The organism is Pleurocapsa sp. PCC 7327 (genome assembly GCF_000317025.1).
Lineage (GTDB): Bacteria > Cyanobacteriota > Cyanobacteriia > Cyanobacteriales > Microcystaceae > Hydrococcus.
In genome coordinates, this window is record NC_019689.1 from 2,082,345 (window position 1) to 2,313,030 (window position 230,686).

Here is a 230,686-nt window from a genome sequence, read left to right on the forward strand (position 1 = left end):
TTCAAGCGGGTGGAAACTGCTATCCCAACCGTCGCATGGCTGCTTGCTTACGCGATGGAGAGATCATCCTCCGCTACGTGACCTACGCCTTGCTAGCTGGCGATGCTTCCGTACTCGACGATCGCTGCTTGAATGGTCTCAAAGAGACCTATGTGGCTTTAGGCGTACCTCTCCAGTCCGCCGCTCGCGCTGTTTCCATTATGAAGGCAATTTGCGTCGCTCACATCAACAACACCAATAAAATGTACGAAGGAACGAGTAAGTTCCGCAAGATGGACACCCCTCAAGGCGATTGCTCCGCTCTATCTGCCGAGTGCGCTAGCTACTTCGATCGCGTTATAGCTGCCCTGAGCTAAGTCAACGCTAATAGCGATCGACCAATTGAATTGAAACAAACTGTCAAAAATAACTATTCTGGAGAAATCGAAACATGAAATCAGTTGTGACGACTGTTATTAGCGCTGCTGATGCAGCAGGTCGGTTCCCCAGCGGCTCTGACCTAGAATCCGTTCAAGGGAGCATCCAGCGTGCAGCCGCTCGTTTGGAAGCTGCTGAAAAGCTAGCTGCTGGGATCGATGCCGTTACTAAGGAAGCGGGCGATTTAGTCTTTAAGAAGTTCCCTTACCTCAAAGAAGCAGGTCAAGCAGGCGAAAATCAAACCAAAATTGACAAGTGCTATCGCGATATCAAGCACTATCTGCGCTTAATCAACTATTGCTTGGTCGTCGGCGGAACTGGCCCTCTCGATGAGTGGGGAATCGCCGGACAGCGCGAAGTTTATCGCGCTCTCAACCTGCCTACTGCTCCTTACGTAGCAGCATTTGAATACACCCGCGATCGCGCTTGCGCTCCTCGCGACATGTCTCCTCAAGCGTTGGTTGAGTTCCGCGCTTATCTCGACTACGTTATCAACTCCCTGTCCTAGTGACGCGGCTCGCTCTAAATAGTCAGGTTTAATTCAGTACTTGAGGACTCTCAGTCGGTTGCTCTGCCTTAATCGGGTTGTGCGATCGACCAAGAGTCCTTTAATTGTGTTGTAACTTGTAAGTTATGAGTCATCACTCGTGACTAATGACTAATAACAAATAACCAATGACAGATTCTCTATTCGAACAACTAAAACACCCCAACCCCCACATGCGAGAACGGGCAATGCGAGAACTTGCCGAAAACCGTGATGAAAATACAATTTCTCGCTTGATGGGCATTCTCGGCGATGAAGACGTGCCCTATCGACGAGCTGCGGTAGTGGCATTGGGCGCGATCGGCATGGATGCCGTACCTTCCCTAGTCGAGTCCTTGCTCAATAGCGACAATGCAACTATTCGGGGTAGTTGTGCCAAAGCTTTGGCACAAATCGCCGTCAACCATCCAGAAGTTCCTTTCCCCAGCGAAGGCTTGCAGGGATTAAAAAAAGCTATTAATGACCCCAATCCAGTGGTTCATATCGCCTCCGTGATGGCTCTGGGCGAGATTGGTTCCCCGGCTTTCGATATTTTGGTTGAAGCCCTCAAAACTACAGATAACCCTGCGGTAGCGGTGACAATCGTCAACGCACTCGGTTCCATGGGAGACGAACGGGCAACAGAAGTCCTGGCGACCCTGAGCAAGGATGAATCTGCCGATTCCTACGTTCGCGAGTCAGCAACAAGCGCTTTATCCCGTTTGGAGATGGTAGGTAAATATCGGGGCGCGAATTAACACTTCCACGACAGCACTCACTAAGTATTCGCTTCGTCCGTTAAAGTCGCAACCAAGCGGTTACTCATCAGTTAATAATAACTGCTTCTATTTGCCTGGTGTAACCCTCTGGTGTATCTTGATGAACATCATCATGCGATCGGGCATCAAAAAAGGCTTATGGAACGTCGAGAGTTATTAAAAACGGTAGCTTATGGAGCACTTGGGGCTACGACAGCAGGAGTAGTTGCCGGATGCAATCGAGCGGCACAAACCAATGCGCCTACAACCACTGCGGATGCTTCCTTGCCTACTATCGAGTGGCAGATGGCAACAAGCTGGCCCGTATCCCTCGATACCATTTATGGTGGAGCCAAAACAATTGCCGATCGCGTTGCAGCAATGACAGGCGGTAAATTTAAGATTGTGCCCCGTGCGGCTGGCGAATTAGCTCCTCCACTCGAAGTATTGAACGTAGTATCTCAGGGCGCAGTGCAATGCGGTCATACTGCCGCTTATTACTACGTCGGGAGAAGCCCATTTACCGCCTTTGGGACATCTGTGCCATTTGGGTTGACCGCCCAGCAGCAAAACGCCTGGCTGTACGAAGGGGGCGGACTGAAACTGTTGCAGGAACTGTACGCTAAAAAGTTCGGTCTCATCCAGTTTCCGGCAGGCAACAGCGGCACGCAGATGGGGGGATGGTTTCGCAAGGAGATCTCAACGCCAAGCGACTTGCAAGGACTCAAAATGCGCATCCCCGGACTCGGTGGACAGGTAATGGGCAGACTCGGCGTGACGGTGCAGAATTTACCTGGCGGCGAAATCTTCCAAGCGCTACAAACAGGAGCGATTGACGCGGCTGAGTGGGTAGGTCCCTACGACGACGAAAAGTTAGGATTGAACCGAGTTGCTAAGTTTTATTACTATCCGGGTTGGTGGGAACCCGGTTCCACCTTCGAGGTGCAAGTCAACCTCAATGAATGGAAAAAGCTGCCAGTAGTCTATCAAGAAATCTTCAAGTCAGCAGCTTATGAAGCCAACATGACCATGTTGGCTCGCTACGATGCCCTTAACAATGAAGCACTCCAACGGTTGCTAAAAAATGGCGTTCAACTGCGCCCGTATAGCAACGAGATCATGGCAGCAGCAGAAAAAGCGGCGTTTGATTTGTATGACGAATTCGCTGCCAAAGATGCCGATTTCAAGACGGTTTATGATGAGTGGAAGGCATTCCGCGATCGCATCTACGCTTGGAATAATCGCAATCAATCGAGTTACGAGCGCTTTGTTTACTCTAAGCTCAAGTCGTAATGCGAACGGGCGGTGGGTAGGGCGTTACAAACGCGAGCGCTTAACTGTTTATATGTGAGTGAGGAGTTCGCAATTAAAAAGATGTGGGCGAGAGAATCAGGCTGAGAGTTGGTGAGTTGTTCTCTGTTGCTCTAGTTTTCAGATTCCGTCGCACTCATGTTGTTTATCCTTGCTTTTTGGAACACTTCTCTTGGTTTTTGACTGAAAAGATTTGGGAGGATAAGCGAGAAGAAGTTTTTGAAGACGGGCGATTCCTTCAGAAGTCCAATAGTATCGCTTTCTGGCATCGGTATAATAATGGCTTCCTTCGATAAATTGAGAGGAGTATTTTGCTTTGGTCTGAATAATCCACTCAGGAGTAACCTTCATGCGTCGGCTAACTTCTTTAGTCGGCAGCGCAGTTGGCGGGATGAGGTTGGCTTTCTGCTCTGAATGCAAGCGGTGTAGTTGGCGAATGCCTGCCTTAGTCCAGCGAATTGCGCCTTCATCATCTTTAAAATAATGAGTTCCTTGACAGAATCGGTTTGAGAACCGATAGCGTTGACGATGACACCAGGTTGCGGAACAACCAAGTTGAGAGGCGATTTCGTGAGTTGTCCAAGTTTTCGGTTCGAGCTGAGTTTTCAGTCTTTTGACCAGATCCTCAAGAGCATCAGTTAGCTTTAACTGGAACTCCTGAAACTGCCCAATCCCTCTCCGATAAGCAAGGGTAGAGATTTGCTGTAAATCTCCCTTAGTTTTCTCAACCCAACTTAGTAAGTTATCGGCTTTTTTCTCGATCGCAGTTTTGCTCTCAGTAGGCGGAGAATTTACTAAGATCTGAGTCTGAGGCGAGCTAGCTTTGTAAGGACGAGGATCCCATCTTAGCGCCTTGTTTGATGAGGGAGTTGGCGAGCAAAGTTCGGGAGCCAATATTTCTTCGGTCTTCTCCTCAGACTTTTGCTCTCTGTCAAAGGTAGAAATTAACCTTTCCTTACCAGTTTGATGAGAGGTATTCCGAGATAACCAATCTTTTCCTTTCTGCCAAAGAAGCAAGGGATTAATCAGGGAGGGCGAATTGAGATTTGATTCCTCAGATAAGCCTTCTCTTCGATGCAAAACTATCGGTTCGTCGTTCGATAAAACTCGTGCGAGAGAAGGAATTTTTCTAAACTCTTTTACCTGACAAATTGTTTTTAATTTCTTGGCTAAAGTAGGAAGCGGAGCAGAAAGATGGGACAGGGATTTAAAGATTTCTGCTTGCTGAGGATTTTGAAAATCCGAACGAGAAAATAGCAGCCCTTCTCGCTCGTCCAGACAATAATTTTCCCATAGTGTTTTATCTTCTGCCAAAGCCAAAATAGAAAGATAGATAACTAGCTGAGAGAAAAAATCAATTTCTAGACATCTTTTTTCTAGCGATTTTCTCAGAGGATGCTGATAATCAGAAAGCCCTTTAATATTGTCATCAGAAGTATCTCCTGAAAAGTAAAGACTATCATAATCGATTAATTTAAGAGTCAAGCCATCAAAGCGATTAACTATCAGAATATTTCCGTGCTGTAAATCCCCATGAGCAATACCACTCTCTAAAAAGTCTTGAGATAGCTTTAACCAGCGATCGGCTAAAGATTTTAAAAGATGCTTTTTACCCAGATTTGCTTTAATAAATTTTTTGAGATTCTCGCCTTCTACCCATTCCATTTTAAGAATGGGATAGACATTGCCAAGAACTCTAATTCCCTCTTCTAAAAGAGAAAAATAGACAAAATAAGAGTGACAAGCGTTATTTTTTAGACGGCTCAGCGCTTTTTTGTAATGATTTATCGCATCAAAATTACTGCGATAGAAGCATCTAATCGCCCAGACTTTTCTAGGAGAAAAAGTTTCATATTTAAAGGCTATGGCAAAACTCCCAGAAGCCGACCAAATCTCTCTAGTGCCATCGGGTTTAATTCTTTCTATCGCTTTTCCCGTTATTAAACTCGAATCCAGGTCTTGCTCGATTAGCGTTCTCGGATCTTTTTTGCGAAAGGCAAACTGAGGATTGCGAATCGAACTAAAGTAATCCGAACGACTTGGATATTTCATCCCTTTTAACCCCTCACGCGATCGCATTAACATCAAGATCGTTATTCAATCTTAATTAATCAGATTCCGCAGATGGCTCCAGGGTTGCAATGTCTTGCCAAATGTCTATCTCTTGGCGAACCTCTTCGAGAATCTTAATTAATGCCATCGTCGTATCGTCGTTTTTAATCAGATTTTTTTGTCTGAGCTGAGCGATCGCCTTGATAAAATCATTTTGCTCTTTTAGCTCAAAACATTTTTTCCATGCTTCGCCCCGCTCTTCATAATCTGTCAGAAGCCACTGGGAAAATGCATCCGTCGCCAGCAAAAAAATATCTCCATTCTCATAGCTGCCTTCTTCAAATTGAGGAGGAAATGAAGGGTATTCGGGAAGGCTTTCAAAACATTGAGTCGTTCTCTTAAACGATTGAGAACTCTTGAGGGGAAAGGCGAGGAGATTATCCCCATTTCTATCTAGCTTAAATAAACAACTATCTCCCACGGCTACGGCTTGCCATTTTCCCCCGCCTGAAGCATTCGATTTTTGCAGCCTTAACCCAATGAAAGTAGCAGAACCACGATTTTTAATTTGCGATCCCCCCTGCCACCATGCCCGATTGGGAGACTTGAGTTTCGCCAAATAGTATTGTCGCCATTGCTCTTGGGCTGGCTTTAACCATTCCTGATAAGACTGCTGAATCTGTTCGATGGGATCGTCCTGACTTTGACAGAAGGATTTAACCAAAATTTCTGCCCACTGACTCGGATATAAAGAAGACCCAGCTCCATCTGAGAGGGCAATTAAACTCCCATCCGGGCTGGTTTCAAATCGATCTTGATTGTTTTTCTCAGCTTCCCCGATTTTCGGCAGGGAAAACGCTAAAATTTCATGGCTCATGAAATCTCATCCGCGAAACTCCGCTTTCGTCCCGATTTCTAACAATTGAATCAGGGTTTCTAGTTTAGCTTTATAGACGAAGCCTCTGGCATAGGGCGAAGGGTTCCATCCGGCAGCGGCAGCTCGTTCTAGCATCAGTGGAGGCAATTCGCTGGAAATCTCAAACAAAAAGCGGGCGTAGCTATCTCCCTTGGGTAACTGTTCGGGAGAGGCGGGGAGGATGACTTCCGCTTCTGCCCCGTCAGAAATATGGGCGTTGAGTAACAAGGTTTTTCCATCTTCTGTCTCTAGCTGAGCTAGGGCTTCGGCAGCCGCTTTCGCCTTGGGGAGAGAGTTAGCTTCTCCATCGGTAATGTTAATTACTACAGGAGGAAAGCTTGACGGATGACCGTTAATCCACTCGCGGACTAATGTGCCAGCCATGGCAAACGCTTCCGCCATCGGAGTTTCTCCAACTGCTGCTGGTTCGATCCAGATGGGAAATTGGTCGTCGATTTCTACTAATCCCCCAGCCCCATCCGAAACTTTCCGTTTGATAGTTTCTATTCGCAGACAGTGTTCGGTTAGTTCTTGTATGGTTACCACTGGCTTAGTAGCTAGCGCTCCCGAAAACGCATTGACGACGGGTTCTTCCATCTGTCCGTAACCCAAAACGGAGATGTCGCAGCTATTTTTGATTTCTTCTCCGTCAGTACAAGCTAAGACGGTCTCTCGGAGGACGCGATTAACTGCTGTGGCACATTCTTTAGCTTTGGTTCCCGCCCCCGGTCCGAATGGGTAACACATGGAAAAAGAGCGATCGATGAGAATAACTAAGTATCCTGGCGTTGCTCGACTGATTTCTTGGATATAAGGCATGGCAGTAGCACGTCTTGTCTGTTACGCTTCTGGGAAGAGGTAAGTTATTATCTTCCTAATAGTCAACAATTGAGTCAAATTTACTACTTTTTGTTCCATTCCTATCAATCAGACCCCGATCGCGCCGAACGATTAATTGATAGAATCTAACAGCTAATTGCTCGCTCCTGCATTTACATTGAGTCAGTTACCGTTCCTTCGATTTCAACCTATAGCCGCGATCGCAACTACCCCTAGAGCGGCTCAACTCCTACAAATTCTCTCTCAAAGCACGGGTGCAACCCTTTGGGTACCCGGATCTCTCGCTTCTATCGAAAACGCCCAGGTTTATACGAGTTCGCTCAAAGACCAGATTGCCTCAATTTGGCACGAATATCGAGCTTTTGTCTTTTGTCTCGCGACTGGGGCAGTCGTGCGAGCGATCGCGCCGCTGCTTGAAAACAAATCCCGCGATCCGGCTGTTATCGTCATCGACCAGGATGGTCATTTTGTCATCAGCTTGTGTGGCGGTCATCAAGGCGGTGCTGACGAACTCGCTCGATTAATTGCCCATCAGCTAGGCGCAATTCCTGTTTTGACGGGCGCGTCGGCTAGTTTAAACTTGCCAGGAATCGATATTTTGGGATTGCCCTTTGGGTGGCGAAAAGGCAGTGGCGATTGGACAAAAGTGAGTGCCGCAATTTCTCGCCGGGAAACGGTACAGGTTATCCAGGAAGTCGGTTCGACCCTGTGGCAAGCGCATTTGCCACAGGGACATCCCTTCTATTTCGGTTTTCCAGACGATCGCGAATCGATTTCGCCCAAAGCGCGCGTCTGGATTAGCGCCACGAAACGACAATTTTCTCCCGATGCAGACATTCCTAAAGTGCAATGGCATCCTAGAGTTTTGTGGGTAGGGATAGGATGCGAGCGAGGAACGTCGAGACAACTGATTGAAGTGGCGCTCGCGCAAGTCTGCCAGCGCTATCATTTAGCCACCGAAGCGATCGCTGGAATTGCGACTATCGATCTCAAAGCCGACGAAGCAGGAATATTAGAATACTGCCGCGATCGCAATTTGCCCTTAAAAACCTTTCCCGCCGAGATTCTTCGCCAGGTTAGCACTCCCAATCCTTCGACCGTCGTCGAGCGAGAAGTCGGAACTTCTAGCGTAGCCGAAGCCGCCGCCATTTTGGGAGGAAAAGGGAGAAAACTAACTACTAACTACCCCCCAATCCCAAATCCTCTGATCGTTCCCAAGCAGATCGTTAAATTAGAGGGCGAACCGGGAGCGGTTACAGTCGCGATCGCGCTTTCAGAACTAGAATATACCGGACGCACGGGGCAATTATTGCTCGTTGGAACTGGTCCGGGCAATCTAGAGCAAATGACGCCAGCCGCCAAAACAGCCGTAACTGGCGCAGATGCGATCGTTGGCTACTCTCTCTATCTCGAACTCATTCAACCGCTGCTGCGTCCCGGACAAATCGTCGAATCGCTTCCCATTACCCAAGAAAGACAGCGGGCACAACGGGCGATCGAATTAGCGCAGTGGGGGTTAACGGTTGCTGTCGTCTCCTCTGGGGATTGCGGGATTTATGGAATGGCAGGATTGGTGATGGAAGAACTGCAAGCGCTAGGATGGAATGGTAAGGTGCCCAAAGTAGAAGTTTTTCCGGGAATTACGGCTGTCGTTGCCGCAGCAGCTAGGGTAGGCGCGCCGCTAATGCACGATTTTTGCACGATTAGCTTAAGCGACCTTTTGACTCCTTGGGACGTAATCGAAAAGCGCCTCGAGGCAGCTGCCGTAGGCGATTTTGTCACGGCGCTGTACAATCCGCGATCGCAAACTCGCACTCAACAAATTATTACCGCTCGAGAGATTTTCTTGAAACACCGCAATCCCAATACACCAGTCGCCCTAGTACGTTCTGTTTATCGTTCCAACGAACAGATCTCCCTGACAACCTTAGATAAAATGTTAGAGTTTCCAATCGACATGTTGACAACCGTTATTATTGGCAACCGCAGCACTCGCCGCCATGCCGATTGGATGATTACTCCGCGAGGCTATTCGGTAAGCTGATGGAATGACTAAGTCTGCAATGGGCGCATATACAATGAAATAAAAGCGACGATCCTTGCGATCGTCAGAGAACAGATATAGCTTATCAAGCTGGTAACTGGTAACTGATAACTGGATGACCGAAACCTCTCAAATAATTCAATTGCCCAGTAGTGAAAGCGCAATCTCCTTAGCCGGAATTAAAGATGAAAATCTAAAATTTCTCTCTCGCCATACGGGAGCCAATTTAGTGATGCGAGGTCAAGAATTGCTCGTTTATGGCGAAGAAAAACTGGTAGAACGCGCTCTGCAAATCGTACGATCGCTCAAACCTTATTGGCAAGAAGCCAAAGCCATCTCCCAACCCGATCTGATTACTGCTTTTCAAGCACTGGATACGGGACGGACAGAAGAATATCAGGACTTACAGCAAAATGTCCTAGCTCGCACGCGACGGGGAGAATTAATTCGAGCCAAAACCTTTCGCCAGCGCCAGTATATCAAAGCAATTCAAACCCACGATATCACTTTTTGCATCGGTCCGGCGGGGACGGGAAAAACTTTTCTAGCAGCCGTTTTAGCGGTACAAGCACTGCTGAATAATCAATGCGATCGCCTGATTCTCACTCGTCCGGCAGTAGAAGCGGGAGAAAAACTGGGCTTTCTGCCAGGAGATTTGCAGCAGAAAGTCAATCCTTTTTTACGTCCTCTCTACGATGCGCTTTATGAATTCATCGATCCCGAAAAAATTCCCGATCTCATGGAAAGAGGCAAAATTGAGGTCGCACCGCTTGCCTATATGCGAGGACGCACATTAAGCAACGCTTTTGTCATCGTCGATGAAGCGCAAAATACCACACCAGCACAACTAAAAATGGTGCTAACTCGGCTGGGATTTGGTTCGCGGATGGTGGTGACGGGAGATATTACCCAAATCGATTTACCTAGCCATCAAGATTCGGGATTAGTTGTGGCAAGTAGAATCCTGCGATCGGTAGAAGGCATCGCTTTCTGCCAATTCACGCAAGCAGATGTGGTTCGCCATCCTTTGGTGCAAAGAATAGTCGAAGCTTACGAAAAATATGAAAAGTAAGAAGAAATAAAAACTATTAAGGCTTTCCTGAGATTCCTGGTTATGCCTTATGGTATTTATTATTTTCAAACTAATAATGAATGCTCAATAAGATTCAGCGATCGCTTATCGTGGAGTTGTGCTGACTTGAAGCGAATAGCACAGTCAGTCAGAACGAAGGTTAAAAAAGCGATCGGCGAAATAAGTATTTTGAGAGTTGGATCGGCAATGAGATAAGTATAGGTACTAGATTCGCGATCGAAGAGTTGGCGGAATAGCATCATGAGTTGCCAGTAATCAGGAATTAGTTGACTGGAGTAACAAGTTTGTTTTTTTATCACTATATTACTATATAGCAATAAAAATGGATCTTGCCAACCCGGAAAAGACTTTACGGTTCTCCAAACAAAATGAGAGGATAAAACCGTGCCCAACTCTCAAAACTGCTTGTACTCGATGATACCTGTCAAAACGTTTACAGTCGATGCCCTCTCGGTATGCGTTTATAAATCTGAATCCGAACTAGCCCAAGGGGCAGCCTGGATGGGAAAAGAATATTTGCAAGCAGTTTTAGGACAAAAAGAAACGGCTGCCGTTATTTTAGCCACGGGAAATTCACAGATTCAGTTTTTGAAGGCATTAATTGCTTTGGGAGGAGTAGATTGGAGTCGTATTATTCTGTTTCATTTGGATGAATATTTAGGAATTGAAGCCGACTCAACTGGCAGTTTTCGTTATTACTTGTACGAAAGGGTAGAAAAGCAAGTTAAACCCGCACAATTTCACTATATTCAAGGCAATGCATTAGAACCGTTAGCCGAATGCGATCGCTATGCGAAACTATTGATGGCACAACCGATCGACCTTTGTTTGTTGGGAGTCGGACAAAACGGACACCTCGCTTTCAACGAACCAGAGGTAGCAGATTTTCACGATCCTCGCCGAGTCAAATTAGTTAAGCTAGCTCTCCAGACGCGCCTAGCACAAGTAAAGCAAGGATGCTTCCCCCACCTGGAAGCCGTACCGCAGTACGCTTTTACCGTGACTATTCCCATGCTAGCTTCGGCACAAAAAATTATCTGTCTCGTCCCTGGCTTGAGCAAAGCTTCTATAATCAAGAAAATGCTGACAGAATCGATAAGTCCTGCTTGTCCCGCTTCAGTCCTTCGTCAACACGCCAACGCTAGTCTATTTCTAGAGAAGAATTTAGCCAGTTTGGTTATTAGTTAGTAGTTAGTCGCCTTGTTAGCCTGTTATCTTGCCCAAATCTAAGAGGATATTTGAAAAGTTTATTTTGTCATTCTAAGTCCGGTAAAACGTAACGAAGAATCCCTGTTTGGAGTTGGGATACTGAGATCTTGCACCATTCTCAACAACTGCTGTTGTCATTAATTTCCTAGCCGATCGAAAAAGTCTTCTAACGAAGGCTCGATAGGAATTTTAATCGATTTTGATCGAGTTGAGCTTTGAGCCTAGAACTTTATCTAGGCGTTGATGCCAAAGGTGCAACATCTGAGTATACTCAGATGTTTCGCTTCGCGATCGCTACGCTCAACATGACATTTTATACTTTTCAGACAACCTATAAAATTCGTAGTAAGGATTGTAGGGAAGATCGGTATTTCCATAATCGATTCCCATTTATGATGTGTTTGATGGTTAAATATCTGCGCGTAATAGAAGGAGCTGGGTACTCTTCTATTTCTATTCAATCTCTCACTCCAAAATTCAAAGATCTCATCAAGCCAAACCTGAGAACATCCTTGAGATTCTTGAACGAGTTTTTCGTCAAACTCAAAACGTGCAGATCTTAATTTACTATACTCAGGATATGGGATAAAGTTTGGATCGAATTTGGGAAGAGTTTTCGTATAAATAAAAGAATGAATAATTTCATCCACATTAATAATGTGATTCAGAGTTTTAAAGATTGATTTGAAGTAATCATGATTCTCGATCTATGAAGACCTCACCATACTAATCTACATTTTCAACAAACAACCCACCTCTCCGATTTAGTTAAATCACTCCCACAGATAATTTCCAGACTACTGCCCTTGCCAAGAACCCGAAGGCCAACTAACCACTAACAAATAACCAAAAACATCGCTTCTTAAAAAAATGATCGACAATAACTCCCTCCGAATTATTTCATTGCTTCCCAGCGCGACAGAAATTGTGGCAGCTTTAGGTTTAGTGGATGCATTAGTCGGACGTTCCCATGAATGCGACTATCCCCCAGCAGTGCAAAATCTGCCTGTCTGTACGGAAGCGAGACTCAGCTCTCAACAACCAAGCGCTCAAATCGATACAGACGTTCGCTCCCTCCTCAAGTCTGCTTTGAGTATCTATCAGCTTAAAATCGAAGTAATCGAACAACTTCAGCCTACGCACATTGTCACTCAAGACCAGTGTGATGTTTGTGCCGTAAGCTTTTCAGAGGTAGAAAGAGCGATCGCTCAACTCATTCGCAGCCAACCTCAAGTCATTTCCCTACAACCCAATCGACTCGTAGAAGTTTGGGCAGACATAGAAAGAGTCGCGCGGGCTGTAGGCGTTGATGCCGAGCCAGTTTTAAGCCAATTACAGGCGCGGGTTGACACGATCGCCCAAAAAACCAAAACACTAGAACGCGATCGCGCCACCGCAGTTGCCCTAGAATGGACAGAACCGCTTATGGGAGCGGGGAATTGGATTCCAGAACTAATCGAAATTGCAGGCGGTCAATCGCTGCTGGGTAATTTTGGACAACACTCTTCTTATTTAAGATGGGAAGATTTACTCGCAGTCGACCCAGAATTTATCATTATCATGCCCTGTGGATTCGATCTCGATCGCACTCAAAAAGAATCCCAAGTCCTAAAGCAGCACCCCACTTGGTCGCGCCTACAAGCGGTTAGAAACGGCAAGGTTTTCATTACTGACGGGAATGCCTATTTCAATCGTCCCGGTCCTCGCTTGGTCGATTCTCTAGAGATTCTGGCAGAAATTTTTCATCCCAAATGGTTTAACTTTGGTTATCGAGGCAGGGGTTGGGAATCATTTCAGTAATTCGTTATATCGGTTTAAAAAATGTTGGCGACAGATAGCTCTCTAAAATGCTCATTAGAACTATCTTTCAAAATCCTTTCATTCAAAATGGGATTATTTTTTGCACATAGTCGGTCGCGATCGATGGTCTTTATTTAATTCCCAAAATATCTCGAAACCAGGCTTCGGTGCGATCGCCCATTGCCCAGAGCGAGTATTCTTCCTCGGCTTGTCGGCGACAGACATGGCGATCGATCGCGTCGAGTCGTTTGATGGCTTTTACCAGCTCCGTAATGCTATCTGGCTCAACTAAAAACCCCGTTTCTCCATCTCGAACGATTTCGGCAGGACCGCCACGACGGTAGGCAATGACGGGAACTCCGCAAGCTAAAGCTTCAATTGCCACGTTACCAAAAGCTTCTACCCAACGAGGAGTCATCACTAAGGCACGACATTGACGCAATTGTTGCTGCAATTCATGGGTCGGTAAAAAGCCAACATATTCCATCGGAGCATTGGGATAATTCCGGCAAATTTTTTCCCAATAATCTCGATCTTGTAGTTTGCCAAAAATTCGCAGAGGAATTCCTGATATCTGAGCGGCTGCCACTGCATCTTCCAGGGCTTTTTCTGGTGCGATGCGACCGATCCACGCTAGATTGGGCGTGGGATTTTCGCAAAATTGATACTCACACAGATCGATCGCATTTCCCAAACACCGACAGGAGTCAGTCAAGCCAAAAGTAGCCGCTTGCGCCCGACTGTGAAAGGCAACTTGCACTGGAAATCGAGCGATTGTTTGTTGGATAATCCGATCCATCGCCGCCGTCACCGATGCCATGCTGACTAAATGAGCGACGGGACGGCTAAAAAAGGGAGTGAGATAAAAAGGCAACCAATCGTAAGCAAAATTCAGAATTAAGTCATAATCGTTTTGAACTTGTCGCGCGTACTCCCACATATTTGCCAAGACAGAATTATCTGGCAGGCAAATCGGCGCTTTTGTGTTTTGGGTTTGGGCTGGGATTTGTAAATTTCCTGCGATTTCTGTAAGAGGAATACCTGCTAAAACCGATCCCGACGGGGCAACGACTCGAACTTGATGCCCTCGATGCATCATTGCCAGGGCGATATTTTTTAACGTCAGTTCGACTCCTCCCCCTAACCCAGAACCTAGAGATCCAACTGAAGTTGAAAGGAAAAGTAGTTTCATTATCTAATTTGCCTGCCCAGAGTAGCTATGATACTGGCTACAACAGAGTATTTCATTGTTCCCTTTTCTTTTTTTATGGCATTGTTTCTTTTATGGCATTGTTTCGTTTTGCTTCATCGGCAGCAGATCCAACCTCGTAGGAGTCATCTGAAGATTTAACTGATTAAGCGCCCACTTAGCCGTTTCTTGAACTTCTACGTCCGAATCATCCATCGCATGGCGTAACATCTGGCTAATTTGAGACATAAGGTCGTAAATTCTGGTTAGATCGCGAATCGCATTTTTGCGTACCTGGGGATTTTTATCTTGCAAGGAGAGAGCTAGGGCTTGATTCATTGGCTTGAGGGTGCGTATGCTGATTTGAGAGAGGGCTTCTAAAATCAGGCTGCGCTCTTGGGAATCCGAGTCAATCATCAGATCGACTAGGGGTTTCATCGCACGCGAATCGCCTTTTTGCGCCAGTTCCCAAATTGCCTTCCGTCGCTTTTTCGGATCGGGCTCTTGGAGATCTTTAACCAATTCATTGATAATATCCAAATTGGGCAGGCGAGTAGGCGTTTGTAGTGGAATGGAACTATCGTCGTCGCCCGTCTTTGTTTTTGAGTTAGCCTCGCCAAAAAGATTTTGAGATTTTTCTGAGGGAAGGGAATTCAATGAAAATTTCTCTTCTGGTTCGCAGTCAGATTCTGATTCTGCAAGCTCTTGTTCTTCCCGTTCCCAGTCGGGACTTCTACGCAGCAACCCAGAAAAGAAAAATACGCCTCCGCCGACGACGAAGGCAAGTCCTGCTCCTAATGATAGCCACCACCAATCCGATGATGGGTTATTTTTGGCCTGCTCGTTTTTGAGCAAAGTTTCGCTATTTTGGATGGCTTGGCGAGCGTAAATATCGTTGGGACGTTCGGCTAAGGCTTTTTGAAAATTTTCTATCGCTGCTTGATAATTTTTATTGTCGAAGGCTTCGTACCCGGCCCTCATGTAGCGATCGTAAGTGGAGTTGCTGGCACTCGGAGATGTTGATTTTAGCTTCCCTGTTGTTGACGCTTGAGCTATCGATTTGGTAACGGTCGGATTGCTGTGAGAATTTGAGAGGGCTAGCGCCAAATCTCGGCGATCGCGATTCCCAACAACCCCTAATAGACCAATAGTAATGATAGCAAAAAGTATAGGAAAACGATAGTACATCATCATTAAATACTTGGGGGAATGAGCTTTTAGTGAGGGGGACGAACTTTTAGTCAATTTAATTTTCTAACAATACTTTAATTTAAATTGCATCCTGCTCCTTTTGTTCTCAATATTCCCCATTTAGATCGATTCGTTTGCTTCAGGCGAAACTAATTTTTATATAATTGACCTCTACGATCTAACATATTAATTGGCTATCTGCAAGACAAGATCTCGATCGGTTTTAGCATAGTAGCCAATCGACAGTTGGATACACGACTATTTGTTCGATCCGACTGTCGATTCTTTAGCGTTTAATAGTGGTGCTGTTTGCCATGTTTCGCCTCGTACCGACGTATGAACTTGCCAGTCTTCTAAAGTCTGAGGATAGTCCGTGCGGTAGTGACCGCCTCGACTTTCAGTCCGAAAAGCAGCACTTTTAAGAATTAGATAGCCGATATCTAATAAATTTAAAGTTTCTGCGCAAATTCGCAAGTGCTGCTCGGCCGAGGATGAAGCCAAAATGACGCGATCGCTGGGAGATAATTTGAGAATATAGCGAGCGATCGCAAAATTGGCTAGTTCTTGTCGCCAACGATTGACTTGTGCGATCGCTGCTTCCAAAACTTCTTGCGATCGACAAATCCCAGCACTCTGCCACATCAGAGACGGCAAAGTTTGTCGAACGAGGGCAATTTTTTCTATTTCCTCTTCCCAGTCTCCCTCTTCCGTAACCACAGACAAAGCCTCTTCTGAAAACGGCTGGGTTTCTACTTCAATCTGAGATAATTGTGCCGCAAAAACGATACATTCCAACAGAGAATTACTCGCCAAACGATTCGCGCCGTGAACGCCAGTACTTGCCGTTTCGCCAATGGCATACAACCGGGCAATCGAAGTACGGCACATCAAATCGGTAGCGATTCCTCCCATCCAATAATGAGCTGCCGGAGCCACGGGGATCGGCTCGCGAAAGACATCGATCCCCCACTGTTGGCAGACTTTAATGATATTGGGAAAGCGATGGCGAATCCGTTCCGGTTCGATCGGTCGCATATCTAAATAGACGTGAGCTTGGGCAGGATCGGAGGCAGTTTTTTGTAGATGGCTGAAAATTGCCCGACTAACAATATCTCTGGGGGCTAATTCGCCTGCTGGATGGTAATCGAAGGCAAAACGCCTGCCTCGATCGTCGATTAAATGCGCTCCTTCGCCGCGTACCGCTTCGCTAATCAGGAAACGAGGAGCGCCAGGGATGGTTAATGCCGTCGGATGAAATTGAACGAATTCTAGATCTCGCAAAACCGCCCCAGCACGCCAAGCGAGGGCTACGCCATCACCGGTACTGACGGCTGGATTGGTCGTTTGGGCAAAGACTTGACCGCCGCCTCCGGTGGCTAAAATAACCGCAGCAGCTTTAATCCAATTAATCTGACCTCCATAGAGGAGACTAATTCCCTGGCATTGTCCGGTTTGTGAGTCGATCCACAGACTCAAGGCTACCCCTTGAGAGATGACCTGAATGTTGGGGCGCTCTAACACTCTAGCCGCGATCGTGCCGACGATCGCTCTCCCCGTGGTATCCGCCGCGTGGAGAACGCGCGGACGAGAATGAGCAGCTTCCAGAGTCATTGCCAGACGATTTCCCTGGCAATCGAAAGCTACGCCCATCTCTAATAGCGATTGGATTGCCGAGGCAGCATGTTCGACGAGAAACTCGACGGCAGCGCGATCGCAAAGTCCGGCTCCTGCCTTTAAAGTATCTTCCAGATGCAACTTTGGCGAATCAGATGAATCGATCGCGGCAGCAATGCCTCCCTGCGCCCAGTCACTTGCTCCCGTTTTTAGAGTATCTTTGGTCACCAGACCGACTCGAAAATGGTTAGGAAGACACAAAGCCGCATAAAGCCCAGCCGCTCCTGAACCGACCACCAAAACGTCAAATTGGGAAGGAAGATTAGGGGACGATGCAGAATAACGAGAAAATGAAGTCAACGTCGATCGAGCAATTTTTATCTAAATTCAATACATTCTAGCGTTTAGTTAGAAGTTAGGAGTTAGGAGTCAGTTATTTGATGAAAGGATTTTAGATTTTGGATTGAGGAGTAGTTAGTAGGGGCGGGTTTATCTAAAAACGCTAGAGATTCACCTACAGTTACTGTCAAAAACCCGCCCGTACAGGAATTAGTAGCTTCCCCTGCCTCCCCAGTCTCCCCATCTCCCCACTTCCGACTTCCGAGTTCCGACTTCCGACTTCTTAAAGACTTCCTCCTTCTGCCTCAAACCTGCGAACTCTTTAACTCCTCCCTCAAAACCTTTTTATAAATCTGGGATAAGTAGGGACTCATGGAGTTGGATTCTATGCCGTATCCCAAACTTGTCCAAGTCCCGGATAGCAGGCGCAAAACTTCTTCTAATTCCCCCTTTCTCAAGCGCTGGGAAATATCGACTCCCCACGCCTGGGGATCGGACAGCCAAGCGTATACGACGGCATCTTGGTATTTTGGCTCAAAACTGTAGGATTGCCACCACAAAAAGTTTGACGGGTTGGGATGATAGCGTTCGGCTTTTTCGTACCAAGTGATATTGAGAAACTGATAGCGTCCTGCGGCAGTCGAGCACTGACCGATATTCGGTTCCGTCGCGATGGGGACGCAGCGATTGGGATGGTCGCTCAAATCTGCCACGTACTTACCGCCATAGAGAACGTGGTAAGGTTGGGCGACATTAGCTTCGCTAGCGGTAATCGTGCGCATCAGGGCGCGAATATAAGGGTCGCCGCCTTTCATGACTAGCGGTTGAGTTTTGTAAATGTTTGGGGATCTGGGCAGTTGGCGATCGCCGCGTTCGTCAGTCCTGAAATTAAACCACCAAATCGGCAGAGCGATCGCGCCGAACAGACCAAGAAGTTTCCAGCCAGCTAAACGATTAGCCAATGCTTATTTCCTCTTTCTACTCAACATTTTTTCTACTTTACGTCGCGTTTGAACTCAATTGTCACTCCTTCTTAAGTCAGAGCGCAAAAATAAGCCTATGTCCTAGAATGGACAAAGACATAGGTAATTTTTATATTTAGGCTTGTTATGTCAGTTTTGGCAGCGATCGCCGTCTTGGCGCTTTTAATTGTCGTTCACGAATTAGGTCATTTTGCAGCAGCACGGTTTCAAGGCATTCGCGTCAATCGTTTCTCCATCGGTTTCGGTCCAGTCCTCCTCAAATATCAAGGCTCCGAAACCGAATACGCCATCCGCGCTTTTCCTCTCGGCGGTTACGTTGGTTTTCCCGATGACGACCCCGATAGCGAAATCCCTGCCGATGACCCTAACTTACTTCGCAATCGTCCGATTCTCGATCGGGCGATCGTGATTAGCGCGGGAGTTATCGCTAATCTAGTCTTCGCTTATTTCCTCCTAGTTGGTCAAGTAGCCACCGTAGGCATACAAGACTTTCGAGCAGGCGTTGCCGTTCCCCAAGTCCTGCCAGAAACTGCCTCTGTGGCTGTCAAGGCTGGAATTCAAGCAGGCGACATCATTGTATCGGTTAACGGGCGAGATCTCGGCGCATCGCCGGATGCGATTACTTCCCTCAGAGAAACCATTCAGAATTCTCCTAATGTACCGCTTAATCTAATAGTTCAAAGAGGTCAAGAAACCTTAGCCCTAACCGTAAAGCCAGAACTCGGTAGCGATGGCAAAGGAAAAATCGGAGTAATGCTATCGCCAAATGTAGGGACTCGTCGTCCTCAAGGGATTGGTGAAGTGCTTGTCTTGAGTGCCGATGCCTATCAAAACCTTGCCAGTTTAACCGCTAAAGGATTTTGGCAGTTAATTAGTAACTTTAAGGAAAATGCCGAGCAAGTGGCAGGTCCCGTCAAAATTGTCGAATATGGTGCCAATATTGCTCGTAACGATGCAGGAAATCTTTTTCAATTTGCAGCGCTAATTAGTATTAACCTAGCAATTATCAATATCTTACCCCTACCCGCTCTCGACGGCGGTCAGTTGGTATTTTTGCTAGTTGAAGGATTGCGCGGTAAACCCCTGCCAAGAACGATTCAGGAGGGAATTATGCAAACCGGATTGGTTCTCTTGTTGAGTTTAGGCGTTTTTCTCATCGTTCGGGATACCGCCAGTTTAGCCTTTTTTCAGGAATTGTTTCAATAGGTAGCCGTGGCAAGTATTACGCGCAAATTTGCCTCGAAAAAACAACGGGCATTGGAGATTCTCGTTCTACTCAAACGCCTCTATCCCGATGCTACCTGTAGCCTAACCTATGCAAGCCCAGTCCAATTGTTAGTGGCTACGATTCTGTCGGCTCAATGTACCGACGAACGAGTCAATCAAGTTACTCCAGAACTATTTGCTCGCTTTCCCGATGCCGTTTCTTTGGCAAATGCCGATCGCGAAGAACTAGAAAACCTAATCCGTTCGACGGGATTTTATCGCAATAAAGCCAAAAACATCCAAGGAGCCTGTCAAAAAATTATCGATGAATTTGGCGGCGAAGTCCCGAAACAGATGGAAAAGCTACTATCGCTCCCCGGCGTTGCCAGAAAGACGGCAAATGTCGTCCTCGCTCATGCCTACGGGATTAACCAAGGCGTAACCGTCGATACTCATGTCAAGCGTTTGAGCAGGCGGCTAGGTTTGACGAAAGAAACCGACCCAGTCAAGATCGAACGAGATTTAATGAAGCTTTTGCCCCAACCCGATTGGGAAGATTTTTCCATTAGAATGATTTACCACGGTCGAGCAGTCTGTAAAGCGAGAAACCCCAATTGCAGGGCCTGCAAATTGGCTCACTTATGTCCTTCCGCCAAGACGTTCGAGCCGACACTAACTCAGAAAGCTCCTGCACTGCTGGCAGAATAAGGAAAAACACCCCTTCTGCTATCTTCTATCTTCCTTTGAAGAAAGGATGGGATAAGATAGAAAATGCTGTCTTAAATTTTAGGAATACTAGCAAGTAGAGTTTATGGCAAAAAAATCTATGATCGAGCGCGAGAAAAAGCGCAGTCGTTTGATCGCTAAATATGCTGCTAAACGAGCTGAATTAAAAGAGCAGTTCCGTAAAGCTGAAACCTTAGACGAAAAAATCGAAATCCATCGCCAACTACAACAATTGCCTCGCAATAGCGCTCGCAATCGCCACCGCAACCGTTGTATGGTCACAGGCAGACCTAGAGCTTACTACCGCGATTTCGGACTGTCTCGTAACGTGCTGAGGGAATGGGCGCACCAAGGATTATTACCCGGCGTGGTTAAGTCTAGCTGGTAAGGGAAAGGCAAAAGGTAAAAGGCAAAAACTATTTTTTCCTTTTTACTTTTACCTTTTTACTTCTTTTATTTTTATTGTCCGCAACAGCGCTCGAATCCTAAACTATCTAAAATTAGATCGCTGACTGCATTGGCGATCGCGAATTCACTATAAAAACTTTCTCGAAAATCAAAAGCTTGCATCTCGGTCACGATAGCGATGACGAGAGATCCTAAGTCATTTTCCCCTTCAAGGCGCTGTCGGACAAAGATTTGAGCCGCTCGTTGAGCGATTTTCTCGTTAATGGCTTCGGGGATAAATTCTCGATTCAGCCACTCGTGCAAAGCTTTTTGCAGCCACTCGCCTTCTCGGTCGGGACTTTCAATTGGCGGTAGGGTAATCGGTGGAATGGGTTGAGCCGTCATGGGAGAATTCCGAACGATTTGATTCTGAATTCTGAAAGCATAATAATTCTGTGGATATTGCGTCTATTATACAGGGGTACGCCCAAGGCTATTTTCTGATGGCGGACGAATCAGGGAAATTAGGCTGGTATACTAGCCATCAGAGAACGCTAATTCCCCTCGACGATCGCTTTCGCTATCCCAAGTCTTTGCGCCGCGTTTTAAACCAGAAACGTTTTACAGTAGCAATTAATCGAGATTTCCAAGCAGTATGTGAAGGATGTGCCAATCGCAAAACGACGTGGATTTCCCCCGAATTGATGAAAATTTATCTTGCACTTCACCAAGCCGGTTGGGCGTATAGCTTTGAAACTTGGCAAGGCGACTGCTTGGCAGGCGGAATTTTAGGGATCGTCATCCGAGGAGCGTTTATCGGAGAATCGATGTTTTATCGCATTCCTGAAGGGTCAAAAGTAGCGATGGTAAAGCTAGTCGAACATCTTAGAGAGCGAGGATTTGTTCTCTTTGACGCTCAATTACAAAATCCTCACTTAGAACGATTTGGCTCTTATCTCGTCAGCGATAAAGAATACCAAATTTTGCTACGCAAGGCGTTGGCGCGTCAATGCAAATTTGCATAGGACTGTATCGATCCGGTAGCGATCGCGCGCGAAATAACAAATTACAATGATAGAAAAGCCCAACTGCATTAGTAAGGTTTGAGGTTCGCTACGATGACCGATTCAACCTTAGACATCAACGTTGCCGCCAGGGCGCGATCGCGCTCTTTTGATTTCCCTGCTTGGCTGGTATTGATTTGCATTCTCTCTTTTAGCGCTCTGTTGGCAGCAGGGGCAGCAATCTGGAAAAATGCTCCCCCCGTGCCGGAAATCATCAGATCTCCCCAACAAGCAATCATCATTACTCAAGCAGAAATTCAAGCCGGACAGGAAACCTATCTGGCTCGTGGGGGGCAGCATATTGGTAGCGTCTGGGGGCATGGCAGCTATCTCGCTCCCGATTGGACTGCCGACGTACTTCATCGCTGGGGTTTGGCGACTGCTGGCGTACTATACGACGGCAAGCCCGATTTTTCTCAGGAGGAGCTAGAGGCTTTATCAGCGCCAGAGCGAGCCAGTTTAATCGCGAAAACGAGCGAACAGTTCAAAACCAACCGCTACGATCTGCAAACCCACGAACTGATTCTCACCAGCGAACAAACCCAAGGCTTGCAGAAGGTTTTTGACGACTATCGCGAGTTATTAGCTCGCGGTTCGGCAATCCACTCCATTCCCAACGGTTGGTTTAAGGACGAGACTCAAATCCACAACGTTACAGCTTTCTTTGTCTGGACTGCTTGGGCAGCAGCAGCGACTCGTCCGGGTGCCCCTTTTTCCTACACTGCCAACTGGCCCCATGATGACTTAGTTGGCAATCTGGCACCGGGACAATTTCTTGTCTGGTCGATTGTATCGGTAGTCGTTCTCATTGCTGGCATTGGGGCATTTTTGTTTGTTTACTTGCAGCAAGAAGAAACCGAAGAAATTCAGCCCGTACCGACTCGTCCGGCGGTTCGCATTCCCACGCCCAGCCAAAAAGTTACCTCCTTATTTTTTGGGGTGGCGATGGCGCTGTTTTTGACTCAAATTTTGATGGGGATGTTCACTGCCCACTATGCAGTGGAAGGAGAGGGGTTTTATGGCATCCCGCTAGCTCGATTTCTTCCTTATGCAGCCTCGCGCACTTGGCACTTGCAATTCGCCCTATTTTGGATCGCCACTTGCTGGCTGGCAGCCGGACTTTATTTCGCTCCCCGTTTCGGGAATTACGAACCCAAATATCAAGCGGTTGGTAATACCATTCTCCTCGTCGCTTTAGCGGTTGTTGTCGTCGGTTCTGCAATTGGCACTTGGGAGGCGGTAACTGGCGTTTTGGACGTAAAGAGTAGTTTCTTTTGGGGACACCAAGGGTATGAATACATCGAACTGGGACGGGTTTGGCAATTGCTACTCATCGGTGCCATGATATTTTGGGTGTGGCTGATGTACCGCGCCTTCAAACCCGCTCTGCGCCTAGAAAAAAATCCCACGGGCTTGAGTCACTTTTTCCTCTACAGTGCCATTACCATTCCTCTGTTTTACTCGGTCGGCTTGGCATATAGCAATCGCACTCCTTTGAGCCTTGCCGAGTATTGGCGCTGGTGGGTAGTTCATCTCTGGGTGGAAGGCTTTTTTGAAGTATTTGCCACGGTCGCTATTGCCTATCTGTGCAGCGAACTAGGCTTTCTGAAAAAGTCTTCGGCTTTGCGGGCGACTTATCTGACGACCATTTTGTATCTGGGCAGTGGCATTATCGGCACGCTGCACCACCTGTATTTTTCGGGAACGCCCTCCTTCATTGCCGCAGTGGGATCGGTATTTTCAGCGTTGGAAGTCGTGCCTCTGGCACTGATCGGGTTTGAGATCTTGAGGACGCTTAAACTCTCCCAGGAAGCGGAAGGGTTTTATCGCTGGCCGTTGCGCTTTTTTATCGCTACCTGCTTCTGGAATTTGGTGGGTGCGGGCATATTTGGCTTCTTAATCAACCCGCCAATCGTGCTGTATTATTCTCAGGGATTGAATACCACGCCCATTCACGCCCACGCTGCCCTGTTTGGAGTTTACGGCTGTCTGGCACTGGCGCTAATGCTGTTTGCTCTGAGGGAATTCGCCCCCGAACCTGCCTGGAATGAGAAGTTGCTGCGCTTTGCTTTCTGGACGATTAACGGTGGCTTAGTCGGCATGTTGGTGTTTGGTCTGATTCCCAATGGTTTCTATCAACTGGTTCGGTCGATCGAGCAGGGAACCTGGTTTGCTCGCAGTGCTGAAGTCATCGGCAGTCCTTGGATGCGATGGACGGTATGGCTGCGGATTCCAGGAGATGTCATTTTTGCCATCGGCGCGCTGACAATGTTTATCTTTACCGTAAGGGCAATTGTTGCCATCTTCCACTTTCCGGTACAAACCATCCAACCAAAGTTAGAGGCTTCAAGGTAATAATATCAATTTTCTCTTTTCTGGCTACCGATGAAGAGAGAAGGAGGTGTGGGGAGTATGGGTGGATTAAACATGGAATTTATAGCAGGCATTTTTGAAAACGGTATAATTTCGGAGCCAACACCGAGATTTTAACGCCAAAAATATTCAAAAATTCCCATGCCACCGCGAACTTTCGTACTGTTGCGATCGACTTCTTCGGTGAAATTAAGATCGTCGATTTGCGCGACTCGCTCAAGCGATAGACCGTGGCTAGATTTGATGACTGAGGCGACATCTGGTTGTGCTTGAGTTGACTTGCCCTGCAAGCAGTTATCTTTGAGCAGTCGATTGTAGGTGCGGTAAGGAATGTAGTGAAGGGGATTGTAACCAGCAAAGCGCAGAATAAGAACGCACGCCCAAGAGTATTTTCCAGCTAGGATTGCTTCGACAATTTGCTCGAACTGTTCGTTGGTCATAGCTTTGGTCTGTTTGGCTTGGCTATAAGCGAGTTGTTGGCCCATTGTCGCGTTTTCTCCTCAAAGATGACAGTTAGTTTGAGAGTTCTATTCCGTCAGAATTAACCACAATTGGCAACTGTAGCTTTCCGGATTTTTTAGAAATTTATCTACTTTCCCAAGAAAAATGTTATTTTCTTTACCATTTATCGGATTTATGACAATATCTGTTACAATCCTTGCGGTTACTGTTCCCTAAAAATAAGTTATGACCGACTACTACGTTTCAACAACAGGTAGCGACACCAACAATAATTCTGGAACGATTGACCGTCCGTTTGCCACCTTAACCCGTGCTATTTCCCAAGTGAAACCAGGCGATACAATCTATGTGCGCGGTGGCGTTTATTATCCCGAAAACGGAATCTGGTTAGGTGAGAATCGTTCTGGCACCGAGGATGCTCGCATCGCCATTCGCGCTTTCGAGGGCGAAAAACCTATCCTAGATGGCAGCAAGTTGCCCAAAGGGTCTTCTCTCGTTCACCTTGACGGTCAATATATCGATTTTGAAGGCTTTGAAGTTCGTTACGCTCCGAAGAATGGGATCTCTGTTTGGGGAGGCGATGATATACGTATCTTAAATAATACCGTACATAATACCTGGGATACGGGGATCTTTGTCGGTTACGATCGGTCTGACGCTCGCCCGACAAATATTCTAATTGATGACAACACGGTGTATCGCGCTACCCTCAAGAGCCAAGCTCGTGATTTCTACGGAGGTTGGGGTCAGGGAATTAGCGGTTTTGGCAACAACATTACGATTACCGATAACCGAGTCTTTAATAACTTCGGTGAAGGAATTGGTATTTCTGGCAGTAAAAATAGAGCCTCTGGAAATGTCGTCTACGACAATTACGCGGTCGAAATGTACGTGTTGAACGCGACCGATTCCGTGTTGGAAAACAATCTCATCTATAACACGGGAAATCGCGAGTTTTGGCGCAGCCAAGATGGAGGAAAAACTTGGCACCCATCGGCAGGAATACAGATGGGCAATGAATTTTCCAGTACTAATGTTCTAGGATCCGAGCTCGATCGCAATGTTGTCCGCAACAACATCGTCATTGGTGGGTCAGCAGGTTTTTTCTATGGCAATTACGAAAAAGGCGGCGGTCTGAGAAACACCCAGGTGATTAACAACACCTTCTATCAAGGCACCCAGGAGTTACTTCACGTTGACGAGGATGAGGGTCACGTTAATACCACCTTTGCTAACAACATTTTCCATCAAACGAATGGAAGGATAATGGCTTATATGCCTAGTCTTGACGGTCTCAATTTTCAGCGCAATCTGTGGTATGATAGCTCAGCAAGAATGGAAACGGCTTCTGTAGAGGGAGCGAGTTCTGACTTACAAGCCGATCCCTTATTAGTCAAACCGGGTGGCTTTAAAGCCGAAGATTATCAATTGCGGAAAGGCTCCCCTGCCATCGACGCTGGAACTTCTCAAAATGCTCCCGCTAACGACTATTTAGGCGGCGCGCGCCCGGTTAACGGTTGCCATGACATCGGAGCTTGGGAATTTACTGGCAGCAATCCTATTCCTGCTAGCACTGAAGCTAGTGACGATACGCCCACGACGAGTGGCACGGGCAATGACACTCTCGGGGGTGAGGCTGGCGATGACACCCTCATTGGCGGCAGTGGCAACGATCTTCTAAAAGGCGGCGCGGGCAATGACACCCTCATTGGCGGCAGTGGCAGCGATCGCTTCTACTTCGACATAAACAGTGCTTTCAATCGAGCCGTTATTGGCGTTGACCGCATTAGGGATTTTGCCTCTAAAACTGACAAAATTATTCTCGATCGCACTACGTTCACGGAATTAAGCGGCACTGCAAAAGAGTTTGCTGCTGTTGCCAACGAGACGACAGCAGCCACTAGCGCCGCCAAGATCGTCTATAGTCGCTCTACCGGAAATTTGTTCTACAATCCTAATAGCTCTGCCAACGGTTTTGGATCGGGAGGACAGTTTGCTGTGTTGAGTAATATTCCAACGCTTACCGCCTCTGATTTTCTCATTCAAGCCTAGACGCATCGGAGGACTTGTATGTATACTTTTGGGGTTTATTGCCAGGTATAAGTCTAACGAAGCATCTGTCAGGATTCTTCAGTACACGGAGCCTGCCCTTGAGCGTTAGCGAAGGGTTCCGTTCAAAATGACAAACCATATTAAATCCGGTTGAACAAACATAATAACTAGTAGTGCGAGCTTCTAGCTCGCGTTCGAGCAAGCATGAAAAGCGAGCGAGACGTATGCGCTTACGCGCAGGTTACGATGAGCGCACTACCTGATTGACTAACAAATCTTTGTCCCCTCATCCCTAAATCCCTTCTCCCACAAGGAGCGAAGGGGCTTCAGTTCAAAGTCTTAAGTGGAAAGCCTCTCCCAGAGCGGGAGAGGGGTTGGGGTGAGAGCGATTTGAGTTTTGTCACTCAACTAGGCGCACTGCGCACTACATATTATGGTCAATTAAACGGATTTAATATCATCCCTAAATTCAGCAACGCCACTAGGGGATTTCAACTTCCGACCAGAGACGCTCTAATTGATATTGCCAAGCGGCTAGAAATCGTTGTCTTTCCTGAGGATCTTGCTGTAAACCGCCGAGCATTCCCTCCTCGTACATGCGCTTGAGGTTTTGTAGCGTTGCTTCGAGGCTTTGTCCCTGGAGTTTGGCAGCTTTGATAATTTGGCGGATGCGCTTTTCAATCAGTAGGTTGAAACATTCTTCTAACCCTTTTTCTTTTAAAGACACTAATTTCACGATCGCGCCTTTAAAATCTTCAGTCGTTAGAGTGGGGCAGCTATGTTGAAAAACTCCCCACAAAACATCCTGATAGAGCGCATAGCGAACTTCTTGGGTCAGATCGAAGTTAGCTTCGAGGAGCTGCTCTAGAAAGGATTGTACTTCTTGTGCCGGAGCGATCGGCAGCAATAGCCTCAGCCAAGATTTATCCTCAGAAAGAATGACCAACAAGCGCATTTGAGGAGTATTCACCTGCCACGAGTCGGCAGTAGGCATCTCTACGGTATCGACGCCGAAATATTCACTAAGGATGGTTGCGATTTCTTCAGATTGCACGATTAGATTTTTAGTTTTGAATCTAGAACGACTAATTGAGTACAATTTCAGAAAATGGTGAAATTATAATTTTTTAAAGTTAGCTATCTGAAATTGCGATCGCAGCCCGATAGAGAACTCTAAAGGGTTGAAATCTAAATATGTTAAGTCAGATTACTTCAGCCCCGATCGATTATTTAAGTTTGGCGCTCCTCCTGTTAGGATTCGCTAGCTTCTTCTTAGGATATCTGATAAGCCGAAAACAATTAAAGGCAGCACTGACTCACTCAAAAAAAATTTTCGAGCAAGCGGCGGTAGGAATCGCTCAAATAGCTTGCGATGGCAGATTTTTAGAAGTCAATCAAAGTTTGTGCGAGCTTCTGGGTTACACTGCCGAAGAACTTTGTCAGTTGCTATTTACCGATATTATTTACCCCGACGATTTTGAATCCGATTGCACCTGGGGGCAAGGACTTTTAGACGACAAAACATCAAGCTTATTAAAAGAAAAGCGCTACATTCGCAAAGACGGAGCGATTATTTGGTGTCAGATCGCCATCTCGGTAGCACGCGACAAAGTAGGCAACCCCGAATACTCGATCGCCATCATTACAGATATTAGCGATCGCAAGCGAACAGAAGCAGCCTTGCAAGAAAGCCAAGAACAGTTTCGCAACTTAGTCGAGACAAGCAGCGATTGGGTATGGGAAGTCAATGAAAACGCGGTTTATACCTATGCTAGTCCCAAAGTTCGGGAACTGCTGGGATACGAACCGGAAGAAGTCTTGGGCAAAACTCCCTTCGATCTAATGCCCGAAGCAGAAGCTCGTCGGGTGAGTGAGATTTTCACTACCTTCGTAACTCAACAGCTTCCCTTTCAATGTATAGAAAATACCAACCGCCACAAAGACGGTCGTTTAGTCGTCCTCGAAACCAGCGGAGTTCCGATTTTTGACGCTGATGGCAGATTTCGGGGATATCGCGGCATCGATCGCGACATTACCCAACGCAAGCAAATAGAAACCGAGCGCCTACAGGCAGAGCAGTTATTGAGGGAGAGTCGAGAACATCTCAACAATATTCTCAATTCCCTCCAAGATCTCGTCTGGTCGATTTCCCTAGAAACCAACCAATACATCTATATCAACTCCGTCGCCGAAAGCATCTACGGTCATACCATCTCAGAATTCATAGAAAATCCAAACTTGTGGCTAGAAGCCGTTCATCCCGAAGATCGCCAGCAGGTTGAGACAGCTTCCCGCCTCGTAATCGAGCAAGGCATAAACAAAGATCTCGAATATAGAATCGTTCGCCCCAATGGAGAAGTGCGTTGGATTCGCGATCGCGCTCAACCGATTTACGACTGCTCTGGGAAACCGATTCGGATCGATGGGATTGCTACCGATATCACCGAAAAAAAGCATGCCCAACAAGCCTTGCAGCACAGTGAAGCTCGCAATCGCGCGATCGTCGATGCCATGCCCGATTTGATTATGCGAGTTCGGCAAGATGGTGTGTGTCTTGACTTCATACCCCCAAAAGAGTCAGAGGCAAGGACTTTTCTTCCTATGGAGAAACATCTGTGTGAGGTATTACCTCCCCAATTATTAAGGAAGCAATTGCAGGCGGTCGAGCGGGCTATAGCTACAGGCGAATTGCAAGTTTACGAGCATCAACTAGAAAAATGCGGCAAACTCTCCTACGAAGAGATAAGGATTTCTCCGCTGGGCGAAGAAGAAGCGTTGATCGTAGTACGCGACATTAGCGATCGCAAACAAGCAGAAATAGATTTACAAGAGAAGGAAGATCGCTTGCAGAAAATTATCAGCACAATTTCCGACGGTTTGCTCGTCGTCGATCTCGATGGCAAGGTGCGGTTTGTTAACCCGGCTGCCGAATCGCTTTTCGGACTTTCTATGGCAGAACTTTTAGACCGTTCGTTTGGCTTGCCATGCGTAGTCGGAAACATTGCTGAAATCTGCATCCAACAAAAGACAGGAGAACTAATTACTACTGAAATGCGAGTCAGAGAAATTAACTGGCAAGGAAAAACCGCCTACCTTGTCTCTCTGCGAGATATTACGGAACGCTACAAAGCCGAACAAGCCCTACAAAAGAGCGAAGAAAAATATCGCCAGATCGTGGAAACGGCAGCCGAAGGAATCTGGGTACTCGATCGCGACGGTAACACCAGCTTTGTCAACTCGCAAATGGCTCAGATGCTAGGCTACACCGTCGAGGAAATGATGGGAAAAAATTTATTGGCTTTTCTCGACGAGGAAGATAGGGCAATTGCTATGGCTCATAGAAAGCGTCACCTTCAAGGAATCCGAGAAAGTTTTGATTTCAAGCTCCGCCGCCAAGATGGAACCGATTTATGGACGATTTTATCTAGCAATCCTTTATTTGACAGCGAAGGGAATTATGCCGGAGCGTTGGGCATGATTACAGATATTACCGATCGCAAGCGGATAGAGCAGGCACTGTACGAGAGCGAACGACGGCTAGAAGGAATTCTCAGCTCCATTCAAGATGTGGTTTGGTCAGCCTCAGCAACTACATTGAAAACCCTCTACATGAACCCGACTGCGGAAAAAGTTTTCGGTCGCTCCGCATCGGAGTTTTACAACCATCCCACCCTCTGGTTTAAAATCGTGCATCCAGAGGACAAAAAACAGGTGAAGCACTATCTCAAACAGCTACACGAGACTGGCAGTCTCGAAATGGAATATCGCATCGTGCGACCCGATGGGGAGGTACGCTGGCTATATAATCGCAGTCAAGTCATTTATGATGGTTCGGGCAAAGCCATTCGGATCGACGCCACCGATACTGATATTACAGAACGCAAGCAAGCAGAAGCGCAACTTCAGCGCAATGCCTTTTACGATCCCCTAACCGACTTACCCAATCGCGCTCTCTTTACCGATCGCTTGGAGCACGCGCTTCAGCGCCTTAAACGGCACCCAGAGAGTCTATTTGCCGTCCTGTTTCTCGACCTCGATGGTTTTAAACTCATCAACGACAGCTTGGGACATTTGATGGGCGATCGCTTGCTACAAGGTTTTGCCCGTCGATTGAGCGAGTACCTTCGTCCCAGCGATACCCTAGCTCGACTCGGCGGCGACGAGTTTACAATTCTTGTAGAAGATATCAAGACGGTTAAGGAGGCTGTTCTCATTGCTGAGAGAATTCTCCAGACTCTGACTTTGCCTTTCGATCTCGACGGCCAACAAGTTTTCACCAATACCAGTATTGGTATTGCCTTGAGTAACTCCGATTATCAAAGCTCGGAAGAGATCCTCCGAGATGCCGATACCGCCATGTATCGGGCTAAGGGACAGGGCAAGGGATGTTATGCTGTGTTTGACACGAAAATGTATCTGCTTGCCGTATCTCGCTTACAACTAGAAACCGATCTGCGACGGGCAATTAACCAGCAAGAATTTTTAGTTTTCTATCAGCCGATCGTGTCGTTAAAAAGCGGGAAAATTACGGAATTTGAAGCATTAATTCGCTGGCAGCATCCAAAGAGGGGATTAATCTTGCCTGCCGAATTTATCCCCATCGCCGAAGAAACGGGCTTAATTATTCCCATCGGTCAGTGGATGCTCAAAGAAGCTTGCCAGCAAATGCGGACTTGGCAGGAGCAATTTCCACAGCAACTACCTTTGAAAATCAATATCAATCTTTCCGGCAAACAGCTTCGAGGAACTAATTTCATCGAGCAGATCGATCGCGTTTTAGCTGAAACGGGTTTGGATGGAAGTACTTTAAAGCTAGAGATTACCGAAAGCTTGCTGATAGAAAATGTCGAAGTTGCTACCGATTTACTCTTAGAATTAAGAAAGCGAAATATTGAGTTGTGTCTCGATGACTTTGGTACGGGCTATTCATCGTTAAGTTATTTACACCGTTTTCCCGTCAGTACCATTAAAATCGATCGCTCTTTTATAAAGCAAATAAAGCCCGAAGACGACAGCAGCGAAATTGTGCGAGCGATCGTCGCCCTGGCTGACATTTTAGGCATGAATGCGATCGCTGAAGGCATAGAAACCAAGGAACAACTCGAACAACTCAAAAAACTTGCTTGTGAAAAAGGACAAGGCTATCTCTTCTCAAAACCGCTCAGTAAAGAAGATGCAGAAGCCTTTCTTCAAAAAGGCAGGAATCGGGAGTAGGGGAAGTGTGGGGAGTGTGGGGAGACAAGGGAGAAAACTAACCACCAACTACTAACTACTAACCGATCCCCAATCCTTTCATCAAATGACTAATGACCCATGACAACTAACCAAACCAAAATCCTTTCATTGAATGACTCAACAAGGAAAATTAGTCGAGCTTGAAATTACCGACCTCAACAGCGATGGCGATGGAGTCGGACGAATAGGCGATCGCGTCGTTTTCGTGCCAGATACCGTAACGGGCGATCGCGCTTTGGTGCGATTAGTTCGGAGCAAACGTCAATACGTCCTGGGCAAACTTTACCAACTGATTCAACCCTCTCCCCACCGCATTCGTCCTCGCTGTATCGTTGCCGATAAGTGCGGCGGATGTCAGTGGCAGCATATCGACGATAACTACCAACGCCTTGCCAAACGCGATCGCGTCATTCGGGCACTAGAACGCATCGGCGGTTTTTCTCAACCCAATGTCGCTCCCATTCTAGTCGATGAGGCTTCTTTGGGCTATCGCAATAAAGCCACCTATCCCCTGGGCATCTCTGCAACTGGTAAAGTGCAAACGGGATACTATCGACGCAATAGCCATCAAATTGTTAACCTCAATCAATGTCCAGTACAAGATCCCCGTTTAAATCCCCTGTTGGCAGAAATTAAGCAGGACATTCAACAACGGGGTTGGTCGATTTACGATGAAAAACGCGATCGCGGACAACTACGTCACCTGTCTCTACGCATCGGACGGCGGACGGGAGAAATATTGCTGACGTTAGTAAGTACCAATTGGGATCTCAAAGGCATCCAAGAACAAGCGCCAATCTGGTTAAAACGCTATCCGCAGCTAGTCGGAGTCACCCTCAATCGCAATCCAGAACGCACTAACGCGATTTTTGGCAGCGAAACGCGCACCATAGCGGGAAAGCCTTACATAAGCGAAATCTTTGCCGGACTTGAGCTGCAATTACGTCCCGAAACGTTTTTTCAAGTCAATACCGAAGTCGCAGAAGCCTTATTAAATAGGATTATTGAAAAACTCGATTTGCAGGGCAATGAAGTGTTAATCGATGCCTACTGCGGAATTGGGACATTTACCCTACCGCTAGCACGACGAGTCAAGCAGGCGATAGGGATCGAAGTGCAACCAGTTTCTGTAGAGCAGGCACAACTGAACGCGCGACTTAACAACATTGCCAATGTCAGTTTTATGGCTGGAGCGGTAGAAACCGTCTTGCCTCAACTAGAAGCGAAACCCGATATCGTGTTGGTCGATCCTCCCCGCAAAGGTTGCGATCGCGCTGTTATCGATGCACTACTGCAAATTCGACCCTCTCAATTAGTTTATATCAGCTGTCAGCCAGCAACTTTAGCGCGGGATCTCAAACTCCTCTGTCAAGATAGTAGCTATCGATTAATTTTTGTTCAACCCGCAGACTTCTTTCCCCAAACTGTTCACGTTGAATGTGCGGCTTTTCTTAGACACGAATCGACAAACATGATATGATCGTATTAGTCTAAGGCTAAATACTAATAATCTCTTCAGTAATCTTTCTAGTCGAGGAGAGAGATAGATTAGATTTACTAATCAACCCATTGGCAAATCATTTCACGGTAACTCTAATGATGGTTTTCTATAATATCTCAGACGGAAAAGCCAAGACCATTGAAATTTCTAAGATTAAATAGAAACCATGAGTGAGAAAATGGAGGAACTGTATTTGCAAGCAGTTCCCGAAACCAACCCTCCCCAATTAAAGTCATTTAACTTTAAATGAAAAGGGCTTGAAAATAATGAATGCATCGATTGCTTTCTTTGGAACCAAAAAAGAACTTAAAAACTTTAAGGAGGGGGTGAGGATCGTATAAAAGTTTGCATTTTTGCACAATTAGCCTATGACCGATGGGAATCACACCCAGAAATCTGCTGACAATAGACAACTCATCTTGCAGTTATGTTGCGGCTACTCTTATCGCTTAACTCAGTTCATTTAATCACAACTAGAGGTAAAGAGCGTGATTGCAATTTCACTGCCTGCCACTAGAGGAAGTTGGAGTACGATGAGCTTCACTTCTACCCTCTATCTTTATCCGGTTCTCGATTTGCTACTTGCCAAAATTCCTTCTCAGTTGCAGCCAGAAATCCGACTCGGACTCCAAGAAGCCCTCGTTAATGCAGCCAAGCACGGTAATAAATTAGATCCCAGCAAAACAATCGTAGTTCAATTTGCCATTACAAAAGATGGATATTCTTGGATAATTTCTGACGAAGGCTGCGGATTTTCGCCTGATTGCGATTGCATTTGTCAACCAACCGAACTATTGCCTTCAGAGGACTATGAAAGCGGTCGAGGTTTATGTCTTCTCCACCAAATTTTCGATCGCGTTCAATGGAACAGAGAGGGAAGCGAACTCAGGCTTTGCAAGCAAATAAGAAGAGGAAGATTCAATCCCCTTCTTTGTTAATCAATCTAGATAATTATATATAATATCTTTCCTGCGAGCGTCTCGAACCCCGACTATTGCTTGATGCTAGGGTTTCCGTGAGTCGGACAAGGAGGCGCAGAAATCGAACGATCTAACCAACCCACTGCTTGCTTCAACCGAACTAGCGCTTCTTGAGGTTGTTCTTTGAGCAGAAAGACTAAAGCGGACGACAATTGTTGCCCCGCTTGTGCTTGACGATTAGCTTTGAGACGATGCCAGTCATTCGGCGCGATCGCCAGACGTTCTGCCAAAGCTTGAGCGAGTTCCAGAGTGCTCAACGCTTGGAGCAATTCTGTGTTTGACTGTTGAGTAGGAAGAGACATAAGAAGATTAGATTTTCGATTTTGGATTTGGGTAGGGGATAATTGAGAAACCTAGAGCTAACGATTTCTATCTCTAGTTTAAGTTCAAACCAGAATCGTGGAATAATGTCCCCAGAAAATCCTAGCCAGCCAAACGGAAATAATGAAGAATTCGAGCAAGAACTGATGAGAGTAGAGCGTTCTTTAATAGCCCTCAAACAGCGTTACGCTCAAGTACAACGGGATAGTCGGCATCAGGGAGAACTTCAGCAACGCGAACAACAGCTTCAGCAAGAATGGCAAAGCATTCAGTCACCTGAATTAGAGAAAGAATTACAGCAAATTCAAGAACAACTTCAAGATTTAGAAATTTCCTTAGAGAGTGCTTTACTGTCAGATCGCCATCTTAAAGCGTTATTTTGGGAAGGAGTGCGACGTGGCTTAATGGGAGAAGTCTTCTGGCAAATCGTTCGCTTCGGAGGACTGGGAGTTATTCTGGGGTGGTTGCTTAAGTCCTGTGCCCGATAGCAGATACGACATTACATAGAAATGGAAAATCGTCAAGAAAAAATCGGTTTGCCTATCGCCGCTTAATCGAAAGTTTACAAATCCTTGCTAAAAACCGTCATTAATTTAAATTGTTAGTAAAGTTAGTCCATTTAAGTAGCGTTTGCGTGGATTTACTGAATAAGACTTTTTAGGCAATGAAAACGACGATTTGGGACACAGAGGATTTTCGGGAATTTCTGGTTGGGGTTGGGTCAATCATGTTAAAGACGATCCCCATCAAACCCAGCCCAATTACACAAATCAGTACATCGCTGCTTCCGACTGGATATTCACAGTTGGCCCCAAAGTATCGGTTCCCGAACCCACCTCTGTTTTAAGTTTATTAGCAATCGGCGCTCTGGGGGCGGGTTCTCTGAGAAAGAAGAAGCAGGATGTCTAAAATTTAGGAAGCTTCGCCAGCAAATTCCTTAATCCTCCAATCGATCCTACGCACTGATTTACTATACAAGGGCGGGCAATTGCTCGCCCTTATTTTTTAGAAACTATTTTTATCGTTCTTACTAATCAATTTAGCGGAGGATGATGAGGTCGATGGTGTAGTAATGTAAAAATACAATTATATTACAGCCAGGCTTTTATGACTTCTCAATTTGCATATGATTCCGTCTCCAGCTTGCAGGAAATGCAGCGGCTGGGAGAAATTATCCGACAGTGTTTCGGCGGTTCTCCTGACGACTGGGATCGTTACCTCAATCGTATCGGCGCTGAAAATTTCCGTGTCCTCCGCCAGGGGGAGAGAGCGATCGCAGGCTTGGGGATTTATCATATGGGGCAGTGGTATGGCGGTAAAATCCTATCGATGGCGGGAATTGCCGCAGTTGGCGTACCGCCAGAAGATCGCGGCAGGGGAATAGCCTACGAATTATTAAGCCACGCAATTCAAGAACTTTATAACCTGGGAGTTCCCATTTCCGTACTGTATCCAGCCACTCAAGTACTCTATCGAAAAGTGGGATACGAGCAAGGCGGAAGCTTTTGTCGCTGGGAATTATCAGCTGCTAGCATTTGGCTACAAGAACGCAATCTTCCCATCTATCCCGTCAGTCCGATTAATTATACGATTTTTGAGGACATCTACAACCAACAGGCTCAGGTTAATAATGGTAACTTAGTTCGCCATCGAGCGATTTGGGAGCGAGTACTCGAACCTCCAAAAGAAGAGGTAATTTATGCTTATCTTATCGGTTCTGAGAGCGAACCCGAAGGCTACATAATTTTTACTCAGAATCGAGAGAAGCAAGAGTCAGCAATCGAGATTAGAGATTGGGCAATCCTAACAGCATCAGCCGCCAAGCGCTTGTGGACGTTTCTAGGCGACCATCGCTCCCAAATCGGCAAGATATCTTGGCGCAGTTCGCCATTTGATCCCTTCATGCTGCTTTTACCCGAACAAACAGCCAAAATCGTCGATCGCATGAATTGGATGCTGCGAATAATTGATGTGCCTTCAGCTTTGTCAAAGCGGGGTTATCCGATGGGGTTGGAGGCTGAATTACATTTAGAAGTTCGGGATAATTTATTGGCTGCTAACAACAGCAAATTCTGTTTAAGAGTATCCGAGGGACGAGGTGAAGTCACCAAAGGCGGAAAAGGGACTTTCCAAATAGATATTCGTAGTTTAGCGTCTCTTTATACAGGTTTCTTAACTCCCCAGCAACTGCAACTTCTAGATAGACTGAAGGCGATGCAAGAAGATTTAGAGACGGCAAGGTTAATATTTTCTGGTTCTCATCCTTGGATGGCAGATTTCTTTTAGATTTTGATAGGGGATGAGTGCGATCGCAACTATGATTATTTGCTAGTTGAAATTTAAAAAAGTATTTAGCGAGTCAATTAAGGAGTAAGCGCGATCGCATGAATTTCAATCTCAACGACTATCCCTATCCTTCCCAACGCCGCGTGATTCTAGGCAAACGCTGCGCCGCTGCAACCAGCCAACCCCTAGCCACCCTAGCAGGGATGGAAATGTTTTTGGCGGGAGGGAATGCCGTCGATGCTGCTATTGCTATGGCGATCGCGCTTACCGTTGTCGAACCGACTTCAAACGGTATTGGTTCCGATGCTTTTGCGATCGTTTGGGATGGGAAACTACATGGACTCAATGCTTCGGGGAAAAGTCCCCAAAATCTTCCCCTCGATCGCTTTGCTGGAATGCCAACCATGCCGGGATTGGGATGGTTGACAGTGACAACGCCGGGTGCAGTCTCGGCGTGGCGAAGTTTGTGGGAAAAATGGAGCAAATTGCCTTTTGAACAATTATTTGCGCCTGCGATTCGCTATGCAGAAGAAGGCTTTCCCGTGTCTCCCCTCACCGCACAAGCTTGGAAACGGGCAGCAGACATCTATCTTCCTCTAACCTCGCCAGAATTTCAACCCTTCAAACAAGTCTTTTTCCCCAATAATCGCGCCCCAGAAACCGGAGAAATTTGGCACAGCCAAGCACATGCCAAAACCTTGAGAGAAATTGCAACAAGCGGCACAGAGAGTTTTTATCGCGGCAAAATTGCCGATGCGATCGCCAATTTTGCTTCAGATACGGGAGGTTTTCTAACCACTGCCGATCTCGCCACTCACAAACTGCTTTGGGTAGATCCGATTTCCACCCAATATCGTCAGTTACAGGTATGGGAAATTCCTCCCAACTGTCAAGGAATTGCTGCTCTCATGGCGATCGCTATTTTAGAAGATTTCGATATGGCAAGCTATCCTCGCGATTCGGTAGAAAGTTTTCACAGGCAGATTGAAGCCATGAAACTTGCATTCGCGGACGTTTATCGCCACGTCGCCGATCCAGATTTTATGGAAGTTGCTGTCGAACACCTATTAGACAAAACCTACGTCAGAGAACGCCAACAATCGATCCAACACCAAGCGATCGAATTAGCTCAACCGGGTTTGCCAAAAGGAGGAACTGTTTATTTATGTGCCAGCGATCGCGATTTGATGGTGTCCTATATTCAATCCAATTATGACGGTTTTGGCAGCGGCATTCTCGTTCCCGGTACGGGGATTTCCCTGCAAAATCGGGCCACTGGTTTTACTTTAGAGGCGGGACATCCCAATCGAGTCGCACCTGCTAAACGTCCTTTCCATACAATTATTCCTGGGTTTCTGACACAAGATGGGGCACCGCTGGGAGCCTTTGGTGTCATGGGTGCGCCGATGCAACCGCAAGGACACCTGCAAATGGTTGTTAATATGGCTGATTATCAAATGAATCCTCAAGCAGCCTTAGATGCCCCAAGATGGCGATTTTTGGCGGGTAAGAGCGTGCTTTTGGAGAAGGGTGTACCCCATCGCATCGTTGAGGAATTGATTAAACGGGGTCACGACGTTCAAATTGCTCCTGAATTCATGTTTGGGAAAGGTCAAATGATTCTGAGACATAGAGATGCGTTAGTTGCTGCTTCCGAACCCCGTGCCGATGGATTAGCTTTGGCAAGTTAGCGATCGCGCTTACCTCGAAAGAATAAACTAATTCTCCTACAGCTAAGTAGTGCGTTCGCGTAACGTGCGCGTAAGCGCATACGTCTCGCTCGCGACTAAAACGATCGTACTACTGGTTGTTAGGGTTGTTCAACCGGATTTGATATCACGATGCAGATTTCCTAATTCTTGCCAGTCGTACAAGCAATCATCCAGAGATTGCTTTTTGCCGACAAAACGCTTGCTCTATTGGTCAAATTCTAGAAAGCTTAGTTTTAATTTATAAATCCCTCTCATCTCAGAGAATTCTAAAGCCACTGAGGATAAAACAGTTATCAGTAAAAAGCAACGAGATCGGTTGCCGATTGCACGAAACACCCCCTTAAAAACCTGCAATCGGATTGACTTTAATAGATATTTACTGATGCGATCGTCAAAAAATATAATGGATAAAATCAGCTTAATGTAGTAGTTACCAATGGGAACGCCAAGCCAAGATCTTCCTTTCTCCGAACGAGTTATTCTCATCACTGGTGCATCGGCTGGAATCGGCGCAGCGCTAGCCGAGGCTTTAGCCAAGAACTTTTCTGGTATCCGTTTGGTGTTATCTGCTAGAAGACAAGACAAATTAGAGCAAGTCGCCACTCAATGCCGTCAAGCTGGTGCTAGCGTTCTCGTCGTACCTACGAATATGGCTGACGAAAACCAGATAAAAGCCTTGGCGCAAAGTGCCTTACAAACGTTCTATCGCGTGGATGCTTTAGTCAATAATGCGGGTTACGGACAAATGGGTCCAATAGAATTAATTCCTCCGGAAGCCGCCAAACAGCAGTTTGCCGTCAATTTTCACGCTCCTTTACTCTTGACTCAAGCGTTAATTCCTGCGATGCGCGATCGCGGGGGAGGAAGAATCGTCAATATTAGCTCGCTGGGCGGACGGATGGCATTTCCGGCAGGCGGATTGTATAGCTGTTCTAAATTTGCCCTCGAAGCCCTCAGCGATGTTTTGCGGATGGAATTAAAGGCATTTAACATTCAAGTCAGCGTGGTAGAACCCGGTCCGGTAGTGACGGAATTTTTTCGCGTTGCTTGGGAGGAGATTCAACACACCGTACCAGAACCCACACAAACGATTTATCATCCGGCTTTTGAAAAAATAGAGGCGATCGATAAACAATTGCAACTCCTCGGTTGGACTTCCGAACGAGTCGCCAAAGTTATTATCAAAGCACTCACTGCAAGACATCCTCGTCCCCGGTATATAGCTGCTACAGGCGGCAGTATTTTTGTCCCCTTGATGACGAAAGTTATGCCTACCCGGTTTACCGATGCCTTCTGGAAGCATTTTTATGGAATCGATCGCGTCGAACGAGAATGGAGAGAAAAGGTCGGGATTGCTGGCAAGCAGCTTTAACGAAGCCACTATAATACAGTTGGCTTCACGAAAAGCTTGGTCGCCTCCGCCGGGTTTGAGCGGGCAAAACTATTAAATACCCAATCGCTGATAGATTTCGTCTAGGTTTTTCAAATGTTGTTGCGGATCGAAGCAGGATTCAATTTCTTGAGGGGATAACAGTTGCGTTACGCGAGGATCTTTGCTAATTAAGTCGTGGAAATTTCCCTCTGGGGTATTCCACGCTTGATGAGCGCAGGATTGGACGACCGTGTAAGCTTCTTCCCGACTCATTCCTTTTGCAACTAGGGCAAGTAATACTCGCTGACTGAAAATCACCCCGCCGTAAACGTTCATATTCCGCTTCATGTTCTCCGGATACACTAACAGATGCTTGACTAGGTCGGTTATCTCTTTAATCATGAAATGGATCAGAATGCAGGTATCGGGAAGCATGACCCGTTCTACAGAACTGTGGGAAATATCCCGTTCGTGCCAGAGAGCAACGTTTTCTAATGCGGCGACGACATGACCTCGGATAATTCTCGCCATCCCCGTCAAGCGTTCGGAACGAATGGGATTGCGTTTGTGGGGCATAGCAGAAGACCCTTTCTGTCCTTTTGAGAAAAACTCCTCGACTTCTAGGACATCGGTGCGTTGCAAGTTGCGAATCTCTACGGCAAAGCGTTCGATCGAGGCAGCTAACAGGGCGAGTTGTTGAACGAATTCCGCATGGCGATCGCGGGAAATGACTTGAGTAGAAACCGTATCGGGATCGAGTCCCAGTTTTTGACAAGCGATCGCTTCGACTCTGGGGTCGATATTAGCATAGGTTCCCATCGCACCGGAAATCTTGCCCACAGCAATATTCTCGCGCAGACGAACCAGGCGATCGCGATTTCTGAGAACTTCAGCCAACCATCCCGCCAATTTAAAGCCAAAGGTTATCGGTTCGGCGTGAATGCCATGCGATCGCCCTACCATGACTGTATTGCGATGTTGTTGCGCTTGGTAGCGAATCGCTTGGATTAACTCTTCGAGGCATTCTAAAATTAGGTTCAGGCTGGCTACCAGTTGCAATGCCAAAGCCGTATCGAGGACATCCGAACTGGTCAATCCTAAATGAATATATCTGCCAGCATCGCCAACGTACTCGTTGACGTTGGTAAGGAAAGCAATTACGTCATGGCGAACTTCTGCCTCGATCTCTAATACTCGCTTGGGATCGAAATTTGCTTTTGCCTTAATTTCTTCAACCGCTTCCGCTGGTATGTAGCCCAATTCTGCCTGTGCTTCGCAGACTGCGATTTCGACTTGCAGCCAGGTTTTTAATTTATATGTCTCTGTCCAGATTTCGCCCATTTCGGGCAAAGTATAGCGCTCGATCACGGCACCGTCCAATACAACCGTCTTATTGTACAGAATTCTGCATCCCGAAAGCGGATTTTTATAAAAGTTTTTACGACGATATCAGCGACTACAAATTATCAAGGTTTTGAGCAGATCCGCACTGTTTGCAATATGGCAAATGTTTGTAAGTTAGATTATTGCAGTGTTGACATTCAATATATTGGTAATAACCGCAGTGCGGACAGTAGCTATCGTGGGGCCGAATTTTCTTGGCACACTTGATACAGCGAGATTTTTGAACTCTACTAGCTGCCTGGGATTTAGTATTAAAGACAATTTTTTGAAAAAACTTGATAATTCCAAAACCGATCGGTGGAATCAGCAAAATATAAACATAACTGAGCAAGAAAAGCAAACCGCCAAAAAGAGTGCGAATAATATCAAAAATGAATCGAAATATCGCACCGATTTGAAGAAATTCAAAGATTTTAAGAATCAGCGGGATAAAAAAGATGACCAGCAAATGCCAGCTCATTAGCGAGATGAGTCCATATCCTTTTCGCTGACCAAAGTTGTGAACTGACAAGGCGATGAGAATCAGCGGCACGAGAAAGAGGGACTGAAAAGCCAGTTGGATACTTGGATACCAAAATGATGCCTGCTGATAGCCCCCTTCAACTTCTCTAAATTTCTCGCCATCCTTAAGAAAGGCTATAAAACTAACGCTTTCTGGTTTGGTAACCAGTTTATTTTTAAGATTAGATATGTCTTTTTTCAGTGTAGAAATTTGGCGGTTATTTCGCTCTAATTCCTGTTTGGCTTTTTCAGCAGCAATGAGATTAATCGATCGCTCGCGAGGTTGACCCGCAATTTTTTCTAAGAGCGTTGAGTCATATTGAGCGCGAATATTGCGATTATTTTGTTCAATCGTGCTGATTTCTGATTGTTTGCGATCGATGGTTTTTATGATTTGTTGATTTTCAGAATTGTTAATTTTATCTTTGTAGTCGCCATACCTTAAACAGGTTTTAGAAACCCTACCTAAATGTCCTTCTTCAGCTTTTTGATAGGTTTGCTGAAAACTGAAGCGATCGCTCGTGTCGTATGAAAATGCCAGCCTGACAATCCTATAATCTTTATCGTTAGTAGTGTCTTTTCGATAATTTTCCCACTCAAAATAACAAGGATAAGCCTGGGAAGGGCTAATATACCATTGGCTAATATCATCCAATCCTGCAAAAACATTAATAGCAATAAAAATATCAATTAAAATAATGACGATTAAACTGACTTTATTAAGAGGTTCGTTGTTGATTGTCCTTGACTTACTAAAAAACTGGCTTAAAAGATGGCGGATTTGGGCAAGCATATTGTCTTTTTAATTCCTAATTTTTAGGGTAAATAGATCGGGGCGATCGCTTTCGTTGACGATGGATGAAAAGAATGGGAACTCTGTCGCTAGTTAGCTTTCTGGCTGAGGCTCGTTGGCATTAGAAATTGGGTTTGCGATCGCCCTGCAACGAACGAGGGCAGATCCCAAAAATCTACCATAAGTTATACAATCCAAGATTTAAGATGAGGTAGTTTATCTTAGAATCGCACGCCGATTAACCCGATTGTTCTATGTCTTGCGCGATCTCTCAAAAACAGATTCGAGACGCAACTGAAGCCGACTTACCCGCTATCGTCGAGATTTACAATGCCAGCATTCCCTCTCGCATGGCAACAGCAGATCTAGAACCTGTATCCGTTGAAAGTCGTAAGCGCTGGTTTGACGAACATTCTCCTACCAGCCGACCGCTCTGGGTGATGGAAAATAATAATACAATCGTGGGATGGTTGAGTTTTCAATCTTTTTATGGTCGTCCTGCCTATCATAAAACCGCAGAAGTCAGTCTCTACATTTCTGTGCTTCACCGCCGCCAAGGGATCGGAGAACAACTTCTGCAACAGGCAATCCAAAAAAGTCCCGAACTAGGACTCGATACTCTGGTCGGTTTTATTTTTGCCCACAATCGACCGAGCTTGCAACTGTTCGCCAAATATCATTTTCAGCAGTGGGGATATTTGCCAAAAGTGGCGGAATTAGATGGGATAAAGCGAGGTTTGGTTATTGTTGGCAAGAAAGTTGGTTGAAATTTAGACTTGCATTATTCTCTCTCAACAACCGCTCTTGTCATTAATTTCCTGGGCGATCAAAAAAGTCTTCTAAAGAAGACTCAATAGAATTTCAGTCGATTTGAATCGAGTTGAGCCTTGAGCCTAGAACTTTAGTTCTAGGCGTTGATGCCAAAAGTGCAAGTCTCAGCCATTTTTTTCTTTAAACCTTATTAAAGCTTGTTTTTTGGTTAAAAGAAATGACTACTAAGCACTACCTCCTTGCACGACCAAAACCGAACAACTGGCGTGGTGAATGACGTAATTGCTGACGCTTCCTAAAAACATTTCTGCTAAACCCCGCCTGCCGCGACGACCGAGAACAATTAAATCTGCGCCCCAATTACTAGCCATCTCACAAATCCAGGGTCCCGCATCGCCAACCTTGTAATCCAATTCTGTCGAGACTTCCCGTTCGATCGCTTTCTGAGAGCATTTCCTCAGCCACTGCTGGACTTGCTGGGTTTCTTCTTCTAGCCGTTGGTGGATAGCTTGAGCAAAATTAATTAGTTCTTCGCCATAGAGATTGGCATAAGGGGTCATTGCCGGAGTTTCGATCGGCAAACAATGAAACACCATCAAAGCAGCACCGAACTCTTTAGCGATTTCTAGGGCGCTGTCAAAGACAATTTCACTTTGCGACGAGCGATCGAGCGCTACTAAAATTTTTTGATATCCCATAATTGGCGGGCAGCAATGGAGCGTTGCCGGTAAAAAAAATCCCCATCGCCAGTACCCTATTAAATAGATATCAGACCTTGGTAGGATCGATCCCGACGGTTAGAAAAATTAATATGACTACACATACGGATGGAATTGCGCCTCATGGCGGTCAACTGATTAATCGCGTAGCCACTCCTGCGGAACGCGAAGAATTTTTAGCTCAAGCAGAGTATTTGCCCCGCGTCCGACTCGACGAACGGGCGACTTCCGACCTGATCGCGATCGCCATCGGTGGATTTAGTCCCCTCAAGGGTTTCATGGAACAGGCAGACTACGAGAAGGTCGTAGACGATATGCACATGGTCAACGGTCTTGCCTGGTCGATTCCCGTTACCCTGCCAGTGAGCGAGGAAGTCGCCGAACCCCTCAAAGAAGGCAACTGGGTACGACTCGACGACTCCGACGGCAAATTTATCGGCGTATTGGAACTAACGCAGAAATACCGCTACAACAAAGCCCACGAAGCGATTAACGTCTATCGCACTGACGACGTCAACCATCCCGGCGTTCGCGTTCTCTACGAACAGGGAGCGATTAATTTAGCCGGTCCCGTCTGGTTGCTTCAGCGCGATCCCCACCCACTCTTTCCCAAGTATCAAATCGATCCGGCCGAATCGCGAAAACTCTTCAAAGAGAAAGGCTGGCAAACGATCGTCGGCTTCCAAACTCGCAATCCCATCCACCGCGCCCACGAATATATCCAAAAATGCGCCCTAGAAGTTGTAGACGGCCTCTTTCTCCATCCCCTCGTCGGCGCGACGAAAAGCGACGACATTCCTGCTGACGTGCGGATGCGCTGTTACGAAATTATGCTGGAGAAATATTTTCCGAAAGAGCGGGTGATTTTAGCTATCAATCCCTGTTCGATGCGCTATGCGGGTCCCAGAGAAGCCATTTTCCACGCTATCCTTCGCAAAAACTATGGCTGCACCCACTTTATCGTCGGTCGCGACCATGCTGGCGTGGGCGATTACTACGGCACCTACGACGGACAAAAAATCTTCGACGAATTCGATCCGCAAGAATTAGGGATCGTGCCGATGAAGTTCGAGCACGCTTTCTACTGTACTCGCACCCAACAAATGGCGACCAGCAAAACCAGTCCGAGTACGAAAGAAGAACGCATTCACCTTTCAGGAACCAAAGTCAGAGAAATGTTGCGGCGAGGCGAACTCCCTCCGCCTGAATTTTCTCGTCCGGAGGTGGCAGCCGAATTAGCCAAAGCCATGATGCAAGCCAACGGAAATTAATCGTTGTTAGCGCCTTTGCGTTAGAGTAGAGACGTGCCCGATCGCGTCTCTATCGCATCCATTGCTTTTTAAATGAGTCAGCTAAAACGAAAGGATAAGAGACGATTGAGCCTGCTAGCGTTTGTCCTCCCAAACTGGCTCCCCGCCTTCATCCTTACAGGGGAGGGTCTTTAATGGGATTGAATCGGCGGACTTTTTTGCAAAAGGCTGGGTTGGGGTTGCTGGCCCTAGGAGCCAGTCATAGCCGACTGCCATTGGGAATCAACCGATACTATCAAACTCTGGCAGCGCCAACGCCTCGCAAATTAGCCCTGTTGGTAGGGATTAACGAGTATCCCGACAGCACCAGTTTAAAAGGCTGCCTGACGGATGTAGAACTACAGCAAGAATTGCTCGTTCATCGCTTTGGCTTTAAGTCGCAAGACATTCTCACGCTGACGGGGCAGCAAGCCGGGCGAGAAGCCATAGAAAGCGCTTTTCTCGAACATCTCATCGAACAGGCAACGCCAGGAGATGTGGTCGTCTTTCACTTTAGCGGTTACGGCAGACAGGTAAAAGTTCCTGAGACGGTTGATAAATCTTATCGACTCGTCAATAGCTTGATGCCTAGCGATAGCATTCTAACTACCAAAGGCACGCCTGCAACTAACGATTTGCTCGAAGAAACGCTGCTTTTGCTGGGGCGATCGCTAGCCACCAATAAAGTCACTTTCGTTTTAGATACCAGCTATTGCAGTACGGGTCGCCTGCTTCAGGGAAACTTGCGGGTGCGTTCTTTTCCTACCCTGGCAGAAAACCCCAATCCAGAGGAATTGGCAACTCAAGAACAACTGCAACGTCGGTTGAATGCTGCCTTGCCAACCTGGAAATCTACTGGAACGAGCAGCTCCGGTACGATCCTCTCAGCCGCCGGAAGGGAGAGAGTGGCAACGGAAATCGCGATCGATGGGTTGAATGCGGGCTTATTTACCCATACCCTGACCCAGTATCTCTGGCAAGTTGCCCCAGCTAGTAGAATTCTCGTCGCCATGACGAGAACTGCCGAGCAAATGGCAGTGGCGATCGGCATGTGTCAGGAACCCCAGCAAATTAGCGGCGATAAGCAACCTTTGTTGACTTATTATTTAATGCCTGAAAATCCTATCGGTGCAGAAGGAGTCATCACTCGTTTAGAAGACGATCGTGCTGTTGAGATTCTACTCGCCGGACTTCCTGCTTACGTTCTCGCCCATTACGGACTTAATTCCTGTTTGATGGTTGTCCCATCGCCCGACTCGAAAGAAGTCGTAGTGCAAATTCGCTCGCGGGAGGGCTTGAAGGCAAAAGCAAGGCTGCTAGAAGCTCCAGACGAGCGACCTATGCCGCTAAAAGTAGGGCAGCTTCTCCAAGAATCGATTCGCATCCTGCCGCGCCATTTAAGCCTGACAGTGGCACTCGATCCCAGTTTGGAGCGGATCGAACGAGTGGATGCTACCAGTGCATTGGCGAGCGTTGCCGCAGTTGCTGGGGCGATCGCGGCGGGAGAACAAGCAGCAGATTGCGTGTTGAGTAAGGTTCGAGCTGCAGATTCTTCGGGCACAACCCTAGCCTCTACTCAAGACAATCTCGGCGTTGCCCTGGGGTGGGAAGGGTACGGATTATTGTCTGCCGGAGGAGTTGCTCTGGCAAACGCTAAAGGTTCGGGCAGCGAAGCGGTCAAATCGGCGATCGCACGATTGGAACCCCAATTCAAACAACTGCTGGCAGCCAAGTGGTGGCGGCTAACGGCAAACGAAGGCTCGTCGAACCTCGCAGTTAGCGCGACGCTGGAGATCGCGGGGAAACCCCCTCAATCCCTCATTCGGCGAGATACTCGCAGGCAAGCGTTTGGGGCGGATAACTCGTCTTTACCAGCAAATACCACCGCAACGGGCGAAACCGCTGTCTTGCCGCGCCTGCCGATTGGCACTCAGATCCAGTATCGACTGGAAAATTTGAGCGATCGCCCGATTTATTTCCTGCTGCTGGGCATTGATTCTGGGGGAAGGGCAATTGCCCTACACGCTCCCCGACTGGCGCGAGAATCCGCCCCGGCGGAGGCGAGTTCTCAATTGAAGGAGCGATGCCTTCTTCCAGGCGAGCAACTCGTCGTTCCCAATCCTACTGCCTCGGTTAACTGGCTCGCATCGGCTCCGGCAGGATTGGCAGAAATGCACGTCGTTTGCGCCCATGCCCCATTTGCCAAGACCGTTGAAGCGCTAAGCTCTAAAGAATATCTTAAAGGCGATCGCGAACAAATCTTCAAAGTACCCAATCCGCTAGAAGTCGCTCTGGCATTGCTACAAGACTTGCATGACGCTAGTGCCGTCAAAAGCGAAATTATTGGCTCTCTAACCGATGTCTATGCTTTGGATACCAAGGCTTGGGCTACATTAAGCTTTGTTTATCAAGTCGTCTCGTCAAGTCAGTAGTATATTTAACTAGAAAGTAAAGTTAAGAACGGGTAACTGAATTGGGAGTTGACATTCTCCCGAAACGTCTCTACGAACCCCGAACTCACGTTAAAGTAGGATTGGAATCTTGCCAGTCGATCGCACCATAGCGCCAGATCTTTCCAAACAACTCAATCGAGCAATATGAACACTCTCCCTCAGCCAACTAAACGTCGGCTCAAAAAAATTCCCCAAATTCCCAGCGTCTGGGAAGGAGATCGCCGTTCGCTATCGAGTTTCAGAGCGCATCTAGAGTCAGATACGGAAGGCAATGGAGAATGTATTATCTGGGTGGACGGCTCAGAAGGCTTTGTCAGAGCGATGGACGTAGTTTCCCCAGAAATGGGACCCGAAGCTGTCGTGCGCACGTTACTCAGAGCGATCGAAACCCCCCACAGTCCGGCAAAACCTGCTCGACCGCAGAAAATCGTCGTCCGCAATCGAGAAATTCAATTCTTTTTGCGGGGAGCGTTGCAGAATTTAGATATCGCGATCGACTACGTTCCAGAATTACCGCTGATCGACGAGCTATTTCGCAGCTTTGAGGATCTCAGCGGAACAAGACCGCCCGCCATTCCGCCCCTCTACGATACCGCTCTCAAAGACATTGCCCGTGAGCTTTGGCAAGCAGCCCCTTGGGAAGTCCTCGCCGATCGCGATGTTCTGGCGATCGAACTCAATCGCTGGGATGTTGAGACAATCTATGCCTGCGTGATGGGAATGCTGGGCAAAGAATACGGCGTCATCCTCTACCGCTCTCTCGACTCGCTCAAGCGATTTCGACTGGCTGCCCTCGAAGAAAAGTCGGTCGAGCAACTCGAAAAAGCCTTTTTAGCTCAAGATTGCTGGTTTCTCAATTACGAACCCGTCCGCGATGTCGAATGGGAGGAGGAAGAGTTCGACCTCGCCGATTTACCCCCTTCCCAGATTCGCCCCCTCTTTGGCAGCGTGCATCCCTATGAAGGCATCAGACCTTACTTGGACGAAGAAGAGGCTAAAGCAGTCTATGTATTGCTTCAGGCTCTCCTGCGCTTCTTTCGCGCCAGCAAGCGGGGATTAGATCGAGAACCTATCGATAGGATTAGCAAGCGCTATCGGATTCCTACCTCTCCAGCACCCGATGCTCGCGAAACTATCCCCGTGACGGTTTCTACCTTGCCAGAGTTATCTGCCGAGCTACTCGACATTATGGAAACCATAGAAGCAGAAGAAGATGAGAAGGAATCGCAATTGAGCGTGCCTTTGCGCGACGATTTAGTCCCCGATAACGCTTTTTTGAGCGTGGGAATGGTACCTTGGGAATTAGTCGAAACGCTTCGCCATCATCCGAAAATTTACTATCAAAACCAAGGGGCTTCCCCCAAAGGCGAGGGAATGCCCGTTGTCTTGATTCAAACCTCTCGTCCTAAAGCCAAAGCTTTGATTGAAACGCTCAAAAATGATGGAGGACTCAAGGCAATTTGTTTTAATCCAGGAGAAGATCCGTTTACGGGAGTCAACTACGATCTGGGGATTTTTCAAACATTCAATGAAAATTTCTACATCTTTGGCGAGTTTGTTAGCGACGATCCCGAACACGTTCAAGCTCGCAAAAAGTGGGATCGGCGCTGTCATAAAACCGAGAGGTATTGCGGTTTGATCGTCGCTATGGGAGTGACGGGAACCTCTCGCGGCAATCCCCAACTTCCAGATATGATGGCGCTTTTTGAGACTAAGGCACTCGATGCTAAAGAATTAGCTATGGGAGTGCTTCAGTTGATGCCTGAGTTTGAAGAGCTTTGATCTGATGCTGGTTTTCAAGATTGTCGCTCGCCAGCCAAAATCAACGCGATCGCGCCGAGAGCCCCATCTGGCACATCGAGCATCTTTTAGCTGAAAAAAGGTGGGCAATGCCCACCTCGATCGCTTACGCTTTAACGCCTTCCACTTCTGCAACCTTCAATAAAGTTGAGAGGACAGAATCGGGATTGAGGCTGATAGAATCGATTCCCAATTCAACTAAGAACTTAGCGAACTCTGGATAATCGCTGGGCGCTTGACCGCAAATACCGATCTTGCGACCTTTTGCTTTTGCCGCTTCAATTGCCATCTTCACCATCCGCTTTACCCCTCGGTTGCGTTCGTCAAACAGATGGGCAACTAAGGCAGAATCGCGATCTAATCCTAGCGTTAGCTGAGTGAGATCGTTGGAACCGATGGAAAACCCATCGAATACTTCGCAGTATTCGTCGGCGAGAATGACGTTGCTGGGCAATTCGCACATAACATAGACCTGCAAGCCATTTTCGCCGCGTTTCAAGCCATTTTTTGCCATTTCTTCGATTACCCGCTGTCCTTCTTCCGGCGTGCGACAGAAGGGAATCATGGGAATGACGTTGGTTAAGCCCATGCGATCGCGTACTTTGAGTATTGCCTCGCATTCGAGGGCAAAAGCCTGTTGATACAGCGGATCGTAGTAACGGGATGCACCGCGCCATCCCAGCATGGGGTTTTCTTCTTTGGGTTCAAACTGACGACCGCCCAAAAGATTGGCATATTCGTTAGATTTGAAGTCAGACATCCGCACGATGACGGGTTTGGGATAGAAAGCCGCCGCGATCGTGCCTATGCCCCGCGCCAACTTATCGACAAAGAACTGGGGTTTATCTTGATGCAGTTTGGTCAACTCGGCAATTTCTGCTTTTACCGAGTCATCTTGCAACTCGTCGAAGTGAATTAAGGCTAATGGGTGGGCTTTAATGTGGTTAGCGATGATGAATTCCAAACGGGCTAACCCTACCCCGTCGCAGGGAAGGCTGGCGAGAGAAAAGGCTTGTTCGGGATTGCCTACATTCATGAAAATTTGCGTACGGGTGCGAGGCAGATTGTCTAAGGTAGTTTCTGTGACTTCAAAGTCGAGTAAACCTTCATAAACCCGACCTTCTTCTCCTTCGGCGCAAGAAATCGTCACCTCTTGACCCGATTTAATGACTTCTGTGCCATTTCCAGAACCCACAATGGCAGGAATTCCCATCTCGCGGGCAATAATAGCAGCGTGGCAAGTGCGTCCTCCCTGGTTAGTAACGATCGCGCTGGCTTTTTTCATAATCGGTTCCCAGTCGGGATCGGTGCGATGGGTGATTAGGACTTCTCCTGGTTGGAAGACATTAAGTTTGCCTACATCTAGAATAACTCTTGCTTTTCCCTGTCCGATCGCCGCCCCGACGCTGCGCCCCGTCGCCAATACTTGGGTGCTTTCTTTCAATCGATAGGTTTTGAGGACATTGCCGGATTTCTGGGATTGAACGGTTTCAGGACGCGCCTGAACGATAAATAATTCTCCGGTAATTCCATCTTTTGCCCATTCAATATCCATTGGGGTGTAAGTTCCCCGGACTTGAGAGTAATGGTCTTCAATTTGAATTGCCCACTTTGCCAGCTGTAAAATCTCGTCGCTATTGAGACAGAATTTCCCTCGATCGGCTTTAGGTACGGCGACATTTTTGGTCAGCTTCGATCCGCCCGTATCGTAAACCAGCTTAATCGCTTTGCTGCCCAGCCGTTTGTCCAAAATAGGACGATACCCTTGTTTGAGAGTGGGTTTGAAGACTAGATATTCGTCGGGGTTGACTGCCCCTTGAACCACGTTTTCTCCTAATCCGTAGGCAGCAGTAATAAAGACCGCATCTTTAAAACCCGTCTCGGTGTCGATGGAGAACATGACTCCAGAGGAGGCTAAGTCAGAACGCACCATTTTCTGAATGCCGACGGAAAGGGCAACGGCAAAATGGTCGAATCCGTTGTGCTGGCGATAGGAAATCGCGCGATCGGTAAACAGAGAGGCGAAGCATTTATGACAGGATTCTATAACGGCTTTGATCCCATAGACGTTGAGATAGGTTTCCTGTTGACCGGCAAAACTAGCTTCTGGTAAATCTTCAGCCGTTGCGCTAGAACGAACCGCCACATCAACCTGTTGGCGAGTTGCACTCCCGAATCGTTCGCATAAACTTGTATATGCATTGGCGATCGCTTCTTGCAAGTCCGCTGGGAAAGGCGTATTGAGAATTAGCGATCGCGCATATTGTCCCCGTTCCTGCAAATTATTAACATCATCTACATCTAAATCGGCAAAAATTTTCCGTAATTTGTTCTCTAAACCCGCCGATTCAATAAAATGCCAATAGGCATGGGCAGTCGTTGCAAATCCGTTTGGGACGTTAATCCCTTTGGGCTGTAACTGTTGGATCATTTCGCCTAAAGAAGAGTTTTTCCCGCCTACTAAACCGACATCTTCTGTCCCTACTTCTTCAAACCATAGTATTAAAGCTTTTTCTCTTTCTATCGATCCCATTCTTATATCACCTTAGTTTTCTATGTTTTATTTCAGTGTAGCGAGTTTTAATTTATTCATTGGTATTCCCGCGATCGCGTTTTTATTATAACTGGGATAAACGGCTACTATTCTTAATAAAAAGAAATAATTAGAAGTCAAAAAAATCATTTTTTTAAATAGAGAGGATTGTGTTTATTTACCTTCACTATTTCTCATTTTGTATCACCTTGTCTGACCAAGTAGACAAAATTTGTAGGGAATTAGAGCGCACAGTAAACAGGTAATATAAAGTAATTAAAATTAAAAACTTCTAACTAAAAGTACAAAAACCCTGTAATACACTGTTATTTTTTTCTCTGCGATTTTCTTTGTGCGCCTCTGCGTTTTTGCGCGAGATAAAAATCATCCACAATGAGAGCAAGTATCTTTCTAAATTCCCTACTTCAATAGACCTCTTGCATAGGTCCAAAAATTCTGCATGTCATTAGTCGCCCAACGCACTAAAGCGAAGAACCTAAGAGATATTTCGCGCTTCGCTCAACATGACATATAAATATTTTTACAAGAGACAGGTACGATGAAAAACGCCCTCATAATCTGTTATAAAAATCTATTTTTATAACAGATTTAATATCTCCTAACCTCTAAACTGTTTCTCCACTGCACTAACTAACCAATCGCGCGGAAAAAAGCGAGAGAGATTAACCATCAATTTATTACCGACACCGCCAGTAACTATATGAGACTGATTTTGTTCTAAAGCTTTCAGGGCATCTCTGACCACTTCTTCGGCTGGAGTATATCGATTCCCATTCTCACCAGCAAAAGATGAGGGAAACTTGGCAACGTTGAAGAACTCAGATTCTGTTGCTCCCGGACATAAGGCTAAAATACGAACGCCAGTGCCTTGATTTTCTGCCCAAAGTGCTTCGCTAAAGTTGAGGACGAATGCTTTTGTGGCAGCATAGACAGATAGATAGGGCAGAGGTTGAAAACCTGCAATAGAAGAGACATTGATGATTCCCCCCGAACCGCGTTGTTTCATGCCGGGAAGAAATCGATAGGTCAATTCAACCAACGCCGTAATGTTGAGTTGAATCATCTCTACCTGTCGCTGTAAGTCTCTGTCTACAAACGCGCCATAGTCGCCAAAACCCGCATTGTTAATCAATAAATCTATTGTCAACCCTTTTTCAGAAATTGCATCAGCTATGGATTGCGTTGCTCCTGGCGCGATAAGATCTTGGACGATAACCTCCGAGCGAACCTGAAATTGTTCTTGGAGTTGTTTGGCAAGTCGGGCTAATTTCTCTTCAGAACGAGCAACTAAGACCACATCGGTCTTGCGGGCAGCTAATTCTCTAGCAAAAGCTGCACCAATTCCAGAAGATGCACCAGTGATTAATGCGATTTTCATGGTATTCAGTATAAGAGTTGCGGCTTTTGTTAAAAATTGTAACGCAAGCGATCGAGTTGTTCTAATATCTAAGATCGATTTAAATGGTCAGGGAAAAGATATTGCCGCCGATAATCACCGATAGCGATGAAATTTGATAAACCGCTTTATTATTTACTCAAGTCGCAGCTTGGTGGCATATCAATTATGGATCGCTATATCGTCACTGAGTTAATCGGACCTTTTCTTTTAAGCATTGGCATTTTTTCTTCTTTAGGCGTTGCGATTGGTTACTCGTCCGACTTGATTAACAAAGTTATTGAATCCAATTTGCCAATCGTGCAAGCAGCACAAGTATTGCTGTTAAAAGTACCTGAGTTTATCTCCTATGCCTTGCCGATCTCAGTTCTTCTGTCTTCGCTAATGGCATTCGGTCGCCTCAGCAACAATAGCGAGATAATTGCCTTGCGCGGTTGCGGTGTCAGTCTCTATCGAATTGTAGCCCCCGCGATCGCGCTTAGCCTATTGGTTACGGGAATAACCTTTCTCTTCAACGAATTAGTCGTCCCCGCAGCCAATTATCGAGCTACAGCTATCTTAGTGGAATCCATTCAGGAAGAACATCCCTTTTGGCAGACGAGAGACATTTTCTATCCCGACTACGAGAAAGTGACGTTGCCCAACGGCGAAACTAGGCAGAGACTCAAAAGCTTATTTTATGCCAAACAATTTGATGGCAAACAGATGAAAATGCTGACTATTTTGCAATGGCTAGGAGAAAACTTAAACCAAATTATTATTTCTGACTCGGCAAGTTGGAACGGGGAACAACAAACTTGGGATTTTTTTAATGGCACGATCTATAAAATTGCTTCCGATACTTCCTACGACGAGACGCTTTCATTCGATCGCCGACAGATTCCCTTCTCCAGAGTTCCTTTCGATCTCGCCGTTCTCGGTCGCGATCCCGATGAAATGAACATTGCTCAAGCGCAAGCGTATATGAAACTCCTCCGACAGACAGGCGATGAAAAAAAACTTCTCATGTTTGAAGTGAGAACCCAACAAAAAATGGCATTTCCTTTTGTTTGTTTAGTATTTGGCGTAGTCGGATCGGCGTTAGGAAGTCGTCCTCAACACGTGAGTCGCGCAACCAGTTTTGGATTGAGCGTCGCGATCGTGTTTCTTTATTACGTGTTAGGATTCTCGCTGGGAAGCTTCGGCACGATTGGTATTTTTTCTCCTTTTCTGGCGGCGTGGTTGCCTAATTTTATCGGTTTGGGAGTGGGATTGTGGCTGTTAGGGAGAACCGACAGCGATTAAAATCGCTGCCTCAGAAGTAAAGTCGTCTAAAGACGACTGGATAAGTGTTTCAGTCCATTTAAAATGGACTTTATTTATAAGCCAGGAAATTAATTTCCTGGCTTTGAGACTTTTGCAAATCGTTTAACGAAGCGCGGCTGAGTTAGTAGCCTAAGGACTAACTAATGCCGAGATTGGGGCACAATTATAAATAACGCAGAATTGGGTCAAACAAGCTCTCAAACGAATGTTCCAAAAGCTTGAGATTTCTTCCCGCGTTCAAATGATAGCCAAGCTTCAAGATATTATCGGTTCGATGGATTACTAATAGTGTCCGAGTTATGTTTTTTACGTACCAAACAAATATCGAAATAATATAGCATTTCCCGATCTGGTGAGGTACAATGCAGAGAGCGAGCGCATGACTGGAAGTCAACTAAAAATGAAAGCCTATTCTCTTGACCTAAGACCAAAAATTATTGATGTTTATCATCAAGGCAATATATCTCAACGTCAATTAGCTAAACAATTCGGTGTTGCCTTAAGTTCGATCGAAAAATTACTCAAACAAGATCGACAAACCGGACAGATTGCTCCTAAAGTAAGAATCAAACAAACACCGACTAAACTTAACCCTGAACAATTAAAGGTTCTCCAAGAGTTAGTTAACAGTAATAAAGATGCTACTTTAGAAGAACTTCGTCATCAGTTAGTAGCCACTACGGGAGTGGGAATTAGTCGTTCAACTTGAAAATTGTTGGTCAAAACTCAAAAGCATTTTCCGATCTCTTGGTGCGAGAACTTATCCTGATTTAGCTCATGCCATTGAATTGGCTTTCAATCAAATCTCTCTTAATGATATTCGTAACTGGTTTGTTCATTGTTGTTACCGTACCTCGCTAGACTGAAAAATGCTATATCTACCCTAATGAAGGCATAGTTTATTTCAAAGGACTTAGGCGAGAGTATGGCAAGTATAATCCGAATACGGGTCTTCAGTCTCCATCACCAGAGGATTGGGAAAAGCGTCAGCAAAAATTACGATGATGGAAACAGGAAATTCAAAGGCTCGATCGAGAAGCCAAAGACTATTGTAAGCAGCAAGGAATGAAATAATCACCGTAGAAAGACTTACAGCGTTCGATCGAGAAGCCAAAGACTATTAGACCTCCTGCAAAAGTGTTACGCGATCGCATAATTGGAGTGGGAAAGAAGTTCATAATTATAAATGCCAGCAATCAAATTAAATCTCAACCCAAACCGTCTTCTTCGGTTGCGATATCGACTTGAAAGAATTCTGAATATTTTTAGACTGCGATGAATATTTTCAATTACAATCCTTTCACTTGCTAACTTACGATTAAACTTCTTTTGCTCTAGACTTAACTGTTGATTGCGCTTTTTTTGTTGGGAATTCTACTGTTGGGATGAAGTTTCTGAATTCCTTGATATCCTTTATCAGCCAAACATTCTATCTGTTGTTCGATTCCTATTTTACTATTTTTCCAAATCTTAAAATCATGACTTTTTCCCTTCTCATGAGCAATACAAAGAATTTGTCTCGTTTTTGCGTCAGCTAAAACTTGCGATTTTATCGTGTGACACTTTTGCCGACCACTGTAGTAAGCTTTTTGTTTTTTTCGGTCTTTCTATTTCATGTTCTGCTACATCTACTACGACAATTTCAATTTCTGTATTTTGGGGTTGAACAGCTTTTTTCCCAGGCAGATTGAAAAGTCCCGATTTCATTAAAATATCTTCTACTTTTCTGGTGATTCGTAAAGCCGTTGTCTCGTTTATTCCCCAGCTAGTTCCGATATGAAAATAGGTGCGATACTCTCGCCAATATTCAAGAGTCATTAAGATTTGGTCTTCTGCGCTTAATTTATTTGGTCGTCCTGTTTTTTTTGTAAGACTTTTTCGGCTTCTAGAACTTTTACCATCTCTTTAAACGTCTCTGGATATACTCCACAAAGCCGTTTAAACTCTGTCGGTTTTAAATTTTTTACTTGAGAGTAAGTCATAACTCGAATTGTAATTTGGTTTTATTTTACCTAACTTACTCTGACTTTTGCTGGAGGTCTATTGTAAACAGCAAGAGATCAATTAAGAATTGCTGAGTCTTTCATTAAAACTTACAATCTTCTTAACGGCAGCAGCGTTAAATTTTTTATGTTGTCAGTTAAAGAAGCAGAATCAATCATTCTAGAGCTAGTTAAGCCACTCGATATACGAAAAGATACCGAAGTCGTTACTCTAAAAGATGCCACAGGTCGTATTCTGGCGCAACCCGTTACTAGCGATCTAGACTTTCCCTACTGGGATAATTCGGCGATGGATGGCTATGCAGTTAAGTTTGCCGATGTTGAATCCTGTAGTGCCGAATCTCCCGCCATTTTAGAAATCGTTGAAGAGATTCCCGCCGGAGTTCAGCCCAAAAGCGCGATCGCATCGGGACAAGCGGCGCGTATTTTTACTGGGGCGATGATGCCAGAAGGGACAGATACTATTGTCATACAGGAGAATACCAAACGAGAAGGAAATTGCGTTTTAGTGCTATCTCCCCCAAGTAGGTCAAACGCCTTCGTCCGCCAGCGGGGATCGTTTTACCAGGCAGGCAATCCGCTACTGGAGCCAGGTATAGTAATTAATGCGCCTGAGATTGCTGTATTAGCGACTGCCCAATGTACCCAATTAACGGTCTATCGCCGCCCCCGCGTCGCTATTCTCTCGACGGGAGATGAATTGGTTCCACCCGATAGAACCCTGCAACCGGGAAAAATTGTAGACTCAAATCAATATGCTTTGGCTGCATTTGTGGCAAGTCAGGGAGGAATTCCCATTCGCTTGGGCATCGTACCCGATAAACCCGATCTCCTCAAAGAGAAAATGACTCAAGCGATTGCCACTGCCGACATAGTTCTCTCTACAGGCGGGGTTTCGGTGGGAGATTATGATTATGTCGAGCAACTCCTCGCCGAGTTGGGAGGAGAAATCCGTATCCGCAGCGTTGCGATTAAACCCGGAAAACCGCTCACGGTTGCCGCGTTTGCCAATGGTTGCACCTACTTTGGCATTCCCGGAAATCCAGTATCTGCCCTAGTTAGTTGCTGGCGTTTCGTGCAACCTGCTTTGAGAAAGTTATCGGGTTTGTCGGACAATTGGCTGCCGACTTTTATGAAAGTGCGATCGCGCGATCGTTTGATTTCTGATGGCAAGCGAGAAACTTATCTTTGGGGACAGTTGCAGTCAGTTGACGGTGTCTGCGAGTTTCAATTGGCGGGTGGCGCTCAAAATTCAGCCAATCTCATCAATCTAGCACGAACGAACAGTTTGGCTGTTTTACCTGTCGGTCAAACGGCGATCGCGTCAGGACAAGAAGTCGATGTAATGCTGGTGGCCGGGGCATTTGGTCGTTGATAGTAGTTAGTAGTTGGAGGAAATGTTAGTGACAACTAACCACTAACTAATAACCATTTTTAATCAATCCGCATCCAGGGATAGCGTTCTAAATCTTCTCGCTTCCAGCAAGCTAAACCCGCCCATTGACCCAAGGTTTCTACAATCGCGATCGCATCTGGATTCTCAAAGGTAATGCGTCCTGGCGTTCCCGCTTTCTCAAGCGCTTCTAGCAAAATTTTATCGAGAAAATGCTCTTCATCCAAACTGGAGAGGCGACCTTTAAAACCGCGACGGTGTATTCGCACGTGAAAACTTTTACCTGCCAGTTGGGGCACCCACTGCAAAACAATCTCTTTTGCCTTAGCTTCAAATTCTTCAGGCGATTGAAAAGTAAAGGTATTGGTTACGGGAACGATGCGAGCAATGCGAGTCAAAAAATCGGGATGGTTTGCGATCCACTCCTGTAAGTTTTCTAGAAATCGGTTGATATCGCCAACTTTCATCGCTAAAACGTTAAAAAAGTCAGTTTCACTGACGATTCCAAATCCCTGGAGCTCTTTAAAGGCTTTTTGAAAGCTGTGCTCGTGAAGATTAACTACTACATTCCAATCGCGCATTATCCTTCTCGCCTCCTCTTATTTTGCTTTTCTAATCCTATTCTCGCTCGGTTTAAAACTGCCCTGTAATTCAAAGAAATTAAAATAAAGGGTTCTCCGTACTAAAATTATTCAGTAGTCTGAAACCAAAGCTGAAGAAAAAGATGTCACCAAGAGTGAATTTCACTATGGCAAATTCCAGTGTGGAATTCTTTTGCCTGCTGAGGTTGAAAATACCAATGTCACGGCAGAGTACAAAGATGGGATTTTACATCTGACCTTGCCTAAAACTCAAGCAGAAAAGAACAAAGTTGTCAAAGTTAATCTCGTCGAACCAACTGCTGCTTAATTAGTTTCTCTTTTAGGAGTCTTGGCTCTATATTGCTAAATATTACTAAGGCTTTTGAATTGAAAAGTTTTCATTTATAATTAATTTATTCTGTTTAAACTTAGATCTTGTATCTTGGGCATCAACGCCTAGAACTAAAGTTCTAAGTTCAAAGCTTAACACTATTAAAATAGACTAAAATTCCTATCGGGTCTTGTTTAGAAGACTTTTTTGATCGGACAGGAAATTAATTACAAGAGTCAGCAATTCAAATCGCTGTCTCATGTTTAAAGTCGTCTTTAGACGACTGCATAAGCGGTTGATGCAACTTGATATTTAGGTTCCAAGAAATTTATTTTTTTGGGAAAATCAAAAGACAATTACCCTAGTTGAATCATCAAGAAATTAATAATTATGTCAGTCAATTATCAAGGGAAAATCATTACTCTTTGGACAACTTTTCTTTTAGGAACAATTTTTCACACCGACCTAGGTTTAATGCCTCTATTTCACGGAAAAAGCGTCGCTCATTCCCATGAAATTGGAGATATTTCTTGGGTTATGTGGTTAATGTTAGCTTTTTTTGTCTTGCCAATGTTTGCTATTATCGCTACGGCTTTTACTGAGTCGAAACGCTTCAGAGTTGCTCATTTTGGATTGACAGTCTTTTATTCGGTCATGAATTTACTCCACATCATCCTCGATCTATTTGTAACGCCGATCGCCTGGTATCAAATCACTTTAATGGTTATTTTGTTCGCGATCGGACTTTTGTTAAACGTTGTTTCTTTTCAATGGATGCAACATCATCCCAGAGGAAAAAGATTGCAAGAACAAGTATCCTTTTAGTACAAAATACGGGAATTAGGAGCCAGGAGAAATATTCCGAACTCCGAACCCCAAACTCTTATAAATGGCTACAATTCTAAGACCCCTAAGCTATAAATATCAGTGGCTCTATGATGGCATTTCTCATCTAGCTGCTCTTGGCGTTGGAGGAGAAAAGCGATTTCGCCATCTTGCCTTGCAAGATTTGGACATTAAACCCGATACCGAGATTTTAGACCTTTGTTGCGGTGCGGGTCAGACCACTCGATTTTTGGTGCGATTCTCCAATCGCGTGACCGGATTGGATACATCCCCCCTTGCCCTTCAAAGAGCAGCTCGTTCGGTTCCTCAAGCCAATTATATCGAAGGGTTGGCAGAAAAAATGCCACTGCCTGACGAGCAGTTCGACCTCGTGCATACCAGCGTTGCCCTACACGAGATGGAAACAGAACAACTCCAACAAATTTTAAGCGAAGTTTATCGCGTTCTCAAGCCAGGAGGGATTTTTACCGCGATCGACCTCCACAAGCCAACTAACAGCTTATTTTGGCTGCCTCTGGCAATTTTTATGTGGTTGTTTGAAACGGAAACGGCGTGGCAGCTACTGGAGATAGATTTAGTCGAGCGACTCAAGGCTGTAGGGTTTTCGGACTGTCGGCAGCGTCTTTATCTCGGAGGAAGTTTGCAAGTCATTCAGGCAAGGAAATAAGATTAACAACGTCCCCATTTATATAAATCAATCAATGTTGAAGGTAGATCTTTTACAGCCCGATCTCATTTTAGGAGATACCGTGTTGGGCATAACGCCAGAGATTTTGCACCATTACCAACTTAAAGGTTTGGTTTTGGATGTGGATGAAACGCTAGTGCCTCTCAGAGTCAGAGAAGTATCTGAAGAATTGATGCAATGGGCAACTGAAATTAGACAGGTAGCGAAAATCTGGCTGGTTAGTAACAATTTAAGCGAAAATCGCATCGGTAAGATCGCTCAATCCCTTAACGCGCCGTATACCTGGGGAGCGAGAAAGCCATCTCGACGGAAGTTAAGACAAGCCCTTCAGGCATTGAATTTACCAGCCTCGCAGGTAGCAATGGTTGGGGATCGCCTTTTTACCGACGCGATCGCAGGCAACCGCTTGGGAATGTTTACTATTTTAGTAGAGCCAATGGTCGATCCCGCGATCGCGGCACGTTCTTACCCCATCCGCAACTTTGAAGTTTGGCTATCCAAAAAACTTGGCGTATCTTTAACGACAACTCAACAAATGTTTACAAAAAGTGACGAGACTTAAGAAAAAGAAAGATAAAAAAATAATTAAGGAATTAAAGAATTTGGCAAATTTAGGGAATTCTATATAGTAGGTTTCAAATGGGGTCAGCCAATATAAAGACCCTAAATATAATAAAACTCAATAAAAAAATGGAGAGCGCTAGTTCTGGCATCAGCAAAAATGAATCTAGCGCTTTCTGCTGTATTGAAAATCGACGGGGATCGGAGGAAACAAGAGAGCTTAAGGAAGGGGATCGATAGAAAAAGCCAAAATAAAATAAATCAATAAGATTAAAAAATACTAAATAACTAAATTGCAATAACTGACAAAACACCAACCATTACTGTTGGCAACATCCAAGTTTTCTGGCAAACGAGTGCCATGAAATTTAAATTTGCTAAAAGCGAAATAATTGTGAATTGAAGTCAAAAGCGCGATTGTCATCAACCGTTACAGAAAGGCGATCGCGATACCGAATCGCGCACAAAATTTAACCTAAATCTATTCGTTTCTTAACCTGGGGATGAAACTCTACTAAATGGTAAACCTTACCAGCGCAAGAGTACGGGAAGTTGGTCATGACTTCTGTGCTAGGGCAGCTCATTTTTAACCTTTTGAGGAGTTCCTAACGGAATTTGATAACTATGGCGAACACCAACAGCGTCATCTTCATCCACCCAGACGGCACTAGCCCATCTCATTACGCGGCTGCCCGTTTCCTCCACTATGGACCCGATGGGCGACTCAACTGGGACAGGATGTCCAATGCTGGGGTATATCTGGGACACATGAAAGACCAGCTCACCGGCACTTCCAACGCTGGTGCAGTTACCCACGCCATGGGCGTAAAGGTGCAGGCAGATTCTTTTGGTTTGGATGAAAATGGCAATCCCGTCGTTTCCCAGTCCGGCAAAACCGGACTGACTATTATGGAAGAAGCGATCGCGGCTGGTAAGGCAACGGCAATTATCAACTCTGGCATCATCGCCGAACCGGGAACGGGAGCCTTTTTAGCACAAGCAGAAAGCCGCAGCGACCTTACGGGTATCACCGCCCAAATTTTAGAATCTGGGGTCAACGTCATCCTTGGCGGGGGCGAAATTCATTACTTGCCCGTTGGGACAGTCGGACGTTTTGGAGAAGAAGGGGTTAGAAAAGACGGACGCAACTTAATAGAACAGGCAAGGGCGAAAGGCTATACTGTCGTCTACACCCTCGAAGAATTGCAAAATCTGCCCCCCCGAACTCAGAAAGTCTTGGGGATTTTTGCAGCAGAAGATACTTACAACGACCAGCCAGAAGAAGTCAACGCCGCCGAAGGATTAGGAAATTATGGGCAACCGGGCAACGAAAATCCTCCCACAGTGGCGCAAATGCTAGAAGCCGCCCTCTCCATCGTTTCCCAGAATCCCAATGGATTTATGGTGGTGATGGAAGAAGAAGGCACGGACAATTTTAGCAACAACAATAACGCAGCTGGGTTAGTTGAAGCAGCCAAACGAGCCGACGATGCGATTGGGGTAGCGCAAAATTATATCGATAACGTTAACCCCAATACGCTGCTAATCACGGCTGCCGATAGCGATGCTGGCGGTTTGGAAGTGCGCGATCCCCTAGCCGCCGATGAAACCGTGGGAACCGAGGAAGTCAATCCGACCACCGAACCCGGAACCGAAGTGCCCCTAGATGGCACCAACGGAGCCAATACCGAGCCTTTTATCTCCCAACCCGACGCTAATGGCAATACCTATCCCTTCGGCATTGGTTGGGCAACTCAGTCTGACGTTCCCGGCAGCATCGTCGCCAAAACCTACGGTCTCAATGCCGACAAACTGCCCAGCACGCTGGACAACACCGAAATTTATCGCCTCATGTACCAGACCTTGTTTGGTGTTAAACCAAAGGAGGTGCCGCGTCCAGAGTTAGAGGGATTTGCTTCGCTTCCTGCCGATAGCTTTGCGCAAGGACCTCCGGCAGGTGCAGACAATGGCAAGGGGCAGCCAATTGCGGCTAACGATCGCACTGGCCCTTTTGAAGGACAGCCGATTCAAGGCTTTAGCGGCGTTCAGTTTGCCGATGGAGAAAACTTCTGGTTCCTCTCCGATAATGGTTTTGGCGCGAAAAACAACAGTGCCGATTATTTGTTGCGGATTTATAAAGCAGACCCCAATTTTGTCGGTTCGGAAGCGGGAGACGGTAGCGTCAATGTAGAAGAGTTCGTTCAATTATCCGACCCCAAGAGATTAATCCCTTGGGAAATTACTAACGCAAATACGGAAGAGCGATTGCTAACGGGGGCGGATTTCGATGTAGAATCGCTCGTCGTTGCCGAAGATGGTAGCTTCTGGATGGGAGAGGAATTCGGTCCCTACCTGCTACACTTTGATGCTAACGGAGTCTTACAAGAAGCGCCTATTTCTACTCCCAATCTCCCCAATCTGAAAACCCTCAACGAACAAGAACCGCTAGTCATCGGACATCGAGGCGCTAGCGGCGAACTGCCAGAACACACTTTAGCTGCCTACGAGCGAGCGATTTTACAAGGGGCTGACTTCATCGAACCCGATTTAGTCAGCACCAAAGATAGGGTATTAATCGCCCGTCACGAACCCATGCTTGCAGTTGTCGATCCGGCAACGGGCGAAGTCATCCCAGCCAACACGACCACCGACGTTGCTACTCGTCCAGAGTTTGCCGACCGCCGAACGACTAAAACCGTTGATGGCGTAAGCTATACGGGCTGGTTTGCCGAAGACTTTACGCTAGAAGAAATTAAAACCTTGCGAGCCGTTCAGCCTCGCGATTATCGCGACCAGTCTTTTAACGGGCTATATGAAATTCCTACGCTTGAGGAAATTATCGACCTCGTACAAGATATCGAAGCGCGGACGGGGCAAAAAATTGGTATTTATCCCGAAACCAAGCATCCCACCTACTTCGCCCAGCAGGGACTGTCCCTTGAAGAGCCTTTGGTAGAAACTTTACTAGATAAAGGCTTCACCGATCCCAATCGACTGTTTATTCAGTCCTTTGAAGTGCAGAACCTGCTGAAGTTGGACAAGCAACTTTTGCCTGGAACGCCGCTAGAAAATACGCCCCTAGTGCAGCTGTACGACGAATTCCAGCTACAGCCCTACGATATCGTCTCCAACTTTAGCGACCCCAACTTCGACCCTGTATCGATCTACGGAACGGATTTAATTACGGCTGAGACGACTTACGGCGATTTAATTAACCAAGGTAGCGATTCAGAAGTTAACCTCCTGAAGGATTTTGTAGCTACCTACGCCGATGGGATCGGACCTTGGAAGCGCACTTTCGTTCTTACCGAGAAGCTGGATACGCCAGTCGATGGCAATGGGGACGGCATACCCGAAATTACAGAACAGCTCACCGGAGAAGTGCTTCCGGTGGTTGAGGATGCCCACGAAGCCGGATTGCAAGTGCATCCCTACACCTTCCGCGATGAAGAACGATTCTTGGTGTTGAAAGAAGATGGAACGCCTCAAACCGCAGAAGAAGAGTACGAACAGTACATCCAGTTAGGAGTGGATGGGTTCTTTACTGACTTTCCCAAGACAGGAGATTTGGTACGCGATCGCGTTATTGGCGAATTCGTGCGATCGCCTGATAACCCTTTTTTGACCGACGACCCAGAAGAAGCTAATTTAGCCAGTTCTCGCGGTTTTGAGGGCATGGCATACAGCCCCGATCGCGCAACTCTGTATCCTTTACTAGAAGGATCGGTAGAGGGCGATCCCGATAATGCCCTGCGCATCTATGAGTATGACGTTGCTAACTCTTCCTATTCCAAGGATTTAGTTGGATACTACCGCCTAGACGATCCCAGCCACGCGATCGGCGATTTTACGCCCATCAACCAAAACGAATTCCTAGTTATCGAACGGGATGGCAATGAAGGCGAGGAAGCCCAGTTCAAGAAAATCTTCCAAGTTGACTTCTCTAAAGTAGACGAGAACGGCTTTGTCTTCAAAAAAGAATTGGTGGATCTGCTGAACGTGCAAGATCCTAATGACATCAACGGCGATGGCAGCACGACCTTTACCTTTCCCTTTGTCACCATCGAAGACTTGTTAGTCATCGATGAAAATACTCTCCTCGTTGCCAACGACAACAACTATCCCTTCTCTATCGGTCGTCCGCCAGAAATCGACAACACTGAAATTATTCAGATTAAATTACCCGAACCTCTCAATCTCGATCCCCGTCTCGGTAGGGCTAGCGGCGATCGCAATCCCTCCCCATCAGCGATCGCAACCGCTCAAATCACTCCGGCATCAGATCCTAACGCTCAAAGTAATAGCAAGGGAACAGTAGAAATTTCGGCGATTCAAGGCGAAAGTCAGACCTCCCCATTAGTCGGTCAAACCGTCAAAACGACTGGGATTGTCACGGCAGTAGACGAACGAGGTTTCTACTTACAAGATGCCGAGGTAGATAGCAACGATGCGACTTCAGAGGGCATTTTTGTCTTCACCGATTCAGCCCCCACCGTCGCAGTTGGCGATGAATTAGAGATTGAGGGCACAGTACAAGAATTCCTTTCCGGCGGCAAAGACACGGGAAATCTTTCGGTCACTCAGATTGTCCGGCCCGCAATTACGACAAGATCGACGGGTAACGATCTGCCAGCAGCATTGATTTTAGGGGAAGGAGGGCGCACGCCGCCAAGTGAGATCGTTGAAAACGACAATTTTGAAGTTTTCGATCCCCAAGAAGACGCGATCGACTTCTACGAAAGTTTAGAAGGAATGCGGGTAACGATTCAAAATCCCGTTGCCGTTTCTCCAACCAACGAATTTGGCGAAATTTGGACGGTAACGGACAAGGGAGCGCTAGCAACGCCCGGTTTGAATTCTCGCGGCGGTATTCCCTTGCAAGCCGACGATACCAATCCCGAACGCATTCAAGTACAACTCGACGCACAGGTGTTGCCCGACTTTGAGACAAGCGTCAAAGTTGCAGACAAACTCAGCGACGTGACGGGCGTAGTTAACTACAACTTTGGGAATTACGAAGTTGTCGCTACCGAAGCTTTTGAAGTCACCAATGGCGGACTCGGACAAGAAGAAACTACCTTAGTTGGCACAGAAAACCAGCTTACCGTTGCCAGCTACAACGTCCTGAATTTAGATCCGTCCGACACCGAGCAAATTGCTCAGATTGCTTCCCAAATCGTCAATAATCTTAAGTCGCCCGATATCCTTGCCCTGCAAGAAATTCAGGATAATAGCGGCGCTACGGACGACGGCACAACGGCAGGCGATCGCACCTTGCAAACCCTCGCAGATGCTATTGCCGCAGCAGGCGGCCCTACTTATCAATTTGCTGAAGTCCCGCCAGCAGACGGCACTTCCGGCGGGCAACCAGGCGGTAATATTCGAGTTGCTTATTTGTATAATCCACAGCGAGTTCAACTTAACAAAAACTCCCTCCAGTCGCTAGATGTCGAGGCGTTTAACGATTCTCGCGATCCCCTAGTGGCTGATTTTACCTTCAACGGCGAGACAGTCACGATCGTTAACAATCACTGGACATCGCGCGTCGGCAGTACGCCTATTTTTGGGGCAACTCAGCCGTTCGTTCAAGCCGGGGAAGATGAGCGCAATGCTCAAGCAGAAGTCGTTAATAACTTCGTAGATGGACTTCTGGCAAAAAATCCCGACGCTAATGTCATTGTGACGGGCGATTTCAATACGTTTGAGTTTACCGATACGCTGTCACAGCTGGCGGGTGAAGGAGACGAGCGAGTATTGACCAATCTCATCGGCAAAGCAACCGACGATGCTACCTACTCGTACAACTTCCAAGGCAATTCCCAGTCTCTCGACCATATATTTGCCAGCGATCGCTTGTATGAAAATGCCGAGTTTGACAGCATTCATGTCAATGCCGATTTTCCCACCCAAGCGAGCGACCACGAACCCATCTTAGGACGCTTCCGCTTGACAGAGTCAAAACCCGAACCAGCGTCAGAAGCTTTTACGCTGCAACTTCTCCATGGATCTGACTTTGAGGCTGGGATTGAGGCGTTAGACGATGCACCTCGCTTCTCCGCCGTCATTAACGGGCTACGGGATGATTATAAAAATACCTTGGTTTTGTCCTCCGGAGACAATTACATTCCCAGTCCTTTCCTGTTTGCCGCTAGCGATCCTTCCCTTGCTAATACCCCCGTTGGCACAGAAGGGATAGGGCGAGCCGACATTGAAATTTTGAATCAAATCGGCATTCAAGCCTCAGCATTTGGCAATCATGAATTCGACTTGGGGACGAGGGAAGTCCAAGGATTGATTAGCCCCGATGAGAATTATCGCGGTACTCAATTCCCCTACCTCAGTTCTAATTTAGATTTCAGTACCGATAGCAACTTGAGCGGGCTGGTAACGGCGAACGGGCAAGAAGCCAGCACTATTCCCAATACAATTGCCGAAAGTACCGTAATTACGGTTAATGGCGAAAAAATCGGGATTGTAGGGGCGACGACACCGCTTCTCCCCTCGATTTCTTCCTCTGGCGATGTAGGAGTGATTCCCTCCGATCCCAACAATGTTGCTGCCTTGGCTGCTGAAATTCAGAAGACAGTAGATGAGCTAACGGCAACTGGAATCGATAAGGTAGTCTTACTGAGTCACTTCCAACAACTCAGGATCGAGCAAGCGGTTGCCCCGTTGCTGAGGGATGTGGATATTATTGTGGGCGGCGGTTCCCATACCTTGCTATCGGATGAGAGCGATCGCCTCAGAAGCGGAGATACTAGCGGCGGAACTTATCCCATCTTAACCACCTCTGCCTCTGGCGAACCGATCGCGCTCGTCAATACCGATGCCAATTATCGGTACGTCGGGCGCTTGGTTGCCGACTTCGATGCCAATGGGGTTCTCGTTCCTGAAAGCATCGACCCCAACATCAGCGGCGCTTATGCCACCGACGAGCAGGGAGTAACCGATGTCGGCGGAACTCCCGATCCAGAAGTGGTTGCCATTACCGACACCCTGGGCAACGTAATTAACGAGCAAGACGGCAACATCTTTGGCAAGACCGATGTTTTCCTCAGAGGCGATCGCACCTTCGTTCGCACCGAGGAAACCAACTTAGGGAATCTAACTGCCGATGCTAACCTGGCAGCTGCTCAAGCGGTCGATCCCAGCACGGTCATTTCCATCAAAAATGGCGGCGGCATTCGCTCTAGTATCGGCGTAATCGAAGCAGCGGGCGGTTCGACCGATCCCGATGATTTTGCCCTGCTGCCGACCGCAGCTAATCCTGAAGCGAGTAAAGAAGAGGGCGATATCTCCCAGTTAGATATTGCCAATTCTTTACGCTTTAACAATGGATTGACTTTACTAACTTTAACCGCCGAACAATTGCTCCAAACTATCGAACACGGCGTAGCAGCAACGGCATCGGGCGAAACGCCCGGTCAATTTCCTCAAGTTTCAGGTATCTCCTTTAGCTTTGACCCCGACTTGCCAGAGGGCGATCGCGTTTTGTCGCTAGCTGTCACTGACGATGAAGGCAACGTCACCGATGTCGTCGCCCAAAACGGCGAACTGCAAGGCGATCCTAACCGTACCTTCCGAACCGTTACGCTTGACTTCCTTGCGGGCGGCGGCGATGACTATCCTTTCGCGACGTTTGCTAACACTAATCCAGTGGAATTGGTAACGGAAGACTCAGAAAATCCCGCTCCCAGCAACCGCACGGGTGTCGCTACCTTTGCCGCCGACGGTTCGGAACAGGATGCCCTAGCAGAATATCTCGCCGCTAATTTTAACGAACAGAACCCGTTCGATGTAGCAGATGTGGCTCCCGAAAAAGATACCCGCATTCAAAATCTAAACTTCCGCGAGGATACGGTTTTGAGCGCTAATGTCGCGCCCGCCAGTACGGAACTCCCAGAAACTGTCTTTGGGACTTCTGGCGACGATGTATTCGATGCAGCCGATCCTAGCGGAAACTTTGATGGCAGTAAGGATATCGTCTCGGCAGGAGAGGGAAGCGATCGCTTTTTCCTCGGTGCAGGGGAGGGCGATAATTTACTAACAGGTGGCATTGGAGCCGACCAATTCTGGATTACCAGCAGCGATGATGGCTTGCCTTCTGTAGCGAATACAATTACTGACTTCAATAGTACCGAAGGCGATGTCATCGGTTTTGCCGACACCAGTCTTTCCTACGGGGCATTGGGAGGGGATTGGAATCTGCGTCAGGCAGGCAATGACGCGGTTATTGAGGCGTTCGGTCAAGATGTTGCCATTCTACAAGGCATTCAAGCCGATAGCCTTACCGAAACCAATTTTGTCTTTGGCTAGGAAAGACAAGAGAAGTCGGAAGTATCTTCTCCGAATTCCGACTTCTTTTTATCAATTGAAAGCGATCGCGCCGCTTCTGGAATCATGATTGGTATCGCCCTCAAAAGCAATTGCTTTAAGGAGTCCACAACTCGATATTCTTAATTCTTAAACCAACTCAAATCTCGTTAGTCCAGCGTCCACACTGGGGACTCGTATGCTATCGCAACCGCGACCACTGAAGCATCTTCTCGATTTATGTAACATTTGATACAAACATAAAAAACGACAAGGAAATCATAATCCCTTGTCTTTTTCCGATCCAGGTAAAACGCCCAACTTGAGAGAGAAAAATTTGCTAGCAGTTATCCTGGTTTTGGACTCAGTGCCTTACTTGGCTTTGTCCCATGACACCGCTTTGACTAGCTTGAATATACACCAATTGATTCCTTAATTTCAGATCCAGGGCGATCGCCGCTTGGCTTGAGATCTTCCCCTTCAATAAAAGAACGTAGCATCCAAGCCATTTCTTCATGTTCTTCCATCAAGCCAGTCAAAAAGTCAGCCGTTCCTTCGTCGTGAAATTCATCACTGCAACGATCGACATGCTCGCGCAGGTTGCGGATAATTTGCTCGTGGTCGTTAACCAAGCTCATCACCATATCGTTCGCAGTGGGTAGCGTGCCAGGTTGCTCTTGAATGGTGCTATGTTGGAGAAATCCTTGAGCAGTACCTATTGGATAGCCACCCAACGCACGAATTCTTTCGGCAGTCCGATCGATGTTAGCAGTCAAAGTCTCGTATTGTTCTTCCCACAACTCGTGTAAAGAGCGAAACTGAGGTCCAATCACATCCCAGTGATATTTCTTGGTCTTAATTAGCAGCAAATAAAAGTCTGCTAAATCGATATTGAGAAGTCCTATTACGCCTTGTCTTTGTTCTTCTGTAAGACCAATATTTAATTTAGGCATAACTAAATACTTTCCAATGCAACTTCTCTTTTATTAGAGCAAGCTTATCTCGATCGAACATCTGTTAAATGTAAGAGTTCCCAAGTTTATTTTCTGCGTTTATCTACCTTTGGGAATAGGCGACTTATTGGTAGAGTAATGGACGAGTCGATTTTCGACTTGGCACGAGAGAAGCTAGAGACTAAACCTCTTGCAAAAATAACAAACTGTTCTTCAAATACAGGGGAAGAACAACGTAGGGAGGAAAAGGGAAAGGGAAAAAATCTATAAACGTTTTCCCTTCCCCCAAGCAAAGCTTCTCTCTTCCCCAAACCTTTTGTTAAATTTTCAACTTAATTCCCCGAATTGAATAATCTAACAATTCCATCGGATGCATTAGAGGAATTTCTTGACCTTTCAATTGCATGTGTTTCTTAAGTTGCAACGAACAACCAGGATTGGGAGAGGCAATTAATTCCGCACCCGTATCGAGCAAATTCTTAACCTTTTGCTGACCCAATTCATTAGCCACTTCCGGTTGAAGCATATTATAAACTCCGGCACTGCCACAACATAAAGCAGCATCTATCGGTTCTTTTAACTTCACGCCAGGAATTTGTTTTAACAACTGACGCGGTTGCAAGCTAATTTTTTGTCCGTGCAACAAATGACAAGCATCTTGATAAACAATTGTCAAGTCTTTTTCGGTTAATGGCGATAAATTTGTCGTTAATTTTGCTTCTGCCAAAAACTCTTGAACGTCTCTTACTTTGGCGACAAATTGTTTAGCTTTTTCTCGATATTCCGGGTTATCTTCTAAAATATGATTGTACTCTTTTAGAGTATGTCCGCAACCTGCTGCATTGATGATAACATAATCGATTCCCGTTCCTTCGAAACTGTCTATCATTTGTTTAGCTAAAGCTTGCGCTTGTTCCTCTTGTCCTTGGTGCGCAGGTAAAGCTGCGCAACAACCTTGTGTTTTGGGAATAACAACTTCGCAACCATTCGCCGTTAAAACTCGCACAGTTGCCTCGTTAACTGGTGAGAAAAAGAGACGCTGCACGCAACCTAAAATTACTCCAACTCGATAGCGTTTCTCTCCTTGTGCGGGAATAATATCGGGTAAATTGTCGCGCAAAGATTTTAAATTAACTTCCGGTAAGATTGATTCCATTGCTGCTAAGCGAGGGAAGAATCGATCTAGCAAACCCGTCGCACGAACTAATTTTTGTATGCCTAGTTTTTGATATAACCACAATAGGGGCAAGAAAATTCGTAAGCGATTGGGATAGGGAAAGAGATTAAAAATTAACGTTCTAATTAACTTATCTTTTAAACTGCGAGGTTGATTGCGTTCGACTTGAGGACGAGTTGCAGCAATCAATTGGTCGTATTGAACGCCAGAGGGACAAGTAGTGACGCATGCAAGACATCCCAAACAGGAATCAAAATGTTGGGTAGTCGTTTCGTCTAATGCTGCTTCACCTTTATTAATTGCATTCATGAGATAAATCCTTCCTCTCGGAGAATCCATCTCTTTGCCAATAACTCGATAACTTGGACAAGTCGATAAGCAAAATCCGCAGTGAACGCAAGTATCGATTAAGTCTTGTTTGGGAGGATTTTTGGGGTCAAATCCTTTGATTTCTTTATCGAGCAAATTTTGTACGTCAAAGCTTTTCAATTCATTAGGAATCGATCTAACTGGATTATTTAAAGCTTTATCTGATGTTTGCATAATTACTTAAGTTTTAAGATTTACGAGCAGTTTTTAAACAAATGACAAATGACTAAATTCCACTCACAAAACATCCCGGACTAAAAATATTATTGGGATCGAATTTTTGTTTAATTCGGCGCATCATTTCTAGAGCATTTCCTGCATAGCCCCACGGATCTAATTGTTTTTTAACTGAAGTTGGGGCTTCTAAAATTGTGAGAAAACCTTGATTTTCTTGACAGAGCGATCGCATTTTTTTAATCTGGTTAATTTCTCCATATTGGCAATGCAGCTGTCCTAAACCACTACTAATATTAATCGCGATCGCTCCTTGATTATTAGTTATGCGCTCGCCTTGTTCTAGAATTTTAGAAGCCGCATTTGGTCTGACTGCTATTTTGCAGGTTACGGCATTCTCTGAGCTAGGAACTCGCGTTATTTGTTGCAATTTTTGCCATAAATCGATCTCATCGCGATGGCAATACAAACTTGTTTTTAACCCCAATTGTTGGGCAACCGATTCAACTTGTACTATCTGTTCTTTCACGCTTTCGACTATGCTTTGAAAACGGATGGCTAATCCAATTTCCTTACCGATTTCTAGGCGATTTACTAAACTGCCAGAAAGCATTTGGGCAGCAGTCGGTGCTAAACCAGACATTAGCAATGTTTGCGTTGCCGTGGCAATAGCATTGGTTTCTCCAGTTAAAACAATCGTTCCCGAAGCTTCTGGAATTGGATAAAGTCTGAAGGTAACTTGAGAAATAATTCCCAACGTACCATAGGAGCCTGTAAAAAGCTTCATCAAGTCATATCCAGCCACATTTTTGACCACCCGTCCCCCTGCTTTGGCGATTTGTCCGTCAGCACGAACAAAAGACAATCCCAATACCATGTCTCTAACGCCTCCATAACGTTGTCGCCAACTTCCAGAATCAGCCGTTGCTACGATACCGCCAATGGTAGCCGATTCTGGATAAGCGGGATCGAGGGGAAGAAATTGATGGCTTTGACTTAAAAGTTTTTGGAGATCGGCTAGTTTAACTCCCGCTTCTACTGTAACTGTGAGATCGCCGACTGCGTGTTCGATGATGCGATCGAGGTGCTGGGTACTGACGACCAGTCGAGCGTCTTTTACCAATCCTCCCCAACCGAGTTTACTACCGCTCCCGCAGGGAAGAACGGAGAATCGCTTTTCGCTAGCAGATCTAATGATTTCTGAGAGAGATTCCTGAGTTTTCGGAAAAATCAGACAGCTAGGAGGCATTTGACTGGCGATCGCTCCTTGTATCTTCTTCTGCCATATCGGTTCTACCTTTTCCCAGGCGATCGTTTCTGGTTGATTGGCGATCTCGTAAGTCATTATAAAGACGAGAGATGGTGTGGATTGGCTTTAGGCTTTACTATTTCAGCGTACCGTAAGGAAGGATAAGTTTAAGAAAATTGGAAGTTGAATCAGCATGAAAGATAAGTTATCCCTTCGATAGAAAAAGTTGAATAAATTTGTTTTGATTTCATGCTAAGACAAGGACTGGGGACGAAGTAATTCGTCCCCTCGAAGTCTGTTGCCAAAGTGGGAGGAATTACTGATTGAGTTAATATCTCGATCCTGCGGCAGTGCCGAACAATTGAGATTGTAAGTCTTCCCAGGAGATTCCTTCTAAACTGGGAAGAACGACGTGAGCTTTACCCACTCTCTCCGCCGGACCCAATCCGACTGTTAGCATGCCAGCTGCTAAACCCGCTTCTATACCGGATTCTGCATCTTCTACCACTACGCATTGAAAGGGTTCGAGTCCTAGCAACTCGGCTGCATGGAGAAATAGATCGGGTGCTGGTTTTGAGAGCTGTACGCTATAGCCATCGGCAATAGCATCTACTTTGTCGGCAATGCCTAGATGCTCGATTACCATTCGCGCATTTTTGCTCGCCGACCCGATCGCAATTTTAATCCCAGCCGCTCGCAGTTCGTCTAATAATTCCCTCGCTCCCGGTAACAGGTTGTCTGGTGTAATGTCTTGAATCGATTCCACATAATAGCGGTTTTTGCGCTCCATCATTTCTTCGAGTTGCGCTTCTGTATAATTTCTGTCGCCTACTATCCGCATCAGAGATTCCCGACGAGAGATTCCTCGCAGCGCCTCATTTGCCTGTCGGTCAAAGGGAATGCCTTCTTCATCTGCCAGCCTCTGCCAAGCACGGTAATGAAATTCTGCCGTATCCGTCAGTACTCCGTCTAGGTCGAAAATAACGCCTTGAATTTTACCTTCTGCCTTCTGTTCCGAAGCTTCTGCCCTCAAATCGAAGTCGTACCAGGTGCTGCGCCAGTGAATCTTAAACTTCAGACGTTGCCAGTGAGAGGGAAGGTGGGGGGTTGCTACTGGACCTTCTTGGGTGAGCTTAAACCCGCCAAATCCGAAAACAACCGCTTGCCATACGCCGCCCGCAGAAGCAGCGTGAATTCCATCGGCAGCATTGCCGCGCACGTCTTCTAAATCTACCATGGCAGCTTGCAGGAACAATTTGTAAGCCTCATCGGATTGACCCAAATCGGAAGCTAAAATCCCGTGAATGGCAGGTCCGAGGGAAGATCCATAGGTAATGTCGGTTCGAGGGGCATAGTAATCCCAATTCTTTTGCAAGATTTCTTTGTTGTAGGGAAACTCTTCCGACTGGCGCATTAAATAGAGCAGCATTAATACGTCCGGTTGCTTGAGAACCTGTCGCTTGTTAGCTCCCTCAATGCCCAAAATTTCTTGCATAGAGCGAGTGCGAGGTTCGTAATGCGCTAAATCGATATCTTCTAGGTTAAAAAACCCCTCGTACTGCTCGATCAGTCCCGTTGTCGGGTCATAGGGAATCCAGAGATTGGCAGCCATATCTTCCCAGCGATCGCGCAGTTTGGCAGTTAGCCCCAGTTTTGCCTCCAGTTCGGCAGCGCGTTCGGGAAAGCGATCGCACAGCCATTGATAAACGGCGATGGCTTTTTCTAGGTGCCACTGCACCATCCGATTGGTAAAGGCGTTATTACTGACGTGTTCGTGGTATTCATCCGCACCGATGACTTCCCGAATCTCGTAGCGTTGTTGTTTGGGATTCCACTCAATTCGGCTGTTCCAAAAGACAGCCCCATCTAAAATAATCTCGGCACCGCAGTCCCGCATCCACTCGTCGTCGTTGGTCGCCTGCCAGTAGGACCAGATAGCATAGGCAATATCCGAGCTAATGTGAATTTCCCGATCGCGGCACCAAATCCTGATATCTTCGGCGTAGGGCTGATTTGGCAGCGCCCACCGGGGAGTCACTTCATCTCCCGTCTCGGCGCTTTCCCAGGCAAACATGGCTCCTTTGTAGCCATAGTAGGATGCCTTACGCCGCGCTCCATTAAGGGTATGGTAGCGATAGGTCAGCAGGTTACGGGCGACGTTGGGTTGAGTGTAAATAAAGAAAGGAAGGATAAAGATTTCGGTATCCCAAAAGATATGACCGCGATAGCCGAAGCCTGACAGGGTTTTGGCAGGGATGCTGACGCGATTGTCGTGACGCGGGGCACTGATGAGCAGTTGAAAGAGATTGTAGCGAACGGCAAGTTGGGCTTTGGTATCGCCCTCGATGAGGAGATCGCTGTGCTGCCAAACTTTTTCCCATGCTTCTATGTGGGCAGATTGTAATTGGGCGTAGGAAGACAGTTGCGCTAGCTTTTCTTGGGCGACATGGGCTGGCGTTTGAGCCTCTCGCGAGGTAAAAACTGTGACGATTTTGTCTAGCGTTGCCGTTTGTCCTGCTGCAACCGCCAAGGTCGTTTCTACGGTGGGATATCCGGGTACGCTCGTGACTTGAAAAGTTCCTTCCGTCCCCGATAGAAGTAACTTGGCAGCCATGCCGAGTTCGATGTGAGAACTGCGGGTGCGGACGTGCAACCAGATAGTGCCATCGCCATCTCCTCGATCTAGCTCTTCCCAATGGTTATAGCCTTGATTTTCGGGATAGCCATTCAAGCTTGCCGAGACGGCGATCGAACCATTAAAATCCAGAGGCGTTACCTGGCAGCGCAGTGCTAATACGTTTTGGTCGGCAAGACTGGCAAAGCGCTCGAAGTAAAGGTCTAGCGTCTTTCCTTTGGGGCTGCGCCAGCGCACCTTGCGGCTGAGAATGCCTCTTTGGAGGTCGAGCTGTCGTTGATAGCTCAAGACTTCGCCGCGATCGAGTCGGAAATTCTCTCCGTCGATACTAACTGTTAGCGGCAGCCAGTCGGGACAGTTGGCGAGTTCGGTGTAGACGACGGGAACATCATCGTAAACGCCATTGATTAACGTCGCGCTCAAAGCGCGCGGGTAGCCTTCCTCGAAACTCCCTCGCGTTCCCAAATAACCATTGCCTATCGTAAAGACAGTGCCTTTGTGATTGATTTGTTCGGGGTCGAATTGCGTTTCGATTAAATTCCAATCGGTATAAATAAAGTGATGGGAAGGAGCACTAGCAGACATCTGATTTAACTGAGGATTCGGAACGAGATCGGGGATCGGTTGGTGAGGGTTGTTGGCTTATATTTTTCTTCTATTGTTGTAAGTGTTTTTCTAAAATTTTTTCGGCTCTAGGCTTATAAATTAAATGAAATAAAGCTTCCAAATATCGATACAATGCTTCGCGGTTTTCTTGAGAAATATGGTTCCAGAAATTAGAGATTTTAGAGAGCGAAACCAATTTTCTGGTGTGATCTTGCCAGTTATATCGATCTCGGACTTGCTCGATCGCTCCTTGGGAGATTTCGTGCCAATATTGGGGATATACCTCGCATTTATCGATAAAATCGACGATTTTTTGGGCAGTTCCTTCGAGATCGGTGGGGTTGATGTGAAACCCACTGATTCCTTCTCGAAGAATTTCTAAAGCGCCGCCGAATTGAGTGGCAAACGTAGGCAAGCCAGAAATCATCGCTTCGAGTATGGTAATCCCAAATGCTTCAAAACGGGCAAAATGAACGAATATTCCTCTAAAATCGGCGATAACTCGATAGGCTTCGCCAAGATCGGCGCTAGTCAGGCGCATTCCCAGCCAACGAATTTGACCCTGAAGGTGATATTGCTCGATGAGCGCGTGAAGACTCTCGATTTCTTTTCTTTCTTCTGGATTAGTAGCTTCCTCGGCATGTAAGTTGCCCAGTGACATAATCAAATTACAACGTTCTTGCAAAGCTTGGCTTCGACCGAAGCATTCTACCAGTCCTGTAAAATTTTTGATAGCATTAATCGGTCCAACCGCAAAAATCGGTCGCTTGTTGGGGTTGTCTAAATACCCTAGAATGCGAGGGTCTTCGTCGGTAAAAAGTAAATTATAAATCCGTTTGCGATCGCTCTCTATTCTATCTTCTGTTTGCGTATAGGGGAAAAAAATATTTTCGTTGACTCCTGGCGGCACGACATTAAATTTAGGACTAAATAATTCTATTCCATCGATCGCATGATAAAGCTGCGGCATAGTGAAACATTTGTACGACTCATACTGACCCATATTGTCGGGATTGCCTACGATTTCTTGGTAAGAAGAGGCAATAATGAAGTCAGCCGCATTCATGGCGATCAGGTCGGCGGTAAACTGTGCCGAGAAGTGATATCGCTCCTCTAAATCTTGCCAATATAAATCGCTAAATAAATATCTGGGTTTCTCTAGGGCATGGGCAATATTGCACTGGGTCGCTTGAAAACGGCGGGCAAGCAGGAAGGCAACTAAATTGCCATCGCTGTAGTTGCCAATGATTAAATCGGGCTTTCCTTTCAGTTGGGCGATTAATTCTCTTTCTGCATCTAGAGCAAAGGTCTCTAGATAGGGCCAAATCTCAAATTTAGAAATCCAGTTCTGAGTCACTTTAGGATTGAAGTCTTGGAAAGGAACCCTTAAAATCCAAGCATTTTCGGTGCCGTAGACTTTTTCTAGGCGGAGATTGCACGAGGTTCCTTCGCAGTTGGGAATGAGGCGAGTAAGAATGATAACTTGAGGTTCGATGCCAACCACGTCGAGTCCTGCCTGATGCATTTCTTCGCGCAATTGATGTTCCAAGCTGCGGGCTTGATCGAGGACATAGACGACTTGCCCAACTGTTTCTGCTCGTCCCAAAACGTTTTCTTGCCCGACCCAGCCGTGTACGGAGATGAGAACGACGCGCCTGGTAATGGGAAGACGGGCGATCAAAGCTTCTACAACGGCGTGTTGTGGATTGGAGATCGACCGTTCGAGCAGTTCGAGAGTTTCTCGAATGCGAGATGCCGTATTGCCCCAACCCGGTTCAAAGCCCAATTGTTGGAATTGAAGGCGGAATGTTTCGTAGGGCATGTTGGGAGGCAACTGATTGACAAATTCGATCGCTTCTTTAACGCGATCGATCAATTCGGTTGCCGAACCAATGCGATCGTTAATGAACAGCGAGATGCCGTCGTGCTGATGCTCGTGCAGGATGTTGAACAATCCTTCGAGCCAATGTTGGGGGTTGGCAGAAATTTTGCCAAACAAATAGCGGTGGAGAAACTCTAGTCCTTGACCGATATTTCTGGGATCGTCAACAATGGGAGCGCCTCGATAAAAGGGACTGAAATCTATCTCTAAGATTTGGGGAGCGTAACGGTCAACCAAGCGATCGCGCAGATCTAGCAAGGCTTGGGCGGTCATCGGTTCGACGCAACTGAGGTCGGCGGCGAGCCGAAAGACTTGTTGACTGCCGATTCTGGGCCGCAGGAGAAACCAGAAACTTTCCCCATCAAGCAGAATTTCATGGGTGTGATGAATCAGTTGCGCTATGGAGGAGGAATGGTAAAAATACGCTGGTTTGTCTAATTGCCGACAGCTTTCTTCAAATGCCCGTTGAATTTCATTGCGCACAAAGAACTGCTTGCCCGAAGTCCTTAATTCCGCCAGCAACTGACGCAGTGTCTTTTTTTCGTCGCTATTTAAGACAACTTGAATCAGTTCGTACATGGCGATTTCTCGACTATAGCGTTTATTTTCATTCTAGTCTGGAGAAACTCAGATTTCTTCTTCCTTGAGTATGAAAAATTTTTAAGAGTACGACGGGTGCGATCGCTCAAATCTAGATCGCGTTTTTTGCATAAAACCAACTAGCGCGATCGTACTCAAGTAATGTCAGCCGCTATCTTACTCTCCTCAGCTTTTTGTTTGATTTTTTAACAATCTCGGCTTGCTGTTTTCTATCAATGATGGCAACCAAGGACTATTTGTTCGCTCGTAGCACGAGATTTTGTGTGATTTTGTTCGTAGCGATCGCTACGATTTTTTTTCGTAATTGGTACTTGCAAATATCAAAAGTTAAAAAAAGATTACCGAGTAGCCCAATACCTAATAGAGATCGTATTCTGAAATTGAAAGGTAGAGAAAACAATAGTAAAGCCAGCAGTAACGAAGATCTAAAATAGTCACAGCTAATTGCCAGCAAGGATTCGGTAAAGTCTGTTTCCAACCAAAAATTTTCCTAAACACGCAAACAGATGTTACACGGAGTTTACCTTGAGTTTTAGCTACAAGGCTTGGGAACTTAAACAAAAATGTAAACCCGAAGGAACAGACTTGCCCGCAATTTTGTCTAACCGAGCCGATTGAATAGAGGAATTAAATCATGGTACAAACAACGATCGATCGCGCATCGTCACAGCCTTCCAAAGAAAATGCATTAATTCTGTGGTTTGAGGAAGTTGGCATAGCCGATATTCCCCTCGTAGGTGGGAAGAACGCCTCTTTAGGCGAAATGATTCAACAGTTGACCCCCAAAGGCGTAAACGTTCCCACTGGCTTTGCCACCACTGCCTATGCTTTTCGCTACTTTATCGAAAAAGCTGGCTTGCAAGCGAAGTTGCGCGATTTATTTGCCGATTTGGATGTAGAAGATGTCAACAACCTGCGCGAACACGGCAGACAAGCTCGCGCCCTCATTCTCAACACCCCCTTCCCGTCCGAACTAGAGCTAGCTATTACTCAGGCTTACCTGAGACTATGCGAGCGCTATGGCGATGGCGCTGCGGCATGCGATCGCTATGAAGGAGCCGAGAAAGAAGAGTGCAAGCGCTATCTGAGCGATACTGACGTTGCCGTGCGCTCTAGCGCCACCGCCGAAGACTTACCCGACGCTAGCTTTGCCGGACAGCAAGAAACCTATCTCAATGTCCACGGCGTTATCGGCGTTCTCGATGCCTGCCACCGCTGCTTTGCCTCGCTGTTTACCGATCGCGCCATCTCTTATCGAACAATTAAAGGCTTCGACCACTTCGAGGTTGCCCTCTCGGTCGGCGTACAAAAGATGGTACGCTCCGACCTAGCCGCCTCTGGGGTCATGTTCTCTATCGACACGGAAACGGGCTTCAAGAATGCAGCGCTGATTACGGCTGCTTACGGTTTGGGTGAAAACGTCGTTCAAGGCGCGGTCAACCCAGACGAGTACTTCGTCTTCAAGCCCACCCTCAAGCAAGGATTCCGACCCATCTTAGAGAAGCGCCTGGGCAGCAAAGAAATCAAGATGGTCTACGATGTCGGCGGCGGCAAGCTGACCAAGAACGTTCCTGTCCCCGAACCAGAACGCAAAAAATATGCCATCACCGATGACGAAATCATCACCCTGGGCAAGTGGGCTTGTATTATTGAAGACTATTATTCAGAAGTACGCGGCAGCTACACGCCGATGGATATTGAATGGGCAAAAGACGGTTTGACGGGAGAACTCTTTATCGTTCAAGCTCGTCCGGAAACCGTCCAATCGCAAAAATCCGGTAGCGTCCTCCGTAGCTTCAAACTGAAAGGCACGGGTGAGGTAGTTGCCAAAGGTCGTGCCGTTGGCGAGATGATAGGACAAGGTAAAGCTCGCGTCATTCTAGACGTTCATAAGATCGACGAATTCCAACCAGGCGAAGTCCTGATTACTAATAAGACCGACCCGGATTGGGAGCCGATCATGAAAAAATCCAGCGCGATCGTCACCAACCAAGGCGGACGGACTTGCCACGCAGCGATTATTGCACGGGAAATGGGCATCCCCGCGATCGTCGGTTGTGGCGACGCAACCGCAGTCGTGAAGACGGGCGAAGAAGTCACCGTCTCCTGTGCGGAAGGGGAAGAAGGACGGGTTTATAGAGGGTTAGTGCCTTTTGAAGTCCAAGAAACCCAGTTAGATAACCTGCCTCGCACCCGCACCAAAATCCTCATGAACGTGGGTAACCCAGAAGAAGCCTTCGGTCTGGCTTCCATTCCCTGCGATGGCGTAGGATTAGCCCGTTTGGAATTTATCATTGCCAACCACATTAAAGCTCACCCGCTGGCTCTAATGCACTTCGACGAACTCGAAGACGAAAGCGTTAAGCAGGAAATTGCCCAGCTCACCGCTCTCTACGACCACAAGCCCAACTTCTTCGTAGATAAGCTGGCTCACGGCATCGGCACGATCGCGGCGGCTTTCTATCCCAATCCAGTCGTCGTCCGCATGTCCGACTTTAAGAGCAATGAATACGCCAACCTCTTGGGCGGCAAGCAGTTCGAGCCAGAGGAAGAAAACCCGATGATCGGCTGGCGCGGCGCATCTCGCTACTACGATCCCAAGTATGCCGAAGCCTATGGCTTAGAGTGTAAGGCACTCAAGCGCGTCCGCGATGAAATGGGCTTAACTAACGTTATCCCCATGATTCCTTTCTGCCGCACGCCCGAAGAAGGTCGCAAAGTGTTGGCAGAAATGGAAAAACACGGTCTCAAACGCGGCGAAAATGGCTTACAAGTCTATGTCATGTGCGAGATCCCCAGCAACGTCATCCTCGCCGACCAATACAGCGAAATCTTTGACGGCTTCTCCATCGGTTCTAACGACCTGACTCAGCTTACCTTGGGACTCGATCGCGACTCCTCCCTAGTTGCCCACATCTTTGACGAACGGAACGATGCAGTCAAAGAAATGGTACGCCAAGTCATCGCGAAAGCCAAGAAAAACGGTCGCAAGGTCGGTATCTGCGGTCAAGCACCCAGCGATTATCCCGAATTTGCTCGCTTCCTAGTTGAGTTGGGCATCGATTCGATTAGCTTAAACCCCGATTCAGTGCTGAAGACATTGCTCGATATCGCTAAAACCGAAGGCGTTAGCTAATTGCGCTGAACTTGATAAATAACTAGGAGTAGGGAGTAGGAAACTGCTTCCTACTTTTTTGTTCGGGTGCGATCGCGTGTAGTTCGCTTAGGTCGATCTACCCCTCTATAAGCCAAGTTAGAATAAGCAGTGTGTGGAGTGCGTGCCTTGAATGCCCACTGATGCCCAACTTAGAGGTTTATATCGTCTTAGCTATTGGCTAACGTATATTATGCTCCAGCCCATACATCTTGTTTGCATTGACGATCGAACAAGCAACTTGTATGTTTTGACTGGAAATCGTGAAGATCTAGAATTCCAGATTACGCCGAATGGAGAGGTATTCTAATGAGTCAGGTTAATTATGCTGCTATGTCTGATGAGGAGTTAAGACGATACTTTCTCCGACATCGTGAGGACAAGATGGCTCTTCGAGCATACCTGGATCGACTCAGCGATCGTCCGCGCCATCTTATCACGACCGTAGACGATCCGGACTTTGATGTCAAAATTCAAGCAGCAATTCTGCGGAAAATGCAAGCAAAAGAGAGTAACGATGAAGCACAAGGCTAAGACCTTGATAAGTAACCGAGAATTTGCTTGTCCTATATACCAAACCTTGTTAGTCTCATCCAAGTAGATTCCTGAATATTCGGGAAGTGGCTCTTTTGCTTGTAGGTGAAATCATTCTATGACTCAGCGCTGGTTGACTGACAAATCTTTGTCCCCTCATCCCTCAATCCCTTCTCCCACAAGGGGTGAAAGGACTTCAGGCAAAAGTCTTAAGTTGAAAACCCCTCTCCCAGAGCGGGAGAGGGGTTGGGGTGAAGGCGATTTGAGTTTTGTCACTCAACCAGGACTCAGCAACGCCCAAAGTTCAGTTGCATTCAAAAATCTCCATTGTCCTTGAGGGTTAACAATAATCTGTAGCTCTTAGCCTGCAAAAATTCAGTCCATTAAAATGGACTTAATATGTAAGCCTGGAAATTGATTTCCAGGCACCTGTTGCGAAGAGTGCAAGATATAAGATAAAAGGGACTCTAGCATTTTAGCCAGAGAATTTATTCTCTGGCTACTCAAAAGCGATCGCTCGATCTTTGATATAACTATCGTGATGTGTTCTCCTAGAAGGTTAAACCCAGATGAAAGCAGCAGATATCATGACGACGGAAGTAGTGACGATTCGCGGTTCGGCAACGGTAGCTGAGGCAGTAAAATTGATGAAAGAAAAAAGCCTGCGTGCTTTAATTGTAGATCGCCGACACGACGAAGATGCCTATGGGATACTTACCGAAACTGACATCGTCTACAATGTCACTGCTTATGGAATCGATCCCAAACAGGTGCGCGTCTGCGATATCATGACTAAACCGTGCATCGTTATCAATCCAGACTTGCAAGTAGAATATGTTGCCCGGTTGTTTGCCAAGACAGGCATTCGCAGGGCACCCGTTATCAAAGATAAGCTGCTGGGGATTGTTTCAGTAACCGATATTCTGCAAAAAAGTAATTTCGTCGAGCAACCGAAAATCACTAAGCTAGAGCAAGAAATTCAAAAAACGATCGCTCATGCACGCGCTATCTGCGCCGAAAAAGGCACGACTTCTCCCGATTGTGCTGCTGCCTGGGATATCGTGAAAGAGTTGCAAGCTGAAGCTGCCCATCAAAAAGCAGAAAAGCTTCCAAAAACCGCTTTCGATGACTACTGCGAGGAGTTCCCCGAAGCCTTAGAAGCAAGAATGTATGAAGTGTAGCCTCAACAAAAATTAATTTTTTCAAAAAACCTTGTATTAAAGTTGTGCGAGCATCTTGCTCGCATATTTTTTCTGAGGGCTTTTGGAAAAATAGCAATCTCCCCAAGAAAATTTTCTAAAAACGTTAGTCTATCTTATTTTTTTTGATAATAGACAAATTTTTCAAACAAACAATGCCAAATAGAAGTTGATGTGACAATCTGCCATCTCTCTATTCCAGGACTACTTTCTTTACTTTCCTTGCTCTCATATGCTAAGAATTTATAAATTTATCCCCAACTATAGAAAATTATAAATATAATTGATTTATTATTTCAGATTTCAGCAATTGTATTTTTTAAAAAACTACTTTTTCGAGTCAATGCCATGTCCGATCGCAAAATTCGCTCGGTATCAAAACAAATCAGTAATTAAGATCGATCGCGATCGCTATGGTTGAGGCAGGATTGCAAGAAATTAAAAAATCATAAGAATCCCTATATCGAGCAGATTTTTAGTAGATTATAGAAGTGAAGACTCAAGTAAATCTACTAACAAAAGTCCTGGCAATTGAACGTAACAAATACTACCAATTCAGCAATAACTAATGTCTCTAGAAAAACCATAAAGAAGTTGTTAAAAAAGAAAGGCTGAAACCTTTGCTTAAGCCCTCTTCGTAACTTTAGATTTCCAAGAAAAAAGGCTTTTAAAGCTTTATCGATGTTTGAAAACACTCATAAGGTTTAAATAATCATGACGAGGAGAACATTTGCCACCTTAGACGCGAACGAAGCGGTTGCCAAGGTAGCATACAAACTAAACGAAGTAATTGCCATCTATCCGATCACCCCTGCTTCTCCGATGGGCGAATGGGCTGATGCGTGGTCAGCGCAGGGACTTCCCAACCTCTGGGGAACCGTACCCAGCATTGCAGAGATGCAAAGCGAAGGGGGAGCGGCAGGAGCGGTACACGGTGCTTTGCAAACGGGTTCCCTAACCACCACCTTCACCGCATCCCAGGGATTGTTGTTAATGATCCCGAACATGTACAAGATCGCGGGAGAACTTATCTGCGCCGTCATTCACGTTGCGGCACGCTCTCTCGCCGCTCAAGGGCTATCGATTTTTGGCGACCATAGCGATGTCATGGCAGTGCGAGCTACAGGCTTTGCCTTGCTGAGTTCGGCTTCAGTGCAAGAGGCGCACGACTTTGCCCTCATCGCTCAAGCAGCCACCTTGAAAGCGCGAGTTCCCTTTATTCATTTCTTTGATGGTTTCCGCACCTCCCATGAAGTCCAGAAGATCGAACTGCTAGAGGATGAGGACTTAAGGGCGCTTATCGACGACGATTTAGTCCTAGCACACCGCAGTCGCGCCATGACTCCCGACCGTCCCGTCTTGCGCGGCACCGCTCAAAATCCCGACGTTTACTTCCAGGCAAGAGAAACAGTCAATCCCTTCTATCAAGACTGCCCCAACATCGTTCAAGAGGCAATGGACGAATTCGCCAAGCTAACGGGGCGGCAATACTATCTCTACGAATATCACGGCGACCCAGCAGCAGAGCGCGTCATTATCCTGATGGGTTCCGGTTGCGAAGCGGTACACGAAACCGTCGATTATCTCAACCAGCAGGGCGAGAAAGTTGGCGTTCTCAAGGTACGCTTGTATCGTCCCTTCGATGCAACGCGGTTGGTTGCTGCTTTGCCCAAAACCGTCAAGACCATCGCCGTCCTCGATCGCACCAAAGAACCCGGCAGTGCCGGCGAACCTCTTTATCTCGATATCATCACTGCCCTCAACGAAGAATGGACCCGACAAATGCCCAAGGTAGTTGGAGGACGTTACGGTCTATCCTCCAAAGAATTCAACCCGGCAATGATTAAGGGCATTTTCGACAATCTAGCGCAAGAAAAACCCAAAAATCATTTCACTATCGGGATCGATGACGATCTGAGCCACACTTCGCTCCCCTACGATCCCAGCTTCTCGATCGAACCCGATAGCGTTGTGCGGGCGCTATTCTACGGGTTGGGCGCTGATGGAACCGTCGGAGCTAATAAGAACTCAATTAAGATTATCGGGGAAGAAACCGACAACTACGCCCAGGGTTACTTCGTCTATGACTCCAAAAAATCTGGCGCGGTAACAGTCTCGCACCTGCGCTTTGGTCCCCAACCGATTCGCTCGACCTACCTCATCGACAAGGCAAACTTCATTGGCTGTCACCAGTGGAATTTTATCGAAAAACTCGATATGCTGACATCGGCTGCCCCTGGCGCGACCTTCCTATTGAATAGTCCCTACAGTGCCGAGGAAGTCTGGGGACATCTGCCCATCGAGGTACAAGAGCAGATTATTGGTAAAAAGCTAAAAGTGTACGCCATCAATGCCAACAAAGTCGCTCGCGAAAGCGGCATGAGCGGACGAATCAACACGATCATGCAGGTATGTTTCTTTGCCCTAGCTAACGTATTGCCTAGAGATGAAGCGATCGCGCAGATCAAAAAAGCGATTCAAAAAACCTACGGCAAGAAAGGCGACGAGATCGTCCGCATGAACCTGCAAGCAGTAGACAATACCCTTGCCAATCTACACGAAGTGTCAATTCCCGATCGAGTCACCAGCACCGCACACCTGAAAACAGGACTTCCCGATGAGGCTCCCGCCTTTGTACGCGACGTTCTCGGCATGATGGTAGCGCGGCGAGGCGACGAGCTTCCTGTCAGCGCCCTACCCTGCGACGGCACTTATCCGACGGGCACGTCTAAATGGGAAAAACGCAATATTGCTGAATTTATTCCAGTTTGGGATCCTGATGTCTGCGTTCAGTGCGGCAAATGCGTCATGGTTTGTCCCCACGCGGTTATTCGAGGGAAGAGTTACGCTCCAGCCGCATTAGCCAACGCGCCAGCTACCTTTAAGTTTACCGATACCAAAGATAAAGACCTTGCCGGCGAAAAATTCACCATCCAAGTCGCGCCGGAAGACTGCACGGGTTGCGGGATCTGCGTAGACGTTTGTCCTGCCAAGAATAAATCCATGCCGTCGCGCAAAGCGATTAACATGGAACCACAGCTACCTCTGCGCGAGCAAGAGCGAGAAAACTGGGATTTCTTCCTCAAAATCCCCAATCCCGATCGCCGTCATCTAAAACTGAATCAAATCCGCCAGCAACAGATGCAAGAACCTTTATTTGAGTTCTCTGGCGCCTGTGCCGGTTGCGGCGAAACGCCTTACGTTAAGTTATTGTCGCAATTATTCGGCGATCGCGCTTTGGTTGCCAACGCGACGGGTTGCTCCTCCATCTACGGCGGCAACTTGCCCACTACACCTTGGACGACCAACGCCGAAGGTCGCGGTCCCACCTGGTCGAACAGCCTCTTTGAAGACAACGCCGAATTCGGTATGGGTTTCCGCCTTTCCATCGACAAGCAAGCGCAATATGCTGCCGAACTGTTGCAGAAATTGAGCGATCGGATTGGAGATAATCTCGTTGCGGAAATTCTCAACGCCGACCAGAAATCCGAAGCGGATATTTGGGAACAACGCGAGCGAGTTACCCTGCTCAAACAGAAGTTAGATGAGTTACTTGCTTGCGAATTAGACTCCAATCTAAAATCCAAAATCCAAAATCTAAAATCGGTTGCCGATTATTTGGTCAAAAAGAGCGTCTGGATCGTCGGCGGCGACGGCTGGGCGTATGACATTGGTTTCGGCGGTCTCGATCACGTTATTGCCAGCGGTCGCAACGTCAACCTCTTGGTACTGGATACCGAAGTGTACTCTAACACGGGCGGTCAATCTTCTAAAGCGACTCCGCGCGGCGCAGTAGCCAAGTTTGCCGCAGGCGGTAAACCCGTGCCCAAGAAAGACTTGGGTCTGATTGCCATGACCTACGGCAACGTCTACGTCGCCAGCGTCGCCATGGGGGCGCGAGACGAGCATACGCTGCGAGCATTCCTAGAGGCAGAAGCCTACGACGGACCATCCATCATTATTGCTTACTCGCACTGTATAGCTCACGGCATTGACATGACAACGGCGATGAACCACCAGAAAACTATCGTCGAAAGCGGTCGCTGGTTGCTGTACCGTTACAATCCCGACCTGAAGAAGGAAGGCAAGAATCCATTGCAGTTGGATATGCGATCGCCCAAGCTGCCAGTAGGCGAGTCTATGTATAAAGAAAACCGCTTCAAGATGCTCGCCAAGAGCAAGCCGGAAGATGCCAAACGCTTGCTCAAGGAAGCTCAACAAGACGTAGACAATCGCTGGCACATGTACGAGTATCTCGCTGCTCGTCCGTTAGAAGTTCCCCATAGCAAGAACGGACATAACGGACATAACGGACACAACGGACATGCCCAAGAAACGGACGAGGACACGACAAAGCTGAGCGGGAAAGCATAGCTAATCGGTAGCGGGCATCTTGCCCGCACTACCCTGTAATTCCTAAATTCAGATCGATTGAGGCTGAGGAGAAATCATCAATGGATTTAACGACCACTTATATGGGATTGAAGCTGCGATCGCCCCTCGTCGTTGGCGCGGCAGCCCCGCTAACCGAAGATATCGACAACATCAAGCGAATGGAGGATGCGGGAGCGGCAGCGGTCGTATTGCATTCGTTATTCGAGGAACAACTTAGGCAAGAACAGCTTGAATTACACCACCACCTCGAATACAAAACCTATAGCTATGCCGAATCCCTAACCTTTTACCCCGAACAAGAAGTCTTTCACGTCGGACCGGAGGAATATCTCAAGCACATTCGCAAGGCAAAGGAAACGACCAACATTCCCATTATCGCCAGCCTCAACGGTTTGACCCCTGGCGGCTGGACTGACTATGCCAAGCAAATCGAACAGGCGGGCGCAGATGCACTGGAATTAAACATCTATTACGTGCCGACCGATCTGGATCTGCCCGGTTCTCAAGTCGAGCAAACTTATCTGTCTATTCTGCGTGCCGTCAAATCGGTAGTCAATATTCCTGTTGCCATCAAATTGAGTCCTTTCTTCAGCAACACGGCAAATATGGCAAAACAGCTCGTCGAAACAGGAGCAGACGCGCTGGTTTTGTTTAACCGCTTTTACCAACCCGACATCGATATCGAAAACTTGGAAGTGCAAGCCAACGTCCTGTTAAGTACGCCCCAAGCAATGCGCTTGCCCATGCGCTGGATTGCCATTCTCTACGGTCGCATTCAAGCCGATCTAGCCGCAACTAGCGGCATCCACAAAGCGCATGACGTGTTGAAAATGCTAATGGCTGGCGCGAGTATCACGATGTTAGTCAGCGTGTTGCTGCGTCACGGAATCCGGGAGATTGCGTCGATTGAAGAGGGAATGCGTCATTGGATGGAAGAACACGAATATGAGTCGGTCAAACAAATGCAGGGCAGTATGAGCCAAATCAATTGTCCCGACGAGAGTGCTTTTGAACGCGCCCAATATATGAAAGCCGTTCAAACGTATAATCCAGAGCGATTGCTTATTTGAGTCTGAAACATCAGGCTGGCAAATCGGGGGGCACTCTATGATTCATCGGACTTACACATTCTCTATGTAAGTCCCATTAAGAGGAGAAAACTATGACCAAACGCATCGGTATTCTGACCAGTGGTGGGGACTGTCCGGGTTTAAATATGGCGATTCGAGCCGTCGTCTGTCATGCTACGAGTGCTTATGGGTGGGAAGTCCTCGGCATTCCCTATGCTACTCAGGGGTTGCTGGAGAAAAAAGCGATTTCTTTAAATTTACATGGCTTGGATTTGCACGGCATCGATCCCTTGTTGAGCATGGGGGGAACGATTCTGGGTTCGACCAATAAAGGAGATACGCTGGCAAGGAGAGACGAACTAGATGCCAGCTATCGGGCGCTTGGGTTGGATGCTCTAATTGTCATTGGCGGCGACGGCAGCTTGACGATTCTTAGAGAAGTCGCCCGCAAAGGAGGCTGGAATCTCGTTGGCATCCCCAAAACCATTGATAACGACGTGGCATTAACCGAACGCGCGATCGGATTTGATACGGCAGTCAATACGGTAACGGATGCTCTGACTCGCTTGACCTACACCGCAGCCAGCCACGATCGGGTTATGGTCGTCGAAGTCATGGGGCGCATGGCGGGACATCTGGCCTTGTATTCCGGTATTGCAGGCGGTGCCGATGCCATCTTAATTCCGGAGATTCCCTACTCAGTGCCAAAACTGTGTCAAAAACTCCAAGAATTGCGCGATAAGTGGGGACGGAAATTTGCCCTCGTCGTCGTCGCCGAAGGCGCGAAAACCGCAGAAGGAGCGCTCAGTTGCTATACTGACTCCCTCGGCGAAGTCCGCTTGCGCGGCATCGGTCAATACATTACCGAGCAAATTCCTGCTTGTAGCAGTACCCCGATTGAAACTCGCTTGACGATTTTGGGTCACGTCCAGCGCGGCGGCATTCCTTCGGCAGGCGATCGCGCTCTAGCGGCTATTTTTGGCACGGCTGCTGTCGATTTGGTGGCGCGAGAACAATTCGATCGCATGGTGGCTTGGCAAAACGGCGAAGTCGTCAGCGTTCCCCTCGAAGCGGTCATCGCTCAGAGTCCTGCTTTGGTCGATCCCAACGGCTGTTTAGTGCAAACGGCGCGAGATCTAGGTATTTATATCGGCGAGAACGAGTATGTTACCGCATCATCTCAATCCCAACTGGCACAAAGTCTGGTGAAATCCTCATAGTCAGCAGACAGTGAAATAGGGGGAAGAATTTTGTCCTGGACTATCCAGGACAAAAAAATCATGAATGATGTCAATTCCTAAATTCCTGCCGATCGCATTGCCATTTCCATCAAGATCTTATGAGAACTTTGCTCGCGTTCGCTGTCTGTTGGATGGCGTTGAATATAGCTGCCATCGGGTTGCAATTCCCAGGCTTGGCGGTTGTCTGAGAGCATAATTCCCAGGATTTCTTCTAACTCCTTGGCAATCTCCGGATCGTCTATAGGAGTAACGGCTTCTACTCGGCGACTCAAGTTGCGCGTCATCCAGTCTGCACTGCCGATATAAACTTCTTCTTCGCCGCCATTTTGGAAGTAAAAAATGCGAGAATGCTCCAAAAAGCGACCGATAATGCTGATAACGCGGATATTTTCGCTGACTCCTTCAATACCGGGACGCAGGCAGCAAATTCCTCTAATAATGAGGTCAATTTGTACTCCGGCTTGGGAAGCTTCGTAGAGCGTTTCGATAATTTGAGCATCGACTAATGCATTCATTTTGGCGACGATGCGTCCGCTTTTCCCTTTGCGACAGTGTTCTGCCTCGCGACGAATCATTGCAACCATGCGATCGCGCATGTTAACCGGAGCAACCAACAACTTGCGATAGGATTTTTGCCGAGAATATCCCGTTAGGAAATTAAATAAATCGGTTAAATCGGCACCCAATTCTTCTCGACAGCTTAACAGTCCTAAATCCGTGTACAGCTTCGCCGTTTTGGAATTGTAGTTACCCGTGCCGATGTGAACGTAGCGGCGAATTTTGTTGCTCTCCTGACGAACTACCAAAACGATTTTGGTGTGGGTTTTCAAACCAACCAACCCGTAGACGACGTGAACGCCAGCTTGCTCTAGCTTCCTAGCCCAGGTAATATTATTTTCTTCATCAAAACGAGCTTTCAGTTCCACTAGGACGGCTACCTGTTTTCCATTTTCGGCGGCGGCGATCAAGGCATTAACGATGGGCGAATCCCCAGAAGTCCGATACAGCGTCATTTTGATTGCCAGTACCTTGGGATCGTATGCCGCTTGGGTAATAAATTCCTCGACCGTAGCGCTAAAAGACTGATAAGGGTGGTGAAGCAATCGATCCGAGTTGCGAATGAGGGTAAAAATATCTTCGCCTTCTTGAGTGTCGTCACCGCGATCGCGACTGCTAATATCTTGAGTGCGCGACAGCCAAGCGGGAACGACGGGCGACCAGGGCGGATCTTTCAATTCCGGGCAGGGCATGGACACAAAAAACATTAAATCTTTGAGTCCGAGCAACCCTTCTACGTCGTAGACATCGATCTCTTCTAACCTCAGATCGTGCATGAGTCGGTTTCGGAGGTTTTCTGGCATTGAGGTTTGAATTTCCAGGCGAACGGCAGATTTTCCCACTCGTCGCTTGCGCAGTTCCTGTTCGATCGCCAGCATTAAATCGTCAGCTTCGTCTTCTTCTACCGATAGATCGGCGTTGCGAGTGACTCGGAACGGATGGCATTCCTGAACGATCGTGCCGGGAAACAGGGCTTCGAGATTGTGAGCGATCGCTTGTTCTAAGGGAACGCCCGACCAAATCGACTGTTTGTTGGCAGACTGCTGTCGCAATTCTTTCGGCAGAGAAATGAAACGAGGCAGAACGTTGGGGACTTTGACGCGGGCGAATAATTCCTCATCGGTATCGGGATCTCTAACGATGACTGCTAAATTGAGGCTTAAGTTGGAAATGTAGGGAAAGGGATGGCTGGGGTCGATCGCCAGTGGCGTGAGGACGGGAAAAATATATTCTTCAAAGTACTGCTGGAGATAGGTGCGCTGTTCTTGATTGAGATCGACGTAATTAATAATATGAATGCCCTCGGCGTTTAACTGCTCTCTGAGTTCGTGCTCAAAATGCTGGTCTTGTTGCCTGACCAAAGGACGCAGGCGATCGCTAATCGCTTCTAGTTGTTCGCTGGGAGTCAGGCCGTCCGGCGTTAGTTTCGTTACCCCAGCTTCTACCTGCTGTTTTAACCCTGCCACTCGCACCATAAAAAATTCATCCAGATTCGAGCTAAAAATTGCAGAAAATTTGAGGCGTTCTAGGAGAGGGGTGCGCGGGTCGAGGGCTTCGTGTAAAACGCGACGATTGAACTCTAGCCAGCTTATTTCTCGATTGATATAGTATTGCGGATCTTTGAGATCGATCTCCGGGGAAGTGGTTTTGGTTTTCGACATAGCAGTAGTTGGCAACGATGAAGGCTAGCATCGATACTATCTTGACAGTAACTAGCCAAGATTATCGTCAGATTAAAGCAAATCTTCCCCTAGCTATCCGCCATCGCGCGAATGATATCGCCCTGAGTTAAAATGCCGATCGCTTTGCCATCCTCTCCGTCAACCACGACCAAGCGTCGGATTTTCTTTTCGTGCATAATGCGGGCGGCTTCTTTGAGAGAGCGATCGGGGGTAATGCTAATGGGTTTATCGGTCATCACCTCGCCAACCGTTTGTCCCAAGGCTTTATGAATTTCTTTTTCGTAACGGGCGGGATTTTGCAGATAGATGACGCTATCGAGAATCATAATATAGGGCGGCGGTTCCACGCCAGTTTCCTGCCACATTAAGTCTGATTCCGAAATAACGCCGACCAATTTTCCAGCATCGTCCACGACGGGCATACCGCTAATATGTTTCTCACACAGAAGCTTAATTGCTTCATTGAGTGGAGTTTGCGGCTTGACCGCGATCGGGTTGGGGGTCATGACATCGGCGACGGTTTTAGTCATGAGATAGTCTGGGATTAATTATCGAGGCAGTTATTTTTATTATATTTCCTTTCTTAGCCTCCTTATTCAGGAAATATGACTGCGCGATCGCGCCAGCAAATTTTGAACTCACGTTAAATCGTATTTCCTAGCTACCTGCCAAAACGCGATCGCACCGAATTCATTCAACTCCCAACTCAAGTCAGCTTAGCGGAGTCAGCCAATGCTCCACCTCTTCCCATCCCAAGCCTTTTCTAACAACGACAGGTTCTTCCTCGGTCAAATCCAAAATCGTAGAAACCTCAACGCCAGGATCGGAATCATCGTCGATAATAATATCCACCGACTTATCAAGCGCATCAAATAGTTTTGCTTTCTCTAGTTTGAGGGTGGGAAACTCCCCTTCTTCGTCGGGCAAATGAGCCGAACTGGAAATAATCGGATTGCCCAGCGTCTGTAAAATCGCTTGACATACGGCATGATCGGGAACGCGAATGCCGGTGGTTTTGCGCTTGGGGTTCATCACCAGTTTGGGGACTAATTTAGTCGCAGGAAGTAGAAAGGTATAAGGCCCCGGAATTAAATGCTTCATAATTCGATAAGCCGAATCGCTGACGATGGCATATTCAGAAATATTTGAGAGTGACGAACACAGGAAAGTTAGCGGCTTATCGTTGGATAGCTGTTTCAGTTGCCTAACCCGTTCGACTGCCGATTTGGAGTTAAGATCGCAGCCAATTGCATAGACGGTATCGGTAGGGTAGAGCATGACCGAGCCACGCCTAAGCGCATTGCAAATTTCGTCAATGGTACGTTGCTGGGGATTTTGGGGATGAAGGGAGTAGATAGTAGCCATTATCTTTTAATGAAAAATGAAATAATACAACTAACGCTCGCCTAATAGCCAATCACAGATGAACAATCGATCGCGAAATTAAAAAAATTTATGAAAAAGTTAGCCTATCTTGAATGCCAAACAGGAATTGCTGGCGATATGTGTTTGGGCGCTCTCGTCGATGCGGGCGTGCCGTTAGAATATCTAAGCGAACAGCTCAAGAAGTTAGGAATAGAGCGAGAATATAGTTTGTGGGCAGAAAAAGTTCGTCGCAACGGACAGGTAGCCACAAAAGTTCATGTCGATGTCTATGCCGAACCAAGCGACAGCCACAAACATTATAACCACGAACGTCACCACGACCATCGCCACCGAGCAAGACATTTACCTGAAATCGAACAACTCATTCAAGCTGCTTCGCTACCCCCAAGGGCAGCCGAATGGAGTCTTAAGGTGTTTCGCCAACTCGCGATCGCCGAGGGAGCCGTTCACGGGATTGCGCCACAGAAAGTTCACTTTCATGAAGTTGGGGCAACCGATGCCATTGTCGATATTGTCGGAACTTGTTTAGGCTTGGATTGGTTGGGAATTGATGAATTGCATTGCTCTGCTATGCCCACGGGCGGTGGTACGGTAAAAGCTGCTCATGGGATTTTACCCGTTCCCGTTCCCGCTGTGATGAGATTGTGGGAAGCTCGTCAAGTTCCAGTTTACAGCAACGGCATCGATAAGGAATTAGTCACGCCAACTGGCGCTGCGATCGCGGCGACTCTGGCTACTCATTTTGGCGCTCCCCCGGCGATGAGTCTCGAACGCATTGGCTTGGGAGCGGGTTCGCGAGATTTACCCATTCCCAATATTCTCAGACTTTGGCTCGGTCGCTCGCTAGGAACGCTATCCACTAACCAAGAAACGATTTCGGTATTAGAAACGCAAATTGATGACCTCAGCCCCCAGGCGATCGGCTATGTTTTTGAGGAATTATTTAAGGTGGGTGCCTTAGATGTTTTTACAGTTGCTATTGGCATGAAAAAATCCCGTCCGGGGATTTTATTAACGGTTATTTGTCATCCCGAAAAGGTTTCCGCTTGCGAAGCGGTACTCTTTAGAGAAACGACTACTCTGGGAATTCGACATCTAACGCAACAGCGATCGATCTTACAGCGAGAAATTCACGAGGTAAAAACAATTTTTGGCACGGTAAGAATCAAAGTCGCCACTCAAGGAACCGAACCAGAGAAAACGATTTTAAACGTGCAACCGGAATACGAAGATTGTGCCGAATTAGCCAGGAATTCTAATCAGCCTTGGCACGTGATTCACCAAATGGCTTTGGCTGCGTGGTACGGTCAAAATGATGCTCGATAAACAATGAAATAATGAAATTAAAACCTTGAAAAGGATAGTGTAAAGCGCGATCGAATCATTCAAAACTTAAAGCTTTGCCATCGGCAAAAAAATCTTTAAGTAAATAGATTGAGTATGAATGTTGAGTTAAAAACTCGAAGGCTTGTTTAGAGGTAAAACCGAAGGCAGAAAGTCCCGATCGACAACACTCAAAGAGCAACAAAGGATGATACTTAGATAAAGTATTTGCAGCGCCGCGAAGAATGGCTAATTCTCCTCCTTCTACATCAATTTTTATGAAATCGACCTGGCGATCGGGGTCTAAAATATTGTCAAGGCTATCGCATTGAACTTCTACTTTTGTAACTAGATCGTCTCTTTTTCTATGCTTCCTCAGTCCGCTAAAGCCAGACCGATGCTTATCAATATAAAAAGAAACTTTGCCTGTCCTATCGCTTAAGGCAATATCTCTAATATCGGACCCCAGAAAATTTCTGTTTCAGCCAACAAGCTTTTTGTGGGGTTGGTTCAAAAGCCATATGACGACCATTGGGTGACAATCGTAAAATTTCACTCAGCATTGAACCCAAATGAGCGCCAATATCTATACAATTAGAAGAGATCCCGATTTCACATTTCATTACCTGTTCGATTCTTTTTGACTCTAGATAAATTTCTTCTAGTTCGGGATGCCGGAGTCGCCGATTGTAATTGAGTAAAAATTGTAAGGTTTTTGCAGGTTTTTCGAGAGGCGTGCCAATCAAAACATGTTTTATATAGTCTTTCATCATTAGGTAAATTTTCCCGATCTAATGTAAAAATCATCTATCAAACATATCAGCGATCCTTTTTGATTTTGATTAAAATTAATTATAAAAATCCTAAAAGAGATAAAAACAAAAAAATCCAAATACAGTTTATATCTAATCGAACTCGCATTAACATAGCAAAAAACAGCTTGAAGCAGGAATTCAAACTGTTTTAGTAAGTCTAATTCATTTAGTTCTAAATTTGTTGTCGGAGTGCTAAACAATTTATTGATGAGGTGATAATTGCGAAGTGCAAACCGATAATTGCGAATTGGGTTGACCAATTGGCGAAATATTGGCTGAAGTCTGCGTCTGAGGCGTAACTCTGCGAAGTTTGGCTCCCAACTGACTCAGCTTTCCTTCTAGATTGTCGTACCCTCGGTCTAAATGATGCAATCCTTGAACGATTGTCTTGCCTTCGGCGGTTAAACCTGCCAGTACCAAAGCGGCTGAAGCGCGTAAATCGGTTGCCATGACGGGAGCGCCCAATAACCTGGGCACGCCTTTGACGATCGCGTGATTTCCTTTAACGCGAATGTCGGCTCCCATGCGATTTAATTCTGCCACGTGGCGCAGGCGGTTTTCAAACACCGTCTCGCTAATGACGCTGTTTCCTTCGGCAATGGCGAGAAGTGCCATAAACTGTGCTTGCATATCCGTGGGAAATCCTGGATAGGGAAGCGTTTCGATATCAGTCGCCCGCAGGGCGCCAGGTACGACGCGCAAGCGATTGGGGGCATCTGTAACGACTTGAGTGCCGATCTCTTGCAATTTGGCAATTACGGGAGCCAAGTGTTCGGGAATGACGGGATATAGGCTAATTTCTGAGTCAGTAATCGCTCCAGCTACGAGAAAAGTTCCCGCTTCAATGCGATCCGGGATGATAGAATAATCCGTTTCGTGCAGGCGATCGACTCCAGAAATAAGAATCGTATTGGTGCCAGCGCCGCTAATTTGCGCTCCCATTGCTCGACAGAAATTAGCCAAATCTTCGACTTCTGGCTCTTGAGCGGCATTTTCAATGATAGTTTCGCCTTCCGCTAAAGTGGCTGCCATCATCAGCGTTTCTGTAGCGCCAACGCTGGGATAGTCTAAGTAAATTTTTGCTCCCTGCAATCTGCTTCTTCTTCCCCTGACGCAAGCATGAACCATGCCGTGTTCGATGCGAACGTCTGCTCCCATCGCTTGCAAACCGCGAACGTGGAGATCGACAGGTCTCGCTCCGATCGCGCATCCCCCTGGCAGAGGAACGCTAGCAACGCCTAGTCTAGTCAACAAAGGACCAATGACAAAAAAACTAGCTCTCATTTGAGAGACAAGATCGTAAGGCGCTTGGGATTTCCCAATATTGCTAGCATCCACATCTAAAATGTTGCCCTGCCTGTTGAGCTTGACTCCTAGAGCTTCCAGAATTTGCTCCATCCGCGTCACATCTACTAAGATCGGCACGTTCTGAAGCCGACATTCATCGGAACATAGGAGTACCCCTGCCATGATCGCTAGGGCAGAATTTTTGGCGCCGCTAATTCGGACTTCTCCTTCGAGAGACGCTCTACCCCAGATCTGTAAAATGGGTTGCTCGTCTTCGGGCTGGGAGAGGGGATGATTGGAACTATGCAGGGAGTTTATGGCTTTATCCTCCAAATATTGGGAAATCTTAATGTTTTTTTGGACGTACATTTTGCCTACTAGATTTTACCGAAAAGATTGTAAAGATCCCGATTAATTAATTGGCTTTCAAATTAAGGACACAGACCATTAATAATGTTTCCAGTCAATGGTTGACGAATCTTATTCGGTGAATCATAATAAGAGATTGGGCGTTATATTTGCGGAACTGGCGGAATTGGTAGACGCGCTAGATTCAGGTTCTAGTGTCTGCAAAGACTTCCGGGTTCAAGTCCCGGGTTCCGCATTTGCAAGGTAAAAGTAAAAAGGTAAAAGGCAAAAGTGCAACTTTTTAACTTTTTATTTTTGCTTCCTTAGTACTCAAGGCATGATTACGAGTCTTCAGAATCCTCTCGTCAAACAGATGCGCAAGCTACACTCCTCTAAAGGTAGGCGCGAGCAACATCTGTTTTTATTAGAGGGAACTCATTTGCTAGAGACGGCTTGCGAGAGCAATTGTTCCTTAGCAACAGTTTGTTGCACCGAGCAATGGCGAGATCGCTACCCACAATTATGGGAAAAAGCGTCTAAGCAAGCTCAAAGAGTGGAGATAGTCTCCCCAGAAGTTTTAGGCGCGATCACAACGACGGTTCATCCCGATGGAGTAGTTGCCACTGCTTTACGCATAATAGATCGACCCGCAAAGCTAGCTCATCTAAAATTGGGATTAGTTTTAGAGCGATTGCAAGATCCTGGAAATTTGGGAACGATTATTCGTACCGCCGTTGCTGCTGGGGCAGATGGGTTATGGCTGAGCGACGATAGCGTCGATGTCGATAATCCAAAAGTTTTGCGCTCGTCTGCCGGGGCGTGGTTTCGCTTGCCAATTATCATCAGTTCCAATTTAACCGAAATCGTAGCAGACTATCGATCGCGGGGAGTACAAATAGTCGCGACGCTGCCTAAAGCCAAGAAACTGTATTGGGAAATTGATTTTACCGGCCCGACTTTAATTTTATTGGGCAATGAAGGGGCAGGACTGACACAAGAATTGGTTTCTCTATCCAACTTGCAAATAAAAATTCCTCTGGGTGAAGGAGTAGAATCGTTGAATGTTGCGATCGCGGCCGCTTTATTATTGTACGAAGCTCAACGACAAAGAAGGATTGAATCCTACTCTTGAATCTTTGATTTTAATTTTGCGATCGCGCTCCCGACATCTACGCTAAGATTGGCTATTATGTGTCGTGTTCTCTACTCGATCGGGGAAACTTAAACGCAATTTAACTCAGGCTTTTCTATAGGAGGAATTCCAGCAAGATCGAGGATTTGAGGAATTAAATCTTCTCGCTTAACTGCCATCAGATGAACGCCTTGGCAGACTTGCTTGGCTAAGCGCACTTGTTCGGCGGCAATGTTTACGCCTTCTTGAAGAGGATCGGGCGCATCGGCTAAGCGTTTGATGATGTCTTCTGGAATCTGAACGCCTGGAACATTTTTGTTGATAAATTGAGCATTTTTAGCCGATTTAAGCAAGAAAATTCCTGCTAAAATAGGTTTATTGCTTCCGGCAGCGATTTGATTCATAAACTTATCCAGTCGCTCGAAATCCGTAATCAATTGGCTTTGGAAAAACTGCGCCCCAGCTTCTACTTTGCGATCGAATCGTTGCTGCAAACTCGACCAACTCTTTAACTGCGGATCGACGGCAGCGCCCGCAAATAAATCTAGCGGTTCGTCGGGCAGGGGTTGATTTTTGAAATCTAAGCCACTGTTGAGGTTGGCAATTAATTTGAGGAGTCTAACCGATTCCAATTCAAACACAGACCTCGATTCTTTGCGATCGCCTGCTTTAACCGGATCGCCTGTTAGCGCTAAAATAGTGCGGATTCCCAGAGCATGTGCGCCCATTAAATCTGCTTCTAGTCCAATGCAGTTGCGATCGCGACAGGCAATCTGACAGATAGGTTCGATGCCGTGCTGTAATAAAATTACTGATGCTGCGATCGAAGACATTCGCACGACAGCGCGACTTCCATCGGTGATGTTCAAGGCATGAACTCGATCTTTGAGAAGTTTTGCCATTTCTAGCATTCGTACTGGATTGCCCCCTTTCGGAGGAGTCACCTCAGCAGTGATCAGAAATTCTCTATCTTGAACGGCACGACGAAATCTAGTTGTCATTAGTGATTCGATGAAAGGATTTTGAATGAAAGGATTGGAGATTAGTTAGTAGTTAGTGGTTGGTGGTTAGTTTTCTCCCTTGTCTTCTCACCCTCTCACTTCCTCCCACACTCCCCGTCTTATAACTAGAGAGGTGGTAGATAACCAAGGGCATTTTTAACTCGCTCTAGGGTTTTATTGGCAACCGCCTCGGCTTTTTGGCGACCTTCTCGCAATATAGAGTCTAAATAGTCCCTATTATCCATAATTTCTTTATATTTGTCTTGGATTGGTCTAAGAGCTTCGATGGTAACTTCAGCAAGCAAGGGCTTAAACTGTCCCCAACCCATATCCCGACATTCTACTGCCACTTCTTGTTTCGTCTTTCCTGACAAGATCGTGTAAAGAGTTAATAAATTATTGCATTCGGGGCGTTCTGGATCGTCAAAAGTCAAACCTTTGATAGGATCGGTTTTACAGCGCTTAATTTTCTTCTCAACTAATTCTGGCGGATCGAGAAGATTGATCCGACTCATATCTGAAGGATCTGACTTAGACATCTTGCTTGTGCCATCCGTCAGACTCATCACTCTAGCCCCTTCTTGACGAATTAGCGGTTCGGGAAGTTTCAAGACGGGTTTCTCTTTGCTTCCGTATTTATCGTTGATTCGTATGGCAATATCGCGCGTCAGTTCCAAGTGTTGCTTTTGATCTTCGCCGACAGGAACTTTATCGGCATCATAAAGTAAAATATCGGCTGCCATTAAGACGGGATAATCCAATAAACCAACGCTAACGTTTTCGCCTTGTTTGACGGCTTTTTCTTTGAACTGGATCATCCTCTCCAACCAGTTTAGAGGCGTGACACAGTTAAGCAGCCATGTAAGTTCGCTGTGCGCGCTAACGTGGGATTGGACGAAAATAGTGGAGTACTGTAAGTCGATGCCGCAAGCTAAATAGAGTGCGGCGATGGTATAGGTATCGTGGGCTAGGGTTTTGGGATTGTGCGGTACTGTAATGGCGTGTAGATCTACTACGCAAAAGTAATTGTCATAATTGCTCTGAATTTCGACCCAGTTACGAATTGCCCCTAGATAGTTGCCTAAATGTAAGTTGCCCGTGGGTTGAACCCCAGATAAAACTCGCTGTTTTGCCATTATTTGCGATCGAATTGGTCAGGAGGATGACAGAGGGTTTGTTATTCTACATAATTTTTTACAATTATGCCTCATGCCAGACTTTCATAGAAGATGTACTATCATTTTGAATTTCGTCCCTATCAACGCCGTTTCCGTCAACCTTTGAAAACCAGTCGCAGAATTTGGGAAATAAGAGAAGGTATTATTCTACGTTTGACTGATGAAATCGGTAGAATGGGTTGCGGCGAGATTGCCCCTTTGCCTTGGTTCGGTTCGGAAACTCTAGCACAGGCGTTAGCATTTTGCGAGCAATTGAAGGGAAAATTCACACAAGCAACAATACAAGCGATTCCAGAGGATTTACCTGCTTGTCAGTTTGGGTTTGAATCGGCGTTGGAGGATTTATTTCGTGCAGAGGGGGAGAGAGGAAGACTTTCTTTTAGTTATCTATTACCTGCTGGGGAAGATGCTTTACAGGCGTGGGAAATTCTTCAGTCATCAACTACCTTCAAATGGAAAATTGGCGCGCTCGCAATCGCAGAGGAAATTAAAATATTTAAGAAGCTAGTTCGCACATTACCAGCAGGAGCAAAGTTACGATTAGATGCTAATGGGGGATTGAGTACAGAAGAAGCAAAAGCTTGGTTAGAAGTAGCTGATGAGATGCAGATTGTTGAGTTTATCGAACAACCTTTATCGCCTCAAGAGTTCGATCTAATGTTAGATTTAAGTACCAATTATTCTACTGCGATCGCATTGGATGAATCTGTTGCTAATCTACAACAATTGGAGGATTGCTATCAAAAAGGATGGCGAGGGATATATATTATTAAAGCTGCGATCGCGGGTTCTCCTCAACGCCTGCGTCAGTTTTGTCAGCGGCATAAAATTGATGCCGTATTTTCTTCAGTTTTTGAAACTAAAATTGGTAGAGAAGCAGTATTGCGTCTAGCAGCAGAACTTTCTAACCCAAATCGCGCTATAGGTTTTGGGGTAGGTCATTGGTTTGAAAAAGATGATGGATTCTGAGACCGATGAAGAAGTAAACATTAAAATCTCTCCAAGCAATAAATTTCTTGGCTAACAGCATAAGCATCAATCAACGCCTAGAACTAAAGTTCTAGGCTCAAAGCTCAGCTCGATTAAAATCGACTGAAATTCCTCCTATCAGGTATTCTTTAGAAGACTTTTTCGCTCAACCGGGAAATTAATGACAACAGCAGTTGTTGAGAATGGTGCAAGATCTCAGTTAAAATGGACTGAAAGTCTTATCTAATAATCTTTGGTTGTTGAAGGATATGCTAGAGATTACTAGCTAATTCATAGTAAGCGACAAGACTACGTACTTACTTCTCTGACAGGTTATCCCAAAAGTATAGTATGTCATATTGAGCGGAGCGATCGCGAAGCGAAACATCTTATAGCAATTCGCAATTGGTAATTATCAGTTCGCAATTAGCCAGCAGCTCTGGGTGTCAGGCTTTTTCCTCGATCGTTTGTAGCGTTCTTGTTTAGAGATGGTCTTATAGCACTTTTCAGTTAGATGAGAGACCCAATTGGTCGATTGGGGGATAGCGAAGCTTCTTTGAGCATCGAGGGAAAAGGGAAAAAATCCTGTATTCCACTCACTCAAAAATCCATCTAGTATACTAACTCCCAACAGAGATGCTTCGTTACGTTCTCCTGCACTCAGAATGACTCAGATGTCCTCTGACTAACCATGCATGGAAATCTCCTTACTCCTGAGCATTTATTAGAATATCTAAAACAGCGCACTAAAGAAGATTGGCTGATTGGTTATGATAGTCAAAATTTTTATTTACTTGTAGAACAATTCTTGATTCAATTAACTCAACTTTCAAAAGAAAAAAAATCGCCGAATATTCTTATAGCAGAAGAAGACCCCTACCAATTTCTTGCTGCCTTACTTGCTGCTGTTGCTGCTAACTGTCACGTTTTTCTCTGCAATCGAGATTGGCAACAACAAGAATGGCAACAAGTTTTCGATCTAGTTCAACCCAATTCAATTTTAGGAAAATCGTTATTTATTCCTAGCAGTTCATCACTAAATCTTCACAAAAGACAAATGACTGATGATCGAGGACAAAAAATTATGATTCCAACCGGAGGGTCATCAGGAAAAATTCGTTTTACTATTCATACCTGGGAAACACTGACAGCTTCAGTAAAAGGGTTTTGCCAATACTTTAATATCGATAGTGTCAATTCTTTTTGTATTTTACCACTTTATCATGTTAGTGGTTTAATGCAATTCATTCGTTCTTTTCTAACAAAAGGAAACCTAGCTATTTTGCCATATAAAGCCTTGAGAGCGGGAGAAAAAGTTAATATAAATTTCTCAGATTTTTTTATTTCATTAGTGCCAACACAGTTACAATTTCTCTTGCGATCGCAGCCAGATTGGCTCTCACAATTCTATACTGTACTACTAGGAGGTGCTCCTGCATGGCAATCTCTTTTAGAAACTGCTAGAAAGTATCGAATTAAACTAGCGCCAACCTACGGAATGACAGAAACCGCTTCCCAAATCGTTACGCTTAAGCCCGAAGCATTTCTAAGTGACAATCATAGTAGCGGTCAAGTTTTACCTCACGCAAAAGTGACTATTTGTAGCGATTGCAATGAGCGATTAGAACCCAAGCAGACGGGTATTATTACTGTAGAAGCAGAGTCTCTTTTTCTAGGTTATTATCCAGAGATCGCTCGCGATCGCAAATCTTTTCAAACAGACGATTTAGGATATTTTGATGAAAAAGGAAACTTGTATATCATCGGACGTAGCAGTCAGAAAATTATTACGGGTGGAGAGAATGTCTTTCCAAAAGAAGTAGAAGCCGCTATTTTAGCAACTCAATTAGTAACCGATGTTGCCGTAATCGGTTTATCTGACTGCCAATGGGGGCAAGTAGTAACCGCTATCTATGTTCCCAAACAGAAGAGTTTATCTTCCAAAGAACTTAAAATTGCGATCGCGGATAAGATCGCTAAATTTAAACAACCTAAATATTGGATTCCAGTAGAAAACATTCCTCGCAACCAGCAAGGTAAAGTAAACTACCAACAGTTGCAACAAATCGCTACAAATCAATTAGGTCATTAGATAAGCATTCTCGATCGCGTTCCTCATCCAGGTGACTGAATAATTAATAATTTATAATTCATAATTAACGATCTCAAAAGTTGAAAAATTATGCTTAAAGGAGGAAGCAGAGCGCTGCTTGACGCGATAGGCTTCTCAAAGTTGGCGTTTGAGTTTTCTTTGCCGATACCGATAGCTTGGCAACTTAGTTTGGATTATAATTTAAAAAATATGCAAAAGAAACAGCTTTTTACAGTTTATAAAGCCTTAGAATGTCGTCCAGATAACTATCAAGACTGGTATCGCATGGGCGATGCCTTACGCTTGCAAGGGAATCATCGAGAAGCGTTACTTAGCTATGAAAAGGCAATAGAATATTATCCCAGAGATTACTGGGCTTGGTATAAGCGCGGTATGACGCTAGAAGAATTAGGACGCTACGAAGAGGCAGCTGCTAGCTACGAAATCGCCTCAATAGTACAACCAAATAATTACTGGTCTTGGTACGATCGAGGGTGTCTGTGCCTAGAAAAGCTAGGGGATTACGAAGGCGCGATCTCCTGTTTCGACAAAGTACTAGAAGCCTATCCCAACGACTACTGGGCGCACTATCGCCAAGGAGAAGCCTATCGCTTTGCAGGCAACTATGAAAGCGCGATCGCTTGTTACGATAGAGCATTAGAAAAACGACCAAACGACTACTGGAGTTGGTATCGTCGTGGCGATGCCTTTCGCAGTAGGGGCAAATTGGAAGAGTCCTTGACGAACTATCAAAAAGCCGTAGAAAGCAAACCCCAAGATTATTGGGCTTGGTATCAGCAAGGCGTTATTCTACAGCAGCTACAGCGCTACGGCGAAGCGATTTCATGTTACCAGCATGCCTTAAAAGTCGAACCAGAAGATGACTATACCCACTATAACCAAGCTTGCTGTCAGGCGGCATTAGGTAAGGTCAATGAGTCTCTCGATAGCTTAGAAAAAGCAATCGACCTTTATCCGGAAATTTATATCGAATTAGCTCATTCCAACGGAATTTTTGACGATTTGCGCCAAAAATCTAGGTTTGAAGCTTTAATGGCAAAATCGTGCCATTATCGAACTGACTGACAAAACCCCTCAAACCAATGATACCTACTAAATTAATCGAGCAAGTTAAACTCGACTTTAACAACGTAAATCCTTCAAAATCTATCCATCAAGACTTATCTACAGCCGTATTTACCTCGCCAGATACGCTTTGGGTTGCCTCCGATGAAATCAATGCGATCGAACGACTAAAAAAGGTTGATGGGAAAACTTTTGGAGAGCATCAATCTTTTCATTTATCGCAATTGCTAAATAATTTTAATGATGAGGAAAAAGAGGTCGATATCGAAGGAATGGATTATGATGGAAACTATCTTTGGTTAATCGGATCTCACAGTACCAAACGAAAAAAAGCGAAACTAGATAATATTAACAGACTTCAGACAATTAAACAAGATAAAAATCGCTATCTTCTCGCTCGCATTCCTTTGGTTGGAGATAAGTTAGAAAAAGAAGCTAATAACCGACAAGCCGCTTACTTAGAACGTAACCCATTTGGAACCAATCAACTAATAGAAGTTCTTAAAAACGATCCGTACATTGGAGACATTCTCTCTATTAATTTACCAGGAAAAGATAATGGTTTTGATATTGAGGGTTTGCTCGTTCGCGAGGAAACAATTTTAATTGGCTTGCGAGGGCCTGTTTTGCGAGGAATTGCAATTATCTTGGAAATTTCTGTTGAAGAAAAAGAAGCAGGAATTCTCTCGTTAAAATCTATTAATAATGAAGGGCAACGCTACAAAAAACACTTTTTAGATTTAGATGGATTGGGCGTGCGCGATCTCTGTCTAGATGGAGAAGATGTTCTAATTCTCGCAGGTCCAACCATGGATTTAGATGGAACGTTGCGAGTTTTTCGCTGGCAAGGCGCTTTTGGTTTACCCGATAAGAGTTTTTCAGTACAAAAAGAAGGCACGTTAGCAACTTTATTTGATATTCCTTATACTAGCGGCAGCGATCGCGCTGAAGGGTTAACCTTATTTCCTCATGCCAATGCAGCTAAAGCTGTCTTGGTCGTCTACGATTCGCCCGACTCGAAAAGAATTATCGAACCTGCCGGAGTTTTAGCAGATGTGTTTGCCTGGGAATAGGTTCTGGCACAGAGGGATTGGCGAGATCGCGCTTGGGCTTGTTTGTTATAGTTGCAAAAACTAGGAGAAAAAGTCCATTTAAAGCTACACTAACTTACGAAACTCTCTTATCTGTTGGGGCGAGCGCCATAGATAATAACTCTGATGAATATCATTCCCACAGAAATTCCTGAAGTTTTAATCCTAGAACCCCGCGTTTTTGGAGACGAACGCGGTTTTTTCTACGAGAGTTATAACGAACGGGAGTTCGCTGAAAAAACTGGCGTAACGGCACATTTTGTCCAAGATAATCATTCTCGTTCTCTCAAAAACGTCTTGCGGGGGTTGCACTATCAAATTCAACAGCCGCAAGGTAAGTTAGTCCGAGTTGTTGTAGGAGAAGTGTTTGACGTTGCCGTCGATCTCAGAAAAACTTCACCCACCTTCGGACGATGGGTAGGCTGCCTTCTAAGTGCAGAAAATAAGCGGCAATTTTGGATTCCAGAAGGATTTGCCCACGGCTTTCTAGTCCTCTCGGAAGTGGCAGAATTTTTGTATAAAACCACCAATTACTACGCACCTCAATACGAGCGAACTTTACTGTGGAACGATCCCGATCTCGCGATCGACTGGCGCCTAAAAACCGAACCCATCCTATCGACCAAAGATAAAGCAGGTAAACCTCTTAAGCAAGCTGCGGTTTTTCTGTAACTTTAAAGATGGGGAGACTTCTGAGACTGGGAGATGGGGGACAAGGGGGAGTGTGGGAGGAAGTGGGAGGGTGGAGAGAACCGGGAGACAACTAACTACTAACTACTAACTACTCCTCAATGACCAATCCAAAATCCTCTTATCGAATGACAAATGACCAAGCGCATTTTAGTGACGGGAATTCACGGACAATTAGGGCAAGAGTTAAAACAAACCCTAGCCCCATTAGGAGAGGTGATTGGGGTGGGACGCGAAACGATGGACTTGACTCAACCGAATGCGATTCGTCAAGCTATTGCCCAAGCAAAACCCGATCTCATCGTCAATGCGGCTGCCTATACAGCAGTGGATAAAGCAGAAACCGAAGTAGAATTAGCTAACGCTATCAATGCGATCGCGCCTGCAATTATGGCACAAGAATGCCAGCAGCTAGGAGCCACTCTGCTTCACGTTTCTACCGATTATGTCTTTGACGGCAAGAAAAATACGCCCTATCTCGAAGAAGATAGTCCCAATCCTCTCAGTGTTTATGGCAAATCCAAGCTAGCAGGAGAAGCGGCGATCGCGCAAGCTTGCCAATCCCATATCATTTTGAGAACGGCTTGGGTTTACGGGACTTGTGGCAAAAGTAACTTTGTCAAAACCATGCTGCGCCTCGGCAAAGAACGAGAAGAAATCCGAGTCGTTGCCGACCAAGTTGGCAGTCCCACCTGGGCGCCAGATATTGCCCGAGCGATTGCTAAACTTGCCATCGATTCAGACAAAATGGGGGAAGCGACGAGGGGGATTTATCACTTTACCAATAGCGGCGTTGCCAGTTGGTACGATTTTGCGATCGCTATTTTTGAGCAAGCAAGACAACTCGGTTTTCCGCTCAAAATCCGACAAGTCGTCCCGATTACGACTGCTGAATATCCCACGCCTGCCAAACGTCCTGCCTATTCAGTCCTTTCGGGTCAAAAAATCTCAGCCATCTTGGGAACTCATCCCCTTTACTGGCGAGACTCTCTCAGACAGATGCTCGAACAACTTGCTTCTCAAGCTTGATAAATGCCGAGCCATGCCAATCCAATCTTATTATCGCTCTTTATGGCGAAGCTACTCGCCCATCAAAACGGCTAAAGTCATTTATCGGGAATGGAAGCCTTCAGCCTTGTAGAAAAGTTAAGCTTCTGAAGTCCAAAACCCAAGCAAAATTTTATGTCTAAACAGTTTAATTTAGCTGTAATTCCAAACCTTAAAGTCGAACTATTGCCCGACGGGCGAGTTGCGATCGAGCAAAAATTTTTAGAGGGAATCCTCAAGTACGATGGTTTGTGGTCTGGCTCTGTTACAGTTTTGATGGAGAAAAACCCCGACCGGGATAAAAATTTTCATAAAAAAATCTTCAAACGAGACGAATTGCCATTCAAGTTGGAAATTATTTCTTCCAAAGAAATAACTCCGCAAAAATTGTTGGAAAATAAGATTTCTGTCGTTCTAGCTAGTGCAGATTATCGAAAAAACCACCTCAGTCAAGTTTGTCACTCAGCCAATCTCCCGTGTATCTACATCACTGAGTACAGCCTACAAACTAGGAAACAGATAATCGCTGCCAACACCAATAATCCATTACTTCGCTTGCGCAGAAATCTATGGGAAGAAAATCAGGAACGGAAGCAGCGCAAGGCAATAGCACTGGCAGAGGGAGTGCAGTGTAATGGAACGCCAACCTATGAAGCCTATCGTACCATCAATCGCAATCCACTCCTCTATTTTGATGGTCGCGTGACCGAAGCGATGCTAGCCACAAAGGAGGAGATCGAAAAGCGCTTCCTCAACTGCAAGGAAGATAGGCCGTTGCGATTGCTTTTTTCGGGACGGCTTATCAAAATGAAAGGAGCCGATCGCTTGCTGGATGTAGCGCGAGAACTTAAGCACTCGGGAATTCAGTTTGAGATGTTTATCTGTGGAGATGGCGATTTGAGAGAGAAAATGCAACGCGAGATCGTTGCTGCCCGACTAAAGGATCGCGTCAAAATGATGGGAGTGCTCGATTTTAAGACAGAGTTAATTCCGTTTGCTAAAGCCAATGTAGATCTGTTTGTTTGTTGTCACCCACAAGGCGATCCCTCTTGCACCTATCTAGAAACGATGTCGTGTGGCGTGCCGATTGTGGGATATGCTAACGAAGCTTTTGAGGGAGTGGTGAAATATTCGCAAGCAGGATGGCTGATTCCCATGGATCGACCCAAGCTAATAGCGCAGCAATTGGCAGCTTTGAGTCAAAATCGCCATTCGATTAAAGCGATGTCCCTAAAAGCCTTAGAGTTTGCCCGCCAGCATACCTTTGAAAAGACCTGGGAAGCACGGATTTCTCATCTAAAACGGGTGGCAATGAGGAAGATGGCTCTCGAATCGAGTATGCTTCACTAATAGAATACTTTCATCGACTCCCAATACTGAATTTATGAAAGCACTGATTCTCTCAGGCGGGAAAGGAACGAGATTGCGTCCCCTAACGCATACTGGGGCAAAGCAATTAGTTCCCGTGGCAAACAAACCCATTCTCTGGTACGGTATTGAAGCGATTGTCGCCGCAGGAATCACGGATATCGGCATTATTATCAGCCCGGAGACTGGAAAAGAAATCCAGGCTATAACTGGCAATGGCGAACGCTTTGGAGCCAAGATTACCTATATCCTGCAAGAGCAACCGCTAGGCTTAGCTCATGCGGTCAAAGTCGCCCAACCCTTTTTAGAAAATTTTCCCTTTATTATGTATTTGGGAGATAACTTGATTCAAGACAGTCTCGATATTTTTCTAGCCGAATTTGCCAAGGAACATTTAGATGCACTGATTCTCTTGCGCACAGTCAGCAATCCCACTGCCTTTGGCGTAGCTGAAGTAGACGAGAAAGGGCGCGTCTTGCAGTTGGTAGAAAAGCCCAAAAATCCCCCGTCTAATCTAGCTTTGGTAGGAATTTACTTTTTCTCTAGCGCCATTCACGGCGCGATCGCATCTATCCAACCCTCTGCTAGAGGGGAGTTGGAAATTACCGATGCCATTCAAGCCCTCATCGATCGCGAGAAACCCGTAGAAGCCCTGCAACTTCAGGGATGGTGGCTCGATACTGGCAAGAAAGACGACCTGCTAGAAGCCAATCGCATTATTCTCGATACCTGCTTGCAGATTGCCGTTGACGGACAGGTAGATGCTCAAAGTCAAGTAAGCGGGCGCGTTCAGATCGGGGCTAACTCCAAAATCATCAACAGCACGATTCGAGGACCGGTCATTATTGGCAACGACTGTCATATAGAAAATTGCTTTATCGGTCCTTATACCAGCATCGCCGATCGCGTTACGCTAATCGAGGCAGACATAGAGCATAGCGTTATCCTGCAAGAGGCTAAAGTGAGTGGCATTCACCAAAGAATTGTGGACAGCGCCATCGGACAGCGTGCCAAGCTAGAAATCGCGCCGCAACGACCGAAAGCTTTACGTTTCCTCATCGGGGATGATTCCCATATCGAGTTAGTTTGATAATTATTTTGGATTGGCGGCTGTATCAAAAAAATCTATGTCCACTGCTAACCTGAGAGTCCTCATCGTAGCCGAACATGCCTCTTTCAAGCTAGGGGGCGAAGCTGCACTCCCTTTGCATTACTTCCGAATTTTGCGCCGACGCGGTATTGAAACTTGGTTAGTCGTTCACGAACGAACTCGCGACGAACTGAAATCCCTCTTTCCCCAAGAATGCGATCGCATTTACTTTATCGCCGATACGATTTGGCACAAATTTCTATGGCAAGTCTGTCAACTGCTTCCAGGTCAACTGGGTAACTTCACTACGGGGTTCGTCATGCGATTTCTCACCCAGATCCTTCAGCGTCGCCTTGCTAAGCAAATTGTCAAAGAAAAAAATATCGATCTCGTTCACCAGCCCATTCCCGTTTCCCCTAGAGAACCATCGACGATTTTCGGCATGGGCGTACCAGTTGTCATCGGACCGATGAATGGAGGTATGGATTATCCCCCCGCTTTTCAGAGACGGCAAAATCCTCTAGAATCTCTGATTTTTGTCGTTGGTCGTTTTCTCTCTAATTTTTTTAACATTTTGATTCCCGGCAAGCGCCAAGCTACTATTCTACTGGTGGCTAACGCTCGTACCAAGAGGGCATTGCCAAAGAGCGTGTTCGGCGAGCACAAAATCGTTGAATTAGTCGAAAATGGAGTAGATCTGTCGATTTGGCAGAATCAATACCCGACTCGTTCGTTAGCAGACAACGAAGCGATCGATTCCCATCCCAGTCAACCACGACCGACAAAATTTATTTATATCGGCAGATTGGTGGACTGGAAAGCCGTCGATCTCCTCTTCATCGCTGTCAAGCAAGTACTTAAGCAAGTCCCAGTAGAAATAGAAATTATTGGCGATGGGAATCAAAAAACCGCTTTGCAAGAACAAGCTAAAAAACTGGGTTTGCTACAATCGGGTTCGGTTCATTTTCTGGGTTGGCTGTCTCAGGTCGATTGTGCCAAACGGCTTAAATCGGCTGATGCCCTAGTTCTGCCAAGCCTATGCGAGTGTGGGGGAGCGGTGATTTTAGAAGCGATGGCAATGGGGATCCCAGTCATTGCTACTAACTGGGGAGGACCGACAGACTATCTCGACGAATCTTGCGGGATCCTGGTCGAACCTAGCTCGCGCGAAGGATTTATCGATGGCTTGGCAACAGCAATGGTTAAATTAGCAACTAATCCGGAATTAGCGCGACAAATGGGTCGGGTGGGAAAACAAAAAATCGTTGACTGCTTCGATTGGGAGATTAAGGTAGATAAAGTATTAGAAATTTATCAAAAGTCCATCGCCTTCAAATCGTTTGATGATTTTCTAAAACTTTGAAATAATGAAAATCAAAGCTATCTCTAGCTCAATTTTATTGGGATTGCGACTGGAAAATTGTTAAAGTGGCTACAAAATAGCGATCGCCAAGATATTAAACAATGACTGATTCTCAACAGGAACGAACTCAATCTAGAAAACCTCGTCGAATTTTAATTACAGGTGGGGCGGGTTTTATTGGTTCTAATTTCGTCCATCACTGGTGTGCCAATTACGGAGGCGATCGCGTCGTCGTTCTCGATGCCCTCACCTATGCGGGCAATCGCCAGAATCTAGCCTCCTTAGAAGGAAAAGCCAACTTTCGCTTCGTTTGCGGCAATATCTGCGATCGCGCCCTAATCGATTCCCTACTTCGAGAAGAAAAGATCGATACGGTTGCTCATTTGGCGGCGGAATCCCACGTAGATCGCTCGATTTTAGGACCCGATGCTTTTATTCAAACCAATGTCGTCGGAACTTTTACCCTACTGGAAAGTTTTCGCCACCATTGGATCGAAGAGGGACAACCAGCAACCTACCGCTTTCTTCACGTTTCCACCGATGAAGTCTACGGCAGTCTCAAACCCGACGATCCGCCCTTCAGAGAAACTACGCCCTACGCGCCCAATAGTCCCTATTCTGCCTCGAAAGCCGGAAGCGATCACCTCGCTCGCGCCTACTATCATACTTACAGTTTGCCGACGATTATTACCAATTGTTCTAACAACTACGGCCCCTACCACTTCCCAGAAAAATTAATTCCCCTAATGTGCATCAATATTCTATTAGGCAAACCCCTACCCGTATACGGCGACGGACAGAATATTCGCGATTGGCTGTATGTAGGCGATCACTGCCGCGCCCTAGATACAGTCTTACACCGAGGTAGACCGGGCAAAACTTACAATATTGGGGGAAACAATGAAGTCAAAAATATCGATCTCGTCGATCGCTTGTGCGAACTGATGGACGAACTCGCCCCCGAATTGCCCGTGCGACCTTCTAAACAATTGATTACCTTTGTTAAAGATCGTCCCGGACACGATCGCCGCTACGCGATCAATGCAACTAAGATGAGACAAGAATTGGGTTGGACTCCCCAAGAAACGCTTTCAAGCGGTTTGCGAAAAACTATTAAATGGTATTTAAATAACCGCAATTGGTGGCAACCCCTGCTCTCTCAAGAATACCAAGCCTATTACCAAAAAGTTTACGGACAGGTCGAACCAGTTAACTAACAGGTTGTCCCAAAAGTATAGTATGTCATGTTGAGCGTCGCGATCGCGAAGCGAAACATCTTATAGCAATTCGCAATTGGGAAATAGAGATGGATTCTAGCTAGAAATTCAATGTTTTTAGATTTTAATGGCGAATTGCGAATTATCAATTGCGACTTATCAATTAGTCAGCCGCTCTGGGTATAAGGCTTTTTCCCTGAGCATCTGTAGCGTTCTTTTTTAGAAATGGTAAATATTTTTAGAAATGGTAATAAAATAGCACGTTAGTAACCTAAGTATGTCAGTAACTTAAGTTTGTTTAACTGCAATGTCACAATTGCAAATCCTGTTCCGACAAACTTCGTCGTGGTTGTACAGCAATAATTCGTTTGTCAAAGAGTGGCGCTATAGGCGTTTAAAGCAATTCTTGTCACTGGTCAAACCGCCTAATCGCGCTCGGATTATCGACTTAGGAGGAACTCCTTACATGTGGGAGTTAATCGATCGCAGCTTCAATGTTACTCTCGTCAACTTACCTGGTGCGATTCGGCAAACTGATAAGGTACGGGGTTATACTTATGTTGAAAGCGATGCAACCAATCTTATCAGTCTGTTTGACGACAAATCTTTCGATATCGTATTCAGCAACTCCGTCATCGAACATGTTGGCGATGAAAAAAAACAAGCGGCTTTCGCGGCAGAAGTTCATAGATTGGCTAACGCTTATTGGGTGCAAACACCGAGCGATAACTTTCCTATCGAGGTGCATACTGGCGTTCCCTTTTATTGGCAGCTGCCTCATTGGATACGCGATCGCTTAATCCGATCGTGGAAGACAAAATTGCCCGCCTGGACAAAAATGATTGAAGAATTAAGGGTTGTATCTAAAAGTTCGATGAGACAATTGTTTCCTGATGCAAAGATATATGTCGAACGCAAATTGTGGTTTGAAAAGTCATACTCTTTCTATAAACCTTTTCACCAATAGCTCGAAAAATCAATGTTTTTAGACTGATATCAAGTCCGGTTAAAGTTTTACCGACGATTATTTTTTCTCCTCAGTTATTACTATTCCTGACCGCTATGGGATTTTGCCGTAAGTGGATCGTACTGAGATCTTGTACCTTTGGCATCAACGCCTAGGACTAAAGGGCATTGCTGAATAAGCATATGATTCACTGAGGGACAGGCACCTCTCCAAATTTCAGGTAGTGCAGTAACAATTTGAGCGAGTGCTTTAGCATTGCTACGGACTTCGAGTAGCACAACGTCTTGCGGTGCAATCGAGCCAGGTAGTGACGTAATCGGGTATTTTCGCCTTCCACCCGCGTCATGTAAGTCTTGCTGATAATGTGGTTGCCATCGGGAATGAAACCAGGATAGACCTTCCAACCATCGGTGACATAGAAATAGCACTTCCAAGCGGCCACGATGGCCCACAAGGGACGGAACGTTTCCGCGCTATGAGCCCCTAAAACCCACCCTAAAATCCCCGCTTTAAAGTGGTCAACGGCAGTCCACAGCCAAATCTTGTTTTTTTGTGCCCACAAAGGTCTCCAACTCATCCAATTCCCCCACTTCCGGCGTGACTTCTGGTTCGTAAGCATCGGGTAACAATTCCCCAATTTGCTTGACCCAAGTAATCACCGTTGTATGGTGAACGCCTTTGACTCGTTCAATGGCTCGAAATCCCATGCCGTTGACATCCAGTTTGAGACAGTCCCGCTTAAACTCATCACCATAGCCTGCAGGGGGATCATAGGTTTCAATGAACTGCCGCCGACAAGCTTTACAAAGGTAATTTTGTTTACCTCTTTGCTTACCGTTCTTACCGAGCGCAGTAGAGCCACATTCAGGACATTGCATTGGTTTTACCCTCGTTTCATATCCTCATTATGCAATGCCACAGGTCGAAGTCACGAATTATTGCCAGAAACATTAATCGCATAGAATAGATAACTATATAAGAATAAAATAAAAATAGATAACATCGATCCTTAAACTTTGGCGTGGAATTGAGCTTATTTAGGGAACAGTAACTGCTATCAATCCTCAATCTCGCCCGACAACTTCACAAATTCCTCATTTTTCCGAGTTTCTATTGTCAGTAGATCTTAGTGAGGGACAAATTTATGAAAAGGATTGCAACTCTAATTGCAACGCTTTCGCTGATTAGCCTGCTTGTAGCTCCAACCGTCCTCGCTCAACCTCGAATGGGTCGAGGCAGCGAGGGTTGGGGGGGGACAGTATCAGCGCATGTATAACCCCAAAACAGTTGAAACTCTTACTGGAGAAGTGGTTGCCATAGACACCATTACGCCGATGAGGAGGATGTCTGGTGGCGTGCATTTAAGAGTACGCACCCAAAATAATCGAGAGGTTTCCGTTCACCTCGGTCCAGCTTGGTATTTAGATCGCCAGGATGTCCAGATTGAAGTCGGAGATAGGATTGAGGTAAAAGGCTCCAGAGTGACGTTTTCAGGACAACCCACCATTATTGCTGCCCGAGTCAGGAAGGGCGATCGCGTTTTGACCCTGCGCGATGACAATGGCTTTCCCGTCTGGAGTGGCTGGCGCAGATGGCAGCAATCGGGAAGTCCTGGGAAGGAATTTTCAGGTTTTCGCGATCGCTCCTAAAAAATGACTCGATGATAACGCACGGTTGCGTACCGTCACACCAGTCCAACCAACTTGGAGCTTAACTCCCACAGGCGCTCGGCTTTAGTATCATCGCGGGCTTGGGGAGAAACCCTTTGAACAAACGCCTCCTTGCGATCTTTCTTCTGTCGATTTCCCCAACTCCAATAGGCACCGGATTGTTTGTATTCGGGATCGGCAACCACCGCCGCGACTCGCTCCCCAGCTAACTCCTGAGACACATACCCCCCCGTGATGTACTTCTGGAACAACGGGAAGAGTTTCTGAAACAGAGGATAGTGGTTTCGGAATAGCGGCGTATCCGCTACGCACCCAGGATAGAGAGAGCTGAAGACAATCCCGGTGGACTCATGATAGCGGCGATGCAGTTCCCGCATGGTCAGCACGTTGCAAACCTTGCTGTCCTTATAAGCTTTGACGGGTTCAAACTTCTTGCCGTCAATCATCGAGATCGGCGCCTGAAATCCGGCTGCAAAGCCTTCTAAATTGCCTAAGTCCGGACGCGGATAAACCTTCCCACCAAGTTCGTCTGGATTGTGGGTCACGGTTCCCAAAATGACGAGCCTTCGATCCGAGGCGGGTGAGTTTTTCAGATCCTCAAGCATGAGGTTACACAAGAGGAAATGTCCGAGGTGATTCGTAGCCATGCTCAATTCATATCCTTCTGCGGATCGCAATGGCTCCTTTAATAAAGGCATATAAATTGCAGCATTGCACACCAAAGCTTCTAGGGATCTGCCAGTTGCCCTGAAATCCTTGACAAACTGACGCACGCTCACCAAGTCGGCTAAGTCGAGACGGATTATCGTGTAGCTGTCCTTCGGCATTCCAAGAGTTTGGGCAGCTTTCTCCGTCTTCGGTAAATCCCGACAAGCCATCACTACATGCCAGCCCCTATTGACAAGCGCTTTCGCAGCGTACAAACCGACCCCTGAAGAAGCGCCCGTGATTACAACCGTTTTTTGATTGGGTTCCATACCGTTCTGACTCCATCGATCGAGTTCACTATCTCTAGAATCTCATGTCACCGAGTCTTTCGTTCTTATATTTTGGGAGTTCTGGGACGATCGCGATGTTAAGAAAAGCGATCGCCAGCAAAATTACTTATCTTTCTTCGGCAACTAACAAAACAACGCTATAAGCGGCGATTCCTTCTTCTCGTCCTACGGGGCCTAGTTGTTCGTTAGTTGTCGCTTTGATGCCAATGCGATCGCGATCGATAGATAGCGTTTGCGCTAATTTATCCTGCATATCTTTAATGTGGGGTTTTAGCTTGGGACGTTCGGCAACGATTACCGAGTCTACGTTCCCGATTTGCCAACCCCGCGATCGCACCAACTGATTGACTTGTTCGAGGAGCATTAAACTATTTGCCCCTGCCCATTTGGGATCGGTGGGGGGAAAATAGTGCCCGATATCTCCCAAACTCAATGCTCCCAGCATGGCATCCATAATTGCATGGGTTAGCACGTCAGCATCGCTGTGTCCTAGTAGTCCGACTGTATGAGAGATTTCCACGCCGCCGAGAATTAACGGTCGTCCTTCTACGAGTCGGTGAATATCGTAACCATTACCAATACGAATATTTATCATTTTTTATTAAGTGGTTTGTTATCAATTAACCGTAAAAGCGAATGATGCTTCGCCCGTATCAGTTACCAGTGTATCGGATAGACTATAGCAATAATCTAGCGATGCAAGCCGTCATAAAACACGCTAACGATCCGGCAATCATTGCCCTCATGCCTAATTAAGCCAGAACGCCTCGGCGTTTTGGCACGACCCAGAGCTTACACCCTTCTCAACAACTGCCGTTGTCATTAATTTCCTGGCCGAGCGAAAAAGTCTTTTAAAGAAGACTAAAGAAGACCCGATAGGAATTTCAGTCGATTTTAATCGAGTTGAGCTTTGAGCCTAGAACTTTAGTCGGCATTACATAATGAGGATATGAAACGAGGGTAAAACCAATGCAATGTCCTGAATGTGGCTCTACTGCGCTCGGTAAGAACGGTAAGCAAAGAGGTAAACAAAATTACCTTTGTAAAGCTTGTCGGCGGCAGTTCATTGAAACCTATGATCCCCCTGCAGGCTATGGTGATGAGTTTAAGCGGGACTGTCTCAAACTGGATGTCAACGGCATGGGATTTCGAGCCATTGAACGAGTCAAAGGCGTTCACCATACAACGGTGATTACTTGGGTCAAGCAAATTGGGGAATTGTTACCCGATGCTTACGAACCAGAAGTCACGCCGGAAGTGGGGGAATTGGATGAGTTGGAGACCTTTGTGGGCACAAAAAAACAAGATTTGGCTGTGGACTGCCGTTGACCACTTTAAAGCGGGGATTTTAGGGTGGGTTTTAGGGGCTCATAGCGCGGAAACGTTCCGTCCCTTGTGGGCCATCGTGGCCGCTTGGAAGTGCTATTTCTATGTCACCGATGGTTGGAAGGTCTATCCTGGTTTCATTCCCGATGGCAACCACATTATCAGCAAGACTTACATGACGCGGGTGGAAGGCGAAAATACCCGATTACGTCACTACCTGGCTCGATTGCACCGCAAGACGTTGTGCTACTCGAAGTCCGTAGCAATGCTAAAGCACTCGCTCAAATTGTTACTGCACTACCTGAAATTTGGAGAGGTGCCTGTCCCTCAGTGAATCATATGCTTATTCAGCAATGCCCGACCTGTTTGTATCCGAGCGTTTAGCAGGTGATGCAGAAGACTGGGTTGTCGGCACGGAGCGGGAAGTCCGGGACGGACGAAAGGCGGTTCGGTTTTGCCAAAGGATAAAGGCAGCCATTGCCAACAGAAAGTAACCAAAGGCTTTTTGTAGGTGTCGAGCTTGGACAAACCGCACTAGATAGGCTCCGGCGACAATTCCCAAGCTAGCAGCCACGGCAAACGATGCCATCAAATTCCAATTTAGGGCGACGTGTCCCAGATAGCCTAGAAATCCAGCCGCAGAATTGAGGGTGATCACGACCAAAGAAGTGCCGATCGCCTGTTTCATCGGGATATTTGCTAGCAATACCAATGCAGGCACGATCGCAAATCCCCCCCCCACGCCCACCAAGCCAGTTAAGGCTCCTACGCCCAACCCTTCGGTAATCAGCCACAGCCAGCAATATTTGCAAACAGGTTTGGGATAGAGGGCTAAATCGGGACCTGTTGTTGGGGGAGGCGCTTCTGCTTGGGGACGCTTACGAATCATGAAAACGGCTGCCAGCAACATCATGGTGGCAAAGAGCACCATTTGCATGGTGCCAGTCACGAACGGCAGGGTGGCTAGCCGCGCCCCGCCGTAAGCTCCTAGCATGGTAGACAACCCGAAGGTAGCAGCCGTCCGTAAATTGATATTGCCCAGCTTCCAGTGAGGAATTGCGCCTAAGAGGCTAACCGTTCCCACAACTGCCAAACTCATCGCGATCGCTGATTTAGGAGGTACTCCCATCACGTATACCAGGGTAGGAACTGCCAAAATCGAGCCGCCCCCACCGATTAAGCCCAAGCTAATCCCAATTGCCGCTGCCAGAATATGACCGAAAATCCAGCCAATCACATGCTTACCTCCTGCTTACTTCCCTCGAGCTGGTCGGTTCTCAGAGAAGATAAAATTCATAACGTTTTGTTTATTAAGTAGCAAGGCTCGCCAAGCGACCGCACATCTCATTAGCAGGAACGGCTTCCATCATTTTCTTAGGATCGGGCAAGTTTAGGTTGCCCATAAATTCGATAAAACCTTCGCGAGTGCGCCCTACAAATCGGGGATTCCATTGCTTTTCCTCCCCGATTGTGGATACTGTATGACCTCGGTAATCGTGAGCCGGATAAACTAAAGTATCATCTGGCAATGCAAACAATCGTTGCGTCACCGAGTCATAGAGCGTACCCGCATCGCCACTCTGGAAATCCGTGCGCCCGCAGCCGCGAATGAACAAGGCATCTCCCGTCAACACGCGATCGCTGTTTACTAAATAAGCCATGTGGCTATCGGTGTGTCCTGGGGTTGCAATCGCTTGAATCGTTATCGCTCCTAGTTGCAGGGTTTCCCCATCTTTAATATGACGATCCGCACAGCTAGCCTGTGCATGTTCGGGAACGATTCCCAAACATCCTGTCATCTGACGTAATTTATCGGTTCCTGTAATATGATCCGCATGGATATGAGTTTCCAGGCAGTAGCGCAGGGTTAGTCCTAGTTCTTGGAGAAGTTTGCGATCGCGCTCCACTTGCTCCAGCACCGGATCGATGAGAATGGCTTCTTTAGTATCGGGATCTGCGATTAAATAAGTGTAAGTACTGGTTTCTTGGTCGTATAACTGTCGAAATAACATCTTTGTCTCCTCCTTTTTTGAAAATTCAAGCCGCTTGTGAGTATTTTTCCACATAAGACTTGAAAAACGCTTTCATTTGCGGATAAGCACTGCAATCAAAGCCAATTTCGCCTGCTTTCTCAAAAGCTTGCTCTGGAGTTAGCCCTTGCCGCGTCGCCAGGTACATCAATGTTATGGCACCTGCCCGCAGGGAAACGCCGCAGTGAATTAAAGCGGGTTTCGGCAGCGCGTCAATTTGCTGGAGTACTTGAGTTGTTATTTCCTCCGTCAATTCCTCTGCCTTGGGTACTGGAATGTTAGCGTAGTGCAATCCCAAGGCTTCTGCTTGTTGTCCCTCTTCGCTCCAATAGCCCTGTTCGGCAGGCGATCGCAAATTGAAGACAGATTTGAAGCCTTCCTGGGCTGCTTGTTGCAACTGCTCTGGCGTAATCTGTCCGGCTATAGCGAGCTGGTCGTTAATCTGCTTGACATTTTCCATAGTTGCCTCCTTTAATCTACGCAGGGATGAGCTGTAGAATTTAAACAGATCGCCAAAACAATTCACAATCGGCAATTGGGTAGCCTATAAGTGAAGCGCGACTATAAACTTTGGTTCTAAAATCGGAATCGCAATCATGCGATTGAAGCACAGCTTTGTCGGATAATTGCCAATTGGATTGACTTTTAGTCATGAGTGAATAATTGCTCGTTGCAAATTAGAATGACTCTTTCTCCATTTGCATCACTTAATTACTGTCCGAGGTACGATCGCTACCTCGACAGTTACTATATTTATTTTATCGCTATCAAGTCATATAATCAATCTATTGATATTTCTTGAGAAACTAACTTCTAGGATTGTTTCTGAAAGCAGATGCTTACCGAGCAAGACTGCGATCGCCCATGACTAATATTAAAGCTTGATAAATAGTTTTTTAAGAGTCAACCGATCGCGCTATTGTTCCTTGTTTGATGAGCGATCGGTTATAATTGGTTTTATTTTACTAAAAACAAGACAACTTTTCATAAAATGAATTGTGCTGTAAATAGTAAATATAGAGATTAATATCAACAATTAATTGTTTTTTTTTGATAAAGTATTAACACTTAAATTATGGTCGATCTTCTGAAAAATCGCTATCGAATTCTCTGTAGTTTGAGTCGTGGGGGCTTTGGGGAAACATTTCTAGCAGAAGATACGGATATGCCTTCTGCTCGTCGCTGCGTCATTAAAAAACTTATCCCGATCGCTAACGATCCTCAAATCTATCAGTTGGTTAAAGAACGATTTCAGCGAGAAGGTATTATCTTAGAAAAATTGGGCGAAGGCAATTCGCAAATTCCCAGCTTATATGCTTACTTTGAAGAATCCGGTCAATTTTATTTAGTTCAAGAGTGGATTAAAGGGACTACTTTATCAGAGAAAGTTCGGCAGGAAGGAAAGTTAAATGAGGGTGTAGTTAAAGAAATTTTAATCAGTATTTTGTCAGTTTTAGATTACATTCACACTCAGCATATCGTCCACCGAGATATTAAACCGGATAATATTATTATTCGTGCATCAGATAATAAACCCTTTCTGATTGATTTTGGTGCGGTAAAAGAAACGATGGGAACGGTGATGACGACCTCTGGACACAGTACCTATTCAATTGCGATCGGGACTCCTGGATTTATGCCAAGCGAACAGATAGCAGGTAGACCCGTTTATGCTAGCGATTTATATAGTTTAGCCCTAACGGCTATTTATTTACTGAGTGGGAAGTATCCCCAAGAGTTCGCCACTAATCCAGCAACAGGGGAGATTCTATGGCGACAGCATGCTTTGAGCACCAGTTCAGCTTTAGCGACTATTTTAGATAAAGCGATTCAACCCCATCCGCGCGATCGCTTCTTAAGTGCAAAGGAAATGCTCGCTGCGATTAAAAATGAAGTTAGAGCAATTCCAACTAGCGCACCTTCTGCAAGTCCTACTGGTGTATCCACAGCAGTTATATCGCCTGCTAGAGGCAATAGTAATTCACGGGTAACTAATACAAATTCTGGCGGTTTGAAAGATTGGCAAAAAGCTACTATTGTTGGTAGTATAATCGGCTCTTTTGTCATGGGAGCCTCGATGGTAAATAGCTATTTCAGTCGTCAATCCGAACTACAAATATCTGCTTCAAATTCACTTAATAATTCTGAAGTTCAACCGCAAGAACACAACACTCCAGAAATTAATACTTCCCCGATCGTTCAACCGACACAACCAAGCGAATCAGAAACTGTTAATTCTCCTGCCGCACAACCGACACAACCAAGCGAATCAGAAACTGTTAATTCTCCTTCCGTTCAATCGCCCAACGATCGCAACGAGAATTCAAAAACAGGTAATTTATCTCCCAAACCGTCGTCAAGCGATCGCAACGAAAATTTAACTAATGCAATCGAGGAAAGTCAAGCTGCTCAGTTTGTCGAGAAGCTTTATGCGCTGCTTTCAGACAAAAAATTTGATGAAGCTAGACTTGCCTATGGACCTCCATTAGCTGCTCAATTCGATCCCAATTTTTTTACTCAATTTGAAAGAGTGACCGTAGAAAATCTACAGATAATTTCAAGGACGGATTCTTCGATTAATTTGATTGGCGAAAACACTTATTTTTATCCAGACGGTTCGACACAACGAGAACAAAGAACCTATACTGTTAGAAATTTAAATGGAAAGTTAAAAATTACCAATTCTAAATTTGTTAAAGTGACTAAATTTAGACAAAATTAACAATTTTCCAAATGGTTTAGGGGGTTATTATAATAAGACTCAGTAATGATAGGCGAGCTAGAAGCTCGCACTACCTACCTATTATGACTAATTAAACAGATTTGATATGACTAGCCCAATCTTATAGACAAAGCTTCTCTTGCTTGTTCTCGGTCGTCGAAATGAATTTTTTCCGTGCCGAGAATTTGATAATCTTCGTGACCTTTTCCGGCAATAACTACTCCGTCGCCTGGTTTGGCATCCTGAATCGCTTGATGAATCGCCGTAGCGCGATCGCAAATTACTATCGGTTTAACCGATGCAGGAATGCCTGCCACGATATCTTGCAAAATCCGTTTCGGGTCTTCGGTACGGGGATTATCTGAGGTAACAACCGCGACATCGGCAAGTTCTGCGGCAATTTTCCCCATAATAGGACGCTTAGTGCGATCGCGATCGCCCCCACAACCGAACACGCAAATCATCTTTCCTGAAATAAAAGGTCGTGCTGCTTTGAGTAAATTCTCCAAACTATCGGGCGTATGGGCATAATCGACGATAACGCCAATATCCTGGTTCTCGCTAATTTGTACCCTCTCCATTCGTCCGGGAACGCCAGGAAACTTGAGTAACTGTTCGATAACGATTTCTAAGTTCAAACCGAGGTGCAGGACTGCCGCGACAGCAGCGAGAAGATTGGATAAATTAAATTGACCGACTAAGGGCGATCGAAAAGAGATTTGACCTACTGGGGTATGCATGACCCCGCTTACACCTGTAGATTCATAATTGAGTTGTGCGGTGTAAAAATCAGCAGCAGGATTGCTAACGCTATAACTCCAAACCTTGTCCGAATCTAGCGCTTCTATCAAACGCTTGCCATAGGAGTCATCCAGGTTAGCGATCGCTCGACCTTTAAGATAATCGGGGCTAAATAACAATGCTTTGGCAGAAAAATAATCTTCCATGTCTTTATGGAAGTCTAGATGATCTTGAGTGAGGTTGGTAAACACGCCCACGTCAAACGAACACCCTTTCACGCGACCTTGTGCTAGTGCGTGAGAACTGACTTCCATGACTGCATATTGATTTCCTGCATCCCTAGCGGCAGCAAGTTGTGCTTGCAGTTGGGCAGCAAAAGGCGTGGTATGAACCGCAGTTTGTTGAAAACCCGCCCACCGAGTATATAGGGTTCCCAGAAGAGCAGTCGGCAATTGAGACTGATTGAAGAAAAATTCGATGAGATGGGTGATTGTGGTTTTGCCATTGGTTCCCGTCACGCCAACCATTCTTAATTGCTGGGAAGGATAACCGTAGAAAGCTGCCGATAGGTCCGCACAAGCAGAAACCGGATCGGCGACTTGGATGACGCAAGCATTAGGTGTAGGCGGGTATTTAGCGGCTGATTGAGGGCTAATTAATGCCGCGATCGCACCGGCTTCTAAGGCACTCTGCCAGAATTCTCCCCCATCTACCCGCGTTCCTGGCATGCCAATAAATAAATCTCCAAGCTGACAAGCATGGGAGTTGGTACTAATTCCTTTTACTTCTTTATCTAGTGCAGGGTGTTCGGGAATCTGAGAGATACCGGAAACCTTGGCTAACAAATCGCGCAGCTTCATCATAGCAAGACTCAGAGTGAGGATTTTTGATTTTAGATTATTAAAGAATTGTGCAAGTTCCGTCTAGTTTTATGACTCTGGCGATAAATATTTTTGTAACAATTGCTCCAATTGTTGCACGGAAGCGCGAGGAGAAGGTCGGGGCAGCGGTTTTTCGACCCCTGAAAGATTTTGACACAACACGGGAACTTCATATTGGTATGCCTCGAACCATTCTGGGCGAGTGGTAATATCTCGCACCTCTAGTTCAAAAGCGATCGCTTTTACCTGTTGTAACTTTTCCAGCAGCCCTTCACATAGATGACAACTGGGTTTGCTATATAAGATTAACTGCATTGGCTTTTTATATATATTAGGCGTTGCCTAAATGCGGGATGAATTTTATTTTGTCATGCTGAGTGCAGCCCTTCACTTCGAGAGAGGGTAAACTCCGCGAAACGAACATCTGTCGGGATTCTTTACATCCCCGCTCGAGCGGAGGACTTCCCGCTCACGGAGTTAAAATTGCTTGGGTATGTTTCTTTTAGCTTATCCCAATGATTCAACCCGTTCTTTACTTCGCCATTACTAGCCATGGTTTTGGACATGCCGTCCGCGCCTCCTCTGTTGCTGCCCAGATTAAACAGCTTTATCCCGACATCCTCCTAGTTATGGTGACGACTGCGCCTCGTTGGTTGCTAGACTCTTACATTCGGGGAGATTTTATCCATCGCCTACGCGCCTTTGACGTGGGAGTTATCCAATCGGATAGTTTGACCATGAATAAAGCTGCTACCCTGGAGAAAATGAAGCAAATTCGCGCCGAACAAAGGTCGATTATTGCCAGCGAGGTAAACTTTCTGCGCACCAATCGAGTCGGGTTAATTTTGGCAGATATTCCAGCTTTAGCTGCACCAATGGCGAAAGCGGCAGGGATTCCCTGTTGGATGATGGGCAATTTTGGCTGGGATTTTATTTATCGCAATTGGGGAGAGGAATTTACAGAAATTGCCGATTGGATTAGCGAGTGCTATCAACAGTGCGATCGCACCTTTCGCCTTCCCATGTGCGAACCGATGACTTCTTTTAACAATATTACCGATACGGGCTTAACGGGCGGTATGCCTTACTATAGCGAAACCGAACTGCGAGAAGTATTTAATCTGAAAGCACCTCGCAAGAAAACCGTTTTGCTTTCTTTTGGCGGACTGGGACTGCAACAAATTCCCTATCAAAATCTACAACAATTTCCCGATTGGCAATTCATTACCTTCGAGCGCAATGCTCCCGATTTGCCCAATTTACTGAAAATTACTGGAGAATACTATCGGCCCGTCGATTTTATGCCAATCTGCGGGCGAGTCATCTCCAAACCTGGCTATAGCACCTTTGCCGAAGCTATACGCCTGCAAGTTCCTATCATTTCCTTAACGAGAGAGGATTTTGCTGAAACCCCTTTACTCTTAGACGGGATTCAAAACTACGCCCATCATCAAATTATTGCACCAGAAGAATTCTTCCACAGTAGCTGGGAGTTTCTCCGTCGCGATCCCGATCCTCCCCTTCAATCTGCATCTCTCCCGACTGATGGAACGGAAGTCATTGCCCGCGCCGTTATCAACTATTTTAATTTAATCTTGCCTGAATAGGGATTAAGCTAGAGATGGGAGTTTTTTTAGCAAGGTTTATTAAAAGAGTAGAGCGATCGAGAACCAATGACGGTCATCCATCATATTTTTGCCCAAAAGGCACAACAGTTAGACGAAATACAACAGTCCAAAGAACACAAAAAAACCGAAGAGCTTCAAGGAATTCGTTCCTCTGCTACCCTAGAATTAGCAGCTCAGGATGTTCGCACTGTAATCGAAGAACAAAAACAGCAAAGCCATCTTTTGACCACTAAGCTAAATATTTTATTTGTTGTCAATGGTGCTTTACTAACTTGTTTAACTATTACTCGGTTGGTCTTACAACCCAGTGTATTTAGTTTTGGAGAAATTCTGGGATTTTTTATTAATTTCTCGTTGCTAATTAATGCTTTTCTGCCTCGCCAAGTAGCAGTTAGTCCCAATTTAGGAGATACAAAATTTTTGGAGAGATATCTTGCTTTAGCACCTGAAGAATATAAATTGCAAATGATAGTCAATCAGGTAGCAACCTACAATACTAATAAACAGCGACTCGATGATATTTCACAGTCTTTAACTTATTCAGCTTATGTAACTTGGACGATAGCTTTTATAATCTTATTGCATATGGTGTCATTTTCTTTTGCCTGAAGAATATAAGAGAATAAATCGATAGGAATAGCTTACAAGTATGACTTCCAAATTTACTCATACCAACTCGGAAAAAGATGTCAGTAAGGAATCGGAAGAGATAACTTCTGCATCTGTAGAGGAGGTTGTATCTGTAGAACCAGTTAAATCGACACCAACAGAAACTCCGGAAAATCGCATCGAGTTACCCAAACCCGATGCCGAAAATATAACAGTGTTGACTGATAAGTTACCAAATAAGCCAATTTTGCCTTGGAATCGCTATGATTCTCCTTGGGAAGAGTCAGTAAATGAAGAAGAAACGGGATCGAATTCTCCTGAGAATGCAGCAGAAATTTCTGAGGGAGCGGCATTAAAAAATTCTACCGAGACAGAAACAGGCAACACAGTAACGGATAAAACTGAGTCCGACGAAGTGGATTGAAGAAGTCAGAAGGCAGGAGAGTGAGGAGAGTAGGGGGATGAGGGAAGTGTGGAGGGAGTGGGAGACTGGGAAGAAGACATACTACTAATCACTAACTACTAACTCTCACCAATCCAAAATCAAAAATTAAATGAATCACTATCAAAAAATTCTCTCAATCCAAACTACGGGAAAATCTCTACATAAAATCACCCATAAAGTAGAAGCGATTGTCACTCAATCGGGAATCAAAACGGGATTGTGTACGCTTTTTGTCCGGCATACTTCTGCTTCTCTAGTGATTCAAGAAAATGCCGATCCCGACGTGTTGAAAGATTTAGCCAACTTTTTTGCTAGATTAGTGCCTGAAGACCCTACGCTTTACATTCATAATGCTGAGGGACCCGACGACATGCCAGCGCATATTCGCTCGGCACTAACCCATACTTCAGAACAGATTCCCATCGCCAGAGGAAAATTAGTTTTAGGGACTTGGCAGGGAATTTATTTATGGGAGCATCGTCAATGGAGCCATCACAGAGAAGTTGTAGTACATATTAGCGGAAAATGAACGATCGCAGAATTATTCGCACCGATAACGCACCCGCACCCGTTGGTCCCTACAATCAGGCAATCGCAGCTAGCGGTCAAATGCTGTTTGTAGCAGGACAAATTCCCCTCGATCCTCAAACTGGAGACATTGTAGGAGCGGGAGATGTCGCCAAGCAAACGCAACAAGTAATGGCAAACCTGGAAGCCATTCTCAAAGCAGCGGGTGCCAGTTGGGAAGATGTAGTGAAAACGACCGTCTTCCTGACCGACTTACAGAATTTTGCCGCCATGAATCAAGTTTATGGCGGGTACTTCAGCAAAGGCAATGCCCCCGCACGTGCCTGCGTCGAGGTTTCTCGCTTACCTAAAGATGTTTTGGTAGAAATCGAGTGCATCGCCGTTGTCGGGACTCGATGAAGGCGATAGCGAACCATTTTTTGTAGGCGAGAATTGACCTGCGATCCCAACAAAAACTCTGCTATCTAGAAGACAGTTGAAATTTGGACACCATACCATTTTTCAAAAGTAATGACAGAGATAGTTGATTGCCCTCACCCCCAACCCCTCTCCCAATTTGGGAGAGGGGTGAAGAATGTTGATCGCGACTAATGAAAATTGGTTAGAACTGGAAGTAGTGCATTAATTGAGAGATTAATCGACTATCTAAAACAAGTCGGCGCTGTAGATCGGCTAAATTGCGATAAACGCCATTTTCTTGTCGATTTTGAATGATTAATTCAGCTAAAGAAGGTTCGAGACAGGGAATTTGCTCGAGTTGTTCTGTCGAGGCAGTATTGGGATTGATGCGCCTAGGAGTTAAGAGACTTTCCGGATCGCAATAGCCGAAGTATAAGATAGGTTTGAGGGGTTGGAGACGTTGTACGGGTACGTTAATAGCTGCGGCAATATCTTCTAGGCAGAGAAACTGAACTCCCATGCTCGTCAGTTCTGCTAACGTTCGTGCTTGGTGGATAGAAATACCAGGCAATCTGAGCCAATCATCGACGCTGGCATGGTTAGCATCGATTTGAATGCCAAGTTCGATCGCGACCACAACTTCTTCGAGAGATTGAAAGCGATAGTAGGGATCGCTCAAAATTTTAGCGCGGATTTTTTGCCAATTCGGGTTCAGCCATTTCATGCAATGCGATCGAGCAGTTGGCGGCGTTTTTGTTCAAATTCGTATTCCGATACTAATCCATCTTCGCGCAGGCGATCGAGTTCCCGCAACGCTTCGGCAACTGCGCCGATTTGCGAAGGAGCGAATCCGCCTAAATTAGTGCTAGCGATGGGCTGGTTATTGAACTGACAATTAAATTGCTCTGAATCTTGCACTAAATACCATACCGCATCGATCGCACTGGCAATTCGCGGAATTGGCGTACTCCATAACAGAAGATAAATTACTCCCCATAGCGGCTGTCCTAGATAAAATTTATGCACTCCCGCGATCGGTATTGGCAAAACTGTCGCTAATAGTGCCAGGATAACGGCGACTTGGCGACTCTTAGGCTGGTTGAGTAGTTTCCCGACAAATTTCATGAACCCTCATGTCTCAAAGCGATCTTAATTAATAACTTTAACGCTTTTGGGCAAGACAAAATCGGCGAGTAGTGCGAGCTTCTAGCTCGCTATTTCCTTAAAAGCGAGCTAGAAGCTCGCACTCCCTAACTCCCTTATCTAGGACTGCTATGGCAGCCTCACTCAAACAGTAAATTTGGCAGAAAATAGACTAAATTGGGAAAAATCATCACTAGAAGCATGACTGCCAACTGTAGAGCCATGTAGGGATACATGCCAGCAAAGATCTGATTAATCGTAATGTGTTTCGGGGCAACTCCCTTAAGATAAAAAGCTGACATGGCCACAGGTGGGGATAAAAAAGAGGTTTGTAGATTCAGTGCGTTCAAAATCCCAAACATCAGCGGATCGATATCGAACCGATCTAGCAAGGGCAAAAAGATAGGCATGAAAATTACAATAATTTCCGTCCATTCCAGGGGCCAACCTAGTAGGAAAATAATAATCAAGACGACGATCAGAAATAAGGTTGGCGGTAAGCCCAACCCCGTTACAAACTGCTCGATCGCGCTCGAACCGCCCAACAAAGCAAACACGGCGGCAAAGATGCTAGAACCGATAAATAACCAGCAAACCATTGCCGAAGAACGCATGCTCAAATAGACGGATTCTTTGAGATTTTGAAAGGTTAGCTGGCGATGGAAAGCTGCTAGCACTAAGCCACCAATCGCACCTACGGCAGCCGCTTCGGTGGGCGTGGCGATCCCGAAGAGAATTGCCCCTAAAACAGACAAGATCAGGACTGTAATTGGCAAGAAGGAGGTAGCTAACATCCGCAAGAGCTTCGGCAGGGGAACGGTGCGCTCTTCTTTAGGGAGCGCTGGTCCCAAGTTGGGGTTCGTGTAGACTCGAACCAATAGATAGATTAAGTAAGATAGCGACAACAATAAACCGGGAATGAACGCTCCCGCATAGAGTTTGGGCACGGAAACGCCCGCCGTAGCTCCGTAGAGAATCAACAAGACGCTAGGAGGAATCAAAATTCCCAACGTTCCCCCGGCGGCAATGATCCCCGTGGAGAATTTAACCTCATAGTTGGCACGCAGCATTGCGGGTAGCGCCAGCAAGCCCATCAGAGTAACGGCAGCGCCGACGATGCCAGTCGCCGTCGCAAAAATCGTGCAAGTCAGCAAGGTTGCGATCGCAAGCGATCCCCGAATCGGTCCCATCACAAGCTGAATGCTTCTGAATAAGTCATCCAAGATGCCAGCCCGCTCGATAATGTAACCCATGAAGATAAACAGCGGGATCGCAAGCAAAACATCGTTGGTCATAACTCCATAGGTACGCTGTACCAAAAGCTCGAACACGAGCGGTCCAGCGCCGATGAAGCCAAAAATCACGCCTAAGCCCATGAGGGTAAAAGCGGTAGGAAAACCCAGCAAAATCGCCAATACCATTACGATCAGCATGATAACGCCGAGAACTTCTTGACTCATAGCTGGCTCTCCTTGGTCAATTTGCTTTCCGTTTCCTCAACATCGGCGAGGCGTTCGGGCCAAGCGCCCGTCCTCAGAGCTTGAATGCAGCGAATAATTTCCGCAATGCCCTGAAGAAGCAGTAAAATGCCAGCCACCGGGATAACCGTCTTAAAGGGATAGATAGGCGTTCCCACCGTCGTGACGCTAGACTTTTCCTGAATGCTCCAGGAATCTGCGGCAAAGTCGAATCCATACCAGACCAGCGCTAGAACGCCGGGGATGAAGAACAGGAAATAGAGCGCTAAATCCAAAGCGGCTTGCGCTCGCACGGGCAGGCTGCGGTGAAACATATCTCCTCTGACGTGACCGTTGCGAGCCAACGTGTAGGCTCCACCCATCATGATAAAGGTGCCGTACATGATGTAGCTCGAATCTACCGACCAGTCTAGCGGCACCCTAAAGACGTAACGGGCAATGACACTGTAGGCAGTCACGACTGTCAAAGTCAAAATCAACCAAGAGAAGATTTTCCCAATCCAGGTATTCAAGCGATCGATCCAAAATAAAAAGGGTCTCACGAATGCCTCCTAGAAGATGTCTCAAGCCTTCAACCCGTGCGATTGTCCTAGGTACTGACTCTATTGATAGCAAGGAGTCTTGCTACGCTTGCGCTTCTTTAAAGAAATGATCGTAAGCAGTTTTGTTCTCAACCATAATTTCTAGGCGACTGGATGCAACTCGCTTAGCCCAAGCCCGTTGAGAATCAATGACTTTCTTGAAGAAGGGATCGGCTGATTCTTTTGCAATTACTTTATCCCAGGCTTGGAGTTGAGCCTCCAAAACCGATTTAGGAGTTATAAAGACTTTAACGCCATTCTTCTCAATTGTTTCGAGGTCTTTGCTATTGCGATCCATCATCTTCCAGGTAAAGTCGGCAGATTGAGCCATGGTGGCATACTTGATAATGGCTTGTAAGTCCGGCGGCAGGCTGTCGTACTTGCTCTTGTTCATCTGAAGTTCCAGCATCTCAACGGGTTGGTGATAGGACTGTAACATCAAGACTTTGCGAACGTCTGGAAATCCCAGTCCTTCATCGGAAGAGGGATTGCTGAACTCGGCTGCGTCAATTACTCCCCGCTCTAGGCTGGAAACAATTTCACCGCCTGGAATAAACTGGGATGCGGCTCCCATATCCTTAAAAACGTCGAGAGCAATTCCAGCGGTACGATACTTCAAGCCTTTGAAATCCTCTGGTGCTTTAACCTGTTGCTTAAACCAACCCAAGGGTTGAGTTGGTACGGGCCCGTGGAAAAAGGAAATAACGTTCTTTTTAAGTTTTGTCTGGAGCAGCTCGTTGTACAGCTCTTGACCGCCGCCATAGTGAATCCACCCCAGCATCATCTCGGCATCCATCCCAAAAGAGGGACCCGTTCCAAATAAGCTTGCCGCCTTATTTAAGCCAAACCAATAGGCTGGGAAGGCATGTCCGCCATCTAAGGTTCCTTTATCTACTGCTTCTATCAACTGAGTGGCACTGGCAACCGATCCTGCTGGTAGGATGTTAATTTTTAGCCGTCCACCAGACATTACCTCAACTTTCTTGCCCCAATCGAGGAAGATTTCGTGGAAGATATCTTTAGTTGGCCAGCTACTTTGCATCCTCAAAGTAATAGTTTCTCCGGTTGCAGGACTATTTGTAGTCGATTGAGTGGTTTGAGCAGGTTTATTTTGCCCGTTTTGTACGGCACCACTGCACGCTGCTACAAGAGCACCTACTGCACCTGCTGGAATTAGCTTCAATAATTTTCGGCGAACTGATTGAATAGACATGGCTTTTTCTCGGAAAAATAGCTATCAACAAGGACAAAACGGTCTGGATTCAAACTTTTTTGTCAAAATGAATTTCCAGTGTTTTTAGATAATCTAGTACGCTGCCAAATCGATCGGGTTATCGAGGTGGACGTATTGCGTCAATAGCGATTTAAGAAACTCGAAAATATGCATCATAACTATCGATCGCGTTGTAACTGTACGGTCTAACTCTGCAATTTTTGGCATCTACTGGATGAAAGCAGTTGAATGCCGCGTTAGGTTTGAATTTTACCGTATCAATGCAACAAAAATAGGCGATCGCTCCCAAAAAGTTTTTTTAAAATTCAATATTCTCTAACGTCTCCAATGGCAAATTCTTTCTTGTTTTCTCCTTGTAACATCTCTATCGATCGATTCATTGTTGTTGTCCGATCGCAAAAAAAGATTCACATTTATAGCGATATTCGAGCGCGATCGCCAACCGATAAAAAACCTTTTCTAAGGAAAACAATCTCAATTTTATCGGCTCGATCACTTCCTTAACTTGAGCGATTTTTTTTGCATAATTCTAATCTCTCTTTTGCGATCGCAATTCGCTGGCGGCAGTTCCCCAACAAGTCATCAATCTTGGCATTGCTTTCTAACTCCCATGCCCTTACTGCTTCAATGGGTTGAGCCGTGCGATCGCCTTAGCTCGGGTTAGGTTGAATACTTATCAAAAGATCTTTGTCTCATACCAAGCCTAATGCAGTGAAGCGAAGTACCTGGTAGATTCTTCACTTCGTTCGGAATGACAACTAATTATCCGAACTGGAAATCATACCATTTCTAAAAAAATTAGTATTACTCTTTGTTAAGAACATGTCTCTTCAAAAGGGATAGTATCTCACCAATTTCGGTGCGCATAATCTTAAGTTCGCTTTCAATTGCATTGAGGCGTTCTGGAACTGAAATTTTGGAGCGATCGACAGACAACGGGTTTGGGGCAGATAAACTGTTGAGTTTCTTGACAAGTTCTGCCCAGCTACTCGCTTTCAGTCTAAAGTAAGCTTTCGCTTCACGTAATGTTTTAAACTGTTGCTTGAGTAAGTCAACGGTATAAATTTTTTTCTGATGCACCTGAGTTTGCCGATCTATATCTTCCTCAACCATATCGACAACCTCATCAATAAGTCGGTCATGATTTTCGGCAATTTTAGCTGCCGCACTCAGTATGCGTGAAGTTGTTTTGATTTGCACTTCGGTTTCCTGTTTGAGTCGATCTGCAATGCTGCGAACTCGATCGCTTAACTTTTGTTTGCGTTGTGTACGTGCGATCGGTGCTGGTTCTTGACTCATGGACGTATCCCCTATTCGGCAAGGATCTCTTTAATAGCCAACCAGATACGTTGAAATTTTTGTAGCAGACCAACCGGAGTGTTTGTTGATTCTTCTTCAACGGAATCGACTAATTGTTGAATTCGATCCATTCTCTCGGCAAGAATATAGAGATTATTTACTGCTTCCTCTTTTCTTTCCAGGGAGTCGCGCAACACAATAGTCATTTCGCCTATTTCTCTCTTCAAGCGTTCGTTTTCACGCTTGCGGCGAGTTTCCCATCCCTTAATGCTTGCTTTTGAGCGTCGTTCGTACTTAAGTTCTTCTTTAACCTCATTGTACAGAGTTAAATACTGTTGCCGTTGAGCGTCTGCCTGTTGGTATTTAGCTAGCCATTCAGTGGCTTTGGCTTTTTCTTCGTTGTAAAGGCAGAGAGTTTGTTGATGCTTTTGTTGCTCCTCGTTGTACAGAGTCAGGTAATGCTCTCTTCGAGCGTCTGCCTGTTGGTATTTAGTTAGCCATTCAGTGGCTTTGGCTTTTTCTTCGTTGTAGAGGCAGAGAGTTTGTTGATGTTTTTGTTTCTCCTCGATATAGAGTTGATAATTCTGGGTTACACGTTCCTGCCACTCATTAACCTTTAATTGATAAGTAACGAGTTGCGTGGCAGCTTCTTCATTTTCTTTTGCTTTCTGCTTCCACTCATCTCGCTGTGCCCGAACGTTCGCCAAAAGCTGTTCTAGTTCGCGAGGAGGCGTAGGTTCTTTCTTCTGAGAGCGGGGATTGTTGCGAGCGTTGTCATCATTAGGCGTTCGGCGATCTGCTCTTCGCATTGGCTTAGCGCAATCTCCAATGTGAATATTTTTTTTACATAATTCTTTTAAATCTAAAATACTTAGGTTTAGTCATTACCGTCATCAGTATTTATTCTGATGATTCATCAACGATCGCAACTCAAGTCAAAATACTACAATCACTCACCCCCTTTTTTAAGGGGGCAGAGGGAATCTTTTATGACCAAGTTCAATAATGGTAACTTTTATCTGCCCTACAATCGAAATCTGGTAGAGCGAGCGAAGCAACTTCGCAAAAACATGACTGCTGCTGAGAAAAAACTATGGTACGGGTATTTGAGAACTTTTAAATTTCGAGTGTTGCGACAAAGACCAATCAGCCATTTTATTGTCGATTTTTATTGTCCTAGCTTGAAGTTGGTTATAGAAATTGACGGAGAGAACCATTGTACAAATGATGCTCAAGAATATGATGTAGCACGAACTCAAAAATTAGAGGAATACGTTTACAGGTCGTGAGATTTACGAATCAGCAGGTTTTAAAAGAGTTTGAGATTGTATGTGAGAAGCTTGGAAGTTTGATCCCCCCTAACCCCCCTTAAAAAAGGGGGAATCTGATTGGCTGACAAATCTTTGTCCCCTCATCCCTAAATTCCTTCTTCCACAAGGAGCGAAGGGACTTCAGGCCAAAGTTTTGAGTTGAAAGCCCCTCTCCCAGAGCGGGAGAGGGGTTGGGGTGAGGGCGATTTGAGTTTTGTCAGTCAACCAGGGGGTATTTAAAAATCGGTTTCAGACAGGGGACAGCGACTTTGTGTTGTGCACTCAAGACGCTTTTGACGCTCAGCGACAATTGTCTCTAAATTCGATCGCCCGGTAAGAGCAAGTCGCCAGTCAGCCCAAATTCCATAGATAATATCAGCGATCGCGCCGATGATGGGTAATTTAGTAAAAGAATAGACCCAGCCCATGCCGAGTATCTCATAAACTTGGCGAAAGACTTCTATGTTTTTGATGATAGTTCCGTCGGGAAGCAAAGCGTGGATTCTTCCCATCGCCGTTTCAAAGTCAATCCCGCCGTTTTCTTGAGGAGTATAGTTGTCGTCGGCAATGTTTACAAATGCAATTAGCCCTCGACCTACATCTCGTTTTTTGAGAAAATTAACTTCTCGCACGCACAGGGGACACTCGCCATCATAGAGCAGCTTGATTTTCCATGATGGTGTTGCTGCTTCAATTGGTTTATTAAGCTGAGTTTCTAAGGGTTGCATAGGGGAAGTGCGATCGCTTGATTTCTCTAGCTAATATTTTAAGAAATATTAAGAACGATTTGGTTGTTTCATCGATAAGCTAATCCGTTTTAGTGACTCATTCACTTCTAGGACGCGCACTTTCACCACCTGCCCCACTTGGACGATTTCTTTGGGATCTTTAACAAAGCGATCCGCCAGTTGAGAAATATGCACTAATCCATCCTGATGAACGCCGATATCGACAAATGCGCCGAAATTGGCGACATTGGTGACAATTCCCTCCAATTCCATTCCTGGTTTAAGATCGCCGATTTCTTTAATCCCTTCTTTGAAAGTGGCATATTTGAACTCAGATCTCGGATCTCTGCCAGGTTTTTCTAATTCCTTAATGACATCTTGAAGGGTGGGTAAACCAACCGTATCGGTAATAAATTGTTTGAGATCGAGAGATTTAAGTCGCGCACTCACTTGGGTAATTTGCTTGAGGGGAACTTTTAGAGATGCTGCGATCGCTTCTACAACTGGGTAACTTTCGGGATGGACGGCTGTATTATCTAAGGGGTTATCGCCATCGCGAATGCGCAAGAAACCAGCCGCTTGCTCGAAGGCTTTGGGTCCAAGTTTCGAGACTTTTAAAAGTTCTTTGCGATCGCGAAATGCCCCATTGCGATCGCGATAAGCAATAATATTGTTGGCAATGGTTGGCGTGATTCCAGACACGTAGGTCAGCAGTTCTTTAGAAGCCGTATTGAGATCGACTCCTACGTAGTTGACGCAGCTTTCTACCGTCTCTGCTAATTTTTGCTTGAGGAGCTTTTGCTCGACATCGTGCTGGTACTGCCCGACACCGATTGACTTCGGCTCGATTTTGACCAACTCGGCCAGGGGATCTTGCAACCGTCTGCCAATACTAATGGCTCCTCGGACGGTTACGTCGAGATCGGGAAATTCTGCTCTTGCCACTTCACTCGCCGAATAGACGGATGCTCCTGACTCATTGACGATGACTTTAATCGGTTTCTCTTCGATAGTTTTCAAAACTTCTGCAACAAACTCGTCGGTTTCCCGCGAAGCAGTGCCATTGCCTATGGCGATTAACTCGATGCGGTACTTTTTCAGAAGCTGTTTGATGGTTTCGCTGGCTTTAGTTCGCTCGCCCGGGCTAGAATGGGGAAAGATGGTTTGATATTCCAAAAATTGTCCGGTTGCGCAGAGAATGGCGACTTTGCAACCCGTGCGGAATCCGGGATCGATCGCCAGCGTTGGCTTCATTCCGGCAGGAGAAGACAATAAGAGATGGCGTAAATTCACCTCAAAGGTTTTAATCGATTCAAGATCTGCCCATTGTTTGCGTTCCGATCGCACTTCTCGAACGAGAGACGGCTTTAGCAAGCGATTGAAGGCATCCTTGAGCATTATTTGGTAAAAATCGCCAATAACGGGATTTTTAGTCCGGATTTCCTGTGTCTCCAAGTAGGACAACGCTGTCGCTTCATCGAAGGCAATGTCTAGCGAGAGAATTCCTTCTGCTTCTCCCCGAAACAGCGCCAGCAGATTGTGAGGCGCAATTTTACTAACGCTATTTTGGTAATTTCGGTATAGCTCAAACTTCGTACTACCTTCGGGATAATCGGCTTTGATGCACGAAACAAAGACCCCTGATTTGAAGATATAATCGCGCAAGTAAGCGCGTAATTCGGCTTTTTCGGCAACTTTTTCGGCTAGGATATCGGCAGCGCCTCTGAGGACATCTGCTACTGTCTCTAGTCCTTTGTCTTTAGATAAATATTGAGTAGCTTCTGGTTCTAGGGCTTTAATCCTAGCATCTGGACGGTTGAGCGATTCGATGAAGGCGGCTAGCGATTCTAACCCTTGTTCTCGCGCTACCGTTGCTCTGGTTCTGCGTTTCGGCTTGTAGGGCAGATAGAGATCTTCTAGTTCGGTTTTATTCAAGCAGGCTTCTATCTTGCTCTTGAGCGCGTCGGTAAGCTGGTTTTGTGCTGCGATCGCGTCTAATATAGTCGCTTTGCGCTCTTCTAACTCCCTTAAATAATTAAAGCGATCGCATAGATTTCGCAGTTGCACTTCATCGAGAGAACCAGTCCGTTCTTTTCGATAGCGAGCAATAAAAGGAATGGTTGCTCCTTCGGCTAACAAGTCAAGAACATTGGCAACCTGTTGGGGTGAGTAAGAACACTCACTAGCAAGAACCTGAGTCAGATTAAGCGTGGGCATACTAGCAATAATATCGTTACTCTCCTCTATTGTGGCGGACAATTGAGGGTTTTCGCCCGACTCGCCAGCATCACCTGCCTGCGATCGCCTTACCTATTCCTCACACTGTATCAAATGTAGTTTGATGCTAGCTGCATTCTATTAAGCATCAAAAGTTTACACAAAAATCAAAAATTTAATCAACAATAATCAATAATTCAATTAGCAGTTTTTACTATTCTTATAGACTTGAGCAAAACTTTTTGCCAATTTGGCATCTAGTCTTTATCTGGTTAGTTTACATTAGATATTGTCAAAACAAAAGGGATTTGCACCCAAAGCAAAAAATACAAAAGGAGAAAAAACAATGATTATTACCGATATCAACTACATCGAAGCCGTTGAAGCTAACGAAGTTCAAGGAGGTTCTTTGATTCTGCCTCCTTTCTATACCGCACTGGCTAATGGTGCGGGTACGTCAACAGCTTTTGGCACTGCTTTAAGCTTTACTAATGTTGCAGTACTCACTAATAGCCTTGCTCTGCCCAATCACAAAATGTCTGCTTCTAGTGTTGTAGCGATCGCCGGCGCAACCGTATAACCAGTCGAGAAAGCTGCCCGAACCTAGAGGTGAGCACGGATGAAACGCAGAATTTCTCGAACGTTAATCTCTAGGTTGGCTGGGTATTCTTAAGCAAAAAGGCAACTAACCATTAATTGGGCTAGTTGCCTCTACTACCAAAGCTAAAAAGTTTCCTTAACTACATAGAAGTAATTGAAGCCAACGAAGTTAAACAAAACTCGATTCTTCTTGCTGCTTCTATCTTTACTTTACTATCTACTGGTATGGGTATGTCAACAGCTTTTGGAACGGCTTGGGACTATACCAATATTCAAAAAGTCACCAAGAGCTATGCTCTACTTAATATTCTGCTTCTATTATTGGGGCAGTTTTAGGCGTAATCGTGTAACTAATCGAAAAATCTTCTTCAACCTGGAGATTATTGCACAGATGAAACTTAAAGCATCTCTCGAACGTTAATCTCTAGGTTAGCTAGATATTTCTGCCAAATTGGCAACTAACCATTAATCCGATTAATTACATTAGATATTGTGAAAACAAACGAGTTGCCCGAACTCAAAACCCAAAAATAGAAGGAGAAAAAACGATGATTATCAACGATATTAACTACATCGAAGCCGTCGAAGCTAACGAAGTTCAAGGAGGCGCTCTTCCTACTGTTCCTACCTTCACTGCCCTAGCTCTTGGAAATGGCACTTCAACCGCTTTTGGAACTGCGTTGAGCTTCACCGATATCAAGTTGAAAACCGACAGCGTCGCTCTCCCCAACTACAAATTCTCTAGTTCTCAAGTTGCCGGAATCGCCGGCGCCACCGTATAACCAGTCGAGAAAGTTGCTTAAACCTAGAGGTTATTGCACAGATGAAACTAGAGAATTTCTCGAACATTAATCTCTAGGTTAGCTGGATACTTGTGCCAAATTGGCAACTAATTAGTGACTGGATTCATTCCCAAAAAATATTGTCAAATCTAAAGAGTTTTCCGAACTCAAAACCCAAAAATAGAAGGAGAAAAAACGATGATTATCAACGATATTAACTACATCGAAGCCGTCGAAGCTAACGAAGTTCAAGGAGGCGCTCTTCCTACTGTTCCTACCTTCACTGCCCTAGCTCTTGGAAATGGCACTTCAACCGCTTTTGGAACTGCGTTGAGCTTCACCGATATCAAGTTGAAAACCGACAGCGTCGCTCTCCCCAACTACAAATTCTCTGGTTCTCAAGTTGCCGGAATCGCCGGCGCCACCGTATAACCAGTCGAGAAAGTTGCTTAAACCTAGAGGTTATTGCACAATTAAATATCGCTAGGTTTATTCGACAAAAGCCAAGCAAAGGCTGGAAATCTTAACGAGATAAAAGATTTCCAGCATTTTTTAAATCTAATTAAAACTCTAGACACTTAGAGAGGTAGCCGTGATTATTTTCGATTTAGAATACGTAGAAAGCATTCCCAAAAATATCAATTTGCAGGGAGGAATGATAGTTGCTAGCACAGCAGGTATGCTACTTTACACCGAAGCCTTAGGAGGAAGTATTTTAGGTACTTCTGGTATCTTATATGGCGCCTCAGCGATAGGTAGTAAAGCTGCTTCAGCAACGAGTACAAACAACAGCTATATAGTTGTCAGTGAAGATGGGAGCGCATCTGGCTCATCTTCAACTTCTATGTCAATTGCTAGATGATCGATAGTTTCTATTCGATAGAAATTTTAGAGAGGACTCTGCAAAGATGACAATAATAATATTTTCAAATTATTGTCTCAGATGCAGAGGCTCTCTTTTTGAATCAAATTAGTATTTCCAAATATTAAGCTCAGAGTGATTTCATTCTGACTTAATTTCACCAAGAAATAAATTTCTTGGAATTCAAATATTCAATCCTATAAGATAGACTTTAGCCTCTTAGCCAGAGAATAAATTCTCTGGATACTAGATGAAATAGACTGGTATTAAACTTAGGAAAAAAGAATGATAATTGCTAACTTGGACTATTGGGAAGAACTCGATCGCCAGATCGATATATCAGGAGGAATTTCTATGGCTCAAATATCTGTCAATGCTTTGGCTAGGGGAGCTAACCTATCTCTTAGCAATGTTGAAAGCCAAGCCTTTGTCTTTTCATTTCCTGAAATTAAGATTTCTCGCGTTGCTGTATCTTCTTCCTCATTGGCTGGTTGATTTAAATTTTTCAGGAAAGTAAATAATCGAAAGTTGATTTAATGCCAAAATGGCAACCTTATCCCTAGTTTCCTGTTTATATTATAAAAACATAGATTGTTATTGAAATTCACGGAGAAACCACAATGATTATTTCTGATTTAGAGCATTTAGAAGTTGTTGCCGAAACAAAAGAAGTTGAAGGTGGAGCCGCAATCGTAGGAATTGGGAGTTTTACAGGTCTAGCCCTGGGATTTAAGAATGCTGCTATAGTGTTTCCAGTGTTTGAGCCTCTTGCCGTTAGCTCGCCAGGAAGCAATATTGCTGGTCTCAAATTCTCATTCTTGGCACAAGCCGAGTAAAGTTTGGAATGTAGACCCAGGCAATGTTACTAAACCTGAGGAGGTAGTCTGCACGTATGCTTCCTCAGTTATTCTTGCAAGTTGAAGGTAGGTAAACAAAGCATGATTATTTCCGATTTAGAACATTTAGAAGTTGTCTCACAAAAAGCCGAGCCTGACGAACTCAACCAAGTTAACGGTGGCTTGATTCAGATAGCCGCATTCGGTTTTAGTCTCGCTCAAGGGCAGAGCTTTGCTGGAAGTATCGTTAATGTTAAGACTGTGGCGATCGCTCTAGCACCCAGCTTCCCAGCATTTGGTTTTGGATCTTAACATAATTCGTAACAATAAGGAGACAGCTAATGAGTCATTTAATTATTGAAGATCTCAATTTCTGCCAAAGGGAATTGCCCGAACAAGAACACATTCAAGGGAGCGGTATTAATAGTGCCTCTTTCTTTGGGTTTGCTTTTGATTTCGCTAAGGATTTTGCTTTTAAGCCATCTGGGGAAGCTGCTGCTGGTTCGGCCATAGCAATCGCCTTAGCTATTGGCGGTCACTCATTCAACATAGGAGTGGGCACTGGAACTGCATCGAGCTAGACTCAAGCAGAGACGCACCCGCTAAACTAACATTTAGTTGTGGTGTCTTCTGTCAAAAGAAAATAATAAGGAGACACCCAGCTAGTTTTTCACCATCCCCAATTGTAAGGGAAAATTTTATTTAAGAGTCCGTTACTCAAAAGCATGGGAGGGAATGAATTAGGGGAGATAATTCAGGGTGGACTTAGTGGTGAAAAGTAAACTCATTGGCAGATGCTGATTAGTAAGGGTAAAAAATAAAAATTCATCCACTAATTTAGGCTTCCCAGAAGTTTGTCTACTTTTTTAGGTACGATCGAATCGGGGAGATTTTGTGCTTATTATGGCTAGCGATCTGACAGCATCAATCGAACTTGCAGAGATTGTCGATCACCTCAAAAAAAATATCCAGCTCAAAGAAGCCTGCAATAAAATTCTTCATCAGAGAATCGTTAATCGGGCTGCACGAGAGCGAAATCTAGTGGTTACGCCAGAAGAGATTCAAGCCGAGGCGAACCGCCTGCGCCGCGAAAAGCGTTTGGAGAAAGCTGCTGACACCTTTGCTTGGCTGACGGAAGAGAAAATTACCCCCGAAGATTGGGAAGCCGGAATCCGCGATCGCATTCTTACTAAAAAGTTAGCAGAATCTCTTTTCTCAAAGGAAGTCGAGAAACTTTTTGCCCAAAATCGTCTGAATTTCGAGCAGGTTTTACTCTATCAGCTTGTCGTTCCCTACGAACGACTTGCCTGGGAAATCTTTTATCAAATTGAAGAGGAAGAGATGAGCTTTTATCAAGCCGCCCATCTCTATGATATTGACGAAAGACGCAGACATCAGTGCGGTTATGAAGGAAAGCTCTATCGTTGGAGCCTCAAACCCGATCTGGCTGCTGTCATATTTAACGCTCGCGCCAGAGAAGTAATTAACCCCATAAAAACCGAGCAGGGATATCATTTACTTTTAGTGGAAGAATTCATTCCTGCCGAATTAACACCTGAAATCTATCAAGAAATAATCGACAAGATGTTTGCGGAATGGTTGGCAAGCGAATTAAACTATCTGCTTCATAATTCTTCTGAGCAACAATACGCTACTCAAGCCCAATAAGCCTATTAAAGCAAACCGATTTGAAGGTTCGGACACTTTCACGCAAATATTTAACTTTTTAGAAGACTCACCACAGGATTTGTTTCTCGTTACAGCCACTAAAGTGAGTTGGGTATTTTCTGGAAAGTAACGTTGAAATGACCCTTGAACTAAAACTTGATAAGATTCTTGAGTTCCTCCTAAAAGAGGCAATTCGGATACTTGATTCAATCTGAAGTTATTTCCCGGTGTGAAGCTAAAAAAATCAGAATCGCTAATTTCAGTTAAATCGGTATTTAAATTAGCAAAAAGGTTAAAAGAGTCAAAAGCTGTCCGGTTGATGCTGTCAATTAAAAGAATAGACACAGCTGCATATGTACTAGCAGCTTCATCTTGTCCTCGCTCGATCGCGTTAACCAAGCCTAAGAACGCAGTAAAATCAAAGCTAAATTGCTGCTCTGCTTCTATAAAGAATTTACTGACAAGTCTGGATGAGATTTTTAAATCTCCCAAGTAATCACTACCTTGTCCCAAAACTTGAGATTGAATATTCGATTGTGCAAAAACTAGGGAATCCTCCGCCTTAAAAATACTATCGACATCAAGCTTAGCTTGGACTGCTCCCTTCCCCTTATCAGAAATAGTTTTTGAGTTAAAATCCTCATAAAAAACTCCAACATCTTGAGGAATTTTATTAAAATTATCGAGTTTCAAATAAGTTTGAGAAGCGCTAAAAATAGCAGCATAACTGGGCAATATAGCGGCAGTAGAGCCAGTTACAATTGAAGCAAAAAACAACAATAATTTTTTTTTAATTGCCAAGCAACTCTTCATATCTTTTTCTTTATAGTTAATACGATCTTAGATACTCGGAGTTACCTTAGTATGAAGCTCCGGTAAAAAAATCAGATCTTCTTTATAAAGCTCGTGTAAAATCTTGAGGAAAACCGTTCGACATACTGACCGCTATCTCAATCTTTTACTCGTCTAAACGATCCTTCATCTCACTATATTTATTTCTCGTAAATTTCTAGAGAATTTCTTAACTATGACTCGATCGCGCCCGGCGAGCCTAACAATAGATTAGTCAGTCACAAGAAGCAATGATATGGGCGAGCGAAAACGAATAGGGATTCTTACCAGTGGAGGCGATTGCGCTGGTTTAAATGCCGTTATTAGAGCCGTTACCCGCTGTGCTGTTGACATTCACGGATGGGAAGTGCTAGGGATTTGCAGGGCAACTCAAGGCTTGATGAGCCGTCCCCCGCAGGTGATGCGCCTAGAACCACACAAAGTCGATCCCATACTGATGATGGGAGGCACGATCTTGGGCACGACTAACAAAGGAGATCCCTTTGCCTTTTCCATGCCCGACGGAAGCATGCGCGATCGCTCTTCAGAGATTATCGAAGGCTATCACTTGCTGGACTTAGACGCTCTCATTGGCATTGGCGGCGATGGCAGTTTAGCCATTCTTCGCAAACTAGCACAACAAGGAGGCATCAACCTCATCGGCATTCCCAAAACCATCGACAACGACGTCGACATAACCGAACGTTCCATTGGCTTTGATACCGCCGTCAATATTGCCACAGAAGCGATCGACCGCCTGCACTTCACAGCGGCCAGTCACGATCGCGTCATGATCGTCGAAGTCATGGGACGCGATGCCGGACATATTGCTCTCAACGCAGGCATCGCGGGCGGCGCTCACATTATTCTGATCCCAGAAATTGCTTATAAGATAGAAAATGTCTGCCGCTATGTCAAAAAACGCCAAGCCCAAGGACTAGATTACTCCATTGTCGTCGTTTCAGAAGCAGTTTGTACGGAGGCGGGAGAGACGATCGAGCAGACCAAGTCATTGGGCGAATGTCGCTTGGGAGGAATCGGTCAGTATCTCGCCGATCGCATTGCCAAAGGAACGGGTGCGGAAACCAGAGTCACCGTTTTAGGGCATACCCAGCGAGGCGGCATCGCTTCTCCCCTCGATAGAATCTTAGCCTCTTCTTTTGGGGTTGCTGCTGTAGAACTCATCGCCGAGGGCAAGTACGACCATATCGTGACTTGGCAAAACCGACAAATCATAAGCGTGCCAATCGCACAAGCCATTCAAAATTACCGGGTTGTCGATCCCGAAGATACTTTAGTTAAAACAGCGAGAGGCTTAGGCATTTGTTTGGGCGATTAACAATCGGCTTGTCCCTTACGAAGTAGCTCCCAGGCACAACCACCATGAACGTAAAACCCGAATGGTATGATTAATGAGCCGATTTTTTTCATCTGTTCGATTAAACTCATTCTGTCATGATTGCGACTCCTCCTTCTCCCGACGAAATTGTTGCTGCCTTAGAGACTCCGGTAGATTTTGACTTTCAGCTACCCGATCCAGAGGATGAGGAGATACAAGAAGCTGAGTTTCAACAGCAGTTGGATGCGATTTGGAAACTCTGCGATCGCTTCGATCTGCAAACCGACATTTGGCGAGGGCGGATTTTACGGGCAGTGCGCGATCGCGAGAAAAAAGGCGGCGACGGACGAGGGACGGGGTTTCTCAATTGGTTAAAGGTGCGAGAAATTACCAAAAGTCAGGCATATGCCTTAATTCAACTGGCGAATAGTGCCGATACTCTCTTGGCAGAAGGAACGCTAGATCCCAAGTCAATTAATAACTTTAGCAAGCGTGCCTTTTTAGAAACGGCGAAATCTGCCCCAGAGGTACAAAGACTGATCGGCGAAGCAGCGCAAAAGGGCGATCGCATTACTCGTCGAGAAGTGAAGCAACTTTCCGATGAATGGACGGCGATGAGTTCGGAATTATTACCAGAGGAAATCAAGGAGAAAGCGGCACAAGGATCGCTTCCCCCCCGATACCTTGCCCCTCTCGTCAAAGAGATGGAAAAGTTACCCGATATTCATCTCGAACCAATTCAAAAAGAAATTGCCGAGAGTCCCGATCTCGATACAGTCAAGCATATGACTTCATCGGCAAGAAGTTTAGCCAAATATCTCGATGCAGCGGCACAAGTCCAAACCCTGAAAAACTCTCCTATCGATTTGGAAATGGCACTAGAAGAGGCGTTGCGGCTAGATTGTTTGAATGCGACAGCCGACTTAGTCAAACAGGCAACCCAACTCGAACAAACGGTAGCCAAACTCTACACGACTTGGAAGCGTCTCGGCAGCCTCTCAGACCGATTATACGTAGATACGGGAGCAAGCAATCCCAATTTGCGATCGCTCCTTACTACTCTAGAAGTTCTCACTAGCGAAGTCATTGAAGTCTCATTAGACGAAGCCGGCGATCGCGCGGTACGTTTGAGAATAATGACACAAGGAAATTCTTAAACCCCTCACCATTTCCTCCTCCCGTCGCCTATCTAACGACAAAAGGCGACGGGACAAGTACCTCGGTCTTATCTTGTTAAACTTCAAAATAGATACAATTAAATCTGTTCCGTCAGTCAAAATCTCTCATGTCCGCTCCCTTTTCCGATCGAGAAATCGCCGACGAAGGTATTAAGCCCGAAGAATACAAAGAAATTGTCAGACGCTTAGGTCGCCATCCTAATAAAGCTGAATTGGGAATGTTTGGCGTAATGTGGTCGGAACACTGTTGCTACAAAAATTCCCGACCCCTATTGAAGCAATTTCCCACAACGGGCGAACGCATTCTCGTCGGACCCGGAGAAAATGCAGGCGTAGTAGACTTAGGAGACGGACTCAGATTAGCTTTCAAGATTGAATCGCACAATCACCCCTCCGCTGTCGAACCCTTCCAAGGCGCAGCAACCGGAGTCGGCGGCATTCTCAGAGATATCTTTACCATGGGGGCGCGTCCCATTGCGATTTTGAACTCCTTACGCTTTGGTTCCCTAGACGATGCAAAAACTCGCAGACTATTTGCTGGCGTAGTTGAAGGGATAGCACACTATGGTAACTGCGTTGGCGTGCCCACCGTTGGCGGCGAAGTTTATTTCGATCCCGTTTATTCTGGCAATCCCCTCGTCAACGCCATGGCACTGGGATTGATGGAAACGCCAGAAATCATCAAATCGGGCGCGTCGGGTATTGGCAATCCGGTTTTATACGTCGGTTCTACTACGGGTAGGGACGGCATGGGAGGGGCTAGCTTTGCCAGTGCGGAACTATCAGACCAGTCTATCGACGATCGCCCTGCGGTACAAGTCGGCGATCCTTTCCTAGAAAAATCTCTCATCGAAGCTTGTCTGGAAGCTTTTAAAACAGGTGCAGTCGTTGCCGCACAGGATATGGGTGCGGCGGGAATTACCTGTTCTACCTCGGAAATGGCAGCTAAAGGCGGCGTAGGCATCGAACTGGATTTGGATAAAATTCCCGTCCGCGAAACGGGTATGATTCCTTACGAATATCTCCTCTCGGAATCCCAGGAAAGAATGCTGTTCGTTGCCCGCAAAGGACGAGAGGGGGAGTTAATCGATATTTTCCACCGTTGGGGGCTGCATGCTGTCGTCGCTGGAACCGTGATTGAAGAACCGATTGTCCGCATTCTTTTTAAAGGAGAAATTGCTGCCGAAATCCCCGCAACCGCTTTGGCAGAAAATACCCCCATCTACCATCGGGAACTTCTACAAGAACCGCCAGAATATGCCAGAAAAGCTTGGGAGTGGACGGCGGATTCTCTCCCTCCCTGTAACGCCCAAGGAATTGTGTACAATTGTACACAAAAATCTTGGAACGAGATTTTATTGCAACTGCTAGATACTCCTACCATTGCCTCAAAACGCTGGGTCTATCGCCAATACGACCATCAAGTCCAGAATAATACCGTTATCGTTCCTGGCGGTGCTGATGCAGCAGTTATCCGAGTTCGTCCCGTCGATGGGAAACCGGATGTGTCAAGAATTGGCGTGGCAGCAACTACAGATTGTAATGCTCGCTACGTCTATCTCGACCCCTACGAAGGAGCAAAAGCGGCTGTAGCCGAAGCCGCTCGGAATTTAAGCTGCGTCGGTGCCGAACCGCTAGCAGTTACGGATAACCTCAATTTCGGCAGCCCAGAAAATCCCATCGGATACTGGCAGTTAGCCTCTGCTTGTCGGGGAATTTCTGAAGCTTGTCGAGAACTAAAAACGCCAGTTACAGGGGGAAATGTCTCTCTCTACAACGAAACCTTGGATTCAGACGGAAAACCCCAACCGATCTATCCTACTCCCGTTATTGGCATGGTAGGACTCATCCCTGACATTACCAAGGTCTGCGGGCAAGGGTGGAAGGCACAAGGAGATTCGATCTATTTATTAGGAGTTCGGGGTCCATCGCTAGGAGGATCGGAATATTTAGCAACCGTTCATGGAATCGTCGCTGGCCAGCCGCCCGTGGTGGATTTTGAGCTAGAACGTCGCGTCCAGGAAGCTTGTCGTTATGGAATTCGTCAAGGATGGATAAATTCGGCGCATGATTGTGCCGAAGGCGGTCTGGCCGTGGCGCTGGCGGAATGTTGTATTAGCGGTCGATTGGGGGCAGACATTCGTCTCCCAGAAAGCGATCGCCGATTTGATGAAATTTTATTTGGAGAAGCGGCTAGTAGAATTGTGGTTTCGGTCAATCCCCAATGTAAGGACGGATGGGAGTCTTATCTGAACGAACAGTTGGGCAATAATTGGCGGCAAATTGGCGCGGTAACAAGCCAAGATCGTAATTTTACGGTCACTACAGATGATAATCATCAGGCGATCGACGTTACAATTAGTAACATGATAGAATGTTGGACTACTGCTATAGAGCGTCGCTTAAAACAGATTTAAGCCAACAGCGATTTATTAAAAAAACTGATACTAAATCCCTCAAAATCTTGACTATATTCCTGCTAAGGTAGGGTTAAAAAAATGTTAAGCGAGCTGAATCATTTATCGATGGCTTGCCAGTTGCTCTCTATTCCAATTGCCTAACGATTGACTGCCATTACCAGGAGCTAAACTATCAGATGATCGCTCAAGAACTTCCTAACCCTGACGAATCTCTTTCTGGCGCTCATTCTTCCGAAAGTCAGCCCACCGATAAACCCGAGGAAGCCTGCGGAGTATTCGGTGTCTATGCGCCAGAAGAAGAGGTTGCTAAGTTAACTTATTTTGGTTTATATGCGCTACAGCACCGAGGACAAGAATCGGCAGGCATCACTACTTTTGAGGAAGACAAAGTTCATCTCTATAAAGACATGGGGCTTGTCTCTCAAGTCTTTAAGGAATCTATCTTAAACGAAATGCCTGGAACCCTGGCAGTGGGACATACTCGTTATTCAACTACGGGTTCGAGCCGCAGGGCAAACGCACAACCCGCCGTCATTGAGACGCGCTTGGGTTCGCTCGCTCTAGCACACAATGGCAATCTTGTCAATACCCCAGAACTGCGCCAGGAGTTAGAAAAGCGCGGGGGTAATTTTAATACAACCACAGATTCAGAGATGATTGCCGTCGCGATCGCTCAAGAAGTCGATCGCGGTAAAGAGTGGCTAGAAGCGGCAATTAGTGCGTTTCAATTGTGTTCGGGCGCGTATAGTTTGGTAATTGGCACGCCTGTCGGGTTAATGGGCGCGCGCGATCCCAACGGCATTCGTCCCTTGGTCATCGGAACCATCGGCGAAGATCCGGTGCGTTACGTTTTGTCCTCAGAAACCTGCGGCTTAGATATTATCGGGGCAGACTACCTGCGGGATGTAGAACCTGGGGAATTGGTTTGGATTACCGAAAAGGGATTGGCTTCTTTCCACTGGTCGCCAAAACCGGAGAGAAAGCTATGTATCTTTGAAATGATTTATTTTGCCAGACCCGATAGCATTATGCACGACGAAACTCTCTACACCTATCGGTCGCGATTGGGTCAACAACTAGCCAGAGAATCTTATGTAGAAGCCGATCTAGTTATGGGAGTGCCCGATTCCGGAGTTCCTGCGGCGATTGGGTTTTCTCAGGTTTCTGGAATTCCCTACGGCGAAGGCTTGATTAAAAACCGCTATGTCGGCCGCACGTTTATTCAACCGACGCAGCACATGAGAGAATCCGGCATTCGCATGAAACTCAATCCTCTCAAAGATGTTTTAGCCGGAAAACGGGTTATTATCGTCGATGATTCGATCGTGCGAGGAACGACTAGCCGCAAAATCGTCAAAGCATTAAGGGAAGCAGGAGCCAAAGAAGTCCATATGCGAATTTCTTCTCCTCCAGTGACTCACCCCTGCTTTTATGGCATCGATACCGACACGCAAGATCAACTGATTGCGGCAACTAAATCGGTAGAAGAGATCGCTCAACAACTAGGGGTTGATTCGCTTGCCTATCTTAGCTGGAAAGGAATGTTAGAAGTCACTGGCGAAGATCCCAATAGTTTTTGTTCGGCTTGTTTTACGGGAGACTATCCGATTCCCATTCCAGAAAATGTCAAGCGTTCCAAATTAATTTTAGAAAAAATTAAAGCTTAAACACGCGGAAAGAACCCGACTTTCGAGCGAGAGACGGGTTATCTAACTCCTAAAACTAGCAACAAAGGGAAAGCGAGTTGTAGAAATGCAGACGGGAAGCTAGCCTTAGATGTTTTTGGATGGCTTAGAATTGAAAGATTCAGAATTCGACCAAGCTGCCTCTAGATTTCGGCGTTGTTCTATTTGAGAGAGAAAGTAACCTGTCATCATAGCTGAGGCAAGAAGATTTGCCAGATTTTCTCTATCTGTCGTAATTTGAACCTGAAAATCTTCCGAAGGCAACATCCCAACTAGCCCTTGTACATTTTGGGCGATCATTTGTTTAATTTCCGGACTAGCCGATTGAGCAACCCTTTCTAAAACTTCAGGATTTTGTCTCTGAAGGTATTGCATCAATGAATTAGATTCCTGTTGCTCGGCTTGCTCTGATTCGGAAGAGAAGAAGTCAAAATTAAAGATCATTAGCACTCCAAGGTAATTGAACTTATATTCCTCTCTATTCTCACTATAACTTTCGCTCGATGAGAATGGAGGGGATTACCCTTGTCCTATCATATTAACGCTATTAGCACCCAGTCGGAGCAGTGAGAGAGGCGGAAAGATAAAGAGAGAAGACGACGGGTTGGCGATTTAACAGTAAAAGATAAAAGCGTGGGTTACGCGATCGCAACCCACTCGACAAAACCATAGAAAAAAATTAAACAACAACTAACTCTTTTTTCCAATCTTCTATTGGTGCAGTTAATGCCTCTTCTAGATCGGCGCAACCCAACCTTTCTTCGAGAATTTTCATTACTTCTCGCCCGAAATCATTAGGATTTTGTTGCCAAGCTTGCAAGCAAACTTCGCCAAAGAAAGAACCCAGAGGTTCTGGATTCCAAAGTAATTTCTTCGCCGTCCAAGGCATCAAACTCATGGGATTGTAGCCCGGTTTGAGAATATTATTCTTAAATGCATAGTCTTCTAAATGGGTATGGGGTTGCAACCCGATGAAGAAGATGGCAGGTTCGACTTTATCTACGCCAAAAATTCGCTCTAATTCGCGATGGTAAGCGATGGTTTGGCGGATGGTATCAAAGGTTTCATCGATGACGTTAAAAGAATAATTCACCGAGACGAGATCGTTAAAGCCAGCCGCCTTCAAATCTCGACAATTTTGCAAGACGGTGCGAAGGTTGTATCCCATGCGCATCTTGCGGACTAATTCTTGCGAACCGCTAGTGATTCCGATTTCAAAATAGTTCATTCCCGTTTTCACCATCAAATCGCACAATTGGGGAGTGAGATTGTCGGCGCGAATATAGGCTGCCCAGTGAATATCGGTCATCTGGGCATCGACGATTTTTTGCAGGAGTTCGATCGCGTCGTCGATAAATTTCCGCGCCGGGATAAATTGCGCGTCGGTAAACCAGAAATTGCGAATGCCGCGATCGTAGAGTTGCCGCATCTCCTTGACCACCTCATCGGCAGGGTTGATGCGTACCTGTTTTCCTTCTACAACGGTATAGATGCAATAGCAACAGTTATGGGGGCAGCCGCGCTTGGTTTGCACGCCAATGTAAAAGTCGTTTTCTTGCAGGTAATAATTAAATTCCGACCAGATCTCTTCGATATAGTCGTAGTCGCACGCAGTTTTCTCGAAGGGAGTCGGATTTTCGTGGATCATGCGCGATCGCGGTTTGGTTTCTCCTACGACGTAACAGCGTTCGTCGGAGAAATCTTGCCCCCGCAATAACTTTTCTAGGAGAGTTTCTCCTTCGCCTACCGAAACGATCGTTCCTTTAGGCAACTGCGTTTCCAGTTGTTCGTAAAATACGCTGACAGCACCGCCGCCAACAACGACGCGAGCATCCTTATTATACTTTTTCGCCCGCTTGAGTCCGCGCTTAATCAAGCCTAAATTGCGCCAGAGTTCCCCGTAGTAAGCCGTTGTGACTTTGAGTCCCCCCAATGCGCCTCGCAACCTGATAAGGGGATTTTTGGCATAGTAAAATTCAAAAGCATTTTGTAGGGGGTTGCCGCCTCTGCCGCCGACTGGGGCATAGATTTGGATGTCTCGCCAGGAAAAGACGAGTAAGGTAGGTTTGAATTCATCGATACAGCTATCTAGAGCACCCTTAAAATCCAGCGGCGGTACGGTTCCCAAATCAAAGATTTTTTGTTCGATCGCCGGGAAAACCTTATGAACGCGATCGGCTAGATAGACGACTCCGATGGGAAAGATCGGGTTGCAAGGAAGACGAACATAGAGAATTCGCTGTGTCATAGTTCTATAAGTTTGTTAAAGAGGTTTGGGATCGCTAAAAACAAAACAGCTTTTTACGAAAAATTGAGACCAATGAGACAGATTCTTCGATCGCTACTTTTGATAAGTTCTATTTATCTTTGTTTCTATTGTTGATTTTTTTAAAGGAGTCGCCGGGTTAAGCGTGATGTTATCGATAATAATTTTAATATAACTTAACCATAGGACGCGTAAAGGCTGTCATCTAGTCGCTCTATCTACCAAAGCTACCGATGAGTAAGAATCAATGCAGTCGATAAGAAAAAGTTAAGAGTGGTCTAATGGCACTCGATCGTTAGCTAACAGGAGCCTGAATGAATAAAGTCCCTGTAGATTTGGCAAAATCTAAAAATAATCTGAAATCTAGTGGAATTGTAGAGAGAGCTGAAAATTAACCTTGAGATGGAGATCGATTGTAATAATCATTACAGCTAACGGGGATCGCGGAGTGTTAGCTTAGTGGGGACATAACAAACCCAATGATAAAATTGCTCCGATTGCTATGGCTCAAATCCTCGATCCCATACCCAATGAACATAGGAATGGCATCCTTTGTTGCTACGTGAACGCTACCAGCCATATTCAAGTAGCCCGCATCGCTAATGTTGAAAATTGGTATTTCGAACGAGTAGTTTTTCCCGGACAACGCTTAGTATTTGAAGCGCTACCAGAAGCTTTGCTAGAAATCCACACGGGAATGATGGCAAGTGCCATTCTCTCAGATACGATTCCTTGCGATCGCCTTTGCATTAGCAAAGACAGCGATGATGAGAGGGAAGACGACAGTGGGTTAGTCTCCATCGATAGCGATAACAATCAAAATATTAATGGAACCGATAATAAAAGCCAAGAAAGCGAACTTTCTTTCAATCAAATTTTAGTTTCCGCCAGTTAATCGCCAAATTGTTAACGCTTTCAGATTGCCTATCCGGGCAATCTTTTTTTGCGATTTTCCTCAGAAAAGGCATAGGCTATTCAATAGAGTTGGGATGATAAAGTTTGGATCTACCTTCGTTTCTCTGGCTGTGGAAAATTGCCGCTTGGTCGATGGGGTTATCTTTACTTATCTATGTTCTGCTAGGATTCTCTGGAATCTGGATGTTGAATCGCAGGTTGTCTAAGCGTCCTCGTCCCGCTTGGTTAAGACCATTTCACTACATTGTAGGGGCTATTTTAGTTTTTCTCGTCTTGCTGCTACTGGCGATTGGAGTAGTAGGAACGTTAGGCTACTATGGTAGCTTGGGTCATTCGCCCCATCTCGTGGCAGGTTTGTTGGTAGTCGCGCTGATGTTAACCTCGGCAATTAGCGCAACGCAAATTAACCCCAAGCGTCCCTGGGCGCGATCGCTTCATATTGGCACCAATATAATTCTATTTGGTGGGTTCGTCTTGGTAACGCTAACGGGTTGGACTGTGGTACAGAAATATCTACCTTAAGAGAGAATAAGAGAGCAAGCAACAGGAGAGGCAAGCATGTCCGTGCAGTTACTGAGACATAAATTTACAGTCGAGCAATATCACAAAATGGCTGAAGCGGGGATTCTCAAGGAAGATGACCGGGTAGAATTAATACGGGGAGAAATCATTGAAATGTCGCCGATTGGCACGAGACACGCTGCTTATGTAAGACGTTTGAATAATTTATTATCTGCTCTGTTAGGCGATCGCGTTCTCGTCGATCTTCAAAATCCAGTAAAGTTGGACGATACCTCCGAACCTCAGCCCGATGTAACATTACTGCGACCCCGTCAAGACTTTTACGAGTCGGCTCATCCCCAGAGTACCGATATTTTTCTGATTATTGAAGTAGCAGATACAACTGTGAAATACGATCGAGAAATAAAGATTTCTCTCTATGCGGAAAATAATATTACTGAGGTTTGGTTGATAGATATTAATGGACAGTGCGTTGAAGTGTATCGAGATCCTACCCTAAGTGGTTATCAGAATATTCAAACTTTTAGGCAAGGTCAAGTTTTATCGATACAAGCGTTTGCCGATATAACTCTTAGTGTTGACGAGCTCTTGGGAACTAGTTATCAATGACCAGTTACCAGTTACTCGTTCGACTTCCGAATTCCGACTTCTCAAAGACTTCTGAATTCTGACTCCGAAAACAAATGACTAATGACATTCTGATTATTGGCGGCGGTATTATCGGATTGGCGATCGCGATCGACCTAAAACTTCGCGGCGCAAAAGTTACCGTTCTCAGTCGCGACTTTGGGCAAGCGGCTTCCCATGCCGCCGCCGGAATGCTAGCCCCCGGTGCAGAAAAGATTGCATCGCCTCCAATGCGATCGTTGTGTCTGAAATCTCGCTGGCTGTATCCCGAATGGATTCGCAAAATCGAAGATTTGACGGGATTGGATGCGGGCTATTTGCCTTGTGGCATTTTAGCTCCTGTTTACAAATTGCCTCAGGCAGCAGAAAAAACAGCCGCGTGGTTAGATAAAGAGGCAATACAACTCTATCAAAGCGGACTGGGAGCGGATGTTGTCGGCGGCTGGTGGTATCCCGAAGACGGACAAGTCGATAATCGCATTTTAGTCAACGCCCTTCTGCAAGCTGCCCAAACCCTCGGTGTCGATTTGCGAGAGGGGGTCGCCGTTCGCGGCATTCAACAGAAGCAAGGCAAAGTTAGCGGCGTTTTTACCTCAGAGGGAGAATTACAAGCACAAATCTATGTCTTGGCAACGGGATCGTGGGCAACACAACTCTTACCGATTCCCGTTCGCCCCGTCAAAGGACAAATGATCTCGCTACGGATGCCCAAGGAACCCCGTCAGCCTCTACCGCTTCAGCGAGTGCTATTTGGTTCCGAAACCTATTTAGTGCCCCGACAAGACGGACGATTGATTATCGGGGCGACAGTAGAAGAGGTCGGTTGGACTCCTAACAATACGCCTAAAGGCATTCAAACCCTACTCGCTCGCGCGATTCGCCTCTATCCTGCCTTAGAAAATTGGGCAATTGAAGAATTTTGGTGGGGGTTTCGTCCGGGAACGCCGGATGAATTGCCGATTTTGGGGACGAGTTCATGTGACAATTTAATTTTGGCAGTCGGTCACTATCGTAATGGCATTTTACTTGCCCCAGTCACTGCCTCTCTATTAGCCGACCTAATTTTGCAGCAAAAATCCGATCCACTTCTGGAACATTTTCGCTGCGATCGCTTTTATAAAAAATCAACGCCTGCATCTTTAGTCATGAATTTACAACCCAGCACTGTCAGCGATTCGCCACTCTATCCAAAAATCGAGGAAAAACCAACGCCAACGCTACTCCCCGAAAGCGATGAATTGATGATTGCAGGACGAAAGTTTCGCTCTCGCTTGATGACGGGAACGGGGAAATATCCCAGTATCGAAAGCATGCAACAGAGTATTATCGCCAGTGGCTGTCAAATCGTCACGGTGGCAGTTCGTCGGGTACAAACAAAAGCACCCGGACACGAAGGACTAGCGGAAGCGATCGATTGGACGAAAATCTGGATGCTTCCCAATACGGCTGGCTGTAAGACGGCAGAGGAAGCCATACGAGTCGCGCGATTGGGGCGGGAGATGGCAAAATTATTAGGTCAGGAGGACAATAATTTTGTTAAGTTAGAAGTCATTCCCGATCCTAAATATTTATTACCCGATCCGATCGGAACGTTGCAAGCAGCAGAACAACTGGTTAAGGAAGGGTTTGCCGTCCTGCCTTATATCAACGCCGATCCCCTCTTAGCAAAACGTCTCGAAGAGGCAGGATGCGCGACGGTGATGCCCTTGGGATCGCCTATCGGTTCGGGGCAAGGGATTAGAAATGCCGCCAATATTGCCATTATTATTGAAGAGGCGAAAGTTCCCGTGGTAGTGGATGCGGGGATCGGTGCGCCCAGCGAAGCAGCGCAGGCGATGGAAATGGGGGCAGATGCTTTGTTGATCAATAGCGCGATCGCGCTTGCCGAAAATCCCGTACTGATGGCGCGGGCAATGGGCATGGCAACAGAAGCTGGAAGATTGGCTTATCTAGCGGGACGAATGCCAATAAGAAACTATGCCAGCGCGAGTTCGCCTTTGACCGGAACGATTAGTTAAAGAACCTTTTGTTTGCTCCGAGAGAGAAGCTGACTGACGGGATTTTTTCTTATTTTTAGTACAATTTTGTCAGTCGGTTTCTCATAAAGATTCGGGTAGAAGGAATTGACAAATCCAAAAATTAGGGTTGGATAATACTCAGATCTTGCATCTTTGACATCAACGCCTAGAACTTTAGTTCTAGGCTCAAAGCTCAACTCGATTAAAATCGACTGAAATTTCTATTGGGTCTTCTTAGACTCACTCCTACAAACAAAACAGAAAAATTTATGATTTGTCAGTGTTCTGTATTAGGCGATCTCAATTTGGATTGTCGATCGCGAGTTCTCCTGCCTTATAGATATCCGGTTGGTTGAGAAACAAGAGACCTCCAGCAAAAGTCAGAGTAAGTTAGGTAAAATAAAACCAAATTACAATTCGAGTTATGACTTACTCTCAAGTAAAAAATTTAAAACCGACAGAGTTTAAACGGCTTTGTGGAGTATATCCAGAGACGTTTAAAGAGATGGTAAAAGTTCTAGAAGCCGAAAAAGTCTTACAAAAAAACAGGACGACCAAATAAATTAAGCGCAGAAGACCAAATCTTAATGACTCTTGAATATTGGCGAGAGTATCGCACCTATTTTCATATCGGAACTAGCTGGGGAATAAACGAGACAACGGCTTTACGAATCACCAGAAAAGTAGAAGATATTTTAATGAAATCGGGACTTTTCAATCTGCCTGGGAAAAAAGCTGTTCAACCCCAAAATACAGAAATTGAAATTGTCGTAGTAGATGTAGCAGAACATGAAATAGAAAGACCGAAAAAAACAAAAAGCTTACTACAGTGGTCGGCAAAAGTGTCACACGATAAAATCGCAAGTTTTAGCTGACGCAAAAACGAGACAAATTCTTTGTATTGCTCATGAGAAGGGAAAAAGTCATGATTTTAAGATTTGGAAAAATAGTAAAATAGGAATCGAACAACAGATAGAATGTTTGGCTGATAAAGGATATCAAGGAATTCAGAAACTTCATCCCAACAGTAGAATTCCCAACAAAAAAAAGCGCAATCAACAGTTAAGTCTAGAGCAAAAGAAGTTTAATCGTAAGTTAGCAAGTGAAAGGATTGTAATTGAAAATATTCATCGCAGTCTAAAAATATTCAGAATTCTTTCAAGTCGATATCGCAACCGAAGAAGACGGTTTGGGTTGAGATTTAATTTGATTGCTGGCATTTATAATTATGAACTTCTTTCCCACTCCAATTATGCGATCGCGTAACACTTTTGCAGGAGGTCTAAGGTTAAAGACATAGAAGACTCATTTTTGCAAAATTTTAGCTCTTAATTATAAGAAATAACTCTCTGCCAAAGATATAAATCTTCCGGGCGATCGACATCGTCTAGAAGAGGCAAACAATGAATGCTCAACTTTAATTTTTGTGCGATCGCTTTTGTTTGGGCGAAAACTTCTGACGTTCCCCAAGCAATTCCTTGAAACAATTGAGGAACTAAACGGCTTAAGCCAATTAAATAATATCCTCCATCCCTTGCCGGACCCAACACTAAATCGTAGCGTTCCAGCGCAGTAAATGCCTCGGATAAGATCGCCACATTGAGTTCGGGACAGTCGATTCCAATGATAACGGCTTGCTTTATCCCCACAACAAATCCTTGCTCGAAAGCTGACTGCATTCTTTGCCCCAGATCTCCCTCGCTTTGCTGTTGATAGATTAGATCGCTTCCTAACCAATCTCGTATTAAAGATTTGCTTCCTCCGCTATAGTAAATTGCTACAGATAGCGACAGAAGACTTTGTAGTTGTCTGGCGTGGGTGAGAGTATATTCTGTCATCTGACGCTGAAGCGTTGCCGCTCCTTGTTCCCCCAAACGGGGTATCAGACGAGTTTTCGTTTTTCCGGGTTCGGGATAGCGAGTAAAAATGATTAATTGGTTGGACATTGAGATTATAGAGTCATTGGGGATCGATCATTTGATGAAAGAATTGAGGATGGTTAGTGGTTATTCGTTAGTGGTTAATTTTCTCCCTTCTCTCCCTGTCTCAGAAGTCTTTATTCGGAAGGATCGGATTGGGATCGCTCGGAAAATCCCCAGATAAAAATTACTGCGATCGCCGCTACGATAATCCATTCAGGAGGGACAAATTCTGGTTTGATGGCTTTTAGCAACAGGCGCAAACCGACAAAACCAACAGTAATAAACCCAGCATCTTCTAAATGGGTAAATTCGCTGAGCCAGCGAATAAATAAACCTGCCAAAAATCTTAAGGTAATGATGCCAATCGTACCGCCGCTCAGAATCAGCCATAGCTCGTCGGAAACAGCAATAGCAGTGGTGACGCTATCTAAGGAGAAGGCTAAATCGGTTATAGCAATTGTCGGGATCGCTTGCCAAACTGAGAAAAAACGAATGCTGTGATGGTGATGTTCTTCGTCTTCTTCGGAGGTAAAGTAGTTGAATACTAGCCACAGCAAATAAGCCGCTCCTAACAGCTCAAATTGCCAAAACTTAATCACCCAGGTTGCCGTAAGAATTAAGATGATGCGCAAAACGTATGCCAATAATAAGCCAAGATTGAGAGCCTGACGCTGGAGTTTGCTATCTCCTAATCCTTGGGCGATCGCAGCTAGCGCGATCGCGTTGTCGGCTGAAAGAACTGCTTCTAAAGCAATCAAAATTAGTAACAGCAAAGGCGTTTTTACGCCGAGATCGAGGGAAGAATTGAGAATTTGGTCTAGCATCAACGCTCTTGGGCAAAAAATTTATACGGACATAAAATAGCTAATATACTTAATATGACAGGTTAATGCCCAGCCCGGAAAGTCTTGCGATCGGAGCGAGCTTCTCCCCCTGTTTGACCTATTATGTGTAGTCTTGTAACAATATATTTCGCAAAACGCCCATCATTGCTCAAATTAATGATGGAACGTCTTTTTAAGGAGTTTATTGATATATGGCAATAACAGATGCTCAAGTTTTAGTTGCTTTAGTGATTGCTCTACTGCCAGGGATCCTGGCTTTTCGTTTAGCAACGGAACTTTATAAGTAATTTTTTCGTTTAACAATGCGAGTGGGAAATTCCTGCTCGCAATTTGTTAGGTCGCTGCCGGTTTCTTTTGCTTTTGTTTTGTATGAATGCCCTGCAAACCCCCCAAACTTTAAAAAATCCCCCTCGCAAGCCGCGACAGCATCCGCAATGGTATGCTCGTCGCCGCCTTAAAACCGATCGCACAGTTGCGATTGAGATAACGATAAAACTTGTTGCCAACGCGATCGTGTCGGCAGTGGCTATTGCGGCATTGATTAGACTATTGCCCTATCAGTCTATACAACAAGCGAACTTGCAGGAACTTCGAGACGAAGTTCAAGAAACCGAGGCGCTAGTCAACGACCAACGACAGGATTTCAGCCGTTATTTCGATCCCATCCAAGCTAAAAAAGTCATGCAACAACAAAACCCGCGACTCGATCCTAACCAACGTCGCATTATTTTGACGAAGTTAGAAGAGGCTCCGCCGTCAAAGGGCGAAGGATCTTTAACATCGCGATAATCAGTTAGGAATCCATGAGAGATAGTAACTCATTAAGCCATGTTTCTACTTTTTGTCGATAGCGATCGCTCGATGGCAAATGTTCGAGAGCACGGCAATAGTCTCCCATAGCACAGTTCCAATCTCCCCTGAGGTAGTAAGTATATCCTCTTTCTGCATAGATGCGCCCTTGGAATTTTTGTCCCAAAATCAGCGCGATCTCAAAATTACCGATCGCCAGATCGTATATTCCCAACTCCCGAAAGGTAATGCCTTGATTGATCAAAGCGCGAAGATTGGTAGGATTTAAGTCTAGCGCTATCTCGTAGTCGGTCAGGGCAGCGACAAAATTGCCTTGAACTGCGTGGCAATTGGCTCGGTTATTGTAAGCATTGTCGAGTCGATCGTTAAGGGCGATCGCGCGATCGTAATCTTGAAGTGCTCGCAGAAATTGCCCCAGATAGAAGTACATCAGTCCCCGATTGTTGTAGTCAACGGCACTGTCTGGATAGCAAACAATTAATCGGTTGAGGAGCACGATCGCGGTTTCATATTCTTGTCGAGCTACTTTTTCTTTAACCGTGCTGCGCAACTGGCGAGCAGCGAATATAGATTCAATCGAACAGAGGGAACTCCCGCGAGAAGGTAGGGCTGATTCCTCGGTATTTCTTGGATTTGGCATCTCGAAAATATCAGTCGTCATAGCAAGCTCTACAACCCCTCTAACTTCACCATACTAGATTGCTAATCTATCTGCCAGATAAGGTGTGTCACTGCTCGAACTGGTTTCCAGTCTAGACTGGACTCAACTTCTCTAGCAGAAAACTACAGCTCTTTTAGTCCTAATTTCGCAAGCTTGAACTTAACGTGCCCAATTGACGAGCTGAAATTAAAATCGTCTAACGTCCCAATAATTTTTTTTGTAAATTTTTGTAATAAGGTCGAGTAAGAATGTTTGATACAATCCAGCATATGGGTTTGAGTTCTATCCACATCCACACCAAGAAATTTTTATGGCAACTACAACGTTATTTCCCAATGCACCCGACATCTGTGCGGATGACTATTGCGTATTCGGTTTAGCCACCTGCTTTGTCAAAGACGAGGGAGAATACCGACAAGTCGAAGTTGTCGAACCAATCCCTTCTGCGGCGCTAGAAGCCATTCTCAAGGGAATTCCCACCTCGTATCAAATGGCTTGTGCCAAATCATTGGGTGAAGTCTTCTCCAACGAGAGCGTCCAGATTCCGGCTGAATTTCCCCAACGCGCTCAACTGTGCGACAATTTTGCCGAGCGAGTTGTCGCCGCCGTTCGCACCTACAAAAGCCGTCCGGAGGCTAAGGCACATATTCCACTAGGTACAGTTCGCAATGACTTGAATCACTCTCTGGAAAGAAAACGAGTACTCAATGCTATTAACGTCGTTCGCCCCGAAGACAACGTAAAACAGCACACTTATACTCACAAAACTTTTTAACTCAGACAGCATTATGTTAAAACTTTACGGCGGCGTTCGTTCTAGAGCTTCCATCGTCCAGTGGTATTTGGAAGAATTAGGAATTCCTTACGAATTCGTCCTGCTCGATATGGAAGCCGGAGAACACCGAAAACCAGATTTTCTGGCAATTAATCCCATAGGAAAAGTTCCTGCGATTGTTGAGGGAGATTTTCGGCTTTGGGAATCGGGAGCGATTTTGCTTTATTTAGCAGAAAAATACGGCAAAATGCCCGAATCTTTGGAGGGGAAAAGCACGATCGCTCAATGGGTAATTTTTGCCAATTCAACCTTGGCGACGGGACTTTTTGTCGAAAGCGTTCGGGAGCAGGAAACGCCGAAGTTATTGACACCGCTCAATCAGATCTTCGATCGCCAGCCATTTCTATTAGGCGACGAGTTCACTGTGGCTGACGTTGCCGTCGGCTCGATTTTGGCTTACGTGCCGATGATGCTAAAGCTAGATTTGAGTGAATATCCAGCCGTTTTAGGCTATATCCAGAGAATTTCCGAACGACCTGCCTTTGGGAAAACAATAGGTAAGCGTTCTGCCTAATTCTAACTCTAATCTCTAATACCGTAGAGCTTTACAGACTAATTTGGCAGGAATTTTTACGGTTTCGCAAGGCATGTCTAAATCTTGCGCAATCGCTCCAGGAATTACTTCACAGTCAATAAAAAACTATCGGGCTTATGCCGTTTCTATAAGCAAGCAACGCCTTTCTAAAAAGATAGAATGGTAGTAGAAATAATCGCGTTCCTCTATTGTGTAGCACAGATAACAAAAGAAAAAACAGAAAAAATTCTTACGAAAAGGTAGGAATTTTCTGGTTAAGATAAAGTGAAAAGATGTGGGGCGCGATTGCTTTATATGGACAATTTGAAAACTTTATGAGTCATCCCTATTCATCTTTTGATTGCACTAGCGCAGATTTTGAAAAAGCGGCACTTAACCGTTTTCGGTCTCTAGTCACTTTTCTCCCACAAGATTGTAAAGTTTTCCGAGAACCGTGGGATTGTTCTACCGTACTTTGTCTAGATTTTGTTAATTGTCCCGACTATCTTAACTCTGTAAAAAAACAAGCCCATTTGCTCGTGAGTGCCGCTCAAGAATTAGGACTAGCAAATGCAATAATTTTTAGAATTGGTAGTAAGTTTATGGGATGGAGGGGAAATAGTTATTAGAAGTTGGAAGTCAGAAAGCAGCGATCGGTTATTTGGTTTTGAATTGAGAATCGATGCTTGTCCTTTGTCATTAGGGATGAGTTAGTAGTTAGGAGTTAGTAGGGGCGGGTTTGTTTAAAAACCCCAGAGATCGATCGACAGTTACTGTCAAAAACCCGCCCGTACAGTTGTTAAATATCTCCTTGTATCCCAGTCTCTTTTCAAGCTTGTGCCTGCATTTGTCGGGCTTGTTTGACCATATCGATCAGTTTATAATGAGCATCTTGGGCATCTTTGAGATCGCGATCGAACTTGATGCGAACGGGTACGGTTTCGCCTTTGATTTGAACCGCTAAATTCATCCCCTGAGGATCGATAGAAATCATCTGGGCGGTTTCGGCTTCGGGCGAATCCCCGAAGGCTTTGGCGTAGAGAACTAAGGCATCGCCGTGATCTTCGTTCATGTGCTTGCAGATGCGATCGCTAATAACTGGCGTAATCGGTTCGGACATAATTATCTTCCTAATCGATCGATAAATGTTGACGACAAAAGGCTATAATATCTGAGAGATTGCTAGTTTGCTGTGGATAGGCAACCTTCGGTCGGGCAATGACAATTAAAGGAACGCCTAACTCTGCTGCAACGGATCGCTTGACGTCTTCTCCTCCTGCTTTTCCAGATGCTTTGGTGACGACGAGAGAAATCTGCCATTGCTGCCATAAAGCTTTTTCTAACTCGGCACTGACAGGAGGGCGAAGAGCCATAATGCGATCGCTGCTAAAGCCAGCAGAAATAGCAACTTCTAATGAGTTTAGCGCAGGAAGAAGACGAGTAAATAATGTCGCTCGATTTTGCCACGGCTCAAATAAAGGTAAAGCTTTATAACCAACGGTTAATAATACCCGCTGTCCTAGAAGATAATCGCCATTGACGAGCGTTTCAAAACTGTCTAACTCGATCGCGCCCTTATCTAAGCTAGGAGAATTGACTGAAGGACGTTCGTAACGCAGGTAGGGAATCTGTTTTGTCTGGGCAGTTGCGATCGCGCCCTCAGAAACCGTTACGGCGTATGGATGAGAAGCATCGACGACAGCAACGATTTGCTCGCGCCAGCAAAACTTATCCATTTGGGAAACATCCATGGATGCTATCTCAATTTTTAAGTTTTGTCTCTGCGGATAGAGCGATCGGGCTGCACTAGTTGTTACAGTAACCGTACAAGGGAATTGTTCGGCTGCGATCGCTCTGGCAATTATTGCGCTGTCGCTCGTTCCGCCAACAAGCCAAATTCTTCCCTTAGGAAGGCACAAGGATGGAGCAGAGAACGGAATCAATCTTTCTCTCTCATTCTTCATCCTGACTGAACCGACAAATTTTCAAATAAGTCATTGTTAGGAAATATGAGTCGATTAACTACGGTTGCCTAACCTCTAAGTGCTTTTTGGAAGTTTTTTCGATAGGACGGATTCATAACGAGCAAAACGGGCCACAGCAAAGCTAACCGCATGCGATTGGGCAAACTGCGATTAAAATTCGTGCGATCGAATCCTTTCCAGAACTTCCAAGCGCCCCAAATATAGGCAATGACCAAGATAACCCCTATCAGTTTCATCTCAACAACCCCTATTAGCCTTTTTTATTCCATTTTAAGAGAACTAATTCCCTTAAGGTACTGCTAAGACCTTTGAGGTAGCGTTTGTGGGGATGATAGAATGCAAGGCAATCTTAACTTTAAGTAGGTAGAAGGCAACATAAAGAGAACAAGCGAGTTGTTCTCTTAGTATAAAAGTATTAAAAAGGCAAGGAGGACTTATGCGCGCAGTGCTGATGGCTGGAGGTTCGGGAACGAGGCTAAGACCCTTAACCTGCGATCTGCCAAAACCGATGGTACCCGTTCTAAACCGACCGATCGCGGAACACATCATCAATCTGCTCAAACGGCATCAAATTACGGAGGTTATTGCTACGCTTCACTATCTCCCAGATGCGATGCGAGACTATTTTCAAGATGGGAGCGAATTTGGGGTAGAAATGACCTACTCGGTAGAAGACGAACAACCTCTAGGTACGGCTGGCTGTGTCAAGAATATTGCCGAGTTATTAGACGATACTTTTTTAGTCATTAGCGGCGATAGTATCACTGACTTTGACTTACAAGCCGCGATCGCCTTTCACAAAGAAAAGCGATCTAAAGCAACCATCGTGCTGACTCGCGTTCCTAACCCCATTGAATTTGGGGTCGTCATTACCGATAGGGAAGGACGCATTCGCCGCTTTCTAGAAAAACCCTCTACCGGCGAAATTTTTTCCGACACCGTTAATACGGGAACCTACATCCTCGAACCAGAAATTTTAGAATACCTACCTCCTAACGAAGAAAGCGATTTTTCTAAAGACCTTTTTCCCTTGCTTTTGCAAAAAGACGAACCCATTTACGGATTTATTGCCGAAGGATACTGGTGCGATGTAGGTCATCTCGATGCCTATCGAGATGCTCACTACGATGCCTTACAAAGAAAAGTCAAACTAGATTTTGCCTACGAAGAAAAATCTCCCGGACTGTGGATCGGACAAAATACCTACATCGATCCCACTGCCAAGGTGGAAGCGCCAGCGATTATTGGCAACAACTGCCGCATCGGTCCGGGAGCAAACATTGAAGCTGGAACAGTCGTTGGCGACAATGTTACTATCGGTGCAGGCGCAGACCTCAAGCGACCGATTATCTGGAATGGCGCTACCATCGGCGACGAAGCCCACCTAGCTGCCTGCATCATTGCCAGAGGCACGAGAGTCGATCGCCGCGCTCAAGTCTTAGAGGGGGCAGTCGTCGGGTCGCTCTCCACTATCGGCGAAGAAGCCCAAATCAGTACGGGAGTCAGAGTCTGGCCCAGTAAGCGCATTGAATCGGGGGCAATTTTAAATATTAATTTAATCTGGGGCAGCACCGCCCAACGCAACCTCTTTGGTCAACGGGGCGTTTCCGGGCTGGCTAACATCGATATCACGCCAGAATTTGCCGTCAAACTTGGGGCTGCCTATGGTTCGACCTTAAAACCCGGTTCTCAAGTGGTGGTTTCTCGCGACCAACGTAGCGTCTCTCGCATGGTTAGCCGTTCTATTATTGCCGGTTTGATGTCAGTGGGAGTCCACGTGCAAAATCTAGAGGCAACGGCTATTCCCATTGCGCGTACCATGACACCGAAGCTGGGCGTGGTAGGCGGCATTCACTCGCGAGTTCATCCCGATCGCCCGGACTCGATTCTGATTGAATTTTTCGATTCGCAGGGAATTAACATTTCAAAAGCTAAAGAAAAGAAAATTGAAGGAGCTTATTTCAAAGAAGACCTGCGACGCGCTTCCATTCAGGATATTGGCAATATGTCAATTCCTTCGCAAGCTCAGGTACTCGATACTTACAGAAAAACTTTTGAAACCCAGCTTAATGTGGAAGCCATTCGCCATAGCGGCTCAAAAATCGTCATTGACTATGTTTATGGAGTTTCGGGAGCAATTTTGCCGGAATTGCTCTCCAAGTTTGGCTGCGATGCAGTGGTTCTCAATGCCAGTTTGCGCCAAACAGCTATTTCAGCAGAAGAACGCGAGGCATTGCTCGGTCAACTCGGTCAAGTAGTAGAAGTCCTCAAAGCCAATTTGGGAGTTCAGGTATCGGCAAATGGAGAACAATTCATATTAGTCGATGAATCTGGACTGGCGATTCGGGGCGAACAGTTGACAGCTTTGATGGTGAATATGATTCTTACCGCTTATCCGAGAAGTACAGTAGTCGTTCCGGTACACGCCTCCAGCGCAGTAGAACAAATTGCCCGCCGCCACGATGGAAAGGTCATTCGCACAAAAGCCAATCCAACGGCATTGATGGAAGCGTCTCAGGATAATCCCAACGTCGTTTTGGGCGGTAGCGGCGAAATGGGCTTTATCTTCCCCCATCTCCATCCGGGATTCGATGCTATGTTCAGTATTGCTAAACTGATCGAAATGCTGACCATACAAGAGCGATCGCTGGCTCAAGTTCGTACCGAACTGCCGCGCGTTTATCATAAGTCCTACACCCTTCGCTGTCCTTGGAAGGTTAAGGGAGCTTTGATGCGATATCTCGTAGAAACCCATGCAACAGAAGATCTGGAGTTGATCGATGGCGTAAAAGTCATCAATCCTCGCAATGACAATTGGGTGTTGATTTTACCCGACGCAGGAGAGCCGCTAGTTCATATCTTTGCCAACAGCGACGATCGCGATTGGGTCGATCGCGCTCTTAAAGATTATAGAGGGCGCGTTCAAGAATTTATCGACCGAGAACAGAGCGAGATCGCAACCGTTTAGGAGGCTTCCAGACAAGGAGAATTCTAAACTTCTGTACGGGCGGGTTTAGTCTTGTTAATCTGGAGTTAGATTGGATGTTTTGAGAATTAAACTCGCTCCTGCTTCTAAATTCTCCAACAAAAGACAAAGGACTAACAAATAAAGTACAAATGTTCTATATTAAGAATAATCAAAAAGGAACTCAATTAAGATGAATAGCTGTATTTTAATGGCAACAATCGTTCGCAAGCCGGAACTACGTCACACGCCCGATGGAGTTCCCGTCACTGACATGTTAGTGGAGTTTGAAGGGACAAAATCGGAGGAGCGATCGACCTTATTAGTGGTTGGCTGGAGAAATTTAGCCGAAGAGATTGCACAACACTATTCTGAAGGCGATCGCGTTATTGTTGAAGGTCGCCTCTCGATGAAAACATTCGATCATCCAAAAGGATTCAAAGAAAAAAAAGCTGAATTGGTTGCATCTCGCATTTATCATATCGAGGGGATAGCTGTCTCGACTGCTCCATCAGTCAAAGCTGCTTCCGAAGGAAATCGCACAGCTGCTGCGACTGTTCGTCACTCAAAAGCCTCTGCACCAGAACAAACACAAAGCGATCGTTTTTCTGATTTGCCAGAAGCTGAAACGATAGAAACGCTCAAACAACCCGTTTCTACGGTTGCTGAAGGGGATTTGGATGACATTCCTTTCTAAAGGTCAATAAAGTCTAAAGGTCAATAAAGCCTGCCGAGTATCCGTTTGCGTTCGCGTAGCGGAGCCGGAGGCTCTCAGCGTCTCCGAAGGAGATAGCGATAGCTAGAGTTGGTTGTGTTACCCCCGCTAGAACTCGCGGCTAGTTTAGCGGCAGCAATATTCATGCAGCGATCGCCTTGAGTAAAACATCGCTCAGCGTCATACCTTCCATCTCGTCAATCGTAATAGTACTGACAATATCAAATTTGGCTCCGGCATCTTTGAGTCGATCGTCTAAAGCTTTAAGAAACTCTGTTGCCTTTTTATCCTTGCCCACTTGAATCAAAAAAATCGCTAGTTCTTCATCGCGATCGATCGCGCAAGATGCTTCGATAATCTCCCGCATTACCGCTTTGCGATCGTAGGGTTCGCCATCCGTAATCACCAAGATAGTTTCTCCGTTCGGCTTAGTCTTCCCCGCAGCTTTGCGCTGAAAATAGTTATCCAAAGCATCCTGAAGTACGCTAGCTAAATCGCTACGACCCATTGGCTGGTTTTCCCCATAAATTTTCGCCACTCGATCGGAAGTCACGTTATCGTATCGCTTAAAACGACCGGAAAACAAATATAAGGTAATGCCGTCAGGATCGAACTTTTCGCATTCTTTAGCCAATGCTAGCGTACACTCTTGGGCGGTTTCCCAACGAGTCTTACTACCTGGTCGATCGGAAATGGACATACTACCACTCTTGTCGATGATGAGAGTATAATCCCGATCCCGAACGATAGAATTTCCTTCCACGCGGTTGAATAACCTCCTACAAATTGGAATTTGCTTTCTACTTCTAGCCTATTCCAGGGAATGAGAAAGTTCAGAAAAATCCCTAATTTTATTAGGATCGGCGATCGGCACGGTCAAATCCAATTCACAATTTGCAATTGACATCGATGCTCGGAGCGCTTCGCTATTCCCCTAGACTCAATTCAGCCAGCATCTGTAGCACCCTTATTTTCAAAAATATTACTTATACTGCTGATGACATGAAAGACATCGATTGTAAATTCATATTGCGACTCTTTAGAAAAATCTTTAAATATGGTCTAGAACAAAGATCGTAGCCTTAATCTAGAGCATTAAACCAACACGATTTTGGGATAAGTACGATGGAAAAAGAAATTCAAAGATATCGTATGATCTGCACTCTGACTTTTGGCGATATCTATGGGCAAATTATTGTCTGGTTGATAGTTATCTTCATAACGCTAGCCACTAGCTTAGCTTTGTGGAGCAGCACTCGTCAAATCTATGCCTTAGCCACGGTAGGGATCGTTCTGGTGCTGTCATTGCCATTCTTGCTGTTTGCATTTGTGACTACTTTATTAAACCATATAGAGTTTGCTCCTATAGAAGAAGCAACTACTCGCACGTCTTCGACTCCCAGAAACGCCAGCCCATCTCAAAAAGCAGCCGAAGCTGCAAGCTAAATTCAGTTATCAGTTACCAGTTACCAGATATTCGTCGATCGCTGGTAACTTATTGCTGTTTACTGGTCATTGTGCGCTGGTAACTGATTATGCTCCCATTCCTGAATATTGTTGCAGTCCTCGCCGCCATAGCCAACGGTTGATAATGAAGAATAGAATTCCCCATCCCAAGGTAATCAAGGCTCCGCGAACAAAATTAACTGGAAAACCGACCAGTAATGCTGCCGGGAAATATAAGAAATAGGGCAGTGGAGTCCAGAGAACAATTTCTCGGACGAGCGGCGGAAAAACTTCTAGAGGAGCGATTAGTCCGGACAGAAAGATATAGAATAAAAACCAAAATTGTTCGATTGCACTTGCTCGTTCCGTCCAAAAGGCAAACATAGCAAATGAGTACTGACTCAAAAAACGCAGCGCAAATGCCATGACAGTTGCGATCGCAAAAAGCAAAAATTCTTTAGGACTTGGTATCCAAAACGCTTGGGGATAAAGCCAGAAAAAGAAAACGATTAGCACGATCGCCAGCGGCAGGCGGGTCATTTTTTCTGCGATGTGCCTAGCAATATGATGCCATACCGGATCGATGGGTTGCAGCAGTCGAAAGGACAACTGACCTTCTACCACTTCCCTTTCAAATTCCCAGATGACCCAAATCGTTGTAAATTGTCGGATTATGAAAACTGCGAAAAAGTAGCGGGCAAAATCGACCGAACTAAAACCAAAATCTCCCTGTTGCGATGCTTGAATCCAAACTCCCATTAAAATAAGCGGTAAAGAATTTGAGAGCGCCCATAAAAATATCTCGGCTCGATATTCGAGCATGTGAGCGTAGTGGGTTAACAACAGGGTCGTCGCCTGTTTCCATATCCATTTCATGATTCGTTATTTCTCAATATGAAGGCAGTTCGTACCACTTTACTCATTTTTTACTGGTGTATTCCTTGTTTGACGATTTTATGGTTATTAAATTCATTTTACTTCGATCGCTTTTTTGAAACCCCAATCCTATCGCCTCGCGCTCCCCTCGACTATCCTTATAGTTTTGCGATCGCAACCTTTGTTTCTCTATGTTGTAGCGCGATCGCGCTCTGGGTTTATCAAGATCGCAGAAGCAACTTTAACCTTTTAATTATTGGTTTGGGAGCTTTTATTGGTTTTTTAGGTAACGTTTTGATTATCACTAAGGTTGATAATTATAATCGCTCTATTGGGATTGCTTTCTTTTTTGTATTGGCAACCACTTTATTGTCAGTTACGATTTTTATAATTTTGGGATTTTTTATTGCTTCTGTTTCTAAAAAAACAAAAAGCGAGTTTTTAAAATCAGCCCTAGAAACCGTCTTGCAAATTTCTTTAGTCCTATTTGTTTATCTTTTTCCCTTTGCAATTATTTTTGGTTTAACCATTTTTATAGCCTGTCAATTTCCAGCTCAAAAAACGCCATCTTTTTCTCAGAGGTTGCTTTATGGCAGTCCTTTATTAGCTGTAATTTTAATTCCTTATTTCCTGCTTATTAGTACTTCTTTCCCTCCGGGAACGATTATTCCTGCTAACATTCGACACGAGTGGGGATTAAGAAATTTTTCTTATACCTACGAAGGGGAAGGCGACCGCCTCAAAGCCTGCAAACTTATTACAGACTATATTGGAGATGTCAAAACAACAGCTCTTGTAGAAGATAATAATGCGCTTTATGAAAGCCTTGCCCCAAGCGATAGCTATTCTATGTTTACGCTAGAGTTAATTGGCACTAAAAGCATTGCGATCGCAAAAGTTTGTTCGTCAACGCGCTGTCCCCGCACTAATTTTATCAGCAGAATTAAATCGAAGTCAGGCTCTCAAGAAATAGATATTTCTCCTTGTTTGAATTTGAATTAATTAAGTTTCTCCATCTTCCGGCAAATCGCCCAATCCAGTAATGGCATCAAACATCACTTCCATCTTGGCTTGCAGGCGATTGAATTGACATCTAATCGGTCAAATCGACTTCTAAATTCGCTCTCTATGCGATCGAGTCGATCGTAAACCTACTCAAACTGGTTATCCACGTGATTTTCCCATCGCACTAAAAGCCTCGGTAATTCTTCCGTCAGGCTCCATATCTAACTCTAGCGTTTTGATACGCTCTACTGCTTGCGCCAGTTGCCTTCGTATTTGATTAATACGTTTGTTTTGTTCTAGCTCGCTTATTGTTGGATTATGGGTATTACTTTTATCCTGTCCTATTTTTTGTCCCCATTTCGATCGTCAAATCACTCCCGTACTGAAAAGACGACCGATAACATCTTCAATAGGAGGTTCGGTCACGCTCAAATCGATTACTTCTAATTGAGCGAGAATTTGAGAAATCGTTGTTGTTAATTTCTCTCGCCGCACGAGAAAACGAACTTCTTGTCCTTCTACTGTCTCAATCTCGCCGTATCGAGATAATTTCTCCGACGGCATCGGATGTGCCAATTCTACTCTCACTTCTCGACAGGGCGCAAACCGTTCTAGCAGTTCTTCTAAACTCCCGTCGTACATTAACTGTCCCTGATGAATCAGAATGACTCGCTTGCACAAAGCGGTAATATCTGCCATATAATGACTGGTCAGCAAAATCGTCGCTTGATAGCGCTGGTTGTATTCTTTTAAAAATTCCCGGACAGCAGCTTGGGCATTGACATCTAAACCCAGCGTCGGTTCGTCTAAAAATAGCACTTGCGGGTGATGGAGAAGAGCTGCTAGCAGTTCCGCTTTCATGCGTTCGCCGAGAGAAAGCTTGCGCACTGGTTGAGTTAGTTTTTCTTGCAAAGAAAGCATCTCGGCGAGTTCTTGCAGTCGTCGCGTAAAGATCCTGTCGGGAATTTTGTAGACGGCAGCATTGATCCTGAGGGAGTCGAGGGCAGGTAAATCCCAGAGTAGCTGTTGTTTTTGCCCCATGACTAAGCTAATCTTCTCCAAAAACTGCGGCTGTCGGCGAAAGGGAACGTGACCTGCGACTTCTACTCGTCCGCTAGAAGGGTGAATAAGTCCTGTCAGCATTTTCAGGGTGGTGGTTTTTCCCGCACCGTTAGGACCCAAAAATCCTACCATCTCTCCCGCTTCTATTTGAAAGGAAATATCTTGTACGGCTTTGACTTGTCGGTAGATACGGTGGAAAAAATGAGTTAACGTGCCTTTTAGACCCGGTTGTTTGATGGCAACCGGATAGATTTTGGTTAAGTGTTCGACATCAATAACGGGCATTGTCTTGTGTTTGAAAGGTGCAATCCGCGAAGCGATGACCTAAGAAATCGCCTATTTTACGGCTTATAGGAAATTGAAGATTAGTTAGAGCGAGCGCTCCCATTTTAGATTTTGGCGAAGCTGCCGTACGCTTTCGAAGAAGGTTCTTTTAATAGTAGAGTGCAGGTATCCTGAAAAGCGCGAGCGAGACGTATGCGCTTACGCGCACGCTACGCGAACGCACTACAATATTTATAATTCATTTAATGAGAACTTGTCTTGCGATCGCTTACAAATATAAACCTAAAATAAACTCGGACGCGATCGCAACGAAAACTTAATTTATCCTGCATTATGGGCAGAATTTTTCTTTGGACGGGTCATGCAAAACAGCCAGGAATTTTTTGTGCTCAAAAAGTTGCAGCAACTCAGCAGATGGTAATGCTGCGAGATGGTATCATCGCCGAACTGCGATCCCGCGGAGCCGAAGTTTTTGTAGTGCCTGACGACCTGAGTCTATCTAATTCTATTCAATGGATTAACGATCGCTCTCTTCCTACAGATATAGCTTTAGCGATTGAGAATAGTAGCGATTGTCTTCAAGGAACGAGCATTTTTTACATCGCTAACAACGCCGAACGCAAAAAACACGCCGAACTCCTTTCACTATTATTAATTCGCAGTCTGCCTCAACTAAATAGCCAAGGATGCCAACCCGATACTGTGACAAAAATGGGAAGGTTAGCCTTTTGCCGTCAAGCGAACATTCCTTCTTTATTGATAAAAATCGGTTCTTTGAGTAATTCCAACAGCGATTTCGATCGCCAAATAACGATAGGATTGGCTGACGGATTGATAGCTTGGAGTCGCGATGTTGCCAATTTCGTTCCCAATTCTAGCTATCCCAATATCGATATCAAACTCAATCATCAAACCTATGAAGAACGGGGAATTCTGGTTAATGGCAATGCCTATATTCCTATCGATTTATGCGATCGCTTGGGAGTTGATTTCACTCAGTTTGACGATGTTCGTTTGGTTTGGGATCGAGGGGTAGTTTATCTCAAAGCAATCGAGTTGCGCGATCGCAATTTTTCAGTTACCTGGGATAATTTAAGTCAAACGGTTATTTTGCGATCGATTTTGTCGATCGATCGCGATCGAATCGATTGCATTATGGGGCAGGGAAATACTTCAGACGTCCAGATGATGATTTTTCTCAAAGCTAATAATGAAAATGCATTGGATAAGTTCTCTGACTTGCCCAAAATTTATCGAGAAGAGGGAACAATTGAGGGAGTTAACTATGACATTGCTTTCTGTCAAATGTGTTTAGAAACCGATTTTTTACGCTTTGGAGAAAGTGCTCGGTTTTCTGAAAATAATTTTGCTAATTTAGGTTTGGTAGATGGCGGCGAACATTTAGCTACCTTCCCCAATCCTCGTCTCGGCGTGCGAGCGCAAATTCAACATTTAAAAGCTTATGCCAGTTTAGAACCTTTAGTTCAAGAAGTCGTCGATCCGCGATTTTATCTAGTGCGGCGAGGAGTAGCGTCTAGAGTCTCTCAGCTATCGGGAAGATGGTCGGCAGATTTATCTTATGGAGATCGAATTATGGCAATGCTAAGGCGACTATATGAATCGACTAATTTATTATAGCCATTCTTTCAAACTTGTCTTGTTTTGTCACAGACGAACTAGCCTTAAAATTTGCTCAATACGCTTGCGATCGCGGCTTAGATAAAGAACTTTTACCCGTACAACGTTGGTTTATTTATTGTCCCTTTGAACACAGCGAAAATCTTGAAGATTGACAAAAGGCAGTCGAATTATTTTCAATTTATTTATAAAGTGAATAGGGAGTAGTTAGTCGTTAATTGTCTCCCAGTCTCCCTCGTCTTCCCATGCATCCCCTATCCCCTACACTCCCCACACTCCCCGCTTGCCGTAGTAATCTAGATCGAAGGGATTGGATGATTAAACTAGATATGGCAGGACATAGTAAGTGGGCGAACATTAAACGTCAAAAAGCTAGAGTCGATGCAAAAAAAGGTAAGACATTTACCCAGTTGTCCCGTGCCATTATTGTAGCGGCGCGGCATGGCATTCCCGATCCGGCGGGCAATTTTCAACTGCGGACAGCGATAGAAAAAGCCAAAGCAGCAGGAATTCCCAATGAAAATATCGATCGCGCGATCGCAAAAGGAGCGGGAACTTATCAAGACGATGGCGTTATCCTAGAAGAGATTCGCTACGAAGGATACGGGCCCGGCGGCGTCGCAATCTCGATCGAAGCCCTCACCGACAATCGCAATCGCACGGCAGCGGAATTGCGGGCTGCTTTTAGCAAAAATGGCGGTAACTTAGGGGAAACGGGCTGTGTTAGTTGGATGTTCGAACAAAAAGGCGTTGTCAGCATCGAAGGAGAAATCGAAGAAGATGCCCTTTTAGAAGCCTCTGTAGAAGGCGGTGCGGACACCTATAAGTTAATCGACGACGAAGACACAAAGGGGGCAGAAGTCTTTACAGAAGTGACCAATTTAGAGAACCTCTCTCAAACGTTGAAAGAGAAAGGATTTAAAGTTAGCGACGCAGAATTACGCTGGATACCCAATCATACGATAGAAGTGACCGAGCCGGAACAAGCGCGATCGCTCCTAAAACTCATCGATACGCTAGAATCTCTCGATGATGTGCAAAGCGTAACGGCAAACTTTGAAATGGCAGATGAGTTAATGTCTGTCGCGGTAGCGTGAAATTTTAAAGATTTCGTTTTCGAGGGAGTTTTCTATAACTAAAAAAGGAAATATAAATTTTCAAACTATAGGGTTGAAATGACATACGAGCATAACCTAACAGAGATCGCCTGGAAAGCACTAGAAGACTCGATTATTTATTACTGCGATCGCCCGGTCGGTACGGTAGCGGCACGCGACCCTAGCGTAGAAGCACTTAATTACGATCAGTGCTTTATCCGCGATTTTGTTCCTTCAGCCCTCGTATTTTTGTTTAACGGACAAACAGAGATCGTTCGCCACTTTTTAATTCAGACCTTAAAACTGCAAATTAAGGAGAAACAGCTTGATTTTCTAGAACCCGGACGCGGTTTGATGCCTGCCAGCTTTAAAGTGACCCATGAGAATGAGGAGCAATATTTAAAAGCCGATTTTGGCGACCATGCCATTGGTAGGGTGACTCCCGTTGATTCTTGTCTGTGGTGGCTGTTTCTCCTGCGGACTTATGTCAAAGCAACGGAAGAATATTCTTTCGCTCATACGCCCGAATGTCAAAAAGGGATTCGCCTAATCATGGAATTGTGTCTGGCAGCACGTTTTGACATGTATCCGACGTTGTTAGTTCCCGATGGGGCTTGTATGATTGACCGACGCATGGGAATTAACGGTCATACATTGGAAATTCAATCGCTATTTTATGCCGCTTTACGAGCAGCTAAAGAACTGCTTTTAGACAATCAAGAAAACGCTAAGATCAATCAAGCCGTTAAAAATCGATTAGAACCTCTCGTTTATCACGTTCGCCAACATTATTGGCTAGATATCGAACGGTTGAATGTCATTTATCGCTACAAAAGTGAAGAATACGGAGAAAAAGCACTCAATCAATTTAATATTTATTCTGATTCGATTCCCTATACTCAACTGAGCGAATGGCTGCCAGAAGACGGCGGTTATTTAGCAGGAAATCTGGGACCTTCTCAACTCGATTGTCGCTTTTTTACCCTTGGAAATTTGGTTGCGATCCTATCTTCATTAACCTCAGAAAAACAGTCTCAAGCACTCATGAATGTTATTGAAAGTCGATGGGACGATTTGATTGGCTATATGCCAATGAAAATTTGTTTTCCTGCTCTTAAAGATCGAGACTGGCAAATGATTACGGGATGCGACCCCAAAAATCGTCCCTGGTCGTATCATAATGGCGGAAATTGGCCGGTTTTATTGTGGCTTTTAACGGCAGCAGCCCTAAAAACAGATAGAGAAGAAATCGCTCGTAAAGCCATTCACATTGCTGCAAATCGTTTGCTCAAAGATGAGTGGGCAGAGTATTACGATGGCAAAAATGGAAGATTAGTCGGTCGAGAAGCTAGAAAATATCAAACCTGGACGATTGCGGGTTTTTTATTAGCTCAAGAATTAATTAATCATCCTAAATATTTAACGCTTATTAGTTTTGCATGACAACGAAGATGGCTAAATTAAGCAACCTCAGAATTGTTCTCGTCGAACCAGCCGGCGCTTTAAACGTGGGTTCGGTGGCGCGGGTGATGAAAAATATGGGGTTGGGGCAGTTGATCTTGGTTCAGCCGCACTGCGATCGCAACTCCGATGAGGCGCGGCAAATGGCAGTACACGGCATTGATATCTTAGAAGGAGCGATAGAAGTCAATAGCTTGCCAGAAGCCCTCAAAGGATGTCACAGAGCGATCGCGACCACATCCCGCAGCCGCACGCTCGCGACTCCCCTAGAATCGCCGCGCATCGCTTTCCCTTGGTTGCTGGAGGAAAATCTTACTTCAGCCCTAATTTTTGGACCCGAAGATCGGGGATTGAGCAATGTAGAACTCAACTATGCACAGCGATTTGTCGGCATCCCTGCCAATCCCGAATATCCTTCGCTCAATCTAGCGCAAGCCGTTGCCGTCTGCGCCTACGAACTCTATCAAATCGCTCTCGAACAAGAAGGCGAAAGCGCGCGATCGATCCCATCCTCCAGAACCGATGTAGCCACGCTAGATGCCCTAGAAGGATACTACCAACATTTAGAATCCGTATTGCTCCGCATGGGCTATCTCTATCCCCATACTGCCGCCGCCCGCATGGAAAAATTCCGCAGCCTCTACAATCGAGCTAACCTTAGCCACGAAGAACTCGCTTTGTTGAGAGGAATTCTCGGACACCTAGACTGGATTTTACAACTCGTCCCCGCTCGAAGAGAAAGGGAGATAGGGGGACGGGGAGACAAAGGGGAATTGGGAGAGTGGGAGACAACTAACAATTAACTACTGTACGGACGGGTTTTTGACAGTAACTGTGGGGAAATCTCTCGCGTTTTTAGATAAACTCTCCCCTGCTAACTACTCCCCCATCCTTTTATCGAATCACTGGTAACTGTCTCCTGCATAAAAGCCTTCAGACTCCTAAGACTAATAACTGATAACTGATAACTGATAATTGACAACTGAATAAGAGACAGCCTCAGATTCACAGAATAATCTATTTCTTTAATTCAATCATCCTGCCAATCCGCGACTATCTCTCGTTTAAATACAAGCGATTAGCGACGAGGAACAGAAGCCTCGATATTGATATTCATCGCTGAAACTCTGGGAGTTGGATTCCCTCTGGCGCTGCTTAAGCTGCGTGCCATATCTAAGTACAGAGAAGGATCGCCTGCTTTGGGTTTCTTCTCTTGGGGAGTAAAGCGTTTGACTTCGTTTTGCCAAACGATTTGGGGGAAGCCCAGGATACGGCGATAGTAGTCATCGTAGCGCGGAGACTTGATGTTGAAAGGCAGCTCGCCTTTCTCGCGACTGGGTAAATTCCGGCGACGCTGATAGGGAACTGTATCGTAACCAAAGTTTTCTAGATACTCGTCGCTATTAAGCAACTGGTCTACCAATCCTTTGATTCCTTTAGTAGCAACTACGATAGACCAAGCAATCTTTTCGCGCTGATTGTAAACATCGCGTCCCAGGACTCGCTGAACGCACTGTTCGACAAAGCGATAATTGCTGTTTTTTTCGTAGAAGCTGTTGTAGAAAGTCTTTGAGAGCAGCAAGCCGCGAATGAAGTCCCGCACGGTAATCTGTCCGTTGCGGAGTTGGGATTCTAAGAAAGGCTCGCGATCCCACTTGAAGGCATGGAAAAAGATCTGGCGGTATGCCGCTTCGATCAAATCGTCCATATCGCTAGGGGAAAGCAAGTTTTCTGTCGTGAAAATTTTAGGCTGCTCGTCGCCGGGAACTTCATATCCAGCAACGCGCGTATTTGGACAGGTTGGCTTGTAATCTAATAGAGGAATAGCCAAGTTTGAACCTCCGTTATCTTAGAAATGCTTAAAAACAGTCATCCTAATCATAAGGGAGTTGGTGCCTTTACGCGGACGATTGTTAAGAATTGTTATAAGTATTAAGGTAAACCGTTCCTCAAGGAGCTACTGGGTAATAGGACCTCACTTTCCAATATCTTCATTCCAAAGCCGAGGCTTCTGGGCAATAAAATCTCTCATCAACTGCTTGCATTCATCCAAATTGAGGTCGATCGTCTCAACGCCGTGAGACTCCATAAATTCTCTGGCACCAGCAAAGGTTGTTGACTCTCCGGCAATGACTTTTTTAATCCCAAATTGCACTACCGCCCCCGCACAGAGATAGCATGGCATTAGGGTTGAATATAAAACCGTATCGTCGTACTTGCCGATCCGACCTGCATTGCGCAAACAGTCAATTTCTGCATGGGTCACGGGGTCGTTATCTTGGACGCGCTTATTATGACCTCTGCCGATAATTTTGCCATCTTTGACCAGAACCGAACCGATAGGAATTCCTCCCTCGCTCAATCCTTGCCTAGCTTCTGCAATGGCTGCTGCCATGAAACTATCCATGTTTTGCCTCATTGTCGATCGCTCGAATTAAGGTAACTACTATTTTCCTTTCCTTTAATCGATTATCTCGTTTTGCGATCGATTTTCTCGTTTTATGTCAATGTGGCTTTTGATACGGCTTTCTCTATTTCATCAAAAATACACTTCTAATCATATCACAAAATACTATCTATTTGTCATGACCGAAGAACGCCAAAGCCAGTATTTACGTTTGATCGAGCAGTTAATGCGCTGCCCCAACGGTCAAGAACCCGAAGTATTAGATGCAAATGCAGATTTGCTGGATGCTGGCTTAGTGCAAACCATGATGCAAGTGGCAACGATGTTTGCCCATGAGAACAATCCAGATGGGGCAAAGTTTCTCATCCATGTTGCTCGCGAACTAGCCAAACAACTCGGATTGTACCCGCAAACGCCCGTGCAGGAATAGCTATGGAAATAACCGCACCCGAAGCAGAAGAATTGGCTTTATCCTTTCTAGTTGAAGATTTGGAAATTCCTCCAGACGAGCAAGATTATTTCGCCGTCCTCAACTCTCGTCCCATTGGGGAAGACTGGTATGTCGTAGAAATCGGCGTAGAAGGATTTCCCGATAAATGGGTGATTCAGGTATACGATACTCACGAATGCGATCCCTGCTATGCGTTTGTCTCTCCCATGCCTCCTACGGAAGCTAATACTGACTTAGACGAATTGCCGCAATCGCTAGCTGAGGTATTGCTGACACATCGAAGCGAACAAAAAGTTTAATTGGGCAATGCTACAATGATGAATATAACGATAGGTAAAAATGCCCAGCAGTGGATGCGCGATCGCGGCTACAATCCCAAAAATCTCGAACATTGTAAAACTTTTGTTGGAAGCTGGGGCTAATTATAATCTCAAGAATTTGGACGATTTTAAGGCAATAGATTTTGCTGCTACAGTAGAAGTTCTCAAGCTTTTAAAGAATGTTAGTTACTAAAAGTACCGGACAGAAATATCACACCGCCACAAAACATTCCTATCTTTCTGTCCAAATAGATCCGAATTATGTAGATACTTCTACTCAACCATCACCGTTTAAAATTTATCCAAAATTTTATCGTCGCTTTTCAATAGAACCCGATAATTCTATCCATAAATTTATTGGCTTAACCCATAGGATAACCTTTCAAAAGATTTCCCGCGATGGTCCTTATCAATCGCGGGAAATCCATCAGCAGGCGCTCTCTATCCAACCGAAATTTACGTGCAGATAAGAGGCATAAAAGGAATCATTGATGGAATCTATCATCTGGAAGTAGCCACGAATTCTCTGACTCTAATTTATGAATTAATTGATGATGGAATAGATAGTTATATTCTTCCCGATCGCAAGGTAAGGGGATTAATATTTTTAGTAAGTTGTGTCTATTATCGGTCGAGTTGGAAATATAAAAATAGAAGTTTGCGCTACTGTTTTTTAGATAGCGGACATCATCTAGGAGCCATTGAGGCTTCTGCTTATCTTCACGATCGCGATATTCAAATAATCTTTGATTTTGATAAGATCGCTCTCAATGAAGATTTAGGTTTCGAGAATAAAGAATTTATTACTGCTTGCGTTGTTGCTGGAGAAATTGGAGAAAAATCGGTCAGAAAACTCAGGGATAAGATTCCTTTTGTCTGCGCCACCGACTATTTCGAGCAAAATTCATTTGTAGAAGCAGGATATCAAAATACAATTTTACCTGAGAGCGAAAAACAAAAACTTTTATTGCCTCAGTTTCAGTTTGACAAGGAAAGATATTTAGAGGCAGTTTTAAATAGGCGTTAGGCTAGATATTTCGAGCGATCGCGTTCTATTTCTCAAGCTAATTTTCTGCAAATCCTCCAAGTCATCGCTCAACCAATTTCGACAGAAAGTGTTGAGGATATCGATCTTTATTTTGCCATCAAGCGCGTTGAAGGCATAGAGCCTGGTTTATACCGAAGCGATCGCATTAATGTAATTTCTAGAATAAAAGCAGGAGATTTTAGCGAGAAGACGGGTTATTTATGCTATGGCAATTGGTTGAGAAAGTTGCGATCGCATCGCTTTGTCCCGTCCCTCTCAGTTGTCTGGCTTCCAACTCGGCAGAGCGATCGGCTATCCTAACATAGTGTTAGATCGAGCAAGGGGTTAAGTCATCGGTGTTAGACCTTAAACAAATCCGAGAAAATCCGGACCAGATTCAAGAATTACTCAATCGCCGTAGTGCCTCGAACGAATACGATCTCGCGCCGATATTAGAGTTAGATCGGCAACGGCGAGAACTCGAAGCAATGCGAACTCAATTACAAGCTCGCAGCAACGAAATTGGTAAACTATACGGTCAAAAGATTAAAAGTGGCGGCGATCCTAATAGCGCAGAAATTAAAGCCTTAAAAGAAGAAGGGAACGAAGTTAAGGCGAAATTAAGCAACTTAGAACCCCAGGAAAGAGAAATCAAAGCGCAAATAGAAAACCTTTTATTACAGCTTCCCAACCCACCCAGCGAATCGACTCCCATCGGTAAAGATGAAACGGACAACGTAGAAATTCGTCGTTGGGGAGATGAATATATCCCGCAAAACCCTAAAATTATTCCTCATTGGGACATTGGGGAGAAGCTGGGCATCCTCGACACCGAACGCGCAGTTAAAATTGCTCAAGCTCGTTTTGTGAACTTGATTGGAGCAGGTGCGGCATTAGAAAGGGCTTTGATTAATTTTATGCTCGATCGCCAGATTGCTGCTGGATACCTAGAAGTCATGCCACCCGTCCTCATTAACAGCACTTCCTTGCAAGGGACGGGACAATTGCCCAAATTTGCCGAGGAAAGCTTTAAATGCCAAGATGATGACTTGTGGCTAGCGCCTACGGCGGAAGTTCCCGTGACCAATCTCTATCGCGACGAAATTCTCGATGCAGCGCAATTGCCGATTAAGCACTGCGCCTATACGCCTTGTTTTCGTCGGGAGGCAGGAAGTTATGGCAGAGATACGCGCGGATTGATCAGACTGCACCAATTTAATAAAGTCGAGTTGGTCAAAATCGTCCATCCCGATACCTCAGAAGACGAACATCATGCCTTAGTCAAAGATGCGGAAGCGATTTTACAGGCATTAAAATTGCCCTATCGCGTCATCGAATTATGTACGGGAGATTTAGGATTTGGGGCGGCAAAATGCTACGACTTAGAAGTTTGGTTGCCGTCTGCGGGAACTTATCGCGAGATTTCCAGTTGCTCCAATTTTAGAGATTTCCAGGCGCGACGGGCGAACATCCGCTTCAAAGAAGCTGGCAAGAAAGGGACTCAATTCGTCCATACCCTCAATGGTTCGGGATTAGCAATCGGAAGAACCATGGCAGCAGTTCTGGAAAATTACCAACAATCCGATGGCACGGTGAAGATTCCAGAAGTCTTGCAACCCTATCTCAAGCGCGAGACTTTGTAGCGTTTTAGTAGTGGTGGTGGCAGGAAAAACCTACCCCATAGGCAAGCAGATCTGAAACCTCGTGCCCTTGCCGAGGGTGCTTTCTACCGCAATCTGACCGCCATGGGCTTTAATAATTTGTTGTGCGATCGCCAGTCCTAACCCAAATCCCCCCGTTTGTCGCGATCGCGCTTCGTCTACTCGGTAAAAACGCTCAAAAATATGGGGAAGATCGGCTTCGGGAATGCCAATACCATTATCCTCGACTTCAATGAAAACTCGACGCACTTTTGTCAACAGCTTGAGCTGAACGGTACCGCCGGAAGAACTATATTTACAAGCATTGTCGAGCAAGTTCTTAACGGCTTGCGATAACAGTGCCGAGTCAGCATTAAGTTTGAGAGGCTCTAATGGAAGGTCAGCAATCAAGCTTAAGTTACGTTCCGCTGCCAGTGTTTGATATCGATCGACCAAAGATTTCAGTAAATCGACCAGATCGATCTCTTTTAAATCCTGAGGATTTAATCGTCCTTCGTGACGCGCCAAGAACAACAGATTATCGATTAGGGAACTCATTGACTTAGTGGTTTGGACGATCTTTCCCAAGCGCTGGCGCTGTTGTAGGCTATCTTCAATCGGAGCGAGCAAACCAACCTGAGCGTTGCTCAAAATCGCTGCTATGGGCGCTCGCAACTCATGAGAAGCATCTGCGGTAAAGCGTTGTAGTTGTTCGTAGGCTCGTCTAGATGGCTGCATTGCCAGTCCGCCCAAAATCCAGCCGACTAAGCCTGTTAAACCCAGCGTTAATGGGACTCCTAGCGACAAAAACAGCCGTGTCTGCTTTAAGTTTTCTTGAATGGGACTCAGAGAAGCGGCAACTTGCAGATAAGCGATCGCTGTCTCATCCTGTTTGATAGGAAGCGTCAACTGACGCAGCCATTTTTGGTTAGAGACTTGATTATTGTCGCCCTTGAGGGTTTGATAGCCGGGGGCTGAGGATAATTTTTTTGGGGCAGCAGTACCAATAAATTGCACCAGTTGTCCCCGTGCGTCATACCAACGGATATAGGCAATTTCCGTTTCAATCTCAAGGGGTGGGGCATCGCCTTCTTGCAGAGAAATCTTCTCGGCATCGATCTGCCAGCGCCCCTTCTCTAGCTCATAGTCGGTTTTAGTATTGATCCGTTTAGTCTGCGCGTAAAGCGTTTCGTCAAAAGCACGAATGCGATCTTTGAGTTGCAGGTAATAAATCGTAAAGGCAAAGAGAATCAGAATGCTCCCCATTGAGAGAGTAAACCAGTAAGCGAGGCGACGACGGCTACGATGAAACATAAAATTTAGCTTGCTTTTGGGGTATTGAGGCGATAACCCATTCCGTAAACGGTTTCCAACCAATCTTTGGCGCCAACTGACTCCAAGCGCTGTCGCAGTCGCCTGACTAGCGTCGTTACGGCATTACTTTCTGGTTCGGTTCCCCAACTCCAGAGCGCCTGTTCGATTTGGTCGCGAGATAAAATGCGATCGCTATGGCGCATTAGATATTCCATCAGTTGAAACTCGCGGACTGACAGTCGAATTTTTTCTTGTCCTCGCTCTAGGGTTAAACTGGTGAGATGCAAATGCAAATCGACTGCACTTAGTATATCTCCCTGCCAAAGTGGCGATCGCCTCCCCAAAGCTCGCACCCGCGCGAGCAATTCAGGAATATCTACGGGTTTAACCAAATAGTCGTCTGCGCCGGCATCTAACCCATTGACTTTGTCAGCCGTCGTATCTTTGGCAGTCAACATCAGGACTGGCGAGGTTTTCCCGCCCTCTCGGTACTGGCGACACAGACTCAGTCCGCTGATTTTGGGCAACATCCAATCCAAAATTAATAGGTCGTAGTCTTTCTCGTTCATCAACCACTGAGCAGTATGGCTATCCTCCACGGCATCGACGATATGTCCTGTCTGGGATAAGGCTGCTTGTAGGGGTTCTAATTGAGCCGGATCGTCTTCAACAAGGAGAATCAGCATGACTTGAGTGCGATCGGGGAGCCTATCTACTGCTAGCTGAATTTTCTACATGCTAATCAATTCTGCTGAAAATTGGCTGCGAGAGAGACGAGATAGAATAGAGTTCTGATTGACTAGGGTTTTAATGCGCAGACCTCAATGGCTTGAATTTTTGGGTTCTTTAGGATTGGAGTTTTGGCTGCCTTTACCGCTTCTCGGACTGGGATTCTGGCTGGTGACTGGCTCGATTAGCGATCGCAATTTGAGTCGTCCTCAACCGACGATGGGCGAACTGAGAATTGCTCGCAACGTTCGACCCTCATCAGATTCAGTGCTATTGATTCACGTAAAGATTAAGCAAAACTTAGGCGTTTCTCTGGTTAAAGTCAAGCAAGCAACCAGGGTTTTTCAAAAGCAAGAGTTTGAATTATCAACGACGGAGTTAGATCGCGTTGAAGCAGGAATTGCGAAAAAACTCGACCTACCCGTCGAGCAAATTAGACAGCTAGCACGCTATCAAGTAGAAGATTGAGACTAGCTGCCAAGAGACGCTAGCCGCTGCGCCCTATGCAAGCAGAGTCGTCCGAGCAGCGCCCCAAGCAAAAAAGGTATAAAAGCTTCGGGATTCGAGGCTTCTGGCAAAGTAGCTCGGTAAAATAACTCGGTAATGATATTTTTAAGCTAGGACAACCGTGCAAATCGGAATTCTCTATGGGATTAGTTTGGGAACGGGCGACCCGGAATTAATTACGGTCAAAGGATTGCGCTTGCTACAAAAAGTTTCAGTCGTCGCTTTTCCGACCGGGCTGGGCAGCAAGCTGGGCATCGCCGAACAAATTGCCTCTCCTTGGCTGAAGGCAAACCAGCAGAAGTTAGCGTTGCATTTTCCCTACGTTCAGGATGAGGCAGTATTGCAGCAAGCTTGGCAGGAAGCAGCCAAACGGGTTTGGCAGCATCTGAAGCTGGGTCATGACGTAGCTTTTGTCTGTGAAGGCGATATCAGTTTTTATAGTACGTTTACTTATTTAGCACAAACTTTAGTAGAGCTTCATCCAGAAGCCGTTATCGAGAGAGTTCCCGGAGTTTGCTCTCCTATGGCAGCGGCGGCTGAGGTGGGAATGCCTATAACCGTCCGCAGCGATCGCTTGGTCGTATTACCTGCCCTTTATACCGTCCAAGAGTTAGAAGCCGTTTTGGAGTGGGCGGACGTGGTGGTGTTGATGAAGGTGAGTTCGGTTTACGATCGCGTTTGGCAAGTTTTGCAGCAGCGCGATTTGCTCGATCGCGCTTGGGTCGTCGAACGAGCAACGTTTCCCGATCGCCTTATTTACACCGATCTGCGCGATCGTCCTTCTCTAAAACTCTCCTACTTTTCTCTCCTCGTCGTTTCTGTCAAGCAATCGTTGCGTTCTCAATGAGACAAAATATTACGCTCTGTTGAGAAATATGTAAACTTTTGAGGCGAATGGATAAATAGTGAGGGCGGTCATGATAATTTTTTGGGTGGCAGATAGTTAGATAAATTGAGGTAAGGAGGACACTTTGACACTGCGCGTCGTTCCCGCTAACACCGAAATTTTTCGTGAAGATATCAGTGAGTATGTAGCACAACTACAGCTTCACATGGCTTTACAAGCACGAAATTTAGTTCCAAGCCTGACTCAAGCTAGCGATAGCCGAGAAAAGCTTTTGCAAGAAACTCAGGCTAATGTTGAAAAAATGGTTTCTCGTCAAATTCTGTAGTTCTAAGTAAGCAAAAACAATTTAGATATTGCAATTTCATACCCCTTACTCTTAAATAATTGCCTTAAAATAACCTGACAATTTGGTGCAGATAATAGCGGAGATACTGTTACAAAACGCAACCTTAGATAGAATGAGCAGCAGGAGCGTTTTGTTAAACTGAGGCCTGTCCTTGGGGTAAGGAAGGAAGGGTTGTGAGCTTGACTGAGGAAATTAGTGCGATTCAAGCTGGTTCTCGTAGCGAGTTGCGACAGTTAGTTCGCAGCCAACTGCAACTTTTGCTAGAACAAGACAACCTCGAAGGAGCTAAAGCCCTGTTAATCCCCGTGCAACCCGTCGATATTGCCGAGGCAATCGAAGGGTTGCCGGAGTCGATGCAGGTGATTGCCTTTCGCTTGCTGGCAAAAGATGAAGCAATCGCCGTTTACGAACATTTAGACTCAGCAGTTCAACAGTCATTGGTTCAGCAGTTCAAGCATCAGGAAGTTTTAGATATTGTAGACAAAATGTCTCCCGACGATCGCGTGCGATTGTTTGACGAGTTGCCCGCCAAAATCGTGCGTCGCTTGCTCTCGCAACTCAGTCCGGGAGAACGCCAAGCAACTGCCTTGCTGTTGGGCTATGGGGAAGCGACAGCAGGGCGCATCATGACCCCAGAGTATATCTCCCTCAAAGAAACCTTAACCGTCGCTCAAACCTTAGAGCGAATTCGCAGCTTAGCAAAGACTTCCGAAATCGTCTATTATCTCTACGTTACCGATGCCTCTCGACACCTGACCGGAATTGTCTCGCTCAGAGATCTCGTCATTGCCTCCCCAGAGAAAACCCTCGGCGAAATTATGACGCGCGATGTGGTGTTCGTCCACACGGATACCGACCAAGAAGAAGTCGCCCGAATGATTCAACGATACGACCTGCTGGCTTTACCAGTGGTCGATCGCGAACAACGTTTGGTAGGCGTAGTCACGGTAGATGACGTAATCGATATTTTAGAACAGGAAGCTACCGAGGACATTTATGCCTTGGGAGGCTTGCAATCGGATGGCGATAACTATTTCCAAACCAATCTGATTACCGTTGCCCGCAAGCGCGTTGTCTGGCTGTTTGTGTTATTAATCACCAACACGGTGACGGGAACGATCATCAAGTCTCAGGGGTCCGTTCTAGAAAGAATGGCGATTCTGGCAGCCTTTATTCCCCTGCTGGTGGGAACTGGGGGCAACGTAGGCGCACAGTCTTCAACCGTGGTCATTCGCGGCTTAAATACCGAGGAGATTCGGGATTTGGGAATGGGTCAGGTAATTTTTCGCGAGGCACTGGCAGGAGGACTGTTAGGGCTAATTTTGGGAACGATTGCAACGCTCTGGGCATACGGGTTGCAGGGAAATGTTTTCGTCGCCGTGTCGGTCGGCGTTAGCCTAGTAGCGATCGCGATTCTTGCCTCGATTTCGGGTTCGGCTCTGCCTTTCCTATTTCACTCTCTCGGTTTAGATCCCGCTTTGATGTCGGCTCCGTTTATCACCACAGCCGTTGACGTTTTAGGGGTGTTGATTTACTTCTATATTGCCAGAATAATTTTAGGTATCTGAAAGTCATATGAAAATATGCTACTGAAGCAACATCACTGGCTAGAAATTGCCGAATATCTAGCAGTTGCTATGACTTTAATCGGTTTATCGGTCGCGATCGCAACGGGAAACCTATTTTTTCTGGCGATCTGTCTCTCGATTGCGCTGGTGTTAAATCTCATCAATCGTCTGCGCTTTCAACACCTAAGCCGCAAACGCCTCTCAGGAACGATCAAGCAACTCCAGCAACAGCTATTCGAGGAAATACAAGCCATAGCCGAACGAGAAAGAAACGCGACTCGCACCACTTCCACAACCCCAACAAACGCCGGTAGTTTGACCGCGTTTCAAGAAAGCTTGCTCGGTTTAGAGCGAGCGATCGATAGCATCGCCTGCTACCTCAACAGCCATACCTTACCTGAGCGGATCGAGCAACTAGAAAAATCCTACGAGCAACTAAGACAACAAATCCCCTCTCTGGCTAACGAGCAACCAACAGCTTCTCCACCCTCGCCTTCCTTTTCCCTCGTCCTCCCTCGGTTTTCATCCCCACCCACAACTTACCTATCAAACTGGACTTGCATCCATACCCTAAACGCTCATGCAGAAGCGGTCGTCTCCCTCGCGATCGGTTCTGATGGTCGGTTTCTTGCTAGCGCTAGCTGGGATCGAACGATTAAATTGTGGGAGCTTGCTACGGGACGCTCGCTTGCTCCGACTGTCGGGCATTCTCAAGCCATACTTGCCGTTATCTTTATCGAAAACGAAGATGAAGATCGAGTCGGGCACTATCAATTAGCAACGGGTAGTTTTGATCGCGCGATCAAAATCTGGTCGCTTGTGCCAGAAGAGGAAGGCAAGATTAATCTTCGCTTAGAGCGAACCTTGACCGACCATTCGGGGTCGATTCACGCGCTTGCCGTAGCTGCCAAACGCCGAATTCTCATCAGTGGTAGCTATGACCAAACTGTCAAGCAATGGGATCTCACAACCGGAAAAATGCTCAAAAGTTCCTACGATGATTCCGGGGCAATTTATGCCATCGCAGTTAACGAATCGGCTCAAATAATTGCCAGTGGAGGGGGTGACGGTCGGGTTACCCTCTGGCAACTGGAAACTGGTGAAGAATTGTGCTGGCTGACTGGAAATATCTCTTCTGTAGAATCTTTATCCATCAGCCCGGACGGACGAGTGCTAGCAGCTGGATGCATTGACGGTCAGATTAAACTATGGCAGCTAGAACCCGGCTTGTCGGGGTCTCAGCAACTGCCGCAACCTCCCCTGCCGATTCGGATTCTCCATGCCCACGTCGGACAAGTCAAATCTCTCGCCTTCAGTCCCGACGGACTGACCCTATTTAGTAGCGGTGCGGATGGAACGATCAAAACCTGGCATCCCAATAGTATGGAAGCTGTAGACGCGATCGCGATCTCCGACGATTCGACTTCTCGCCTCACCCCCGTTTGTTCCCTTGCCATTAGTGCTGACGGTCAGTTCTTAGCAGCCGGTAGCGCAGACGGTAAAATTAAGGTCTGGCAGCGAAATTGAGCGGAGAGAGGGAGTATGGGAAGTGTGGGAGGAGCGGGAGACTGGGAAGAAGACAAACTACTAACCACTAACTAACCCCCAATCCAAAATCTAATCCCCCCAACCCCCCTTATCAAGGGGGGATAAAGGGGGGATTCCAAAATCCAAAATTAAAAGACAAAGGACAAATGACCGATGATGACCAATGACTAATTCTAAAGACGTTTGGCAGCAACCTGAGATTATTTCTTGGAGTCAAATTCTGTTGAACAGCTATGAGAAACTGCTAAAGAAGCCATTAATGGAAAGAAAAGGCGATCGCCTAGAACAAGCCAAGGCACTTTTTTTGGCTCCTTTTGTTGTCGTCTCCCACGGAACGGAGAGCGATCCCATTCTCAACTACGGCAATCAAATGGCGCTAACGTTATGGGAAACGAGCTGGCAAGACTTCATTGCTACTCCCTCGCGGCTGACCGCAGAACCCATCGATCGAGAGGAGAGAGAACGAATGCTTGCTCTGGCAGCCCAACAAGGATTTATCAATGATTATCGCGGGATCCGGATTTCTAAGACGGGACGGCGTTTTTTAATCGGAGGCGCGATCGTTTGGAACTTGACAGATTTTCAAAATCGTGTATTAGGTCAAGCGGCTACCTTTTCTCAATGGTCTTTTTTAGAGTAAAAAGTACAAAAAATCGAAAATATGAAGACCGAAAAAACAGTTTTCATCACTCGCTCGCTCGTCTAACTTTTTTCGGTTTTGCGCTTTCAATCCGCAATTGAATAAAGATTGAGTGAAGTTACCAGGAACGGGTAGATTTTTAGAAATGCGATCGCTATGATGGTAAAAATTAAAAATGCAACAGTCAAAACAGCTATATGCTAAGGGAGATAAAGTATTGAAACCCGTGCAACAATCAAGAAAAGACTTGCCCGTCATCGTTTACGCTCCTGAAAGTCGTCTGAGAAGTCCCGGCAAATTGTTTAAAGAAATGTGGTACGACCTGTTAGTTTCGCGGGACTTAGCATGGCAGTTGTTAATTCGAGATATTAGCGCCCAATATCGCCAGTCAGTTTTAGGTATTCTCTGGGCATTTATCCCGCCGCTTATAACGGCACTAGGACTATCTCTACTTCAAAATAACCGAATTGTTAACTTGGGAAAAACAGACATTCCCTATCCGCTATACGTGCTCTTTAGCATGACTTTATGGCAAATGTTTACCGACTCTATGAACAATTCTATGGGAGCTGTCAAAGCGGCAAAATCGATGCTATCCCAAATTAGAGTACCAGCAGAAGCATTTGTTGTGGCTAAATTAGGGCAGACATTCTTTAACTTTAGCGTTCAGTTAATATTAGTCGTTATTTTATTTATCGTCTATCAGCTCCAAGGTCAGCTTCAAGTGAGTTGGAGCGTTATTTTGGCACCTGTCGCTTTGATTCATTTGGTTATGTTCGGAACGGCAATTGGCTTGATTTTAGGACCGCTCTCGTCTCTGTATTCAGATGTTAACAAAGCGATGACGTTTATCACTCGGATTTGGTTTTTTGTAACCCCAGTCATTTTTGCCCTTCCTCGTGGGGGACATTGGGCAACTTTGGTAAAATTGAACCCCGTTACGCCTTTATTGGTCACAACCAGAGAATTAGCTACGACAGGTAATATTTCCTATCCGATCGGATTCTGGGTAGCCAGCGCGATCGCGATTATTAGTTTTTGCCTGGGATGGACGTTTTATCGTTTGGCAATGCCGTTTATTGTTGAAAGGGCAGCCATGTCTTAAAAGTAACCCTATAAAAAATTAAACGGCGAGGAAAAAGACAAAAACTATGGATGACGAGATATTAATTAAAGTAGAAAACGTCTCAAAAAAATACTGTCGCGATTTAAAACGCTCCTTATGGTATGGACTTCAAGATATTGCATCCGAAGTCCTGGCGGGACGCAGACACAACGCCGAACTACGTCCAGATGAGTTTTGGTCGGTCGATAATGTTTCCTTTGAGTTGCGCCGAGGCGAATGTCTGGGACTAATCGGGCCCAACGGAGCTGGAAAAAGTACCCTATTAAAAATGCTTAATGGCTTGCTCAAGCCGGATAGAGGAAGAATCGAGCTACGGGGACGAGTAGGCGCGTTAATCGAACTATCGGCTGGATTTAACCCAATTCTCACAGGACGGGAAAATATCTACAGCAGAGGAGCGATTTTAGGTTTTACCAAAGCAGAAATCGATCGCAAACTGGATGCGATTATAGAATTTTCCGAATTAAAGGAATTTATAGACACTCCCGTAATTAATTATAGTTCTGGAATGAGAGTGCGGCTAGGGTTTGCCGTAGCGGCGCAGATGGAGCCAGATGTCTTGCTTCTCGATGAGGTTCTCGCCGTTGGTGACGTTGGATTTCGGGCTAAATGTTTTAATGCTATTTATAAAATGATTAAAAATGCAGCCGTGATTTTAGTAACCCACACGATGCCACAGGTATCGAGAGTTTGTTCCGACATTATGGTAATGAATCGCGGTAAGTGCGAATTTCAAGGCAAGAATGTACCTAAAGGAATCGATCTTTTTTATACTTTTTTTGAAGGTGAAGAAAGTAGTTTTTCAGGAAGCGGTCGGGCAGTTATTCATCAAATCGAACTTGAAAGTAATGGCAAAAAAGATATTGAGTCGATTAATTATTTAGATGAGCTTTCAATTTATATCGATACCACAATAGATACAACTGTTAAGTCTCCTACGATAGCTGTTGCCATTATGAGTCAGGAACTACAGCACGTGGCTCAATGTATTTCGTCATTTAGTGGAGTGGAAATAGCTAACACGGGAGAAAGAATGAGAGTGGTGCTAAATTTAGGTAAGCTTAATTTCAATCCAGGAATTTATTCAATAGCTATCACTATTAATTCTGAAAATCTAGGAGAAGTGCTGTGCAGATATGACAATATCAAAAAGTTTAGAGTGGTTGGCAAACAATATGGATATGCCCCCGTACTAATAGAAGGTGAATGGAGGGTTTTCAATGGGGTTAAATATCAAGAAATTTAAACTCTATTTTGACCAAAAACTTAAGAATTTGGCTGCCGATCTAAGTCATTCTTTCAACCCCAAAAAATTATTGGTTAGCCATCGATTGACCTCTCAATTGTATCAGCGCGATCGCTTAAAGAAAATCCTAGCTTCTGGAAAACCACTTAAAATTCATCTCGGTTGCGGAGACGATTACTTTCCAGGATACGTCAATATCGATGCTTATCCCGAATCAAAAGCCGATTTAATTATGGACTCAAAAAATTTAACTTTATTTCCAGACAATTGCGCAGAAATTATTGAGTCTTACCATTTTTTTGAACATCTTCAGCTTCACGAAGCGAGAGAGTCTCTAAAAGAATGGTTTCGCATTCTTCAACCTGGCGGTACGGTCGTTATAGAATTGCCAAACCTAGCAGTATGCGCTCAAGAAATTGGCAAGCATTTCAATCCCAAGGATGGTGTTGATTTAGCTATGGCAGGAATTTTTTCCTACCCTGCTTTAGTCGCAGAGCAAGGATACGGCATGATACATAAGTGGGGCTGGACTCCTGAAACCTTGGGAGCAGAATTATCGGCTGTTGGTTTTGTCGAGGTTCAGCAGCATCCTATCAAGCAGACGTGGAGACTCGGTACCTCATGGAACAGAGATATGCAAATGAGAGGAGTAAAGCCGCAGTGACAAAATTTTACTCGAATAAATTGAATTAATATCTCAAAATTAATCGAAACTTTCTAGGGAATTTGTTATGACAGAACGAGCAGCTATATTAATTGTCAACGGCGGCAAAGATCCAAAACAGGGTAAATGGATCGAATTGTGTATTAATAAAATTCTCGAACATACTAAATGGTCGGATTATCACATTTACGTATGGAACAATAATCTTGAAGATACTGCTGTCGTAAACTTTCTCAAAAGTATTCCCTTGGTTACGTTAATTCAAGCTAATCCTGAAGAATGCCTTGCACACGTCCATGCAGTGCCACTTCAGAGACTTTATGAATTAGCCCTTCAAGATCGACCTAAATATAAATATGTTGTTGCGATGGATAGCGATGCCCATCCTATTCAAGATGGTTGGCTAACAAAGCTGATATCTTCATTAGATAATGAAGTTGTTTTGGCAGGGGTTTGGCGAGATGAATTAAAGAAAGCCATCACTCCTTATATCCATGCAAGTTGTCTGTGTACTACGGTAGACTTCATTGAGAGTAATAACTTAAGACTAGATTTTATTGCGCCTAACACAAAGACAGAAATACACGATACCCTTTCGGTTTTGACGGAAAAAGCCAAAGAATTAAACTTAAAAATGTTTAAGCTATGCAGAAGTAATAAGAATAATTTTCATCGTCTAATGGGAGGTATATATGGCGACTTAATCTATCATCACGGAGCGGGTTCTAGAGTGAATATTAGTTTTTGGGATGAAGCCCACAATGAAAGTAATGTAGAAAAAAATAAACAATTAGCAGAAATCGCTACTAATTTAGTTTTTACTCGTTATGCCGAGTACATTCAGTGGTTGCAAGGTCATAATCAAGAGAAAAATTTTGAAGTAATGATGTTAGAACTCAAAAAGCTCGAACGACGTAAATTCAAACCACAGAATACCATTCATTTTTCCTGGAAACTTTTTGAGCGATCGCTAAAAAAACTCAAAAAAATATTAATCAATAAAAAATGAACGAATCTTACCTCTCTCTCCTATTATAAGAAGAGGCGCAAGGGTAGAGAGAGGAGAGAAAAAGAAGTTGCTTAAAATACAGAAGTGTTGAATCCAGATATAAAACTTCATATTTCAGCGAACACTTCAATGGACAAGTGCCTCTGGGAGGAAATCATAGCTCCAGTGCACGATGGAACAACGACGACTGAATTCCAATTGTAAATAGCGAAACTTATAGAAGCAAATATGCAATCAGTACCACATAGATTTGAATCATCACTCCGTTAACGCTTTTACCAATCAAGCGGTCGAGTTTGAGATGCATTTTCAAGAACTTCCACAGAAGCTCAATGTACCATCGGTTACGATAGATTTCACCAATCTCTTCATTGGTCATCTCATCTAAATTTGTCGCCAAGCGAAACTTACTTCGACTCTCCAGCTCACCAAACCAAACGACGCGATACCGTTGATGGTCGAGTTCGGTTTTCATGTTGTTTTTGAGCCGCACGACGAAGCGCGTTTGAGTGGCACTCAGTTCATCCAAGAAATCCCAACTTGCAAAGCCTCGAGCCATTACTCCAACGCCGTTCTCGGGAATCATACTATTCACGGTTTCGGCCAATCGAGCATCATGTCCTTGCCCAAAATGAATCAAACATTCCGTCGGATTGCCCTGCTCTAAATTGATGCCATTGAGCAATTTAACTTGACGATCTTCCTGCTCCCAAAATAACTTGCTGGTTAAACTAATCACCGTCGAATCAATCGGAATGAGCATCTGTTCTGTGCGGTGAGGGGGTGCCGTCGCCTTAAGCGTTGGCGTAAGTCCAAGTAGATGCGGCAAAAATTCTCCCTTTGCCGAGTTTTACAAGCTTTGGAACCAGCATGATTGAGCCGATAAAATAGAGCTCGCAGGCTCGTCAAGCTGGCATCGAGCACAAACGTCAGCCAGATTTCAAAGAACAAGCGGGTGTTCAAAACTGGGTAGTCAGTCGGCGACAGGCCCTTGACAAGCGATTTGACAATATTGGGAAACGACGATAGCATCAGACAGAATTTTTTATTTGATAGGGGTTAGAATACTATTTTCTGACCCCTTTTTTCTTGTCTTAAGCTTTCTTTCAACACTTCTGGAATAAGTCAATTGTTCTTATGAGCGCTCATATTTTTCTTAACAAAAAACTTATTGTTGGAATTATTACATTTATTAGTGTAGCGATCGCAGCTATTTATAGTAACTTTTTTGTATCGGATGGCGTTCGAGCAGCCGCCCAAAAACCAAATATCGTAATCATCATGGCGGATGATTTGGGCTGGAATGACGTAGGTTATCATAACTCTGAAATTAAAACTCCCAATCTAGACAAATTAGCCGAATCTTCTACGAGACTGGATAGATTTTATGTCACTAGCTCGTGTACTCCAACTCGTGCTGCACTCATGACAGGAAGGCATCCTTCTCGTTATGGAATGTCATCTGGTGTCATATGGCCCTGGGATAAAGTTGGTTTGCCTCTCGAAGAAAAAACAATCGCTCAAACCTTAAAAGAAGCAGGTTACTATACAGCGATTGTCGGGAAATGGCATCTCGGTCACTACAAAGAAGAATACTTACCAACTCGCAGAGGATTTGATTATCATTACGGGCATTATTGCGGCAGTATCGATTACTTTACTCACCAATTAGATGCAGGGATACAAGGCGGGTTGGATTGGCATCGAAACGAACAACCTGTCGAGGAAGAAGGGTACGCAACAGATTTACTTGCTCAAGAAGCTGTCAAGTTGATTCGCGACTGCGATTATAACAAATCTCCCTTATTCCTTTATGTTTCTTTCAACGCTCCTCACGCTCCTTTACAGGCTAAAGAAAAAGACATTAAAAATTATGCCAATATCCAAGATGAAGGGCGGAGAATTTTTGCCGCTCAAGTGCAATCGATGGATGAAGCAGTCGGTAGAATTGTTGCAGCCCTTAAAGAAAAACAAGTCTGGGACAATACCCTACTGTTTTTTACTAGCGATAATGGCGGAGGAAGCGACCAACCCTGGACTAGAGGTGATAATCGTCCTTTGAGAGGTCAAAAAGGTACTTTATACGACGGAGGAGTTCGAGTTCCAACCATAATTTCCTTTCCAGCTCAATTAAAAGGCGGTCAAGTCATCGAGCAAGTTTTCTCGGTAGTCGATTTATATCCTACTTTAGCTAAGTTAGCTGGGGTTAAGGAAAGTTCTCAAAATCAACTCGATGGAGTAGATATCCTAGAATCTATCGCTACTGGTTCGACTCGACGGGATGAGGTCTTAATACAATACCAAGCACTTGCCTCGCCGCCATGGTTTAAGGCCGCCTTAGTTAAGGAGAATTATAAGCTAGTTCTCAATAGCACTTCACCCTCACCCTATTACGGTATCGCAGAACTATTCAATCTTAAAAACGACCCATTGGAAACTCGCAATCTCGCTTATTCCGAACCAGAAAAAGTTCTAGAACTACAAAAGCGAGTAGAAGCTCATAAAAAAGAGGCAAAATCTCCTATATTGAATAATTCTACTGAAATGCCGCCAGGTTTTGTAATTCCTAAAGTTTGGTCGCCTAAATACTTACAGGCAAGTCGAGACAAAGAGAAATCTCCTAGAAGAACTAGGATATTAGATAAATTTTCTACACGCTCTATTGTTCTTGTTTCTTTCTTTATGGGTGTTTTGAGTGGTTCTGTAGCAACCATAGTGTTAATGTTTATCCGAAAAAGAAAGATCGCAGTATAGTTGTGGCTAAGTATTCATGATTCCCAATATAAAAAAATCGACGAACTATGCGTAACGTTGTTATATTAGGCTCTGGGCGAAGCGGCACCAGTATGGTAGCGGGAACCCTATCTCAAGCGGGCTACTTTATGGGAGAAGATTTTTGGCCCACCCGCAATGCCAATCCCAAGGGTTTTTTTGAAGACGTAGAAATCAATGAAATCAATGAAGATATTCTAGAGCCAGTCATTCCCAAGCGGTTGCATATCCCCGCAATAAAAATTAGAAGGCTGCGCCTACACATCCCCGAACGAGCTTTCTTTCGCAATCGCCCTCTCAAATGGCATCGGTGGCTAGCTTGCGTGCCCGTAAAGACTGAGATTCCCTCTTCTCCTCAAATTATAGAGCGAATCCAGAAAATTACAAAAAAAGAGCCTTACTGCCTAAAAGACCCCCGCTTTTCTTACACGCTTCCTGTATGGAAGCCTTATCTAAAAGATACTGCGTTTATTTGCGTATTTCGCGATCCGGCTAGTACTGTCTTGAGTATTTTGAAAGAATGCAGCAGCGTCGATCATTTATGCCACGAAATAACGGGGATAAGACTATCTTGGCAACAAGCTTTAGAAATGTGGACGCTCATGTACGAGCATATTTTAGAAAAACACTCTCATGAGGGAGAATGGCTATTTATTCACTACAATCAAGCTGTTTCTCCAGAAGGTTTAAATAGATTAGAAACTTTTACGGGAGCATCGGTCGATCGCTCTTTTCCCAATCCTAATATTCGCCGCTCATTTTCGGATAAATCCGTTCCTAAAAAAACGATGAAAATTTATCAGAAGCTATGTGAGCTTGCCAATTATGAGGTTGATTTAAGGTAAATGGTTATTGGTGACTGGGAAATATTGGTATATAAAGAGGAAAAATCCATGGAAACTAATGTAATTGAATTACTTGAGAGAGAGCAGCCAATGTTTCATTTAAAAAGCTTGACTCAAGAAGTTCCAAATGCTGAGAATTTTTTCTTTAAACGAGGTACTACAGAGACACAAGAATTTTCTCGAACGTTTTATACGATTGGCAAAGATGTTTTGAATTATATTGCATCTATCGTCAAACCAGATTATGTCACTCTGGAAACTGGTGGAGGCTATTCTACCGTTGTATTTGCCACTAATGCTAAAGAGCATATTTGCGTCAATCCAGATATAACTGCTAATCAGTTAGTAAAAGATTGGTTGCGCGATCGCGGTTACACTTGCGATAATTTATACTTTATTGAAGATTCTTCGGATCGCGGATTGGCAAAACTAGCACTATCAAAATCATCAGAATCAATCGATGTCGCGCTAATCGATGGAAGTCATAGTTTTCCTTTTCCTATAGTAGATTGGCATTTTATAGACTTATTTTTAAAAGCTGGCGGCAAACTTCTTGTCGATGATACTCAAATTAACTCTGTCAAAATATTGAGCGATTTTTTATTGCTTGAGCCATCTTATAAAAAAATTGCTGAAATTGGTAAATGTATCGTTTTTGAAAAAACAAGCGATGCTAGAGCGATGGGATGGCTCGACCAAGAAATTAACAAGCGACCTTTGACAGGGTTTTCAGAGCCAGAAGTTGCTAGAAAGATAAATCCTTTCAAAGCATTTTTACAAAGAATTGGTATCCTTTGAGTTGAACGCAAATCGCTCAAATTATGGTAGCAGGCATAACCATTCAAATTTCTGCCATTATTTGTACCTTCAATCGTGCCTCATATTTGCGCAAGGCAATCCAAAGCTCGATCGCGCAGACTCTCGATCCCAGTTGCTACGAAATCTTAATTATAGATAACCGTTCGACAGACGATACTAAGAGAGTTGTCACCGAGGAGTTTTCCCACGTTTCCAATCTCCGCTATATCTACGAACCCATTCAAGGACTTTCACAAGCTCGCAATACAGGTTGGCAAAATGCGCGGGGAGAATATGTTGCCTATTTAGATGACGATGCGATCGCCTATCCCCAATGGTTGGAAAAAATTCTCGAAGTCTTTGCCACGGTTAACCCTAAACCAGGTGCTGTTGGCGGCAAGATCGAGCCTATTTGGGAAGCACCTCGACCTTCTTGGCTATCAGAGGGATTAGCGCAAGGATTGACGATATTAGATTGGTCGGAAACCCCTATCTTCTTAGAAAGCGATCGCTGGCTGGCAGGTGCTAACGTGGCTTATCCCAAACATCTGCTCCAACAAATGAAGGGCTTTGATGTTAATCTAGGTCGCAAAGGTAGCAATCTCCTGTCGTGCGAAGAATCCCTGTTGCACGATCGCTTAAAAAATAATGGCTATCGGCTTTATTACCATCCTGCCGTTGCTGTCAGACATCACATACATGCTTCTCGGCTGGTTAAGGATTGGCATATTAAAAGACAGTACTGGAACGGGGTATCTATATCGACGGCATTGCTATACCAAATTAAACTGCCTCTATCGGTGCGTTTGAAAAAAGCGCGATCGCATCTTAGAAATGAGATACTGCCACTGCTCAAAAAGATGTGGTTGCTGAGGGCACAAAAAAATGAGAATGAATTCTTCGATCTAAGATGTTCCCTCGCCTATCAACTGGGATATTTGTATGGGTTATTAAGATTAGCTGGTTGAGAGGTAGTCGCGCTCTATCGTATCTTTTCCCTTTCACTCGATCGGTCCCGTCGCTTCTAAAATTCCCTAAATCCCCCAAAAACAGCGCAAAACTAAAGCAATATTTAGTTTTTTTTACCAGAAAGCTTTAGACGTGGTTATACTATAGCTCAGATTTAATGAAATATTTATGCTAAAGTTTTCTGCTTCTTCTCTATCTCCTCATGCCTTGCGAGTTCGCGCGATCGAGTTAGTTTTATTTGCATCACCTCTGGTGGGAGCTTACTATTATGGCTATACGGAGCAATCATCGCCTTTATTTTGTCCCTTCAAAGCTTTAACAGGAATTCCCTGTCCTGGATGTGGAATGACTCGTTCTTTTATCGCGATCGCGACGGGGCATATCGATAAAGCTTTGGATTACCATATCTTTGGGATTTTCTTATTTCTAGGATTTGCGATCGCTACAATTCATCTTTTCTTAGAACTTTTGAGCAAACGAAAAGTCATAACTCCCTTCAGCAAGCTGATTAAACATAAAAAAATCCAATTATTATTTCTTTTCCTGTTTTTAATCTACCATTTAATTCGCATTCACAATCTATTAAAATCTGGAGAACTAGCCTATGGCTTTTATCATTCTCCGCTAGGTAAATTAATTTACTAAAAATATGCTTGCCAAAGAAAATGAAAACTAGAAAAATCTCTAGAAACTTGGTTTATATTATTCTACTCTTTTTGTTTAGCATGACAGCATGCGAAACCTTTTCGCTAGTAGAAATGAATATTTTTATAAAAGCTTATGGGTTGCTGCTTGCTCTACAGGCTGGCTTTGCCTTAATTTATTTGAATTTTTATCGACTGCGACATCGCTAAGATATTAAAGATAATTTGCAATGTTCGAGTAAAATTGATATAGAATTTCAGAGGAAATTACCGAAGATGACACAACCTAATTCTAGTGAAGCCAATAGTAAGAAAATTGCTGCTGGCATCTGTGGTATTCTTTTAGGCTATTTTGGCGTTCATAAGTTTATTCTTGGATATTCTACTGAAGGCGCAATTATGCTAGTAGTGACTTTAGTAGGTGGATTACTTACTTGTGGGATTGCTTCAGGTGTCATGGGAATTATTGGATTAGTTGAAGGGATTGTTTACTTAACTAAAACCGATGAAGAATTTTACAATATGTATATAGCTAATAAGAAAGGCTGGTTCTAAGTTGTTATGCTTAATTTAAAACCAAAAAAGCTAACGCTAACAATATTATTAGCTTTATTTGGGCTGGCATATTTTAGCAGTTTATCCAATTGGGAAATTAATGTTTGGCTCAGAAATTATATTGCGATCGCACCTTTGCAGATTTTAGCGTTGCTTTATGTTTATTTTTATTGGAAACGGCGTAGAATCAAAAATCCGATCGTTAAATGATTTGGGCGGGCAATGCCCACCCCAGCATTAAACGCTACTTAGCAGTCCATTCCGTATGGAAAAACTCGCCCCTCGGTCTATCGATGCGTTCGTAAGTGTGGGCACCGAAATAATCTCGTTGCGCTTGGGTAAGATTTTGTGGCAGGCGATCGCGTCGATAGCTGTCAAAATAATCTAAAGAAGCACTAAATGCTGGAACTGCAATTCCTAGCTTATTAGCGATACAAAGAACTTCTCGCCATGCTTCTTGCCGATCTAAAATAGTTTGCTTAAATTCAGGCGCTAGAAGAAGATTGGGCAAGCTTGGATTCTCATTGAAGGCAGTTTGAATCTTTTTCAGGAATCCAGCCCGAATAATACACCCTCCCTTCCAAATCCGGGCACATTCAGACAAATTGATATTGTAGTTAAACTCAGCCGATGCTTTAGCAATCAATGCCATTCCCTGAGCATAAGAACACATCTTTGAGCAATAAAGAGCGTCCCGTATTTTGTTGATAAATGACTTAGTATCCCCATCGTATTTGCCCGTAGGACCAGTCAGTTCCTTCGAGGCAGCCACCCGTTCGTCTTTGTAAGCAGACATGATACGCGCGTTGACTGCCGCAAAAATCGTGGGAATGGAGACTCCCAATTCTAGGGCACTAAACACAGTCCAGCGTCCCGTTCCTTTCTGTCCGGCTGAATCTAAAATCAAATCGACTAGCGGTAAATTCGTCTCTTTGTCGATGTAGGTGAAGATATCCGCCGTAATTTCAATTAAAAATGAATTGAGTTCGTCGGTTGTATTCCACTCGGCAAAAACCTCGTGAAGTTGCTGATGATTGAGTCCCAGAGTATTTTTGAGCAAATCGTAAGCTTCGGCAATGAGTTGCATATCGCCGTACTCAATGCCATTGTGTACCATCTTGACATAGTGACCCGCACCGCCGGGTCCGATATAAGTGACGCAAGGACCATCCTCTACTTGAGCGGCGATTTTCGTCAAAATGGGTTCTAACTCTCTGTAGGCGGATTCCGTGCCTCCTGGCATCAAACTAGGGCCGTGCAGGGCACCTTCTTCGCCACCACTAACCCCCATCCCAACGAATCCCAACCCAGTAGGTTCTAATTCTTTGGTACGTCGTTCCGTATCTTCGTAGAGGGAGTTACCGCCATCGATAATCATATCTCCCTTTTCGAGCAAGGGTTTTAGGTCTTGAATGACTGCATCGACGGGGGCACCCGCTTTTACCATAACTAAGATTTTGCGGGGGCGTTCCAGGGCATGTACGAATTCTTGGAGGGAATAGGCAGCTTTAACGTCCTTACCTTGCGCCCTCGTTGCCATGAATTCCTCTGTTTTGGCGGCGGTACGATTGTAGACGGCGATGGGAAAACCGCGACTTTCTACGTTGAGGGCGAGGTTTTCACCCATTACCGCTAGACCGATTACACCGAAGGTTCGCTTATTCATAAACCGTGCTTGTCTGAAGGGTCAACTCACTTTCAGGGTAGCCCGATCTGCTTAATCTTCCCGTAAAGAAGACATTAAAAAACTATTGCCGATCGCGGCGGCAACGCGGAGTATGGCAGATTCATTGTAGGGTGCGGCGACAATTTGCACGCCTAATGGCAGCTTGCCACCAGACAAAATAGAAAATGAAAGGATAGGCAAACCAATAAACGAAAGCGGTTGGGTAAAACGCCCCAAATTGGGACGCACTAAGATTTCTTCTCCCGCAATAACCATTTTTTCTTGACCGATAGGCGGTGCGACGCAAGGTGTAGTGGGAGCGAGAATAATATCGACGCGATCGAAAATTTCTCGAACGCGATCGCGATACCAGCGGCGAAATCTTTGTGCTTGAACGTACCAAGAGGCAGGAATCAAAGCACCCGCTAAAAAGCGATCTCTTGTGGCGGGATCGAAATCTCTGGGACGCGATCGCAAATTTTTTAGATGCAAGTTCGATCCTTCAACTGCCGTAATAACATATGCCGCCGCCCTAGCGCGATGGGATTCTGGTATGATTACTCGTTGGGCAACTCCTAACGCTTGCGCCACCCGTTCGACGGCTTCTATTGCTTCTAGTTCGGCTCCTTGAGTAAAATAACCGTCGGCAACGGCAATTCGCAACCCTTCAATGCCGCGATCGAGTTCGGGAAAGCAGGGTTGGGGAGGGCGTTGGGTACAAATCGGATCGCGGGGATCGCTTCCTTGCAAGATATCGAAAACCGCAGCAATATCGCGCTGCGATCGCGCAAACGGTCCAATACAATCCAAACTGGCGGAAAATAAAAATGTCCCCGCACGAGAAAGACGACCGTAGGTCGGTTTTAAGCCGAAGATCCCGCATAAGGCGGCGGGAACCCGAATCGAACCGTTGGTATCCGAACCGAGAGAGATAGGAACCAATCCTGCGGCAACGGCGGCAGCAGAACCGCCAGACGATCCCCCAGCAATGCGAGTCAGATCGTGGGGATTGTGCGTCGCCCCATAGTGAGCGTTTTCCGTGACGAAGCCATAGGCGTATTCGTCCATATTTAACGATCCCACTAGGATAGCCCCCGCTTGTTTGAGTCGGGCGACGGCAGTTGCATCGCGACTGGCGGGAGGATTTTCTGCATTGATTTTTGAACCCGCCAGGGTGGTCATTCCAGCGATATCGAAGAGATTTTTCACGGCAAAGGGTACGCCAGCAAGGATGCCGGGATCGTTTCCTTGGGCGATCGCGCCGTCGATCTGTTCGGCTTGCGCGATTGCCGCTTCGGCAGTAATCTTCGTAAAACAGTTTAGGGTTGAGTTGCGTTGGGCGATTCGATCGAGGGTAGACTCAATAACGGCTTTGGCAGTCGTTTCGCCATTGCGAATTGCTGTGGCGATCGCGATCGCGTCGGAGGTTTGCACATTCATGGCTCAAAAACCGGGGCGGCTTCGAGATCTTCTGGTAACTCAAATTCTGTCACCAAAGTCGCGATCGCTGCAATCCTCGTCATATTATCAATGACTCCAGGAAGATATTCCGGTGCAATGGATAAATCTAGCAATTGCGCCGTTCGTTCTATATAGTCGGCAACATCGAGCGTTTTTTCGTTCATTTAATTGACAATGCGATTGGCTTTTGTCAAGAAATTTTATAATAACTGGCTGATTAATTCTAGGTTTTTTTAATTCCTTTAATGACACGATCGCAATTAGATACCGAACTTTAGTTAACTTCTTTCTCAAGATAGGCTTCTAATTTCACCAAATTTTTTATTCCCCAAATCTAAAGCCCTATAAGACGGACTTTAGCATCTTAGACAGAGAATTTATTCTCTGTCTAATAGAATCAAATAGCCCTAAGTGCAAGCTATCGCTAATTTAGTGGGCGTTGCCCACCTAGCTCATTTCGATCCTCTTTACACTTTCAACAGCGCCTCGCCCCGTTCGTAAAGCGTGTGAGCATAATCCGTCCAAGTCCCTTGTCCCCAGTAACGGAAGCAACTGGTTTGCAATAACAGGTTATACAGCAAAGCTTCGTGATAGTCAGGACGCTTCGTTACCGAGGGATCTTGCTTGACCAACGGGTCATATTTTTCGTGGAACATGGCACTCAACTTATTCATTGGTTCGAGAACATTTTCATAACCGCGAACCCAACTGAGATTATTTGTCCAAGAGGCACCATCCATATGGAATTGATGGTCGGTTTGTTTCAATTGTGCTATTGCCTTTTCCACGGCTTCTGGCGTAGCCTTATCCGGTTCGACTCGCTGCCAAATCTTGTGTTGCCCAATAGCCTGACAAGTCGGATAGTCGTCGGGATTGACACCTGCTGCTTCAAGCAGTTCTATATATTCAGTGCCGTTGATGCCGACAACACCTGCCGTGTTGATTCCATTATCTTTGATTTCATACCAAACGGGTTGAAAATCGCGAGGAAATTCGTTCATCATCACGCCGCCATTTTCTCCATCGGCAATCTGAGTGACGCAACTGGGAACGCTTACATTGCCAATTTGCTGCTTGCCCCGTCCTTTCGCTTCGTGATAGGGCTGCATCTGGGCGACTAATTTCGTATCCGAACCTTGCGTTTTAATCAACGCCGTGATGCTGATAGTTTCCCCCTTGGAATTGCGGGCAATCAAGCTGTTGGGAACGTATTTATCCTCATGCCGCAACCCCGAACCATCTAGGCGTTCTACTGAATGCTCCTGCACCAATAGCCAACGATAGCCGCATTCTTTAAGCGCCTTAATATACTCGTAGAGCGTATCTGGATGGTTGGGTAGGTGCATTTCTGGCGGCGAGAAGCCCTTGACGCGCTTGAGGGCATCGTAACCAAAAATAGCAGCAAAGTACTGTTGCCATGCCTGAATGTGTAATTTGATGTCGGGAATGGGCGTGGAAGGAACGACAGCATGACTCCACATCGTCCCCAGCCATTCGACATAGGGTTGATACTGGGGATCGCAAGCAATGCGTTTAAGATTGTTAATAATGTCTTCTCGCCTCATCTGATGCAATCCCCACAACAGATTGCCCGAATAGTCGAGCATGATGCGAGGATTGCAACCATTACTCACTAGTTCGGGAATGAAATCGCCCATGCGACTATAACACCAGGCAAAAACCCCCGCATTGTGGTTATCTCCCTCGCCGGAATGCTCGAACATGTATTGGAGATTGCTAATGAGTTCGCCATTTGGTCCAGCGGGAATGGTGGGTTGATGCATATGCAGGGCACATGCAAATCCTGCCGTAATGTTTTCTAAGCGAAGGTTTGTTGTGGGTAAGAAGATCGGTTCGTTGTGATTGACGACTGCATTAATTTCTGCTTCCCAACCGCAAATATTCGGCAATTCCGATTGGGTCGGCAGGTTGGGAGATGGGACTGTTGCGATCATAAGTTTTTCCTTAATATTTGCGACTGTGCGGATACTTTCCCACACCACACTTAGGCGCGAATCTATCATACATTACATATAGCTTGCCTCTGCTTTAAGTAAAATTTAAGTAAAAGTGCTAGGGTCAGGATGTCCCGATCGCACCTAAATCAATAAAACCGAACGCGATCGCGCGGAAAGTTTCATTTTCGCAATACAATCCCCAATAATTTGCTGGAGCGCGATAGATTAGGCTTAGTTTGCCTTAATTCATAATACTCGCCGCGATCGCTAGTGAGGAGGGTCTATGAAAAAAGCCTTTGTCATCGATACCAACCTGCTTCTACACGACCCAAACGCGATGCTGCGGTTCGAGGACAACGATGTCGTGCTTCCAATTACAATTATTGAAGAACTAGACCGATTTAAAAAGCAAGCCGACGTTATTGGCAGAAATGCTCGTCAGGCATCTCGTACTCTCGATAAATTACGTCAGCAAGGTCATCTAACTGAAGGCATTCCCCTCGATAGCGGCGGTACACTGCGAGTAGCTCTGTGCGACAAAAAGATTCTTCAGGAACTGCCTGCGGAACTAGAGGGAGATAGTGCAGACAATGCCATTCTCGCAGTAGCGCTACAACTCAAGCGCCAGTGCCAATGTCCGGTTGTGCTAGTTAGCAAAGATATCAACCTGCGCATCAAAGCCGATGCCTTGGGGCTAGCTGCCGAGGATTACAAAACCGATAAAGTCAATGTTGAAGGACTTTACACGGGCATGGGCGAGGTTATGGTAGAGGCGAAAGAAATCGAGCAACTGTTGAAACAAGGTTCTCTTATTCTAAATCGCGAGTTTTTTCCCAACCAAGCTCTAACTCTGATAGATAGTGCCAATCCTTCACATACAGCCCTTGCCGTAGTTGACGGAGCGAGTAAACGGATTGTCTCGCTGCTCAAACTTCCCCAGTCTGGCATCTCTCGCATTCGTCCCCGCAATCGCGAACAAAAATTTGCTTTCGATCTGTTGCTGCGCGATTCGATCCCATTGGTTACTTTAGTAGGTAAGGCGGGGACTGGTAAAACTTTACTGGCGATCGCGGCTGGATTGCATAAGGTAGCCGACGAAAAAGCCTACAGCAGGCTATTAATTTCTCGCCCCGTTGTGCCGATGGGTCGAGATTTAGGCTATCTGCCTGGAGAAGTCAAAGAAAAGCTGACTCCCTGGATGCAACCTCTCTATGACAATTTCGATCTCATCTTCGGCACTCAAGATCCCTCGGATAAACCCCGTCACTGGCGACGGGGACACGAGGAACTGATAGAATTTGGCTTGCTGGAGATCGAGCCACTCACTTATATTCGCGGTCGCACGCTGCCCAAGCAGTTTTTTGTCGTAGATGAGGCTCAGAACCTAACCCCCCATGAAGTCAAGACAATTCTCACCCGTGCCGGAGAAGGAACTAAAGTAGTACTGACTGGCGACATCGATCAAATCGATAACCCCTATGTAGATGCTGCCAGCAATGGTCTTAGTTGTGTGGTAGAGAAGTTTAAGCACGATCCCCTAGCCGGACATATTACCTTGCTTAAAGGCGAACGCTCCGATCTGGCGGAACGGGCAGCATCTTTGCTTTAGGGCGATCCTTCAATCCACTAATTGATTATTTCCCCAAAAGTTTGTTAATTCAGCTTGGCAATCTCTTGTGCGATCGCATCGATCGTAAAATGAATCTGTTCCTCTGTATGCGTACAACTGATAAAGAAGCGCAAGCGAGAAGCATTGTAAGGCACGGAGGGATAAACCATCGGTTGGACGTTAATACCGCGTCTAGAGAGTGCCTGGGACAACTGCACGGCTTTGTAAGGTTCGCCAACAATAATGGGCACGATGGGCGAATCCTGACTGTTTCCTGTATTGAGTCTTTTACTCTTTGCCAACTCTAGGAATAGTTTAGCGCGATCGCGCAGGCGAGATACCCGTTCTGGTTCGGCTTTGAGCAGTTGGATTGCTGCCAGTGCTGCTGCTGCATTGGGCGGAGACATGCCGACGCTAAAGACAAAGCCCGGTGCCGTATATTTCAAATATTCCACTACTTCCCGACATCCAGCAATATAACCGCCGCAGCTAGCAAAAGATTTACTGAGCGTTCCCATCCATAAATCGACATCAGCGGGCGCAATCCCAAAATATTCGCCAATACCGCGACCATAAACCCCTAATACGCCGATTGAATGCGCTTCATCCACTAGAATAAAGGTTTTGTATCGTTTTTTTATCTTGACAAATTCTGGTAAATATGCTAAATCTCCATCAGTACTGTAAATTCCCTCGATCGCAATGAGGACTTTTTCATATTCGTGGCGGCATTGGGACAAAATGCGATTGAGGGTTTGCCAATCGTTGTGCGGGAATTCGATAATCGTTGCGCCCGATAGTTTACAGCCTTCTCGAATGCTGTTATGGCTGAGAGCATCGCAGAGAATGAGATCGTTTTTTCCAAATAAATGACCGATGGTAGTGACATTGGTCGCGTGACCGCCAATGTAGGCAATGCAATCCTCTGTGCCCAGAAAATCGGCAATTTCGCGCTCTAGCTCTTGATGGAGCGGTCTTTCTCCCGAAACGACGCGGCTTGCCGAGACAGAAGTCCCGTAACGCGCGATCGCGTCTATCGCTGCTTGGGAGACAGTTGCATCCCCCGACATTCCCAGATAATTGTAGCTGGAATAGTTGATTAATTCGCGATCGCCAACTCGAATCGCATCTGCTGCAATCCCGTCGTAGACTTCAAAGAAAGGATTGCCAAGCTTCTCGACTCTTTCTAAATCTTTTCGGAGGTTGAGGTACTCTGGCATCAGCCGAAATTGATAGAGTTCTGGTCTAATTTCTCGATTTGTTAACGTTTCGGAAGTTTTGCTGCCATTATTATTGGGAGATTCATTGACGATTGCTTGCTCGTTAGACCGAACCATCGATTCATTAATCATTCCTAGGGTAGATGGCTTTTCGTTCGATTGTATGGTTAATTGATTGATAGAACTCGGACTGGGCGATCGCAAGCTCGATTGGGTGGAAAAGCCATCAACTGATTCTCCTGCAAATAGTTCTTGAGCAAGATAATTTGTCAGCAATTCTATTGTTGGGTGGTCGAAAGCGGAAGTGAGCGGAATAGAAATACCTAGACTCGTTTGGAGAGAGTTTTTAAGCTCTACAGCCATCAAAGAGTCCATTCCTAGGTCGCCAAAATTTTGTTGGGGTTCGATGAGTTCGGGCGAACTGAACCCCAACACTTTCGCAACTTGCGAGCGAACGCGATCGAATAGTAGCGTTTTGCGATCGCTACTCGCTGCTGATTCTAACTGTTGTAGAAACTCAGAGCGTGGCTGTACTAATTTTTCTTCTGACTTAGGCGTTACTGCTTCAAAGAAAGATGTTTCGGGAAGTTGTTTGAGAAAAATTGACCAATTGACAGGTAACGCGCCAACCTGAGTGGCTTGCTGTTGCAGCAATTCTTTTAATAACTGCAATCCTGGTTGCAACGCGATCGCACTCAATCCTTGCTGTTCCAATCTAGCTTGGTTTTGAGCCGATAATTCAGCCGCCATCCCCACATCTGCCCAAACTCCCCAATTAACGCTCAAAGCAGGTAATCCCATTCCTCGGCGATAGTGAACGAGAGCATCCATAAATGCATTAGCCGCCGCATAATTGCCTTGACCGGGAGAACCGATTAAAGAGGCAATAGAGGAAAAACAGACAAAAAAGTCTAGCGGTAAATCTTGGGTTGCCACGTGTAAATTCCACGCGCCTTGTACTTTGGGAGCCATGACTCGCTCAAAACGCTCCCAGGTCTGTTTTAGAAGCACGCCATCATCGAGAATGCCAGCAGCGTGAATGATGCCCCTTAACTGGATTTTGGATTGAATTTTCTGATAGAAAACAATGATTCGAGCTACATCCTCTGGATTGGAGATATCGGCTTGAATAACACAAACTCTAGCGCCTGCTTTTTCGAGTTGGCTAATCGTTTCCTGGGCTGCTTGTGAAGATTGGCTGCGTCCGACTAAAACTAAATGCTTTGCTCCTTGCTCGACTAGCCAACGAGCTACTTGGAGTCCCAACGCCCCCAAACCTCCCGTAATCAGGTAGCTCCCATCTTCTCTAATCATAAAGGGTTGAGAGGCAATTTGTGGCAGCGAGATAACGACCTTGCCGATGTGCTTCGCTTGCGCCATATAGCGAAAAGCACTAGCTGCCTCTTCTATCGGAAATACCGTATGAGGAAGGGGACGTAGAGACCTTTGATGAAACTCCTGTATCAATTCCTCAAGCATTGAGGCGATTAAACTGGGGCGATCCTGCGATACGTTTAACAGATCGAAAGGAAAGTAAGCAACATCGGCTCTTTTTTCTCTAACTTGGCTTTCATCCCAAATACCGATTTTGCCAATTTCGACAAATCGACCTCCTGGGGCAAGAATTTCGAGATTTTTAGCAATAAATTCCCCATTTAAGCTATTGAGTACGATATCGACTCCTTGCCCGTCCGTCAACGCCATCACTTCTTCGGCAAAATCCAGCGTTCGGGAGTTCATGACGTTTGTCACGCCTATGGATTTAAGGAATTCCCACTTTTTAGGACTAGCCGTAGCCAAAACCTCTGCCCCTGCTTTTTGGGCTAATTGGATGGCTGCTTGACCGACTCCTCCCGCCGCCGCATGAATCAAAACGCGATCGCCTTTTTTAATTTTTGCTAGATAATGAAGTCCGTAGTAAGCCGTCAGAAATGTCGTTGGAATCGTAGCGGCTTCCTCAAAGCTTAATTCCTTTGGCTTGCGAACCACAAATCGAGCATCGACCGTCACAAAACTACTCAAACCGCCAATCGCTTGCGCGGCAATAACTTCATCGCCAACTTGAAGCCCTTCAACGCCTTCCCCAACTGCCACAATTTTTCCTGCGCATTCGCCGCCGAAAGGAACCTCAGCAGCATCGGCAAATCCCATCTGTTCGAGGTATTCTTTGAGCATTCCCAGCGCATTGAGGACATCTCTGAAGTTTACCCCAGCTGCACAAACTTGAATTTCCACTTCTCCTGGGGCAGGAGAACGGCGAGTTGCCGGGGCAAGAGTTAAGTTGTCTAAAATCCCGTAGTCGGAAATTTTTAATTGGATGGGAGTATCTGACTGAGTTTGAGAAGTTCGTTGCATCAATCTGGGAAGGTAACGAATTCCCTGACGATAAGCTATTTGGTCTTCTGCATCTGGGGAATACAATTCTTCTAGCAGAGTTAGGATGTCATCGCTTTCCTCAGACGGGTCTAAATCTAGACATTTACATGGCAAGTCGGGGTGTTCTAATCTGATGACGCGCCCTAATCCCCACAGAGAAGATTGTTGTACTTGTATAGGAGTAGAATCTATTCCGACTGGCTGGGTTCCTCTAGTTGCTAGCCAAAGCTTAGGTAATTGAGGAAAACGCGCTTTGATTAGCGCCTGAACCAGATGTAGGACACTGCCACATCCTAGAACTTGCGCTTGTTGTAAATCTGTTGTCACCTCTAGTCCCCAGAGATGAACGACCTTACAACAAGGCTTTATCTGTTCAAATAATCGCTGGAAATCGTCTGGCTGAGTCGGGTCGATCTGATAGTGTCCCTCATCTGAGATAGCATAAGACTGACCTAGAAAAATGAGAATAGCGCGATCGCCTTTTTCCTCAAGGGCTTTTGCTAACTTGACCCCTATTCCTTGTCGGTCAGCAAAGATTATCCAATTTTCTGCTGTCTTCTGCCCTAGAGATTCTGTCTTCTGCCTTTTAGAAGGCTGCCAAACAACTTCGTATAACCAATCTTCTAAATTTTCTTGTTTTGGTTCTGGAGCGAACTTCTGTAGCGATTGGCAGCTGACATACTGAAGTGATAAACCTTCAATTTGAGCGATTAAAATACCATTTTCATCAAATAATTGTAAATCTGCCTTTAGTCGTTGCCCAGTAGTGTAACCGTTAGTAGGATTATCTTTCCCGACTTTAACGCGACTCCACAAATAATGGCTCGAACGGCGATAAACATGCAGTCGTTCTAATCCTACGGGTAAATAAGTTCCCCTTTCATCCTCCGCAAAAGCTGCGCCTAAAAGCTGAAAACAGCTATCTAATAAGACAGGATGTAACTGATAGTTTTCTGCTTCAAAAGTTAGTATTTCTGGTAATTGAATCTGTCCCAATACTTGCCCTTGAAACTGCCAAAGTTGTTTGATTCCTTGAAAGCTTATACCATAGCAAAGACCTTGCTCTCGCAACTTTTGATAGTAATCTAAAACTGAAAGTGAATTTTGAATGAATTCTGCCTGCGACCGGGCTAACTCAGATTGAAAAGGTTGTTCGTTTTTATCCTCTACATCGATTGTTCCAGAAGCATGAAGGATAAAAGATGATTCTGTAGTTTCTTCATCAATCGTGCTGCTAAAAATTTGAAAAGAATAACCTGATAAAGTTTTAGGAATAAGGATTATCTGAAGCGTTTTGAGTTCGTTTTCTGGTAAGATTAGAGGCTGTGCGATCGCAAATTCCTCTAATCGCAAGCGATCCGATTTGAAGAGGTTTGCCCCTGCTGCTAATGCCATTTCCAGGTAAGCTGTAGCCGGAAAAATTGGCTGAGTATCAAGGCAATGGTCTTTTAAATAAGTAGGCGAATCCTGACTGATTTGCGCCTGAAAACGAATCTCCTTCGTGCCTGCTAGATGTAATCGTTGACCGAGTAGAGGATGATTTGAATTTTGGATTGGGGATTGACACTCATTTAATTTTGGACTTTTCCACCAAAAGCGCTGACGTTGGAAAGGATAAGTTGGCAGGTGTACCAGAGTGTGAGGAGAATTGCGATCGAAACCAAACCAATCGACGCTTACTCCCCGCACATACAATTGAGCCAAACTCTCAAGCAATTGTTGCCAGTCGGAAGTTCCCGGACGCAAACTCGGCAACCACAAATTGGAGTTTGGATTTTCTAAAATAGAGCGTGCCATCCCTAAAAGGATGGGTTTGGCTCCAATTTCTACAAAGGCTTGATATCCTAGCCGATGCAACGTTTCTAGACTTTGGGCATATCTAACCGGTTGCCGGATGTGGCGGCACCAATATTCTGGCGTAGCGATTTCTTCGCCGATAGCTTCTCCAGTCAGGTTGGAGATTAATTCTATCCTTGGAGGGGAATAAGTAATCTGGCGAGCAACTGTTTCAAATTCTGCTAAGATTGGCTCCATCAAAGGGGAGTGAAAGGCATGGGAGACGTTAAGGGGTTTCGTCTCAATCCCCCCTGCTTTTAATTGGGAAACTATCCTCTCGATTGCCTCGCGCTTGCCAGAAATGACGAGATTTTCGTAGCCGTTAATAGCTGCTAGATTGACTTGCTGTTGGTAGGGGGCAATGGCAGTACTAACTCTTGCCTCGCTGGCGAAAACAGCTACCATTGTCCCATCTGGTGGCAATTGCTGCATCAAGCGCCCTCTGGCGGCAATCAGTTTGAGTCCATCTTCGAGACTAAAGACTCCTGCCACGCAAGCAGCGACGTATTCCCCGACGCTATGACCGATAACGGCAGTTGGAGAGATGCCCCAGGATTGCCAAAGTTCGTAGAGGGCATATTCAATAGCGAATAGGGCGGGTTGGGTGTAGGCTGTTTCGTCTAATTTTGGATTAATACGCCGGTCATCTGAATACAACACTTCAAGTAATGGTTTATCTAGATAGGGTTGCACAATTTCGGCGCATCTATCTAAGGCGGCGCGGAAGGTAGGTTGAGTTTGATATAGTTCTCGTCCCATTCCGAGGTATTGCGAACCTTGACCTGTAAATAAAAATGCTAGGTTAGAAATGCGATCGCTCGTTATCTGACCCCGTATTAATCCAGAGGTTTCCTGCCCCGATGCAAAAGCTTCTAGCTGCGATCGCAATTGTTCGGTCGATTTCGTTACGATCGCCAGGCGATGGTTAAACTGCGATCGTCTGGTATTAGCTGTAAAACAAACATCGGGCAAGCCTACTTCTGGATGGGACTCCAAAAACTCCTTGTATCGTCCCGCTAACTCCCTCAAAGCCTTCTCGCTTTTCGCCGAGAGAGTCAACAGATGTAGCGGACGCTTACTCCCCTCAGATAGAGAATTTACCTGCTCAACACTTCCTCCCCCCTTAATAAGGGGGGCAGGGGGGATTGTCTGGACGTGAAATTCTTCTAAAACCACATGAGCATTTGTACCCCCAAAGCCAAAAGAATTCACTCCCGCTAGAGCGGGAAAAGATCGCTCTAACCAAGGCGTTAAAGTCGTTTGCACTCGCAAGGGAAGCTTATCAAACGCGATCGCAGGGTTAGGTTCTTGGAAATGCAAGCTTGGTGGAATCTGCTTATATTTGAGCGCCAGCGCGACTTTAATCAATCCCGCAACGCCTGCGGCTGTTTCTGCATGTCCGATATTCGTTTTCACCGACCCAACAGCACAGTAATCCCCAGATTCGCGACCTTCTGCTAATACTGCTCCCAAGGCTTGCATTTCAATGGGATCGCCGATTTTTGTTCCCGTTCCGTGAGCCTCGACGTATTGGATCTGACTGGGAGAAACCCCTGCTCTGCGACAAGCTTCTCGGATAACGGCTTCCTGTGCCAAGGGATTAGGGGCTGCCAGTCCGTTCGTCCATCCGTCCTGATTGACTGCACTGCCGCGAATGACGGCATAGATATCATCGCCATCGGCTTGCGCTTGAGAAAGGGGCTTTAAAACAACAATTCCCGCTCCTTCGCTGCGAACGTAGCCATTAGCACCCGTGTCAAAACTCTTACAGCGACCGTCACCAGACAAAAAGCCGCCTTTGGCGAATCCTACCATTACCGTCGGCAGTAAGATAACATTGACCCCGCCAGCCAAAGCCATTGTAGATTCGCCAGTCCAGATACTTTGGCAAGCCAGATGAACGGCGACTAGAGAAGAAGAACAAGCAGTATCGACAGCTAGACTGGGACCTTTGAAATCGAAGGCATAGGAGATGCGGTTAGCTGCAATGCAGTTTCCCGTTCCGGTTGTGGCGTAGGGGTCGCTCACCGGATGCTGCCAGAGCATAATGGAGTAGTCGTGAGTGCCGATGCCGATAAAAACTCCCGTTTGCGTCCCTGCTAATTGTTCTGGGATTTGTCCGCCGTCTTCTAGGGCTTCCCATGCTACTTCTAGTAAAAGCCGTTGTTGGGGATCGATAGTATTGGCTTCTCGCGGTGAAATCCCGAAAAATTGAGGATCGAAGCGATCGATCCCTTCTAAAAATCCGCCGCGACGAGTGTGGGTTTTACCAGGTTTAGCCGGGTCGGGATCGTAAAATCGGTCTACATCCCAGCGAGATTTTGGCACTTCAGAAATTGCTTCAACACCATTTCTCAGAAGTTGCCAAAAGGATTCAGGATTATTTGCACCAGGAAAACGACATCCTATTCCAACAATCGCAATAGGCTCTAATGGTATGGTCGATCGCATCTTTACTTAAAGTGGGCGGGTGGAAAGAAGACGAAATTGAGTGTTCGATTATTTAGTACTGGTTTGAAATTATCTAAAAAACATCAAAGTTGTTGCATAGTAGAGGAGAAGCGGCGTTCCAGTCAAGAGTCATCAGCAAGGCAAAGGTAAAAAGGCAAAAGGCAAAGCAGAAATTCAGCCGCGATCGAGTTTTTAGTTTGTTTTGAGTAGGGGTTAAACATAAAACGATTTCCCTTCGTAACTGATTACATGAATTTCAGATCGGTTACAAGAGAAAAACAACTATTTTTTGCTCTTTTAACCGACCACAATGATAGGACAGTCTCGCCAGGAATTAACTGTTTAGGTTGATAAACTTGCTCGATTTGAATGCGAGCTTCATCTTTAATACGATTTCTTAAAGTTTCAGAGGGATTAAATAAAAATATTTCCTGGCAAGAATCAATGAATTGAGAGAATTGACTTGAGTCAGATAAAATTCCAACTTTGACTTTTTCTTTTAAGTTATGACTCAGGGATAAAATATCTATTGTTTGTGCCGAATCGACTAAGAGAAGTGGGTTCTTAGCTTCGTTCAAAATTGTGGCAATGGGAAGATTATGAAAATTGCGGCTTTTTTGATAGATAGGCGATTTTCCTAGGTTTAAAATTCCCGAAACTATTCCGACTGAAATCAATCCAACTGCGATCGCTTTCCAGATTTGCTGTTGCCTAGTTTTGAAAAGATGAGTAGCCTCAATCTTATTAGCTAATAAATAAGCTACAGCTAATTGGATTCCTAGTTGAAAAGGCATTAAATATCTAGGAGAACCAGAACTTTGATCCTTTAAAATTACATCATTGAGGATTAAAATTATAGGCGTTGATAGAGTTTGCGTCAGAATGAATAAACTGACTGGCTTGGGTGCTTGCGCAACAACAAAAAAAATTGAGAAAACCGTTAAGCTTAGCAACCCTAAAGCAATTAAAATTCCTACGGTTGCAACGGGTTCGAGGGCAGAATGAATAGGCAAATGATTAAAGCTAATGACAATACTAAATATTAAAATTAAGGGAGTTGAGATAGGCAAGCCGTAAATCAATAACTTGGCTTTTTGATTTTTTCTAGATTTGAAAAAAATAAAATAAATTAATAGAGCGATTGCAATGATCGAAACAAGAACAATTAACAGCTTTACAATTTTGAGATGTTCGAGAGAATTAGAAAGGGGAAGGTCACCAAAAGTTAAGAGAATAGTAGCTACAAAAATTGCTGCAATAAATGAAATTTCTACGGGATCTCTAACCCAGGTTGTATTATCTTGCAGCAACTGCCAGTGATGAAAAATTACGATCGCCCAAGGAACAAAAGTAATTAAGGCAATCCCCAAGGCGATTAGATGATTTCTTACGGTTTTCGTATAACGAAAATTTTCTAAAGCAATAACATAAAATCCCTGTCCGACAGTAACTAAAAAAGATAATAGAGAAGTATAAAATCCAAAAATTAAAGTAACGGTATAGAAACCCCAACTCTGACGAGTATTAAGGCGAATGGCTCTCAGAAGCGCAACACCAGATAGTACAATCATCACTGTCCACAAACTGTAGGGACGCGCTTCCTGGGCGTAGGCAATATAGAACGGAGAAACGCTAAAAAGCGCGATCGCCATCCATTTTACCCACGGGGATTTAAATAATTCCTGACATAGCCAAAAAAGACAGGGAAATGTCAATAAAGCGAACGCAACAGACAAGCTTCTCGTTGCCGTTATCGAACTGCCAAATAACTGTCGCCAAAATCTCGCCATCAAAAAATATAGCGGAGTATGTTCTGGACTTTGCATCAAGGCATTGAGCGTATCGCCTAAACCTCGATCTCGACTCAGTTTCTGATATTGCTGCAAGTCCTCGATCCCAATGACCCCTCTATCGGCAAGTCGCTCGACGATCTCATCTCTGGTATAGCCTGCAGTGCGAGTTGCCGTAGCAACTTCATCAACCCAAAAAATTTTGCGATCGAGATTGGCACAGCGAAAGAACAGCCCCAACAGAAAAATAACAATAACGAGAAACAGCCAAGCTTTGCGAACAATTCTATTGCAAGTTTTGTTGCGATCGCCAATCGACGATAGAGTCATATAGTTGTTTGTCAGTTGTCCTTTGTCTTTTGTCCTTTGTCATTTTGCATTTGTCAATATTTACCATGTCCCTCTTATTCCGGAGTTCCCTGCTCCCAATTACGAATTAATCCCCCTGCTTCCCACACTCTCCCCAATCCCCAATCATCGATTTCTGAGATTTGATATGTCAGTTTGTAAATTTTTTGATAATAATGATTAAAGACGGATTAGGGCATTAACCGCCCAAATCCTCTTTTAGTATCGGGAAATAGTCCTTATGGGGCTAGTTTAAGAAATGTTGATAGTTTGCCGAGAGGGTTTCCGAGCGGCGAAATTGGGAAAACGTTTCCCATCTCAAAAAAATCGTCAGTAAACTGACTGTATTTTCGTCATCTCACAGATTACAATAAGTGAGACCTAAGTCCCGAACTAAAAAAACCTAACGTTAAGAAATCTTGCCTTTGATTTCAGTTAAGCAAGAGGATATGAAACTATGACCATAGCAATGGGACGCGCGCAAGCACAGAGAGGATGGTTTGACGTCCTCGACGACTGGCTAAAGCGCGATCGCTTCGTCTTCATCGGCTGGTCCGGCTTACTGCTATTCCCCTGCGCCTACCTGGCACTAGGAGGATGGCTGACCGGAACCACCTTCGTCACATCTTGGTACACCCACGGACTAGCCAGCTCCTACCTAGAGGGCTGCAACTTCCTGACGGTAGCCGTATCGACTCCCGCCGATGCCTTTGGGCACTCCCTATTATTCTTGTGGGGACCAGAAGCGCAAGGCAACTTCACCCGTTGGTGTCAAATCGGGGGCTTGTGGCCCTTTGTCGCCTTGCACGGAGCCTTTGGCTTAATCGGCTTCATGTTGCGGCAATTTGAAATTGCCCGCTTGGTGGGAATCCGTCCCTACAACGCCATTGCCTTCAGCGCGCCGATAGCGGTGTTCGTGTCGGTTTTCTTAATGTATCCCCTCGGACAAAGTAGCTGGTTCTTTGCCCCCAGCTTTGGGGTAGCGGGAATCTTCCGCTTTATCTTATTTGTCCAAGGATTCCACAACTTCACCCTCAACCCGTTCCACATGATGGGAGTAGCCGGAGTATTAGGAGGAGCCTTACTGTGCGCCATTCACGGAGCCACAGTCGAGAACACCCTCTTCCAAGACTCAGACCAAGCCAATACCTTCAGAGCCTTCCAGCCAACCCAGGCAGAAGAAACCTACTCGATGGTAACGGCGAACCGATTCTGGTCGCAGATTTTCGGGATTGCCTTCTCCAACAAGCGCTGGCTGCACTTCTTCATGTTGTTCGTGCCAGTGACGGGATTGTGGATGGCCAGCATTGGCATCATAGGCATCGCCCTCAACCTGCGCGCCTATGATTTCGTCTCCCAAGAATTGCGGGCGGCTGAAGACCCGGAATTCGAGACCTTCTACACCAAGAATATCTTGTTGAACGAGGGACTGCGGGCATGGATGGCTCCGCAGGATCAGCCTCACGAGAATTTTGTCTTCCCTGAGGAGGTACTGCCACGTGGTAACGCTCTCTAATACTTCGTATGCAGGCGGCGGTCGCGACCTCAGTTCGACCGGTTTTGCCTGGTGGGCTGGTAATGCCCGTTTGATTAACCTTTCCGGTAAGCTGCTGGGCGCTCACGTCGCTCACGCTGGATTAATTGTTTTCTGGGCTGGTGCGATGACCTTGTTTGAGGTCGCTCACTTTACCCCAGAGAAGCCCATGTACGAACAGGGCTTGATTCTTCTCCCTCACCTGGCTACTCTTGGCTGGGGTGTGGGACCTGGCGGTGAAGTCGTCGATACTTTCCCTTACTTTGTTGTCGGCGTACTTCATCTAATTTCTTCTGCCGTTCTTGGTTTTGGCGGGATTTATCACGCCCTTCGCGGCCCAGAAACCCTAGAAGAATATTCCAGCTTCTTTGGTTATGACTGGAAGGATAAGAACCAAATGACCAATATTATTGGCTATCACCTTATCCTTCTCGGTTTCGGTGCCCTACTGTTAGTGTTCAAAGCCATGTTCTTTGGCGGCGTATACGACACCTGGGCACCTGGCGGTGGCGACGTTCGCGTCATCACTAACCCTACCCTCAATCCTGCCGTCATCTTTGGCTATCTCATCAAAGCTCCTTTTGGTGGAGAAGGCTGGATTATCAGCGTCGATAACATGGAAGATATTATTGGCGGTCACATTTGGGTTGGTTTGATTTGTATCGCTGGTGGAATTTGGCATATTCTGACCAAGCCTTTCGGTTGGGCACGTCGCGCCTTCATCTGGTCTGGGGAAGCTTACCTTTCCTACAGCTTGGGTGCGCTGTCCCTGATGGGTTTCATTGCTTCTGTCTACGTCTGGTTCAATAACACTGCTTATCCCAGTGAATTTTATGGACCAACTGGCATGGAAGCCTCTCAAGCGCAAGCTTTCACCTTCCTAGTGCGCGACCAGCGCTTGGGTGCTAACATCGCCTCTGCTCAAGGTCCCACTGGTCTGGGTAAATACTTGATGCGTTCTCCCACTGGCGAAATTATCTTCGGCGGCGAGACAATGCGTTTCTGGGATTTTCGCGGTCCATGGCTTGAGCCAATGCGCGGTCCCAACGGTCTTGACCTAGACAAGCTCAGAAATGACGTTCAACCCTGGCAAGTTCGTCGTGCTGCCGAGTATATGACTCATGCTCCTCTGGGTTCTTTGAACTCTGTGGGTGGCGTTATCACGGATGTTAACTCGTTTAACTATGTGTCTCCCCGTGCTTGGTTGGCAACGTCTCACTTCGTTTTGGGCTTCTTTTTCTTAGTCGGTCACCTCTGGCATGCCGGACGCGCTCGTGCGGCGGCGGCTGGCTTTGAGAAAGGGATCGATCGCGAGACCGAACCGGTATTGGCTATGCCTGACCTTGACTAATTTGAGCAATTAGGATAGCTTATTTTCCCACGGCGGATGTTCCGCCGTGGGAATTTTTTTATATTTTTTTAATTCTTTTTTTATGGGGTTAGATCGGTTATGCCACATTTAATTTGCAGACAAGAAATAGGCAAGAATCCTACTAATAATATATTTCTTATCTGTAAATTTTGAAGTTTTAATTTTTAATTTTAAGTGATACAGAAACAATGAAATAAATTAGTCTAAAATCGAGCGATTGCTTAAATTTAGTTAATACTAATCGAGTAAGATTGAAGCAGAGAGATCCGCTTATACGGATGTCAAAGCTATCTGTTTATTGTGGGCTTGTCAAGTTTAATAATCTTGAGGGATCGGAATCAAGGCTAAAAAAAGTAGGTGGTTGGGTCGCTCGTCAACGATCGCAAGATTTTCTCTATTTATGTCAGCTTGGTTGTTATTCATCCATGTGGAAGTAACTATTCTCAACTTCTAACTTCTTAACGCAAATAAGTAAGGCTGTCCGTCTGCTAAGCCTTCAATTCCTCGCTGGAGTTTGCCCTATGATTCGCGTGCTTATCGTTGACGATCAGAAAACAATTCATGAAGTTTTGAAGAGCTACTTAGAAGCCGAACCAGATATAAAAATAGTTGGATTTGCTGTGGACGGTCAAGTAGCTCTTCAGTTGGTAGAAGAACTCAAGCCCGATCTCGTCCTGATGGATCTTGACATGCCGGTCATGGATGGATTGACAGCCACCAAAATCATCTCTGAGCGATTTGTTACCACTAAAGTGTTAATTTTTACCGTTCAGGATGATGATAACTATCTCTATGGAGCTTTACAGGCAGGTGCCAAGGGCTATTTTCTCAAGACTACTTCAGCTAAAGAATTAGTAAGTGCCATTCGACACGTTCATCAAGGATATTTTCACCTCGGGCTGGATTTGATTGAGAAATATATCTACAAAATTTTGAACTTGTCATCTAATTTAAATGAGATCTATCAGCTCAATAAAAGGCTGGATTTACATGAAAAAGAAATGACAAGATTAAACAATCAGTTGAAGAATATACAGATAAAAATAGAGCAAGTTATCGATAAAGATTTGGGTAAAATTCTGAAAGAAAATAGAGATTTATTTGGTCAGGATACGAAAATAGAATTTAGGCTTGATAGCCTCAACCAGCATATACACACATTAGAAAAAAGAAAGAACGTTCACATTAGATTTATCTGGATGTATCCTTTGGTTCTGAGTGTTCTAAACATTGTATTAATTAGCTTGCTCTTGAGGCAGAATTAGCCAGATAAGGCGATCGCCACTTGACCGATCGATCTAAAAGGCGATCGCGATGATAGCGATTACAGACTAGATAAAACTTCTCTCGCCGCTGCCAAAGTGCGATCGATATCTTCATCCGTATGCGCCAAGGAAGTAAATCCCGCCTCGAATTGAGATGGTGCCAGATAAACGCCGCGCTCTAGCATGCCTCGATGGAAGCGGCTAAACTTAACGAGGTCAGACTTTTTCGCATCCTCGTAGTTGTGAACTGGCTCTCCGGTAAAAAACATGCCGAACATGCCGCTAATTTGACCGCCATAGACTTCGTGTCCGGCTTCTTGAGCAATTTGCAGCAAGCCATTAGTCAGTTTTTTGGTAATCCGATCCAAATATTCGTAAGTTCCCGGCTTTTGCAGTAACTCTAAGGTTTTAATCCCAGCCGTCATCGCTAGGGGATTGCCAGAAAGGGTTCCCGCTTGATACATTGGACCAGATGGGGCGACCATTGCCATGATATCTTTCCGTCCGCCATAAGCACCGACGGGCAAACCGCCGCCAATCACTTTGCCCAACGTCGTCAAATCCGGCGTAACGCCAAACCTTTCTTGCGCCCCGCCGTAGGCAATGCGAAAGCCTGTCATTACCTCATCGAAAACAAGCAAGGCTCCATATTCGCGGGTGATTTCCCGCAACCCTTCTAAAAACCCCGCATCGGGCGGAATAAAACCAGCATTGCCGACGACTGGCTCTAAAATTACCCCAGCAATGCGATCGGGATTTTCGGCAAACAATGCCTTGACTGCTTCTAGATCGTTGTAGGGAGCCGTTAAAGTATTGCTGGTCGTCGTTTTAGGAACGCCTGGAGAATCCGGCAAACCCAGAGTAGCCACCCCCGATCCTGCCTTGACCAGAAACATATCCGCGTGACCGTGATAGCAGCCTTCAAATTTGACGATCGCGTCGCGTCCGGTAAAAGCGCGCATCAGGCGCAGCACGGACATGCAGGCTTCGGTGCCAGAATTGACGAAGCGCACCATTTCGATGCTGGGAACCGCTTCGATAACCATTTCGGCGAGAAGGTTTTCCTGCACCGAGGGCGCGCCAAAACTGGTTCCTTTTTCTAGGGCTTCGTGAAGGGCAGCAATGACATCGGGATGAGCGTGACCGCAAATAGCCGGTCCCCAAGTGCCTACATAATCAACGTACTGGTTGCCATCTACATCATAAATATATGCACCTTTGACGCGATCGAACACGATGGGTTGTCCGCCAACAGATTTAAACGCTCGCACGGGAGAACTAACCCCACCAGGCATTAACTTTTGGGCGGCGGCAAAAATCTCTTCCGATCTCGTGGTTTTAAAGGAAGTCGCGTTAACCAATACTTTCTCCTTTTTTTATAGTAGGGGTTGTCGATCTGTCTTTTGGAGCAGACATGAAGGCGACTATAGATTTATTGCACGATCTATTATCCTACGCTATTACAAACGAGACCGATTCTGAATATAAAAATTCGCGATCGCCTTCGTCAATAAAAACAAAATTAAGATTGGGATTTAGCCAGTCCGACCGTAACTTTGAACGGTATTGTGCAATAACATTGCCACCGTCATCGGTCCTACGCCGCCAGGAACGGGAGTAATATAGCGAGCTACTTCAGCGACAGCATCAAAATTCACATCTCCCACCAAGCGCGATTCCCCATTGGCACCGACGACGCGGTTGATTCCCACATCGACTACAACTGCACCGGGTTTGACCATATCGGCACCGATCGTTTCTTGTCGTCCAATAGCGGTTACGAGAATATCTGCTTGGCGAACGACACTCGCTAAATCTTGGGTACGGGAATGGGCAATTGTCACCGTTGCGTTCTCTTCGAGCAACATTAGCGCCAGCGGTTTGCCAACCAGGATACTGCGCCCAACCATAACCGCTTGTTTGCCTTTCAACTCGATCTCATACTCCTGCAACAGACGTATGACTCCTGCTGGCGTACAGCTACGCAAACCCGGTTCCGAACGTACCAGTCGCCCTAAATTAACTGGATGCAATCCATCCACATCTTTATCGGGATGAATTTTATATAACAAAGCATTGGAGTCTAAATGTTCGGGCAGGGGCAACTGAACGAGAATCCCATCGACTCGTTCGTCTCGATTGAGTTCATCAATAACTTGCTCTAGTTCTTGTTGAGAGGTTTGAGTCGGAAAATGACGACCGAATGAGGCGATTCCCACATTCTTGCAAGCGCGTTCTTTACCTCGCACGTAGGCAGCACTGGCAGGATTATCTCCTACCATGAGTACGGCTAATCCTGGGGGTCGTCCGATTTGAGGTTCCAGAGTTTGAATGCGTTCTTTCAGTTGCGACTGAATTTTTTGCGCTAGGGCCTTACCATCAAGAATTTGAGCTGTTTGAGCGGGCATCGAGTGTAGCAGATCGAGAATGAGTTTGAGAGATGGAACTACGATCGTCCAATCTCTATCTTAGTTGGATATGATGTTTCCAGATGTCATTGAATGGGTAGGGAAATGGGATCTCAAAAGCCGAGTCGCTGGCAGGGTAGTTTGTTGCCATTATTAGTAGGCATAGGACTCATCGGTTGCGGTCGTACGGGCGATCTAATCGCTCTTTCAAATTCTTCCGCAATCTCGATTAGCGAGCTACAGCAACATCAAAAAGAGTCTGAGGTTGTCTATCTTAAAGGAATAGTCGGCGATCGCGTTCCGTTTTTAGGCAGTGGCGCTTATCAATTGCAAGACCGAACGGGCGCGGTTTGGGTGATGACCCAAAAAGAACTCCCCTCTCAAGGAGACGAGATAGCCATTAAAGGACAAATCAAACACGAACCGATCGCGATTGGAGAACAAGAATCTCAAGAGATGTACGTTGTAGAACTCGAAAAATTGGAACGCCGCTCTCAGTCTCGATCCCGACAACCCGCTGGCACTCCCCCATCGACTGACAAGTAGCATGATAACCCAGAGACCTATCAACGTAGCTCTGGCGATTCTCTACCAAGATGGCAAATTTTTAATGCAGTTGCGGGATGATAAACTGGGAATCCCCTATCCCGGACATTGGGGGTTGTTTGGCGGTCATCTGGAACCGGGAGAGTCGCCAGAAGAAGGCTTGAAGCGAGAGATCCTCGAAGAAATCGAGTACGCCATCGCTCGACCGATCGCGTTTGGCTGCTACGGCGATCCGAAAGTCATTCGCCACGTTTACCATGCCCTGCTAACCGTTCCCCTCGATTGCCTCGCGTTGCGGGAAGGGTGGGATTTTGCTTTACTGCCGCCAGAGGCAATTCGCCAGGGTCGTTACTATTCGGCGAAAGCAAGGGAAATTCGTTCGTTGGGCGAGATTCACCAGCGAATTTTACTCGATTTTTTCCAAGCAGAATTATAGTGGATTAAGGAGCTAGGAACTCGATCGTTGCCGTTAGAATTTAGCCGTTCGAGACCGACGGGCAAAACCATGGCTCTGGCTAGTTCCTGTCTCTTGTAACCGCACAAAACGCTGTTCTATGAAACAATTTCCCAGATTGTCCTGTTTGTGTCAAAAACTTCTATTTGGAGGAGCGATCGCTACTCTAGCCGTTGGATCTTTGCTAGCGCCAGCCTCCAGTTCCTCGTCGCTGCCAACTCCCTCGCGAGAGCGTTCCGAAACTCAAGAAAAGCCCTCTAATACCTTAGACAATAGTCCCAAAGCCGTTGTCGATGAAGTTTGGCAACTGGTTAACAGCGAATTTGTAGACAAAGAGTTTAATCACCGCGATTGGCAAAAAAAGCGACAAGAGTTGCTGAGTAGGGACTATGCCAACCCAAAACAAGCATATAAAGCCATCCAGGACGCACTACAAGAATTAGGCGACCCCTACACTCGCTTTCTTGCCCCGGATGAATTCAAGATGTTGACCAGTCAAACCTCCGGAGAATTTACGGGCGTGGGCTTGCGGCTGGCAGTCGATAAGCGAACCAGCGACCTGATCGTCATCGAACCAATTAAAAATTCTCCTGCTATGAAAGCAGGGATTAAACCAGGTGACAGAATTTTAAGAATTAATGGCAAACCGACTGCTTTGATGAGCCTGGAAGAAGCATCAAAAGAACTAGAAGGCGAAGTCGGCTCCCAAGTCAACCTGCAAGTAGCTCAAAAGGACAAAGGAATTGTTGACGTATCGCTGACTCGCGTCGAGATGGAAGTTCCGTCGGTCAGCTATAATCTCAGACAAGAGGGTCAGATTAAGGTTGGCTATATCAAAATTGACGATTTCAGCTCCCATGCGGCAGAGCAAACCAAGCAGGCGATCGAAGACCTGGGCAAACAACAAGTAAAAGGATATGTTCTGGACTTGCGGGGCAATCCAGGCGGACTGCTGTTTGCCAGCGTGGATATCGCGCGGATGTGGATGGAAAAAGGCGATATCGTGCATATCATCGATCGCCAGGGCGGCGATCGCAAAACCTCAGCCAACGGCACGGCGTTGACCAATCTTCCTCTTGTCGTCCTAGTAGATGACCGTTCGGCGAGTGCCAGCGAGATCCTAGCCGGGGCACTCAAAGAAAATAAACGAGCTACTGTAGTCGGAACTACTACTTATGGCAAAGGAACGGTGCAATCCGTCCACGAACTCTCCGATGGGTCGGGTTTAGCCGTGACGGTGGCGCGTTACTATCCGCCCAGCATGACCGACATCAATCACAAGGGCATCAAGCCAGATATTAATCTAGACTTGACCATGGAGCAACAACTACGTCTGAAAAACGATCCATCGCTGATGGGAACGGGTGCCGATCCTCACTACGAACGAGCAGTTAGCGTTCTGAGAACCCACAATCTCAGTCGAAATAATCCTTCATCGCCCCAACCGATGAGCAGTCGCTAGGAAAAAGTCGGATTCTCAGGACAAAGTTCAAAGGGCGCGCTCGCTCGAACTGGGGATGGCGGAGCAAGGAATTATTATCTGAGTGGGCGTATCCTCATTCAAGATCTCGTCTTCATCAAAAAGAGCTTCATTTGAGGGATCTTCAATGATGGTTTGCGCCTCCAAGATGTTTTCGAGCAAAACCTCCTTCTCCGACATCTCCTCAGTCAAGGTATCTTCGGTCAAAGTATCGCTTGCGCCGCTTGAGCGATCGCAGCGGATGTAATTTTCTGGATAGCTTTGTGTAAACGGAGATTCCGACTGGCGATCGGGACACAAATATTTCAAGAAAAATTCTAGGGTAGTCGGTTTGAGCCATCCTTTGAGGACTGCTAGCGCCCCCAATCGCAATCCGATCTGTCCTTGTTCGGAAAGCAGTAGGTGAATCTGTTCTTCATCTAACAATCCCGCTGCCCTGAGATAGTAGCCTAGCGGCATTTGCTGTTTCTGCTGGAGTAGGGCGGGCCACTGCTGGACGAAGAAGTCAGCCGTTTCCTGTTTGAGCCATCCTCTTAACGCCAAGATTTCTCCAATTCTGAGATCTCGATAGCAAGTTTGATCTTGCAGCGCTAGCTCGATCTGCGAGGCTGACACCAGATCGGCTTCTTGCAAAATGTTGCCTAACGGCTTGCTAGAAGGTAACTGGGGTACAATAATGCAAGGCTCAGAGACGATAAGACGAGTTTCGGACATACAAAACACCAGAGTAGACCTTGGGGCAAGGCTTCAAAATTATTTTTCCCACTTCTTAAGAAAATCTTATCTTTGAGAAACCGTCAGAGGAGCGATCGCGATCGTTATCTAGGTGCGATCTCAAGCGCGATCGCCGCTTTTCTATCTTTAAAAGCTTCTCAAGAGGCTAGATCTGCTCGATGATGCTTGATAATCTAGATCGAGCATCGATAGGAAACGAAATGTGAGGAGGAAAGGCAGTCTTGAGCTATAAACTACCCATAGCTGCTGCGAGCATTGCGATCGCTCTGGGCACAATAGGACAACTACCAGTCGGGGCGACGACCTTAAATTTTGACGAACTGGTTATCTTTGGAGACAGTACTTCCGACGTAAATAATTTCTATAACCTCTCTGGGGGAGCTGAAGGGTCTTTCCTCCAACCCCCATTTTACGCACAAGGACGGTTTTCTAACGGTCCAATCTGGGTCGAATACCTTGCCCAAGACCTAAATTTCACACCGGAAACTATCGATAATTTTGCCCTCGGCGGTTCCACATCGGGCAGCAGTAACATCGGCTTTCCTGGAATACCGGCTGGGTTAGAACAGCAGATCGATCTTTATACAGCGCTATTGCTAGGTCAACCTGCCAATCCCAACGCCTTATACACCTTGTGGGCTGGGAACAACGATTATTTCCTGCGCTTAAACGATCTTCCCACTCGTCCCCAACAACAAAGAGCGCTCGTTGAAGCAACCGTGGGGAATCTATCCGATGCCCTAACAACGCTTGCCAGTCTTGGTGCCGGTAATATTCTAGTCCCCAACTTAGCAGACTTGAGCGATACGCCACTCGGTCGGAGCACTAGCCCTCGGAGCCAAAACACTCTTAGTCAGATAATTAGAAGACATAATCAAAGACTATCCAGAGAACTGAGAAGGTTAAGCCGACAGTTTTCAGAAACGAACTTTATTGCTTTTGATGTCAACGCTTTATTGAACGATGCCACAAACAGACCAGAAAAGTTTGGTTTGACTAATGTAACCGAAAGTTGTACTAATATTAACCTCTATCAACCTCCCTCAATCCTCGATCCGAGCCAACTGACAATCTGCAATAGTCCACAGACTTACTTGTTCTGGGATAGCGTGCATCCGACGAAGACGGCTCATAAGATCGTTGCCGACTCTGCCTTAGCAACTCTCGCCTCAGAACTAGACGACGAATTGACAACTGCCTCTGCTATCGAACTAGCTTCAGCTCCACTAGCGGTGTCGGCTGAGGCGGATGAGGATATTGTTTCTGGCGCGAGATCTGTAAGTGGCGATCGCGTTTCCGTTCCCGAATCCAATGCGACGATGGGGTTAATCGCTTTCAGCGCTTTGGGGGGACTCTGTGTCTGGAGGCTTCGGAAAACAACAGTTAGATAAGGTTAACTCATAGCGGTTCTCTTTTAGATAGGTGGGGACGTAACTGATAAATCGCGCTCCCCTAAAGGATTCTTCTTATTCTCAAGAAAAATTTTAGAAGGACTTGACACTCTATAGCGATTAGCTGCTACTATAAACAAGGCGATATCGTTGGGGTGTAGCCAAGCGGTAAGGCAGCGGGTTTTGGTCCCGCCATTCCTAGGTTCGAATCCTAGCACCCCAGTGTAAAAATAAATAGACTTGCAAATTGGTATTATTCATTCTGGGTTGCGATCGCACGATATCGATCTTATCCACGTCCATAATGCCAACCGAATTGCAGGCATCCCAGCAAACGGATTCGTAGTATTCGAGCGACAATAACCAAACAATTGTCAATTCGCACTCATCAAGCTCTAATTGCCAATTGCTGCTCTCGCTTCCTCAACCCAAGGCAAACGCCCGTATTTTAGATAGAAACCTGCTAGCATCAACAAGGCAATCCCAATTGTTCCCAATCCCATATAGTTTGGTGCCCAGAATACGACTTCAATGGTATTGATTTGACCGGGTTGAAGGTGCCAGATTAGCTGATTTTTTGTCTCGCCGACTTCTGGAGTCAAGAAATTATTTTCCGTAGTGCGTGCGCCCCAAGGGGTATTTAAAGCCAATTCTAAATCGATCAAAGACCCAGGACTGACAATGATATTTCCCTGCTTGGAGAGAACGCCTAGAGCGCGTAAATCGACGTTTAGATTTAATTTATTGCGTTCCACAATCAGCCAATTATTTTGCTGTACGAACATTTGAGAATTTAGCTGCACTAAGTCGAGCGTTTCGCTTGCGACCGTCCCAGAAGGGACTTGCTCGTCAGCCTTAAAAAATTGGTTAAACTTTTTCGCGAGTTCCTGTCCGTTCCCAAAGGGAATCGTGACGACAATCTCTTGCGGGGAAATCCGTTCGGTTTTTCCCTGCAATTGTTCGGCTCGTCGTTCTATGCTATTCAACCACTTAATTGCTTCCGAACCGCCTAGCGTAGTTAGTTGTTGTTCTAATTTGATGTGTTGAACGATTTCTCCGCGATGCTGATGATCGAAGTTAATGCCTACTTCATAGCGAACGCAACCTGTTAGTAATGTTAAAAGGCACAAGACAAAAGGCAAAAGCAATCTAAATGGATTTTTTCTTATCTTCTTTTCTGTCTTCATTGGTTGTTTGTCATTAATCATTGGTCATTGGTCATTAGTCTCTTGTTTCCCCTACTTCCCCCACTCCTTCTCCTCCGCCGTCCGTCCTCATCCCTTCTCTCTAGTCTTCTTCTAAATCTTCGTTACTCGCGGCGCTGCCGCCACCAACAGTTACTAAGTCAATTTGCTGGCGGTAGTAATCGACGCTTTTTACTTCTACTTCGACTTCATCTCCCAGACGATAGGCGATGCGATTTTTGCGTCCCACCAAACAGCTATGGCGAGAACGATATTCGTACCAGTCGTCTTTGAGCGAGCTAACGTGAACCAATCCTTCGACTAACAGGTCTTCTATTTCGACGAAGAAGCCATAGGATTGCACTCCGGTGATTAAGCCCCGGAAAACCTGTCCGGTGCGTTCC

195 protein-coding genes, 2 tRNA genes and 8 pseudogenes (2 of these 205 only partly in view) are annotated in these 230,686 nt (G+C 45.6%); 126 read left to right on the forward strand and 79 right to left on the reverse strand.

Annotation, left to right across the window (positions count from 1 at the left end; all coding sequences use genetic code 11):
* The 4 genes from PLE7327_RS09285 to dctP all read left to right on the forward strand — a co-directional run.
* Positions 1 to 356, forward strand: the 3' portion of a protein-coding gene (locus tag PLE7327_RS09285; RefSeq protein ID WP_015143590.1) for a phycobilisome protein. The gene continues 199 nt to the left of window position 1, outside the view; the window shows 356 of its 555 coding nt (coding positions 200-555); the start codon falls outside the window, past its left edge; its stop codon occupies positions 354 to 356.
* Positions 357 to 430: 74 nt separating this feature from the next.
* Positions 431 to 925, forward strand: coding sequence for a class 1 C-phycoerythrin subunit alpha (cpeA, locus tag PLE7327_RS09290; RefSeq protein WP_015143591.1), 495 nt, complete (start codon positions 431 to 433; stop codon positions 923 to 925).
* Between the two features lie 167 nt (positions 926 to 1,092).
* Positions 1,093 to 1,701: a HEAT repeat domain-containing protein gene (locus PLE7327_RS09295; RefSeq protein WP_015143592.1), complete on the forward strand. Its 609-nt coding sequence runs from the start codon at positions 1,093 to 1,095 to the stop codon at positions 1,699 to 1,701.
* Between the two features lie 159 nt (positions 1,702 to 1,860).
* Positions 1,861 to 2,994, forward strand: coding sequence for a TRAP transporter substrate-binding protein DctP (gene dctP / locus PLE7327_RS09300; RefSeq protein ID WP_015143593.1), 1,134 nt, complete (start codon positions 1,861 to 1,863; stop codon positions 2,992 to 2,994).
* A 138-nt stretch (positions 2,995 to 3,132) separates the two neighbouring features.
* On the opposite strand, the gene PLE7327_RS09305 is transcribed toward dctP, so the two are convergent.
* Genes PLE7327_RS09305 through PLE7327_RS09315 form a run of 3 tightly spaced genes read right to left on the reverse strand, consistent with a single transcriptional unit; the run spans position 3,133 to position 6,799 of the window.
* Complete coding sequence (locus PLE7327_RS09305; RefSeq protein ID WP_041392009.1) at positions 3,133 to 5,064, reverse strand: hypothetical protein; 1,932 nt, start codon at positions 5,062 to 5,064, stop codon at positions 3,133 to 3,135.
* A 55-nt stretch (positions 5,065 to 5,119) separates the two neighbouring features.
* Entirely contained in the window at positions 5,120 to 5,941 is an 822-nt protein-coding gene (locus PLE7327_RS09310) for a protein phosphatase 2C domain-containing protein (RefSeq protein WP_015143595.1), read from the reverse strand.
* Positions 5,942 to 5,947: 6 nt separating this feature from the next.
* On the reverse strand, positions 5,948 to 6,799 hold the full coding sequence (locus PLE7327_RS09315; protein WP_015143596.1) for a hypothetical protein: 852 nt from the start codon (positions 6,797 to 6,799) through the stop codon (positions 5,948 to 5,950).
* 178 nt (positions 6,800 to 6,977) lie between these two features.
* Here PLE7327_RS09315 and cobJ point away from each other — a divergent pair, with 178 nt between their 5' ends.
* Positions 6,978 to 8,864, forward strand: a complete 1,887-nt coding sequence (gene cobJ, locus PLE7327_RS09320) for a precorrin-3B C(17)-methyltransferase (RefSeq protein ID WP_015143597.1) — start codon at positions 6,978 to 6,980, stop codon at positions 8,862 to 8,864.
* 115 nt (positions 8,865 to 8,979) lie between these two features.
* Entirely contained in the window at positions 8,980 to 9,936 is a 957-nt protein-coding gene (locus tag PLE7327_RS09325) for a PhoH family protein (protein ID WP_015143598.1), read from the forward strand.
* Between the two features lie 170 nt (positions 9,937 to 10,106).
* Here PLE7327_RS09325 and PLE7327_RS26485 read toward each other — a convergent pair.
* Positions 10,107 to 10,196 (reverse strand): annotated as a pseudogene (locus tag PLE7327_RS26485) (MBL fold metallo-hydrolase); the annotation flags it as partial.
* Between the two features lie 175 nt (positions 10,197 to 10,371).
* On the opposite strand from PLE7327_RS26485, the gene PLE7327_RS09335 reads away from it, so the two are divergent.
* Positions 10,372 to 11,145 (forward strand): glucosamine-6-phosphate deaminase, encoded by a 774-nt coding sequence (locus tag PLE7327_RS09335; protein ID WP_015143600.1) that lies wholly within the window; start codon positions 10,372 to 10,374, stop codon positions 11,143 to 11,145.
* Between the two features lie 891 nt (positions 11,146 to 12,036).
* A complete protein-coding gene (locus tag PLE7327_RS09345) occupies positions 12,037 to 12,966 on the forward strand; it encodes a cobalamin-binding protein (protein ID WP_015143601.1) in 930 nt (309 codons plus the stop codon).
* 130 nt (positions 12,967 to 13,096) lie between these two features.
* Here the strand turns inward: PLE7327_RS09345 and PLE7327_RS09350 are convergent, their stop codons facing one another.
* The 4 genes from PLE7327_RS09350 to PLE7327_RS09365 form a co-directional block, all read right to left on the reverse strand.
* Entirely contained in the window at positions 13,097 to 14,158 is a 1,062-nt protein-coding gene (locus tag PLE7327_RS09350) for a glycosyltransferase family 4 protein (RefSeq protein WP_015143602.1), read from the reverse strand.
* 90 nt (positions 14,159 to 14,248) lie between these two features.
* Positions 14,249 to 15,349, reverse strand: a complete 1,101-nt coding sequence (locus PLE7327_RS09355; protein ID WP_015143603.1) for a HEAT repeat domain-containing protein — start codon at positions 15,347 to 15,349, stop codon at positions 14,249 to 14,251.
* A gap of 255 nt (positions 15,350 to 15,604) precedes the next feature.
* The gene (gene nadB / locus PLE7327_RS09360; RefSeq protein WP_015143604.1) at positions 15,605 to 17,320 is read right to left on the reverse strand and encodes an L-aspartate oxidase; all 1,716 of its coding nucleotides are present in this window, start codon (positions 17,318 to 17,320) and stop codon (positions 15,605 to 15,607) included.
* Between the two features lie 284 nt (positions 17,321 to 17,604).
* Positions 17,605 to 18,261: a glycoside hydrolase family protein gene (locus PLE7327_RS09365; protein ID WP_015143605.1), complete on the reverse strand. Its 657-nt coding sequence runs from the start codon at positions 18,259 to 18,261 to the stop codon at positions 17,605 to 17,607.
* Positions 18,262 to 18,408: 147 nt separating this feature from the next.
* On the opposite strand from PLE7327_RS09365, the gene rseP reads away from it, so the two are divergent.
* The 3 genes from rseP (at position 18,409) to rpsN (ending at position 20,602) form a co-directional block, all read left to right on the forward strand.
* The gene (gene rseP / locus PLE7327_RS09370) at positions 18,409 to 19,488 is read left to right on the forward strand and encodes an RIP metalloprotease RseP (protein WP_015143606.1); all 1,080 of its coding nucleotides are present in this window, start codon (positions 18,409 to 18,411) and stop codon (positions 19,486 to 19,488) included.
* Between the two features lie 6 nt (positions 19,489 to 19,494).
* Positions 19,495 to 20,196, forward strand: coding sequence for an endonuclease III (gene nth, locus PLE7327_RS09375; RefSeq protein WP_015143607.1), 702 nt, complete (start codon positions 19,495 to 19,497; stop codon positions 20,194 to 20,196).
* Positions 20,197 to 20,299: 103 nt separating this feature from the next.
* On the forward strand, positions 20,300 to 20,602 hold the full coding sequence (rpsN, locus tag PLE7327_RS09380) for a 30S ribosomal protein S14 (protein ID WP_015143608.1): 303 nt from the start codon (positions 20,300 to 20,302) through the stop codon (positions 20,600 to 20,602).
* 71 nt (positions 20,603 to 20,673) lie between these two features.
* On the opposite strand, the gene PLE7327_RS09385 is transcribed toward rpsN, so the two are convergent.
* Entirely contained in the window at positions 20,674 to 21,006 is a 333-nt protein-coding gene (locus PLE7327_RS09385; RefSeq protein ID WP_015143609.1) for a hypothetical protein, read from the reverse strand.
* Between the two features lie 50 nt (positions 21,007 to 21,056).
* Between PLE7327_RS09385 and aat the strand changes: the two genes are divergently transcribed.
* Both aat and PLE7327_RS09395 read left to right on the forward strand, forming a co-directional pair.
* Positions 21,057 to 21,626, forward strand: coding sequence for a leucyl/phenylalanyl-tRNA--protein transferase (gene aat / locus PLE7327_RS09390; protein WP_015143610.1), 570 nt, complete (start codon positions 21,057 to 21,059; stop codon positions 21,624 to 21,626).
* Between the two features lie 93 nt (positions 21,627 to 21,719).
* Complete coding sequence (locus PLE7327_RS09395; RefSeq protein ID WP_015143611.1) at positions 21,720 to 24,020, forward strand: nitric-oxide reductase large subunit; 2,301 nt, start codon at positions 21,720 to 21,722, stop codon at positions 24,018 to 24,020.
* 131 nt (positions 24,021 to 24,151) lie between these two features.
* On the opposite strand, the gene PLE7327_RS09400 is transcribed toward PLE7327_RS09395, so the two are convergent.
* Positions 24,152 to 24,523 carry a HetP family heterocyst commitment protein gene (locus PLE7327_RS09400; protein ID WP_015143612.1) on the reverse strand — a complete coding sequence of 124 codons (372 nt, stop codon included), beginning with the start codon at positions 24,521 to 24,523 and terminating at the stop codon, positions 24,152 to 24,154.
* Positions 24,524 to 24,725: 202 nt separating this feature from the next.
* Here PLE7327_RS09400 and PLE7327_RS26240 point away from each other — a divergent pair, with 202 nt between their 5' ends.
* Entirely contained in the window at positions 24,726 to 26,552 is a 1,827-nt protein-coding gene (locus PLE7327_RS26240) for a right-handed parallel beta-helix repeat-containing protein (RefSeq protein WP_015143613.1), read from the forward strand.
* A 481-nt stretch (positions 26,553 to 27,033) separates the two neighbouring features.
* Here PLE7327_RS26240 and PLE7327_RS09410 read toward each other — a convergent pair whose 3' ends face one another.
* Complete coding sequence (locus tag PLE7327_RS09410; protein ID WP_015143614.1) at positions 27,034 to 27,606, reverse strand: hypothetical protein; 573 nt, start codon at positions 27,604 to 27,606, stop codon at positions 27,034 to 27,036.
* 140 nt (positions 27,607 to 27,746) lie between these two features.
* On the opposite strand from PLE7327_RS09410, the gene PLE7327_RS09415 reads away from it, so the two are divergent.
* The 3 genes from PLE7327_RS09415 to PLE7327_RS09425 all read left to right on the forward strand — a co-directional run bounded on the left by PLE7327_RS09415 (position 27,747) and on the right by PLE7327_RS09425 (position 34,226).
* Positions 27,747 to 31,766, forward strand: a complete 4,020-nt coding sequence (locus PLE7327_RS09415; RefSeq protein ID WP_015143615.1) for a PAS domain S-box protein — start codon at positions 27,747 to 27,749, stop codon at positions 31,764 to 31,766.
* A 133-nt stretch (positions 31,767 to 31,899) separates the two neighbouring features.
* Entirely contained in the window at positions 31,900 to 33,267 is a 1,368-nt protein-coding gene (rlmD, locus tag PLE7327_RS09420; RefSeq protein ID WP_015143616.1) for a 23S rRNA (uracil(1939)-C(5))-methyltransferase RlmD, read from the forward strand.
* Positions 33,268 to 33,776: 509 nt separating this feature from the next.
* Positions 33,777 to 34,226 carry an anti-sigma regulatory factor gene (locus PLE7327_RS09425; protein ID WP_015143617.1) on the forward strand — a complete coding sequence of 150 codons (450 nt, stop codon included), beginning with the start codon at positions 33,777 to 33,779 and terminating at the stop codon, positions 34,224 to 34,226.
* A gap of 53 nt (positions 34,227 to 34,279) precedes the next feature.
* Here PLE7327_RS09425 and PLE7327_RS24810 read toward each other — a convergent pair whose 3' ends face one another.
* Positions 34,280 to 34,570, reverse strand: coding sequence for a DUF6439 family protein (locus PLE7327_RS24810; RefSeq protein WP_015143618.1), 291 nt, complete (start codon positions 34,568 to 34,570; stop codon positions 34,280 to 34,282).
* A gap of 105 nt (positions 34,571 to 34,675) precedes the next feature.
* On the opposite strand from PLE7327_RS24810, the gene PLE7327_RS09435 reads away from it, so the two are divergent.
* The 5 genes from PLE7327_RS09435 to PLE7327_RS09455 all read left to right on the forward strand — a co-directional run bounded on the left by PLE7327_RS09435 (position 34,676) and on the right by PLE7327_RS09455 (position 39,959).
* Positions 34,676 to 35,077: a hypothetical protein gene (locus tag PLE7327_RS09435; protein ID WP_015143619.1), complete on the forward strand. Its 402-nt coding sequence runs from the start codon at positions 34,676 to 34,678 to the stop codon at positions 35,075 to 35,077.
* Between the two features lie 190 nt (positions 35,078 to 35,267).
* On the forward strand, positions 35,268 to 35,498 hold the full coding sequence (locus PLE7327_RS09440; protein ID WP_041392013.1) for a PEP-CTERM sorting domain-containing protein: 231 nt from the start codon (positions 35,268 to 35,270) through the stop codon (positions 35,496 to 35,498).
* Between the two features lie 198 nt (positions 35,499 to 35,696).
* Positions 35,697 to 36,875: an enhanced intracellular survival protein Eis gene (eis, locus tag PLE7327_RS09445; protein ID WP_015143620.1), complete on the forward strand. Its 1,179-nt coding sequence runs from the start codon at positions 35,697 to 35,699 to the stop codon at positions 36,873 to 36,875.
* Between the two features lie 98 nt (positions 36,876 to 36,973).
* On the forward strand, positions 36,974 to 38,566 hold the full coding sequence (locus PLE7327_RS09450; protein WP_015143621.1) for a gamma-glutamyltransferase family protein: 1,593 nt from the start codon (positions 36,974 to 36,976) through the stop codon (positions 38,564 to 38,566).
* Between the two features lie 457 nt (positions 38,567 to 39,023).
* Positions 39,024 to 39,959, forward strand: coding sequence for an SDR family oxidoreductase (locus PLE7327_RS09455; RefSeq protein WP_015143622.1), 936 nt, complete (start codon positions 39,024 to 39,026; stop codon positions 39,957 to 39,959).
* Positions 39,960 to 40,031: 72 nt separating this feature from the next.
* Here PLE7327_RS09455 and purB read toward each other — a convergent pair whose 3' ends face one another.
* Positions 40,032 to 41,327, reverse strand: coding sequence for an adenylosuccinate lyase (gene purB / locus PLE7327_RS09460; protein ID WP_015143623.1), 1,296 nt, complete (start codon positions 41,325 to 41,327; stop codon positions 40,032 to 40,034).
* 88 nt (positions 41,328 to 41,415) lie between these two features.
* Positions 41,416 to 42,657: a hypothetical protein gene (locus tag PLE7327_RS09465; protein WP_015143624.1), complete on the reverse strand. Its 1,242-nt coding sequence runs from the start codon at positions 42,655 to 42,657 to the stop codon at positions 41,416 to 41,418.
* 254 nt (positions 42,658 to 42,911) lie between these two features.
* Here PLE7327_RS09465 and PLE7327_RS09470 point away from each other — a divergent pair, with 254 nt between their 5' ends.
* Complete coding sequence (locus tag PLE7327_RS09470; RefSeq protein ID WP_015143625.1) at positions 42,912 to 43,424, forward strand: GNAT family N-acetyltransferase; 513 nt, start codon at positions 42,912 to 42,914, stop codon at positions 43,422 to 43,424.
* A gap of 228 nt (positions 43,425 to 43,652) precedes the next feature.
* Here PLE7327_RS09470 and PLE7327_RS09475 read toward each other — a convergent pair whose 3' ends face one another.
* Complete coding sequence (locus tag PLE7327_RS09475; RefSeq protein ID WP_015143626.1) at positions 43,653 to 44,126, reverse strand: universal stress protein; 474 nt, start codon at positions 44,124 to 44,126, stop codon at positions 43,653 to 43,655.
* Between the two features lie 113 nt (positions 44,127 to 44,239).
* Here PLE7327_RS09475 and sat point away from each other — a divergent pair, with 113 nt between their 5' ends.
* From sat to PLE7327_RS09490, 3 genes are all read left to right on the forward strand, one after another.
* Complete coding sequence (gene sat, locus PLE7327_RS09480) at positions 44,240 to 45,418, forward strand: sulfate adenylyltransferase (RefSeq protein ID WP_015143627.1); 1,179 nt, start codon at positions 44,240 to 44,242, stop codon at positions 45,416 to 45,418.
* Positions 45,419 to 45,591: 173 nt separating this feature from the next.
* Positions 45,592 to 47,868 carry a caspase family protein gene (locus PLE7327_RS09485; RefSeq protein ID WP_015143628.1) on the forward strand — a complete coding sequence of 759 codons (2,277 nt, stop codon included), beginning with the start codon at positions 45,592 to 45,594 and terminating at the stop codon, positions 47,866 to 47,868.
* A 165-nt stretch (positions 47,869 to 48,033) separates the two neighbouring features.
* The gene (locus tag PLE7327_RS09490; RefSeq protein ID WP_015143629.1) at positions 48,034 to 49,671 is read left to right on the forward strand and encodes a hypothetical protein; all 1,638 of its coding nucleotides are present in this window, start codon (positions 48,034 to 48,036) and stop codon (positions 49,669 to 49,671) included.
* 124 nt (positions 49,672 to 49,795) lie between these two features.
* Here the strand turns inward: PLE7327_RS09490 and ppsA (PLE7327_RS09495) are convergent, their stop codons facing one another.
* Positions 49,796 to 52,222: a phosphoenolpyruvate synthase gene (gene ppsA, locus PLE7327_RS09495; protein WP_015143630.1), complete on the reverse strand. Its 2,427-nt coding sequence runs from the start codon at positions 52,220 to 52,222 to the stop codon at positions 49,796 to 49,798.
* A gap of 619 nt (positions 52,223 to 52,841) precedes the next feature.
* Positions 52,842 to 53,621, reverse strand: coding sequence for an SDR family oxidoreductase (locus tag PLE7327_RS09500; RefSeq protein ID WP_015143631.1), 780 nt, complete (start codon positions 53,619 to 53,621; stop codon positions 52,842 to 52,844).
* A 126-nt stretch (positions 53,622 to 53,747) separates the two neighbouring features.
* Between PLE7327_RS09500 and PLE7327_RS09505 the strand changes: the two genes are divergently transcribed.
* The 3 genes and pseudogenes from PLE7327_RS09505 (at position 53,748) to PLE7327_RS09510 (ending at position 55,653) form a co-directional block, all read left to right on the forward strand.
* A complete protein-coding gene (locus PLE7327_RS09505; RefSeq protein ID WP_015143632.1) occupies positions 53,748 to 54,923 on the forward strand; it encodes an LptF/LptG family permease in 1,176 nt (391 codons plus the stop codon).
* 154 nt (positions 54,924 to 55,077) lie between these two features.
* A pseudogene (locus tag PLE7327_RS26490) lies at positions 55,078 to 55,230 on the forward strand (helix-turn-helix transcriptional regulator); the annotation flags it as partial.
* 93 nt (positions 55,231 to 55,323) lie between these two features.
* Positions 55,324 to 55,653 carry an IS630 transposase-related protein gene (locus tag PLE7327_RS09510; RefSeq protein ID WP_371265282.1) on the forward strand — a complete coding sequence of 110 codons (330 nt, stop codon included), beginning with the start codon at positions 55,324 to 55,326 and terminating at the stop codon, positions 55,651 to 55,653.
* Positions 55,654 to 55,857: 204 nt separating this feature from the next.
* On the opposite strand, the gene PLE7327_RS24325 is transcribed toward PLE7327_RS09510, so the two are convergent.
* On the reverse strand, positions 55,858 to 56,022 hold the full coding sequence (locus PLE7327_RS24325; protein ID WP_217523360.1) for a hypothetical protein: 165 nt from the start codon (positions 56,020 to 56,022) through the stop codon (positions 55,858 to 55,860).
* 62 nt (positions 56,023 to 56,084) lie between these two features.
* A pseudogene (locus PLE7327_RS23305) lies at positions 56,085 to 56,926 on the reverse strand (IS5 family transposase).
* Positions 56,927 to 57,074: 148 nt separating this feature from the next.
* Between PLE7327_RS23305 and glp the strand changes: the two are divergent.
* On the forward strand, positions 57,075 to 58,322 hold the full coding sequence (gene glp / locus PLE7327_RS09520; protein ID WP_015143633.1) for a gephyrin-like molybdotransferase Glp: 1,248 nt from the start codon (positions 57,075 to 57,077) through the stop codon (positions 58,320 to 58,322).
* Between the two features lie 59 nt (positions 58,323 to 58,381).
* On the opposite strand, the gene PLE7327_RS09525 is transcribed toward glp, so the two are convergent.
* Positions 58,382 to 58,921, reverse strand: coding sequence for a THUMP domain-containing protein (locus PLE7327_RS09525; RefSeq protein ID WP_015143634.1), 540 nt, complete (start codon positions 58,919 to 58,921; stop codon positions 58,382 to 58,384).
* 118 nt (positions 58,922 to 59,039) lie between these two features.
* On the opposite strand from PLE7327_RS09525, the pseudogene PLE7327_RS23955 reads away from it, so the two are divergent.
* The 5 genes and pseudogenes from PLE7327_RS23955 to PLE7327_RS25755 form a co-directional block, all read left to right on the forward strand.
* Positions 59,040 to 59,249, forward strand: a pseudogene (locus tag PLE7327_RS23955) (Hsp20/alpha crystallin family protein); the annotation flags it as partial.
* A 393-nt stretch (positions 59,250 to 59,642) separates the two neighbouring features.
* Positions 59,643 to 60,077, forward strand: coding sequence for a hypothetical protein (locus PLE7327_RS09535; RefSeq protein WP_015143635.1), 435 nt, complete (start codon positions 59,643 to 59,645; stop codon positions 60,075 to 60,077).
* A 64-nt stretch (positions 60,078 to 60,141) separates the two neighbouring features.
* Complete coding sequence (locus PLE7327_RS09540) at positions 60,142 to 60,765, forward strand: class I SAM-dependent methyltransferase (protein ID WP_015143636.1); 624 nt, start codon at positions 60,142 to 60,144, stop codon at positions 60,763 to 60,765.
* Positions 60,766 to 60,799: 34 nt separating this feature from the next.
* Positions 60,800 to 61,348, forward strand: a complete 549-nt coding sequence (locus PLE7327_RS09545) for a YqeG family HAD IIIA-type phosphatase (protein ID WP_015143637.1) — start codon at positions 60,800 to 60,802, stop codon at positions 61,346 to 61,348.
* 623 nt (positions 61,349 to 61,971) lie between these two features.
* Positions 61,972 to 69,663, forward strand: coding sequence for an esterase-like activity of phytase family protein (locus tag PLE7327_RS25755; RefSeq protein ID WP_015143638.1), 7,692 nt, complete (start codon positions 61,972 to 61,974; stop codon positions 69,661 to 69,663).
* Between the two features lie 401 nt (positions 69,664 to 70,064).
* On the opposite strand, the gene PLE7327_RS09560 is transcribed toward PLE7327_RS25755, so the two are convergent.
* From PLE7327_RS09560 to PLE7327_RS09580, 5 genes are all read right to left on the reverse strand, one after another.
* Positions 70,065 to 70,613 carry a Dps family protein gene (locus tag PLE7327_RS09560; RefSeq protein WP_015143639.1) on the reverse strand — a complete coding sequence of 183 codons (549 nt, stop codon included), beginning with the start codon at positions 70,611 to 70,613 and terminating at the stop codon, positions 70,065 to 70,067.
* 319 nt (positions 70,614 to 70,932) lie between these two features.
* Positions 70,933 to 72,333 carry a (Fe-S)-binding protein gene (locus tag PLE7327_RS09565; RefSeq protein WP_015143640.1) on the reverse strand — a complete coding sequence of 467 codons (1,401 nt, stop codon included), beginning with the start codon at positions 72,331 to 72,333 and terminating at the stop codon, positions 70,933 to 70,935.
* A 52-nt stretch (positions 72,334 to 72,385) separates the two neighbouring features.
* On the reverse strand, positions 72,386 to 73,678 hold the full coding sequence (locus tag PLE7327_RS09570) for an FAD-binding oxidoreductase (RefSeq protein WP_015143641.1): 1,293 nt from the start codon (positions 73,676 to 73,678) through the stop codon (positions 72,386 to 72,388).
* Positions 73,679 to 73,910: 232 nt separating this feature from the next.
* A complete protein-coding gene (gene pgmB / locus PLE7327_RS09575; RefSeq protein WP_015143642.1) occupies positions 73,911 to 76,802 on the reverse strand; it encodes a beta-phosphoglucomutase in 2,892 nt (963 codons plus the stop codon).
* Between the two features lie 70 nt (positions 76,803 to 76,872).
* Entirely contained in the window at positions 76,873 to 79,284 is a 2,412-nt protein-coding gene (locus PLE7327_RS09580; RefSeq protein WP_015143643.1) for a sucrose synthase, read from the reverse strand.
* Between the two features lie 655 nt (positions 79,285 to 79,939).
* Between PLE7327_RS09580 and ppsA (PLE7327_RS09590) the strand changes: the two genes are divergently transcribed.
* From ppsA (PLE7327_RS09590) to PLE7327_RS09615, 7 genes are all read left to right on the forward strand, one after another.
* Positions 79,940 to 82,441 carry a phosphoenolpyruvate synthase gene (gene ppsA / locus PLE7327_RS09590; RefSeq protein ID WP_015143644.1) on the forward strand — a complete coding sequence of 834 codons (2,502 nt, stop codon included), beginning with the start codon at positions 79,940 to 79,942 and terminating at the stop codon, positions 82,439 to 82,441.
* A gap of 151 nt (positions 82,442 to 82,592) precedes the next feature.
* The gene (locus PLE7327_RS26495) at positions 82,593 to 82,769 is read left to right on the forward strand and encodes a hypothetical protein (protein WP_015143645.1); all 177 of its coding nucleotides are present in this window, start codon (positions 82,593 to 82,595) and stop codon (positions 82,767 to 82,769) included.
* Entirely contained in the window at positions 82,769 to 82,993 is a 225-nt protein-coding gene (locus PLE7327_RS09595) for a hypothetical protein (protein ID WP_015143646.1), read from the forward strand. Before PLE7327_RS26495 ends, PLE7327_RS09595 begins: the two co-directional genes overlap by 1 nt.
* A 569-nt stretch (positions 82,994 to 83,562) precedes the next feature.
* Positions 83,563 to 84,174, forward strand: coding sequence for a CP12 domain-containing protein (locus PLE7327_RS09600; RefSeq protein ID WP_015143647.1), 612 nt, complete (start codon positions 83,563 to 83,565; stop codon positions 84,172 to 84,174).
* A gap of 732 nt (positions 84,175 to 84,906) precedes the next feature.
* Positions 84,907 to 88,566, forward strand: coding sequence for a pyruvate:ferredoxin (flavodoxin) oxidoreductase (gene nifJ, locus PLE7327_RS09605; protein WP_015143648.1), 3,660 nt, complete (start codon positions 84,907 to 84,909; stop codon positions 88,564 to 88,566).
* An 80-nt stretch (positions 88,567 to 88,646) separates the two neighbouring features.
* Entirely contained in the window at positions 88,647 to 89,657 is a 1,011-nt protein-coding gene (locus PLE7327_RS09610; protein WP_015143649.1) for a dihydroorotate dehydrogenase-like protein, read from the forward strand.
* A gap of 92 nt (positions 89,658 to 89,749) precedes the next feature.
* Positions 89,750 to 90,877, forward strand: coding sequence for an ATP-dependent 6-phosphofructokinase (locus tag PLE7327_RS09615; RefSeq protein ID WP_015143650.1), 1,128 nt, complete (start codon positions 89,750 to 89,752; stop codon positions 90,875 to 90,877).
* Positions 90,878 to 90,954: 77 nt separating this feature from the next.
* Here the strand turns inward: PLE7327_RS09615 and ppk1 are convergent, their stop codons facing one another.
* The 3 genes from ppk1 to PLE7327_RS09630 form a co-directional block, all read right to left on the reverse strand.
* Positions 90,955 to 93,117, reverse strand: a complete 2,163-nt coding sequence (gene ppk1, locus PLE7327_RS09620) for a polyphosphate kinase 1 (RefSeq protein WP_015143651.1) — start codon at positions 93,115 to 93,117, stop codon at positions 90,955 to 90,957.
* An 89-nt stretch (positions 93,118 to 93,206) separates the two neighbouring features.
* Positions 93,207 to 93,668, reverse strand: coding sequence for a CBS domain-containing protein (locus PLE7327_RS09625; RefSeq protein WP_015143652.1), 462 nt, complete (start codon positions 93,666 to 93,668; stop codon positions 93,207 to 93,209).
* A gap of 181 nt (positions 93,669 to 93,849) precedes the next feature.
* Positions 93,850 to 94,503 carry an L-threonylcarbamoyladenylate synthase gene (locus PLE7327_RS09630; protein WP_015143653.1) on the reverse strand — a complete coding sequence of 218 codons (654 nt, stop codon included), beginning with the start codon at positions 94,501 to 94,503 and terminating at the stop codon, positions 93,850 to 93,852.
* A gap of 90 nt (positions 94,504 to 94,593) precedes the next feature.
* Here PLE7327_RS09630 and larC point away from each other — a divergent pair, with 90 nt between their 5' ends.
* Positions 94,594 to 95,850 (forward strand): nickel pincer cofactor biosynthesis protein LarC, encoded by a 1,257-nt coding sequence (larC, locus tag PLE7327_RS09635; RefSeq protein ID WP_015143654.1) that lies wholly within the window; start codon positions 94,594 to 94,596, stop codon positions 95,848 to 95,850.
* A gap of 55 nt (positions 95,851 to 95,905) precedes the next feature.
* Here the strand turns inward: larC and PLE7327_RS26500 are convergent, their stop codons facing one another.
* From PLE7327_RS26500 to murA, 3 genes are all read right to left on the reverse strand, one after another.
* Positions 95,906 to 96,316 carry an FkbM family methyltransferase gene (locus PLE7327_RS26500; RefSeq protein ID WP_217523423.1) on the reverse strand — a complete coding sequence of 137 codons (411 nt, stop codon included), beginning with the start codon at positions 96,314 to 96,316 and terminating at the stop codon, positions 95,906 to 95,908.
* Complete coding sequence (locus tag PLE7327_RS25245) at positions 96,300 to 96,620, reverse strand: hypothetical protein (protein WP_217523361.1); 321 nt, start codon at positions 96,618 to 96,620, stop codon at positions 96,300 to 96,302. The genes PLE7327_RS26500 and PLE7327_RS25245 overlap by 17 nt, the downstream gene beginning before the upstream one ends.
* 243 nt (positions 96,621 to 96,863) lie before the next feature.
* A complete protein-coding gene (murA, locus tag PLE7327_RS09650; RefSeq protein ID WP_015143655.1) occupies positions 96,864 to 98,318 on the reverse strand; it encodes a UDP-N-acetylglucosamine 1-carboxyvinyltransferase in 1,455 nt (484 codons plus the stop codon).
* 151 nt (positions 98,319 to 98,469) lie between these two features.
* On the opposite strand from murA, the gene PLE7327_RS09655 reads away from it, so the two are divergent.
* Positions 98,470 to 98,553, forward strand: a tRNA-Leu gene (locus PLE7327_RS09655).
* An 81-nt stretch (positions 98,554 to 98,634) separates the two neighbouring features.
* Positions 98,635 to 99,429, forward strand: a complete 795-nt coding sequence (locus tag PLE7327_RS09660) for an RNA methyltransferase (protein WP_015143656.1) — start codon at positions 98,635 to 98,637, stop codon at positions 99,427 to 99,429.
* Between the two features lie 89 nt (positions 99,430 to 99,518).
* Here PLE7327_RS09660 and PLE7327_RS09665 read toward each other — a convergent pair whose 3' ends face one another.
* A complete protein-coding gene (locus tag PLE7327_RS09665) occupies positions 99,519 to 100,430 on the reverse strand; it encodes a methylenetetrahydrofolate reductase (protein ID WP_015143657.1) in 912 nt (303 codons plus the stop codon).
* Positions 100,431 to 100,555: 125 nt separating this feature from the next.
* Complete coding sequence (gene trpS, locus PLE7327_RS09670) at positions 100,556 to 101,566, reverse strand: tryptophan--tRNA ligase (protein ID WP_015143658.1); 1,011 nt, start codon at positions 101,564 to 101,566, stop codon at positions 100,556 to 100,558.
* A 93-nt stretch (positions 101,567 to 101,659) separates the two neighbouring features.
* Here trpS and PLE7327_RS09675 point away from each other — a divergent pair, with 93 nt between their 5' ends.
* The 11 genes from PLE7327_RS09675 (at position 101,660) to PLE7327_RS09725 (ending at position 114,588) form a co-directional block, all read left to right on the forward strand.
* Complete coding sequence (locus PLE7327_RS09675; RefSeq protein WP_015143659.1) at positions 101,660 to 102,577, forward strand: o-succinylbenzoate synthase; 918 nt, start codon at positions 101,660 to 101,662, stop codon at positions 102,575 to 102,577.
* A 691-nt stretch (positions 102,578 to 103,268) separates the two neighbouring features.
* Positions 103,269 to 104,669, forward strand: coding sequence for a 2-succinylbenzoate--CoA ligase (locus tag PLE7327_RS09680; protein ID WP_015143660.1), 1,401 nt, complete (start codon positions 103,269 to 103,271; stop codon positions 104,667 to 104,669).
* A gap of 210 nt (positions 104,670 to 104,879) precedes the next feature.
* The gene (locus tag PLE7327_RS09685) at positions 104,880 to 105,755 is read left to right on the forward strand and encodes a tetratricopeptide repeat protein (protein ID WP_041393086.1); all 876 of its coding nucleotides are present in this window, start codon (positions 104,880 to 104,882) and stop codon (positions 105,753 to 105,755) included.
* A 17-nt stretch (positions 105,756 to 105,772) separates the two neighbouring features.
* On the forward strand, positions 105,773 to 106,828 hold the full coding sequence (locus PLE7327_RS09690) for a DUF3616 domain-containing protein (protein WP_015143662.1): 1,056 nt from the start codon (positions 105,773 to 105,775) through the stop codon (positions 106,826 to 106,828).
* 144 nt (positions 106,829 to 106,972) lie between these two features.
* The gene (gene rfbC, locus PLE7327_RS09695) at positions 106,973 to 107,518 is read left to right on the forward strand and encodes a dTDP-4-dehydrorhamnose 3,5-epimerase (RefSeq protein WP_015143663.1); all 546 of its coding nucleotides are present in this window, start codon (positions 106,973 to 106,975) and stop codon (positions 107,516 to 107,518) included.
* A gap of 153 nt (positions 107,519 to 107,671) precedes the next feature.
* Complete coding sequence (gene rfbD, locus PLE7327_RS09700; RefSeq protein WP_015143664.1) at positions 107,672 to 108,565, forward strand: dTDP-4-dehydrorhamnose reductase; 894 nt, start codon at positions 107,672 to 107,674, stop codon at positions 108,563 to 108,565.
* A gap of 153 nt (positions 108,566 to 108,718) precedes the next feature.
* Complete coding sequence (locus PLE7327_RS09705; protein WP_015143665.1) at positions 108,719 to 109,933, forward strand: glycosyltransferase family 4 protein; 1,215 nt, start codon at positions 108,719 to 108,721, stop codon at positions 109,931 to 109,933.
* A gap of 34 nt (positions 109,934 to 109,967) precedes the next feature.
* Positions 109,968 to 111,041 (forward strand): glucose-1-phosphate thymidylyltransferase, encoded by a 1,074-nt coding sequence (locus PLE7327_RS09710; protein WP_015143666.1) that lies wholly within the window; start codon positions 109,968 to 109,970, stop codon positions 111,039 to 111,041.
* Between the two features lie 37 nt (positions 111,042 to 111,078).
* Positions 111,079 to 112,404, forward strand: coding sequence for a glycosyltransferase family 4 protein (locus tag PLE7327_RS09715; RefSeq protein WP_015143667.1), 1,326 nt, complete (start codon positions 111,079 to 111,081; stop codon positions 112,402 to 112,404).
* A 101-nt stretch (positions 112,405 to 112,505) separates the two neighbouring features.
* Positions 112,506 to 113,621: a dTDP-glucose 4,6-dehydratase gene (rfbB, locus tag PLE7327_RS09720; protein WP_015143668.1), complete on the forward strand. Its 1,116-nt coding sequence runs from the start codon at positions 112,506 to 112,508 to the stop codon at positions 113,619 to 113,621.
* A gap of 307 nt (positions 113,622 to 113,928) precedes the next feature.
* Complete coding sequence (locus PLE7327_RS09725; RefSeq protein WP_015143669.1) at positions 113,929 to 114,588, forward strand: class I SAM-dependent methyltransferase; 660 nt, start codon at positions 113,929 to 113,931, stop codon at positions 114,586 to 114,588.
* Positions 114,589 to 114,775: 187 nt separating this feature from the next.
* Here PLE7327_RS09725 and PLE7327_RS23325 read toward each other — a convergent pair.
* A protein-coding gene (locus tag PLE7327_RS23325; RefSeq protein ID WP_144266107.1) for an IS1 family transposase occupies positions 114,776 to 115,466 on the reverse strand; the annotation gives its coding sequence in 2 pieces (ribosomal slippage) (positions 114,776 to 115,142 and positions 115,141 to 115,466; 693 coding nt in all).
* Between the two features lie 390 nt (positions 115,467 to 115,856).
* On the opposite strand from PLE7327_RS23325, the gene PLE7327_RS09735 reads away from it, so the two are divergent.
* On the forward strand, positions 115,857 to 116,237 hold the full coding sequence (locus PLE7327_RS09735) for a hypothetical protein (RefSeq protein ID WP_217523363.1): 381 nt from the start codon (positions 115,857 to 115,859) through the stop codon (positions 116,235 to 116,237).
* A 35-nt stretch (positions 116,238 to 116,272) separates the two neighbouring features.
* On the opposite strand, the gene PLE7327_RS09740 is transcribed toward PLE7327_RS09735, so the two are convergent.
* Together PLE7327_RS09740 and ispF are read right to left on the reverse strand one after the other, a co-directional pair.
* Positions 116,273 to 117,235 (reverse strand): protochlorophyllide reductase, encoded by a 963-nt coding sequence (locus PLE7327_RS09740; RefSeq protein WP_015143670.1) that lies wholly within the window; start codon positions 117,233 to 117,235, stop codon positions 116,273 to 116,275.
* A gap of 127 nt (positions 117,236 to 117,362) precedes the next feature.
* Positions 117,363 to 117,848 (reverse strand): 2-C-methyl-D-erythritol 2,4-cyclodiphosphate synthase, encoded by a 486-nt coding sequence (gene ispF, locus PLE7327_RS09745; protein WP_041393090.1) that lies wholly within the window; start codon positions 117,846 to 117,848, stop codon positions 117,363 to 117,365.
* Positions 117,849 to 118,225: 377 nt separating this feature from the next.
* On the opposite strand from ispF, the gene PLE7327_RS23330 reads away from it, so the two are divergent.
* Positions 118,226 to 118,916, forward strand: a protein-coding gene (locus PLE7327_RS23330) for an IS1 family transposase (protein WP_144266107.1) whose coding sequence is annotated in 2 segments (ribosomal slippage) — positions 118,226 to 118,551 and positions 118,550 to 118,916 — 693 coding nt in all. Because the reading frame shifts where the segments join, the coding sequence is not laid out codon by codon here.
* A gap of 9 nt (positions 118,917 to 118,925) precedes the next feature.
* Here PLE7327_RS23330 and PLE7327_RS09755 read toward each other — a convergent pair.
* The 3 genes from PLE7327_RS09755 to PLE7327_RS09765 all read right to left on the reverse strand — a co-directional run bounded on the left by PLE7327_RS09755 (position 118,926) and on the right by PLE7327_RS09765 (position 121,072).
* Positions 118,926 to 119,819, reverse strand: coding sequence for a sulfite exporter TauE/SafE family protein (locus PLE7327_RS09755; protein WP_015143672.1), 894 nt, complete (start codon positions 119,817 to 119,819; stop codon positions 118,926 to 118,928).
* A gap of 73 nt (positions 119,820 to 119,892) precedes the next feature.
* Positions 119,893 to 120,594, reverse strand: coding sequence for an MBL fold metallo-hydrolase (locus tag PLE7327_RS09760; protein WP_015143673.1), 702 nt, complete (start codon positions 120,592 to 120,594; stop codon positions 119,893 to 119,895).
* A gap of 25 nt (positions 120,595 to 120,619) precedes the next feature.
* Complete coding sequence (locus PLE7327_RS09765) at positions 120,620 to 121,072, reverse strand: beta-lactamase hydrolase domain-containing protein (protein WP_015143674.1); 453 nt, start codon at positions 121,070 to 121,072, stop codon at positions 120,620 to 120,622.
* Between the two features lie 615 nt (positions 121,073 to 121,687).
* Between PLE7327_RS09765 and PLE7327_RS09770 the strand changes: the two genes are divergently transcribed.
* Complete coding sequence (locus tag PLE7327_RS09770; protein WP_015143675.1) at positions 121,688 to 123,334, forward strand: protein kinase; 1,647 nt, start codon at positions 121,688 to 121,690, stop codon at positions 123,332 to 123,334.
* A gap of 110 nt (positions 123,335 to 123,444) precedes the next feature.
* Here PLE7327_RS09770 and PLE7327_RS09775 read toward each other — a convergent pair whose 3' ends face one another.
* Both PLE7327_RS09775 and PLE7327_RS09780 read right to left on the reverse strand, forming a co-directional pair.
* Entirely contained in the window at positions 123,445 to 124,935 is a 1,491-nt protein-coding gene (locus PLE7327_RS09775) for a UDP-N-acetylmuramoyl-L-alanyl-D-glutamate--2,6-diaminopimelate ligase (RefSeq protein WP_041392022.1), read from the reverse strand.
* Positions 124,936 to 125,004: 69 nt separating this feature from the next.
* Positions 125,005 to 125,271: a glutaredoxin family protein gene (locus PLE7327_RS09780; protein ID WP_015143677.1), complete on the reverse strand. Its 267-nt coding sequence runs from the start codon at positions 125,269 to 125,271 to the stop codon at positions 125,005 to 125,007.
* A 200-nt stretch (positions 125,272 to 125,471) separates the two neighbouring features.
* On the opposite strand from PLE7327_RS09780, the gene PLE7327_RS09785 reads away from it, so the two are divergent.
* The 5 genes from PLE7327_RS09785 to PLE7327_RS09805 all read left to right on the forward strand — a co-directional run bounded on the left by PLE7327_RS09785 (position 125,472) and on the right by PLE7327_RS09805 (position 128,565).
* Positions 125,472 to 126,563, forward strand: coding sequence for a hypothetical protein (locus tag PLE7327_RS09785; RefSeq protein WP_015143678.1), 1,092 nt, complete (start codon positions 125,472 to 125,474; stop codon positions 126,561 to 126,563).
* Positions 126,564 to 126,629: 66 nt separating this feature from the next.
* Positions 126,630 to 127,193, forward strand: coding sequence for a hypothetical protein (locus tag PLE7327_RS09790; protein WP_015143679.1), 564 nt, complete (start codon positions 126,630 to 126,632; stop codon positions 127,191 to 127,193).
* 40 nt (positions 127,194 to 127,233) lie between these two features.
* Positions 127,234 to 127,617 (forward strand): hypothetical protein, encoded by a 384-nt coding sequence (locus tag PLE7327_RS09795; protein ID WP_015143680.1) that lies wholly within the window; start codon positions 127,234 to 127,236, stop codon positions 127,615 to 127,617.
* A gap of 130 nt (positions 127,618 to 127,747) precedes the next feature.
* A complete protein-coding gene (locus PLE7327_RS09800; protein ID WP_015143681.1) occupies positions 127,748 to 128,167 on the forward strand; it encodes a secondary thiamine-phosphate synthase enzyme YjbQ in 420 nt (139 codons plus the stop codon).
* Positions 128,164 to 128,565 (forward strand): RidA family protein, encoded by a 402-nt coding sequence (locus PLE7327_RS09805; RefSeq protein WP_015143682.1) that lies wholly within the window; start codon positions 128,164 to 128,166, stop codon positions 128,563 to 128,565. Before PLE7327_RS09800 ends, PLE7327_RS09805 begins: the two co-directional genes overlap by 4 nt.
* Before the next feature lie 202 nt (positions 128,566 to 128,767).
* Here PLE7327_RS09805 and PLE7327_RS09810 read toward each other — a convergent pair whose 3' ends face one another.
* The 7 genes from PLE7327_RS09810 to PLE7327_RS23335 all read right to left on the reverse strand — a co-directional run bounded on the left by PLE7327_RS09810 (position 128,768) and on the right by PLE7327_RS23335 (position 135,109).
* On the reverse strand, positions 128,768 to 129,289 hold the full coding sequence (locus tag PLE7327_RS09810) for a ComEA family DNA-binding protein (RefSeq protein ID WP_015143683.1): 522 nt from the start codon (positions 129,287 to 129,289) through the stop codon (positions 128,768 to 128,770).
* Positions 129,286 to 129,690, reverse strand: coding sequence for an NINE protein (locus tag PLE7327_RS09815; protein ID WP_015143684.1), 405 nt, complete (start codon positions 129,688 to 129,690; stop codon positions 129,286 to 129,288). Before PLE7327_RS09815 ends, PLE7327_RS09810 begins: the two co-directional genes overlap by 4 nt.
* A 158-nt stretch (positions 129,691 to 129,848) precedes the next feature.
* Positions 129,849 to 131,168 (reverse strand): TRAP transporter large permease subunit, encoded by a 1,320-nt coding sequence (locus tag PLE7327_RS09820; RefSeq protein ID WP_015143685.1) that lies wholly within the window; start codon positions 131,166 to 131,168, stop codon positions 129,849 to 129,851.
* Positions 131,165 to 131,728: a TRAP transporter small permease subunit gene (locus PLE7327_RS09825; RefSeq protein ID WP_015143686.1), complete on the reverse strand. Its 564-nt coding sequence runs from the start codon at positions 131,726 to 131,728 to the stop codon at positions 131,165 to 131,167. The genes PLE7327_RS09820 and PLE7327_RS09825 overlap by 4 nt, the downstream gene beginning before the upstream one ends.
* Before the next feature lie 82 nt (positions 131,729 to 131,810).
* Positions 131,811 to 132,980: a TRAP transporter substrate-binding protein gene (locus PLE7327_RS09830; protein ID WP_015143687.1), complete on the reverse strand. Its 1,170-nt coding sequence runs from the start codon at positions 132,978 to 132,980 to the stop codon at positions 131,811 to 131,813.
* 825 nt (positions 132,981 to 133,805) lie between these two features.
* Positions 133,806 to 134,300, reverse strand: coding sequence for a hypothetical protein (locus PLE7327_RS09835; protein ID WP_015143688.1), 495 nt, complete (start codon positions 134,298 to 134,300; stop codon positions 133,806 to 133,808).
* An 11-nt stretch (positions 134,301 to 134,311) separates the two neighbouring features.
* A complete protein-coding gene (locus PLE7327_RS23335; RefSeq protein WP_015143689.1) occupies positions 134,312 to 135,109 on the reverse strand; it encodes a hypothetical protein in 798 nt (265 codons plus the stop codon).
* A gap of 180 nt (positions 135,110 to 135,289) precedes the next feature.
* On the opposite strand from PLE7327_RS23335, the pseudogene PLE7327_RS09845 reads away from it, so the two are divergent.
* Positions 135,290 to 135,672 (forward strand): annotated as a pseudogene (locus tag PLE7327_RS09845) (endonuclease domain-containing protein).
* 174 nt (positions 135,673 to 135,846) lie between these two features.
* Here the strand turns inward: PLE7327_RS09845 and PLE7327_RS09850 are convergent.
* Together PLE7327_RS09850 and PLE7327_RS09855 are read right to left on the reverse strand one after the other, a co-directional pair.
* Positions 135,847 to 136,338 carry a thiol-disulfide oxidoreductase DCC family protein gene (locus PLE7327_RS09850; RefSeq protein ID WP_015143690.1) on the reverse strand — a complete coding sequence of 164 codons (492 nt, stop codon included), beginning with the start codon at positions 136,336 to 136,338 and terminating at the stop codon, positions 135,847 to 135,849.
* Positions 136,339 to 136,386: 48 nt separating this feature from the next.
* Positions 136,387 to 138,555, reverse strand: coding sequence for a Tex family protein (locus tag PLE7327_RS09855; protein WP_015143691.1), 2,169 nt, complete (start codon positions 138,553 to 138,555; stop codon positions 136,387 to 136,389).
* Positions 138,556 to 138,901: 346 nt separating this feature from the next.
* On the opposite strand from PLE7327_RS09855, the gene PLE7327_RS09860 reads away from it, so the two are divergent.
* The 9 genes from PLE7327_RS09860 (at position 138,902) to PLE7327_RS09905 (ending at position 143,303) form a co-directional block, all read left to right on the forward strand.
* The gene (locus tag PLE7327_RS09860; RefSeq protein WP_015143692.1) at positions 138,902 to 139,135 is read left to right on the forward strand and encodes a hypothetical protein; all 234 of its coding nucleotides are present in this window, start codon (positions 138,902 to 138,904) and stop codon (positions 139,133 to 139,135) included.
* Between the two features lie 568 nt (positions 139,136 to 139,703).
* Entirely contained in the window at positions 139,704 to 139,937 is a 234-nt protein-coding gene (locus PLE7327_RS09870; RefSeq protein WP_015143693.1) for a hypothetical protein, read from the forward strand.
* Positions 139,938 to 140,135: 198 nt separating this feature from the next.
* Positions 140,136 to 140,369 (forward strand): hypothetical protein, encoded by a 234-nt coding sequence (locus PLE7327_RS09875; RefSeq protein WP_015143694.1) that lies wholly within the window; start codon positions 140,136 to 140,138, stop codon positions 140,367 to 140,369.
* 160 nt (positions 140,370 to 140,529) lie between these two features.
* Complete coding sequence (locus tag PLE7327_RS09880) at positions 140,530 to 140,799, forward strand: hypothetical protein (protein WP_015143695.1); 270 nt, start codon at positions 140,530 to 140,532, stop codon at positions 140,797 to 140,799.
* 285 nt (positions 140,800 to 141,084) lie between these two features.
* The gene (locus tag PLE7327_RS09885; RefSeq protein WP_015143696.1) at positions 141,085 to 141,294 is read left to right on the forward strand and encodes a hypothetical protein; all 210 of its coding nucleotides are present in this window, start codon (positions 141,085 to 141,087) and stop codon (positions 141,292 to 141,294) included.
* Between the two features lie 125 nt (positions 141,295 to 141,419).
* Positions 141,420 to 141,635: a hypothetical protein gene (locus tag PLE7327_RS09890; protein ID WP_015143697.1), complete on the forward strand. Its 216-nt coding sequence runs from the start codon at positions 141,420 to 141,422 to the stop codon at positions 141,633 to 141,635.
* 102 nt (positions 141,636 to 141,737) lie between these two features.
* A complete protein-coding gene (locus PLE7327_RS09895; protein ID WP_015143698.1) occupies positions 141,738 to 141,947 on the forward strand; it encodes a hypothetical protein in 210 nt (69 codons plus the stop codon).
* Positions 141,948 to 141,976: 29 nt separating this feature from the next.
* Positions 141,977 to 142,216 (forward strand): hypothetical protein, encoded by a 240-nt coding sequence (locus PLE7327_RS09900; protein ID WP_015143699.1) that lies wholly within the window; start codon positions 141,977 to 141,979, stop codon positions 142,214 to 142,216.
* A 322-nt stretch (positions 142,217 to 142,538) separates the two neighbouring features.
* Positions 142,539 to 143,303, forward strand: a complete 765-nt coding sequence (locus PLE7327_RS09905; RefSeq protein WP_015143700.1) for a peptidylprolyl isomerase — start codon at positions 142,539 to 142,541, stop codon at positions 143,301 to 143,303.
* On the opposite strand, the gene PLE7327_RS09910 is transcribed toward PLE7327_RS09905, so the two are convergent.
* The gene (locus PLE7327_RS09910; RefSeq protein WP_144266108.1) at positions 143,247 to 144,104 is read right to left on the reverse strand and encodes a hypothetical protein; all 858 of its coding nucleotides are present in this window, start codon (positions 144,102 to 144,104) and stop codon (positions 143,247 to 143,249) included. The genes PLE7327_RS09905 and PLE7327_RS09910 overlap by 57 nt on opposite strands.
* A gap of 286 nt (positions 144,105 to 144,390) precedes the next feature.
* On the opposite strand from PLE7327_RS09910, the gene PLE7327_RS09915 reads away from it, so the two are divergent.
* The 4 genes from PLE7327_RS09915 (at position 144,391) to purF (ending at position 150,738) form a co-directional block, all read left to right on the forward strand.
* A complete protein-coding gene (locus tag PLE7327_RS09915) occupies positions 144,391 to 145,473 on the forward strand; it encodes an ATP-dependent 6-phosphofructokinase (protein ID WP_015143702.1) in 1,083 nt (360 codons plus the stop codon).
* A gap of 116 nt (positions 145,474 to 145,589) precedes the next feature.
* Entirely contained in the window at positions 145,590 to 146,630 is a 1,041-nt protein-coding gene (locus PLE7327_RS09920) for a hypothetical protein (protein WP_015143703.1), read from the forward strand.
* A gap of 128 nt (positions 146,631 to 146,758) precedes the next feature.
* Entirely contained in the window at positions 146,759 to 149,068 is a 2,310-nt protein-coding gene (purL, locus tag PLE7327_RS09925) for a phosphoribosylformylglycinamidine synthase subunit PurL (protein ID WP_015143704.1), read from the forward strand.
* Between the two features lie 179 nt (positions 149,069 to 149,247).
* The gene (gene purF / locus PLE7327_RS09930) at positions 149,248 to 150,738 is read left to right on the forward strand and encodes an amidophosphoribosyltransferase (RefSeq protein ID WP_015143705.1); all 1,491 of its coding nucleotides are present in this window, start codon (positions 149,248 to 149,250) and stop codon (positions 150,736 to 150,738) included.
* A gap of 105 nt (positions 150,739 to 150,843) precedes the next feature.
* On the opposite strand, the gene PLE7327_RS09935 is transcribed toward purF, so the two are convergent.
* Together PLE7327_RS09935 and PLE7327_RS09940 are read right to left on the reverse strand one after the other, a co-directional pair.
* Positions 150,844 to 151,200: a DUF760 domain-containing protein gene (locus tag PLE7327_RS09935; protein WP_015143706.1), complete on the reverse strand. Its 357-nt coding sequence runs from the start codon at positions 151,198 to 151,200 to the stop codon at positions 150,844 to 150,846.
* Between the two features lie 235 nt (positions 151,201 to 151,435).
* Positions 151,436 to 153,004 carry a photosystem II high light acclimation radical SAM protein gene (locus PLE7327_RS09940; protein WP_015143707.1) on the reverse strand — a complete coding sequence of 523 codons (1,569 nt, stop codon included), beginning with the start codon at positions 153,002 to 153,004 and terminating at the stop codon, positions 151,436 to 151,438.
* A 520-nt stretch (positions 153,005 to 153,524) separates the two neighbouring features.
* On the opposite strand from PLE7327_RS09940, the gene PLE7327_RS09945 reads away from it, so the two are divergent.
* From PLE7327_RS09945 to PLE7327_RS23340, 5 genes and pseudogenes are all read left to right on the forward strand, one after another.
* Positions 153,525 to 153,917 carry a DUF1830 domain-containing protein gene (locus tag PLE7327_RS09945; RefSeq protein ID WP_015143708.1) on the forward strand — a complete coding sequence of 131 codons (393 nt, stop codon included), beginning with the start codon at positions 153,525 to 153,527 and terminating at the stop codon, positions 153,915 to 153,917.
* Positions 153,918 to 154,021: 104 nt separating this feature from the next.
* Positions 154,022 to 154,459 carry a DUF4079 domain-containing protein gene (locus PLE7327_RS09950; RefSeq protein ID WP_015143709.1) on the forward strand — a complete coding sequence of 146 codons (438 nt, stop codon included), beginning with the start codon at positions 154,022 to 154,024 and terminating at the stop codon, positions 154,457 to 154,459.
* 36 nt (positions 154,460 to 154,495) lie between these two features.
* Complete coding sequence (locus tag PLE7327_RS09955; RefSeq protein WP_015143710.1) at positions 154,496 to 155,068, forward strand: Uma2 family endonuclease; 573 nt, start codon at positions 154,496 to 154,498, stop codon at positions 155,066 to 155,068.
* Between the two features lie 74 nt (positions 155,069 to 155,142).
* Positions 155,143 to 157,104, forward strand: a complete 1,962-nt coding sequence (gene thiO, locus PLE7327_RS26245; RefSeq protein WP_015143711.1) for a glycine oxidase ThiO — start codon at positions 155,143 to 155,145, stop codon at positions 157,102 to 157,104.
* A gap of 424 nt (positions 157,105 to 157,528) precedes the next feature.
* Positions 157,529 to 158,370: pseudogene (locus tag PLE7327_RS23340) on the forward strand (IS5 family transposase).
* A 62-nt stretch (positions 158,371 to 158,432) separates the two neighbouring features.
* Here PLE7327_RS23340 and PLE7327_RS09980 read toward each other — a convergent pair.
* Both PLE7327_RS09980 and PLE7327_RS09985 read right to left on the reverse strand, forming a co-directional pair.
* Positions 158,433 to 159,050 (reverse strand): TIGR04282 family arsenosugar biosynthesis glycosyltransferase, encoded by a 618-nt coding sequence (locus tag PLE7327_RS09980; protein ID WP_015143712.1) that lies wholly within the window; start codon positions 159,048 to 159,050, stop codon positions 158,433 to 158,435.
* Positions 159,051 to 159,160: 110 nt separating this feature from the next.
* The gene (locus tag PLE7327_RS09985; protein WP_015143713.1) at positions 159,161 to 159,850 is read right to left on the reverse strand and encodes a TerC family protein; all 690 of its coding nucleotides are present in this window, start codon (positions 159,848 to 159,850) and stop codon (positions 159,161 to 159,163) included.
* Between the two features lie 212 nt (positions 159,851 to 160,062).
* Between PLE7327_RS09985 and psaM the strand changes: the two genes are divergently transcribed.
* Together psaM and PLE7327_RS09995 are read left to right on the forward strand one after the other, a co-directional pair.
* Positions 160,063 to 160,158 (forward strand): photosystem I reaction center subunit XII, encoded by a 96-nt coding sequence (gene psaM / locus PLE7327_RS09990; protein ID WP_015143714.1) that lies wholly within the window; start codon positions 160,063 to 160,065, stop codon positions 160,156 to 160,158.
* Between the two features lie 82 nt (positions 160,159 to 160,240).
* Positions 160,241 to 160,660: a hypothetical protein gene (locus PLE7327_RS09995; protein WP_015143715.1), complete on the forward strand. Its 420-nt coding sequence runs from the start codon at positions 160,241 to 160,243 to the stop codon at positions 160,658 to 160,660.
* A gap of 4 nt (positions 160,661 to 160,664) precedes the next feature.
* On the opposite strand, the gene PLE7327_RS10000 is transcribed toward PLE7327_RS09995, so the two are convergent.
* Entirely contained in the window at positions 160,665 to 161,342 is a 678-nt protein-coding gene (locus tag PLE7327_RS10000) for a tetratricopeptide repeat protein (protein ID WP_015143716.1), read from the reverse strand.
* A 310-nt stretch (positions 161,343 to 161,652) separates the two neighbouring features.
* Between PLE7327_RS10000 and PLE7327_RS10005 the strand changes: the two genes are divergently transcribed.
* From PLE7327_RS10005 to PLE7327_RS26505, 3 genes are all read left to right on the forward strand, one after another.
* Complete coding sequence (locus PLE7327_RS10005) at positions 161,653 to 162,117, forward strand: hypothetical protein (RefSeq protein ID WP_015143717.1); 465 nt, start codon at positions 161,653 to 161,655, stop codon at positions 162,115 to 162,117.
* A gap of 13 nt (positions 162,118 to 162,130) precedes the next feature.
* The gene (locus tag PLE7327_RS10010; protein ID WP_015143718.1) at positions 162,131 to 162,691 is read left to right on the forward strand and encodes a glutathione S-transferase family protein; all 561 of its coding nucleotides are present in this window, start codon (positions 162,131 to 162,133) and stop codon (positions 162,689 to 162,691) included.
* A 335-nt stretch (positions 162,692 to 163,026) separates the two neighbouring features.
* Positions 163,027 to 163,320 (forward strand): hypothetical protein, encoded by a 294-nt coding sequence (locus PLE7327_RS26505; protein WP_041393096.1) that lies wholly within the window; start codon positions 163,027 to 163,029, stop codon positions 163,318 to 163,320.
* A 200-nt stretch (positions 163,321 to 163,520) separates the two neighbouring features.
* On the opposite strand, the gene PLE7327_RS10020 is transcribed toward PLE7327_RS26505, so the two are convergent.
* The 3 genes from PLE7327_RS10020 to PLE7327_RS10030 all read right to left on the reverse strand — a co-directional run bounded on the left by PLE7327_RS10020 (position 163,521) and on the right by PLE7327_RS10030 (position 164,912).
* Entirely contained in the window at positions 163,521 to 163,811 is a 291-nt protein-coding gene (locus tag PLE7327_RS10020; RefSeq protein ID WP_015143720.1) for a DUF2470 domain-containing protein, read from the reverse strand.
* A 10-nt stretch (positions 163,812 to 163,821) separates the two neighbouring features.
* On the reverse strand, positions 163,822 to 164,655 hold the full coding sequence (locus tag PLE7327_RS10025; RefSeq protein WP_015143721.1) for a cobalt-precorrin-6A reductase: 834 nt from the start codon (positions 164,653 to 164,655) through the stop codon (positions 163,822 to 163,824).
* Between the two features lie 68 nt (positions 164,656 to 164,723).
* Positions 164,724 to 164,912: a hypothetical protein gene (locus tag PLE7327_RS10030; protein ID WP_015143722.1), complete on the reverse strand. Its 189-nt coding sequence runs from the start codon at positions 164,910 to 164,912 to the stop codon at positions 164,724 to 164,726.
* Between the two features lie 200 nt (positions 164,913 to 165,112).
* Between PLE7327_RS10030 and PLE7327_RS10035 the strand changes: the two genes are divergently transcribed.
* Entirely contained in the window at positions 165,113 to 167,644 is a 2,532-nt protein-coding gene (locus PLE7327_RS10035; protein WP_015143723.1) for a mannose-1-phosphate guanyltransferase, read from the forward strand.
* A gap of 190 nt (positions 167,645 to 167,834) precedes the next feature.
* Positions 167,835 to 168,338, forward strand: coding sequence for a single-stranded DNA-binding protein (locus PLE7327_RS10040; protein ID WP_015143724.1), 504 nt, complete (start codon positions 167,835 to 167,837; stop codon positions 168,336 to 168,338).
* Between the two features lie 160 nt (positions 168,339 to 168,498).
* Here PLE7327_RS10040 and PLE7327_RS10045 read toward each other — a convergent pair whose 3' ends face one another.
* On the reverse strand, positions 168,499 to 169,104 hold the full coding sequence (locus tag PLE7327_RS10045) for a VWA domain-containing protein (RefSeq protein WP_041393100.1): 606 nt from the start codon (positions 169,102 to 169,104) through the stop codon (positions 168,499 to 168,501).
* 377 nt (positions 169,105 to 169,481) lie between these two features.
* On the opposite strand from PLE7327_RS10045, the gene PLE7327_RS10050 reads away from it, so the two are divergent.
* Positions 169,482 to 169,802, forward strand: a complete 321-nt coding sequence (locus PLE7327_RS10050) for a hypothetical protein (protein ID WP_015143726.1) — start codon at positions 169,482 to 169,484, stop codon at positions 169,800 to 169,802.
* Between the two features lie 87 nt (positions 169,803 to 169,889).
* On the opposite strand, the gene PLE7327_RS10055 is transcribed toward PLE7327_RS10050, so the two are convergent.
* Positions 169,890 to 170,678, reverse strand: coding sequence for an ABC-2 family transporter protein (locus tag PLE7327_RS10055; protein ID WP_015143727.1), 789 nt, complete (start codon positions 170,676 to 170,678; stop codon positions 169,890 to 169,892).
* A gap of 18 nt (positions 170,679 to 170,696) precedes the next feature.
* Between PLE7327_RS10055 and PLE7327_RS10060 the strand changes: the two genes are divergently transcribed.
* Entirely contained in the window at positions 170,697 to 171,680 is a 984-nt protein-coding gene (locus tag PLE7327_RS10060; protein WP_015143728.1) for a hypothetical protein, read from the forward strand.
* Positions 171,681 to 172,049: 369 nt separating this feature from the next.
* On the opposite strand, the gene PLE7327_RS10065 is transcribed toward PLE7327_RS10060, so the two are convergent.
* The gene (locus tag PLE7327_RS10065; RefSeq protein ID WP_015143729.1) at positions 172,050 to 173,030 is read right to left on the reverse strand and encodes an ATP-binding cassette domain-containing protein; all 981 of its coding nucleotides are present in this window, start codon (positions 173,028 to 173,030) and stop codon (positions 172,050 to 172,052) included.
* Between the two features lie 333 nt (positions 173,031 to 173,363).
* Here PLE7327_RS10065 and PLE7327_RS10070 point away from each other — a divergent pair, with 333 nt between their 5' ends.
* From PLE7327_RS10070 to PLE7327_RS10085, 5 genes and pseudogenes are all read left to right on the forward strand, one after another.
* The gene (locus tag PLE7327_RS10070) at positions 173,364 to 174,668 is read left to right on the forward strand and encodes a glucosaminidase domain-containing protein (RefSeq protein WP_015143730.1); all 1,305 of its coding nucleotides are present in this window, start codon (positions 173,364 to 173,366) and stop codon (positions 174,666 to 174,668) included.
* Positions 174,669 to 174,691: 23 nt separating this feature from the next.
* Positions 174,692 to 174,817 (forward strand): annotated as a pseudogene (locus PLE7327_RS23350) (DUF924 family protein); the annotation flags it as partial.
* Positions 174,818 to 174,997: 180 nt separating this feature from the next.
* Positions 174,998 to 175,765: a YebC/PmpR family DNA-binding transcriptional regulator gene (locus PLE7327_RS10075; RefSeq protein WP_041393101.1), complete on the forward strand. Its 768-nt coding sequence runs from the start codon at positions 174,998 to 175,000 to the stop codon at positions 175,763 to 175,765.
* Between the two features lie 78 nt (positions 175,766 to 175,843).
* Positions 175,844 to 177,208, forward strand: a complete 1,365-nt coding sequence (locus tag PLE7327_RS10080; RefSeq protein WP_015143732.1) for a glycoside hydrolase 100 family protein — start codon at positions 175,844 to 175,846, stop codon at positions 177,206 to 177,208.
* Positions 177,209 to 177,216: 8 nt separating this feature from the next.
* Positions 177,217 to 178,029 (forward strand): RNA methyltransferase, encoded by an 813-nt coding sequence (locus PLE7327_RS10085; RefSeq protein WP_144266109.1) that lies wholly within the window; start codon positions 177,217 to 177,219, stop codon positions 178,027 to 178,029.
* Between the two features lie 275 nt (positions 178,030 to 178,304).
* Here PLE7327_RS10085 and PLE7327_RS10090 read toward each other — a convergent pair whose 3' ends face one another.
* Together PLE7327_RS10090 and PLE7327_RS10095 are read right to left on the reverse strand one after the other, a co-directional pair.
* Positions 178,305 to 179,057 carry a phycobilisome rod-core linker polypeptide gene (locus PLE7327_RS10090; protein WP_015143734.1) on the reverse strand — a complete coding sequence of 251 codons (753 nt, stop codon included), beginning with the start codon at positions 179,055 to 179,057 and terminating at the stop codon, positions 178,305 to 178,307.
* Between the two features lie 144 nt (positions 179,058 to 179,201).
* The gene (locus PLE7327_RS10095; RefSeq protein ID WP_015143735.1) at positions 179,202 to 179,633 is read right to left on the reverse strand and encodes a nucleoside deaminase; all 432 of its coding nucleotides are present in this window, start codon (positions 179,631 to 179,633) and stop codon (positions 179,202 to 179,204) included.
* A 178-nt stretch (positions 179,634 to 179,811) separates the two neighbouring features.
* Here PLE7327_RS10095 and PLE7327_RS10100 point away from each other — a divergent pair, with 178 nt between their 5' ends.
* From PLE7327_RS10100 to serS, 4 genes are all read left to right on the forward strand, one after another.
* Positions 179,812 to 180,063, forward strand: coding sequence for a hypothetical protein (locus PLE7327_RS10100; protein WP_015143736.1), 252 nt, complete (start codon positions 179,812 to 179,814; stop codon positions 180,061 to 180,063).
* A gap of 2 nt (positions 180,064 to 180,065) precedes the next feature.
* The gene (locus tag PLE7327_RS10105) at positions 180,066 to 180,383 is read left to right on the forward strand and encodes a hypothetical protein (RefSeq protein ID WP_015143737.1); all 318 of its coding nucleotides are present in this window, start codon (positions 180,066 to 180,068) and stop codon (positions 180,381 to 180,383) included.
* Positions 180,384 to 180,864: 481 nt separating this feature from the next.
* Complete coding sequence (locus PLE7327_RS22640) at positions 180,865 to 181,431, forward strand: hypothetical protein (RefSeq protein ID WP_051036413.1); 567 nt, start codon at positions 180,865 to 180,867, stop codon at positions 181,429 to 181,431.
* Between the two features lie 356 nt (positions 181,432 to 181,787).
* Positions 181,788 to 183,074: a serine--tRNA ligase gene (serS, locus tag PLE7327_RS10115; protein ID WP_015143738.1), complete on the forward strand. Its 1,287-nt coding sequence runs from the start codon at positions 181,788 to 181,790 to the stop codon at positions 183,072 to 183,074.
* A gap of 30 nt (positions 183,075 to 183,104) precedes the next feature.
* Here the strand turns inward: serS and PLE7327_RS10120 are convergent, their stop codons facing one another.
* Positions 183,105 to 184,385 carry a cell wall metabolism sensor histidine kinase WalK gene (locus tag PLE7327_RS10120; protein ID WP_015143739.1) on the reverse strand — a complete coding sequence of 427 codons (1,281 nt, stop codon included), beginning with the start codon at positions 184,383 to 184,385 and terminating at the stop codon, positions 183,105 to 183,107.
* Between the two features lie 5 nt (positions 184,386 to 184,390).
* Positions 184,391 to 185,071: a two-component system response regulator RppA gene (gene rppA, locus PLE7327_RS10125; protein ID WP_015143740.1), complete on the reverse strand. Its 681-nt coding sequence runs from the start codon at positions 185,069 to 185,071 to the stop codon at positions 184,391 to 184,393.
* A 124-nt stretch (positions 185,072 to 185,195) separates the two neighbouring features.
* Here rppA and PLE7327_RS10130 point away from each other — a divergent pair, with 124 nt between their 5' ends.
* From PLE7327_RS10130 to PLE7327_RS10175, 10 genes are all read left to right on the forward strand, one after another.
* On the forward strand, positions 185,196 to 185,582 hold the full coding sequence (locus tag PLE7327_RS10130; protein ID WP_015143741.1) for a hypothetical protein: 387 nt from the start codon (positions 185,196 to 185,198) through the stop codon (positions 185,580 to 185,582).
* A 160-nt stretch (positions 185,583 to 185,742) separates the two neighbouring features.
* Entirely contained in the window at positions 185,743 to 186,468 is a 726-nt protein-coding gene (locus PLE7327_RS10135) for a precorrin-2 C(20)-methyltransferase (RefSeq protein WP_015143742.1), read from the forward strand.
* A gap of 124 nt (positions 186,469 to 186,592) precedes the next feature.
* Entirely contained in the window at positions 186,593 to 186,793 is a 201-nt protein-coding gene (locus tag PLE7327_RS10140; RefSeq protein WP_015143743.1) for a hypothetical protein, read from the forward strand.
* A 194-nt stretch (positions 186,794 to 186,987) separates the two neighbouring features.
* Positions 186,988 to 188,382 carry a magnesium transporter gene (mgtE, locus tag PLE7327_RS10145; protein WP_015143744.1) on the forward strand — a complete coding sequence of 465 codons (1,395 nt, stop codon included), beginning with the start codon at positions 186,988 to 186,990 and terminating at the stop codon, positions 188,380 to 188,382.
* 15 nt (positions 188,383 to 188,397) lie between these two features.
* Positions 188,398 to 189,909: a WD40 repeat domain-containing protein gene (locus tag PLE7327_RS10150; protein WP_015143745.1), complete on the forward strand. Its 1,512-nt coding sequence runs from the start codon at positions 188,398 to 188,400 to the stop codon at positions 189,907 to 189,909.
* 184 nt (positions 189,910 to 190,093) lie between these two features.
* Complete coding sequence (locus PLE7327_RS10155; protein WP_015143746.1) at positions 190,094 to 190,570, forward strand: MEKHLA domain-containing protein; 477 nt, start codon at positions 190,094 to 190,096, stop codon at positions 190,568 to 190,570.
* A gap of 175 nt (positions 190,571 to 190,745) precedes the next feature.
* A complete protein-coding gene (locus PLE7327_RS10160; RefSeq protein ID WP_015143747.1) occupies positions 190,746 to 191,675 on the forward strand; it encodes an ABC transporter permease in 930 nt (309 codons plus the stop codon).
* A 46-nt stretch (positions 191,676 to 191,721) separates the two neighbouring features.
* Complete coding sequence (locus PLE7327_RS10165; RefSeq protein ID WP_015143748.1) at positions 191,722 to 192,942, forward strand: ABC transporter ATP-binding protein; 1,221 nt, start codon at positions 191,722 to 191,724, stop codon at positions 192,940 to 192,942.
* Positions 192,917 to 193,606 carry a methyltransferase domain-containing protein gene (locus tag PLE7327_RS10170; protein WP_015143749.1) on the forward strand — a complete coding sequence of 230 codons (690 nt, stop codon included), beginning with the start codon at positions 192,917 to 192,919 and terminating at the stop codon, positions 193,604 to 193,606. The genes PLE7327_RS10165 and PLE7327_RS10170 overlap by 26 nt, the downstream gene beginning before the upstream one ends.
* A gap of 67 nt (positions 193,607 to 193,673) precedes the next feature.
* Complete coding sequence (locus tag PLE7327_RS10175; RefSeq protein WP_015143750.1) at positions 193,674 to 194,615, forward strand: hypothetical protein; 942 nt, start codon at positions 193,674 to 193,676, stop codon at positions 194,613 to 194,615.
* 126 nt (positions 194,616 to 194,741) lie between these two features.
* On the opposite strand, the pseudogene PLE7327_RS23355 reads toward PLE7327_RS10175, so the two are convergent.
* Positions 194,742 to 195,650: pseudogene (locus tag PLE7327_RS23355) on the reverse strand (transposase).
* Positions 195,651 to 195,752: 102 nt separating this feature from the next.
* Between PLE7327_RS23355 and PLE7327_RS10185 the strand changes: the two are divergent.
* From PLE7327_RS10185 to PLE7327_RS10215, 6 genes are all read left to right on the forward strand, one after another.
* Positions 195,753 to 197,369, forward strand: a complete 1,617-nt coding sequence (locus PLE7327_RS10185) for an arylsulfatase (RefSeq protein ID WP_015143751.1) — start codon at positions 195,753 to 195,755, stop codon at positions 197,367 to 197,369.
* Positions 197,370 to 197,416: 47 nt separating this feature from the next.
* Positions 197,417 to 198,232, forward strand: coding sequence for a sulfotransferase (locus PLE7327_RS10190; RefSeq protein WP_015143752.1), 816 nt, complete (start codon positions 197,417 to 197,419; stop codon positions 198,230 to 198,232).
* Entirely contained in the window at positions 198,233 to 199,030 is a 798-nt protein-coding gene (locus PLE7327_RS10195) for a class I SAM-dependent methyltransferase (protein WP_015143753.1), read from the forward strand.
* 23 nt (positions 199,031 to 199,053) lie between these two features.
* Positions 199,054 to 199,998, forward strand: coding sequence for a glycosyltransferase (locus PLE7327_RS10200; RefSeq protein ID WP_015143754.1), 945 nt, complete (start codon positions 199,054 to 199,056; stop codon positions 199,996 to 199,998).
* Positions 199,999 to 200,167: 169 nt separating this feature from the next.
* The gene (locus PLE7327_RS10205; protein ID WP_015143755.1) at positions 200,168 to 200,644 is read left to right on the forward strand and encodes a DUF2752 domain-containing protein; all 477 of its coding nucleotides are present in this window, start codon (positions 200,168 to 200,170) and stop codon (positions 200,642 to 200,644) included.
* A gap of 275 nt (positions 200,645 to 200,919) precedes the next feature.
* A complete protein-coding gene (locus PLE7327_RS10215; RefSeq protein WP_015143757.1) occupies positions 200,920 to 201,198 on the forward strand; it encodes a TM2 domain-containing protein in 279 nt (92 codons plus the stop codon).
* A 244-nt stretch (positions 201,199 to 201,442) separates the two neighbouring features.
* Here the strand turns inward: PLE7327_RS10215 and gnd are convergent, their stop codons facing one another.
* The 4 genes from gnd to PLE7327_RS10240 form a co-directional block, all read right to left on the reverse strand.
* The gene (gene gnd / locus PLE7327_RS10225; RefSeq protein ID WP_015143759.1) at positions 201,443 to 202,864 is read right to left on the reverse strand and encodes a decarboxylating NADP(+)-dependent phosphogluconate dehydrogenase; all 1,422 of its coding nucleotides are present in this window, start codon (positions 202,862 to 202,864) and stop codon (positions 201,443 to 201,445) included.
* A gap of 51 nt (positions 202,865 to 202,915) precedes the next feature.
* The gene (locus PLE7327_RS10230) at positions 202,916 to 204,304 is read right to left on the reverse strand and encodes an AtzE family amidohydrolase (RefSeq protein WP_015143760.1); all 1,389 of its coding nucleotides are present in this window, start codon (positions 204,302 to 204,304) and stop codon (positions 202,916 to 202,918) included.
* Positions 204,301 to 204,489 carry a DUF4089 domain-containing protein gene (locus PLE7327_RS10235; RefSeq protein ID WP_015143761.1) on the reverse strand — a complete coding sequence of 63 codons (189 nt, stop codon included), beginning with the start codon at positions 204,487 to 204,489 and terminating at the stop codon, positions 204,301 to 204,303. Before PLE7327_RS10235 ends, PLE7327_RS10230 begins: the two co-directional genes overlap by 4 nt.
* 303 nt (positions 204,490 to 204,792) lie before the next feature.
* A complete protein-coding gene (locus tag PLE7327_RS10240; RefSeq protein WP_041392033.1) occupies positions 204,793 to 206,280 on the reverse strand; it encodes a glycosyl hydrolase family 57 in 1,488 nt (495 codons plus the stop codon).
* Positions 206,281 to 206,566: 286 nt separating this feature from the next.
* Here PLE7327_RS10240 and PLE7327_RS10245 point away from each other — a divergent pair, with 286 nt between their 5' ends.
* The gene (locus PLE7327_RS10245) at positions 206,567 to 207,892 is read left to right on the forward strand and encodes a PhoH family protein (protein WP_015143763.1); all 1,326 of its coding nucleotides are present in this window, start codon (positions 206,567 to 206,569) and stop codon (positions 207,890 to 207,892) included.
* A 44-nt stretch (positions 207,893 to 207,936) separates the two neighbouring features.
* Here the strand turns inward: PLE7327_RS10245 and PLE7327_RS10250 are convergent, their stop codons facing one another.
* Together PLE7327_RS10250 and PLE7327_RS22650 are read right to left on the reverse strand one after the other, a co-directional pair.
* Positions 207,937 to 215,775: a type I polyketide synthase gene (locus tag PLE7327_RS10250; protein ID WP_015143764.1), complete on the reverse strand. Its 7,839-nt coding sequence runs from the start codon at positions 215,773 to 215,775 to the stop codon at positions 207,937 to 207,939.
* 245 nt (positions 215,776 to 216,020) lie between these two features.
* Positions 216,021 to 217,895 (reverse strand): glycosyltransferase family 39 protein, encoded by a 1,875-nt coding sequence (locus PLE7327_RS22650; RefSeq protein ID WP_015143765.1) that lies wholly within the window; start codon positions 217,893 to 217,895, stop codon positions 216,021 to 216,023.
* A gap of 475 nt (positions 217,896 to 218,370) precedes the next feature.
* Here PLE7327_RS22650 and psbD point away from each other — a divergent pair, with 475 nt between their 5' ends.
* The 3 genes from psbD (at position 218,371) to PLE7327_RS10270 (ending at position 222,084) form a co-directional block, all read left to right on the forward strand.
* Positions 218,371 to 219,429 carry a photosystem II D2 protein (photosystem q(a) protein) gene (psbD, locus tag PLE7327_RS10260; RefSeq protein WP_015142340.1) on the forward strand — a complete coding sequence of 353 codons (1,059 nt, stop codon included), beginning with the start codon at positions 218,371 to 218,373 and terminating at the stop codon, positions 219,427 to 219,429.
* Positions 219,413 to 220,798 carry a photosystem II reaction center protein CP43 gene (psbC, locus tag PLE7327_RS10265; protein ID WP_015143766.1) on the forward strand — a complete coding sequence of 462 codons (1,386 nt, stop codon included), beginning with the start codon at positions 219,413 to 219,415 and terminating at the stop codon, positions 220,796 to 220,798. The genes psbD and psbC overlap by 17 nt, the downstream gene beginning before the upstream one ends.
* Before the next feature lie 542 nt (positions 220,799 to 221,340).
* Positions 221,341 to 222,084, forward strand: coding sequence for a response regulator (locus PLE7327_RS10270; protein WP_015143767.1), 744 nt, complete (start codon positions 221,341 to 221,343; stop codon positions 222,082 to 222,084).
* 59 nt (positions 222,085 to 222,143) lie between these two features.
* On the opposite strand, the gene hemL is transcribed toward PLE7327_RS10270, so the two are convergent.
* Complete coding sequence (gene hemL / locus PLE7327_RS10275; RefSeq protein ID WP_015143768.1) at positions 222,144 to 223,445, reverse strand: glutamate-1-semialdehyde 2,1-aminomutase; 1,302 nt, start codon at positions 223,443 to 223,445, stop codon at positions 222,144 to 222,146.
* Positions 223,446 to 223,619: 174 nt separating this feature from the next.
* Positions 223,620 to 224,492, reverse strand: coding sequence for a bifunctional methylenetetrahydrofolate dehydrogenase/methenyltetrahydrofolate cyclohydrolase FolD (folD, locus tag PLE7327_RS10280; protein ID WP_015143769.1), 873 nt, complete (start codon positions 224,490 to 224,492; stop codon positions 223,620 to 223,622).
* Between the two features lie 105 nt (positions 224,493 to 224,597).
* Between folD and PLE7327_RS10285 the strand changes: the two genes are divergently transcribed.
* From PLE7327_RS10285 to ctpB, 3 genes are all read left to right on the forward strand, one after another.
* Positions 224,598 to 225,038 carry a hypothetical protein gene (locus tag PLE7327_RS10285; protein ID WP_015143770.1) on the forward strand — a complete coding sequence of 147 codons (441 nt, stop codon included), beginning with the start codon at positions 224,598 to 224,600 and terminating at the stop codon, positions 225,036 to 225,038.
* A 1-nt stretch (position 225,039) separates the two neighbouring features.
* Complete coding sequence (locus PLE7327_RS10290; RefSeq protein ID WP_015143771.1) at positions 225,040 to 225,474, forward strand: NUDIX hydrolase; 435 nt, start codon at positions 225,040 to 225,042, stop codon at positions 225,472 to 225,474.
* A 118-nt stretch (positions 225,475 to 225,592) separates the two neighbouring features.
* Entirely contained in the window at positions 225,593 to 226,954 is a 1,362-nt protein-coding gene (ctpB, locus tag PLE7327_RS10295) for a carboxyl-terminal processing protease CtpB (protein ID WP_015143772.1), read from the forward strand.
* A 27-nt stretch (positions 226,955 to 226,981) separates the two neighbouring features.
* Here ctpB and PLE7327_RS23360 read toward each other — a convergent pair whose 3' ends face one another.
* Positions 226,982 to 227,686: a hypothetical protein gene (locus tag PLE7327_RS23360; protein WP_015143773.1), complete on the reverse strand. Its 705-nt coding sequence runs from the start codon at positions 227,684 to 227,686 to the stop codon at positions 226,982 to 226,984.
* A 242-nt stretch (positions 227,687 to 227,928) separates the two neighbouring features.
* On the opposite strand from PLE7327_RS23360, the gene PLE7327_RS10305 reads away from it, so the two are divergent.
* Both PLE7327_RS10305 and PLE7327_RS10310 read left to right on the forward strand, forming a co-directional pair.
* The gene (locus PLE7327_RS10305) at positions 227,929 to 229,098 is read left to right on the forward strand and encodes an SGNH/GDSL hydrolase family protein (protein ID WP_015143774.1); all 1,170 of its coding nucleotides are present in this window, start codon (positions 227,929 to 227,931) and stop codon (positions 229,096 to 229,098) included.
* A gap of 151 nt (positions 229,099 to 229,249) precedes the next feature.
* Positions 229,250 to 229,321 (forward strand) — tRNA-Gln (locus tag PLE7327_RS10310).
* Here the strand turns inward: PLE7327_RS10310 and PLE7327_RS23365 are convergent.
* From PLE7327_RS23365 to PLE7327_RS10320, 3 genes are all read right to left on the reverse strand, one after another.
* Complete coding sequence (locus PLE7327_RS23365; protein ID WP_071880603.1) at positions 229,297 to 229,476, reverse strand: hypothetical protein; 180 nt, start codon at positions 229,474 to 229,476, stop codon at positions 229,297 to 229,299. The genes PLE7327_RS10310 and PLE7327_RS23365 overlap by 25 nt on opposite strands.
* 17 nt (positions 229,477 to 229,493) lie before the next feature.
* Positions 229,494 to 230,285: a DUF3153 domain-containing protein gene (locus PLE7327_RS10315; RefSeq protein WP_015143775.1), complete on the reverse strand. Its 792-nt coding sequence runs from the start codon at positions 230,283 to 230,285 to the stop codon at positions 229,494 to 229,496.
* 100 nt (positions 230,286 to 230,385) lie between these two features.
* Positions 230,386 to 230,686, reverse strand: the 3' end of a protein-coding gene (locus PLE7327_RS10320) for a ribonuclease R family protein (protein WP_015143776.1). The gene runs 1,952 nt beyond the window's last position; the window shows 301 of its 2,253 coding nt (coding positions 1,953-2,253); its start codon lies off the right edge, out of view; the stop codon is at positions 230,386 to 230,388.

Coding starts and splice junctions, on each gene's coding strand:
- PLE7327_RS09565 (WP_015143640.1), bottom strand. CDS start 72,333: ATGCAAACATCAGATAAAGCTTTAAATAATCCAGTTAGATCGATTCCT.
- PLE7327_RS09805 (WP_015143682.1), top strand. CDS start 128,164: ATGAACGATCGCAGAATTATTCGCACCGATAACGCACCCGCACCCGTT.
- purL (WP_015143704.1), top strand. CDS start 146,759: ATGTCCGCTCCCTTTTCCGATCGAGAAATCGCCGACGAAGGTATTAAG.
- PLE7327_RS09810 (WP_015143683.1), bottom strand. CDS start 129,289: ATGAAATGGCTGAACCCGAATTGGCAAAAAATCCGCGCTAAAATTTTG.
- PLE7327_RS10160 (WP_015143747.1), top strand. CDS start 190,746: ATGCAACAGTCAAAACAGCTATATGCTAAGGGAGATAAAGTATTGAAA.
- PLE7327_RS10040 (WP_015143724.1), top strand. CDS start 167,835: ATGAATAGCTGTATTTTAATGGCAACAATCGTTCGCAAGCCGGAACTA.
- PLE7327_RS10075 (WP_041393101.1), top strand. CDS start 174,998: ATGGCAGGACATAGTAAGTGGGCGAACATTAAACGTCAAAAAGCTAGA.
- purF (WP_015143705.1), top strand. CDS start 149,248: ATGATCGCTCAAGAACTTCCTAACCCTGACGAATCTCTTTCTGGCGCT.
- PLE7327_RS26505 (WP_041393096.1), top strand. CDS start 163,027: ATGAGTCATCCCTATTCATCTTTTGATTGCACTAGCGCAGATTTTGAA.
- PLE7327_RS09595 (WP_015143646.1), top strand. CDS start 82,769: ATGAGTCAGGTTAATTATGCTGCTATGTCTGATGAGGAGTTAAGACGA.
- PLE7327_RS10190 (WP_015143752.1), top strand. CDS start 197,417: ATGCGTAACGTTGTTATATTAGGCTCTGGGCGAAGCGGCACCAGTATG.
- PLE7327_RS10120 (WP_015143739.1), bottom strand. CDS start 184,385: ATGTTTCATCGTAGCCGTCGTCGCCTCGCTTACTGGTTTACTCTCTCA.
- PLE7327_RS09855 (WP_015143691.1), bottom strand. CDS start 138,555: ATGCCCACGCTTAATCTGACTCAGGTTCTTGCTAGTGAGTGTTCTTAC.
- pgmB (WP_015143642.1), bottom strand. CDS start 76,802: ATGTCTGCTAGTGCTCCTTCCCATCACTTTATTTATACCGATTGGAAT.
- PLE7327_RS10025 (WP_015143721.1), bottom strand. CDS start 164,655: ATGAAGAATGAGAGAGAAAGATTGATTCCGTTCTCTGCTCCATCCTTG.
- PLE7327_RS09740 (WP_015143670.1), bottom strand. CDS start 117,235: ATGGAACCCAATCAAAAAACGGTTGTAATCACGGGCGCTTCTTCAGGG.
- PLE7327_RS09985 (WP_015143713.1), bottom strand. CDS start 159,850: ATGCTAGACCAAATTCTCAATTCTTCCCTCGATCTCGGCGTAAAAACG.
- PLE7327_RS10055 (WP_015143727.1), bottom strand. CDS start 170,678: ATGAAATGGATATGGAAACAGGCGACGACCCTGTTGTTAACCCACTAC.
- PLE7327_RS09875 (WP_015143694.1), top strand. CDS start 140,136: ATGATTATCAACGATATTAACTACATCGAAGCCGTCGAAGCTAACGAA.
- glp (WP_015143633.1), top strand. CDS start 57,075: ATGTTGTCAGTTAAAGAAGCAGAATCAATCATTCTAGAGCTAGTTAAG.
- PLE7327_RS09295 (WP_015143592.1), top strand. CDS start 1,093: ATGACAGATTCTCTATTCGAACAACTAAAACACCCCAACCCCCACATG.
- PLE7327_RS09660 (WP_015143656.1), top strand. CDS start 98,635: ATGATTACGAGTCTTCAGAATCCTCTCGTCAAACAGATGCGCAAGCTA.
- PLE7327_RS10165 (WP_015143748.1), top strand. CDS start 191,722: ATGGATGACGAGATATTAATTAAAGTAGAAAACGTCTCAAAAAAATAC.
- PLE7327_RS09540 (WP_015143636.1), top strand. CDS start 60,142: ATGGCTACAATTCTAAGACCCCTAAGCTATAAATATCAGTGGCTCTAT.
- PLE7327_RS23360 (WP_015143773.1), bottom strand. CDS start 227,686: ATGTCCGAAACTCGTCTTATCGTCTCTGAGCCTTGCATTATTGTACCC.
- PLE7327_RS26495 (WP_015143645.1), top strand. CDS start 82,593: ATGCCCACTGATGCCCAACTTAGAGGTTTATATCGTCTTAGCTATTGG.
- ppsA (WP_015143630.1), bottom strand. CDS start 52,222: ATGGGATCGATAGAAAGAGAAAAAGCTTTAATACTATGGTTTGAAGAA.
- PLE7327_RS09455 (WP_015143622.1), top strand. CDS start 39,024: ATGGGAACGCCAAGCCAAGATCTTCCTTTCTCCGAACGAGTTATTCTC.
- cpeA (WP_015143591.1), top strand. CDS start 431: ATGAAATCAGTTGTGACGACTGTTATTAGCGCTGCTGATGCAGCAGGT.
- rfbD (WP_015143664.1), top strand. CDS start 107,672: ATGACCAAGCGCATTTTAGTGACGGGAATTCACGGACAATTAGGGCAA.
- PLE7327_RS10005 (WP_015143717.1), top strand. CDS start 161,653: ATGGCAACTACAACGTTATTTCCCAATGCACCCGACATCTGTGCGGAT.
- PLE7327_RS10060 (WP_015143728.1), top strand. CDS start 170,697: ATGAAGGCAGTTCGTACCACTTTACTCATTTTTTACTGGTGTATTCCT.
- rfbB (WP_015143668.1), top strand. CDS start 112,506: ATGACTGATTCTCAACAGGAACGAACTCAATCTAGAAAACCTCGTCGA.
- PLE7327_RS23335 (WP_015143689.1), bottom strand. CDS start 135,109: ATGCGAAGAGCAGATCGCCGAACGCCTAATGATGACAACGCTCGCAAC.
- PLE7327_RS09690 (WP_015143662.1), top strand. CDS start 105,773: ATGATACCTACTAAATTAATCGAGCAAGTTAAACTCGACTTTAACAAC.
- rlmD (WP_015143616.1), top strand. CDS start 31,900: ATGACTCAACAAGGAAAATTAGTCGAGCTTGAAATTACCGACCTCAAC.
- PLE7327_RS10030 (WP_015143722.1), bottom strand. CDS start 164,912: ATGAAACTGATAGGGGTTATCTTGGTCATTGCCTATATTTGGGGCGCT.
- PLE7327_RS09765 (WP_015143674.1), bottom strand. CDS start 121,072: ATGGAAAATGTCAAGCAGATTAACGACCAGCTCGCTATAGCCGGACAG.
- PLE7327_RS09935 (WP_015143706.1), bottom strand. CDS start 151,200: ATGATCTTTAATTTTGACTTCTTCTCTTCCGAATCAGAGCAAGCCGAG.
- PLE7327_RS09625 (WP_015143652.1), bottom strand. CDS start 93,668: ATGACTAAAACCGTCGCCGATGTCATGACCCCCAACCCGATCGCGGTC.
- PLE7327_RS09955 (WP_015143710.1), top strand. CDS start 154,496: ATGTCCGTGCAGTTACTGAGACATAAATTTACAGTCGAGCAATATCAC.
- PLE7327_RS09570 (WP_015143641.1), bottom strand. CDS start 73,678: ATGACTTACGAGATCGCCAATCAACCAGAAACGATCGCCTGGGAAAAG.
- PLE7327_RS09465 (WP_015143624.1), bottom strand. CDS start 42,657: ATGCTTGCCCAAATCCGCCATCTTTTAAGCCAGTTTTTTAGTAAGTCA.
- PLE7327_RS09710 (WP_015143666.1), top strand. CDS start 109,968: ATGAAAGCACTGATTCTCTCAGGCGGGAAAGGAACGAGATTGCGTCCC.
- PLE7327_RS09615 (WP_015143650.1), top strand. CDS start 89,750: ATGACCAAACGCATCGGTATTCTGACCAGTGGTGGGGACTGTCCGGGT.
- PLE7327_RS09790 (WP_015143679.1), top strand. CDS start 126,630: ATGACGGTCATCCATCATATTTTTGCCCAAAAGGCACAACAGTTAGAC.
- PLE7327_RS09885 (WP_015143696.1), top strand. CDS start 141,085: ATGATAATTGCTAACTTGGACTATTGGGAAGAACTCGATCGCCAGATC.
- PLE7327_RS09830 (WP_015143687.1), bottom strand. CDS start 132,980: ATGTCTATTCAATCAGTTCGCCGAAAATTATTGAAGCTAATTCCAGCA.
- PLE7327_RS10315 (WP_015143775.1), bottom strand. CDS start 230,285: ATGAAGACAGAAAAGAAGATAAGAAAAAATCCATTTAGATTGCTTTTG.
- PLE7327_RS10085 (WP_144266109.1), top strand. CDS start 177,217: ATGGCTAAATTAAGCAACCTCAGAATTGTTCTCGTCGAACCAGCCGGC.
- PLE7327_RS09490 (WP_015143629.1), top strand. CDS start 48,034: ATGAACACTCTCCCTCAGCCAACTAAACGTCGGCTCAAAAAAATTCCC.
- PLE7327_RS09335 (WP_015143600.1), top strand. CDS start 10,372: ATGATACCTGTCAAAACGTTTACAGTCGATGCCCTCTCGGTATGCGTT.
- gnd (WP_015143759.1), bottom strand. CDS start 202,864: ATGAATAAGCGAACCTTCGGTGTAATCGGTCTAGCGGTAATGGGTGAA.
- rppA (WP_015143740.1), bottom strand. CDS start 185,071: ATGCTGATTCTCCTTGTTGAAGACGATCCGGCTCAATTAGAACCCCTA.
- psaM (WP_015143714.1), top strand. CDS start 160,063: ATGGCAATAACAGATGCTCAAGTTTTAGTTGCTTTAGTGATTGCTCTA.
- PLE7327_RS09870 (WP_015143693.1), top strand. CDS start 139,704: ATGATTATCAACGATATTAACTACATCGAAGCCGTCGAAGCTAACGAA.
- PLE7327_RS09435 (WP_015143619.1), top strand. CDS start 34,676: ATGTCCCCAGAAAATCCTAGCCAGCCAAACGGAAATAATGAAGAATTC.
- PLE7327_RS09735 (WP_217523363.1), top strand. CDS start 115,857: ATGTATAACCCCAAAACAGTTGAAACTCTTACTGGAGAAGTGGTTGCC.
- PLE7327_RS09510 (WP_371265282.1), top strand. CDS start 55,324: ATGACTGGAAGTCAACTAAAAATGAAAGCCTATTCTCTTGACCTAAGA.
- PLE7327_RS09475 (WP_015143626.1), bottom strand. CDS start 44,126: ATGGGATATCAAAAAATTTTAGTAGCGCTCGATCGCTCGTCGCAAAGT.
- PLE7327_RS09760 (WP_015143673.1), bottom strand. CDS start 120,594: ATGTTATTTCGACAGTTATACGACCAAGAAACCAGTACTTACACTTAT.
- PLE7327_RS10270 (WP_015143767.1), top strand. CDS start 221,341: ATGATTCGCGTGCTTATCGTTGACGATCAGAAAACAATTCATGAAGTT.
- PLE7327_RS09820 (WP_015143685.1), bottom strand. CDS start 131,168: ATGAGTCAAGAAGTTCTCGGCGTTATCATGCTGATCGTAATGGTATTG.
- PLE7327_RS09630 (WP_015143653.1), bottom strand. CDS start 94,503: ATGGCTACTATCTACTCCCTTCATCCCCAAAATCCCCAGCAACGTACC.
- PLE7327_RS10010 (WP_015143718.1), top strand. CDS start 162,131: ATGTTAAAACTTTACGGCGGCGTTCGTTCTAGAGCTTCCATCGTCCAG.
- PLE7327_RS09890 (WP_015143697.1), top strand. CDS start 141,420: ATGATTATTTCTGATTTAGAGCATTTAGAAGTTGTTGCCGAAACAAAA.
- PLE7327_RS25245 (WP_217523361.1), bottom strand. CDS start 96,620: ATGATGAAAGACTATATAAAACATGTTTTGATTGGCACGCCTCTCGAA.
- PLE7327_RS09345 (WP_015143601.1), top strand. CDS start 12,037: ATGATCGACAATAACTCCCTCCGAATTATTTCATTGCTTCCCAGCGCG.
- PLE7327_RS09685 (WP_041393086.1), top strand. CDS start 104,880: ATGCAAAAGAAACAGCTTTTTACAGTTTATAAAGCCTTAGAATGTCGT.
- PLE7327_RS10285 (WP_015143770.1), top strand. CDS start 224,598: ATGGGATCTCAAAAGCCGAGTCGCTGGCAGGGTAGTTTGTTGCCATTA.
- PLE7327_RS09770 (WP_015143675.1), top strand. CDS start 121,688: ATGGTCGATCTTCTGAAAAATCGCTATCGAATTCTCTGTAGTTTGAGT.
- PLE7327_RS09995 (WP_015143715.1), top strand. CDS start 160,241: ATGAATGCCCTGCAAACCCCCCAAACTTTAAAAAATCCCCCTCGCAAG.
- PLE7327_RS22650 (WP_015143765.1), bottom strand. CDS start 217,895: ATGACTCTATCGTCGATTGGCGATCGCAACAAAACTTGCAATAGAATT.
- PLE7327_RS10195 (WP_015143753.1), top strand. CDS start 198,233: ATGGTTATTGGTGACTGGGAAATATTGGTATATAAAGAGGAAAAATCC.
- PLE7327_RS10245 (WP_015143763.1), top strand. CDS start 206,567: ATGAAAAAAGCCTTTGTCATCGATACCAACCTGCTTCTACACGACCCA.
- PLE7327_RS10170 (WP_015143749.1), top strand. CDS start 192,917: ATGGGGTTAAATATCAAGAAATTTAAACTCTATTTTGACCAAAAACTT.
- PLE7327_RS09315 (WP_015143596.1), bottom strand. CDS start 6,799: ATGCCTTATATCCAAGAAATCAGTCGAGCAACGCCAGGATACTTAGTT.
- PLE7327_RS09310 (WP_015143595.1), bottom strand. CDS start 5,941: ATGAGCCATGAAATTTTAGCGTTTTCCCTGCCGAAAATCGGGGAAGCT.
- PLE7327_RS10200 (WP_015143754.1), top strand. CDS start 199,054: ATGGTAGCAGGCATAACCATTCAAATTTCTGCCATTATTTGTACCTTC.
- PLE7327_RS09395 (WP_015143611.1), top strand. CDS start 21,720: ATGACCGATTCAACCTTAGACATCAACGTTGCCGCCAGGGCGCGATCG.
- trpS (WP_015143658.1), bottom strand. CDS start 101,566: ATGGCAAAACAGCGAGTTTTATCTGGGGTTCAACCCACGGGCAACTTA.
- PLE7327_RS10175 (WP_015143750.1), top strand. CDS start 193,674: ATGACAGAACGAGCAGCTATATTAATTGTCAACGGCGGCAAAGATCCA.
- PLE7327_RS10130 (WP_015143741.1), top strand. CDS start 185,196: ATGCGCAGACCTCAATGGCTTGAATTTTTGGGTTCTTTAGGATTGGAG.
- PLE7327_RS09900 (WP_015143699.1), top strand. CDS start 141,977: ATGAGTCATTTAATTATTGAAGATCTCAATTTCTGCCAAAGGGAATTG.
- eis (WP_015143620.1), top strand. CDS start 35,697: ATGACTTCTCAATTTGCATATGATTCCGTCTCCAGCTTGCAGGAAATG.
- PLE7327_RS09400 (WP_015143612.1), bottom strand. CDS start 24,523: ATGGGCCAACAACTCGCTTATAGCCAAGCCAAACAGACCAAAGCTATG.
- larC (WP_015143654.1), top strand. CDS start 94,594: ATGAAAAAGTTAGCCTATCTTGAATGCCAAACAGGAATTGCTGGCGAT.
- murA (WP_015143655.1), bottom strand. CDS start 98,318: ATGTACGTCCAAAAAAACATTAAGATTTCCCAATATTTGGAGGATAAA.
- PLE7327_RS10185 (WP_015143751.1), top strand. CDS start 195,753: ATGAGCGCTCATATTTTTCTTAACAAAAAACTTATTGTTGGAATTATT.
- PLE7327_RS10020 (WP_015143720.1), bottom strand. CDS start 163,811: ATGTCCGAACCGATTACGCCAGTTATTAGCGATCGCATCTGCAAGCAC.
- PLE7327_RS09450 (WP_015143621.1), top strand. CDS start 36,974: ATGAATTTCAATCTCAACGACTATCCCTATCCTTCCCAACGCCGCGTG.
- PLE7327_RS10250 (WP_015143764.1), bottom strand. CDS start 215,775: ATGCGATCGACCATACCATTAGAGCCTATTGCGATTGTTGGAATAGGA.
- PLE7327_RS10155 (WP_015143746.1), top strand. CDS start 190,094: ATGACTAATTCTAAAGACGTTTGGCAGCAACCTGAGATTATTTCTTGG.
- PLE7327_RS09785 (WP_015143678.1), top strand. CDS start 125,472: ATGATTCAACCCGTTCTTTACTTCGCCATTACTAGCCATGGTTTTGGA.
- PLE7327_RS25755 (WP_015143638.1), top strand. CDS start 61,972: ATGGCGAACACCAACAGCGTCATCTTCATCCACCCAGACGGCACTAGC.
- PLE7327_RS09980 (WP_015143712.1), bottom strand. CDS start 159,050: ATGTCCAACCAATTAATCATTTTTACTCGCTATCCCGAACCCGGAAAA.
- PLE7327_RS09485 (WP_015143628.1), top strand. CDS start 45,592: ATGGGATTGAATCGGCGGACTTTTTTGCAAAAGGCTGGGTTGGGGTTG.
- PLE7327_RS09780 (WP_015143677.1), bottom strand. CDS start 125,271: ATGCAGTTAATCTTATATAGCAAACCCAGTTGTCATCTATGTGAAGGG.
- PLE7327_RS09905 (WP_015143700.1), top strand. CDS start 142,539: ATGGCTAGCGATCTGACAGCATCAATCGAACTTGCAGAGATTGTCGAT.
- PLE7327_RS10150 (WP_015143745.1), top strand. CDS start 188,398: ATGCTACTGAAGCAACATCACTGGCTAGAAATTGCCGAATATCTAGCA.
- PLE7327_RS09775 (WP_041392022.1), bottom strand. CDS start 124,935: ATGAAGCTGCGCGATTTGTTAGCCAAGGTTTCCGGTATCTCTCAGATT.
- PLE7327_RS09795 (WP_015143680.1), top strand. CDS start 127,234: ATGACTTCCAAATTTACTCATACCAACTCGGAAAAAGATGTCAGTAAG.
- PLE7327_RS10235 (WP_015143761.1), bottom strand. CDS start 204,489: ATGAACGAAAAAACGCTCGATGTTGCCGACTATATAGAACGAACGGCG.
- PLE7327_RS10230 (WP_015143760.1), bottom strand. CDS start 204,304: ATGAATGTGCAAACCTCCGACGCGATCGCGATCGCCACAGCAATTCGC.
- PLE7327_RS10105 (WP_015143737.1), top strand. CDS start 180,066: ATGGAAATAACCGCACCCGAAGCAGAAGAATTGGCTTTATCCTTTCTA.
- dctP (WP_015143593.1), top strand. CDS start 1,861: ATGGAACGTCGAGAGTTATTAAAAACGGTAGCTTATGGAGCACTTGGG.
- PLE7327_RS09705 (WP_015143665.1), top strand. CDS start 108,719: ATGTCTAAACAGTTTAATTTAGCTGTAATTCCAAACCTTAAAGTCGAA.
- PLE7327_RS10050 (WP_015143726.1), top strand. CDS start 169,482: ATGGAAAAAGAAATTCAAAGATATCGTATGATCTGCACTCTGACTTTT.
- nifJ (WP_015143648.1), top strand. CDS start 84,907: ATGACGAGGAGAACATTTGCCACCTTAGACGCGAACGAAGCGGTTGCC.
- PLE7327_RS09385 (WP_015143609.1), bottom strand. CDS start 21,006: ATGACGGCTCAACCCATTCCACCGATTACCCTACCGCCAATTGAAAGT.
- PLE7327_RS09850 (WP_015143690.1), bottom strand. CDS start 136,338: ATGCAACCCTTAGAAACTCAGCTTAATAAACCAATTGAAGCAGCAACA.
- thiO (WP_015143711.1), top strand. CDS start 155,143: ATGACTAATGACATTCTGATTATTGGCGGCGGTATTATCGGATTGGCG.
- PLE7327_RS10000 (WP_015143716.1), bottom strand. CDS start 161,342: ATGACGACTGATATTTTCGAGATGCCAAATCCAAGAAATACCGAGGAA.
- PLE7327_RS09545 (WP_015143637.1), top strand. CDS start 60,800: ATGTTGAAGGTAGATCTTTTACAGCCCGATCTCATTTTAGGAGATACC.
- ctpB (WP_015143772.1), top strand. CDS start 225,593: ATGAAACAATTTCCCAGATTGTCCTGTTTGTGTCAAAAACTTCTATTT.
- PLE7327_RS09600 (WP_015143647.1), top strand. CDS start 83,563: ATGAAAGCAGCAGATATCATGACGACGGAAGTAGTGACGATTCGCGGT.
- PLE7327_RS10240 (WP_041392033.1), bottom strand. CDS start 206,280: ATGATCGCAACAGTCCCATCTCCCAACCTGCCGACCCAATCGGAATTG.
- PLE7327_RS09945 (WP_015143708.1), top strand. CDS start 153,525: ATGGCTCAAATCCTCGATCCCATACCCAATGAACATAGGAATGGCATC.
- PLE7327_RS10095 (WP_015143735.1), bottom strand. CDS start 179,633: ATGGATAGTTTCATGGCAGCAGCCATTGCAGAAGCTAGGCAAGGATTG.
- PLE7327_RS09920 (WP_015143703.1), top strand. CDS start 145,590: ATGATTGCGACTCCTCCTTCTCCCGACGAAATTGTTGCTGCCTTAGAG.
- PLE7327_RS09525 (WP_015143634.1), bottom strand. CDS start 58,921: ATGCGCGATTGGAATGTAGTAGTTAATCTTCACGAGCACAGCTTTCAA.
- PLE7327_RS09800 (WP_015143681.1), top strand. CDS start 127,748: ATGAATCACTATCAAAAAATTCTCTCAATCCAAACTACGGGAAAATCT.
- PLE7327_RS09610 (WP_015143649.1), top strand. CDS start 88,647: ATGGATTTAACGACCACTTATATGGGATTGAAGCTGCGATCGCCCCTC.
- PLE7327_RS09915 (WP_015143702.1), top strand. CDS start 144,391: ATGGGCGAGCGAAAACGAATAGGGATTCTTACCAGTGGAGGCGATTGC.
- sat (WP_015143627.1), top strand. CDS start 44,240: ATGACTACACATACGGATGGAATTGCGCCTCATGGCGGTCAACTGATT.
- PLE7327_RS10035 (WP_015143723.1), top strand. CDS start 165,113: ATGCGCGCAGTGCTGATGGCTGGAGGTTCGGGAACGAGGCTAAGACCC.
- PLE7327_RS09675 (WP_015143659.1), top strand. CDS start 101,660: ATGTACTATCATTTTGAATTTCGTCCCTATCAACGCCGTTTCCGTCAA.
- PLE7327_RS09305 (WP_041392009.1), bottom strand. CDS start 5,064: ATGAAATATCCAAGTCGTTCGGATTACTTTAGTTCGATTCGCAATCCT.
- PLE7327_RS09835 (WP_015143688.1), bottom strand. CDS start 134,300: ATGAGTCAAGAACCAGCACCGATCGCACGTACACAACGCAAACAAAAG.
- PLE7327_RS10290 (WP_015143771.1), top strand. CDS start 225,040: ATGATAACCCAGAGACCTATCAACGTAGCTCTGGCGATTCTCTACCAA.
- PLE7327_RS09325 (WP_015143598.1), top strand. CDS start 8,980: ATGACCGAAACCTCTCAAATAATTCAATTGCCCAGTAGTGAAAGCGCA.
- psbD (WP_015142340.1), top strand. CDS start 218,371: ATGACCATAGCAATGGGACGCGCGCAAGCACAGAGAGGATGGTTTGAC.
- PLE7327_RS09355 (WP_015143603.1), bottom strand. CDS start 15,349: ATGATGATGTACTATCGTTTTCCTATACTTTTTGCTATCATTACTATT.
- PLE7327_RS10100 (WP_015143736.1), top strand. CDS start 179,812: ATGACCGAAGAACGCCAAAGCCAGTATTTACGTTTGATCGAGCAGTTA.
- PLE7327_RS09725 (WP_015143669.1), top strand. CDS start 113,929: ATGTCACAATTGCAAATCCTGTTCCGACAAACTTCGTCGTGGTTGTAC.
- rfbC (WP_015143663.1), top strand. CDS start 106,973: ATGAATATCATTCCCACAGAAATTCCTGAAGTTTTAATCCTAGAACCC.
- PLE7327_RS26240 (WP_015143613.1), top strand. CDS start 24,726: ATGACCGACTACTACGTTTCAACAACAGGTAGCGACACCAACAATAAT.
- PLE7327_RS09415 (WP_015143615.1), top strand. CDS start 27,747: ATGTTAAGTCAGATTACTTCAGCCCCGATCGATTATTTAAGTTTGGCG.
- PLE7327_RS09665 (WP_015143657.1), bottom strand. CDS start 100,430: ATGACAACTAGATTTCGTCGTGCCGTTCAAGATAGAGAATTTCTGATC.
- PLE7327_RS10065 (WP_015143729.1), bottom strand. CDS start 173,030: ATGCCCGTTATTGATGTCGAACACTTAACCAAAATCTATCCGGTTGCC.
- PLE7327_RS09470 (WP_015143625.1), top strand. CDS start 42,912: ATGTCTTGCGCGATCTCTCAAAAACAGATTCGAGACGCAACTGAAGCC.
- PLE7327_RS24810 (WP_015143618.1), bottom strand. CDS start 34,570: ATGTCTCTTCCTACTCAACAGTCAAACACAGAATTGCTCCAAGCGTTG.
- PLE7327_RS09505 (WP_015143632.1), top strand. CDS start 53,748: ATGAAATTTGATAAACCGCTTTATTATTTACTCAAGTCGCAGCTTGGT.
- PLE7327_RS10070 (WP_015143730.1), top strand. CDS start 173,364: ATGGGCAGAATTTTTCTTTGGACGGGTCATGCAAAACAGCCAGGAATT.
- PLE7327_RS09680 (WP_015143660.1), top strand. CDS start 103,269: ATGCATGGAAATCTCCTTACTCCTGAGCATTTATTAGAATATCTAAAA.
- PLE7327_RS09895 (WP_015143698.1), top strand. CDS start 141,738: ATGATTATTTCCGATTTAGAACATTTAGAAGTTGTCTCACAAAAAGCC.
- PLE7327_RS09815 (WP_015143684.1), bottom strand. CDS start 129,690: ATGAAATTTGTCGGGAAACTACTCAACCAGCCTAAGAGTCGCCAAGTC.
- PLE7327_RS09350 (WP_015143602.1), bottom strand. CDS start 14,158: ATGAAACTACTTTTCCTTTCAACTTCAGTTGGATCTCTAGGTTCTGGG.
- PLE7327_RS10080 (WP_015143732.1), top strand. CDS start 175,844: ATGACATACGAGCATAACCTAACAGAGATCGCCTGGAAAGCACTAGAA.
- PLE7327_RS09580 (WP_015143643.1), bottom strand. CDS start 79,284: ATGTACGAACTGATTCAAGTTGTCTTAAATAGCGACGAAAAAAAGACA.
- PLE7327_RS09500 (WP_015143631.1), bottom strand. CDS start 53,621: ATGAAAATCGCATTAATCACTGGTGCATCTTCTGGAATTGGTGCAGCT.
- ppsA (WP_015143644.1), top strand. CDS start 79,940: ATGGTACAAACAACGATCGATCGCGCATCGTCACAGCCTTCCAAAGAA.
- PLE7327_RS09860 (WP_015143692.1), top strand. CDS start 138,902: ATGATTATTACCGATATCAACTACATCGAAGCCGTTGAAGCTAACGAA.
- PLE7327_RS09940 (WP_015143707.1), bottom strand. CDS start 153,004: ATGACACAGCGAATTCTCTATGTTCGTCTTCCTTGCAACCCGATCTTT.
- PLE7327_RS10215 (WP_015143757.1), top strand. CDS start 200,920: ATGACACAACCTAATTCTAGTGAAGCCAATAGTAAGAAAATTGCTGCT.
- PLE7327_RS09560 (WP_015143639.1), bottom strand. CDS start 70,613: ATGCCTAAATTAAATATTGGTCTTACAGAAGAACAAAGACAAGGCGTA.
- rpsN (WP_015143608.1), top strand. CDS start 20,300: ATGGCAAAAAAATCTATGATCGAGCGCGAGAAAAAGCGCAGTCGTTTG.
- PLE7327_RS09535 (WP_015143635.1), top strand. CDS start 59,643: ATGTCAGTCAATTATCAAGGGAAAATCATTACTCTTTGGACAACTTTT.
- ppk1 (WP_015143651.1), bottom strand. CDS start 93,117: ATGTCGAAAACCAAAACCACTTCCCCGGAGATCGATCTCAAAGATCCG.
- PLE7327_RS09715 (WP_015143667.1), top strand. CDS start 111,079: ATGTCCACTGCTAACCTGAGAGTCCTCATCGTAGCCGAACATGCCTCT.
- rseP (WP_015143606.1), top strand. CDS start 18,409: ATGTCAGTTTTGGCAGCGATCGCCGTCTTGGCGCTTTTAATTGTCGTT.
- folD (WP_015143769.1), bottom strand. CDS start 224,492: ATGCCCGCTCAAACAGCTCAAATTCTTGATGGTAAGGCCCTAGCGCAA.
- PLE7327_RS10205 (WP_015143755.1), top strand. CDS start 200,168: ATGCTAAAGTTTTCTGCTTCTTCTCTATCTCCTCATGCCTTGCGAGTT.